Raw genomic sequence first — 229,678 nt, forward strand, 5'->3', positions numbered from 1 at the left:
CTGTCAGGAATCAGGGCAGAGATCTTTGTACCACTTCCGCGATTGATGCTGACAAGCGATCCTCTCGTCATCCAGGCTAAAAAGGCCAGTGGATAACCTTGGTGCAGCCTGAGTATGAGTACAGCGCTGAGCCCGATGCGTGGCGGGTTTTTAGCATTATCCACGCCATGACAAAAAAGCAGTCGTTCTGAATATCTCATGACTATAGAAGGTGATGTTTTCTGTGGATAACCTGTTTCCTCGAAGTTCTCTCAATCTCCTGTCAGTAGAGTATCTCTGACGATAAGCAGCAAGAATCCTGACATTAGCCTGTGCATGGCTGTGTGCATAAGTTGTGACTTGTTCCAGGCGCCTGAGCTCTCAGGTATTGCTACCCAGTCTTTCCCAGTGCAAGAGAGATCTCGATATCCGTGTTGTCCACAACAGCTAATGAGACAGATGCCGTGTGGATAACTTGAGTCTTGAGCTATACAATGACCGCCCCCTTCGACAACTGGATGTGAGGTCGCGTGTCGCTCGCACTTTGGCAACAATGTCTTGACGCCCTGCAGGACGAGCTGAATTCACAGCAGTTCAACACTTGGGTTCGCCCCCTGCAGGCTGAAGAAGGTAACAGCGGAGAGCTGTGCCTACTCGCACCCAACCGCTTCGTACGGGACTGGGTCAATGACAAGTACCTCAAGCGTATCCACGAACTGCTGCGTGAGCTGGCACCGGGCAAGCCGCCCAAGGTCGAGATCAGCGTCGGCAGTCGACGCACGGTGTCCAATCCTCGGCCGGAAGGGACTTCCGCGCCTGCATCAACTGCTCAGGCACAAGCGCCAGGTCAGATGCCGAGCCCGCGCTCGCCTCACGTTCACACCCCTCCGCGGGGTAACTATGGCGAAGAGCGTGAAATGGCAGGTGATGGCTTGCGCGATAGGGCACCGCGTCGTAATGCACGCCAAGTGCAGGTCGAAGGCAGTCTCAAGCACTCCAATGGTTTGAATCCGAACTTCACCTTCGAAACCTTTGTTGAAGGTAAGTCGAACCAGCTGGCTCGTGCGGCTTCACGTCAGGTTTCAGAGAATCCTGGCGGCGCTTATAACCCGCTGTTCCTCTATGGCGGCGTGGGGCTGGGTAAAACGCACCTGATGCATGCGGTAGGCAATCACCTTGCCAAGCAGGGCGGCGAGAATGCCAAGGTTGTTTACCTGCATTCAGAGCGATTCGTGGCCGATATGGTCAAGGCGCTGCAGCTCAATGCCATCAATGATTTCAAGCGCTTCTATCGTTCAGTCGATGCGCTGCTGATCGATGACATTCAGTTCTTCGCTGGCAAGGAGCGCTCGCAGGAGGAGTTCTTCCACACCTTCAATGCGCTACTTGAAGGTGGTCAGCAGATGATCCTGACTTCGGATCGCTATCCGAAAGAGATCAATGGTGTCGAAGAGCGACTCAAATCCCGCTTCGGCTGGGGGCTGACCGTCGCTATCGAGCCGCCTGAACTCGAGACGCGCGTGGCTATCCTGATGAAGAAGGCCGATCAGGCCAAGGTTGATCTACCGCACGATGCAGCCTTCTTTATTGCTCAGAAGATACGCTCCAATGTGCGTGAGTTGGAGGGTGCCTTGAAAAAGGTCATCGCCGACTCCCACTTCATGGGGCGCGTGATTACTCAGGATTTCATTCGCGAGTCGCTGAAAGATCTACTGGCACTCCAGGATAAGCAGGTGGGTGTGGACAACATCCAGCGTACAGTCGCGGAGTATTACAAGATCAAGATTTCTGATCTCCATTCCAAGCGACGTTCGCGCTCGGTCGCACGTCCTCGTCAGGTCGCCATGGCGCTTGCCAAGGAACTGACCAACCATAGTTTGCCGGAAATTGGTGATGCTTTTGGTGGCCGGGATCACACCACAGTGCTGCATGCCTGTCGCAAAGTCGCTTCGCTTCGCGAAGAGAATGCCGATATCCGCGAGGACTACAAGAATCTGCTGCGTCTGTTGACCAGCTGATCGAATTGCAGCGACGGGATGGGTTGGCGACAATCACCGACTTGATACGTCGCGCATTGGGCTTTGTGTCCTCATGCCGGCCTTAAATTTTTTGAGAGCTCGCGGCTATAGCCGCGAGCACTTACCCCGTTTCCAGAGAGTGGAGTCTCCATGAAATTTGCCATTTCGCGTGAAGCCCTGCTACGCCCGCTGTCCCTGGTGGCGGGTGTGGTTGAGCGTCGTCAGACCTTGCCCGTGTTATCCAATGTATTGCTCGAAGTTTCCGATCAGCAACTATCACTGACCGGTACCGATCTCGAGGTCGAGCTGATTGGCCGCGTCGCACCAAGTCGTGTTGATGAGCCAGGCTCCGCCACTGTGCCTGCGCGAAAGCTGATGGATATCTGCAAGTCGCTGCCAGACGGCAGTGAGATCACGCTGGCACTGGAAGAAGGTCGCGCGATCCTGCGCAGTGGCCGCTCTCGCTTTACCCTCTCGACGCTGCCGGTCGCAGAATTTCCAAATATCGACGATGGCCAGGGCGATGTCACCATCAGCCTGCCGCGTGGCACGCTCAAGCATCTGATCGACGCAACCTCCTTTGCGATGGCGCAGCAGGATGTTCGCTATTATCTCAACGGTATGCTGCTCGAGTTGACCAGCAATATTGTGCGCACTGTAGCGACCGATGGTCATCGCCTGGCAGTCTGCGAGCAGGCGGCTGATATTAATGTCAGTGAATCCCAGAAGCTGATTATTCCGCGCAAGGGCATTCTGGAGCTGGCGCGTTTGCTGGATGGCAGCAATGAGCCGATGACCCTGACCGTGAGTGGTACGCATGTCCGTGCCCAGACGGGTGACTTCACCTTCACTTCCAAGCTGGTTGACGGGAAATTCCCGGATTACGAGCGTGTTGTGCCGCGTGGTGGCGATAAGGTCATTATTGCTGAGCGTGCTGAGTTGCGTCAGGTACTGTCGCGTACCGCGATACTCTCCAATGAGAAGTACCGCGGTGTACGCTTGCATCTTGAAGCAGGTAATTTGCGTGTGCTGGCTAATAACCCGGAGCAGGAAGAGGCCGAGGAGAACATCAGCCTCGATTATCAGGGAGCGGGTCTGGAAATTGGCTTTAACGTCGGTTATCTGATTGATGTGCTAGGCGTGCTGGATTCAGACCGTGTGCAGCTAACGCTTTCCGATGGCAATAGCTCGGCACTTCTGGAGGAACCGGGTGGTGGTGATGCGCGTTACGTAGTCATGCCAATGCGCCTGTAATTATATTTTTTCTTATATATAACAGTAGGTTGAGTCATAAAAGCGCTGCCGGCGTTAGCTATGTTTCGCGACGGTAAATGACAACACCCGTGATCTTCTCAATCGACGATCACGGGTGTTGTCGTGTTAGCACTACGAGTTATTCTCGTTGCCAAATTTTCAGTCCACACCGAGGCCTCTCCATGGCACTTGAACGTCTGCAATTCCAGAATTTACGTAATCTGGTGCCTGTCGACATGGTGCCAGGGCGAGGAATTAATCTGGTAAGTGGTGCCAATGGCAGTGGCAAGTCGAGCCTGCTGGAAGGTATCCATGTGCTTGGATTGGCGCGCTCTTTTCGTACCCATAAGCTTAAGCATGCGATCGCCCATGACACGGCGGGTATGACTTTGTTTGGGCGTCTGGCGGGAGAGCCACCTCGGCCTCTGGGCGTGCGACGAGATCAGGCGGCTGATGGTCTGGAGATGCGACTGGATGGCGAGAAAGTCGAGCGCGTCGCACAGCTTGCTCAGGCGTTGCCATTGCAATTGATTAACCCAGATGCGTTTCGGTTACTGGAAGGCTCACCTTCGGCACGGCGCGAGTTTCTAGACTGGGGAGTGTTTCACGTGAAACATGACTTTTTCGATGTCTGGCGGCGTGTGCGACGCGCGCTCAAACATCGGAACGCGCTGCTCAGGCATGGTAAGATGGACGCTCAAGCACTGAACGTCTGGGATCGTGAGTTTGCTCACTGGAGCGAACGTCTCGATGCCCTGCGCATGGAATACATGCAAGCGCTGGCACCACTGTTTCAGGCCACGCTTGCCGAGTTGATTGAATTACCTGAGCTAACCCTGCGCTACCAGCGTGGCTGGGACGCCAAGCGGCCACTGGGTGAGGTACTTGCCGCCGGCCGTGACAGTGATAGCCATATGGGATTTACCCAGACGGGGCCGCAGCGCGCTGACCTGCGGATTCGTCTAGGGCGCCGGCCTGCGGTCGAAGTGCTGTCACGCGGCCAGCAGAAGCTGGTTGTCAGCGCTCTCAAGCTTGCTCAGGGGCGATTGCTCGAAGAAATGAACGGACGTACCTGTGTCTATCTGATCGACGATCTGCCGGCGGAACTGGATGGCGAACATCGCCGTCTATTCTGCCAGCTTTTGGCTGGCCTCGACTGCCAAGTCTTCGTGACCTGCGTCGAACCCGAAGCATTGAATCGGGTGTGGCTGCCAAATACGGATATCAGAATGTTTCACGTGGAACACGGGCGACTGCACACGGAATGATTTCACGACGGAGAAGCCAATGAGCGAACAGGCTTACGACTCAACGAGCATCAAGGTCCTCAAGGGCCTGGATGCCGTACGCAAGCGTCCCGGTATGTACATCGGTGATACCGATGATGGTACGGGGCTGCATCACATGGTGTTCGAGCTGGTGGATAATTCCATCGACGAGGCGCTGGCAGGGCACTGTAGCGAAGTCCGGGTGGTCATCCACGTTGACGAGTCGGTTTCCGTTAGCGATAACGGCCGTGGTGTACCGACCGAGATTCATGAAGAAGAAGGTGTCAGTGCTGCCGAAGTCATCATGACGGTACTGCATGCCGGAGGTAAGTTTGACGATAACTCCTACAAGGTTTCCGGTGGTTTGCACGGTGTAGGTGTTTCAGTCGTCAATGCACTGTCTGAAGAACTCAAGCTGACCATCTGGCGTCAGGGTGATGTTCACGAGCAGATATATCGTCACGGCGTGCCGCAGGCACCACTTGGCGTCGTGGGCAAGACTGAGAAAACCGGTACCCTGGTTCGCTTCAAGCCTTCAGACAGGACCTTCGCCAATATTGAGTTCCATTACGATATTCTGGCCAAGCGCCTGCGTGAGTTGTCCTTCTTGAATTCTGGTGTGGCGATTCGTTTACTCGATGAGCGCAGTGGCAAGGAAGAGCTATTCCATTATGAAGGCGGACTCAAAGCATTCGTCAATCATATCAACACCAACAAGACGCCACTTAATCCCGTATTCCATTTCGAGATGGAGCGTGAGGATGGTATCTGCGTAGAAGTGGCAATGCAGTGGAATGACGGTTTTTCCGAGAATATCTTCTGCTATACCAATAATATTCCGCAGCGTGATGGCGGGGCTCACTTGGCAGGTTTCCGTGCTGCGCTGACGCGTACTCTCAATAGCTATATTGAAGCGGAAGGTTTGCTGAAGAAGTCCAAGGTCGGCACCACTGGCGATGATGCTCGTGAAGGCCTGACGGCCATCATCTCGGTCAAAGTACCGGATCCGAAGTTCTCCTCGCAGACTAAAGACAAGCTGGTTTCTTCTGAGGTCAAGACGGCTGTCGAGCAGGAAATGGGTCGGTTATTCTCCGAGTACCTGATCGAGAAGCCCAGCGAAGCCAAAATCATCGTCAACAAGATGCTGGATGCGGCGCGTGCACGTGAAGCCGCCCGTAAGGCGCGGGACATGACGCGCCGCAAGGGCGCGCTGGATATTGCGGGTTTGCCGGGCAAGTTGGCGGATTGTCAGGAAAAAGATCCTAGCCTCTCTGAACTGTACCTGGTCGAGGGTGATTCAGCCGGTGGCTCCGCTAAGCAGGGGCGCGATCGTCGTACTCAGGCGATCCTGCCGTTGAAGGGCAAGATCCTCAACGTCGAGAAGGCGCGCTTCGACAAGATGTTGTCCTCTGTCGAGGTTGGCACGCTGATCACCGCCTTGGGCTGTGGCATCGGGCGCGAAGAGTTCAATCCGGATAAGCTACGTTATCACTCCGTCATCATCATGACGGATGCCGACGTCGATGGTTCGCATATTCGCACCTTGCTGTTGACCTTCTTCTTCCGTCAAATGCCAGAGCTGATCGAGCGTGGTCATATCTTCATCGCTCAGCCGCCGCTTTATAAGATCAAGCGCGGCAAGCATGAGCAGTATTTGAAGGACGAGCAGGCGCTACAGGATTATCTGACGGCCACCGCACTCGATGGCGGCAAACTGCACGTGAATGGCGAGGCGCCGGGTATCGGTGGTACTCAGCTAGAGACGCTTGTTAGCCAGTATCGCGGCGTGATGAAGCGTATAGATCGTCTGGCGCGTGTATATCCTTCTGCTGTGCTGCGTAAAATCGTGCATGCATCGCACATCGATGAGGCGGCACTGGCTGATGAAGCGCAGGTGCAGAGCTGGATCAATGGTCTGCAGGTTGAGATGGACGAGCTGATTGCCTATGAAGGTGGTCCGCATTACGACTTCAGCATCAGTCACGATACTGAGCGTGATCTCTACCTGCCGGCAGTAACATTGACGGCGCACGGTGTCACCAGTGACTATCTGTGGGATATCGACTTCTTCAAATCCGCCGATTATCGTGAGCTGAGTGAACTGGGTTCGATGCTCAATGGATTACTGGAAGAAGGTAGCTTTGTCTCACGTGGTGAGCGCAAGAAAGACGTTGTGACCTTCTACGAAGCGCTCGACTGGCTAATGAAGGAAGCGGCGCGCGGCTTCAGCATCCAACGCTACAAAGGTTTGGGTGAGATGAATCCGGGGCAGTTGTGGGAAACTACGATGGATCCGGAACATCGTCGCATGCTACGCGTCACCATCGAAGATGCAGTGAGCGCAGACATGATGTTCAACACCCTGATGGGGGATGAGGTCGAGCCGCGCCGTGATTTCATCGAACGCTTCGCGCTGGTGGCGAACCTCGACGTGTAATATCGCGAGCTTGAGCTAGTCATACATGAAACGGCCTCTGATCATTGATCAGGGGCCGTTTTAGTGTGCAGACTGAATACCGCTTCTGGCTCAGCGTTCTGCTAACCAGTTGCAGATGTGCGTGCCGGTGATGTGTGCCGTCGCAATGCCTAGATGGTCGATGTCTGAAAGTATCTCTATCTGAGCGGAATGGTGATGGGGAGACAGGCAGTCGCCCAGGCGCTCTGCAATGAAGGCCTCATCGTGTTCTCCGATAAGTGCCAATAACGGAATGTCGTGCTCAAAAAGTATCTTCAGGTCTCGTTGATAATCTTTCGGGTTGAGTCCTGTCATCATGCGCCACGAGTAAGCTGCCGTCGTGTTTGAATCACGATATTGTTCAGGGATATTGAATTTCAATACGACAAGATTATCCAGTCGATGGATATTGAGCTTATCCAGCAGACTACATAGCAGCATGCGCGCGATCTTGGGTGATGCCCATGTTGATTCACGTCTGTTATTGGTCGCCATATGGTGCAGGTACGGAGCTAAAAGGATGACTCCCGCAAGCTGATTTGCGGTTGGATGACGTTCAAGTATCGCCACAGAAGAACGAAGCGTCAGCCCACCACCGGCAGAATGACCTGCAAGGTATATCGAAGCGCTGGATGGCAATGCCAAGGATTTGATCAGATCCTCAAGGTCTTCCTCGAGCTGCAGAGCATGATCGATGTCCCCTCTGCGTGCTGGTACAGGCCCATGACCACGCAGATCTGGTGTGTGGACATGGTACCCGCTGTCAGCAAGTTGCATGGCGAGACAGGCGAGATAGCGACTGTCACTGCTGGAACCATGAACAATAAGGATATGGCTCTCTCCAGGCGCCAATTGTGTCTCAGATTCCGTTTCAGATGTTGCCGCATAGTGTCGACATCCGAGATGACTGCCATCACGACATGGATAAGTCTCCAAGACTGCGGGAGTTGGCCATGAGGCTTTGGCAGATAGAAAGTTGGAAAAATCGAAAGCGTGGTTGGCTTCATCTGACATGAGGGAGTCCAGATAATGAACGCATAGAGGAGAGGCTTGGGAGGCGTGCTGCCATAGCATAGTCACACTTGAGATATTCAGGAAATATCGCAAAGAAAAACCCCGTCTTTCTTGATCAGAAAGCGGGGTTTATTTCGCAAGAACGTATGCGAAGGGCGCGACGGGAAAGTGGAGCCTCTTGGTGCCGTTATTTATATCACGACAGTCTTTGGAGGCCAGACTCAACCTATCAAACCTGGCAGGTCATTCAAGATGACAGATTCAATGCGCTTGATTCAGGAAGCCTTCGTCCAGCTTCAATTCTTCATTCAGGTTCACACCAATATCGCGCGACAGAATATTGCTGGCGATCTGCTTGGCTTCTTCCAGAGAGTGCATCTGAGCGGTGCCACATTGATAGATGTTGAGCTCAGGAATTTCTTCCTGACGAGTAACATCGAGTACATCTTGCATGGCAGCAGACCAGGCAGCCGCAACGCGTGATTCCTGTGGCTCACCGATCAGGCTCATGTAAAAGCCGGTACGGCAGCCCATCGGCGAGATATCGATGATTTCGACGCCATCACCGTTGAGATGCTCGCGCATGAAGCCCGCGAACAGGTGCTCGAGCGTGTGAATGCCTTTTTCAGAGAGAATCTCTTCGTTTGGCACGCAGAAGCGCAGATCGAAGACAGTGATGTTGTCGCCCTTGGGAGTGCCCATCTTCTTGGCCACACGCACGGCAGGGGCCTTCATGATGGTGTGGTCGACAGTGAAGCTATCCAATAGTGGCATGCAAAACCTCCAAGCATGAGGAAGAGGGAAGGGCAGACATTTCCTGCCCAGTTTCATGCCTGAAGGGTAGCATATTGACGCCGATGGTCAGAGAGATACGCATCTCTGGCGTATGTCATGAGCAACTCCGAATAGCGTCAGAGATAACTCTCGGCAGCAGCCTCACAGCCATTGCAGCTGCGTAGGGACTTTCCCGGTTCGCCCTCGGAGGGCGCATGATTGAGTTCGCCATCCAGTAAACGGTTGGTGAAGTCGGCTAGATTGGCAACCACCAGCACATCCTTCAAGCCTTCGCCGTCCGCAAGCGTCTTCTGTCCCTTGCCCGTCATGACCAACGCAGCGCGACAGCCGGCCTTCTGGCCCGCCACGAGATCACGCAGGCTGTCACCCAGCATCCATGCACCATCGAAATCAGGAATCTGTAGTGCATCCTGAATCTGGTGCAGCAGGCCTGGCTCAGGCTTGCGGCAATCGCAGCCATCATCCGGGCCGTGTGGGCAGTAGGCGATGTGAGCAATATCGCCGCCTGCAGCTTTCACCAGCTGAATCATTTTGGCGTGCATGTCGTCGAGCTCACGGTGCCCAAAATGACCACGTGCGATACCGGACTGATTGGTCGCCACGGCGACGGTATACCCGGCACGTGTCAGACGTGCGATAGCCTTGATGGAGGTAGGGTATTCGATCCACTCTTCAGCGTTCTTGACGAAGGCGTCGGAGTCTTCGTTGATGACTCCGTCGCGGTCGAGCACGATTAGTTTGCGCATGGTCAATTCTTCGCATCAGGGCAGTCAGGGGCGTCAGCCGGGCTGCTTGTCAGGGTGTCGCCGCTTTGCCTTGAGGAAAAGTCGTGACCGTGGTCACAACATGACGCTCACACGGGTAAACAGGCAAATGGCGCCGAGTGTTTGGAGATATGGACTTCGCTGCGACATGCTGCCGCATTTCTCGAACACTGTTTCTATACTGGATTCTAGTGCGACCTAGGTAGTGTATCAAGGCAGAATTTGTGACTTTGGTGATTACTTGCGTTAAATCCTGTCACGCAACGCCATAAGTCATTGAGCCTAAGACACAGAAAACCCCGCCGTGGCGGGGCTTTCTGTGTTCATGCTGACTCTGACTCACTTGAGGTGCGAGAATCGATCAATCGCGAGCCTCAGGCTTGGCGGTGCTGTTACTGCGTCAGCAGACTGATGTCCGCCACACCCATGAACAGGCCTTGCAGGCTGGCGAGCATGGCCAGACGATTGGCTCGCACTGCCTCATCGTCAGCATTGACCATTACCTGGTCAAAGAAGGCATCGACCGGCACACGCAGGTTGGCCAGTGCATCGAGCGCTTCCTGATAACGTGCTTCTGCAAACAGTGGCGCGACCTCGGCATGGCGGGCATTGAGCGCTTCAGCCAATTCACGCTCGGCTGCCTCGCTCAACAGGCTCGCGTCCACTACGGTACGACCATCATGCTCGGCTTTGGCGAGGATGTTGGAAACACGCTTGTTGGCCGCCGCGAGTGCAGCAGCTTCAGGGCGCTTACCGAAGGCATGTACAGCACGTAGACGACGTGCGAAGTCCAGCGGATTACTGACCTTCAGGGTGCGCACGGCCAGATACAGCTCGGCCCCCATGTCTTCTTCGCCTGCCCAGGCGCGGAAGCGATCAAGCATGTACTCGAGCACATCATCGACTAGGCCATCCGCCTTGGGCAGGTCACGATGCTGCTCGGCGCTGACAGTCAGCAGCTCGCGCAGGTCGAGTTCCAGCTCACCCTTGATCAGGATGTTGAGCACGCCGATGGTGGCGCGTCGCAAGGCGAACGGGTCCTTGGCGCCGGTGGGACGCTGACCGATCCCGAAGATACCGGTGAGGGTATCGAGACGATCGGCCAAAGCGACGGCCATACCGACTTTGCTCTTCGGGATGGCATCGCCTGCAAAGCGCGGCAGATACTGTTCTTCAAGCGCCAGGGCGACGGTGGCATCTTCGCCATCGTGGAGCGCGTAGTAGTGCCCCATGATGCCCTGCAGTTCAGGGAATTCCAGCACCATCTCGGTGACCAGGTCGGTCTTGGCCAGCTGTGCCGCACGTGCCGCGTGCTCGGCATCGGCACCGATGCGCTCAGCGATATGGCGTGCTACCGCTTCGCTACGACGTGCCTTCTCGGCCATGCTGCCCAGCTTCTGCTGGAAGACGACGCTCTCGAGCTTCTCGCGACGTGATTCCAGTGTGGTGCGCAGGTCCGTCTCGTAGAAGAAGGCGGCATCGCCTAGGCGCGGACGTATGACCTTCTCGTTACCGGAGATGACCTGGTCGGGATCTTTACTCTCGATATTGGCGACGGTGATGAAGGCGGGCATGAGCTTGCCGTCATCGTTCAGCAGGTGGAAGTATTTCTGGTTGGCCTTCATGGAGGAGATCAGGCACTCCGCCGGCACTTCAAGGAAGCGCTCATCGAAGGTGCCGGTCAGCGCCACTGGCCACTCCACCAGGCCACTGACCTCATTGAGCAAGACTTCGTCGATGACGGCATTGGCGCCATAGACTTCTGCTTCGGCCTGAACCTGCTCGCGGATACGCTCACGGCGCACCTCACGATTGGCCAGTACGCGGGCATTTTCCAGCGCATCGAGGTAGTCCTCGGCGTGCGCCAGCGTGATGGCCTGCGGCGCGTGGAAGCGGTGACCGAAGGTGGTGCGACCGGAGTCGAGGCCGAGCACACTGGCGTCGATCACGTCGCTGCCGTACAGCGCGACCAGCCAGTGCACCGGGCGTGAGAATTCAATGCGTGAGGCTCCCCAGCGCATGTTCTTCGGCACCGGCAGGCGTGCGACGACCTGCTCCAGCATGGCCGGCAGCAGGGCGGAGAGATGTTCGCCCGGCTGGATATGGCGATAGCCGAGCCAGGTGCCCTTGTCGGTTTCCAGCTCGATCAGGTCACTGACGTCCACACCGCAGGAGCGAGCGAAGCCCTGAACGGCACGAGTTGGCTCGCCATCCTTGAAGGCGGCGGCCTTGGCCGGACCGCGCTTCTCGATCTCGCGGTCCGGTTGGCGCTCGGCCAGTGATTCGATCATCACTGCAAGACGGCGCGGGGTCGCGTAGGCACGAACTTGGCCGAAAGAGACTTCCGCGGCACGCAGGCCATCCGCCAGGCCATTGGCCAGGCTTTCAGCAAGTGCGTCGATGGCACTCGGCGGCAATTCTTCGCAGCCCAGTTCGATCAGCAGGGTATTCACGGTGGCCATGCTTACGCGTCTCCCTCGGTAGTGGTGTCATCGGCAGCCAGCAGTTCATCACGCAACGCCTTCGGAGCGAGCGGGAAGCCGGCGGCCTTGCGAGATGCGTAATACGCGTGTGCCACATCGCGAGCCAGGGTACGTACGCGCAGAATGTAGCGCTGTCGCTCGGTGACCGAGATAGCATGGCGGGCATCCAGCAGATTGAAGGTATGTGATGCCTTCAGTACCTGCTCGTAAGCCGGCAGCGGTAGGTTGGCGGCTAGCAGCTTTTGGCACTCGTTTTCGCTGTGATCGAAGGAAGCGAACAGCTCCGGCACGGCGGCGTGCTCGAAGTTATAGGCAGACTGCTCCTTCTCATTTTGCAGGAAGACGTCGCCATAGGTGACGACCGAGCCATCTGGTGCGGTCGTCCAGATCAGGTCGTAGACACTGTCTACGTCCTGCAGGTACATCGCGATACGCTCGAGGCCGTAGGTCAGTTCGCCGGTGACCGGGAAGCATTCGATGCCACCTGCCTGCTGGAAGTAAGTGAACTGCGTCACCTCCATGCCGTTGAGCCACATTTCCCAGCCGAGACCCCAGGCGCCAAGCGTCGGGGACTCCCAGTTGTCCTCGACAAAACGGATGTCGTGGACCAGCGGATCGATGCCCAGACGCGCCAGAGAGCCCAGGTAGAGCTCCTGCAGGTTGATCGGTGACGGCTTCATCACCACCTGGAACTGATAATAATGCTGCAGGCGATTGGGATTTTCGCCATAGCGGCCGTCGGTAGGACGGCGGGAAGGCTGCACATAGGCAGCGTTCCAGGTTTCAGGTCCGATGGAGCGTAGGAAGGTTGCCGGGTGGAAAGTACCGGCACCGACCTCCATATCCAAAGGTTGCATGATGATGCAACCCTGCTCGGCCCAGTATTGCTGCAGGGCCAGAATCAGGCCCTGGAAGGTTTTCACGTCTGGCTGTGTCATTGGTGAAGCCCGTTGGCCCATGAATTCGAGAACTGCCGAGTATACAATCCCCGCTTATCTGGTTATAGGCCGCACGTGAAACCGAGTGTGTGCCATTTTCATTTTTCGCTGTGTCGCATCTACTCGCGACCGCATTCCGTACAAGCCTTTACAGGCTCTGGGAGTTCAACATGATCGTCGTTACTGGAGGCGCAGGTTTCATCGGTGCCAATCTCGTCAAGGCACTCAACGACCGTGGCCGTACCGATATTCTGGTAGTGGATGACCTGAGTGACGGTACCAAGTTCGTCAATCTGGCGGACCTGACCATCGCCGACTACCTCGACAAGGATGATTTCCTGATTCGTGTGCAGTCGAGCTTGATGGGCGAATACGCCGAGCTTCCGAAGATCGAGGCGATCTTCCATGAAGGCGCATGCTCGGATACCACCGAGTGGGATGGCCAATTCATGCTCGAAAATAACTTCGAGTACTCCAAGGTATTACTCAATTTCTGTGAGGCCAATCAGATCCCACTGTTGTACGCCAGCTCCGCGGCGACCTATGGCGACAGCCAGGTCTTCAAGGAAACGCCGGAATTCGAGGGCCCGCTGAATGTCTATGGCTACTCCAAGTTGCTGTTCGATCAGCACGTGCGTTCACGCTGGGACAGCCTGACTACTCAGGTGGTGGGTTTCCGCTACTTCAACGTCTACGGCCCGCGTGAACAGCACAAGGGCAAGATGGCCAGTGTGGCCTATCACCATCACACCCAGGTGACGGCAGGTGAGAACCCCAAGCTGTTCGGTGCCTATGACGGCTATGAAGCTGGCATGCAGAGCCGTGATTTCGTCTATGTCGGTGATGTGGTCGATGTGAACCTGTGGTTCCTCGATCACCCGGAAGCTTCTGGTATCTTCAATCTGGGTACGGGGCGCGCTGAACCGTTCAAGGCGATCGCAGAGACGGTGATCAACTTCTACGAGAAGGGCGAGATCGAGTTCATCGACTTCCCGGAGAACCTCAAGGGTCGCTATCAGAGCTACACGCGTGCTGATATCGGCAAGCTGCGCAAGGCTGGCTGCAACGTTGAGTTCAAGACGGTTGCACAGGGCACACACGCTTATCTCGAATGGCTGAATCGTTGAGGTGACCGTTGCACGCGCGTCGTCGGATTTTCCGGCGATGCTGCCTGTCAGGCAGTGATGTAGAAAAAGGAGCAGGGCATGAACAAGCTACGCGAGGGTGCCGGCGAACGCATTCTGGTCGTCGGCCCCAGCTGGGTTGGCGACATGGTGATGGCACAGAGCCTGTTCATGACGCTGAAACATCAGTCGCCTGAATGCCGTATCAGTGTGCTGGCACCGGCGTGGTCGCAGCCAATCATTGAGCGTATGCCAGAGGTCGCTGAGATCTTGGCGCTACCGGCAGGGCATGGTGATTTCGCGCTCACGGCCCGTTGGCAGCTGGGCCGTTCGCTGCGCGGACGTTTTGATCGTGCCATCGTGCTGCCACGCTCGTGGAAGTCGGCGCTGGTACCGTTCTTCGCACGTATTCCTGTGCGGGTCGGCTTTACCGGTGAGCAGCGTTACGGCCTGCTCACCGAGTGTCGCAAGCTCGACAAGACGGTGCTCGACCAGACCGTCAAGCGCTTCACTTCATTGGGTTTGCCGGTTGCCGAGGCCAACCCGCCGGCCAATATCCTCGAGCCACACCTGAAGACGGATAGTGTCAACCAGGCGCGCTTGCGCGAGGAACTGGGGCTAGTGGCACCACCCAAGGCCATTATCGGCATGATGCCGGGGGCAGAGTATGGCCCGGCCAAGCAGTGGCCATTGGCACATTTTCGCGCACTGGCCGAGTCATTGACCCAAGCAGGTGCCGAGGTGCGTATCTTCGGTGGACCCAAGGATGTCGTGGCGGGTGAGGAGATTGCCCAAGGACTTTCCGGCGTCTATAACCTGTGCGGCAAGACGCGGCTGGCGGATGCGGTGGATTTGATCGCTGAGTGTCAGGAAGTGGTCAGCAATGACTCAGGATTGATGCATGTCGCCGCTGCTGTTGGGGCGCGTATTCAGGGCATCTATGGCTCGTCATCGCCGCATTACACGCCGCCACTCACGGCTGATCGTGAGATTCATTGGCTAGCATTGGAATGTTCGCCGTGCTTCAAGCGAGTGTGTCCGCTTGGGCATACCAACTGTCTCAATCACATAGCGCCGGAACGGATACTGGCAGCGATTACGCTCGCCGATGACCGCCATGAAACGCGGCAATCGTGAAGACGTTACACAATCCTGACGAGGACTGCCGGTGAGTTCGCAGCACAATCGTACGACAGATGAGCTCATCCATCCGCGCATGCGTGGTGCCATGAAACGTGCCCAGCGTATTGAAGCGGTACGCGCCTGGTGTGAGCGGCGCTTGATTCTGCCGTTCAGTCGCTGGTGGTTGTCGCGTTGGCAGGCATCACGCGCTCGTCATGCAGGACTGGAGCAACGTGGGCTGCCACGACATGCGGTGGAGTCCGTGCTGGGGCAGGAAGCACTGACAGTCTGGGTGAATCCACGTGAGTTGGTGCGTGACGTCAATTTCGGGCGTGACAAGCGCGCGCGACCGTCATCGACGGCCTTTATCTGGGATGGTGAATGGGACCTGCGCCGTGGAGCCTTCCGCCACGGCTCACGTTCACAGCTGATGCGTGATTTGATCGTGCATGGTGATGACCTCACGGTGATTGACCGTTACCAGCGTCTGAAAGCGCTACTGGAAGCGGGCAAGCCGTGGTCATCCCCCCGCGATGGGTTATTGCTTGATAGTGAGGCGCGTATCCTGGGGTATCTGCAGTGCTATCGTGGCTACCTGCAGGACATGTCGCGCAATGGTTTCCGTCAGGGTATCACCAAGGACGAGATGGGCGTGGCAGTCTCGCGTGAGGGGCGATTGCTCAAGATCAATCGTGGCCTGCATCGACTGGCGATGGCTCAGCAGGTGGGCGTCCCCAGCGTACCAGTCGTGGTGAAGGCGGTGCATCGCGAGTTCTGGGACAAGGTGACGGCAGGTGCGCAAGGTGATGAGGCCTTACGTCTTCTCAGTGAAGCGCTGCAGGGATGCCGGCCAGAAAGTGAGGCCGGTCCGCTGGACCCGAAGACACATCCTGATCTCGGCCTTGATGAAGGATGGCCAGACCTGCGGGAGCTCGAGGATTGAGCCCTTTCAAGAAATTCATGTCTTCATGCAGTAATTTTTAAGAAAATCATGGTGTTAAAAAATGAAAAAGCCTTGTTTCATGTGAAACATCTCACATGAAACAAGGCTTTTTTGTGTCTTGGCATACTCTCAAGTATGGCTCGAATCTCTTATCAAACGCGGGCCAGTCGTCGATAGAGTGCAAGATAGGCCTTGCCCATGGCACAGGGCGTGAAGCGCGTCAGATCCTCGCGTGCACAGTTCACCAGTCGCTCGCGGCGGGGAGCATCTGCGGCCAGGCTGGCAATGGCGGCTGCCAGTGCATCGGCATCTCCACCGGGTACCAGTACGCCAGTCTGGTCGTCATGCACGATATCGGGAATACCATCCACGTTGCTCGCGATGACGGGGACGCCATGATCCATCACGTCGAGCAGAATGGAGCCCAGTCCCTCATTACGTGACGGGAAGGCAAAGAGATCGAAAGCCTCGAGATAGTCACCGACATTGGTGTGAAAGCCCTCCCAAATCAGGTTATCCAGATCTGCGCTTTCCGCCTTGAAGGCTGCCTCGTCTTCACCAGCCCCCAGGCACACGAACAGCAGCTGCGGGTGACTCTCACGTAGCAGACGGGCTGCCTCAATCAGTAATCGCTGCCCCTTATGGCGATCCACCAGAGCCCCTACATGGCCGACGACCTGCGTCTCTGCCTTCGCAATATTACCGAAGCGTTCTCGCAGTTGAGCCACCGCATCTGTATCGCTGGGCAGGTGAGCGAGGGTGCTGGGGATCAAGGCTGTTTCACCCCAGTGACGCTCACGAAGGTGTGATTCAATGACCGAAGAAATCGCCACACGGCAGGCTGCAGCGCGATAGGTCAGCCGATTGAACGCCTTGTCCTTCACTGGTTGCGGTACGCGACGTGTCAGCAGATAAGGCGTGCCTGTCAGGCGCTGATGCAGCCACGCCCAGTGCACCGCCTTGGCTTCGTGAGCATGCACGATATCAGCACGTGGTTGACCGAAGTGGCCCCTGAAGCGCCCGCTGATCTCGATCACCTCCACCGTGACGGATAGCTCAAGCGCCGCCAGTTCGCTGATCAAAGGCGAGTCCTGCAGGCAGACCAGTGACTGGCGGATCGGCGCGCCGGCTTCGCCGCTTGCGCTGGGCTTGGCGCGTCGTGCCAGATCCGCGATCAGGTTGAGCGTCTGACGCTCACCGCCACGAAAGCCACGCGCCAGATTGACGTGACGTACGTGCAGCGGGCGTGAAACAGACGCTGTTTCATGCTTGGTGATAGCCGTCATGGTCACCATACCTTGTTGAAGTCTTCGGCTTCACGCACCTTGGCATCGCGCTGGAATTCGAGCAATTTGGCGTATTTCAGATAGGCGTTGACGCTGGCGGACAGTGCCACCGAGAAGCCATCCACGCCATCGCGGAAGCCCGCCTGGAAGACGAACTTGCGCATAAAGGCATTGCTGCCATGCAGGAAGGGTGTGAAGGCGTTGGCGCGTTTTCCTTTTTGATACATGATCTTGGCGGCGCGATTCGAGAAGCGGCCACTGGCCTTGACGAATAGCTCACCGAGATTGGCAAAGCTGTAATGTTCCAGGTCTGCATCCAGCTCACAGGGATTGATGGACTGCACCGAGCTGTGCTGACGGGAGTCACGAAAGGCGATCTTCTCGCGGTCATAAAGGCGCAGACAATAATCGGGATACCAGCCGGCATGACGTACCCAGCGTGAACCGATGAAGTTACGGCGGCGCAGTGCGAAGCCATCATGTGGCGTGCTATCCAGTGAAAGCTCGCGGATGGCCACGACAGCTCCCTCGGTGAGGCGCTCGTCGGCATCCAATGACAGCACCCAGCGGTGGCTGGCCCGAGCCGGACCGACATTCTTCTGCGGCCCATCGCCCAGGTAGGGCTGGTCTATCACCGTGGCACCCATATGGCGCGCCAGTTCACAGGTCGTATCCGTGGAGCCTGAGTCGACCACGATCAGTTCATCGCAGACCTGTGCCAACGAGCGCAGGCAATCTTCGATGTTATGCGCTTCATTGAGCGTGATGACGCAGCCAGTGATCTTGTGGCTGCTGGACGTGCTCGCGTGATCGGGGTTCATGGCGGACTGGGTCTCGTCGGTTGAATTCATGACGGTCTCATTCGTGGCAATCTCGGACATGACGCGCTCGGTCTCAAGGTCGGTCTCAAGGGACTGGCTGGTCGGCAGAGTTCTGGTCAGCAGAGTGATAAGCGGCGCGAATACGTGCCAGGCAAACGGCGTGATGCTGCGGACAGAAGCGTGCCAGTGAGCGGCCAAGACGTGAAAGATTGTCTTCGCGCCAGCGCGCGTCCTGCGCTGCCTCGGCATGCAACTGGCAGCGATCGAGATCGATGACATAGACGCGTCCGCTCTCATCCACCAACAGATTGCGCGCGTTGAGATCGACATGCTCAAGGCCCGCATCGTGCACGGCGCGAATGGCACTCCCTGTCGTGTCGAGCAGAGTCAGCAAGGCATCGGGTAGAGGCTCGTCGCCAGATGGTGGCTGTGCCTGCAAGGCGATCAGGTCATCTGCAAAGGCGTGGGCGCCGGGAATCAGTACCGTGATCAGCGCCGCTTCGTAGGTCAGTCCATGGCGCCAGACACAGGCACCGACGGGCTCTGGCACGGGCAGACCCTGACGATAGAGACGCTCCGTCAGACGCAGCTCGGCAAAGGCACGCGTCCGCTCCAATCCAGTATAGAAGTAGCGACGACTGGCAATCTTCGCGACCAGCCCGCCACGCCGATAAGGACGCAGTGCCCACTGTTGGCCCGCTGATACTAGCGCTGGCTCTGTACGTAATTCGGTGGGTAAACGACAAATATCGAGGAACAGACTTGCACCGCGCCCTGGCGCTTCACCGGTCACGGCGGCGTGTTTACGCCAGAACGATGGCGTGAACCAGTCCGGCGTCATTTGTGGCGCTGTTTCGCCATCATATAGAATGTGGGCATTCTCATTTCGGAACACTGCCATCCGCATGAAGCATCCTCTCCCAGCCCAGCCCGCCCATATCTGCGTGCTCAGGCTCTCCGCACTCGGCGATGTCTGCAATCTTGTGCCAACGGTGCGCGCCTTGCAGCGCCAGTGGCCTGAGGCCCGCATCACCTGGATCGTCGGCAAGGGGGAGCACAGTCTACTGTCCGGCCTTTCCGGGGTCGAGTTCGTGGTCTATGACAAGTCCACAGGGTTTGCCGGTATGCGTGCCATCTGGCGTCAGCTCAAGGACACGCACTTTGATGTGCTGCTGCACATGCAGCAGGCGTTGCGTGCCAGTGCCTTGTCGCTGGGGCTCAAGGCCAAGGTACGTATCGGTTACGACCGTGCGCGCGCCAAGGACTGGCAGTACCTCTTTACCTCACACCAGCTGGCCCCGCGTGAGCGTGCTCATGTGCTGGAGTCGTTCATGGACTTCGCCCGTGCGTTGGGCGTGGAAGACTGTCGCCTTGATTGGCGCCTCAACGTGCCTGATGAGGCCTATGTCGAGGCCGTGCGCGTCACCGGTGAAACGCCTTATCTGGTGATCAGTCCGTGTGCCAATCCGCGCTTGCGCAACTTCCGTAATTGGTCGGCCGAGGGCTATGCCGCGGTGGTGGATCACGCCTGGCAGCAGTACGGCATTCGCAGCGTGATGACGGGCGGCGGTAGCCCGCAAGAGCGTGAAATGGGTGCGCGCATCAAGGCAATGGTGAGCGAGGGGGCCGTCATTGATGCCATCGGCGCTACCTCGCTGAAGGGGCTGCTGGCACTGATTGATCGTGCCGTGGCGGTGATTGCACCAGATTCCGGCCCCGTGCATATGGGCAACGCCTTGAACACGCCGGTGATCGGCCTGTATGCCACGACCAATCCTGAGCGCGCTGCGCCGTACTGCTGGCAGCATCTGGTGGCCAATCGCTATCCCGATGCAGTGGAGACGTACTTGCACAAGCGTATGGATGAGATCAGCTGGGGGCAGCGTGTGCGCCATGAGGACGCCATGAGCTTGATTCGTGCCGAGGATGTCATTGCTCGGCTGACCGAGCTGCTGGCGGACACTGACGGCATCGTGCGTGAGCAAAGCTGCGAACGACTACCGGCTGCCAATGTCTCAATAGACGCTTCGAGCGAGGTTGTTGTTGAGCCTCCCACTACTGATTCCCCCTCTGCACGCGGAGACGCCTGATGAAGCTTGATCTGACTGCGCTGGAACAGGCTCGCCTGCTGGTCGTGGGTGATGTGATGCTGGATCGCTACTGGCACGGCGGCACTTCGCGTATCTCGCCGGAAGCGCCGGTACCGGTGGTACGTGTCAACGAAAGCGAAGACCGCCCCGGCGGTGCTGCCAACGTTGCACTCAACATTGCCTCATTGGGCGCGCATGCCACGCTGGCTGGGGTGGTGGGTCGGGACGACAATGCCGATATCCTGACCCGCGCGTTGGAAAACGCCAATGTCATCACGCGTTTCCAAACCAGCGACAGCGTACCGACGATTACCAAGTTACGTGTGATGAGTCGTAACCAGCAGCTGCTGCGCCTCGATTTCGAGGAGCCGCTGCACGAGGTGGACACCAGCGAGCTGGTCCGCCACGTTGAGGCTGAGCTGGGCGCCAGTGGTGTGATGATTCTTTCCGACTATGGCAAGGGCACGCTGAATCAGGTCGAGGTACTGATTGCCGCCGCGCGAGCTGCTGGCAAGCGCGTGCTCGTCGATCCCAAGGGCAGTGATTTCTCGCGCTATCGCGGTGCCAGCATCATCACGCCCAACCTGACCGAGTTCGAGACCATCGTCGGGCCGTGCCGCAGTGATGAAGAGTTGGCCGAGAAGGGCGAGGCGCTGCGTGCCGAGCTGGAGCTTGAAGCTCTGCTGGTCACGCGTAGCGAGAAGGGCATGACCCTGATTCGTGAAGGTTATGTACCGCTGCATTTGCCGACGCATGCGCGTGAGGTTTACGACGTGACCGGCGCCGGCGATACCGTGATTGGTGTGCTCGGGCTAGCGCTTGCCGCTGGCCACGCCTTCCCGGAGGCCGTGATGCTGGCCAATCTGGCGGCGGGTCTTGTCGTCGCCAAGCCGGGGACCGCAACGCTATCAGTGGCTGAATTATACACCGCGCTGCACGGCGACAAGCTGGCAGAGTTTGGCGCGATTCAGGAGCACACGTTGATTCCGGCCGTGCGTGCTGCACAGGCCCGCGGTGAGCGGGTGGTGATGACCAATGGCTGCTTCGATATTCTGCATGCTGGTCACGTAGCGTATCTGCAGGAAGCAGCCCGCCTTGGGGATCGCTTGATCGTCGCTGTCAATGATGACGCCTCCGTGGCACGCCTCAAGGGTCCGACACGCCCTATCAACCCGATAATGCGTCGCATGCAGGTACTGGCAGGCCTGGGCGCAGTTGCCTGGGTCGTACCCTTTGCAGAAGATACGCCGGCCCGCTTGATCGAGGCCGTACTTCCCGATGTGTTGGTCAAGGGGGGGGACTATCTTCCTGAGGAAATCGCCGGAGGTGAGGCGGTGATCGCCAATGGCGGAGAGGTGCGCGTACTCGGTTTTGAGGATGGTGTATCTACTACCGCGATGATTGCCACTATTCTTGATCGCGAGGATTAGGTGTGAGCCTTGCCCGCGGTCTCTATAGCGCCGCGCTTATCCTGCTGTCGCCGTTGATCTGGCAGCGGGTCTGGCGCGAACATGATGATCATCATCCACGTTGCGAGCGGTTGGGTATCATCCCCGCGACGCCTGCCACGACACCTGAGCTTGAATGTCCGATCTGGCTGCATGCTGCCTCCTTGGGTGAGGTGGTGATGGTCACGAGCCTGGTCGAAACGCTACGGCGTCGATATCCCAAGCGACCGCTGGTGGTGACCACCATGACGGCCACGGGTGCGGCGCAGGCTGCTCGCCTTTTGCACAGCCCTGAAGGCAGTGCCGAACTAGCCCCTGCCCGCCATCATTATCTACCACTGGACTTCCCATGCACTGCGCGGCGCTTTGTGGCGCGGCTACGACCGGCGCTCGCCATCCTGGTGGAAACCGAGCTATGGCCGAATCTGATAGCGGCTTGCGCCAGAGAGGAAGTGCCATTGGGCGTCGTCAATGGACGGTTATCGCCACGGGCTTTCAATCGCTATCGCAAGGTCGCGAGCGTCATGCGCGACTGTCTGGCGAATGTCAGCTGGCTAGGCGCAAAGGCACCGGAGGATCTGGAACGATTCATTGCGCTTGGATTGCCGGCTGCACGTGGTGTTGCAGTGGGCTCACTCAAGTTTGAGGTCGAGATTTCTTCAGTCGTCGTCGCGGCGGGGCAGGCACTGCACGCGCAGTGCGGAGGGCGCATGATCTGGATCGCGGCCTCCACCCATGATGGTGAAGATGCGCAGATACTGACGGCACATGCGGCAGTGCGAGCGCAGCATCCTGATGCATTGTTATTGCTGGTGCCACGGCATCCGCAGCGCTTCGAGGCGGTGACGGCTCAGAGCCAGGCATGGTGTCAGCTGCGGGAAGAAACGTGTCTGCGTCGCAGCGACATGCATGCTGAACGTACGTCAGAGATGGTCGCGCTAAGCGATCCGGCGCTGTCAGTATTGGTCGGTGATACGCTGGGCGAGTTGCTCACATTATACGCCGCCAGTGATGTCGCTTTTATTGGCGGCAGTCTGGTGCCCGTTGGTGGCCACAATATGCTGGAACCTGCTGCGCTTGGGCTACCGCTGTTGAGCGGTCAGTCATTGGCTAACTTCAGTGAGATTGCCGAGGTGATGGCGGGTGAAGGGGCTTTGCAGGTAGTGGCGGACAGTGAGGCGCTTGCCGTTGCCGTGTCAGCGCTGCTCGCGGATGACGTGTACCGTAAGCAGGTCGGAGAAGCGGCTCGTCAGGTAGTCGCGCGCAATCGTGGCGCGCTGTCAGACTCGCTGGCACAGATCGCTATTCTGCTACCAGGCTGAGTCGCTGAGCGCACGCAAACGGTGCGCTAACCGTTTGGTCAAGATAAAAGCGCCGCACAATCGTGCGGCGCTTTTACGTTCCGGTTCACGTCCCGCCCTTGTGATGTCCTACATGCACGGTATTCACCACTTGATTGGCGCTCAAGCGCCAATCAAGTGGTGTGTGCAGGGCACTCAATCAACTCGGCTGCCACACCCCATTCGGGGTCCAGGCCATTCAGGCAATCCTGCGCGGCGGGATGGCGATTGCTGATCACCACATCGAAGTCGCTGAGTGGTGCGATAAAGGCAGGCCGTACCATTTCAAACTTGCGTGCATCGACGATCAGGAAACGCTGCATGGCGCTTTCCAGTGCCGCCTGCTTGGCAGCCACTTCATGAAAGTGGAAGCAGCTGACACCACGGCTGGCATGCACGCCCCCCGCTGAAATAAACGCCTTGTTGATACCGAGACGACGTATCGTCTCCGACATGTCGGTCGCGGTAAAGGACTGGGTGGCGGAATGAAATAGACCGCCGAGCATGACCAATCGAACGCCGGGTAGATGGCCAACCGCATTGGCGACATTCAGCGCACAGGTCACGAGTGTCAGCGTCTGCTGGCGGTTCAGCGCCGCTGCCAAATGGACCAGCGTCGTGCCGCAATCGACATACAGCGTGTCGCCATCTTTGATATGACTCGCCAGTCGCTGGCATAGCGCTTGCTTTATGGGAGCACTGGCATCGATTTCACGATCCAGGCGATAGACGCTACCGGCGGATGCCTCGGCCAGTAGCAGGCGGCCGCCAAGGATCTCCAACAGGCCGTTGCTGTGGGCCACATCACGGCGAATGGTCATCTCCGAGACACCACATGACTGTGCTGCGTCACTCAGTGGTAGAGGGCTACCTTCACGCAGGATGGCCTGCAGACGATCGAGGCGTACAGCGCTGTGATTGTTCATGCGGCAGTGTCCTTTTTTGCCGATAACGATGATGAAGCGTTGGCCGAAGCGTGGCGCTGTCGAGTCACGCATTGAGACATGCAGAGAGGATAAACCACTGACATGCGGGGAGAACCTGTAAACCCAAGACAAGGTTCTCACGAAGACGCTGCATGGCAAGGCACAACGTGTTCAAACGTACGTATTGACTATTTGGTCAGTATGTGACTTTTTGAACATGTTGAGAATGCAGACTAACACTGACATCCGTTGAGATAATGCGTGGCAGATGTCGTACTGCATAGCATTTCCCATAACAACCACAAGAACATTCAGGATCCTTCCAATGAATCCCCTCATGAGTCTGGTCGGGATGGCATCGCTCATCCTCATCGCCGTGGCGTTGTCGTCGAATCGACGTGCCATTCGGCTTCGTACTGTGGGTGGCGCCTTTGCCATTCAGCTGATCATCGGTGCTTTCGTGCTCTACACATCCTTTGGCAAGGATGTCCTGGCGTCGGTCTCCGGTGCTGTCAGTCAGGTAGTCAACTATGCCGATCAGGGCATCAGCTTCCTGTTTGGAAGCTTGGCAAACCCCGGCAGTGGTGTCGGCTTCATCTTCGCGATCAAGGTGCTGCCCATCATCATCTTCTTCTCGTCGCTGATCGCCGTTCTGTATTACCTCGGCATCATGCAGTGGGTGATACGTCTGCTGGGCGGTGGCTTGCAGCGCGTATTGGGCACCTCGCGAACGGAATCACTGTCCGCGACCGCCAATATCTTCGTTGGGCAGACGGAAGCGCCGTTGGTGGTCAAGCCGTATCTGGCCAGCATGACGCGCTCGGAGCTATTCGCCGTGATGTGTGGTGGTCTGGCTTCGGTAGCGGGTTCCGTATTGGGTGGCTACGCAGCACTGGGCATTCCGATGGAATATCTGGTCGCAGCCTCTTTCATGGCCGCACCGGGTGGCCTGCTGTTTGCCAAGCTGCTATTTCCAGAAACAGAAAAGCCGGATGACTCGATTGCAGTAGCAGATGCCTCGCTCCAGGATGATGATGCCCCCTCCAATGTGTTGGATGCTGCGGCCTCTGGCGCCTCTTCCGGCCTGAAATTGGCGGCCAATGTCGGTGCCATGCTGCTGGCCTTCATTGCCTTGATCGGTCTGATCAACGGTATCCTCGGGGGTGTCGGTGGTTGGTTTGGCATGGACAGCTTGAGCCTCGACATGATTCTCGGCTGGTTGTTCTCGCCGCTAGCCTTCCTGCTGGGTGTGCCGTGGAGCGAAGCCACACTGGCCGGCTCCTTCATCGGTCAGAAGCTGGTCGTGAATGAGTTCGTTGCCTACATCAATCTCGCGCCCTATCTCAGCGGTGACACCCTTGTTGCAGCGACTGGGGCAATCATGACGCCCTACACCATGGCTGTGCTGTCCTTCGCGCTATGCGGGTTTGCCAATCTGTCCTCTATCGCCATTCTGCTAGGTGGTCTTGGCAGTCTGGCCCCGACACGGCGCAAGGAGATCGCGAGCCTGGGCCTCAAGGCAGTGTTGGCGGGGACATTATCGAATCTGATGTCAGCGGCGATCGCGGGCTTCTTTCTGGCACTGGCGGCCTGACCGCCAGGCTGCCGTCCATGTCCCCCGAGGATGGACGGCAGCTGGGGAGAAGGGCGTGCTGGTCAACAGAGATGTGAAATCACTCACATTTTCTGTGCTGGCGAGCTGTTGATTCCCCAAACGTCGGTCTGTCGCTTTTGCGAGGAAGTGCTAACATCGCCGCCTTTCCAGATTGGGCCTGGCGAATATTTCCCCCTTCGCATGCTCGGACAGATTGATAGTGACAAGACCCGCTCAGCGGGCAATAACCACAACAATTGTGAACAGTCGAACTCTTAAAGACAGGATCATTTCGCGATGACTATGCTCAAGACCGTTGCAGCCAGCGCTCTGGCTGCCACTACCCTCCTGACCGCTGCCGCGCCAGCGCAGGCCACCGATTTCAACGGCGATATCCACGCCAATGATTACAAGTGGCTGACCTTCAACCTGATGCGCAGCGAAGATAATCGTCTGCCCTACCGCAATAGCGAAGATACCTATCTGGAAATGGAATTCGGTGGCCGCTCGGGCATCGTGGACCTCTACGGCTATGTCGATTTCTTCGACATCTTCGATGATGGATCCGATGACCAGAGTGGCAACGATAATTTCTTCGCCAAGCTGGCCCCACGTTTCTCATTGGACGCCATGACTGGCTATGACCTGTCATTCGGCCCTGTTCAGGAGTTGTATATCGCTACCGTCACCAATATCGGTGATAACGCGAGAGATGAGAATGGTGTGGGAAGTGGCCTATGGGAGCACTATGTCGGTCTGGGCAGCGATGTGCAGGTGCCTTGGTTCGGCAAGATGGGCTTCAATCTGTACGCGCGTTATGTGCGTGAGAACTACGGCGGTGAAGACGAGAAAAAGTGGGACGGCTATATGGCGTCCACCAACTGGTTCAAGCCGTTCGTCAACTTCGAGGATGGCAGCTTCATCGCCTATCAGGGTTATCTGGATTACAAGTTTAAGGCCGACGAGGTGGGCGGCGCAGATGGTCGTAGCGTCAACAGCATGGAGTGGTTCAACGGCATCTATTATCACACCCAGCGAATCGCACTCGGTTATGGCCTGAAGTACTACAACAACATGGCCTTCTTCACCGATGGCTCGACGGCGACCGGCGTTCGTCAGGACACCACTGGTTTCGGCAACTACTTCAGCATCAACTATAAGTTCTGATCGCAGCGTCATGTTCTGATGATGCTATTGAATCAGTATGAAAAACGGGAAGCCCTATCGGGCTTCCCGTTTTCTTTGCGTTTTACGTCCCACGAATGCCTTGCTGACGCGCGGGCGATACCAAGAGACAGCTAGCGGAATTCGACCTCAGTCACCTCGACACGTACCAACTTGTGACTCCATTCTCCTTCGGGGACCGTGACGCGTACCTCGCGACTGTCACGTGTCTGGCTGGGGCGCAGATAGGTCTGCGGCAAGCGATACTCACCGACCCACAGCGGTACCTCGCGCGTCGCCAGCAGGCGCCCATCATCAGCATAGAGGCGCAGCTTGGCCTGCACACCAATGATGCTCTGTCCCGCGGTATTGTCGAGCTCGAATCGCAGCACGGCCTCATCATCTTCCACGTTCACCTCGGCAAGGCGAGCCACCAGACCATCACGATGGCCTTCGCTCAATAACTGAGGGTTGGCCAGTGCACTGTCGTTAAGGCGCGAAGCGGGCTGAGCCTGTCTGGCACTCGATGAAACAGCGATGCTGTCTGACGAGTCGCCGCCACGACGGACTGATGCACTGTCGACAGGAGTACTACCGACAGAGGCGCTACCGACAGGTGCAACGGCCGCAGTGACCGGAATGGCCGCCGAGGTTGGTATCGTGTTGCCGGAGGTGACTTGCGACGCTGCGGTATCGGGCGCATCCAGCTGGTATTCCCAGCTGTGGTCTGGCTTGAGCAGTACCTTGACGCCATTAGCGAGTGTCACGGTGACTGGCGTACTGATGGGCAGATTGCAGTCGGCCATCAGTGCTGGGCTCATTACTGCACTGGCCAGCAGTGCCAGCTTCGCCATGCGCATGCTGCGTTTGAGAAGCGAAGTCATCATGCGAGTCTCCTTAGGCAGTGATGCGCTCGACACCGTTTTCGCGCCCTACGAGCAGCACGTCAGCGCCGCGCGCGGCAAACAGGCCATTGGTGACGACACCGACGATGGCATTGATGCGTGCTTCCATGGCGATCGGATCTTCGATGAGGAAGTTGTAGCAGTCGAGGATACGGTTACCGTTGTCAGTCAGCACACCATCACGGTAGACCGGATCAGCGCCCAGCTTGACCAGTTCACGCGCGACATAAGAGCGCGCCATCGGGATGACCTCGACCGGCAGTGGGAAGCCACCGAGAATATCGACCTGCTTGGAGCCATCGGCGATGCAGACAAAGCGTTCGGCACAGGCGGCAACGATTTTCTCGCGAGTCAGTGCTGCGCCGCCGCCCTTGATCATCGCCAGGCGAGGATCAATCTCGTCAGCCCCATCGACATAGACCGGCACCGTGCCGACATGGTTGAGCTCGAAGACATCAATGCCGTGGCTTTTCAGACGCTGAGCCGTGGCTTCGGAACTGGCGACGGCACCGGCGAAGTCATGGCGCACTTCGGCCAAGGCATCGATGAACAGGTTGGCAGTAGAGCCAGTACCGACGCCAATGATGGTGTCGCGGTTCAGCAGCGGGCGAATCTCGTCAAGGGCAGCGCGGGCCACGGCCTGCTTCAGCTCATCCTGGGTCATGTCATACCTCGGGTTGGTGGAGATGGATCAGTCGGCATCAACGGCGTAGCAGGGCAGCGACGTACCATCACCTTGCATGATGAACACGTAGCGCAACGCCAGAAAACACCACATTATAACGGTAAACGTCACGATGGCGCTGGACGCTCTCGCTAGCGGTCTGATAACAATGGGGGTTAGGTCGTGCCTATGCGGCCCACGCTGTGACACATCAGGATATTTCTATAATGCTCGAACACTACGTCAAGAAGATCCTGTCGGCTCGTGTTTACGAAGCCGCTCATGAAACACCGCTCTCGCCGGCACCTTTGCTATCCCGCCGTTTCGGCAACAATATCTTCATCAAGCGGGAAGATCTGCAGCCCGTCTATTCCTTCAAGATTCGTGGCGCTTACAACAAGATGGCCATGCTGACAGAAGAGCAGAAGGCCTGTGGCGTGATTGCAGCATCGGCGGGCAACCATGCCCAGGGCCTGGCGATGGCGGCCAAGCTGATGGGCGTCAAGGCTGTCATCGTGATGCCGCGCGTCACACCCGAGATCAAGGTGCAGGCGGTGCGTGAACGTGGTGCCCGTGTCATTCTAAAGGGTGATGCTTTCCCTGAGGCGTTGGCGCACGCGCGCACGCTCATTGATGAGCATGGCTATACCTTCATTCCGCCCTTTGACGACCCCGATGTGATCGCCGGCCAGGGGACGGTGGGCATGGAGATTCTGCGTCAGCATCCCGGTCATATCGACGCGATTTTCGTACCGGTCGGTGGCGGCGGTTTGATTGCTGGCATCGCAGCCTATGCGAAGTATCTGCGTCCTGACATTCGCATCATTGGTGTCGAGGCGGAAGATGCCGCCTGCCTGAAAGCCGCGATGGAAGCGGGCGAACGTGTCATTCTGGATCAGGTGGGTGTCTTTGCAGAAGGTGTCGCGGTCGCCCAGATTGGCGAGGCGCCGTTCGAGATCATCCGCCACACCGTGGATGACGTGATTACCGTCAACACTGACGAGATATGTGCGGCGGTCAAGGACATCTTCGAGGATACGCGTGCTGTCTCCGAAACCAGCGGTGCGCTTTCACTGGCCGGCCTCAAGAAGTACGTGCAGCAGACGGGAGTAGAAGGCCAGACGCTGATCTGCATCAACTCCGGTGCCAATACCAACTTTGATCGTCTGCAGCATATTGCCGAGCGCACCGAACTGGGCGAGCAGCGCGAGGCCATTCTCGCAGTGACGCTGCCGGAGCGCCCGGGCGCCTACAAGCAGTTCTGTAAAGTGATCGGCAAGCGGATGGTGACCGAGTTCAACTACCGCTATGCCAACCCTGACGAAGCGCATGTCTTTGTCGGCGTGCAGGTCAAACCGGGTGGCGAAGACCGTGCTGCAGTCGTCGCGAAGCTGCGTGAGTCAGGTTATGCGGTCGAGGATTTGACCGATAACGAATTGGCCAAGTTGCATACTCGCCATCTGGTCGGCGGCCGTACCTCAAGCACCTTGCCGGAAGAGGTCTATCGTTTTGAATTCCCGGAGCGTCCGGGAGCGTTGATGAACTTCCTGACCCACTTGCCGGCAGATTGGAATATTTCGCTATTCCATTATCGTAATCATGGTGCTTCACATGGCCGTGTTCTGATTGGCATGCAGGTGCCAGACGGAGATCGCGAGCGGGTGGAGGAATACTTTACCGAGATTGGGTATCGCTTCTGGAAAGAGAGCGATAATCCCGCTTATCGCTTGTTCCTTGCGTAAGTATTCTGTCCTGAGTGGTAATGACCTGGCCATGATTGGCTAAACCCCACGACAAAAAAGCCCCTGTTCTCTTTTGGGGAGGCAGGGGCTTTTTCATGCGAGTTCGTCAGTAATGGCGCGGAAAATCCTGTTGTAATCAGCGGGAGTGATAAAGAACAGTGTTTTTTCTTCAGCCCTTGCCAGCATTGGCTGTTGCATGCAGAAGGCAGCGTGGAAAAACGTTCATTCAAACGGTCGCTTGGCGATTGTCATGCTGGGATCAGATGCCTATCATCTGGGCACTGTCAGGATGACAGTCATCGACAACCGTCACGCGAAAGCCACTGACGATATAAAAAGAAGTCCGCTCTCATGAAACGTAAGCCCGACCTGGTCATGGCCCTGGTATTTATCTTCGGGATTGGTGTTGTCGCGACTGGCTACGCCCAGACTGTGATGGGTTCCTGAATCCTGCGCTGCCGCCTCTCTGGCGGCAGTGGTGTTTCGGTGATAGTGCTTTAGAACGGTGTTACCTACCCGTGCTTTACTCTCTCGCTTTCTGCCATATCCTTTCTGAATTGAGCTCAACTGGATGGCCGAACTATCTCACGATCACTCACGATCGCGTCCAGTGGCACATCCCATGACTGCACCGGCAAGGTCGGTACCTTCTGACAATGATGCGCCAGCCCGATCAATTGTGGCCGCGGCCCTGGCCGCCGAGTGAAAGCGAAGCTGCGATCATAGAAGCCACCGCCCATCCCGATGCGTGCACCGCCAGCATCGAAGCCGACTAACGGCATCAGCACCACATCCAGCGCCCATGCCGGTAGTCGGCGACGTTTGTGTGCGCCAAAACGCGTATCAGGCTCAGCGATACCGAAGCGATTCCTTACTAATGGTGTGCTGCTGTCATAGCGCACAAACCACAGTGAATTCTCTGCGAAAGGGCGTAATACCGGCAGGTAGACATGTGCGCCACGTCGTATCAGCCACTGACAGAGAAGCGTCGCGTCCATCTCGCCATCGTTAGGCAGGTAAAGGGCAACGGCCCGTGCGCGCATCAGTTCAGGCAGGCGTCTCAGCTGGCGGAAGAGTGCGTGTTCCGCGCTACGACGTTCGCGCAGCGATAGATGGCGGCGTCGTTGGCGTAGTACTCGACGCAACGCGCGACGATCAGCATCGGGATGACTCAGCTCCGCTGGCAAGGGCCAGAGAGTCGTGTCGAATGCAGAAGAGGAAAGAGAGGGCGAGCAGTGGCTCGCAGGTGCAGCGTATACCGCTGGGGGTTTGCGCATGCCTGACAACCTCCGTCAGGCAGGGTTCTCCAAGATGCCGTTGTTACCGGGGGCCCTGAACCTAGCGGTTCAAGGTGGGTAGTCCCGCGCAACACATTAGGCGTTCCGACGCACGGACATGCACACAGCGCTGCACAGTGGACTCCCTGGGAATAGCTTATAAGCTCGAGGGACATCGGCAACTGACGTACACCCCAGAGAACCCCTTCAGTCTACCAAACCCCGCCTGCTGGCCCAAGGACTAATCCTGCCCAGACTATTCTGGCCTTTATGAAAATCAGCTATTTGATTCTGAAGAGTTTTTTCGTTCAGCAACGCGCTGAGCTTAGTCCGCAGGCAGCTGACTAAGGGCGGCATCGAGCTGACGGTCGAGCGCGGAAAGGCGTGTCTCAAAGTCATTTTGCAGCGCACGCTCACTGTCACGACTATTGATCAGCTCGTGAGAGATGTTGAGTGCTGCCATCAACGCGACCTTGTCGGCACTGATGGTATTGCCACGTTGCTGGATGCCCTGCATGGCGAGATCCAGGTAGGCCGCCGCACGGGTCAGGCCATCTTCCTCTCCGGGCTGACAGCTGATGGTATAGCTGCGGCCGAGCAGGCTGATCTCGGTGGTATTGCGGGGCTTGGCGGGTTCGCTCATGTCAGTCCTCTCGGGCCATGTCCGACGTCGTCCGGATTGACGGCGGCGTCCTGCTGACTGCGCGTAACCGTCGCAGCGAGGACGGCAAGCCAGAAGGAGGGCCAGTGCGGTAAGATGGGGGCATTCTCGAGCCACTATAGAGAGCCGCTTCTAGAGGGTCAACGCGCTACGTAGCGCGGCTACTCTCAGGCTTCGTGCTCATTCTACATGCCCAGCGATGCACGTAGTCCCTGTACTCAATATGGACATCCTGGCTCGGCTGGTATTCTGCCCACATTCCTTGCTCACTGACTCAACGGAACCTCGCCATGGCGATCATCAACGACACCTTCGACTTCTCTCTCATTGCGGACCATTTTCTGGTTCACGGCAGCCTGAACAACCCTTCCTTCCTTGATGGCCAGCTAGTCGCCGCATTGGCGCTGGATGACATCAGCGCCGAAGACTGGCTGAACCGTGTGTGTGCTTCGCTTGGCGTCGAACAGCCCGCTACGCGGGAAGCCGGCGAGGCCTTCCTTGTCTGGCGTACCCGCAACCAGGAGCGTCTGGCTGCCAGCGAGATGAGCTTCGAGCCACTGCTGCCAGATGAGATGTTCTCGCTGGCTGAGCGTGCCCAGAGCCTGCGTGAGTGGACACTTGGCTTCCAGGAAGAGCTGTCTGGCGTCGATGGCGAAGCTCGCGAGGGCTGGAGTCGAGCACTCAAGGATGCCTTGGGCGATGTCGAGTCCATCTCGGCAGGGCTGGAAAATGGCATTGATCTCGATGACGACAACGCGGAAGACGAGGCGGATCTTTTCGCGCTGGCTGATCATGTACGCATGGCCGCATTGCTGCTCTATACCGAGCAGCACCCGGGCAAGCCTGATGTCGAAAAGCCGAGTGATGACCAACTGCCGGAAGGGGGACTTGAAGGTAGCCTCGGCATGAGTTCCCGGCAGGACACGCACTAAGCCTCTGTTGTGTCAGCGGTCTGGCTTTACGGGACCGCTGACCCCATCTATTGATATCTTGCCATTATGTGACTCGACTGGGCCACGCCCGGCGGGTTCTCGACGGAGATTGCCATGACTGCCCCTGCCATCCTGACCGCCCCTGCCGCGCTGACGGCGGAGGACTTTCACGCCCGCCGTCAGCGCCTGATAGCACAGCTCCCGCAAGGTGCGGCCGCGATGGTGTTATCGTCTGGTCTTGCTCAGCGCAACCGCGACAGCGAATTCGCTTTTCGCCAGAACAGTGACTTTCACTATCTGAGCGGCTGGCCTGAACCTGAAGCAGTGCTACTGCTGCTGCCTGGCCGTGCTGAGGGTGAAAGTGTGTTGTTCTGTCAGGAAAAAGATCCGCTGGCAGAGGCCTGGACGGGCATTCGTATCGGTGCAGAGGGCGCAGTCGCTGATGCTGGCTTCGATCAAGCCTTCACCAATGATGCGCGTGATGAAGTGCTGGCAGGGCTATTGGACGGTCGTGAGCGTCTTTACGTGCTCTTTGAAGATGATGAAGCGCTAGTACTGGCGCAGTCGCTGCGCGAAGAGCTGGCCGCCGGCGTGCGTCGCGGGGCGCGTCCGCCGCGTGCGTTTGAGGATCTCGCACCGTTGCTGCATGAGCAGCGCTTGATCAAGGACGCGCGTGAAATCGCCCTGATGCGTCATGCCGCCGAGATCTCGGCACGTGCTCATGTACGGGCCATGCAGAGTAGCCGTGCGGGTCTTCACGAATACCATCTGCAAGCCGACATCGAGCATGAATTCCAGTGGCAGGGCGCTCCCGCGCCGGCCTATACCAGCATTGTCGGTGGAGGGGTGAATGCGTGCGTACTGCATTACATCGAGAACCGCGCACCACTGATGGACGGTGAGCTGGTGCTGATTGATGCGGGTGCCGAGTTCGCGCTATATGCCGGCGATATCACGCGTACCTTCCCGGTAAATGGTCGTTTCAGTGAACCGCAGCGTCTCCTCTACGAAGTCGTGCTTCACGCACAAGAGCGGGCCGTCGCCGCGGTAGTCCCGGGCGCGACACTAGTGGGTATCCATCAACAGGTAGTCCATGACCTGACGATGGGGTTGATCGAGCTGGGACTACTGGCGGGTGATGTCGAGGGACTGATCAGTGATGAGGCCTATCGCCGCTTTTACCTGCATTCCACCTCCCATTGGCTGGGGCTGGATGTGCATGATGTGGGCAGCTACCGCGAGAATGGCGAGCCGCGTCCGCTGATCCCGGGCATGGTGTTGACGATTGAGCCGGGCCTTTATATTCCCGACGAGGCAGATATTCCCCTCGAGTATCGCGGAATTGGCATTCGTATCGAGGACGATGTGGTGGTGACGGCCGAGGGTCACGAGGTGCTGAGTCATGGTGTACCCAAATCCGTTGCGGCCATTGAGGCCTTGATGCGCGAAGGAGCCTGATGCAATGAGCGAGCGCGAGGCAGGTCATCCGGCTGATATCGCTGTCGGTGCTGGGCAGCAGGCAGAACACTTCGACATCGTGATCATTGGCGGAGGCCTGGTCGGCGCGAGCCTGGCCTGTGCATTGGCCCCCCTCATGGAGTGTCATTCTAAGGGGGGCTCAGATCGCGCACCGCTGCGCGTAGCGGTGGTGGAGGCAAATGAGCTGCCGTCTGCCGCAGACATGACACGATTTCAGCCCAGCTTTGATGCGCGAGCCAGCGCGATTGCTGCTGGCTCGCGACAGCGCTTCACCGCCTTTGGGCTGTGGGAAAGCATGCAGGAACATGCCACGCCTATTCGCACCATCCATGTCAGTGAGCGCGGGCATCTTGGAGCGACTCGCATGCGCGCTGAAGAGCTTGGCATGCCGGCGCTGGGTCATGTCATCCCGAATGCCTGGATGGGTCAGGTGCTGCATCGTCGTTTAGCTGAATTGCCATTGGTCTGGTACTGCCCCGCGCGGGTTTCGGAGATAGCCGTTACTGCCAACGGGCATCAGTTGACGCTCGACGATGGCCGTTTGCTTGATGCTGGATTGACGGTGCTCGCCGATGGTGGCCGCTCAGGCCTCAAGGAGCGCCTTGGCATCCATAGCGAAGCGCAGCCCTATGGACAGCATGCACTGATCACCACGGTAGAGATGAGTCAGCCGCATCAGGGTGTGGCGTATGAGCGTTTTACCAGCGATGGTCCCATGGCGTTGCTGCCATTGGCGGGGCGACGCATGGAGCTGGTCTGGACGCGTTCTCCTGAGAATACCGACACCTTGATGTCGCTACCGGACAGCGATTTTCTGCATGCGTTGCAACGTGCCTTCGGTGAGCGTGCTGGGCGTTTTCGCTGTGTCGGTCAGCGCCATGCGTATCCGCTGTCACTGGTACGCGCCAGTGAAGGCACTCGTCCAGGCTTGGCGGTACTCGGCAATGCTGCGCATTCGCTCCACCCGGTGGCGGGGCAGGGCTTCAATCTGGCTCTACGCGGTGTGACGGATCTGGTCGCCGCGATCGAGGCCGGCCAGGCGCGCGGTGAAGTCGCCGGGGCCAGTAGTGTGCTGGGCGACTTCGAGACACGACGCAGTGACGACCGCGATAACGTGGTGCTGTTCAGTGATGGCTTGATCCGCCTGTTTGGCGTTGATAGTCACTGGCTGGGGCATGCACGCGCAGCGGGTCTCATCGGGCTTAATCTAATCTCACCTCTCAAGCGATTGTTGGCCAGGCGCTCGATGGGTGTTGAGCGTTAAGACGACGATATTGCCATGCCATTAAAGCGGAGTAGCGATAGTGAGTGATCACTGTCAATGCTGTTGATGGCGAACGTCACGTCAGCGCGGAACGCGGTTATTCCACGAGGAAACAAGCATGAAGGACAATCGGATAGCGGGTCCAGCGCGAGATGCAGATGTCGCCATTGTCGGTGCCGGTATCGTCGGTGCCACGTTAGCATTGCTGCTGGGGCAGGCGGGTCTGCGTGTCATGCTGATCGAAGGTCGTGAATCTCCCGCCAGCTGGCAAGCTGACTCGGCACCTGAACCGCGGGTCAGTGCGCTGACACCGGTCTCGCAGCAGCTTTTGACAGGGCTCGGTGTTTGGCCGACCGTGGCCGCTAGTCGGTTGATGCCTTACACCGGCATGCAGGTCTGGGATGCTGAAGGGAATGGCGAGATTCGTTTCAGTGCCGACGAAAGCGGTGTGCCGCTACTGGGGCATATCGCTGAGAATCGCGTCACTTTGGCTGCGCTGGAGCAAGCGATTGAGGGTTGCCCCACCATTACGCGTCGCTACGGCGTCCGAGTCAGTGGTTTGGAATTACCGCGCTCGGGAGCAATGTCGAGAGTGAATGCTTACCAACTTGAGGGGGCTGAAGCTGTCAGTCTGACGCTGAGCGATGGTGAATGCGTCAGTGCCGCGCTAGTGGTGGCGGCAGATGGTGCGCGCTCAGGGCTGCGTGAGCTTGCGGGTATCGCCACGCGAGAACACGATACTGGTCAGGTCGCGCTTGTGACGACAGTGCGCACTGCGCTACCGCACCAGGCGGTCGCGCGTCAGCGCTTCTTGCCGATGGGTCCGTTGGCTTTCCTGCCATTGGCCGTGAATGAAGAATTGGCGCAGCCTGCAGGCCAGGCATCTGCCGCGCAGCGCTATTGCTCCATCGTATGGTCAACCACTCCAGAGGAGGCTGGCCGCCTACAAGCGCTACCTGATCAAGGCTTCTGTGCCGAGCTACGGGCGGCGGTTGAGAATCAGCTGGGCGAGGTGGAGTGGGCGGCTGAGCGTTTCAGCTTTCCGCTCCATCAGCGTCATGCTGAAGACTATGTGCTGCCGGGGTTGGCGCTGGTTGGAGACGCCGCACATGCCATTCATCCGTTGGCCGGCCAGGGTGTCAATCTTGGGCTCATGGATGCTGCGGTGCTGGCGGAGGAGCTGGTGGCCGGCCATCGGCGCGGTGTGGCATTGGGAGATGAGCGCTGGCTCAAGCGCTATAGCCGCCGTCGGCGTAGTGACAATGCGCTGATGCTGAAGTTGATGGATGGTTTTCGGTTACTGTTTGGCAGTCGTCAACCGGGCGTGCGTTTGATCCGTAATCTGGGGCTGGGGTGGGTCGATGGCCGCGCCGAGCTGAAGCGGATATTGATGCGTCAGGCGATGGGAGAGCGTGGCGAACTTCCTGACAGCTGCAAGTCTTGAGGGTTGTGAGTGCTCACTTACCATTCATGTGCGTGCCGTGTGCGGGCAGTGTGATGACATTTTTCTTCTGTAACGAAACGGCCCCGACAATTGTCGGGGCCGTTTCGTTATGGCTGCTCAGCATGGCAAGCTATGCTGGAGACAGCTGAAACTCATGCACTTACTGATTGGGTACCACTGCCTTGAGCGCTGCACTTCGGCCCAGCACGTTCATGCCCTTGAGCAGATTGAGTGCTTCGCCTAGCTGATAGTCGCTTTCGGCGACTACTGGGCTATCGGGTGCTTTGCTCTGCGCAGCTTGTTTTACGGCATTGGCATTATCGAGACGACCGTCGAGATCAGCTTCTCGCACGCTGAAATCACGGCGCGTATCGCGCTCCAGTCGTCCGCGCACGACCTCGACATCCGGTCGGATACCTTCGGCCTGAATGGAGCGGCCGCTGGGCGTGAAGTAAAGCGCAGTGGTCAGCTTGAGACCATCACCGTTGCCCAGCGGCATGACGGTCTGGACCGAGCCCTTGCCGAAGCTATCGGTGCCCATGATGATGCCGCGATGCTGGTCTTGCAGAGCGCCGGAGACAATCTCTGCCGCCGAGGCAGTACCGCCATTGATCAGTACGACCAGCGGTATATTGCCTGCCGGTGTATCGGTCTTGGCAGAGAAAGATAGCTCGCTGTCAGGCAGGCGGCCTTGGGTATAGACGATACGGCCGCTGGACAGGAACAGGTCACTGATTTCCACCGCTGCTGACAACAAGCCTCCCGGGTTGTTGCGTAAATCCAGCACCAGCCCCTTGAGCGGAACTGCATCGTTATCCTTGCGTAGCTGTGCCAGTGCACTGCGGGCTTCATCGCCCGTGGCGCTCTGGAACTGACTGATGCGTAGGTAGCCATAACCGGGGTCCAGCAGGCGCTGGTTAACACTGCTGCTTTTGATGATGGCGCGCTCCAGTACCACCTCATGTGGCATGTCGGCCCCTTCGGAAAGAATCAGCAGGCGAATGCGTGAGCCGATATCGCCGCGCATCAGTTTCACGGCCTCGGTCATCGACAGGCCGTCCAGTGGTGTATTGTCGATCTTGAGAATGACATCACGTGGCAATATGCCGGCCCGTGAGGCGGGAGTGTCGTCAATCGGTGCGATGATCGTCAGCTGACCGTCATCCTCCATCCCGACTTCGATTCCGATACCACCGAATTCACCGTCAGTATTCTCGCGTAAATCCTGCCAGTCCTGCTGGTCCAGATAGGCGGAATGCGGATCCAGCCCCTCCAGCATGCCGCGCATGGCATTTTTCAATAGCGTACGGTCGTCGACCTCATCGACGTAAGTGCGCTTGATGCGCTCGAACACTTCGGCAAAGGTGCGTAGCTCATCCAGTGGCAGGCCTTCGGCTTGAGTCGGGGCTATCTCACGTGGCGCCTCTTCTGCCATGGCCGGCAGTCCGCCGCCCAGCAGGGCAAGGCTCAGAGGCACGCCGGCCGCCAGTTGACGCAGGCGACGCGGGGCAGGGCGGAGTAGCGACGATGCAGACATGCGATTTCCTTCTCGACGGATACTGGAGCGCGTTGGCGGGCCTGGAGTGATGACAGACTGGGAGGCGCGCCAGAAGGTGAGATAGAGCAAGGTGCCCGTAGTGATAGGCTAACTGCGAGCATAGCGTGCCTGTGTGCTTGGCGACTAGCGTAACAATGGGCTCATCAGCCCCGTTCATCATGTCAACGACTGGAGAGCCAGCGCTGAGGATTGACGGGCTGCCCGGCACGACGCACTTCAAAATAGAGTGCCGAGCCATCGCGGCCACCACTACTGCCGACACTACCCAGTTGCTGGCCACGCGACAGGCTATCTCCCGGGCCCACGCTGAAGCTGGCCAAGTGTGCGTAGAGGGTCAGCACGTTGTCGCCGTGATCGATGATCAGCAGATTGCCGTAGCCACGCATCCAGTCGGCAAATACCACGCGACCGGCATGTGGCGCCGTCACTGCTGTCCCCTGGGTGGCCTGAATCAGCACCCCGTCACGATTGACGCCTTCACCGCCACCGTAAGCCGAGATGACTTTCCCCGGTGCTGGCCACTCCATCTTGCCCATGGCGCGCGTAATACGCGTCTTGGGCGGCGGCGCACTCCTGATCGTCTTCAGGCGCTTCTCGAGCGTCTGGATCATCTGATTGGCATGCGCGCGATCTTGATCCAGTTCCGCAATTCTGGCTTCGTGACTGGCGTAACGCGCGTCCAGTGTCCGCAATAGCGCTGCGCGCTCGTTCTGCTGGGCAATCAGGGTCTTTGCCTGGCGCTCAAGCCCTTGCTGTACATCCGTGAGACGTGTCTGACGGGCAATAAGTTCGCTGCGCGTCTTCGCGAGCGAGTCATTTAGCTGTGCCAGTCGTTCCAGCGCTTGACGACGTGAAGCGCTCAAGTGATTCAGATAGACCTGCAAACGCTCGAGGCGTGCCGGATCGTCCTGATTGAGCAGCAGCTTCAACTCTGGCTGACGCCCAAGGCGATAAAGTGCTGCCATCTCTTCCGCGACGGCCGCCTTCTGAGCCGTTTGCTGCCGACTCAGGGTTTCGCGCTGCTGGGTGAGCGAGACCAGTTGCTGCTTGATATCGTCGCGCTCGTCTTCGAGCTTGCCGGTCTGCTGGCGAGTGTCATTGAGTTGACGCTCGATTTTCTCCAAACCATTGCGCGTGTCGCTGCGTCGCGCTGCAGTGGCTTTCAGCTCGCCCTGCATGGCTGTTATTTCGCCTTTGAGGCGTTTCAAGTCTGCCTGAGAGGTCTGCTTTTGCTGAGTCAGTGTAGTGCTATCATCAGCGGCCAGTGCGTTGGCCACGGGTAGCGGTGCCAGCACAAGCAGACAGGCAGACAACACAACGCCGGAGACGTGGCTCCGGCGTTTGAATATTCGGGAGCGACTGCCCTGCTCGGACGTATGGCGCGAGCAGGGCAAGGCGCGTGACGCGCTGTTTGGCGCGCCATGCAAGGCGCTATCAGGCACTGGCATAATCGACCAGTACATTGCCGTCCATGTCTTCAGGGACAGATTGCCCCATCATGGTGAGCAGCGTCGGGGCGAGGTCACACAGGCGCCCTTCGGCAGCCAGACTGGCATCGCGTTGGGTGATGTAGATCAGCGGCACTTCAAAGGTCGTGTGCGCCGTCTGCGGGTTGCCCGTTTCCGGATGCACCATCTGTTCAGCATTACCGTGATCAGCAGTGATCAGGCATTCGCCTCCCACCTTCTCCAGCGCTTCCACGACACGGCCTACGCAGATATCCAGGAACTCGACAGCCTTGACGGCGGCATCGAATTTACCGGTGTGACCGACCATATCGCCGTTGGCGTAGTTGCAGACGATCAGGTCAAAGGTGCCAGACTCGATGGCCTCCACCAGCTTGTCGGTGACCTCTTCGGCGCTCATTTCCGGTTTCTCGTCGTAGGTTTTCACCTCTTGAGGAGAGGGTACGAGAATGCGCGTTTCACCCGGGAACTCATCTTCACGGCCACCCGAGAAGAAGAAGGTGACGTGAGCGTACTTCTCGGTTTCGGCGATACGCAGCTGCGTCAGACCGCGGTCCGAGACTACCTCACCGAGGGTGTTGTGGAGATCAGACGGCGGGAAAGCTGAGGGTGCTGGAATGTCGGCAGCGTAACGCGTCAGCATCACCAGGCCTTCATGAGCCAGCTTGGACGGCGTGCGCTCGAAGCCTGCAAACTCTGGTTCGACGAAGGCACGTGTCAGCTCACGGGCACGGTCAGCACGGAAATTCATGAAGATGGCGGCATCGCCATCCTGCATGGCGACGGAATCCCCGATACGCGTGGCGGTGACGAATTCATCGGTCTCGTCGCGCTCGTAGGCAGCAGCCAGGCCTTCGACACCAGTGGTAGCCTCATGCTGACCCTGGCCTTCGGCGATCAGGCGATAGGCCTGTTCGACGCGGTCCCAGCGGTTGTCGCGATCCAGCGCGAAGTAGCGTCCGATCAGTGTCGCGACGCGACCGTCTTCCAGGCCCAGGCCAGCGAGGTGCTCGTCAGCGCGAGCGATGGAGGCTTCGGCACTCTTGGGGGCGGTATCACGGCCATCGGTGATGGCATGAATGTAGATGCGACGCGCGCCACGCTCGGCGGCCATGTCGGCCATGGCGAGGATGTGGTCTTCGTGGGCGTGCACGCCACCTGGCGACAGCAGGCCGATCAGGTGCACGGCATGGCCGGCTTCGATGGCGGCATCGATGGGCGCAGTCAGTACGGCATTGTCCTTCAGCGCATTCTCGCGGACTGCCTTGGTGATGCGCGTGAAGTCCTGATACACGATGCGGCCGGCACCGAGATTCATGTGACCCACTTCTGAATTTCCCATCTGGCCATCCGGCAGGCCGACGAAGCTACCGTCGGTGTGGATCAGCTCGCTGGGATAGTCGCGACGCAGGCGGTCCATCACCGGCGTATTGGCGGCAAGAATGGCGTTGTCCTTCACTTCCTCGCTGTGGCCATAGCCATCCAGGATGATAAGGGCGACGGGACGGGGACCTTGTGCTTGAGCTGCCATGACTTCCTCGCTGTAATGACGAATGAATCTTGGGGGAGCAGGGGCCAGAATGACATTGCCGACGATAGATCACGGAGGTGTCATGTCGTACGGCCATTCTTTAGCCATGATTCATCGATTGGCCAACCATCTCGCGATCAATCGTCTACTGATGAGTCATGTGGTGATAAAACTACCTGCTCGTACTGCCCCCTATTAGAGAGGTGGGGAGGGGCCAAGTGCAAGTGCTGGTAGTGTATCGGAGGGATTGGATAGCACTATCATTGCGCATGCTGGGATAAAGGTATCCAGCCATCTTTGAAGTGTCGCGTAGATACGCCTTTTAGATGCCATCCTGCGGGCATTCACGACTGGGCCTGTCATGTATAATGCTGGCTCCGTTACCTCAGGTAGCGGTCTATTTCCTTTGCCGCGTACGCGCTGGCATGCACGTCACAGCGGAGTTAGCCCGTCTCATGATCGAACAGCTGCTTCAGTTCGCGCAGAATCATCCTTTGCTGGTCGGCGCCTTTGTCGCCTTGCTGGTCGCCCTTATTGTCATGGAGACCATGCGTGGCAATCACGGTGTCAGCGTCAGCGAGGCCACGCGACTGGTCAATCGCGAAGAGGGTGTCTTCATCGACATCCGCGACAGCAAGGAATTCAAGGCCGGTCACATTGCCGGTGCCGTCAACGTTCCCAGTGCTCAACTGACCAGCGCGACCACGCCGCTGGACAAGTACAAGGAGCGTCCGGTGATCGTTGTCTGCAAGCATGGCCAGACGGCTGGCCCGCTGGTGGCGCGTCTTGAGAAGGACGGCTTCAAGCAAGCCGTCAAGCTCAAGGGCGGCATGGGCCAGTGGCAAGCCGATAGCCTGCCGGTCGTGACTCGCTAAGTACACTGGTTCGAGTACCCCGGCGAGCCTGCAGGTCTGCTGGAAGCAGGCGTGCAGTCAAAAATAATTCTCCGAAAATTCAAGGATATGTCTCATGGCTGAAGAACAGAACGCACAGGCTGCAGCGGGCGATCAACCGGCTCAGGATCAGCTCCAGTTTGCTCTGCAGCGCATCTACGTGAAGGACGTGTCCTTCGAAGCACCGAATTCACCGGCAGTCTTCTCCCAGCCGTTCCAGCCGAAAGTGGGCCTGGAGCTGGATACCGAACATAAGCAGGTCGGCGAAGAGCTGTTCGAAGTGTCCATCAAGGTCACGGCACAGGTCACCAACGGCGAAGACCAGACCACCGCGTTTCTGGCGGAAGTCGAGCAAGCTGGTCTGTTCCGCATTGCAGGCCTGTCTGCTGAGCAGCTGGATCATACCTTGGGTGCCTTCTGCCCTAATGTGCTGTTCCCGTATGCTCGTGAAGCCATCGACAACCTGGTCAACCGTGGCAGCTTCCCTCCGCTGATGCTGGCGCCGGTCAACTTCGAAGCCATGTACGCGCAGCGCAAGCAGCGTGAAGCGCAGCAGCAGGGTGCCGAGGCTACCGCTCACTGATCATGTGAGTACGGCGGTAGATAGTACTTCCAGCGACGGGCCCCAGTGGCCCGTCGCTGCGTTTTTGGCCACAATGCCGGCCTGTGTTCCCCATCTCTCTTTTTATTGGCGTGCTTCCCTCGCCCCTGACTGCCACGAGACTTTGCCCATGGCCATTCGTCTGCATTGCCCTGAACTCGACCTCAATGTCAGCGCTGGTGCTTCCTTTGCGCTCCCTGAAGGGCCTGCGCGCCATCTCGGGCTAGTATTACGTGCCAAGGTAGGCAGTGAAGCGCAGTTGTTTGATGGCCAGGGGCAGGAAATACGGGTAACGCTGGAGGAAGTCACGCGCAAGGGAGTGAGCGTGCGGGTCGTCGAGACCGTGCCCAACGATCGGGAGTCACCGCTGGCGGTGCATCTCGGTCAGGCGATCTCCAAGGGCGATCGCATGGATTATGCAATTCAGAAGGCCTGCGAGCTGGGTGTGGCAGCAATAACACCGCTGTACACCGCGCGTGGTGATGTAAAGCTCAAGGGGGAGCGCGCCGACAAGAAGCTGGCGCACTGGCAAGGAGTCGCGGCGAGTGCCTGCGAGCAGTGCGGGCGCAGCGTCGTGCCGGTCGTGCACCCCCCCATCTCGATGACGGAGTGGTTGTCCGTGCGAGATGAGTCACTCAAGTTGATCTTGCAACCGGGCGGGGCAGAAGCGCTTGATGCAGCCGAGACTGCAGGGGGAGTCACCCAAGCCAGTCTGTTGATCGGCCCGGAGGGCGGCTTTACGGCAGACGAGGTAGCGGAAGCGGCTACGGCAGGGTGTCAGGTGTTGGGGCTGGGGCCGCGTATCCTGCGTACCGAGACAGCGCCTGTCGTTGCGCTTACCTTGTTGCAGCAGCGCTTTGGCGATCTGCCGCGTTAGAAGCTGGCTTTCTCCTGCAGAGAGCGGCAAGGGATGGATTGTTGATATCCCGGCAACACAGCGTGAGATGTCATTGCCCTTCTCGCCAGTGGTGAGCAACGAAGTGCTGCTGCATACTTGTCATATCGCTTCTACCGCCTCGTTCCGATGTTCGTGAGGTGGTGCAAGACTCCCGTTTTCATCACTGTCGGCGGATGGATGTCGGCAGTGTCGTCATAAGGTTGCCTCGATGACAGCTCGTAAGCTCAAGATCGGTGTGGTCATGGACCCGATGTCCACCGTTACCTACAAGAAGGACACCACTCTCGCCATGATGTGGGCCGCCACTCAGCGTGGCTGGTCGCTTCACTACCTCGAGCAGGAAGATCTCTATCTCGAGAATGGCCGAGCCATGGGGCGGATGCGTGACCTGGAAGTCTTCCATGACCCCGATGCCTTCTATCGCCTGGGCGACGTCGTTGCGACCCCGCTGGCGGAGCTGGACGTGATCCTGATGCGCAAGGATCCGCCCGTCGACGAACACTTCTTGAATGCTGTCCATCTGCTGGGCTTTGCAGAGCGTGAAGGTGTACTGGTGGTCAACCCGACGGCTGCGTTACTGATGTGCAACGAGAAGCTGTTCGCGCAGCAGTTCCCGGAGTGCATTCCACCGACGACGGTGTCGGCCAACGACAAGGTGCTGCGTGCCTTCCATGCCGAGCATGGCAACGTCATTTTCAAGCCACTGGATGGTATGGGTGGCAGCGGTATCTTCCACGTCGCTGAAGACGGCCGGAATCTCGGGTCAGTGATCGAGCAGCTGACGCTGCGCGGCAAGCGTCAGATCATGGCTCAGCGCTATGTGCCGGAAATCAGTGCCGGCGATACACGCATCCTGCTGATTGACGGCGAACCCGTCCCCTTCGGTCTGGCGCGGATTCCCAGTGCGGGCGAGACTCGCGGCAATCTGGCCGCAGGCGGCCGCGGTGAGTCGCGTGAGCTGACGGCGCGTGATTATTGGTTGGTGGAGCAGGTCAAGCCAGTGGTGAAGTCGCTAGGGTTGATGTTTGTCGGACTGGATGTGATCGGTGATTACATCACCGAGATCAACGTCACCAGCCCGACCTGTGTGCGCGAGATTGATCATCAGCGCGGCACGGACATTGCGGGCCTGCTGATGGATGCCATCGAGACACGCCTGGACACGCGTAGCTGATTGCCGCTGAGCTGCCATGGTATGGCATGGAGAGTTAGCAGTGATCGGCAGGGATGCCGAGGATCGCTGCAAGTTGATTCGCTGACAGGGAGTACAGGGCATGGCAGCACCCGGCGGATGGTGGGAGCCGCTTCATGGCGTCACCGACCCGATCACCTATGTGCCGGTGACGCGCGTGCATCGTCGTGTCGTGGCCTGGGGTGCAGCACTGGCCATCCATGTGGGAGTTGGCTGGTGGCTACTGGAGAGTGGATTGTTGATACCGCCACAAGCCCAGCCGCTACCACCGCCCGTCATGTTGGATGTCACGTTGGTGAGCGAGGCCACTAGCGCCGCAGTCAAGAGCGATGTGATCGCCGAGCAAGCTCAGCAGGCCAGTGGTAGTGGTCGTGAGGCGATAGCCCATGCCGGGCCGAAGACGCCTGTGCCACCACAACAGGGTGAGGCTGCGTCCGTGCCTGCGGAAGCACCGCAACCTGAGGTGACTGAGGCTGCGATGGCATCACTGGTGCTGCCTCAATATATCCCTGAAGTGATCACTACGCAGACGGATTCACCGCAGCAAGTGGCGCACTCGGAGTTGTTGCCTGACACGCCGGACCGTGAACAGGAGGCCCGCGAGCAGGACGATGTGCTGGCCCGGGCTCAGGCATCCGGTCAGACGCGCGAAGTTGTGGGTGAGTTGGCATCACGCAAGGCCGCGCGGGCCTCAGCACGAGCTCGTTATATCAATGACTGGACCGGCACTGTTCAGTCATTTGGCAATCTTCACTACCCTGCACCTGCCAACCTGAGCGGTGAATTGCGCATCCGAGCGGTCATACTACCCAACGGTCAGCTTGAGTACGCGGAAGTGTTACAATCTTCAGGACATGCCGAACTCGACCAGGCTGCATTGGACACGGTGTATGGCGCGGCACCCTACGCTCCCTTCGATGAGAGCCTCAAGGGGATGAGTCGCCTGACCATCACTCGCATCTGGCGGTTCGGCTCCGGTAACGATTCTGGCGCGCCCTGACGCCTCGGGAGGACCATGCAAAGTCTGCGAGACTATTTCCTGCTGGCGATGCCGCATCTCGATGATGATAATTTTTCCGGCTCGCTCAGCTATCTCTGTGATCACGACGAAAAAGGCACGCTCGGTGTGATCGTCAACAAGCCGATCAAGCTGACCATGCGTGGCCTGTTCGAACAGCTGGAAATTACTGCCGATAGCTGCGAATGCCTCGACGATGTTGTCTATTACGGCGGCCCAGTGCATAAAGATCGTGGCTTTATTCTGCATCGCGGTCAGGCGGAAGAATGGGACTCCAGTCTGCAGGTGACTGAGGAACTGGCGTTGACCACTTCGCTGGATATCCTCAAGGCCATTGCGGGCAACAAGGGTCCCGAAGATTTCATGGTATGCCTGGGGTGTGCCGGCTGGGAGCCTGATCAGCTGACCAATGAATTGAAAGAAAATAGCTGGCTGATCGTCGAAGGCGATAGCGGCATCCTCTTTGATGCAGATAGTGACTCACGTCTTGATGCGGCCGCGCGAAAACTCGGTGTCGACATGAGTCTGATGTCGCGGGAGATTGGGCATGGCTGAAAGGGTAACAAGCCGCACGGCATTGGCATTTGATTTCGGCACACGTCGTGTCGGTGTCGCGGTAGGCACTGAAATGCTGGGGACGGCTTCACCGTTGGTACCTTTGCATGTGCGTGATGGCATCCCCGACTGGAATGTCGTCACCCGCCTGATTGATGAGTGGCAGCCTGACCTGTTCGTTGTCGGCTTGCCGCTGGAATTGGATGGTAGCGAGACCCTGATGTGCAGTCGCGCCCGCAAGTTCGGCAAGCGACTGTATGGCCGTTATGGAAAACCGCTGGAAATGTGGGATGAGCGTGGTTCCACCAAGGCTGCGAAGAGTCTTGCGCGTGAGCGAGGCCACCGTGGCAACTATCGAGATGATGGTGTCGACGGATTGGCCGCTCAAGTGATTCTCGAGAGCTGGTTTGCCAACCAGCGAGGCGAAAGCAATCTTGTCGGTTACTGAATATCTCACCCGTTTCCTTTCAGGAAGCGGGTTTTTTTTGTCTGTCTGCCGCTGCCCGGCAGGGAAAAGAGGAAGCGATACCCATGCAGGAACCTGAGGTGCGTGACGAGTACGATGCGTTGCCCGATGTGCAGGCCTTGCTTGAGGCCATGACGGAAGAGCTCGAGTTGTTATTCGAGCGTCGCGAGATTGACCGTGAGCGTCTGATTCCGGTGGGTATTCATACCGGGGGCGTATGGGTCGCACAGGCACTGCGCGAGCGATTGGGATTGTCAGCTCCGCTGGCGACATTGGACATTGGCTTCTGGCGTGATGATTTCGGCCACAAAGGCTTGCCGGATGCGGGGCAGGGGTCGCAACTGCCGGATATCGAGAATCGTGACTTGCTGCTGGTCGACGATGTGCTGATGAGTGGTCGCACTGTACGCGCCGCACTCAATGAGCTCTTCGACTACGGGCGTCCGCGTCGCGTGCTTCTTGCCTGCCTTCTGGAATTGCCGGGACGTGAGCTACCGGTACAACCGGACGCTCTGGGAGCAAGTCTAGCGCTAGCGCCAGGTAAGCGTATCAAGCTGGAAGGTCCGCAGAACCTTCGTCTGACACTGGTGGATACTGGGGAGGGCGCTACATGAATCTGTTGGATCTCTCTCAAGCCAGTCCCCAGGCACGTGCTGCCTCGCCAGCACAGGTGCAGCTCGATCATCAGGGACGCCTGCGTCACTTTCTCGATATCGAGGGCTTGCCACGCAGTATCCTGACCGAAATTCTGGACACCGCCGATCACTTTCGCGGTATCGGCGATGCCGAGGTCAAGAAGGTCCCGCTGTTGCGTGGGCGTACAGTCGCAAACCTGTTCTTTGAGAATTCGACACGTACCCGCGCGACGTTCGAGCTCGCGGCCAAGCGTCTATCCGCGGATGTACTCAATCTGGACATCAATACCTCTTCGGCTGCCAAGGGTGAGTCATTGATGGATACGCTGGTCAATCTGGAAGCCATGCAGGCGGATGCTTTCGTGGTGCGCCACGGTGACTCCGGTGCAGCGCATTTCATCGCCAGCCAGATTACGCCGAACGTGGCGATCATCAATGCAGGGGATGGTCGTCATGCACATCCGACTCAGGCGATGCTCGACATGTTGACCATTCGTCGCCACAAGGGAGAATTCGCCAACCTGCGAGTGGCGATCGTGGGCGACATCCTGCACTCACGTGTTGCTCGCTCGCAGATTCTGGCACTCAATACGCTCGGCGCTGCCGAGGTACGAGTGGTGGCACCGCAGACACTGTTACCGGTGGGTATTGAAACGCTAGGCTGTCGTGTGTTTACCGAGCTTGAGGCAGGGCTCAAGGATGTTGATGTCGTCATCATGCTTCGATTACAGAAAGAGCGCATGGATGGTGCGCTATTGCCCTCTGAGTCCGAATACTACCGTCGCTATGGTTTGACACGCGAAAGCCTCGCACACGCCCATCCAGAGGCGGTAGTGATGCATCCTGGGCCTATCAATCGCGGTGTTGAAATTGAATCGGCGGTTGCGGATGGTCCACGTTCGTTGATCCTCGACCAGGTCACCAATGGCATAGCCGTCCGCATGGCGGTGTTATCGATGGCAGTGTCGGGTCAGATGAAAGCGCGTGCTGAGCGCAGGGATGAACGTACACGAGGAGCTGGCGCATGAAGCACAGCCTGATCAATGCCCGGGTGATTGACCCGAGCAGCGGCCGTGATGGCCAACATGACCTGCATCTTGAGGGCGGCCGCCTGGTCGCCATTGGCGCAGCACCACTAGGCTTCGTTGCTGAGCAGCAGCAAGACCTCACCGGCAAGTGGATCACGCCGGCCTTCGTCGATCTCGGTGCTCATTTGCGTGATCCGGGGCCTCGCTACAAGGGCAGTCTGGTGAGCGAGTCAGCAGCAGCACTCGCTGGAGGCTATGCCACTATCCTGCCGAGACCAGATACCAGCCCTGTACTCGATAGTGCCTCGCACGTACGGACACTACTCGACCGTGCTCGCGATGTAGCTGGCGTCAGGCTTGCTCCATTGGGGGCTCTGACACAAGGACTTGAAGGTGATCTATTGGCCAACATGGCAGCACTCAAGTCTGCTGGCTGTGTCGCCCTGACCAATCTACGCAAGCCTGTGCGCGACCTTGGTGTGCTGCGCCGCTGTCTTGAGTATGCGCATACCTTTGATATCACGGTGGTGTTTCAGGCCCAGGAGGCCACTCTGGCCGGGCATGGCTGCGCGCATGAAGGAGCTATTGCTTCACGGCTGGGCCTGGCAGGTATTCCTGAGTCTGCCGAGACGATTGCACTGACCCAGTGGTTGCTGTTGATTGAGCAGACCGGCGTACGTGCCCATGTCTCACTGCTCTCAAGTGCACGCGCGGTAGCATTGATACGTGATGCCAAGGCGCGTGGGCTGGATATCACAGCAGATGTCTCGATGGCTCAGCTGCATTGGACTGACGAGCAGTTAGAAGGTTTTAACGCCAACTTCCATCTAGAGCCGCCGTTGCGGAGTGCCAAGGATAGAGATGCGCTACGTGCTGGTGTTGCCGATGGCACCATTGATGCCATTGTCAGCGACCATCTGCCTCACGAGGCAGCAGCCAAGTGTGCGCCTTTTGCGGTTTCCGAACCGGGCATGACGAGTCTGGAAACCATGTTGCCACTGGGCTTGGCACTGGTGAATGCAGGCATGCTTAGTATGCCTCGATTGATTGAATCACTGACTTTTAGCGCGCGTCGCTTTGGCCTGGAAGGGGGCAGACTGCAAGAGGGGGAGTGCTGTGATCTCGCGATTATTGATCCGCAGTGCTGCTGGACGGTAGGTAGCGATACGCTGTTGAGTGCGGGACACAATACGCCCCTGCTAGGGATGACTCTGACAGGTCGTGTTCATCAGGTACTCTTGGGCAATGCGGTCTACGCTTGAATTGGCATGTTTCACGTGGAACATTCACGTATTCAGGCGCGTAGGAAAAAGCATGAGTGATTTACCTTATTTCTTTTATAACAATGGCTTGTATCGCTTCTTCATGCGTATCGAAGCGAGATTTTATCAGAGTGTGAGCAAGTGTTGATGAAGCGCTTGGGTCACTACGATGAAGCAAAATGTTTCACGTGAAACAATCCCGTCGCGAGCATTGAATCCACAATTACAGACCATTTCTTACGGGGGCAAACGATGCCAATGATTCGTGCAGAATTCATCAGTGGAAAAAGCGAAGAGCAGAAGCGTGAGCTGGTAGAGGCGCTAACGCGAGAGACGGTGCGCGTGCTCGGAGTTCGAGAAGAGGCGGTATGGGTTGTCCTTCAGGAAGTAGAAGCTGAAAACTGGGCTGTCGGTGGCACACGGCTTTCAGATAGATAAATTGATTTAACTAGCTGATTTTAAAGTAATAAGATTCAGTCTTTGACATTGATGTTCCACGTGAAACATCATGTGTGCAGCCTCTTTCAGTCTGTTTCCGTCAAAAAAAACGCCGCAGTCAAATGACTGCGGCGTTTTTAGTTTTTCGCATAGTGCTACGATCAACCCTCGAAATCTGCTTCCGAGTAGAGTGTGCGAATACGCAAGGTATGGTCGACAGTTTTCAGTGCTTCAAGCGCCTTCTTGCCGTATGCCTTGTCGACATCAATGACCACATAGCCGACCGTATTATTGGTCTGCAGGTACTGGCCAGAGATGTTGATGCCTTCGTCGGACAATACCTGATTGATACGAGATAGCACGCCCGGCACGTTGTCGTGAATGTGCAGCAGGCGATGTTTTTCCGGATGAGCTGGCAGGGCGACTTCAGGGAAGTTGACCGAGCCAACAGTGGTGCCGTTATCGGAGTAAGTCACCAGTTTCTCAGCCACTTCGACGCCGATGTTTTCCTGGGCTTCCATGGTGGAGCCACCGACATGCGGAGTCAGGATGACATTGTCGAATTCGCGCAGCGGAGACACGAACTCTTCCCCGTTACCTTTCGGTTCGACCGGGAAGACGTCGATGGCAGCGCCCAGCAGCTTACCGCTGGCAAGAACTTCTGCGAGATCTTCAATGACTACGGTAGAGCCGCGAGCCGCATTGATGAAGACGCTGTTCTGCTTCATCAGCGCGAACTGCTGCTTGCCCATCATCCACTTGGTAGAGGGGATCTCGGGCACGTGCAGTGTGACAATATCAGCGCGTGCGAGGAGCTCTTCCATACTGGCAACCTGGCGAGCATTACCCATGCCGAGCTTGGTGACAGCATCGTAATAGATGACATCGAGGCCCAGTGATTCGCTGAGTACTGACAGCTGAGAACCGATGCTGCCATAGCCAACGATACCTAGCGTCTTGCCGCGCACTTCATGGCTGTTCTTGGCCGTCTTCATCCACAGGCCACGATGGGCCTTGGCACTCTTCTCCGGTACGCCACGCATCAGCATGATGGCTTCGGCCAGTACCAGCTCAGCAACGGAGCGGGTGTTGGAGAAAGGCGCATTGAATACCGGGATGCCTCGCTTGAGTGCAGCTTCCAGATCGACCTGGTTGGTGCCGATACAGAAGCAGCCGATGGCGGTCAGCTTTTCGGCAGCGTTGATCACGCGCTCATTGAGCTGGGTGCGAGAGCGAATGCCGATGAAGTGCACATCGCGGATTCTCTCGATCAGGTCATCCTCGGCAAGCGAGGTCTGAAGCAGCTCGATATTGGTGTAGCCTGCATTCAGGAAGTTATCTACCGCGGACTGGTGGACACCCTCGAGCAATAGGATCTTGATCTTGCTCTTGTCCAGAGACGTCTTGGCCATTGTCGAATCAACCCTCTCGCCGGTCATGCCGGCGTTTCTGTTCGTTTGGTCTTTTTTCGTGACCTGCTGGCGTGTCACGCCTCGAGGAAACGCCAGAAAAACAGCGGGCGTGCTGTCAACAGGGGAGCAAAGAATATCACAGCCAGCGGGGCCTTCGGATGAAATGTCCGTGTGGTCGGTATGAAAAAGCCGCAGTTTGGTATGGGTTACTTGCTGTTATTCGTAAGTGCCGAGTGGGCAGCGTCGCGAAGCCCATCAGGTTATACTGGCACCTCACACAGACACACCGGGCCCGCCCGGTCCGATGAGCGAGAGCACTCATGGCCGAACAGGAAGCGCCGCAGGATTTCGCCGCCACCCTTGCCCGTCTTGAAGGGTTGGTGACGCTGCTCGAAACTGGCGACATGTCGCTGGAAGCGTCGCTTGGCGCTTTCGAGGACGGGGTGCGTCTGGCGCGCGAAGCGCAGCAGCGTCTCGATAGTGCCGAGCTGCGGTTGCAGGCGCTGATAGAGGGACCCGAGGGCGCACTAGTGCCGGCAGCATTCGCCGCACCTGAAACCTCGGCCAGCGCGTCGGGTGATGCAGATGAGGAGAAGGACTGGTGACGTCAGGTATAGTGAATCCAGAGGTCTCGTCATCCGATTTGCAGGCGAGTGAGCTGATCCGTTCAGGACAGGCACGCAGCGAGGCTGTGCTTGAGACGCTGCTGACGCCGGTCAGTGGCGCCGTGAGTGAGCGCCTCGAAGAGGCCATGCGGTATAGCGTATTGGGTGGTGGCAAGCGTCTGCGACCCGTGCTGCTGTACGCAGCGGGCCGTGCGCTGGGTAGTGACGAGGATATCGCTGGGCGCGCCGCGCTGGATGCCGCTGCCGCTGCATTGGAACTGGTGCATGCGTATTCACTGGTCCATGATGACCTGCCGGCCATGGACGATGATGATCTTCGTCGTGGTCGTCCGACGGTGCATCGTGCTTTTGACGAGGCGACTGCCATCTTGGCCGGTGATGCCTTGCTGACGTTGGCCTTTGAAGTGATGGCTGACTCAGGGCACGTGAGAATGCCTGCGCTGGTGCGTACGCTCGCCGAAGCTTCTGGCCGTCGCGGCATGGTCGCTGGTCAGGCGCTGGATCTCGAGGCCGTGGGGCAGTTCCGCGAAGTTGAAGCGCTATCAAGGATGCATGCTTACAAGACTGGAGCGTTGATCCGCGCAGCTGTTCGTCTAGGCGGACTGGTCGCAGTGCAAGAACAGGATTCGCGTCTGGTGGCACTTGACCGCTACGCTGCTGCCATTGGCCTTGCCTTCCAGATTCAGGATGACATTCTGGATGTGACCGGCGATACCGCGACGCTAGGCAAGACTGCCGGCGCGGACGCCGCACGTGACAAGCCGACCTATCCCTCGCTGCTCGGGCTCGAAGGCGCTCAAGAGCGTGCTGGCCAGCTGTTGGACGAGGCCCTGGATGCTCTGGCACCGTTGGGAGAGGCCGCTGCGCCACTCGCGGTGCTGGCGCGCTACATGATCGAGCGAGACCACTGATTCCTGACGCCTATGAAGCTGTTTGACGAGATACCTCAGGCGCGCCCCGCGACGCCACTGCTTGATGCTGTAGAGACCCCATCGGCCTTGCGAACGCTGAGCGTGGCACAGCTGCGCCAACTTGCGGATGAATTGCGTGCCTACCTGCTCTATAGCGTTGGCTGCACGGGTGGACACTTCGGTGCCGGCCTTGGTGTGGTCGAGCTGACGGTAGCGCTCCATCATGCGTTGGAAACGCCGCATGATCGTTTGGTATGGGATGTGGGGCATCAAGCTTATCCGCACAAGATTCTGACGGGTCGCCGTGAGGCCATGCATAGCATGCGTCAGTACGGTGGCCTATCGGCCTTCCCCAAGCGTGCCGAAAGCGAATTCGATACCTTCGGGGTCGGCCACTCCAGTACCTCAATCAGTGCCGCGCTCGGCATGGCGCTGGGCGCCCGCACTGCAGGCGAGAAACGGCGTGCCTGTGCCGTTATCGGTGATGGTGCATTGACGGCCGGCATGGCATTTGAGGCACTGGCGCACGCAGGGCACGTCAAGGCCAATCTTCTGGTGGTGCTCAACGACAATGAGATGTCGATCTCGGAGAATGTCGGTGGGATGGCCAGTTATCTGGCACGTATTCTGGCGAGTAAGCCGTATACCCAGATGCGAGCCAACGGCAAGAAGGTGCTATCGCATCTGCCAGGCGCGCTTGAGTTTGCCAAGCGCACCGAAGAGCACATGAAGGGCTTCATTAGTCCGGCAACATTGTTTGAAGAGATGGGCTTCAACTATATCGGCCCCATCGATGGGCATGACCTGCCTGCGCTGGTGCAGACGCTGCACAACATGCGCGACCTGGAAGGGCCGCAGTTCTTGCATGTGGTCACCCGCAAGGGCAAAGGCTTCATTCCTGCCGAGCAGGACCCGATTGGTTATCACGCCATCACCAAGCTCGAGAAAGCACCACTGGACGTCGCCCGGGAAGCGCCTGCCGTCACCGATGCGCCTATTGCGAAACCGCAGAAGTACTGCAGCGTGTTCGGTAACTGGTTGTGCGATGCCGCGGCTGCCGATCCACGTATCATTGGCGTGACGCCAGCGATGCGTGAAGGCTCGGACCTGGTGCGCTTCTCGAAGGAATACCCAGAGCGTTACTACGATGTCGCCATCGCTGAGCAGCACGCGGTGACGGTTGCGGCAGGAATGGCTTGTGAAGGTATGAAGCCCGTCGTGGCGATTTACTCCACCTTCCTGCAGCGTGGCTACGATCAGCTGATTCATGACGTGGCGGTGCAGAAGCTGGATGTCACCTTCGCGATTGATCGTGCTGGACTGGTTGGTGAAGACGGCCCGACTCACCACGGCAGTCTCGATCTCTCCTTCCTGCGCTGTGTGCCGGAGCTAGTGCTGATGGCACCCGCGGATGAGGCAGAGTGCCGTGGGATGTTGAGTGCGGCGCTAGCATATCCGGGGCCAGCGGCAGTACGTTATCCGCGTGGTACTGGACCTGGTGTGGCAACGGGGCATGATCTTGAGCCACTGCCGATCGGGCGTGGCGAATATCGTCGGCGTATCGTCGGTAATCCTGACGTACGGGTAGCGATTGTAGCGATCGGCAGCATGAATATGCCTGTTACCGAGGTAGCTGAGGCACTGAATGCGACCCACTTCAACCTGCGCTCGATAAAGCCGTTGGACCGTGAGGCGCTGCTGGATATTGCCGAGGGACATGATCTGGTCGTGACTGTCGAAGAAAATGCCATCGCCGGTGGTGCTGGTACAGGTGTGGCCGAGCTATACCTCAATGCAGGCTTGGCACAGCCCATGTTGCTGTTGGGGCTGTCGGACAGTTTCGTTGAGCATGGCAAGCCTGCTGAGTTACTACGTGACTGTGGGTTGGATGCTGCCGGTATTCGCGCCAGTATCGAGGCACGCCTCGCTCGCTGAGTGCTTGTTCGAGTGATACTGAAGCGCCTGTGGATGACTCGAGACATCGAGTTGTCCACAGGCGCTTTTTTACGTCCGTATTCCGAAGGTTTCTGTCCAGTGGGTGCGACTTTTCTGGCCAGCCAATCCATATCACACCATGCTAGGTTTCGCTCTTTTGATGTCTCCTGATGCACTTTTCTGTGAGATGTCTTGTGCTATTCATGGTCCGGTTCGCCATCCATCTTTCTGGAGTCATTTTTGCCATGTTGACGACCCTTTACAGCTATCCCAACTCCCGCTCACTACGTGTTGCCTGGACGCTTGAGGAGTTGGGCCTCGAGTATCAGGTACACAGTCTCGATTTGAAGGCGGGAGAAGGACGTAGCCCTGAGTATCTGGCGATTCACCCGGACGGCAAGGCGCCCGCATTGGTGGACGATGAAGTGACGCTGTTTGAGTCAAGCGCCATTTGCCGTTACTTGGCCGCTCGTGAAGGCCGCTTGATGCCGCCATCGCTGGCCGGGCAGGCACAGCTTGATCAGTGGCTCAGCTTCCTTACTACCGAGCTCGAGCAGCCGTTGTGGACGCTGGCCAAGCACACCTTTGCCCTGCCGGAAGAGCAGCGTTGTGATGCAGTGAAGCAGACGGCACAGTGGGAGTTTCAGCGAGCGTTGGCGGCTTTGTCGCGTCGTTTTGACGGACGTGGCTGGCTACTGGGTGATGAATTCACCCTTGCTGACCTCTTCTTGGCGCAGACGCTGGGGTGGGCACAGAAAGCAGGTCAGCCGATACCTGAAATGCTGGAAAAATGGGCGTCAGAGGCGCTAGCGCGTCCGGCATGTGAGCGTGCACGACAGCGTGAAGCCCTGGCGGCCAGTGAGCGGCAGAAGGCTTGATGCCAGCCTCTGTGCGCCGAGAATGAGGGATAACATTACCTAGTGACACGACGACGCAGTATTGAGTGAATGAAATGGCTCTAGAAGGCCGCTGAAGCGCCAAGGCGCCATCCTGATATCAGGATGGCGCCTTTTTCGTTTTTAGTCCGTAGAGAGGCTTGTTGGCCGTATGAATGCAATGTGTAGCCAGGATTATGGATGAAATGAGTGGCCCGTGCGGATGACGTGGCCGTACTTACCGCGATGTCGAGCATTTCATGACGCCCACCATCTTTTTCGTTGGGGCGAAGAGAGCTTCCGGAAATGGAAAGGGAAAGAAAGAGGGAGAGAGTAGAGACAGAATGGCATAGGAAAGGCCATTTGATGCGCTTATTTACCAGTTTTGACTCTTTATTTGATTCGTAAATGCGGTGTTTGTGCATCGATGCGTATTAATTGATCCATCTCGGTTGTCGGCATGCATAGAGAAGGGTTTCATCAGGAGATAAGCGAGAAGAATCATGCAATTGAAGGATGAGATTGCTTTGTCTGACATGCCGCGGGTTAAAGTGCACTCCATGATTCCATTTATTGCTTTTTTCGTATCTAAATATGAAGCGTAAAGTGTTTTGTTGCGCATCTTTTGTTATCATCACCTGGAAAAAGATCAATGGAGATAACAACTTATGTGGATATGGCAGCAGGACGACTGGCCGCAGGGTCGATTGACGGTCATGGCTCTGCTGGGGCCGCTGGCGGCGACGCAGGCAGTCATGTCTCCGTTGGTGGCTCAAGGGCAGCACCTTTACCCGCGACAGCGCCTGCGCCTTGAGGCGACCTTGCTCAGCGAAGAGATGGAATCCAGTGCCCAGCTGTCTGGTGTAGTGCTCAGTCGCGCAGCATTGCGTGATGCGCTGTATCAAGCACTGGGACTGGAGACCGGGCAGCAGGAGAGTCCTCGCGGACAGTCACCCGGTGTTGACGTATTTGCTGATGTCACGCTTGAGGTTGTTCGCACTGCCTTTCAGCCGTTACAGCAAGAGCAGGTATTGGAGTGGCATCGACGACTGGGCCCTTTTCTACCGCGCAGCAGTGGCCAGCAGTTGGGCGCATGGCGTGCCGGGGCCTATGAGGCTGTCAGTGGGCGCTATGGGATCAAGCGTTTGCGCTATCGCGCGCCGGCGACCACGCCACAAGAGCTAGAAGAAGAGCTCGCTGCCTTTTGGGCGCGTTTGACAGCAGAAGAGCCGGATGTGGATAACCCGGGTGTCTTGAATGCTCTCTTGCTGCATGCGCACTGGCAGGCACTATCACCGCTGGCAATAGGCAATGGTTTGATCGGACGCCTGTTATTGATGCGCTGGCTAACCCGCATTGATGCGCTGGGTGCGCTACAACAGCAAAGCGAATGGTCAGGAAAGGTTGGTGAGCAGCTCGGCGGGGAGGCGTTGGAGCAGCTGTGTTGGCGTCGTCAGTCATTGTTCGCAGTAGTGCTTGAACATCAAGATGCGCTGCGTGAGCTGGAACAGCACTGTTTTGGCAAGCCGGATGAATCTGCCAGCGGACGTCAGTTGCCACCGATGCTGGATCGCGCCCTGAATGGTGAGGCGGTAGAGGAATTGCCCGGCGATATGAATGCCTGGGTACAGTGGTGGATGGCCCGGCTGCGTGAGGGAGGGCGACGTACCTCCTTCCATTATCAACGTGTACAACGTTCTGAACGGCTATGGCTGCAGCATGCACGTACACCGCTGAACTCACGTCAGCGTGAATTGGTACTGACGCTATTGGAGCGCGATGACGAAGAAGGCATAGGTCGTGCGGAATATCGTGCGTTGGTCGCAACCTCTGATCCCACCGCAGCGCGTGATCTGGCAGACCTGACGGCCAAGCAGGTATTGGAAAGTTATGGCGTTGGACGAGGCACACGCTATCGCTTGCCGATTTTCACAGAGCAAGAATAGTGCGCAGAAAATCATCAGGTCGACGCCGACGGTGGAAGGTAGGGGAGGGGCTAGCGGGCAGGAATAACACTGGGCAGAAGCAGATCTGAGCAGAAGTAGGTCAGGGCAGAAGTCACCGCGATAGACTACTTCTGCCCAGTGAAGTGCTCAGACGGTGTAAGGCAGTACACCGGTATAGATGGCAAAGAAGTGGCAGGTGCTGCCACCGAGCACGAACAGATGCCAGATCGCATGGTGATAGCGCAGCTGCGTCATCAGGAAGAAGATCACGCCTAACGTATAGGTAATCCCTCCAGCGACCAGCAGGATCAGCCCGTTTTCGGAAAGCTGATCCACCAGCATGGGTGAGGCAAATACGATCAGCCACCCCATCAATAGATAGACGGTGACGCGTAGAGTGCTGAAACGCTCTGGCCAGCGCAGCTTGAGAAAGATGCCGCCGAGCGCGAGAGACCAGATGATGGCAAACAGCGTCCAGCCGGTAGGACCGCGCAGATTGACCAGCAAGAAAGGTGTGTAGGTGCCGGCGATCAGCAAATAGATGGCGCAGTGATCCACTAGCTGAAAAGCATACTTGAGACGTGGATGACGAATGCCGTGATAGAGCGTCGAGGCGGCATAAAGCACCACCAGCGTGACACCGTAGAGGCTGACGCTGACAATCTTCCACGGATCAGCTTCTGTCGCCAGACTGGCCATCACGATGAGCACGATCATGCCGATCAACCCCATCACGGCACCGATGCCATGACTGGCGCTGTGCAGCCATTCTTCAAGATGAGTATAGAGGGCAGGCTGTGAATCGCCGTCGTCCCTCTGATCAGAAGGCGGCGATGGGGGTGTGGATAAAGAAGAAGACGATAACGAATCGTTGCGCATGGCACGGCCTCCGGCGCGGGTTCACCTCTAGATTACTCCTCCTCGAGTGACGGCGTCATTTCACGCATGGCCATCTTGCGAACTCTGTTGGCTATCTTGTCAAGGCAATGCTGTCGCGATGAGTCACGTATGGCATCGTGCTAACGCCATTGTGGCTTAGTGCATAAGCAGCCGACACGACGATCGGCCACTTATCCAGAAATGAACGGCGCGGGAGGTTGATAACGAGGTTGATAACTCTGAGGCCAAGAGTCTTTGCCTTCACTAGCGCTAGTCTTGGCCGCCGAGGCTCTTAGGACTAGTTGCGACGCTCGATATCCACGTCACTGGCCTGAGTGAAGTCATCCAGCGCCATCATGTGGCCCAGTTTGTCAGCCTTGGTGGAAAGATATTGCTCGTTATGCGGGTTCAGGCCTGTGGTGATGGGTTGACGCTCGCTGATAGTGACGCCATCACGGGTGAGGGCATCCACCTTGCGCGGGTTATTGGTCATCAGCTTGAGCGTGTGAACGCCTAGGTGCTCAAGCATCGGTACGCAGATATCGTAGCGGCGCATGTCGGCACCGAACCCCAGTCGCTCGTTGGCTTCAACGGTATCAGCACCACCATCCTGCAGTTCGTAGGCGCGAATCTTGTTGAGCAGCCCTATACCGCGCCCTTCCTGGCGGAGGTAGAGCAGCACGCCGCGGCCTTCGGCGGCGATGCGCTTGAGCGCTTCCTGCAGCTGATAGCCGCAGTCACAGCGCATGGAGAAGAGGGCATCGCCTGTCAGACATTCCGAATGCACGCGGGCGAGCACTGGCGCGCCATCATCGATCTCGCCCAGTGTCAGCGCGATGTGGTCCTTGCCGGTGGTCTCGTCTTCGAAACCATGCATGGTGAAGGTCGCCCAGGGCGTTGGCAGCCGCGAGGCGGCGATGAATCGAATAGTCACTGTTCACCTCGAACGCCCGAGCATGTGTCGGGCTAAAAAAGCGCGGGCATGCTGTTATCTCGAAGTGCGCTGGCGGTGGTGCGAGGCATTCGGCAGACAGCATGCAGTCATGCGGGGAGTTTACCAGTCTGAAGCGCCCGACTCATCGCCCTGTAAGGAAAAGCGTTGTTGCCGCTATCACGACAATGGGGGTGTTCGGCGCATCAGGGGTTACGTAACGTGACGTGAGAGGGGAATTTGCACGAATGCCAATACATTTGATGCATCATGGCGATTGGCGGGATTTTGCTCAGGCTCTGATAGAATGCTTCTACATTCCCGAGCTGATGTGTGATTCCGATGACCCTGAAGAATGATCGCTTCCTGCGTGCGCTGGCCCGTCAGCCCGTCGACCGTACACCTGTCTGGATGATGCGCCAGGCTGGACGCTACCTGCCGGAGTACCGTGAACTCCGTGGTCAGGCCGGTGGTTTCATGGACCTGTGCATGGACACCGCGCGTGCCTGCGAGGTAACGCTGCAACCGTTGGAGCGCTTCCCGCTCGATGCCGCCATCCTGTTCTCCGACATCCTGACGATTCCGGATGCGATGGGCTTGGGTCTTTACTTCGAGACTGGCGAAGGGCCGAAATTCCGCAAGACGGTGCGTACCGCAGCGGAAATCGAGGCACTGAGCTTGCCCAATGTCGAGCGTGACCTCGATTACGTCATGCGCGCAGTGTCCACGATTCGTCGTGAGTTGAATGGTCGCGTGCCGTTGATCGGTTTTTCCGGTAGTCCGTGGACGCTGGCGACCTATATGGTAGAGGGCGGTGCCAGCAAGGATTTCCGCCATGTGAAGGGGCTGATGTATTCCAACCCGGAAGCCATGCATCAGCTGCTCGATATGCTTGCACAGGCCGTCACTGACTATCTGAATGCTCAGATCGCCGCCGGTGCTCAAGCCGTGCAGATCTTTGATACCTGGGGTGGCACGTTGTCCACGCCGGCCTATCTCGAGTTCTCACTGCGTTATATGGAGCAGATCGTTGCTGGTCTCAAGCCGGACAGCGAAGGCAACCGTGTACCGGTGATTCTGTTCACCAAGAATGGTGGTCAGTGGCTCGAGCATATCGCGGCCAGTGGCTGTGATGCTGTCGGTCTCGATTGGACTACCGAAATGTCCAGCGCCCGCGCGCGCGTCGGCCATCGTGTGGCACTGCAGGGCAATCTTGATCCCAACGCACTGTTCGGTTCACCGGCGGCTATCCGCGCCGAAGTCGGCCGTATTCTCGACAGTTACGGTCAGGGCCCGGGCCACATCTTCAACCTGGGCCACGGCATCAGTCAGTTTACCGATCCCGGTAACGTCAATGCCTTGATGGACGCACTGCACGAGCTGAGCCCCGCGTATCATCAGGACGACATTGCCAATGCCACTCCGTTGGCACGCAGCTGACGTGACATCAGCCGAGCAGCGCCTCGTTCCTCGCCGTGGCTGGGCGTTCGTGGCGCTGCTATGCCTGTTGCTGATCCTTTTCGGCACGCTCTCTCCGGGCGAGCCGCATCCGGAGCAGACCTTCCCGTGGGATAAGCTGCAGCATTTCTCGGCTTTTGTTCTACTCGCGCTGATGACACGGCTATCGGGAATTTCCAGCCTGATTATTCTGCCGGCACTGCTGTTGCTGGGTGTCGGCATCGAATGTCTGCAGCTCTTGATTCCCTATCGTGGCGCCGAAGTGTTGGATGCTGTCGCTGATCTCGGTGGCATTCTGGTCGGGCTGGGTTTGCATCTGAGTGGTCGTCTGGTGCTGGGGTTGCTGCGCGTAAAGCAGACTTCCCACCTCAATTGAACTCTCGCCTATGCATGGCTGTCGTGTAATTGTCATGCATCAGGTCTTTCCACTCCGTCTGTCTTTGGCTATGGTGCAGCGCCTGCGCCACGCTGATGCATTATCGGCAAGGCTCATTCGATGCTCTAGTTCTTGATGTACTAGATACCATCCCGATTCATACCTCGATATCCCGATTCCCGATATCCATTGCGAGGGTCCCCATGACCGAACGTCTCGATGGCTCCTGGTTTACCGAAATCTTCGATCGCCACGGCAGCGCCTTCTCGCTCAAGGTCAGCCACAAGCTGCATGACGAGCAGACTCCCTATCAGCACCTCGAAGTCTATGCCACCGAGACCTACGGCAATTTGATGGTGCTGGACGGCTGCGTGATGCTGACCGATCGCGACAACTTCCTCTATCACGAGATGATGTCGCACCCGGCGCTGTTCGCCCATGCTGCACCCAAGCGCGTTGTCATCATCGGTGGTGGTGACTGCGGTACGCTGCGTGAGGTGCTCAAGCACCCGGGCGTGGAGAAAGTGACGCAGATCGATATCGATCCAGCGGTTACACGTGCCTCTGAGAAGTTCTTCCCGGCATTGGTCGATTCCAACGATGATCCGCGCGCTGAGCTGTTGTTTGAAGATGGCGTGAAGTGGGTCGACAATTGCCCGGACGAAAGCATCGACGTGATGATCGTTGACTCTACTGACCCGGTCGGTCCGGCGGAAGGTCTGTTCAAGACTGACTTCCTCAAGCGTTGTCACCGTATCCTCAAGCAGGGCGGCCTGATGGTGCAGCAGAGCGAATCGCCGCTGTATCACACCGACTCCATCATCAAGGACCTACGTAATGATATGGGCGAGGCCGGTTTTGATAGCGTAGCCACGCTACCGTTTCCGCAGCCGGTGTATCCGTCCGGCTGGTGGAGCTGCACGCTCGCCGGCAAGGGATGTGATGTGAAAGCCTTCCGTGAAGAAGACGCGGCGGCGGCAACGTTCGCGCGCGATTTCTACACGGTGGAAGGGCATCGCGCTGCGTTGGTACTGCCGCCCTTCATGCAGCGCTTGCTGGAAAAATGATCGATTTTCAGCGGCATGTTGAGTGCTTCTGGATGAGTCAGCGTTGATGCGGGAAGGCTGAGACATTGGTCGCAGCTGTCCTGTTGAGAGCCAGAAGAAAACCTAAGCGGCCGTTTCATTATGAAACGGCCGTTTTTATTTTGCACCGATATGAAGCGAACATGCCGAATAACGGCACCATCTACGCGCCAAGCACGCCATACTATCCTTGGCCTCTCTTACCATCTTTGGCCTTTTTCACTGTCTTTTAGTGGTTTTTCAAGCGTTGAACGTAGTGAATTACGCGATAGGCGGAAATTGGAACGCAGCTTGCTATTGTCGAGGGGTGCCATGCATAGCATTGCACCACATCCGTATCGGAAAGATTTTCGAGCGGAACCCAGACATACGCGAGGGATTCATGATGCATAACAATAAGAAGCCACTGCTGATCGTTAGCGCCGCCCTTCTGGCTACCGTTGTAGCCAGTGGCGCCAGCGCAGCGACTCTGGATAGCGTCAAGGAAAAGGGTTTTGTCCAGTGTGGCGTCAGTACCGGCTTGCCGGGCTTCTCGGCACCGGATGATGCTGGCAACTGGCAGGGCCTCGATGTCGATGTATGCCGTGGTGTGGCTGCTGCAGTATTCGGCGACGCCAGCAAGGTGCGTTATATACCGCTGACGGCCAAGGAGCGCTTCACCGCACTGCAGTCCGGCGAGATCGATGTCTTGTCACGCAACACCACCTGGACCGCTACACGCGATACTTCACTGGGCCTGAACTTCGCCGGCGTAAACTATTATGACGGCCAGGGCTTCATGGTCAGCAAGGATCTCGGTGTCGCCAGCGCCAAGGAGCTGGATGGCGCAGCCATCTGCATCCAGTCCGGTACCACGACCGAGCTGAACCTGGCCGACTATTTCCGCCTCAATGGCATGAAGTTCGAGCCAGTCGTTTTCGATACCTCCGATCAGACCGTCAAAGGCTTTGAGGCAGGCCGTTGCGACGTACTGACTTCCGATCAGTCCCAGCTTTATGCCCTGCGTATCAAGCTTGCTGATCCGGCTGCCGCAATGGTGCTACCGGAAGTCATTTCCAAGGAGCCGCTGGGCCCCGTCGTAAGTCAGGGTGATGATCAGTGGTTCAACATCGTGAAATGGACCCTGTTCGCTCAGATCAACGCGGAAGAAATGGGCCTGACGTCCGAGAATGTTGAATCCATGAAGGCCGATAGCAATCCGAACATTGCCCGCTTGGTCGGAGCCGATGGCAACTATGGCGAGGCCATGGGTCTATCAGCAGATTGGGCATATCAGGTGATCAAGCAAGTCGGTAACTACGGTGAAATGTTTGAACGCAATGTGGGTACAGGCTCCGCGCTGAATATCGAGCGTGGTTTGAATGCACTGTGGAGCAATGGCGGTATTCAGTACGCCCCGCCGATTCGCTGATCTACTGAGCTTCGCTTCATTAGGTAAAGCGGATTCTCTGTCTTGTGCAGCAGGCTGAGCAAGGACGCTGGCCAGGGAGAGGTGGCCATCAGGCTATCTTCCCTGGCCAGTGTCATTGAAGCCCCGCCTGACTTACCCATCGTGACCGTTTGAACCATTCACCGAGTGCTGAGAGATAACTGATCTACCGCTCGACAGGGCAGTAGGCAGAAGTCACATAGCTTTCCGGCGGAGATTGCCTGTATGACACACCCTGCTTCTCACCCGCCAGCCAAGGTCAAACCGCCTTTCTGGCGTGACCCGGCCAAGCGAGCACTGATCTTTCAGCTGTTGATGTTGGGAGGCGTGTTCGGCGTGCTGGCATTGATCGTCAGCAATACCCTGACCAATCTTGAAAGTCGTGGTATCACCACTGGCTTTGCTTTCCTTGATAACACCGCAGGCTTTGGCATTCTGCAGAGCCTGATCGACTATTCCGAGCAGTCCACCTATGGCGATACCTTTATCGTCGGTCTGCTCAATACCCTGCTTGTCTCGGCCTTGGGCGTGATTACGGCGACCGTGATCGGTTTCGTCATGGGGGTCGCCCGTTTATCGCCCAACTGGCTCATCTCCAAGCTGGCGGCGGTCTATATCGAGATCTTCCGCAACATTCCGTTGCTACTGCAGATCTTCTTCTGGTACTTCGCGGTATTGCGGGCACTGCCAAGCCCGCGTGGCTCGCTGTCGCTGGGCGAGGCTATCTTCCTCAATGTGCGCGGGCTGTATGTGCCGGCGCCGATCGCGGGAGCAGGTTTCTCCGTCGTGTTGGCGGTGCTTGCGCTGGCTATCGTGACCAGCGGTGTCTTCATCTACTGGAATCGGCAGCGTCAGGCACAGACCGGGCAGCGCTTGCCCGCAGGTTGGATTTCGTTGGGGCTGATCATTGGCGCACCGCTGCTGGCCTACGTGGTCATGGGTATGCCGTTGACGTGGGAAATGCCAGAACTCAAGGGCTTCAACTTCCGCGGCGGCATTACCGTCGTGCCCGAGTTCCTGGCGCTTTGGGTGGCACTGTCGGTCTATACCGCTGCTTTCATCGCTGAAATCGTGCGCTCCGGCATCGAGGCGGTACCTCATGGTCAGACGGAGGTGTCGCGCGCGCTATCACTGAGCAATGGAATGACGTTGAGACTGGTGGTCATCCCACAGGCACTGCGCGTCATCATTCCGCCGCTGACCAGCCAGTATCTGAACCTGATCAAGAACTCGTCACTGGCGACGGCCATTGGTTATCCGGACCTGGTGTCGGTGTTTGCCGGCACTACGCTCAATCAGACCGGTCAGGCCATCGAAGTCATTGCCATGACGATGCTGGTATATCTGACCATCAGCTTGCTGGTCTCCATGTTCATGAACTGGTTCAACGCCCGCATGGCGTTGGTCGAGCGCTGAGGGTCTGCCCATGTCAATTGAAAAGCCCCTTTCACGGGTTACCGAAAAAATGATCGATGCACGCTCGGCACCCAGCGATAGCATCGGTGCGATTGCCTGGCTGCGTACCAATCTGTTTGCTGGGCCAATCAATACGCTGTTTACCCTGTTCGCGCTCTATCTCGTCTATTTGCTGATAGTGCCCAGCGTGCAATGGGCGCTGATCGATGCCAGCTGGAGTGGAACGACACGTGCCGATTGCACGGGTGAAGGCGCCTGCTGGGTCTTCATCAGTGCACGTCTTGATCAGTTCATCTATGGCTTTTATCCAGAAGAGCTGACCTGGCGAGTCGATATCGTCTTTGCCATCTTTGCGGTGTTGATGGCCTGGTTGGCAATTCCGAAAATGCCCGCCAAAGGACTGGTCGCCATCGCCACGTTGGCGGTGTTCCCCTTCATTGCCTTCTTCCTGCTACATGGTGGCAGCTTTGGGCTTGAGGTAGTGGGCACCCACGAGTGGGGTGGTTTGATGCTGACGCTGGTACTGGCGGTCGTCGGTATCGTGGGGGCATTGCCGTTGGGTATTCTTCTGGCAATGGGGCGTCGTTCCGATATGCCGATCGTGAAGAGCATCTGTGTGGTGTTCATCGAGTTCTGGCGTGGCGTACCGCTCATCACCGTGCTGTTCATGGCATCAGTGATGTTGCCGCTATTCGTGCCGGGAGAGGTCAATCTGGACAAGCTGGTGCGCGCACTGATCGGCATCACCCTGTTCCAGAGTGCCTATATGGCCGAGGTGGTGCGTGGTGGACTGCAGGCGATTCCCAAGGGCCAGAGTGAAGCCGGTATGGCACTGGGCATGGGCTATTGGCGCAACATGGGGTTGATCGTATTGCCTCAGGCGCTAAAGCTGATGATTCCCGGCATCGTGAATACCTTTATCGCGCTGTTCAAGGATACCTCGCTGGTACTGATCATCGGACTATTTGATCTGCTGGCCATCGTGCAGGCCGGTCTGGCTGACCCCAAGTGGCTGGGGTATTCCATCGAAGGTTATGCCTTCGTGGCGCTTATCTTCTGGGTCTTCTGTTTCAGCATGTCTCGCTACAGCCAGTATCTCGAGCACCTGCTGCATACCGGTCACAAGAAGCGCTGATCACGGCGCCAAGGAATTCTTATCATGACAACGACAACAACCGCATCTCGAGATAACACTACAGACCACGAGCGCCCGATGATCGAAATCAAGGGGCTCAACAAGTGGTACGGCGACTTCCACGTACTGCGTGATATCAACCTGAGCGTGCGCAAGGGTGAGCGTATCGTCATCTGTGGGCCGTCAGGCTCAGGCAAGTCGACGATGATTCGCTGCATCAATCATCTCGAGGAGCATCAGGAAGGTGACATCGTGGTCAATGGCATGCCACTGACCCAGGACATCAAGCAGATCGAGGCGATTCGTCGCAACGTCGGCATGGTGTTTCAGCACTTCAATCTGTTTCCGCACCTGACCGTGCTGGAGAACTGCTGCCTGGCACCGATATGGGTGCAGAAGCGTGCGCGCAAGGAGGCTGAGGCTGAAGCGATGCAGTACCTGGAGCGCGTGCGTATCGCGGACCAGGCACACAAGTTTCCAGGGCAGTTATCGGGTGGCCAGCAGCAGCGCGTAGCGATTGCGCGCTCACTGTGTCTAAGCCCGGAAGTGATGCTGTTCGATGAGCCGACCTCCGCACTGGATCCGGAGATGATCAAGGAAGTGCTGGATGTCATGGTCGAGCTCGCCAACGAGGGCATGACCATGCTGTGTGTGACCCACGAGATGGGCTTTGCCAAGACCGTGGCAGACCGGGTCATATTCATGGATCAAGGGCAGATCATTGAGGAGAACGCACCGGAGCCGTTCTTCAACAATCCTCAGTCGGAGCGCACCCAGTTGTTCCTCAGTCAGATATTGGGTCACTGATCTGAGCCAAGACGAGCAGAGCAGGAGGGGAAGGGCCAATCAGCCATACCTGCCATCAGCTGTGCTTGCGAGTCGTGCTGATTGAAAACCAAAAAGCCCCACGTGAATATCACGTGGGGCTTTTTGTGCTGAAGAGGCGGCCAGTAAGTGATGACTCACATACTGGCCGCCTCTTTTATAGCATGAGCCGTTAGAGACTGGGTTCGGTGCGGCTAGGCTGCTCGGCGACCGTGGTAGGCAGCTCGGCGTCATTTCCCATGCTTGGCTCCTGAGGCTTGGCCGGAGTTGCCGTATGCGGTGCGGTGGATGCCGGGGAAGACTGCGACTCCGCGGGCATCTCCTTGCCCTCACGCGGCCAGGTGACGCTGCGCGGCTGACCGACCCAGCTGTCATCGTTGTCATGGACGGCCGGACGCCGCGAGGTAGAGCGAGTGACCAGTGCTGCAGCATCCAGTGTCGGCGCGGCACCCCGTACGCTCATGAGGTGGTGAGGTGACATCAGCAACTCGAAGAGTAGGCGGGTGAGCACGAAGGCCAGCAGAAAGCCGCCGATACCCTGTGCCAGTACCGGCCACTGGGCCAGCAACGAGTTGTCGGGGCCTATCGGCGTGAGGTGCTGCAGGGTCCAGCCAGCAGCGCTAGCCAGCAGGCCTAGCTGAAGCATGAGGTGAGCAGTGACCAGCACGCGGCGTGGCAGCGGGCGGCGCATCAGCAGCAGATTACGCATCGGAAGTTCTCCGGAAGAGTGCAGCAGATAGAAAGATGGCTAAAAGCCGATGCAGAATGGTATCTCGGCGTGCGTTTATCGCTGAGATCTGCGGTTGCGGGGATGTTAGCACGCACTTCGCCAATGGCGTCATGTCCCGAAGACGCGACGCTCATGTCGGTGAGCAGTAAATATCACTCGGGGTTGAATGTGCGCTGTCTCGGCAGCATGTCTTGCTGTGAACATGAAAAATAAAGTAGTTACCTGCTTCATCACTAACGCCTCGCAAGAGATAGGGAGTGTGTAAATGGTTACTTACATCGTTGCTGCCGATGCCGCTCGCGCTCGGATTTTTGAACGAACCGCAGGCAAGATCATCGAGGTGGAAACCCTCGTCCATCCAGAGAGTCGCCAGCATACTGGTGACTTGAGAACCGGAGGCAAGGGCGAGTCGAGCGGTGGGCATGGCAGTCTCCACCAAACCGGCGACGACGGCGCTACCTCTGATAAACATCAAGCTTTCTTTGCCAAGGAAGTCGCCCAATATCTCAAGCAGACTGCCAATAGTGGCAAGTTTGATGAATTGATCATTGCAGCTGCCCCCGGCTTCCTCGGAGTACTACGCGACAAGCTGGACAAGCCAGTGACCAAGTTGGTGACGGAGACGCTCGACAAGGATCTTTCCCACGAGAGTGCAGACCAGATCAAGGCGCGCTTTTCCGGCCTTCGGCACTAGTATCATCGGGTACAAGAGAGAGTGTGCGCTTACCAATTGATACTGAAAGGTGAGTCCCACGCGTGAAGCGATGGGTTTGAGCATCCAGTGCAATATACACAAAATACCGTCGGAAATCGCCCGGCGGTATTTTGTGTGTAAGTGGTCACTCTCGACAGAGTGCATGTTTTCACGGCACCTTGGGTAGCACGATCTCGTCGCTGCGTGAGGCAGAGCCGCTCAGTGTTCGGCAGCTCGCGACAAACTCACGCATGGCTTGAGTAATGAAGCGGTCACGATGATGAACGAAACGATAGGCGCGAGTCAGCGCTAACCAAGGGGTGGGAAGCTCGATCAGGCTGCCGCGATGAAAAGCGTCACGCAGGGCAAGACGTGAGATGCATCCGATACCCAGCCCTGCTTCTACGGCGCGCTTGATGGCCTCGGTGTGCTCCAGCTCCATCATGATGTCGAGTCGCTGAGCAACACTGGTCGAGGGGCCAGCAAGGTGAGGGCGCAGAGCCTGCTCAAAGGTGCTGCGCGTGCCAGACCCTCGCTCTCGCATGATCCAGCGTGCGGCGAGTAACCGGTCCAGGGTGATGCCCTCTTGGGACAGTCCCTGCGTCAGTCCCTGTGCCAACGGATGCGAAGGTGCACAGAAGATGCTCAGTCTATCGCTGACCCAGTGCGCCTCCTCCAGTAGCGGATGTTCTACCTCTCCTTCTATCAGGCCGATATCGAGCTCGAAGTTCACTAGCTTGTCTATCAGCTGATGGGTGTTGTGTACGTGCAGCTCGACGCGACTTGCGGGGTGGTCAGTCAGAAAACTTCCGATGATCTGCGGTGCGAGATAGTTGCCGATGGTCAGTGTGGCGCCAATTTCCAGTGAGCCGGTCGCATCCTGTTGCCCGAGTAACTGTTCAAGTTCCTCTGCTTGATCCAGCAGCGCGATGGCCTTGGGGAGTAGCTCGCGGCCCAAGCCATTCAGACGTAGCCGCTTGCCGAGGCGATCGAACAGTCGGCAATTGAACTGGCGTTCCAGCTCAGCCAGTGATGTGCTGGCGGCTGACTGGGACATGGCGAGGCTTTCGGCGGCCAACGATACGTTGTCGTGGCGAGCTACGGCGACAAAGACGGCCAGCTGACGCAGGCTGTAGCGCATTTGGCCTCCTATGGCGCATGGATGCAGGGGGAGTGATGACGGGCGCAACGCGAAAAATCGTCACGACAGGATGTTTATTGCAGGCACAAGGTTGAAATAAGATTCATTCGCAACCAATATTGATAGAATAGATAACCTATATCCAGATAAACCATTTAACGCATAACCCGGAAATGACTACAATCGTCGCATAGTTCATTGGGTCATAAGCTGTTATTTGTTTATTCCAATAGAGAATATTGAATTTGAGGGGCAACGCCCCGGGAGGCATCAAGTGAGTAGCCTGACCACATCAGAAGTCATTGACGTCCATCATTGGAACGACTCGCTATTCAGCTTCCGCACACAGCGTGAAGATAGCCTGCGTTTCAAGAACGGCCAGTTTGTGATGATCGGTCTGGAAGTCGAAGGCAAGCCCTTGATGCGCGCTTACTCGATCGCCAGCCCGAATTACGAAGAGCATCTGGAGTTCTTCTCCATCAAGGTGCAGGACGGCCCGCTGACCTCTCGTCTGCAGCACCTCAAGCCGGGCGACCAGATCATGGTGTCTCGCAAGCCGACAGGCACGCTGGTGTTGGATGATCTGCTGCCGGGTGAGAACCTATACCTGTTCTCCACCGGCACGGGCCTTGCGCCCTTCCTGAGCGTCATTCAGGACCCGGAGACCTATGAGCGCTACAACAAGATCATTCTGATGCATGGTGTGCGCCACGTCTCTGAACTGGCTTATGCCGATGTGATCGCGCAAGAGCTGCCGAAGCACGAATATCTTGGCGAAGATATCGCGGAAAAACTGATCTACTACCCGACCGTGACGCGTGAGGAATTCCGCAATCAGGGGCGTATCACTGACCTGGTAGAAAGCGGCAAGCTGTTCGAGGACATCGGTCTACCGCCGTTGGATCCTAAGCGTGACCGCGCCATGATCTGCGGTAGCCCGGCAATGCTCGACGATATCAGTGCGATGCTGGATACCCGCGGCTTTGCCATCTCACCGAAGATGGGCGTGCCGGGTGATTATGTGATCGAACGTGCCTTTGTTGAAAAATGATGCTCTATGGATGATCGCCGAGATGTGAAGTTCTGGAAGTCATCTGAGCGATAGCGATAAAAAAACCGCAGGCCAATGGCCTGCGGTTTTTTCGTGCCTTGAAGCATCCACCGCGTCTTGAAGTCCCAGAGCACGGAAATGTGCTCTGGGAGCGTGGTATCAGACAGCGTCCTTGCCGGTTTCGCCGGTACGGATGCGGATGACCTGTTCCAGCGGTGACACGAAGATCTTGCCGTCGCCAATTTTGCCAGTATTGGCCACATTGGTGATGGCTTCGATGACTGTATCGATCATGGTGTCGTCTACCGCGACTTCGAGTTTTACCTTGGGAAGAAAGTCGACAACGTACTCGGCACCACGGTATAGCTCAGTGTGCCCTTTCTGACGGCCGAATCCCTTGACCTCGGTCACGGTGATACCCTGCACGCCGATCTCCGACAGGGACTCGCGCACGTCGTCGAGCTTGAATGGCTTGATGATGGCAGTGACCAGTTTCATCGTGTCTCTCCTTGGTGATGGTGCTGGTGACGACACCTGTTCGTCACGCCAGCCTATGGATCAAGCATACACCGCTTATCCGATCAGTAAAAAAGACTCCCGCCATATGGCGGGAGTCTTTTTGGTGCGCTCAAGTATCAATCCTGAGTTACTTGCGGCTGGAGGTGAATTCCGGATAGGCCTCCATGCCACATTCTGCCAGATCCACACCCTCGTATTCTTCTTCTGCGGTGACGCGCAGCCCCATGGTGATCTTGATGACCAGCCAGACCACCAAGCTTGCGATGAATACCCAACCGAAGATGGTAGCAGCGCCCAGCAGCTGTGCAGAGAAGGTGGCATCGGGATTGGTCAGCGGCACGGCCATCAGGCCCCACAGGCCAACGACTCCGTGTACGGAGATGGCACCGACCGGATCATCGATCTTCAGCTTGTCGAGACCGACGATGGCGAAGACGACCAGGATGCCGCCAATGGCACCGATCAGGGTGGCTGCACCAATGCTCGGTGTCAGCGGGCCAGCGGTGATGGCGACGAGGCCAGCCAGCGCACCATTGAGGGCCATGGTCAGATCCGCCTTGCGGAACCACAGGCGAGCGAGCACCAGGGCGGCGATAACACCACCACAGGCAGCAGCATTGGTGTTGACGAAGACCTGGGCCACCGCGTTGGCCTCATCGATATTGGACAGTACCAGCTCGGAGCCGCCATTGAAGCCCAACCATCCCAGCCACAGAATGAAGGTACCCAGTGTCGCCAGTGGCAGATTGGAGCCCGGAATGGCATTGATCTCGCCATTCTTGCCGTACTTGCCTTGACGTGCGCCTAGCAGCAGGACGCCAGCCAGTGCAGCAGAGGCACCTGCAAGGTGCACGATGCCGGAACCTGCAAAGTCGCTGAAACCAGCCTCGCTCAGGAAACCACCGCCCCATGTCCAGTAGCCCTGCACCGGGTAGATGAATCCGGTCATGACCACGGCGAACAACAGGAAGGCCCACAGCTTCATGCGCTCAGCAACGGCACCGGAGACGATGGACATGGCGGTCGCCACGAACACGACCTGGAAGAAGAAGTCGGAGCGGGCGCTGTAGTAAATGTCGCCACCGGAAGCGAGGGCCTCCTCGGCAGTATTCTCGGCGCCGATCAAGAAGCCCAGATTCGGCAAGAAACCGCCTTCAGGGCTCGAGTACATGATGTGATAGCCAACGACCATGTACATGGTGCAGGCGATGGCAAACAGTGCCACGTTCTTGGTCAGAATTTCCGTGGTGTTCTTGGCGCGTACCAAGCCAGCTTCCAGCATGGCGAAGCCGGCAGCCATCCATAGCACCAGTGCGCCACAGACCAGGAAGTAGAAGGTATCAAGTGCGTACTTGACCTCGATGATCTCGTTCATGCGGGATTCTCCTTTATTATTGTGCGCGGGGGTCAGACAGCGTCGGCGCCGCGTTCACCGGTACGGATACGAATGACATCATCCAGCGCAGTCACGAACAGCTTGCCGTCGCCAATCTTGCCGCTGTTGGCCGCCTGGGTAATGGCGTCCAACACCTTCTCTGCATCGCTGTCATCGACTGCCACTTCAATCTTGACCTTGGGGAGGAAGTCGACGACGTATTCAGCGCCGCGATAGAGCTCGGTATGCCCTTTTTGCCGACCGAAGCCCTTCACCTCGGTGACGGTAATGCCTTGTACGCCGTTATCTGCCAGCGCTTCACGCACGTCGTCCAACTTGAAGGGTTTGATGATGGCGGTGATCAGTTTCATGTGCTGCCCCCGTTCGCTACCTAAATGATCTGTCTGAAGAACCTGCTCTTGCCAAGTGCATCGCAGGAGACGTGCCATCTGATGAAAAGGCCTTTTAACTCATTCAGTTGCATCTAAAGCGTCTCGCACTACTCAGCCAATGAAAAAAGGGTTGAATAGGCATGTCATTCAGTGCGCACTGTTTTGGTGCTTTTATTGCGCCTTTCGATGTAGGGGGTAGCGCTAATATGGTGCAAGGCGATCTCGCAGGAGGGTTGAGGAAAGGTTCTTTGTCACGAACATGCGACTTGCGAGCGGGTTGCGTATCCTTGTAGCAAGAGCCGGCGCCTCCATATCTGAAGGAGTGCCTTTTTTATCGCGTCGACCCTGGCGGCATCGGGCGATCGACACGCAACGTCTGAGGTGAAGCATGTTCAAGAATGACGTCATCGGTCGGATGGCCCAGCAAATTGGTGAGCGCTTGCAGGATGCCTCTCATGGTCCGGAGGAGCTGCAGAAGTCTGTGCAGGGCGTGATGCGTAGTGCTTTTGATCGTATGGAGCTGGTGTCGCGAGAAGACTTCGACATCATGATGGATGTCCTGACACGTACCCGTAGTCGGGTTGAGTCGCTGGAAAAGCAGGTCATTGCGTTAGAAGCCCTGCTGGAAAAGCAGGGGTTGGTAGCCACCGATAGCACCGCAGATGAAGATAGTCAGTTGTCTGTTGCGGATGATGAAAGTGCTAGCTACGCTGCGGATGTCGAGCGCCAGCGCGACGCCTGATAGCTTGGGTACGTCACGAGACGTTCAGCATGAAAAAAGCCGCCACACCTCAAGGTGTGGCGGCTTTTTTCATATCCATGGATGGCCTCTTCCGCTAGGCAATTTGCGGACGCGCACTCAGCCTCCAGCGCACTAGCCCCACTATCGAAGCCACAATCCAGAAAATCTCGATCACAAAGCTCGCCAGATTGAAGTTGATGCACAGACTGAGCAGCAGCAGGACTGCACCGCTCAGGTTCATCAGATTATAGGTCAGGCTGCGGGAATCGAGTTTTCCTATCTGCAACATGAAGAAGGCACCGACTACCAAGGTGGTGCCCAGCATGCCAATGACATCAGCAAAGGATGCCAGCGGGGCAAGCATGTCTTGCATGGGTATTACTCCTGAAACAAGCCGAAGTTGTCCTGAATGGCTGGCCCTTTCCGTGGGTTGGACGTTTCTCTGCCACTCTTGAGTGGCATTCCATGAGACAGCTTGGCGGCTTACCTGACCATACGGTCAGATCAGCCGGTCAAATATACCAGTAGATACCGTGGCAGGCACTGTCGTGGTGCATTTTTCCTTCGCAACTCACCGAATTTTCTCGATATGGCAAATAATGCGTTCGAGCGTCGCACGGTAGAGAGAAAAGTTGCATGGGAAGGAAAGCCTCATTTTTCACTATCTGGTCGCTAGCAGTACTGATGTCATCGCATGCGCTGGGCCAGTGGGCGTAGGGCTCTTCGGTGGGGAAAGCCTATTTTGGTCTTTCGTTGATTTTTGGTTTTTGCTATCCGATTGATGTGCTGATTGCGAATTCAGCATGTGCATCGATATGACAGGCTGTTATCGGGATGAGTTGACGGCTATTTAAGCACTGGAAACGATGATGATTTACCCTTTATGTAATGTTATCCCTGTGAGGATTATTCATTACGTATCGAGTAACTGCAATATTTACAGTCGTAAGATGATTTACGTTAACGATGAGCGATACAGAGTGATGCACATGAGAAAGTCGCCTGCTTGGCATGCTTGGCGCTGGTGAAAGCAGGCCTTGGGTGTGTGTCATGCACTGAGTTGGCTAGCGTTGAGTCAACAGGATTCCTATCAGCATGAGCTTTGCCATGCTTGTGAGGCTGGGTGATGCAAGTGTCCCGGTATCTCGGAGGGCTCATGCCCTGCTTCGCTCTCGCCGCGCAACGTTGCGACGGCATCACGCAAGGGAAGGCTCATGTCATTGGCCATGCTACGCACGCGAGCATCGCTCGGTCTCGAGGCGCCAGAGGTGCAGGTTGAGGTGCACCTCTCGAATGGATTGCCGGGGCTGACGATAGTCGGGCTACCGGAGACCGCAGTGAAAGAAAGTCGTGAGCGAGTTCGCAGTGCGCTGCTCAATGCGGGGTTCGAGTTTCCAGCACGGCGCATCACTCTCAATCTAGCACCAGCTGACCTACCCAAGGAGGGCGGCCGTTTTGATCTGCCGATCGCGCTCGGCATTCTGGTGGCGTCCGGGCAGATACCTGAAGAAGCGGTGGCACAGCTTGAATGCCTTGGTGAGTTGGCATTGGATGGCAGTATTCGCCCCGTGACGGGCGTGCTACCCGCAGCGCTATGCTGTCGCAGAGCGGGTCGCGCGCTGGTGGTGCCAAAGGCCAATGCGGACGAAGCGGCGCTGGCAGACAAACTCGAAGTGCTGGCAGTAGGGCACTTGCTGGAGCTGGTGGCGCACTTGCTCGGACGTGAGCGCATCACGCCGCATGTGTGTGCGGTGACCCCTCAGGCGCGATTGCCGGAGCCGGACCTCAGCGAGGTACGTGGCCAGCATCAGGCACGGCGTGCGTTGGAAATTGCTGCGGCTGGCGGCCACAACCTGCTAGCGTTATGTGTCTGGAGACCTACATGAGAAGCGTTTTGAATCAACAAGTTGTAAGCATTGCTAAAAAAGTTGGTATATATGGTTAGACCTGAGGCTGCCGAGTGAAGTAGGATGATCCTTAGTTGTGGAAAAGTAAGACGTGAGCTACATTTACTTAAGAATACCTAATAGGAGTCACGTATGTTTATCATTATCGAAGAACGCAAAGGTGTCTGAAGTACAATTTCAAGAGTTGCTGGCTCTTATACAGCACGAAACCTTAATGGATTTCGTATCTAAGTTTGGGCCGTTGGCAGTGGTTGTGTCTGCGGCCCTTGCTTTCTGGGGAGTTTGGATAATGCTCAGGGGGCAGAGGAGGATGGCTAGGAAAAGAGCCACCCTCGATGTGCTCTATAGGCTTGAGAGTGATCCAGCCTTCCTGAAGTGTGCAGCTGCTTACCGTGATGCCAAGAAGGGAAGGAACCTAGCTTGCTTGCTAGATAAAGTTAGTGACAGATCTAACCGTGACATTGAAGAAGAATTCATGGTGGACACGTATCTGAATCATATGGAGTTACTGTGTGTCGCTATGTCTGAAGATATAATCGATGAGTTGTTTGTATTCCAGTATATGCGTGGAAGTATTATTCATGACTGGCATGCTTCCAAGGATTATATAATTAAGTGTAGGCAGATGCATAATAATCCGCGCTTGCACCAGAAGCTGGAAATATTTGCTACATATTGGGGTGGCGAGCTAGGCAGTTCATATCGGCCAGATAGTCCTAGTTTTGTGACTCGCAGCGATCATGCAACTAAATACATGAACAGTAATACTGGAAGTGCTCATACTCAAGATTAAGCAGTAGGGGCTGTGCGCCTCTCTGAGCTTCAGTATGCCGTGACTGGTGTGATTGGGCAGGTAAGGATGATCAACTCTCATGGCTCCACACAGCGCCATAACAGTGGCTGTCGATTCGTGCCCATTCATGGAGAAGAGCGCTACGCCTCTCCCGCTGTGCCCCTCTGTGAGCCTCCCTGTGTGCCCCTCTGTGAGCTAGCTATGGACGATACCATCCCTATGCATACCCACTCCTGAGCCAACGCTGAGACCGCCTATGAGACCACCTCTGAGACGCCCGTGAGACGTGAGCTAGCGATTAGTGCCCATTCATGGGGGAAACAGAAAGCCCCCCCTGTTTGCCTATCTATAGGTACAGCTATGAGCCCCTCTACTAGTCCCTCTGTTAGTTCACCTCTTAGCTGTCTCTTAGTGCCTCTGTGGGATGTATCACCCTCCATGTATATACCTCTCATGAGCCTCCCTCAGTGAGTCCAACAGTGAGCGCTTCGCTTGGCTGACACTCGGCCCAGAGAGAAAGGCTCCATCGAGGGAAGGTGGTATTGGGTGATCCCACCACTCACCGGCAACGCACCGACAGCACAGCGACAGCCAACAGCCTCGGCTCAAGACGGCCTTGAAGGCTCACCACTCGCGCTCTCTCGCTCAATCGGCAAGGCGAAGGCCCAGGATCTCTCATGGATTTCACACAGCGACGCCTCTTAGCCCCAGATGGCGGGCATCACAGCGCAGCAGCTCGGAGAAACTGATGGTCTTCCGCCCTTTTATCAGCGCAGCAGCACCAGCAGAACAACACATCGAACATCTCTAGGTCGGATGCTTACGGACTCACTCACCGTTGGCACCGGCCTATTTTTTGGCGCACATCTCTGAGCCGATATCTATGGGGGTGAACGCACACAGCTTCCCCGTTAGCCCCGCCTTCGTTCGTCGTTAGCCACCCACCCATGGCCTGACACTGTGCTTGTTCATCGCCAGCCTTGAGCTGCTTCCCTCACTGCCAACTATGCAAATATGCACAGTAGCCACCAGCCAGCCTCGTTGCTCCCCTCGCTACCGAATATGGGATTTCCCACATTTCCTACTAGCCAGCCTCATTGCTGCTCCTCTTGCTAACTTAGGATTTTCTAAGTTTCCAGCCAGCCAGCCTCGTTGCTCCTCTCCTAAAAGAACAAAAGACTTCGATTAGCCACTAGCCAGCCAAGCCGAGAGCCTCGCTACTCCTCGCCGTGTTCCCTCTGTCCGTCGCGTCCGCCAGCCCTGCCGCCAGCATAGATCAAAAGGTACACCCTGAGAGCTACACTGGGGAGTTACCATCATCATGGATCAATAGTGTTTGACATGCCAATGAGCCACCCATAGTATTGAGCCATAGATTGTGATCCACCAAGGAAGGTAACCAACCATGGCAGCAACCATCGCCTACCTGCGCGTTAGCACTGACGACCAGACCACAGCCACACAGCGAGCCTCCATCGAGGAGAAGTACAAGATCGATACGTGGTTCACCGATGAGGCAACCTCGGGAGCGATCAAGGCAGAGCAACGTGAAGGGCTGAGCAAGCTCCTCCAGTACGTGCGCAAGGGTGACACCGTCGTGGTCTATGCGATTGATCGCCTTGGCCGTAACACCATCGATGTGCTGGAGACAGTCGAAGCGCTGGCCGCGAAGGAAGTCGCTGTGATCTCGACTCGTGAAGGCTTCGATCTATCAACGCCCATGGGAAAGATGATGCTGACAATGCTCGCCGGTATGGCTGAGCTGGAGAGGAGCAACATCAAGGCGAGGCAGATGGCAGGGATCGAACGTGCGAGGACTGAGGGTCGAGCGCTGGGCAGAGAGAAGACCATCGATGACGCTCAGGTGGCTCAGTGGCGTAGCGAGAACAGCGCAAGCATCAAGGCCACAGCAGAGCACTTCGACATCTCAACGGCATCAGTGAAGCGTGCCTGTAGGACAGCGAAGGGCTGAGCAGTAGGGCAGCTGTAGAACGGCAGTAGTAGGGCTATCCGCTTAACATCCTGGCCATCCTTGTGACGACTCGCAGGGATGGCTTTTTGCATCAGGGAACAGCAGTGGGTAGATGTATTTTTGTGATAACACATCCCAGAGACAGCGCCTATAGATATACATGCCCCTCAGTGGATTACACAGGCTTTGTGAGGGGCTGTACGTACGTCGATGAGTGTATGTTCATCTTAGGCTATGTGGCTCTCATGTGACTTCTGTGAGGCTTCTCTAGGGTCTACCCATTTTTCATCAAGGAAGGTGTAAGCGATCAGGGTTTCCTCACCGCCTTGCTGCCAGTGAAACTCCAGTAGCCCTGAAGTGAAGTTGACGACCACCTTGGAGAAGCACCCACGCATGAGCGTGTTGATCTGCGCCTTGTCCTCCCAGTTCTCCTGCACTGCTGCTACTAGCTTCTGTGCTCGTCTCTGAGCCACGTCATTGTTGAAGCTGATCCTTTGTTGCCCCATCTGATCGATCTCTTCCTTGAGGGCTTCCTGTTGCTCCTGTAGGGCAGTGAGACGCTCACCGATGGCGGGGTACTTGCTTGGATCAAGACCATTCTCGATAGAGGTTACGATGTTGTGAATCAGTCCCTCGACACCTTCGAGCTGCCCAGTGAGGTCATCGAAGCGCTTATCGAAGTCGTCATCACCAACAGGACACTGAGCAGCGATATAGGAGATGTTGTCTTGGATGAGAGGCTCGACCATGTCCACTCTCACAGCGTTGTAGACGCAGCCAGCTCCTTGCTTGGCTCGGTGGCAGACGAGGTAGACCCATCCCTTGGCCTTGTTCTTAGTGACCCTGATCATCCTGCTATCACATAGAGGGCAGACAGCTATGCCACCAACGATGTTCTGTACTGGTGACGATGAATGTCGTCCTCTCCTCGGGGAAGCACTGGCCTTGAGCATCTGGACAGCCTCGAAGGTCTCCCTATCGATCACCGCTGGGTAGTAGCCCTCGATTGGCTCACAGGCTTCCCTGTGTTCCTTCCTGTCGGCACGGCTGGTGAAGGGAGTGAGTGTTCCGTAGGTGGCAGTGTTGGTGAGGATCTTACTCACGTAGCTGGTATGCCACAGCTTCCCTCTACCGAAGATCGGAGCGCCTTCCCTGTTGAGCCTCGCAGCGATGGACTGCTTGCCGGTGCCTTCCAGTGTCCACTTGAAGATGTTCCTGACCACCTCGCCACGCTCAGGGATGATGTCGAAGCTCACACCGTCATCGGATGGCTTGAGCCACTGAGGAGCGCGAGAGGTGAGGCGTACAGGCTTGCCCTCAGCGATCATCTTCCTCTTGCTCTCCCACACAGAGCGAAGCCGCTTGGCCTTGGTGGCTGACTCCTCGTTGGCTCTCTGGAAGGTGAGCACAGCCATCATGAAGGTCATTGGGTCTTGCTCTAGGGTCTCGGCGCTGTAGACCCTCCCATCGAACAAGGTCACGACGTTGATACCCATCTCGCAGATGCTGCTCAGGACGCTGGCGGCTCTGTGGGCTGACTGTCGGGAGATCCTGTCGAGTGACTCCACTAGCAGGTAGGAGCCTTCAGCGATGATCTCGTCCTCCACAGCACGGAGGAAGATCCCTAGTGAGCCTGTCTGTCTGTTCTTGCCTTGGTAAGCGGAGATACCTAGATCGTGGAAGCTGTGATCGTCCAATGTGAGGCCGAGCTTCTGGGCGAAGTCTTTGGCTAGCTTGGTCTGTCTTCGGAAGCTGTCACCCTTCATCTGCTCTGGTGTGGAGAAGCGAAGGTAGCTGTAAGCCTTGATGGCTGGGGCTTTGGGCTGCTCGGTGGTCATGACTTAGCTCTGTTACTGCGTGTGTTGATGGTGGCAGCCTACATTGTAGGTCTTCAAGGCCACAACCTGCTTTTTGCAGGTCCACCGGGTACTGGCAAGACGATGCTGGCCAGTCGACTGTCGGGCATTTTGCCGCCGTTGGGTGAGAACGAGGCACTGGAGGTGGCGGCCGTGCGTTCGGTATGTGGTCTACCGATCATGGAGCGCTGGGGTCAGCGGCCTTTCCGCGCGCCGCATCACACTGCCAGTGGGGTGGCGCTAGTCGGTGGTGGCTCCAAGCCACGTCCGGGAGAAGTGTCATTGGCTCATCACGGCGTGTTGTTTCTGGATGAACTGGCGGAGTTTGATCGTGGAGTGCTGGAGGTAATGAGGGAGCCGCTTGAAAGCGGTCGAATCTTGATTTCTCGTGCCAGCCATCAACGTCGCTTTCCCGCACGTTTTCAGCTGGTCGCGGCCATGAATCCCTGTCCCTGTGGTTACCTGGGGGACAGCCGTCGTAACTGCAGCTGCACGCCGGGCCAGATTCAGCGCTATCAGGCGCGGTTGTCTGGCCCGCTGTTGGACCGCATCGATCTGCAGGTCGAGGTGCCGGGGCTACCCGCCGAAGAGTTGACGTCCGCGACACCCGGCGAAGGCTCTGAAGTGGTGCGCGCTCGAGTTCTGGCGGCGCGTGCGCGGCAGCTGGCACGGGGTGGCCTCAATGCACATCTAAGTACGCCAGACCTGGAGGCTGCCTGTCAGCTCGATGATGCTGAACGGCAATGGCTGGCCGGCGTACTGTCGCGCCTGAATCTCTCTGCGCGCGCCTATCATCGTGTACTACGTGTCGCGCTGACGTTGAGTGATCTGATTGCACAGGAGGGAGTGCAGCGAGCCCAACTGATGGAAGCTATCGGCTATCGTCAGCTGGACCGCATGATGGGGCGTGATCCTGCGCGTCCCGGGACTGGGCCAGAGCGACGCTCTGCGTGACACGAGCAGGGTTCGCGTCTAGAAAGATGGTCGATCGGCGCCGGGAATGCCTTCGCGAATCAAGCGTGAGAAGTCGCCAGCGGACTGTTGGTCTGCTGCCAGTGCTGCGGGATTGATCAAGCTTCTGGCCTTCAGTGCATCAAAGGGTACGACATCACTGAGGGCATCCTGATCTGCGACATATTCGGGGAGATAGCCGGAGAGCAGCAGGCGATAGTCCAGTGGCAGGCCGTCTGTGAGGCGGGTCATCATCGCGTAGACCAGTGTGGTGCAGTTGCTGAAAGCGGTGTTGTAGAAATGAGGTCGAGAGTGCAATGCCTCGGACTCATCCACATATGCCAGCAGCAGTTCGCGAATCATGGCCTGTGGCATCTGTACCCGGTACAGATGTACCTCCTCGCCGCGTACATTGCTGCGCACTCGCACGATGTCGCTTTCTTCTGCGGCAATCACCGCCAGCTCATACTGCTTGAACATGCCGCCCAGCGTTGAGAACTGTTCGTCACGCTCCTTGCGGATTTCCACCGAGAAGGTCAGGTAGCGTCCGTCGGAAAACCCGAAACTGACCAGCGTGTGAGCAATCTGCGGGCCCATCCAATGACTGGTGAGCAGATCGACCGATCTCAGCTCGTCCAGTGGATATTCGCGTGACTCCCAATGTGGTGTGAAGTCCTGTGCCGTGTGCCATTCGAAGTTGCGTACCCGATCAAGATGCAGAATGTCGCCCTGTGTCTTGTTGATGCCACTTGTATTGATGCCGCCCTTGATCACATGCCCCTCGACCAGGTGCTCGACCTCAGGTGCCCAATCGCGATCGGCTTGCGGGGTGATGCTGTGCCACCACGCGACGCTGGCGACCAGTAGCATCAGATAGCCACCTGCCAGTCGCCAGCGTATTGCACTGGCTGACGGCCACCACAGTGCGACGACACAAAGTAGGGCCAATACGGCCACGAGCCCCGAGATGCTTATACGTAGCGCCTCCGGTCCCGGTAATCGAAACCACAGCGCAGGGACTAGCCAGACAGCAGCCCCTAGCATGGTCAGGCTGAGTGCCGCACGAGCGATGCCGCTGGTCAAGCTCATGGGGTGGGGAGTTCCTGAACGGCACGTTCGAGCTGTGCCAGTCGGCCCGGTACCAAACTGTCCTCAAGCGTCGAGATGCGCAGTATGTGGCCGAGAGCTGGATGCGGCGGACGGTTGATCAATACGCCCTCAGCCAGCAGCTGTTGCTGAACCTGCGCGGCCAGCTCGGCATTCTTGAGACGCACGCAAATGAAGTTGGTTGCGCTCGAGAGGACTTCTGCGTCAAGTGAGCGCAGATGCGCGGCCAGTTGTTCACGCACCTTGATGACATTCGCGACATGAGCCGCCGCTTCTTCGGGATGCGTCATCAGTAGTTCGCCCGCCGCTAGCGCTGGCGCACTGACCGCGTAGTGAATCCGCATCTTGAGCAGGATGGTGATATCGGCGGGCTCTGCGATCATGAAGCCGAGTCGCAAGCCTGCGAGCCCGTAGGCCTTGGAAAATGTGCGCAGGCGGAAGGTTGCAGCCATTGGCGTGCTATCGGCTGTGGCAGCATCGTCTCGGAAGTCATGATAGGCCTCGTCCAGCAATAGGCTGCAGTGCTCTGGTAGTGCATCGCGCAGGGCGCAAACCGCCGCATCCGAGTGCAGGTGGCCGCTGGGGTTGTCCGGGTTGGCCAGATACACGATGCGTGCATCGTGTTCATGAGCGGCTGCGGCCAACGCCGCAAGATCGGGTGCCAGTTGTCCGTCATGGGACGCATCTGCAAAGGTTTCCGAGTAAGGCACCTCGATCACCTCGGCACCTTGGGCGCGGGCGAAGTAGGCGAGAGTCGGATAGGTACCTGCACTGGTCACGACCCGCTCTCCCGCCGTCACGGTGGCGCGTATTATCAGCGCCAGTAGACTGTCGGCACCGGCATCCACCAGCAGGCTCTCGAAAGGCACCTTCAGGCGTTCGGCCAGTTGTTGACGCAGCTGCCATGCGTCAGCATCGGCGTAGCTACGGCTGAGGTCTGCCAGCGCACTGCCAAGGGCCCCGCCTAACTCACGGTGTGGCATGTCGAGGCCTTCGTTGGACCCATACTGATAAGGCAAGGCATGGCCCAACCTGCGCTCCAGCGCCTTGATGCCGGGGAACGGGTTATGCGGTCCGTCCTGATAGAGGTGGGCAAGAAAGCGGCGGGGACGGGCGGTGGTCATGGGGGCTCCGAAAAATGAGGGCAGTGGCGATGGCAATGAAGCAGATGCGAGACGGCGCAGGAAGTGATGAATCAGGGTGCTGTCCGAGTACTTGCCAGTGCCTCTAGTGCGGCCTGATCGAAGGCACCATTCAGCGTCAACGTACGTATCTCGTTACGCTCGACACCGGTACTGCGCACGAGTGTCAATGTCAGTTGATAAGACTGGAGTGTGCGGTCTGACAGCTTCAGCGGGATGCCACTGGCTTCAAGAAGTGTCTCGAGACGCCATTGATGACTGGCGATACCCGAGTGGTCATTGTTCCAGTTAAGCACCTGAGGGCCGTCCTGTAGCGAGAGTAGGGCGCGGGTTAAAGCCTCGTTCAGCGCACCGGGCTGTGTGTCGAGCATGGCATCTACCTTGGGCGGTGCCAGCAGCAACACCTGTTGCGCCAGCGGCGGTGACCATGGCTGCTCGGCAATCAGACGTGCGGCACTCTGGCCGAGACCATAGATCGGATCGCGTTCGGCACGCGGTACCTGATCCAGTCCCATGCAGCCGGTCAGCAGCCCAAGCAACACGCCCGTGGTCAGTAGATACTCCCAGCGCTTCAGGTGTTGCATGTCGCAGCTCCCGGATCATTGTTTCTCTTCGCGTCCTCCTCCGTGCTGGTTGCACGGGGTGCCAGCGCATCAAGGAAGGTATCCAGTTCGGTAAAGAGTACGGTGCGAATCGGCTCCGCCTCGTTGACCAGATGATGCTGGGCTTCGGGATGGCGATAAATACGCGCATTGGGAAATTTGCTGGCCAATACCCCAAGGTTCCACTGCCAGTCGACAGTTGTATCCTGCTCACCCTGCAGGATGAGCGTGGGTAGCTGGCAGGGCGGTAGCGCCTGTATGCGTGGAATCCACGCGCGCATTGCCGTTACCCATTTCACCGCCAGTCGATCAGCCTGGAGCGGATCATTGGTGCTGAGGAATTCGTAGAAGGCCGCGTCATTGGTATTCGCACGATACTTGCGTGGAATGGAGTCAATGAAGGGGCGCGCCATGCTGTGTAGCCAGCGTGACTGCGGCCAACCATAGGGACGCACCAATGGTGCGAGCAGCGCGATACCGCGCCACTGTGAGTCCATGCCGCGTGTCAGCGCATCGGTGGCCAGCACCGAACCGCCGGTACTCTGGCCGACCCCAAACCAGGGGCGGGGCGCCAGATCGCGCGCTTCCAGATATTGCTGGAAGACCTTCAGGCAGCCAACGTAGTCACCAAAATCGTCAATCGAAGCTGTCTCACCGGAAGACAGCCCGTGACCCGGTAGATCCCACAGTGCCACCTGCCACCCTTGCTGCAGGAGATGTGCCAGCAGATGGCGATAGAGTGCGAGGTGGTCAAAGTAGCCATGCACCACAAAAATGGTGCCGCGTGGCTTCGAGGGTGTCCACAGCTGGGCCCATAGCTGGAAGCCGCCTGCATCCAGATGTCCGGCATGGACAGTGATGTCTTCGTTGCGCAGTGCATCCAGGCCGTAATGGCTCAGGTAGCGCTCCAGTGGGCTGGACGTTTGGCCCGGCAGCATGTCAGGTAGGCGGATAAAAGGGCCGTGGTCGAGCAGTTCACTGAAATCGGGCATGGTCATCTCCATTATGTTGCCATGCTAGCGGCTGACGCGGCTTCGAGCTATAAAAAGAACAGTGTTTCTTCATGTATGGCACGCGCGTTGCTGAGCGACATCAGCCTCGGCAAACCCTCTGTCGATGAGCAATCCGGTTTCAGCCTCTTGTTCATTGGTCAAACCCGGCCTCTCGAAGGGCATGGCATCGGGTATGGTGAAGTGATCTGTAAACGCTCGACAGCTGATTCGTTGTACAGCTGGCTTATTTCACAGGTGACCGATTCCACGAATTTCACGTTTCCAGCTATTTGTTTCCAGGGAGAGCACACGCATGACCGATCGCATCCATATTGAACGCCTGGCCATTGACGCCGGCCTGCATCGCTTTATCGAGCAGGAAGCGCTACCGGGCACCGGTATTACGCCCGCGGCCTTCTGGACGGGCGTAGATGCCCTGCTGCATGAGTTGGCACCGCGCAATCGCGAATTGCTGGAAATTCGCGAGAATCTGCAAGGTGAGATTGACCGCTGGCACCGCGAGCACCCGGGTAAGGTAGATCTCACTGCTTATAAAGCCTTCCTGGAAGAGATCGGTTATCTACTGCCGGAGCCGAATACTGTCGAAGCCACCACGGCCAATGTCGACAGCGAGATCTGTCAGCAGGCGGGGCCGCAATTGGTCGTGCCGGTGATGAATGCCCGATACGCGCTGAATGCCGCCAATGCGCGCTGGGGATCGCTCTACGATGCGCTCTATGGCACGGATGCGATAAGCGATGACGACGGCGCCGAGCGCGGCAAGGACTACAATCCGGTGCGCGGTGCCAAGGTGGTGGCCTATGCACGTCAGGTGCTGGATACCATTGCGCCACTGGCGGGTGGCAGCCATCACGACAGTGAAGGTTACGCGATCCGCGATGGTCATCTGCTGGTACGCGTCGCAGGACGTGACCTCAGCCTCAAATCACCGGAACGTTTCCTCGGCTATCGTGGTGAAGAGTCCGCACCGGGCTCAATCATCTTTGCTCACAACGGCCTGCATGCAGAGCTGGTCATTGATGCCGAGCACGCGATCGGCAAGACCGATCCTGCCGGTGTGAGTGACCTGATCATGGAGGCTGCGCTCTCCACCATCATGGATTGCGAAGACTCGGTCGCCGCAGTGGACGCCGATGACAAGGTGGTGGTCTATCGCAACTGGCTAGGCCTGATGAAGGGGGATCTGACCGAGACCATCGAGAAGAACGGACGCTCGATGACGCGTCGCCTGAATGCAGACCGTGAATTTACCGGTGCCGATGGCAAGCCGCGTGTGCTGCACGGTCGCTCGTTGATGCTCATCCGTAACGTGGGCCATCTGATGACCAATCCGGCCATCCTGCTCGACGACGGTAGCGAAGCACCTGAAGGCATCATGGATGCCATCTTTACAAGTCTGATCGCCATCCATGATATTCAGGGCGAGGGGAAGCGCGGCAACTCGCGCACTGGCTCCGTCTATATCGTCAAGCCCAAGATGCATGGCCCTGAGGAAGTCGCTTTCGCCGATGAGTTGTTCTCACGTGTTGAGACATTGCTCGGACTGCCGAACGCGACGATCAAGATGGGCATCATGGACGAAGAGCGTCGTACTACCGTCAACCTCAAGAGCTGTATCGCGGCGGCCAGTTCACGCGTGGCCTTCATCAATACCGGGTTCCTGGACCGCACCGGTGACGAGATTCACACGTCGATGGAAGCAGGGCCGATGCTGCGCAAGGGCGATATGAAAGGCTCGGCGTGGATTCAGGCCTACGAGAAGTGGAACGTGGATGTCGGCCTGGAATGTGGCCTGCGTGGCCGTGCGCAGATCGGCAAGGGCATGTGGGCCATGCCAGATCTGATGGCCGCGATGCTAGAGCAGAAGATTGGCCATCCGCGTGCTGGCGCCAACACGGCGTGGGTGCCGTCGCCGACTGCGGCCGTCTTGCATGCACTGCACTACCATCAGGTCTCGGTGAAGGACGTGCAGCACGATCTGATCAGCCGTCCGCGTGCCAGCCTCGATGACTTACTGACGATTCCGCTGGAGCCCAACCCTCAGTGGAGTGCCGAGGAGATTCAGGCCGAGTTGGATAACAATGCTCAGGGGATTCTCGGCTATGTAGTGCGCTGGATTGACCACGGGACAGGTTGCTCCAAAGTGCCGGATATTCATGATGTCGGCCTGATGGAAGATCGCGCCACACTACGTATTTCCAGTCAGCACATTGCCAACTGGCTGCATCACGGCATTGTCGATACAGCACTGGTGCAGGACACGCTAGCGCGTATGGCCGGTGTGGTTGATCGCCAGAACGCGGATGATGCCAGCTACCGGCCGATGACGGATGACCTCGAGGGCTCGGTTGCCTTCCAGGCTGCCAGCGAGCTGGTCTTCAAGGGCCGCGTTCAGCCGAGTGGTTACACCGAGCCGGTCCTGCATCGTCGCCGTCTCGAGAAAAAGCAACAGGTGCGCTGACGTAGCTGATGCTGCAGCCACCGCGATGGCTGCTGCATCTCTCTGACGTTCATTTTTGAAGTTTGGCGCTAGATGCTATCCCCAGGGATCAGGGATGGTACTGACACGAACGGCGACTCTTGGGTCGCCGTTCGTGTGTCGGGCACTTGCCCGTTGAAACCGTTCTGAGCAGGTCAGAGCGACGCCAGAGAAGAAGCAATCACAAGTCCGCGTGGTGCTTTTTTGCGCGGCGAATATTTCAGAATCTCGCATTTGGCGCTAGCCTTGGCGGCACTATCCTCCGTCATGCACGCTGACAACGGCGTCACCATGCCGGCTATCGCAATTCTGTCGAGGAGTACTCCATGCCCGTCATGCACGCTGCTGCGATCGAGGACTTTCTCGATGATGTCTTCCCCCAGCGAATGGGCACCATCGAGGCCGTCGGTGAGGGGTGGGCGACCATGGGGCTGGCCATCGAGGATGAGCATCTTCGCCCCGGTGGCAGCATCTCCGGCCCTGCGATGATGGCGCTGGCGGACGTATGCCTCTACGTCGCGATTTTAGGCGAAATAGGCCCGGAACCGATGGCTGTCACCAGCGATCTCAACATCCACTTTCTGCGCCGTGCGCGAGGGGATCGCGATTTGATGGCGACCGCCCGTATTCGCAAGCTGGGACGGCGCCTGGCCGTCGGCGAGGTCGAGCTGTTCAGTCATGGTGATACGGACCCCGTCGCTATCGTGACTGCGACCTATGCGTTACCCGAGCGTGATGACTAGGCGATGTGGGCGGATGAATACTGGGCTGCCTAGAGTTTGTTGTGCGTCTTTTCCTCGCTACCGCGCTGTCGCCAGCCGGTAATGGCGAGGCTCAGCCAACCCGCCAGCAATAGCAGGCCGCCGATAGGCGTGATGATGCCCAGTTGGGTGCGCGAGGTTGTCGCCAGCGCATATAGCGAGCCGGAAAACAGCAGCATTCCGGCCGCCCAGAGGCCCAGAGTCAGCATCTGGCCACGCAGTGGCTGTACCGAGCGCCACGCCAGTACGCCAACTGCCGCCAACACGTGCCACATCTGGTAGCGCACACCGGTCTCGAAGACGCGCAGCATGTCGGGGCTGATAGTGCCGCGCAGGCCGTGACTGGCAAAGGCGCCCAGGGCCACGGTAGACATGCCGGCCAGGCCCATGGCCAGCCACCAGTGGCGAGAATGTGAGTCGTTGCGCTGCATGAGAGGTATTTCCTTCAATGAGAGATGGAGGTGGTCATCAGGCACCGTGCGCCAATGCTTACGCCTGGCGATGCAAAGCCGCTACAATAGCGGCCTCTTTTCGTGGGAGCGACAGCATGCAGATACAGCTCAACGGTGAAGCTCACGTGGTAGCAGAGACCACCACCATTGCAGCACTGGTCGAGAGCCTCGGTCTTGAGGGACGACGACTGGCAGTCGAGTGCAACGAAGACATCGTGCCACGTAGTGAGCACGCCGGCACTTGCCTGCAGGAAGGCGATTGCATCGAGATCGTGCATGCCATTGGTGGCGGCTGACCCTTCCTGTCCACCGGAACGACACCTTTTCACGTCCAGCCCAATGAGGTCATCATGACAGACAGTTCTGCCCAGACACCGCGTGACGCCACCCAGAATCAGGCCATGACTCAGGTGCCGGGGGATGCTCCAATGATTATCGCTGGTCGCGAATTTTCCTCGCGCCTGCTGGTCGGTACCGGCAAGTACAAGGACATGGATGAGACGCGTTCGGCCATCGAGACGTCTGGCGCGGAAATCGTCACCTTTGCCGTGCGTCGTACCAATCTGGGACAGAACAGCGATGAGCCGAACCTGCTCGACGTGCTGTCTCCCAGCCGTTACACCTTCCTGCCGAATACCGCAGGCTGCTTCAACGCACGTGACGCGGTACGCACCTGCAAGCTGGCCCGCGAACTCCTCGATGGCCACAATCTGGTCAAGCTGGAAGTGTTGGGCGACCAGGACACGCTGTATCCCAACGTCGTCGAGACGCTCAAGGCTGCCGAACAGCTGGTCGCCGATGGCTTCGACGTGATGGTGTATACCTCTGATGACCCCATCGTCGCTCGTCAACTCGAAGAGATCGGCTGCTGCGCCATCATGCCGCTGGGCTCGCTGATCGGCTCTGGCCTTGGCATCCTCAACCCGCACACCCTATCGCTGATCATCGAGCGCGCCAATGTGCCGGTGCTGGTCGATGCTGGTCTGGGGACGGCATCCGAAGCGGCCTTCGCGATGGAGCTGGGCTGTGATGGCGTGCTGATGAACAGTGCCATTGCTCACGCGCGCCATCCGCTGATGATGGCTGATGCGATGCGTCAGGCGGTCATCTCGGGTCGCGGCGCCTTCCTCGCCGGCCGTATGCCGACTCGCTTGACCGCTCGTGCTTCTTCACCGGGTGCTGGACTGATCACTGGCTGAAGCAATGACATCTCCGTTCCTGAATCCGAACCCGATGCTCCGGCATCGTTTCATGCAAAGACCAAGACGATCCCATGACTGACGAGACCACCAAGCCGCAGGACGCTACGTCCGACACCACTCATGCTGACACTGCGACTCAAGATGCCGCTGCGCAAGGCACGCCTTCCGTGGCCGATGAAGCCGTAGCCCGTAAGCGTGGTATCAAGAGTTACGTGATTCGCGGCGGCCGTATGACCCAGGCTCAGACGCGCGGTCTCGACGAGATATTCCCGCGTCTCGGCCTGCGTCACGAGCAAGGCGAACTGGATCTCGAGGCCCTCTTCGGCCGTCGTGCGCCGCTGGTCATCGAAGTTGGTTTCGGTATGGGCAAGTCGCTGTGCGAGCAGGCACAAGCCAATCCGGAGACGGACTTCATCGGTATCGAAGTTCATGCGCCGGGTGTCGGCAAGTTGCTGGATGAAGCAGATAAGCAAGGCCTGACCAACTTGCGTGTCTATCGTCACGATGCACTGGAAGTGCTGGCCGATTGTGTGCCGGCGGGTAGCGCAGATACCTTCCAGCTGTTCTTCCCTGATCCGTGGCCGAAGAAGAAGCACCACAAGCGTCGCATCGTTCAGCCGGCTTTCGTTGAGTTGGTGCGTCGTGTGCTCAAGCCGGAAGGTCACTTCCACATGGCCACCGACTGGGCCAACTACGCCGAAGCGATGGCAGAGGAAATGGCCGAGGCCCCGGGCTTTACCAACACGGCACCGGCAGAAAGCGCGCCCTATGTGCCGCGTCCTGACTTCCGCCCGCTGACCAAGTTCGAGCAGCGCGGTGAGCGTCTCGGCCATGGTGTCTGGGACCTGATCTTCGTCAAGCAGGACTGACGATCGCGCCTTGTGCGCAGTGGCAGTCGTCACCATGACGCTGCATCGCGGCCGCCTTCGGGTGGCCGCTTGCGTCTGAGGACTTGCTGCGTCCTTTTGCATTACCTGACCTTGCTCCTTCCTTTCCTCGTCCCGAGAGTTGCTGACCATGACGACGCCTATTGCCGATTCGGCTGATCTCCCGACCATGACACCGCTGACGGCACTGATCTGCCCGCTGGATGCCCAGCCACTGACGCGTGATGGCCAGAGCTGGTGTTGTGTCGACGGGCATCGTTTCGATATCGCCCGTCAGGGGCATGTCAACCTGTTGCCGGTGCAGCGCAAGCGCAGCCTTGATCCCGGTGACAGCAAGGCGATGGTCGTGGCGCGGCAGCGGCTGTTCGCTCTAGGCGGCTACCTGCCGCTGGCCGAAGCGTTGGCTCGTCGCGTGGTGGAAAGCGTGGACACACCACTGGGCGGTGCGTCCTTGGGAGTATTGGATGCCGGCTGTGGTGAAGGCTATTACTTGCGTCAACTCGCCCATGCGGCGGGGCAAGAAGGCATCATATTGGAAGCGGCAGGTCTGGATATCTCCAAGCATGCGGTGCTGGCAGCCGCCAGGCAGTCCCGTGATGCGGCCTGGCTGGTCGGTACCAATGCGGCACTGCCGCTGGAAGATGATTGCGTCGACGTCGTGATCTGCGCCTTCGGCTTTCCCGTCTGGCAGGAATTCGCCCGTGTGCTGAAGCCCGGTGGCCGCGTCGTGCTGCTGGAAGCGGGAGCTGAGCATCTGCTGGCACTGCGCAAGATTCTCTACCGTGAGCTGAAACCTGCGCGTGGCGAGGCGGGGTTGAGTGCTGCCGAGGCCGCTGGCTTTACGAGTGAGAGCGACGTCGAACATCTGTACGCAGGACTGTCGTTGGCCAGCAATGAGCAGATTCGGGATCTGCTGACCATGACACCACATCTCTATCGTGCAGAGCGCGAGGGTCTGGCGCGTGCCGAAGCACTGTCTGAGCTGGAGGTCGAATTGCACGCTGAGCTGCGGGTATTCACATCGGCTATTGCACAAGATAAAACTTAAATAGAAATTCTTCGCATTTGCCTTGCAAAAGCAAATGAGAATGATTATCTTGTCTGTGCGGTGTCCGGGCAGACATCGCAGGGCGAAAGCCCATCCGTAGTGGCGGAGTCAGGCCCCCGCTACGGTGTTTCTCCTCATCAAGCTAGTCACGGTCTTGGGCATCCTCATCTTGGGGATGCCCTTTTTCTTGTGCCCAGTTCAATGAATGGCGTCAGAGGGTCAGCCAGAAAGGCAGTGTCAGCATCGCCAGTAGCGTTTGGGCAGTGATCAGCGCGGCCATCAGCTCGGCATTGCCGCCCAGCTGGCGGGCGAGGATATAGGCGGACGTCGCGGTGGGCAGGGCGGCAAACAGGATGGCGACATCCCGCGCGATGCCCGTCAGTCCCACCAGCTGACATGACGCGACGACCAGAGCTGGCATTGCCATCAGCTTGAGCAGGCTTGCCAACCACGCCACGCTGCCGCTGGTAATCAACACGCGAGGGCGAAGGGCGACCCCCACTGCGACCAGTCCCAGTGGCAGCGCGGCTCGTCCCAGCAGACTGATGGCATCGCCACTCCAGCCAGGAAGGCCGATTCCGCTCAGATTGAGTGCGGTACCTGCCAGACACGCGAGCACCAGAGGGTTGCGAGTCAGCGCCTTGAGTGAGCGCAGCAGACCGCCTTCTCCCAGAGTGCCTGACCCGATGAAGGCCATCACGCACAGTAGATTGGCTGCAGGGACCATCAATGCCAGCGCGACGGCGGCGACCGTTGCACCAGCTGCGCCGTGCAGTGCGGCGGCACCGGCGACACCGACATAGCTGTTGAAGCGAATGCTGCCCTGAAACAGCGAGGTGAAGGAAGCTGCATCACCCAGGTGACGGTTCAGCCAGTTGGGTGCATGCCGCCAGCATAGCCATAGCACCACGGAGAATATCAGCATGGCGCCCAGCATCACGCTGGCTAGCGACATGACCGGTACGCTTGCCATGTCAGCACGTGCCAGCGTAGACACCAGCATGGCGGGGAACAGGATGTAGTAGATCATCCGCTCCATCTCATTCCAGAAGCCTTCACCCGGGAAGCGCCTCCAGCCCAGCAGAGCCCCGACAACAATCAAGAGGAAGAGGGGGCCGAGCGCCTGCTGTACACTTGCCATTCTGATTCCTCGTCTGGAGGTAGGATAAGACGTGCAGGATGCCAACCATCAGCCTGATAAGCTTGCCATGAGACACATATCGCCGCATTCATTCATGTGTCGTATTGGCATGTCGCCGTGTGCTCAGTGATGCCAGTACTCAGCGACGATCTCTTTTTCTCTTCCGGCCATGCGCCGGATTGTCATCGGAATTGCCATGTATCGCGCCGAAGAAGATAACGCCCGCCCGCCACTGCTCAATCTGCTGATTGTGGTGACGCTGATCACTATCGTGGTCTCGCTGTACTATCTGATCGACTACTACCTTGTACGTGACGGTAGTAATGGCAAGGTCACCTGGTTTGCGCCCAATCAATCCTGTGAGTTAAGCCATTCCCCCTGCCGTGCTGAGCTTGGCCGTTTTGGGCGAGTGACGCTCTCGCTTGAGGGTGATATCAGCCCGCTGACACCGTTGGGTATTCATGTCGTGACCGAAGGCGTGGCGCCAGAAGCAGTGGAGGTTGATTTCATCGGGCGCCATATGGACATGGGTCTCAAGCGCAGCATGTTGACGAGCACTGATGCTCAGGGTGCTGAGCGCCAGCAATGGCTCGGAGAAGGGCAACTGGGATTCTGCAGCAGTGCGACCATGGCATGGCGGGCGCAGGTGATTGTCACGACTGAGCGTGGACGCCTCGGTAGTTGGTTTGATTTTGACAGCCATCCACAGACGTCTACCGCGGAGCACCTCGAAAGCTCGGTGAGTCAGCTATTTCGCAGTGACGGGCGCTCTGCCAGTGAGCGCAGTGACTAATGACGCTGAATCCTGGCGTTTGAGTGTCCGATATCCAGGTATCAGGGGTGTGTCATTCGGGAGTAAGGCATGCACGACGAGAGAACGCTGACCAAGACTTGGTTGATACTGGGCATCATCGGTATCGCGGCACTGGTGGGAGCGGGCGTGGCCTGGCAGCAGGCGCAGCGTGATCTTGCGCCGGTCGCTGGCATGCAGGCATGGGCAAGCCTCGGTGGTCCTATCCACCTGACGTCGAGCGAGGGTGACTTCCGTCTGTCAGAGGTCAGCATGGGGCAAGCAGCCACGGTGGCAGAAGCCACGCCCGTCGTCGCACTTTACTTCGGTTATACCCAGTGCCCGGATGTCTGTCCGATGACGCTGGCGGCCTTGCGTCAGGTGATGGCAGAGCTACCTCCTGCCACTGCTGCCCGTGTTGTGCCAGTGATGATCTCGCTGGACCCTGAGCGCGACACTCCTGCGCGCCTTGCAGAGTACACGGGGCATTTCGGGCCGCGCTTCATCGGCGTCACCGGCAGCGATGAATCACTGGCTGAGATCGCCCGTCGTTACGGTGTCAGCTATCGACGTGTCGAGGCACCGGATTCAGCGCTGGGTTACACCATTGATCACGGTGCCGCACTTTATCTCGTCTCAAGCGAGGGTCGAATCTACGACCGTATTCCGTTTTCTCCCGGGGCCGCAGGTATTCGGGCTGGCTTGACACGCGTATTGAACGAGACCCACGAGTAGCTGATCTATGAGGCGTTGTCAGTCACCGTGTGAGGCGTATGATTCTCACCAGAATTCGATGGCAAATACACATTGTCCACAAGTTGGCAAGGGTCGGTTGGAAATTTTGTGGATAATCATGCAGTGTCGAATCTGCAACGCAGCTGTCGAAATAGTGAATTTATTATATTCTTTTAAAACAGTAAGTTACGATAGTCAATGCGATAAGTGAAAGTCAGTGATCACTTTGCAGCCAAGCGGCATCACTGCCGCATTGGCGTTTATACCCCTTGATTATCAACCTGTGGTCAATAGCTTTCCCACAGATTTATCCACAGGCTGGCTGGGCAGTTTTTGCCACACTACTGTGCAAGTATTCATCGGATATTAGCGAGTGTTGATGTGAAGTGTTGGTGAGGGTGTCCCCCAAACAAGAAGAGCCGCCCCAAGGGCGGCTCTTCTGTTACCGAGATTAGACATGACTGTCTGATCGGTCTTACTTGCTGGCTTCAGCCTTGGTCACGTCTAGCAGCTCAACCTTGAAGGAGAGTGTCTCGTTCGGGCCGATCGGGCCGCCAGTACCGGCTTTGCCGTAGGCGAGGTCTGCCGGGATGTAGAGCATCCAGGTATCGCCGACGCTCATTTCCTGCAGTGCTTCCTGCCAGCCCTTGATGACCTGGTTGACCTTGAAGCTGACCGGCTCACCGCGCTGATAGGAGCTGTCGAAGACTGTGCCGTCCAGCAGCTTGCCTTCGTAATTCACCTTGACGGTATCTTCCGCGGCCGGAGAGTCACCCTCACCGGATTTCAATACCTTGTACTGCAGTCCGGAATCCAGCGTTTTCACGCCGTCTTTCTTGGCGTTATCCGCCAGGAACTTGTCGCCAGCAGCCTTGTTGTCCGTGGCTTCCTGCTCGGCCACCTTCTTCTGCTCTTCCATCTTCTTCTGTTGGAACTTGGAGAGCGCATCAGCAATTTCCTGATCGCTCATCTTCATGTCGCCTTTCGCGTAGACATCACGCACAGCCTGAGTGAAGGCATCCAGATCCAGGTCGGTGATGTCCTGGGAGAGGCTCTTGCCCAGAGTTGCACCGATGCCATAGCTGAGCTGTGCCTGCTCGTTCGCGAGACTCTTGTCTGCGGCAAAGCTGAACGGGGTGACCAGGAGGGCGCCGAGCGCGACGGCACTAACCAGCTGTTTCATGAAAACTCCTTCAGGATGAGATGGGCCAGAGACGGGCCCGAAAAGCACGATGGGCACCAGGATGATATGGCCATCCTCGTGCCCTAGTGTTACTCCGACTCTAACAGCCGCGCACAAGTTCCGCATCTGCCTTGATGGCAGGCACGTGCGTCAATGCAAGTAGACGTAAAGCGCGCGCCGTTGGCAGATCACCCTCGTTGAGGTGTGTTTGACCGCTCAATAATGCCAGTGAGTGCTGAAAGGCCAGCAGTGGATCTTCGAGGCTGGCAAAGGGTGTGCGCAGACTGGAACGCTGCGTCACGTTCTGCAAGACAGGGCTCAAGGCCTCCAGTTGGGCGAGTGCTTCCTGCTCAGCTGAGAGCTCGCAGGCTTTAAGCTGTTGATAAAGGCGTTCGAGACGCTGAGTGGCGGCAGAGTCGATAGCCGCATCCGCACTGACAAGTTCCTGCTTGAGCTGCTGGCGACGCTCGCGCAGCATGCCGGTCATCCAGCTCTGCCAATCACGTACGCCCTCCAGCATGCGGGTAGGGGAGGCGGTCAGTACTACGCCATGTGCTGCTAACCAGTGGATCCACAGTAGCTCGCAGACATCGAGTCCAGCCTCGTCTTGCAGTAACAGGCAGGCACTCATCACGTCGCAGGGTGATGCCACGCGACTGGAATGAGTGGTTGGCAGGTCCGGAGGGGCCGGCTGTGCGTAGAGGGACAGCGCGTAGTCCCACAATCCGGTAGAATGTGCGCCCATCAAGTCGGTCCTCTCTTTTCGGTATATGTCTGTGTAGATAAAACCCTGTCAGGGGTAGCGCTCGTTGTCTGGCGCAGCTTCCAAGAGGTGTCTCACAGGGCATGACAGGAAGGGTGCCGACGTCCCTTATTCTTGATCGAGGTTGTCATGATTGCACTGCGCCAGCTCGCCCTGCAACGCGGCGGAGCACCGCTGATCGACGAAGCAGACCTGACGCTGCATGCCGGCCACAAGGCGGGCATCGTGGGCCCCAACGGTGCCGGCAAGTCGAGCCTGTTTGGCCTGATTCTCGGCGAGCTGATCCCGGACAGTGGCACGGTGTCACTGGCGGGCGGCGTGCGTGTAGCGCACATGGCGCAGGAAATCGAGGCACTGGATCGACCGATCGTCGATTACGTCATCGATGGTGATTATGCGCTACGTGAGACAGAACGTGCGCTGGCAGCCGCAGAAGAAAAGGAGGAGCACCAGCGTCAGGCAGAGCTGCATGCTCATTTCGATACGCTCGATGGCTATACCGCTCGCGCTCGCGCTGAGCAATTGCTGGTCGGCCTTGGTTTCACTCAGGCACAGCTGACCCAGCCGCTGGCGGCCTTCTCCGGTGGCTGGCGGATGCGGGCCAATCTGGCGCGGACACTCTTCACGCCGTCAGATCTTCTGCTGCTGGATGAGCCCACCAACCACCTGGATCTCGATGCGCTGTTGTGGCTTGAGCAGTGGCTCGCTCGCTATCCTGGTGCGTTGCTGCTGATCTCGCACGATCGTGACTTTCTCGATGCGGTGTGTGATCACATCATTCACTTTGATCGTCGCAAGCTGGTCGTCTACAAGGGCAACTACAGCCGCTTCGAGCGCACGCGTTCCGAGCGACTGGTGCGAGAGCAGGTTGAGCACGAGAAGACCATGGCGCGCCGCGCCGAGATCGAAGACTTCGTGCGGCGTTTCAAGGCCAAGGCCACCAAGGCACGTCAGGCCCAGAGCCGCATGAAGATGCTGGAACGCATGGAAGAGACGGCCGCGGTCAAGGCCGATTCGCCATTCCACTTCACCATTCCGTGCGCCGACAAGATTTCACATCCGTTGCTAGGACTGGACCGCGCAGTGATCGGTTATCCCGATCAGCCACCGCAGCTTTCCGGTGTGCGCTTCTCGTTACTGCCAGGCCAGCGGATTGGTCTGCTTGGCCCCAACGGTGCCGGCAAGTCGACGCTGATCAAGGCGCTGACCGGTGAGCTTGATCTGGTAGAGGGGCAGCGCACTGCGGGTGAGCATCTTGCGATTGGCTACTTTGCCCAGCATCAGGTGGATGGACTTGATCTGTCCTCGACGCCGTTCAATCACATACTGCGCCTATCGCCGACGGCGGGTGAGCTGGAAGTGCGTACCTTCCTTGGCAGCTTCGGCTTCCACGGCGATGAAGTGTACGCCCTGGTGGGGTCGTTCTCCGGTGGTGAGAAGGCACGCCTGGCGCTGTCGTTGATTGCATGGCAGAAGCCCAATCTGCTGCTGCTCGATGAGCCGACCAACCATCTGGACCTCGACATGCGCGAGGCACTGACCGATGCGCTGGCAACTTTCGAGGGCACCGTGATTCTCGTTTCGCACGATCGTCACCTGCTGCGTGCTTGTGTCGATGAATTCTGGTGCATTGCTGATGGCCGCGTGACGCCCTTTGATGGTGATCTCGACGACTATCGCGCCTGGCTCAAGGCACGTGCCGAAGGCGAGCGCCGTGAAGCGCGCGCCCAGAAGGATGCTGATGCAGGCGCCGATAGCACGCGCACGCCAGACCGCAAGGAAGCCCGTCGTCTGGCAGCCGAACTGCGCGAGAAACTGCGTCCGCTCAAGAAGGTCAGCGACAAGGCTGAGGAAAGGATGAGCAAGGCGCAAGGTGAGCTGGATGCCGTCGAAGAAGCGCTGGGGGATGCCACGTTGTATGAGGCTGATCGCAAGACTGAATTGACGAAGCTGTTGGCTAGCCAGGGGGAGATCAAGAGTCGTCTCGATGATGCCGAAGCCGAATGGTTTGAGGCACAGGAAGCGCTTGAAGAGATGGAAGCTCAACTCAAGGCAGCGGACTGATCGATGCGGCTGGATCGCTGGCTGACGCGTCAGCCGCAGCTGAACCGTCGCCTCGCCTTGCAGGCGCTGGCGGCAGGGCAGGTGCAGGTTAACGGGCAGACGATACGTGACCCACTGCATGACGTGGGGCCCTTCGATGCGCTTCATCTGTCAGCGAGCGACTCTGCGTTGAGCGCTTGCTTGCAGGTCGCGCGCCGTCCGCGTCATGTGCTGCTCAACAAGCCTGCCGGCATCGTCACTGCATGCCATGACCCCGAGCATCCCACTGTCATTGACGTACTGCGTGCCTCACTCAAGGCGCGCGGCGAAGACGATGACTGGCTGGCAGAGATTCATCATGTCGGTCGGTTGGATCGCGCGACGACTGGCGCGCTATTGCTGACCAACGATGGCGATGTGTCATCACGTATCAGTGATGCCGGCCTCGAGGGCCCCGCCAAGGGGTATCGCATGGCCTTGGCGCAGCCGTTGTCACACACTGAGCAAATCAGTGCCATCGCGTGTGTGGCGGAAGGCGTATTGCTGGAGCATGATCCGCGGCCTACCCTGCCGGCGACTTTGGCGTTTCTGGCACCAGCCGAGGCACGACTGACGCTGCACGAGGGCCGCCATCATCACGTCAAGCGACTGTGGCGAACACTAGGCAATCGTGTGGTGTGGCTGCATCGTGAATCGGTCGCGGGGCTGACACTCGAGGGACTGGCCATCGGTGAGTGGCGCGAGCTGACGGCAGAGGAATGCCTACGTCTTGGGGCGGCGCAGAGTCCAAGTGGAGACTGAGTTATCCACACCCCGTGGCAAGCAAAAGGGGGTGTGGATAGTCTGGGCAGGTCGGCCGCGACGAACGGGAATCCCTCGGCGATTAGCGCCCGACGGCCTGAGCCGGCTGATCGTCGTCGCTCTCGCCGACGACATGGCTGGCTTCTTGCGTCGACAGGCTGACCAGCTCACCCTCGGCATTACGGGTGAAGTTACGTACGACTACGCCAATGTTGTACGGTAACGGCGCAAACTGACTGCAGCGACTGAGCACTTCATGCATATCGGCATAGCCGCTGCCTCTGCGCGCATCGATGGTCGCACGTGAGAAATCGATGTCCTTGAGCGAGGTTTCGCCGGGCCGCGCTGCCGCCAGCAAGCGCACCACATTGATGGAGGGCTTGTGGGTCATGGAGAGAATTTCCTGAATCTCCGGCAACTGACGCAGGCTTTCCGGTAGATGATTCGCCAGATTCTCGATGCCCATGCGCAGCGTCTGATTCTCTTCCAGCAGGTTCAGGTGCTCACCGGCGCGGCTGGAGTACTGAATATCCTTCTCTCTCAGCTGAGCTTCCTGAAGAGTCTCAGGCACCTTGCCATCGGAGCTCCACAGGTCGATGACGTAGCAGTTGACCACTGTCTCTCCATGTGGGTGCTCAGCCAGTACCCAACTGACAGGCGTATTGGAGTAGAGGCCGCCGTCCCAATAGGCCTCGCCATCGATCCAGACCGGCGGGAAGGAGGGTGGTAGTGCGCCACTGGCGAGAATATGGCGATGGTCCAGCGCTTCATGCGATGAATCGAAATAACGCAGGGCACCACTGCCGATGTTGACCGCACCTACCGACAGACGCACGTTCTCAGGATGGCGGGCATCGAGACGCTCGAAGTCCACCAATCGATTGAGCGTATCGCCCAGTGGCTCTGTGTCGTAAAGGCTGGGAGGCTCGCCGAAGAAGCTCTGCCACAAGGGCACTGTCCACAGTGGGCGTGGGCGGAAGAATCCCGGAATGCCGAATACCATCGCCGAGGTGCGCGCAACGCTGCGCTCCCAGGGGTGGAAGGCCGCGCCCATGCTGGTGGCGGGTTGGGCAATGCCGTACCAGAATTTTTCCAGCGCGAGCAAGCGCTCGCCATCCGGATTACCGGCGATCAGTGCACCATTGATGGCGCCGACGGACGTGCCAACGACCCAGTCAGGCTGAATGCCGGCCTCGGTGAGCGCCTCGAATACGCCTATCTGATATGCCCCCAATGCCCCGCCGCCCTGGAGTACCAGAATATTGAGTGCGTCGGCACAGAAGTCGCAGGATGTATCACGCATGAAACCTTCTCCTCTCCGGCAGCGCCGCTAGTCCCGGTAGGGTATTGCCTTCGCGGATGCCTCTTTCACGTAGCATCTTGGCGGTGACGATAGGGATATATCGTCATTTATTGTGCGCTGCAGCATGTGGTTGTCAGCATAGCACGGCTAACGCGAATGTCGCGGTGTTGATAGAGGTCGCTTGGGTCTGCCAGCCAGTGTTAGCCACACCAGCCGCTCAGCCATTGGTCGGCTGCTAGCAGCAGCAGGGCATAGCGCGCGCCCTTGGCGATCACGATCAATACCACGCTCTTCCACCATGCAAGTCGGAAGACTCCCGCCAGCACGGTCAGCGGATCGCCGATGATGGGGGCCCAGCTGATCAGCAAACTCCAGGCACCGAAGCGTCGATACCAGAGCGTGCCGCGTGCCAATGCTCGACGCGATACCGGAAACCAGCGCTTCGTCCGCAGGCGCCGTGCACCGCGCCCCATTGCGACGTTGATCAGGCTGCCGAGAGTATTGCCCAGCGTGGCTGCAGCCCACAGGAGCCATGGTGTGTGTCCTTGGTACCAGAGGCCGGCCAGTGCTGCTTCTGATCCGCCGGGCAGCAAGGTGGCACTGGCGAGCGCGATCAATGCCAGTGACAGTAGCGATGTGACTTCATCCATCTGTGACTTCATCCATCTGTGAGTCTTCCACTGGTCACGGCATGAGAGCGATCATGGTGGCTTTCTTCCCCGTCCAGCTCGGGTATGCTGGTCGCATGTCCATGCCATTTTCCGGGAGCTTCTTGCATGCTTATTCCGTGCGTCCTGACGATTGCGGGTTCTGACCCTTCGGGAGGAGCTGGTATTCAGGCCGACCTCAAGACATTCTCTGCACTGGGCGCTTACGGGGCCAGTGTGATCACTGCGCTCACCGCTCAGAATACCTGTGGTGTACGCAGTGTAGAGGCCGTATCGCGCGAGTTCATTGCCGCGCAGCTGGATGCCGTACTCGATGACCTTGATATCCGAGCCGTCAAGATTGGCATGATTGCAGACCCGCTGGTCGCGGAAATGCTGGCGGATCGTCTGCTCCAGCGTCGGCCACCCTGGATCGTGCTAGACCCGGTTCTGGTCGCCAAGAGCGGCGATGCATTGGTCAATGACGCGGCTATCAACGCCGTGGCCAAATATCTGGTACCGCTTGCAGACATCATTACGCCTAATCTGCACGAGGCTGCGGTACTGTTGGGAGAGCGTCGTCTGATTGGCCGCAGTGACATGCCAGTGGCCGCACGTGAGTTGCGCGCGAGAGGCGCGAAGGCGGTATTGATCAAGGGTGGGGCGCTTGAGGGACAGGCATGTGATGACCTGCTGGTCAGCGATGCGGGGGAGCAGTGGCTGTGCGCGCCGCGTATTGAGACCGATAACCTGCATGGCACCGGTTGCTCAATGTCCTCCGCCATTACGACGCGTCTGGCTCAGGGGCGATCGTTGCCACAGGCCGTGGAAGAAGCGCGTGAATGGCTATTGGGCGCTTTGCGCGCATCGGATCAACTCAGCGTAGGCAAGGGTCGCGGCCCTGTGCATCACTTCCATGCGCTGTGGTGATAGGTAACTCACCGCCGCGGTATCAAAACGACGCGGTGTGATGTGGTTGATGTTTCCTATCCTGTTGCTTCATTGACGAGTGAAAACCATGCCTTCATCACTGTTCCGCTTGCCTCTGCTTCGCGTGCTGCCGCCTCGACTGCGAGTGGCTAGTCTGATGATTTGTCTGACGGCTGCCATGAGTCCGCAGGTAGTGGCTGCCGAGATCAAGGGCGTCAGCTTTGCTGATCAGATAGCCGCGCCCGGTGGTCAGTCAATGACGCTGATCGGTACTGGGCTCTTCACCTACATGGTGTGGGATGCCTATGTGGGCGCCTACTATCAGGATGCCCGGCGTCCGCGCCCGGCGCCCTTGAATGATGTCTCGCGGCGTTTGGTGCTGGAGTATTTTCACGCCATTGATGCTGAAGACTTTGCCAAGGCGACTACCAAGGGCGTGCGCAGGAATCTATCGACAAGTGACTTTACGGCTGTCGAGGCGGCGTTGAAGAGTTTCAATGCTGCCTATCGCAACGTGGTGCCGGGCGATCGCTATGCGCTGCAGTGGCAGGCTGCCGGAGGTGGAAGAGGGACATTGACGCTGGCGCTCAATGATACGGTCATCTTCACGAGTGACTCATTGTTACTGGCCAATGGCCTGTTTGGCATCTGGCTGGGGGACGCCCCTGCGCAGGACGACTTCCGCGCTCAGTTGCTGGGACAATAGTTGCGAGGGCAATTGTTGCTAGGGCAATTGTTGCTAGGGCAATTGTTGCTTGGCCTGAGTCGCGCAAAAGACATCGCGTAAAAACACCATGAAAAACGCCCCGCTCGGATCTCCGAGCGGGGCGTTCTTTTTGCCGCATCAGGCATGGCTGTTGCCATGCCTGAGAGTACGGCTTACTTGCCTTCAGCGGTCTTGATATCAGCCTGCAAGGTATCGAGAATCTTGCTGCCGCGTTCCCCTGCTTGCTCGCGGAAGACCTTCCAGCCTTTTTCGCCTGCCGGACGGAAGGCATCACGCTGCTTGTCGGTCAGCGTTATGACCTTGATATCGCTGTCTTTCTTGATCTTCTCGAGGCGCTCCGCGTTGTACTGCTCCTGCTTTTCGAAGATGTAGGGGCGCATCTCGTCGGTCACCTTGTCCAGAATCTGACGCTGGTCGTCATCCAATCCTGAATAGAAATCGTTGGAGGCCACCAGGGTCGTGATGAACTGCGCCTGTTTCGCCTGAATCATGTAGTCCTGAACCTCGTAGAAGCTCATTTCCTCAATGGCGAATACGGGATTGACCTGACCATCGATCTGGCCCAGCTGCAAGCCGGAATAGACTTCTGAATACGGTAGCGGTGTCGGGTTGGCACCGTAGCCGCGATAGGTCTCAACCAGGATCGGTGAGGTCATGGTACGAATCTTGAAACCTTCCATGTCGGCTGGCTTCTCGATGTCACGGTTGCCCGTCCAAACCATCCAGCCTTCCGGAATCACGCCCAGCAGCTGTAGATTCTGCTCGGTATAGGCGTCCGACAGCATGTCGATGGCCTTGGAGCTGCCCAGCACCTTCTCGTTGACGGCATTATCGTCAGAGAACAGGAAGTGCAGCGTAAAGACGCCGGCCTCCGGAATCACCGAGGCCAGATGGCCAGGCGAGGCGAAAGTCAGCTGGATGGCATCGCTCTGCACCAGCTCAGTGAGCTGGGAAGAGGTGCCCAGAGCGCCATAGGGATAGATCTCGACATCGATATCTCCGTCTGAAGCCTTCTCGATACGCTCTTTGAACTCCTGGGCATAGGCGTCCTGCACGCTACCGGAAACCTCTTCCAGCGCAAAACGCCAAGTATCCGCTTGGACGCCAGCAGAGACGAAGGCTGATACGCCGAGACTGGAGGCTAGTGCTATTCCCTTGATCAGGGCGGAAAGGCGAACAGGTACCTGTGATGGGGTCGTCTCGCGGTGTTGTTCGGGTGACGGGGTCCACTGCATGGTCATCTTGTTCTCCTGGTCTGTTTTTCCATCAGCATCGGGTGGCTTGACTGCTCACCCGCTGTCCAGCTTGCATCGTTTAGATAATATTGCCATCCTTAATATAATAAAAAAATTACCAAATCGGATGACGTGATTAGAAATTATTATGAATGATGGAGCCATTGGTATGGCTGTCTGATGCTAATGGCTTACCGTTGCGTGCTGGGCACGCTTGAGATGTCGATCACGCTCCTGGTGTCATGCAAGCAATGGTCTCTAATAACGTTAGAGCATGTTTTCCAAAAACGGAAATAATGGTGCCCTTTTGTATGCATCCAACGAATAACGCTAACGATGCGTTTATTTTTAGTGAAATCAGCCGGATTGTCGCCTTTTCGACGATGGATGGCCCAATCAACAGTAAGCCAAGCCGACAGGAAGTCACTCCATGAGTCAGTCTCCATCCGATTCTCGCACTGCTGCAGACGGTCAAGGCGCGCCGTCCGACCCACTGGCTCATTTGCCAGCATCACTGCGGAGTGTGGCGGGACTATTTGAGCGCAGTGATCGCGGCCTGGCGCATGTCGAGCGCTGGTTGATCGTACTGTGCGTGTTCGGCATGGCCACGGCCAGCATCGCCAATGTCATCGGGCGCAATGTGTTCAATCACAGCCTGCCCTTCACTGAGGAGTTGATGCAGATTCTGCAGCTATGGCTGACCTTTCTGGGGATCAGCTACGGTGCGCGTGCTGGTCGCCATATTCGCGTGACGGCGCTGTTGGACTTTGCGCCGCCTTGGCTGCGCAAGACGCTACTGATTCTGGGGCAGGTGATTACCTGCGCACTGCTGGCGTACCTGTCATGGCTAGCGGTCGAGTATCTCCAAAGTCTGGCGAAATCGGGCCGCGTTACCCCCTCGCTGCGTTGGTCGCTGGCGATTCTCTATGCGGTGGTGCCTGTCGGGTTGGCGCTCGGTGCGCTCCAGTACTTGATGGCGATCATGCGTAACCTGCTTGCCAGTGGATCCTGGCTGTCCTGGCAGACCTCAGAAATCGATGATAACGATGAGCCCGATGGTAGCGGTGCCTTGTAAGGCACCTTCGCCAGACATGTCTGTCATTTTCGTTCTCAGACATGCCAGCGAGGCTTTTAGCACCTTGTCATTTAGCGAACACTTTTAAAAACAAAGACGTAACTGATCTAAGGACGGAACTGCCCATGTGGATCCTGCTTGTAATGGTAGGGCTGTTGCTACTTGGGGTGCCCATGATGGTGCCGCTGAGTGTAGGTACTTTCTTTTTGCTGTTCACCGACTTCCCCTTCCTCAAGCCTGAACTGGTAATCCAGCAGATGATCGGCGGTTTGCAGCCGGTAGTACTGACGGCCGTGCCGATGTTCATCCTGGCAGCCGATATCATGCTCAAGGGTTCAACGGCACAGCGTTTGCTGGATGTGGTTGAGCGCTTCGTGGGTCATTGGCGTGGCGGACTGCCGGTCACGACCGCACTGGGCTGTACGCTATTTGGTGCCGTGTCCGGCTCTACCCAGGCAACAGTAGTGGCGATGGGACGGCCACTGCGCCCTCGCCTGCTGGAGGCCGGCTACAGTGACAAGTTCACCATTGCGCTGATCATCAATGCCTCGGATATCGCGCTGCTGATTCCGCCTTCCATCGGGATGATCATCTACGGTGTCGCGACCGGCACCTCGGTGGGTGACCTGTTCATCGCCGGTATTGGCCCCGGGCTGATGATTCTGGTGCTGTTCTCTCTTTACTGCATGTGGAAGTCATGGAAGCTGGGTATCGAGCCTCAGCCCAAGGCAGACTGGTCTGCGCGCATCAAGGCGCTCAAACGCGCCAGCCTGCCCGCCGGTTTTCCCGTCATCATCATCGGGGGTATCTATTCAGGGATGTTTTCACCTACGGAGGCAGCGACGGTGTCGGTGATCTACGCACTGATTCTGGAAATGCTGATCTATCGTGGCGTGACGTTGAAAGACCTGCCCAGCGTGGCCTTCTCGACTGGTTTGATCACGGCGGTAGTGTTCATCCTCGTCGCAGCGGGTGCCGGCTTCTCGTGGATGATTTCGTTCGCCAAGATCCCGGATGCCATCCTCGGCGGCTATATCCCTTATCTGTCGGAGCATGCGTTGGCGCTGTTGGCAGTCATCGCCGTCGCGTATTTCGTGGGCTGCATGTTCGTTGATCCCATCGTGGTGATTCTGATTCTGGCACCCGTGTTTGCGCCGGCAGTGGATGCAGCGGGGCTTGATCCGGTACTGGTGGGTACGCTGGTGACGCTGCAGGCGGCAATTGGCTCGGCAACGCCTCCCTTCGGCTGCGATATCTTCACGGCGGTGGCGGTGTTCCGAAAACCCTACATGGACGTCATTCGTGGCACGCCGCCGTTTATCGCATTACTGCTACTGGCCACCGTGTTGCTGATGCTGTTCCCGCAGATTGCGCTGTTCTTGCCGAGTCTCGCCAACTGACGAATATCGTCTCTGGTATGTGCCATTCAGGCTGGTATGTGCCATTCAGGCTGGTATGCCTGTCGTTCAGGATTGCTGTTACCGCAATAAAAAACACCCCACCGGCGTCGGCCGATGGGGTGTTTTTGTCTGATATGCTCAGCCGATCATGTGAGTCATGAGCGATCGATCCATTATTCAGGGAGCAAGCGGTATGCGAGCGTTGATCCAGCGCGTCACCCAGGCGGAGGTGATGGTAGAAAACGAGAACATTGGCGCTATCGACAGCGGCCTGCTGGTCCTGGTGGGCATTGAAAAGGGTGATGATGAGGCGCGCGCCGACAAGCTGCTTCACAAATTGCTGCACTATCGGGTCTTCGCTGATGAGGCGGACAAGATGAACCTCAACGTGCAGCAGGCCGGTGGCAGTCTGTTGCTGGTCTCTCAGTTCACGCTGGCAGCAGATACCGGCAGTGGTATGCGACCGAGCTTCTCTTCCGCTGCGCCGCCGGCCGAGGGTGAGCGTCTCTTCACGTATCTGATTGAGCAGGCACGTCTGCGCGGTGCAGTGTTAGGCGTTGGAATAGAGACCGGTCGTTTCGGAGCCAACATGCAGATATCGCTGCTCAATGATGGGCCGGTAACCTTCCTGCTCGAGAGCTGAGGCTCAACCAATACGTCACCCATGTCGATGCTTCATGGAGCCACAAAAAAGCCGCCCCCGAAGGAGCGGCTGCAAGCATTGGAACGGTGGCCAGGGCGCATGAGGCGCTCCGGCCTAGTCTGTTGCTGTCTTACTTGATGCCTTCCGGATTACGCGCATTCAGATAGGCTTGCTCGGACACTTCGTGCCACTTCTCGACCTTGCCTTCGAAGGTGGTGTAGGACTCATAGATGCGCCCCGCCAGTTCGTTGGAATCGCCAAGCTTCTTCACGACACCCTGCGATAGCTCGCGAGCCTTGTCCAGTACGTCTTGCGGATAGCGACGCAGCTCGACCTTATGCTCGTTGATCAATGTCTCGAGTGCATCGTTATTACGCGCGGTGTACTCGTCGAGCATGTCTTGGTTCACGTCACGCACTGCAGAGCGCAGGATGGCTTTCAGGTCATCCGGTAGCTCGGCCATGGCCTTGTCGTTGACGATGGCTTCGAAGGTGACGGTCGGCTCGTGCCAGCCCGGATAGTAGTAGTACTTGGCTGCCTGATAGAGGCCGAAAGCCAGATCGTTATACGGCCCGATCCACTCGGTCGCATCAATGGCGCCAGATTGCAGAGAGGTGAAGATTTCGCCGCCCGGCATGCTGACGGTAGCCACACCCATCTGCTGCATGACATCGCCACCAAGACCCGGCATACGCATCTTGAGGCCATCGAGGTCAGCGACGGAATTGATTTCCTTGTTGAACCAGCCGCCCATCTGGACGCCGGAAGACCCGCCCGCCATCACTTCGACGCCGAACTTGTCGTAGACCTCGTTCCATAGCGCCAAACCGCCACCGTAGTGCAGCCAGGCATTCATTTCCTGCGCTGTCATGCCGAAAGGTACTGCGGCGAAGAACTGTGCTTCCGGTGCCTTGCCCTTCCAGTAATAGGACGCCGAGTGGCCCATCTGCGCAGTACCGGATGAGACGGTATCGAGAACCTCGAAACCCGGTACTAGTTGTCCTGCGCCATAGACCTTGATCTTGAGGCGTCCATCGGACATCTCATCGACCAGTCGTGCAAGGCGTTCAGGGCCTTGGCCTACCCCGGGGAAGTTCTTCGGCCACGAGGTGACCATCTTCCAGTTGTAGGTGTCAGCAGCATTGGCGATTGCCGGTAGTGTGCCCATGGCCGTCATGGTGCCAACGGCGATACCGAAGGCGAGCTTGTTAAGTTGCATGGTGTGCTCCTTGAAGTGCCCGATTGTTTTTGTGGACAACTTGTGGGCAGAAGGTGTGCCGTCAAGCGGCCACCGGATATGACACATCTGCATGAGCCGCATGACGGCTCTCCCATCAGCCAGCGGGCAAGCCCGCCATTTTCATAGGCCGCCCAAGGGGCGGCTTTTCATTTTTGTCATCGATCTAGAATTGTGCCGGTAGCCAGGTCGCGAGTCCCGGGAATACCGCCAGTGCGCCGAGCATGCACAGCTGAATCACGATGAATGGGATCACACCCTTGTAGATCTGGCCTGTCGTCACTTCCTTGGGTGCCACACCTCGCAAGTAGAACAGCGCGAAGCCGAAGGGTGGCGTCAGGAAGGACGTCTGTAGATTGATGGCGATCATGATCCCCAGCCAGATGGGGTCGAGTCCCATGGCCAGCAGTACTGGACCGACGATCGGCACTACCACGAAGGTGATTTCGATGAAGTCGAGAATGAAGCCGAGCAGGAAGATCACCAGCATGACCACGAGGGTGGCCCCGATGACACCGCCAGGCATGTTCTCGAAGATCTCGGTAACAACTTCTTCGCCGCCAAAGCCGCGGAATACCAGCGAGAATAGCGCCGCACCGATCAAGATCAGGAACACCATCGAAGTGACATGCGTCGTGGAGCGAACGACTTCGGTAAGGGTCTGGAAGCTCAGCTTGCGATTGGCTACCGCCAGCATGAGTGCGCCGAAGGCGCCCACGGCAGAAGCTTCTGTCGGCGTCGCCAGCCCGCCAAGAATCGAGCCCAGTACGCAGACGATCAATACGATCGGCGGTACCAGACCCTTGAGTAGCAACAAGCCAATACTGCCGGTGTGCCCAAGCTCTTCCAGCAGCGCGTCACGATCGACAGCCGGCGCCTTCTCGGGCTTCAGCCACGCGACGATGGCGATATAGACGATATAGGCGACTACCAGAATCAGGCCCGGGATCAGGGCACCGATAAAGAGATCACCCACCGACACGGTCTTCGGGCTCCAGATACCCATCGACAGCTGAGCCTGCTGGTAGGCTGAAGACAGCACGTCGCCCAGCAGTACCAGTGCGATAGAGGGCGGAATGATCTGTCCTAACGTACCGGTTGCACAGATGGCACCGGTCGCCAGTGATGGGTCATAACCACGCTTGAGCATGGTCGGCAGAGACAGCAGGCCCATGGTCACGACGGTGGCACCGACGATACCGGTAGAGGCCGCGAGCAGCATGCCGACGATGGTGACAGAGATGCCCAGCCCACCACGCAAGGAGCCGAACATCAGCGCCATGGCATCCAGTAGGGTCTCGGCAACTTTCGACTTCTCCAGCAGGACGCCCATCAATACGAACAGCGGGACAGCTAGCAGGGTCTGATTGGTCATGGTGCCATAAAGGCGATTGGGCATGGCCGACAGGAAGCTGGCATCAAAGACGCCGTTCGTGATTCCCAGGGCATCCATCCCCATTCCCAGTCCAGCGAATGCCAGTGCTGTGCCTGCCAGTGACAACGCCACGGGATAGCCCAGCATCAGGACTCCACAAATACACACGAATAGCAGCAGCGGCATGATATCGAGCATTACACCAGCTCCTCATCGTGATCGGGGGTGTCTTCGCTCGCATGCGGTGATGGCAGGCGGCCACACAGGAACAGCAGATGGCGGCCAGCCTCAGCCACGCCCTGTAGCAGCATCAGCACGGCAATGGCAGGAAGCAGTGTCTTCAGCAGATAGACGCCCGGTAGGCCGCCAGACTCTGGCGAGGATTCGTGAATTCGCCAGGAATCGCCCACGTAGCCGAAGCTCGTGAGGAAGATGAATATCATTACCGGAAACAGCAGGAAGAGCGTGCCGCCGAGATCGACCAGCGACTTTCCACGGTGTGACATGCGCTGATAAAAGATATCGACCCGCACATGATTGTCATTCTTGAGGGTATAGCTGGCGGCAAGCAGGAAGACGGCCGCGTGCATATACATCACGGATTCCTGCATCTGGATGCTGTTGACGTTGAAGGCATAGCGCAGCATCACGATAGCGAATTCGACCAGCATCATGATAACGACCAGCCAGGATACACAACGTCCCAAGCCTTCGGTCATGCGGTCGAGCCCTGTGAGCCAGCCGGGGGTGGAGGCAGTGGCAGACATGGAATCCCCTTGGCCTGCGGGTAGCAGGTGGTATTTGTTGGCGTTGTTGTTGTCAGGCGACGTGGTGCTCCGCTCAACACCGTTCCCTTAAATTCAGGCTTTCCTCATGTTGGGGCTAGTGACGGATAGCAGCAATGAGGGAATGGGGGTTGGTAGACAACGCTATTCCACGCTGGCGACCTGTAGGGGCTGCACTGTCATGCTCCACTATTCCTTCATTGCCACCATGATCACGATGAGTCCACGTCTCAGACAGGCCAAGAGTAGCGAGTGGGACTGCAACTACAAATGGATCATTGGTCTGACAGGCAAGCTTTACCTTATATTTCATGGAGATAGTGAGTGGTTAGCGCGAAGGATGTTGCTGATTGGACAGAGAAAGCGATCAAAGAGGATCGGTAGGGCGAGCTGTTGCGGGGGATTGAGAGGGTATGAGTCACAGCAGAAGCACAAGTATCAGAAAACTATCAGATAAGTGAGTAGAGTGTTCAAAAGGGGGAGCAGAGGAGTTAGATGAGCCCAATGGCCTTGCGGCACGGTGCTGGAAGATGCACTTCCACCGCCATCGGCAGGTGATCGGAGAAAAGGTGCGACAGAGTGCCGGGGTGGCTGAGGCGTAGCGTGGAGGAAACCAGGATGTGGTCAAGCCCACGACTTGGCTGCCAGGCAGGGTAGCTATTGATAGCCTTGCTGGGGCGTGAATCCAACGCCTCACAGAAATCCTTGTGTAGCCGGAGTTGCGCTAGCGTGCAGTTCAGGTCACCCATCACGATGACATTCTTGAGGGGGGCGATCAGCTCACCCAGATAATCGAGTTGTCTGCGCTGGATACGTGCACCGAGTGCCAGGTGGGTCACGAAGACGTGTAGCGCATGTTCGCCATCACCGAAGCGCGCATGTATTGCCCCGCGTCCCGGTAGGGTACCAGGCAGTCTGTGCTCCTCAAGATGGCTGATCGGCAGGCGCGACAACAGGCCATTGCTATGCTGTGCCAGGCGCCCAAGATTACGATTGAGCTGCTGATAGTGATATGGAAACTCTGCTGTATCAGCCAGTGAATCGACTTGATTGACGTTGCCGGAGCGAAAACTACCGCCATCCACTTCCTGCAGTCCCACGATATCGTAGGGCGTGATAGCACCGGCGATCAGCTCCAGGCGCCTGCGGCGCTTGGGATGCGGCAATAGGTGCTGCCAACCGCGGGTGACATAGTGGTGCCACGCCGCGGTATGGATACCGACCTGCATATTGAAGGTCAGGATGCGCAGAGGGGACGCCGTGTCATTTGATACGGCGTCCTCCACTGAGCTGGCGGCCACCGGATTAGCGGCCAATGCCATCAGGCGGCGTCCTTGCTGCCGGCTTTTTCTTCACGCACTTGCTTAATCAGCTCGTCAGCCACCTTGATCATGTTCGGCAGTGAGCCAGCAGTGCTTGGCGAGATGACGTAGCGACCATCAACGACCAGTGCTGGAACGCCCATGATCTTGTAGGCACGCATCTGGGCGTGGGCTTGATTGACCTGGCTCTTCACGCCGAAGGATGTCAGAGACTTCTTGGCGGCTTCTTCACTGACGCCATAATCGCTGTAGAACTTGGCGATGTCGTCCGGATCAGTCAGGCGCTGACCATCCTTGTGGATGGCGTCAAAGAAGGCCTTGTGAGTCTTGTCGAGAATGCCCAGGTCTTTCGCGGTATAGAACGCGTAAGCGTGCTTGACCCAGTCCTGGCCCATCGTGGCGGGCAGGCGATTGAAGGTTACATCGCTCGGCAGCTCTGCTACCCACGGCTCCAGATTGGATTCCAGCTTGTAGCAGTGCGGGCAGCCATACCAGAAGGCTTCAACCACTTCGACATTACCGGCGGGTACATCGGTCTTTACCGGTTCATCGAGCACCTGATAATCCTTGCCGGCTTCAGCCGCGAGAACACTTGCTGACAGGCCAAGGCCCGCCACCAGAGTCAGTAGTGGTTTCCACATCATGGAACATCTCCATCGAGTTGAGACATGTCCGAGCAATACACTCGGAAACATTAGCGATACGTCGAGTATGCGTGCCACGGGCTGCTGCTGTCGATACTGCTGCCCGCACACGTGTCAAACGCTGTTGTGTCAGCCTAGCGGGACAAGGTTGACCGGCGCATGAACGCCAGTGATGAGGGAGCTCGCCGCTAGCGAAGATAAGTACGTAATAGCTGTGTCGGTGGATGCCTCAGCGCAGCCCATGCAAGTATTCAGCGACCTGCTGCATGTCGCTGTCGCTCATCTGCGCTGTAATGGTGCTCATGATGGCATTGGGATCATTGTCTCGTGTGCCAGCACGGAAGGCCTGTAGCGCAGCGACGGTGTACTGAGGAAATTGTCCTGCCAGGGCGGGATAGCCAGCGGCATCAAGCCCCTTGCCCCGTGGGCCATGGCAGGCGGTACATGCCGCGATGCCTTTGGTCAGCGACCCCGCGCGATAAAGCACTTCGCCTTTTGCGGCAGCCTCAGGCTCGGCCTGGCCCTGGTGGGCGGGTAAAGCAGCATAATGGGCCGCAATGTCGGCAATATCCTGATCGCTCAGGCTATCAGTGGTGCCTGCCATCTGAGGAACAGAGCGTCGGCCATCGCGGATATCTGCAATCTGTTTGCGTAGATAGTGTGCCTGCTGCCCGGCCAGATGAGGAAAAGCTGACGCGGGGGAAATCCCCTGCATGCCATGACAGGCCGCGCAGGTGGCTGTCTTGGTCTGCCCGGCACTGGCATCGGCGACAGGAGTGTTGTCAGCCGCGATAGCCTCGGTAGCGATACCCGTGGTAGCTGCTGTCAGCATCAGGCTCAGCAGCCATGAGGGTCTCTGCAATGATCTCATCAGCTTGTACATTTCACTGCTCCCTGTCACTGGGCTGGGCCTGAGGCCGGATGCATCATCATGTGTCTGTGATGGTGATATTCATCTATCGGGAAGTGCACCGCACATCTCGCAGGCTGTGAGAGCAGAGTGGTACACTAAGCCATCATGATCGCGACACTTGCCACAGCGGGAGTATAGCGAATCCCCTCAGGGCGCGTGAATGTGCCTGTCGCCAGCCCAGCGCCACACTGATTCAATGCCTACGCATATCCGTGTGTCTGCCTGTCAACGTAATGACAGGGCCTGCGGCGCTCTTTTCGTTTCACCGGTCGTTTCTTCTGCTCTCTCGTGATGTCGCGCGGGCGGGACGTCCGCCTTCAACAGGTATTCAGAATCCTCATGGCCGAATCAGCCACTTCGACCCACAAGCTCCATTATCGTCAGGCACGCTTCTTGATCAGTGCCGCGACGTTAGCTCAGTGTCCGACCGACGTTGGCGCAGAGGTTGCCTTTGCGGGTCGCTCCAACGCGGGCAAGTCGAGCGCCATCAACGCCCTGACTTCCCAGAAGGCATTGGCGCGTATCTCCAAGACGCCTGGCCGTACTCAGCTGATCAACTACTTCACCATCGGTGAAACCGGTCGTCACCTGGTGGATCTTCCGGGCTACGGCTATGCCAAGGTGCCGGAGAAGGTGAAGCGGGAGTGGCAGACACATCTGTCCAACTACTTGCGCAAGCGTCAGGCGTTGCGCGGTCTGGTGCTGTTGATGGATGTGCGTCACCCGCTGTCCGAGTTCGATCAGATGATGCTGGGCTGGGCCAATGAGGCACGGATGCCAGTCCATATCCTGCTGACCAAGTCTGACAAGCTGAAGCGTGGCCCCGCGGCTGCCAGTCTGCAGAAGGTGCGTCATGCCCTGAAAGAATGGGAAGACCTCGTTACCGTGCAGCTGTTCTCATCGCTGAAATACGATGGCGTTGAGCAGGCGCATGCCAAGCTCGACGAATGGCTGGCGGATCCGTCTGTCATGGATGGCGTGAATGATGCTGTCGATGCAGAGACAGTAGAAGATCCTTTCGACGACTGATCCTCGGGATTTTCACGCTTCGATAACATGCTCTTCATGAAGGTAGCAGGCGCACCGCCGCTATTCCGTTGTCGATAGAAAAACGGCCACCCTAGGGTGGCCGTTTTGCATGATGCCGTGCTCGTCTGGAGCACCGGTATCGCCTCGATTACATGAAGAGGCTACGAGGACTGGCCTTGTGGGCCGTATCTGATGATGAAGTCGCGATCACGTGCGATGGCGTTTGCCATGAGAAGCTCGCCCTTGAAGGCTGTGTGACGAATGTCTGTTTGACGACATCGGGAGCAGCCACCTTCAGGCCATGCGTTGGCATGCTGGCACGTGCACTGTAGACCCCAGCGATCACGAGCGCGGCGCACAACAGGGCAAGTCCAGTGCCGATGACCAATCCATGCCAGGCGCTGGGCGGTGGTAGTGCCATTGGGCCCGGATCATCGGGCCTGGGCCGTGGCATCGCTCGGCGCTCAATAGGACGTGAGGAATGCTGCCAGGCAAGTAGGGAATTGTGTCGCTGGTGCAAGGGGTGAATGCTCATGATGTCCTCTCCTGCCGGCACTGACAAAGGATGAAGCGGAGCAGCTGGGGCTTCAACTCAAGCTTCCCACACGTCGCTGAGCGCATCAGGCTGAAAACTTGTACATACAATATGGCTCCAGCTCTATTGTTGTACAACAATTAAATTGTGTATCAGTTTTCAGTGCTGTCAGGTTGCGTAACACAAGGTGAAGATTGCACCATTTCAGGGGAGATGCGCCAGTAGACGTCAGGTCGAATGGTTGTCCTTGTATGATGCTCAGCTTGAGAACGTGTGGCCGGTCAGGCGTGTCAGCAGTGCTGGTAGCTCACGTACATGCGAAAGGACGTGTACGCCCGCGGGTAGCGGGTGTGGTGCACCGATACCGTTGACATCGATCCAGGCGGTCTGCATGCCAAGGCGTACCGCGGGTAGAGCGTCTTCCTTCCACGAGTCGCCCACATGCAAAGTCGTGGAGGGAGTGCTGCCAAGGCGCGCCATTGCTGCAAGGAAGGGGCGAGCATCGGGTTTCGGGGCTAGCCACTCGCCAGCAGCGATACTGAATTCGAAATGGTGATCCAGCGCCAATCGAGCGAGGTCCACATTGCCATTGGTGATGGCCCCCAGCCGGAAGTGACCTGCCAGTTCTTCAAGGATACTGTTGGCTTCCGGGAAAGGCGTCAGTTCATGGCGCAGCATTAGAAAGCGTTCGATCGCCGCCTGCGACCAGTGTGCCGCCTTGTCATCATCGTGCCCAAAATCGCGCAACATGATCCGCATGGCTTCGTGCCGCAGCCAGGTAAAATCTCCGCGCCGTAATGGGTATTCAAGGCCTAGCGCCATACGTCGTCGCGTGTACTCTTCGAGCGGAAAGCTCGCCGCGTGGCCGATCTCGCCATCCAGCCAGGCATAGTGCTCCTCTTCCGCTCGCTCCATCACTGGGCGATTCGCCCACAGGGTATCGTCGAGATCGAAAGTCAGCGCGGTCAGGCGTATTGGGGTAGCGAGGGTCACTGGGGTTTGTCCTCTCGGGAAGGGGAAGTCGCGGGCGTGGTAGGCCGAGTCTCAGACACTGTCTCGGCATGTCGTTGCCGGCGTGCACGAGGATGCGCTTGATCATAAGCGCTGGCCAACTGCTGCCAGTCGAGACGGGTATAGATCTGGGTGGTGGAGAGGTGGGCATGGCCCAGTAGCTCTTGTACCGCACGTAGGTCGCCGCTGGATTCCAGCAGGTGGCTGGCAAAGGAGTGTCGCAGACGGTGTGGATGCAGGTGCTCGGGTAGACCGCGCTCCTTGGCTTGTGTCACCAATCGCAGCTGCACGCCACGTTGCCCGAGACGACGCCCTTGCTGGCCGACGAACAGCGCTGGCTCATCTGGCGAGGCCAGTTGAGCACGTACCAGCAACCAGGCATCCAGCGCCTGACGTGCCCGCGAGCCAATCGGTAGCTGGCGTGGCTTGTCGCCTTTTCCGCGTACGCGTAGACGACGTGTTTCCAGCATGTTCAAGTCGAGACTGACCAGTTCAGAGAGGCGCAGTCCTGCACCGTACAAGAGTTCCAGCATCGCTTGATCGCGCAGTGCCAACGGGGTGCCGTCATGCGGGCAGTCGAGAAAACGCGCCAGGCTATCGATGTCGACTGGTCGTGGTAGGTGATCAGGGAGGCGCGGTGTCTGAACCAGGCTGGCGGGATTGTGCGGCAGAATATCCTGATCGACCAGCCAACTGCAGAAGCGACTGATCGCTGCGCGACGACGGGCCAGCGTGCGCGGTGCGAGGCCGCGTGTACGCTCAGCGCCGAGAAAGCGGCGGAGTGTCGCGACATCAAGGCCGCGCCAGTCTGTTGGTAGAGAGGCTTCGTCTGTGTGGCCAGGGCGCAGCATGAAGCCGCTCAGTGCCTGTAGATCGCGCGCATAGGCGCTGACGGTGGCAGGGCTGCTGTCGCTTGCCAGCCAGCTGAGGAACTGCTGACAGATAGAGCCTAGCGCCTGTTCGGCGGCGATATGTTCAGGTGTGTCAGCGCCGTCAGTCGTGCTCATTGTATGGCCTGATCATCACGTGCATTGGAGCTTCGCGGGTGACCCGACAGGCTATCGCGACCCAGGCAACGGGCCAGCACATCGCCAAGATATTCAGGAAATAGCGTGTCGAGCCCCACGCGGAATTGCTCCGCTTCAGCGCTGGCGACCACCAGATAACCCAGGCATTCCCCTCGCGTCAGACGCACGATGACTGCCGAGCCGCGCGTGGCATCTGCCTGGGTAACGTCGACGAGATCCTCGCAGTCTGCGCCCAGCGGCCAGCTGTGGTCTGGCAGCAGTGCTTCCCAGCGGGTGCGTGGCATGGCGAGACAACGACTGGCACGGCCATTGAGTAGACGCTCGAATTGTTCGGCGCGGGCGTTGTCGAGAGGCTGACGCGGCGGCTGCACCTCGCTGCCTGCATCACGTTGCCATAGGCAAACGGCCGTAATATCGAAGAGTTCACTGAGGCGGGTGGCCAGCGTTTCGGCCAGAGCGTCATCGGACTCGGTATCCATCAGGTCAAGGGCAAGCTGGCGTAGGCGCTGGTAGCGGCTTTCGTTATCACGAGCCGTGTCGAGCAATTCGCCAAGGCGTTCTTCGGCCTGTCGCGTACGCGCGCGCAGGTCATGCACTAGCCGCTCCAGCAACGAGACACTGCCACCACGTGCCTCCGGGTGCGGCAGTCGCATCTGTTGCAACAACCCTTCACGACCTTCAAAGAAGTCAGGATGCGTGGCTAGCCATTCGGCCACTCGTTCCGGGTCCAGTGTACGCGGGCGACGTGAAACGGGTGACTCGGCCATGCGGCTCTCCTTGCAGGTGACGGGCGGTATGGACGACGGCCGGGCACGTGTCCGGCAGTGAAGATCAACAGGCAGCGATTTACACGATGATGCGGCCTTCGAAGACTGTCTCGGCAGGGCCCGTCATGAAGACCGAATGACCTTCGCCGGCCCATTCAATGCTCAGCGTGCCACCCGGCAGTGTCACATTGACTGGGCTGGCGAGCATGCCACGACGAATACCGTTGGCGACGGCAGCACAGGCACCTGTGCCGCAGGCCAGCGTCTCCCCCACGCCACGCTCGAATACACGCAGACGTATCTCGTGTGGAGCGACGACCTCCATGAAGCCGGCATTGACGCGCTTCGCGAAGCGCGGGTGCGCCTCGATCAGTGGGCCGAGCGATAACACAGGGGCTTTCTCGACGCTGTCCACGATCAGGACGGCATGTGGATTGCCCATCGAGACCACACCGATTTCGAGTATCTCGCCAGCCACTTCCAGTGTATGCACTGGAAGATCGGATTCAGCCGCAAAAGGCAGCGCCTCGGGGGCAAATCGTGGTGCGCCCATATCGACACGTACGCGGCCATCATCGGCCACGACCAGTGTCAGCGGGCCACCGGCTGTCTCGACACGAATCTCGCGCTTAGTTGTCAGGCGTTGATCGAGCACGAAGCGCGCAAAGCAGCGCGCCCCATTGCCACAGTTTTCCACTTCACTGCCATCGGCATTGTAGATGCGGTAGCGGAAGTCCATGTCTGGATCACGCGGCGGCTCGACGACCAACAGTTGATCGAAGCCAATGCCGAAGTTGCGGTGCGCCAGGCGGCGAATATCCGCATCGCGCAAGCGCCCGCGCTGCGAGATCAGGTCAATGACCATGAAGTCATTGCCCAACCCGTGCATCTTGGTGAAGTGCACCAGCATCAGTCGTCACCTTCCGGCAGCAGCTGCTCGCCGGTCCAGAGCTCTTCGAGGCGTTCGCGACGACGCACCAGATGCATCTCGGTGCCATCGACCATCACCTCGGCGGGGCGGCAGCGGCTGTTGTAGCTCGAGGCCATCACGAAGCCGTAGGCACCGGAAGAACGTACGGCAAGCAGGTCGCCCGGGGCGATGGCCAGCTCGCGGTCCTTGCCGAGGAAGTCGCCCGTCTCGCAGACCGGCCCGACCACATCATAGCTGGCGGACTCGCGCGGCTTACGGGTATCGACAGAGACAATGTTCTGCCAGGCCTGATAGAGCGACGGACGAATCAGATCATTCATACCGGCATCGATGATGGCGAAGTTCTTCTCTTCACCTGGCTTGATAAACTCCACTCGCGTCAACAGCACACCGGCATTGGCGGCAATGGAGCGGCCCGGCTCGAACAGCAGTGTCATCTCGTTGCCATGCTCATAGCGCGCCAGGCGCTCCAGCAGGGCACTGGCATAGGCAAACGGTTCTGGCGGGGTCTCGTTCTGATAGGGCACACCAAGGCCACCCCCGAGATCCAGATGTTCGATGACGATGCCGCGCTCACGTAGACGATCCAGCAGCACCAACAGGCGCTCAAGCGAGTCGAGGAACGGCGCCAGCTCTGTCAGCTGAGAGCCGATATGACAGTCAGCACCGACGACCTGAACATGCTCCATGGCGGTGGCGATCTCGTAGACTTCCAGCGCCTGCTCGACCGGAATGCCGAACTTGTTGGCCTTGAGGCCAGTGGAGATGTACGGGTGAGTACCGGCATCGACGTCTGGGTTGATGCGCAGTGATACCGGCGCGATACGGCCAAGACGACCAGCGACAGCATTGAGGCGCTCAAGCTCCGGCAGCGATTCGACGTTGAAGCACTTGATACCCAGCTCCAGCGCGCGCTCCATTTCCTCGGCCTGCTTGGCGACGCCCGAGAACACGACCTTGGCAGGATCGCCTCCGGCCTTGATGACGCGCTCAAGCTCACCTCTGGAAACGATATCGAAGCCGGCACCCAGTCGTGCCAGTACATTGAGCACGGCCAGATTGGAGTTGGCTTTCACTGCGTAGCAGATGAGGTGCGGGTGGTCGCCCAGTGCTTCTTGATAGGCCTTGAAGTGGCGAGTCAGCGTGGCGCGACTGTAGACGTAGCACGGAGTGCCAAAGCGCTCGGCGAGTGTGTCGAGCGGGACGCCCTCGGCGTGCAGCACGCCATCCTGATAAACGAAGTGATCCATGATCCGGCCTGCAAGATGTCGCGCCGGCGGGCATCACCCGCCGGAGATGAATAAGGGGGCTCAGGCGCCGTTGCCAGAAGCCTCGGTCGCAGCAGTAGACTGGCGTGTCTCGCCCTCAGTGCTGTCGGAAGAGCCGCTGGCGGGCGCTTCGGCACGTTGACCGCCAGCGTCAGCATCTGTTGGTAGATATAAAGGACCCTTCTGACCACAGCCGGCCAGCAGGCCTGCACCCAGCAGCAAGGCTGCGAAGGTGCGTAGGGTGTGACGGGCGGATTGGCTCATCAGATGACGCATCGGGCGGCCTCCTGGCAGCAATAGGTCGATTCGGATCTGACAGGGGCTCGTGAGCGCCTATCAGATCCGGAATTGGGGCATCAAGCGTGTGCGGCCAGTGACTCGCGGGCGCGCTGCGCTGCGGCACGGACCTGATTCGGTGCGGTGCCACCGATGTGGTTGCGCGCGGAGACGGAGCCTTCAAGCGTCAGCACGTCGAAGACGTCAGCATCAATGGTGTCGGAGAACTTGCGCAGCTCTTCGAGTGTCATCTCTGACAGGTCACGGCCCTGCTCGATACCGAAAGCCACGGACTTGCCGACGATTTCGTGGGCATCACGGAAGGCGACGCCCTTGCGCACCAGATAATCCGCCAGATCTGTCGCCGTGGCGAAGCCCTTGCTGGCAGAGGCGTACATGTTGGCAGATTTGGGGCGAATGGCCGGGATCATGTCAGCGAAGGCGCGCAGGCAGCCACGGACGGTATCGACGGTGTCGAACAGCGGCTCCTTGTCTTCCTGATTGTCCTTGTTATAGGCCAGTGGCTGGGACTTCATCAGGGTCAGCAGGCTCATCAGATGGCCGTAGACACGACCTGTCTTGCCGCGAACCAGCTCAGGTACGTCCGGGTTCTTCTTCTGCGGCATGATGGAGGAGCCAGTACAGAAGCGGTCCGGCAGGTCGATGAAATCGAACTGGGCGCTGGTCCACAGCACCAGCTCTTCGCTCATGCGTGACAGGTGCATCATCAGCAGACTGGCAAAGCTGGTGAATTCGATGGCGAAGTCACGATCGCTGACGGAGTCGAGGCTATTCTCGGTTGGACGATCAAAACCAAGCAGTGCGCTGGTCACGTGACGATCAATCGGGAATGTGGTGCCTGCCAGCGCCGCGGCGCCCAGCGGCAGCACGTTCATGCGTGCGCGGCAGTCCTTGAGGCGGTCCTGGTCGCGCGCGACCATTTCCTGCCACGCCAGCAGGTGGTGGCCGAAGGTGACCGGTTGAGCGCTCTGCAGGTGGGTGAAGCCCGGCATGATGGTGTCGGCTTCCTGCTCTGCCAGACCCAGCATGCCTTCGCGCAGGCGCGTCAGTTCGGCGTCGATGGCATCGATTTCATCGCGCAGATACAGGCGGATGTCGGTGGCGACCTGATCATTGCGCGAGCGTCCGGTGTGCAGCTTCTTGCCGGTGATGCCGATCTTGGCGGTCAGACGTGCCTCGATGTTCATGTGCACATCTTCCAGCGCCACGGACCACTCGAACTCACCGCGCGCGATCTCTTCGCTGATTTCCTTCAGTCCCGCGATGATGGTGTCGCATTCCTCTTCGCTCAGCACGCCAACGCCCGCCAACATGGTGGCATGAGCAATGGAGCCGCGAATGTCGTGCTGCGCCATGCGCTGATCAAAATCGACGGAGGCGGTAAAGCGGGCCACGAAGGCATCGGTTGGCTCGCTGAAGCGGCCGCCCCAGGACTGATTGGTAGATTCGCTCATCGGGATCTCGAATTGTGGTGACATGTCCAGAGTTCGGCGTCCGGTGCACGGTCGCGCAGCCGGTATCGTTGACCTTGGAGTGTACCAGACTCCAGCGCGTGGGCGAGGGGGTGTCGCGGGAAGATACGGCCTCATGACGGTGCTGAATGTCCACAATGAAGTCAGTGCATCACGTCGGTATTTTCCCCTTGGGCATCAGTCGCTTTATGATGAGGAACATCAAGTGGCGGTGAGAGGCTTTCCGTCACGTCTCAATTGAATGGCGCGCAACAGACGCGCTGATGCAAGGAGAATGCCGTGGCTCGTCGTGAGATTCTGCGTATCGCTACCCGCAAGAGTCTGCTGGCCCTTTGGCAAGCAGAACACGTCAAGGCGCGCCTTGAAACGCTTCACCCGGGCCTGACGGTCGAACTGGTCCCCATGTCTACTCGTGGTGACAAGATTCTTGACACGCCGCTGGCCAAGATTGGCGGCAAGGGCTTGTTCGTGAAAGAGTTGGAAGAGGCCATGCTGGACGGGCGTGCCGACATCGCCGTGCATTCCATGAAAGATGTGCCGATGCACTTCCCTGAATCACTGGGACTGGCCGTCATCCTTGAGCGTCATTCGCCGACCGATGCCTTCGTCTCCAATGATCATGGCGATTTCGATGCGCTACCGCAGGGTGCACGTCTGGGAACCTCGAGTCTGCGTCGTGGCTTGCAGGCCAAGGCGGCACGCCCGGATCTAGAAGTCCTCAGCCTGCGCGGCAACGTGCAGACGCGACTCGGCAAGCTGGATGCCGGTGAATTCGATGCCATCATTCTCGCCACCTCCGGTCTGCAGCGCCTTGAGCTGGATGCGCGTATTACGGATGAAATGTCCGCTGAGATCTGTCTGCCGGCCTGCGGGCAGGGCGCCCTGGGCATCGAGTGCAATCTGCAGGATGCCGAGATTCTTGAGTTGCTGGCACCGCTGGCACACCAGGATTCCAGTCGTTGCGTACTGGCTGAACGCGCCATGAATACCCATCTTGAAGGAGGGTGTCAGGTGCCGATCGGCGGTTATGCCGTGCTGGAAGAGGGTGGAAGCCAGTTGTGGTTGCGTGCCTTGGTCGGCAATCCCGACGGTACTGTTATCCTGCGGGCTGAAGCGCGTGGGCCGGCAGATGCGCCTGAGGCATTGGGCGTTGCTGTTGCGAAAGACCTGCTTGCGCAGGGAGCCGGTGAGATTCTGGCGGCTGTGTATGGCGAAGCCCGTGGTTAGAGGTGCTGTTCAGGCCGATGCTGCTTCGGTGGACGAGGCCTCGGCACTGCGCCCTGAAGTCCTGACGACGCGGCCCGGTTCACGTGGCGCTGTGCTCGATGCCATGCTGGTCGATGCCGGTTGCACGGTGGAATGCCTTGAACTGATGGCTCTCGAGTCGCTGCCCGCGACACAAGCGACCCGTCAGGCCATCATTGATGCGGATCTGTTTCAGGGCGTGGTGGTCATTTCACCGCAGGCCGCCAGTTGCCTGGCGGAATGGCTTGAGGACTGGTGGCCTCAGCTGCCGCAAGGGATCAATTTCTATGCGGTCGGGGCCGCCACTGCTGAAGTGCTGCATGCTCGTCTCGGTGTCAGGGTGCGTGTGCCGCCCCGCGCGACGCGAGGTGTGCACGCCGCAGCCGATGCGCCTGTAGGTACGACCAGTGAAGCATTGCTATCATTGCCATCCTTGCAGCATCTTGAAGGACAACGCTGGCTATTGGCAGCTGGAGAAGGCGGTCGCCCGCTACTCGGTGATACGCTGGAAGCACGCGGTGCCCAGTTGACGCGAATTGCGCTGTATCGACGGGTTGCGTTGGCATTGTCGCCTCAACAGGCTGGCCGTCTGGCGGCGGGCGCGTATGATGCAATGGTGGTGACTAGCAATGAACTGCTCGAGACGGTCCTGACGTCTGTCACGGCAAGCAGCTTGCACCAACCACTGATAGTGTCGAGCCACCGTTTGGCGACATTGGCATGCGCTCATGGGTTCGAGCGCGTGACCGTCGCCGAGGACGCCTCGCCCGGGGCTTTGACGCAGGCTGTCTTGCGTGCCTGCACCCCGGTTACATGACTCGCCATGCGAGAGGGGCCGGCGCCAGTGCGCCAGGCCCGCGTGAGGCCATCGATTTCCAAGAATCCGGAAAAGGGCAAGCGTAGATGAGTAATCGAGAACACCATCAGGAAGATAGTGGGCCTACCGGCATCACGTCCGGCAGGCCTGGCGACAAGGATGCTGCCGCTCGCGCATCAGATGCCACTTCCTCTCCCGGCGATCACGCCACTGACACTGCCTCTGGCCGCCCTGGCGCCGAGGCTCCCCGTTCGTCCTCATCTTCCTCGTCATCCTCTATGGCTGCTGATGCCCCGCGCGAGCGTCGCTCGCGAGGTGGGCGCAACCGTCGCGGACGCGGGAAAGGACAGGGCAGCAGTTCCTCTTCATCCTCATCCTCCACTGCCAGTGAGTCCACTCCCGTGAGCCAGACTTCAGATGATAACGCCTCGACGCCTTCCGGCGAAAAATCACCCTTCTCTGAGCGGAGCACGACGGCCGCGGAGGCGTCCAGTAGCAAGGCGGCTACCAAGGGTTCGGATAGCAAGCCCAAACCGTCCAGCAAGGACAGTAGCCCAGTGACTTCCAGCAAGAGCAGTACCGTCAGTAGTGGCGGTAACAATGGCGGCGGATCCGGCAGTGGAAATACCGGTAAGGGCGGTGGCACAGGTTCAGGTGGCACAGGTTCAGGTGGCACCATGCCTCCGGCCGCCAAGGAAGGGAAGAAGAGTGCGACCGGTATCATCGCGCTGATTCTCGTCATCCTGTTGGCCATTGTGGTCGCGGTGCTGTCCTGGTTTGGCTGGCAGCGTCTCAATGCAATCCCGAGTGCCCAGGGCATCGACAAGCAGGTCAGCGAGAGCGTGACCCAACAGGTCGGCCAGGTGTCCAGCAAGGTCGACGGTTTGTCGAGCACACTTGAGAAGAGTGAGTCTCGCGTCAGCGACCTCGACAAGCGCCTGTCCAGTGAGAGCAAGGGCACGGAAGAAGCACTCAACAAGGTGCTGGAAGAGTTGAGCAAGTCCCAGCAGACCGATGCACGCGACTGGCATTACGCAGAAGCCGAGTATCTGCTGCGCTTGGCGAATCAACGTCTGCAGCTGGAGCGTGACGTGAACGGTGCCGATGCACTGCTCGAGAATGCGGATGCGCGCATTGCCGCCGCCAACAATCCGGCCCTGCTGCCGGTACGCAAGGCGATTCAGTCCGAGCTTGCCAGCCTCGATAGCGTGCCGCGCGTCGATCGCAGTGGTATCTACCTGGCGTTACTGGCGCAGCAGGAGCAGCTGGCTCGCCTGCCGCTCAAGCAGGACGTCGCCGAGATTGCTGCCAAGGTCGAGAATGAGTCTGTCCCCAGCGGTGGCTGGCAGAAACAGCTGGCCCGTTTCGGCAATGAGCTGAAGGACCTTGTCACCGTGCGTCGTCACGACGAAGCACTGGAAGCTCTGATCACGCCAGAGCAGGAATCCTATCTGCGCCAGAACGTGCGCTTGGTGCTTGAGCAGGCCCAGTTGGCACTGCTCAAGGAAGAACCGAAGCTCTATCAGGCAGCGATCGAGAAGGCTGTCACACTGGTCAACGGCTACTACGACACCAAGGTTGATGGTGTTAAGAATGCTGTCACCAAGCTCGAAGAGCTCAAGGGCAAGACCATCCGTCCGGAGCTGCCCGACATCTCCGCCTCTCTCAGTACGCTGCGTGAGCTGATCGAGCGTCGCGCACAGTCAGGAGGTGGTGAGGCATGAGAGTCCTGATACTACTGATCATCATTGGGCTGGCCATTGGTGCCTTGTTCGGTCAGCTGATGCAGGCCTTCCCGGGTTACTGGTTGATTCGGGTCGGCGATACCTCCGTGCAAACGTCCTTCTGGTTCGGGTTGATCCTGCTGTTTGCTGCCTTCGTGGTACTGCATTTCGGTCTGCGTCTGCTGGGGCGCTTTGCGCATCCGTTCTCACGCATCAAGGTGTGGAACAGCCGTACCCGTCACCGTAATGCCACGCGCAAGACCGAACGTGGTCTGGTCGCGCTGGCGGAAGGACGCTGGAAGCGTGCTGAACGCTCTCTGACGCACTCCGCGGAAGACTCCAGCACACCGCTGGTCAACTATCTCTCTGCTGCATTGGCTGCACATTATCAAGGGCGTTTCGATCAGGCGGATACGCTACTCAAACGTGCTCATGCATCGACTCAGGGCTCTGAGAGCGCGGTTGGCTTGGTGCAGGCGCAATTGATGCTGGATCGTCAGCAGCATGAACAGGCGCTGGCGACGTTGACACGCCTCGACAAGCAGTTGAGTGAGCACCCGCAGGTCTTGAAACTGCTCAAGCAGGCTTATCTGGCCGTCAACGACTGGGATGGCTTGCGCCGTCTGTTGCCGCGCCTGGACAAGCAGGATTTGATCTCTCCGGAAGAGAAGAAGGAGCTGGAGCAACGTGCCTATGTCGCACTGATTCAGCAGGCAGCACGCAATCCGGAAGACATCGAGCGTGTGCGCAATCTGTGGGCCGACATGCCGGACCACCTGCGCAGCGATGTGAATCTGGTGGCGCTGTATACGGAGGCATTGATTGCTGGCGGCCAGGAAGGTCTGGCAGAGCGCCTGTTGCGTCATTCTCTCAAGGAGTGCTGGGATTCACGTCTGGTATTGCGTTACGGCCTGTTGGATGTTGATGCACCGCGTCAGCTGGTATATGCCGAGAAGTGGCTGCAAGAGCGGCCGAATGATCCTGATCTGCTGCTGTCGCTGGGCCGTCTGGCACTGCGTAATGCCAGCTGGGGCAAGGCGCAGGAATACTTCGAGGCTAGCCAGCGCCAGCGTCCGAGCGGCACTGTCTGCGCTGAGCTTGCACGTTTGTTCGCCAATCTTGGCGAGCACAACAAGAGTCAGCTTTACTACCGTCAGAGCGTCGAGCTGTTGGATCGCTCACTGCCGGCATTGCCTCAACCGAGCAAGGACAATGCTTGATGTGAGCCCTCTGGCTGCATGGCCAGAGATTGCACTTTCTTTCCTTTATTTATAATTAGTTGTGACAAATTGCACCGGCCAGGTCACTGGCCGGTGATTATCGCTTGCTCTCCGGGTATCCATGTTCACCTTCTCAGGTGACGGGATACCCTTCTTTTTGCCCGTGTATCGCCTCTCTGGCGGTGCAAGACGGCAATTCATTCGATGTCTTGGCCGCTGGTGATCTGCCACGCGCGCTGTACCGCCAAGTGTCCCGTTTGTGAAGATGACGCGAAAGTAGCCATCTGGCGACGCTGGCTTGGGGCATTTCGTCCGTGCGATGATTCCTTGAGTTGAATGGCGCGCCCTCCGGTGTGGCATTCCTCGATTCTTCCCCCCTGAAAGATAATGGAGTCTGCATGTTGCAAAAGTCCCTGGCCCTGATGGGCGCCTCTGTTTTGGCTGTGTCTATTGCCGGTTGTGCCGCTACTGGTAACAGCAACTCCTCAAGCACTGCCAGCACTTCCTCTTCTTCCAGCAGCTCCATGATGAGCATGGCCAGCAGCATGCTGAGCAGCCAGACTGGCGATACCGTGCCGGCAACGGACCTGATGTCCAGCCTGACGTCTCAGCTGGGTGTGACCCCGACTCAAGCATTGGGCGGTTCTGCTGCCATGCTGTCTCTGGCGCAGTCTCAGCTTGGCACCAGTGCCACTTCTGAGCTCTCCAGTGAAGTCCCGCAACTGTCCAGCCTGACCAGCAGCAGCTCGCTCTCCACACTGTCCAACCTGGCAAGCCTGAGCGGCAGCAGCAATGCTTCTTCTCTGGCCAGTGCCGTCAGTGGTGTTGATGACACCTCCTCACTGAACAGCACCTTCTCTCTGCTGGGCATGGACAGCAGCATGGTCTCCCAGTTCGCACCGGTGATGCTGAGCTACATGGGTGGTGAAGGCGTCAGCTCTTCTCTGCTCAGCTCTCTGTCCGGCCTGTGGGGGACTGGCTCCTGAGCCAGCGCTTGCTGCAGTGCGTGTGATGCCGTGATGTTTTTTAGGCCTCATGACAAAAACGCCCCCGAGCCAATGGCTCGGGGGCGTTTTTGTTGCTGCGCTGCAGGCGATGCATGATCACCTGCAGCGTGAGTGGAAGTGTCAGGCGAGTTATGAGTCGCCGTCGACATCCGGTTGGGTGGTTTGACGAATGCGCTGCTCGTCGGCATCCAGCGTATCGCCATCTCTTGCAGTATGGCGAGTCAGCGGCTCCTCCTCCTGAGCGCTCTTCTTGAGAGCCTGCAGTGCTTCGCGCTGCTCGGGAGTCTTCGGCTGACCTGCTGCCGACCCGTCGATCACGAACGGAGAATTCATGGTGCGTACGTTGGCTGGCGGCGCACCCCCGTCCTTGTCCTGACCGAAGTACATCGTCATGTGCGGGAACGGAATCTCGATGCCTGCGGCATCGAAGTGCTGCTTCACGAGTTTGTTGTACTCGCGTCCGATCGCCCACTGATTGCCCGGGCTGGTCTTGATCATCACGCGGATGTTGACGGAGCTGTCAGCCAGCGAGGAAACGCCGGCAACCGTAACGGGTTCGAGGATCTCGGGACCATATTTCCCTGCCTGCAGCTCATCGAAGGCAGCACGCAGATGCACGATGGCATGATCGACATTCTCGCGATAAGAGATGCCGTATTCGCCGACATGGTAGGCGAAGTCACGCATGTAGTTGGACACGGTATCCACTGAGGAGAACGGCACGATATGGAAGGTGCCGGACAGATCACGGATGCCGACCGAGCGGATCGTCAGGCGTTCTGCGGTACCGGTGACACCACCGGCAGAGACGACGTCACCGGTATTGATGGCATTCTCCAGCTGGATGAATACCCCGGTAATGATGTCCTGCACCATCTTCTGGGCACCGAAACCGATCGCCAGACCCAATACCCCGGCACCGGCCAGCAATGGCGCGATATCGATACCAATCTCGGACAACACGATCATGGCTGTGAAGATGATCATCGCGATGGCGATGGCATTGCGGAACAACGCCAGCAGGGTTTCGACGCGTGAGGACGGCTTGCCTTTGCCGGTGTCCGGGTTGAGCTTGTGTTCGATCATGCTGGCGACACCGACCCACAGCACGATGGCGAAGCCGAGAATGAACAGCACATGGAAGATGCGCGACAGCAGCAGGGCGCCAGCGTCAGTCGCCAGCCAGCTGCCAAGTGCCACGATGCCCCAGGTGTTCAACACCATGCCGACCACCACGATCACGATGAGGGCGCGAATCAGACGCAGCCCTGTCGGGATGTAGGAGTTGAGGCGCTTCTCGAGCAGCGGCAGCTGGCCACGCATCTTGTCAGACACCTGAATGCGCTTACCGATCAGCTGGCTGAGTACCTGGGACAGCAGAATGCCCCCGCCGATCGCGACCAGTGTCTTGAGTGTCGCCCCCATCATGAAGGGCAGTGCGGTCTCAGGGGTCGTCTGGGAAATCACGAACAGCGTGACGAAATAGGCCAGTGCAAACAGATGCCAGGTGCGAGCCAGAATGCGCAAGCCGATGGCGACGAGGCCATTGCGGGTTTCCCGGGCCTGGTTCAGCAGGCGGTCGCGCAAGATGATGCGATTGCGCGAGATCACCACGATGGCCCAGATCAGTGTCACTGCCATGATCAGCAGATTCACGAAGCTGCCGACGGCGGTGGCAAGATTGTTGTTGACCATCGGCACCACGACAAGAATGCCGTAGCCAATGAATCCGGCCAGCATGGCCAGTGAGCGATTCCAGTAACGAGCGACTTCGGCCCGCATCGGGAAGAGGCGCAGTCCCTGATAGCCCGACGAGAACAGCATGCGCATCAGCGCCTTGAACAGCTCGATGACCAGATAGGCGTTGAGGAACATCGACTCACGCTGACCAATCACTCCCTGTTCGCCATAGGCGAAGATCGCCAGTAGATAGCCCCCCAGGAAGGCAAGACCGATCACGGCAACATCGACCACTGCTGCAATCACCACGGCAATCATGGTGCGCAGCAACGGGCTACGATGCTGACCATCCAGCGACCATTGACTGACTTTCGAGAACAGCGGATGTGCCAGCCGGCGCAGTATCAGGAACAGGGCGATGGTCGAGACGACGACCAGACCAAGACTGATGGCTTCTTCGCCGAAGTAAGACCAGTCGACCGATTCGGCATCTTCACTGCCCAGGCCATTCAGCGTATCGAGTACACGATCCAGCGTGGCGGAGAGATCAGCGACCAGATCCTGGCTGATGGTCGCCAGCTGACGCGACAGTGACGGAGAGTCTTCACTCAGGGTGACTTCCGAGCCAGCCACCTCGACTGCCTTCTCGCTCGTCTGACTATCCAGCTGACGCAGACCTTCAATCAGCGCTTCGCGCTGACTTGGATCTTCCAGGAGTGTTGCCAGGCTCTCGTAGGAAGAGCTGGAAGCCTCTGCTTCAGTGCTGGTGGATTCGGCCGCATGGGAGAGGCTGCTGAACGCGAGACTCAATACCATGAGCACCGTCATCAGCCCGTACATAAGCCAAGGCGGGGAAAATGCCGCACGAGCCTGAGACGGAGCGTGGACGGGGGGAGAGTGCAGGGGAGTCGGAATCGCCACAGATGGCTTCTCCTGTTGGGTGAGTGGGTAAGTGATGTGTCGAGCAGGCTCCGCAAGGGGCTTCAGGTGCACGCGGGCACCTGAATCACGCTGACGTCTGAACAGTAACGCGAGGATCTGTCAGGCAGATGTGAGGCGGCGTCGCGAGCATCCTGCGCGCGCACCATGCAACAGTTATCGGGGCGATTGGTGCTAACCCAACCCTGAATACCATTATCGAGAGACATTTGTGTGCCATAGCGTGCGGTAGGCGTGAGCATCGTTCAAGCCCTTTGCCGTGTTTGTGAGAAAGCTTGACGTTTTCTCTTGGCCGTAAATACGCGCTGTAGCGCTACAGAATTCGGTGTGGTGGCGGGAAGAGAGAGCAGGTAGTATTGCGACTGATTATTATTCGCGAAATTGATTTGCCGTGATACCACTACCGCCAGCGCCGAGTGGACCCCTTGGGGAATTTTCCTCGTCTGCCTGTTCCAACGCGGGGTAACCACGTGGCCGCTCATGACTGACTGCTCTCGCTCATTTTCCCTTGGCTGTTCATGTCTGACGGCCGAACCCTAATTTAGTGCCTGATTCATGGAGAAGTTGATGGACAAATTCATGGGAAGTCGTCGAGGTAGCGTGCTGTCGTCATTGGCCGTACTGCTGCTGGGCGCTTCGTTGTCTGCTGAAGCGCGCACTGTCGAGACGGCCTACGGCGAACTGGAGATCGAGGGCTCGCCTGAGCGTGTCGTGACGCTCTACGAGGGAGCACTGGATGTCGCGGTAGCGAGTCAGGTCAGCCCGCTGGGGGCGATCACGACGCGCGGAGGAGAGGGTGTCGCGGCCTATATCGCGCCGCAGGTGCCGAATATCGCCATTGTTGGTACACCGCGCGAGTTCAACATTGAAGCCGTCGTGGCACTCAAGCCGGACATGATTCTGGCGCCTCCCGGGCTGGATCTGACTCAGTATCAGCTGTTCTCACGACTGGCGCCGACCATCGTGCCTGTCGCTGGAGGGCTGAAGGCCGACGCATGGAAGATGCAGAGCCGCACCTACGCTGAGGCATTGGGGGATGATGCCGCGTCTGAACTCGAGAAGCGTCTGACCGCGATCGAGTCTCACGCAGCACGCCTCAAATCACGGATGGCGGTGCCAGAGACGGCCAGTCTGGTGCGTCGCATGCCGGGCGGATTGCTGGTGATGTCCGATCAGCTGTTTGCCACCGGCTTGCTGACAGCCAGTGGTTACCAGCTGGTGGGCAGTGATCTGGTCAAGGCGGGGCGCCCGCACTCTGACCCATTGAGCGACGAGAACCTGTCGCGCATCGACGCTCAGACCATCTTCCTCGCAACGTTGGACCATACCTCCGATGAGGCGATCGAGGCACTGGCGTCGCAGCCGACTTTCCGGCGACTGAAGCTTGCCAGTCACGACGGGCTGGTGGGCGTGGATGGACAGTTATGGACGAGCGCCAGCGGTCCGCTGGCCGCTGAAGCGCTGCTGAAGGATATCGACAGAGCACGTGAGGAAGAAGAGCGTGAATGATGAGCCATCATCATGCCGAGACTCCGTGTGGCACGCTGCAGTCTCCCCCCAGCACTCCCTTTTGATGCATGACGTGTGCAGGAGGAGGCATGCAGGCTGACGAGAGGGTTTCACGCTCGCATACCTCGGCAATCTGCTCTGGCACAGCCATGCCTTGTCGCTCAGCAACGCCGGCGGCCCCAGCGACTCGCAACGTCGCTGGGCGCTTTGCGTTGTGGCAGGTGATGCCACTGGCCTGTGCGATCGCATTGCTGGCCTGCATCGCGAGCCTGCTGTGGGGGGCTGGGCCGGTGGGTCCGGTTCAGGCACTGAAGGTCCTGGTGGGGCAGGGTGGCGAGGAGGCACGCTTTGTCGTCTCTGAGCTGCGCGCACCGCGTTCGTTGATCGGTATTGTCGTGGGCATGATGTTGGCCTGTGGTGGTGCGTTGATGCAGGTCGTGGCTCGCAATCCGCTGGCTGAGCCGGGATTGCTGGGTGTCAGTGCCGGTGCATCCTTCGCGGTCGCCATCGCGTTGCTGCTGGGCGTTCAAGCGGCAGGCATGCATGTGATCGTTGCTCAGAGTGGCGCGTTGCTGGGGTGTCTGGTCGTCATGAGCACGGTGCGTGCACGTGGAGCTGGACAGGACCCGGTGCGTCTCGTGCTGGCAGGTGCAGCGCTTTCCAGCTTGCTGGTCGCCTTGACCTCGCTGGTGTTGCTGATCGATCAGCGTGCCGCTGACGAGATTCGTTTTTGGGTGGTGGGCAGCTTGGCGGGCCGCTCGTTGAGTGCGCTCTACCACTGCCTGCCGAGCCTGCTGCTGGCGGTCGTGCTGACGCTATGGGTGTCGCGCCCGCTGGCTGCGCTGGTGCTGGGTGAGCAGGTGGCGAGTGGTCTTGGGCATCGGCCGGAGCGAGTGCGGCAGGTCACGATACTGGTAGTGGCGCTGCTCGTCGGGGCCGCTACGGCACTGGCCGGCCCTGTGGCATTCGTCGGCCTGGCCGTGCCCTACGTGGCGCGCGCCCTGTGTGGTGCGGATATCCGGCGCACGTTATGGCTGTGCATGCCGCTTGGCGTGACCATGCTGCTGACGGCCGATGTGATCTCGCGATTGGTGGTACCGCCATCTGAACTGCCGCTGGGCGTGCTGACCACGCTGCTCGGCGCGCCGGTGTTGATTGCGGTGGTGCGCGCGCGGCGCTTGCCCACGCTATGAAATGATATCCGCTATGGCGATGCCTGCTGGCTGCTGACCCTTCATGTGACGGATTCCTTGTGCTGTAGATGTCTGGAATCGTCGATGCCTGAGACAAATGATGGATAGATCTCCGATGTGCTGGTCGGTACCTGCGGCCACTTCCTTCGGCGCCACCACGAGCGCTCCTGCCGGCACTCTGTGGTGGCGCTGGGGGCCTGTTTCGCTGTTGATATATCGCGCCCCACTTCTCGCGGCCTGCGGTTTGTTGGCAGCGCTGCTGATTGCCAGCGTGGCGTCGCTGACACTGGGCAGCGCAGGACTTGATCCGCTGGCGGCGCTCAAGGCTATCTTCGGCGTGGGGGAGTTCATGCAGGTCTTTGTCGTTCAGGAGCTGCGATTGCCCCGACTGCTGGCAGGCATGGGTACGGGGGCCGCCTTCGCGCTTGCGGGATGCCTGATGCAGACATTGGCCGGCAATCGCTTGGCAACGCCGGGCATCATCGGGATCGATAATGGTGCCACGGCATTTGCCGTTGCCTCGGTGGTGGGGTTGGGGGCAACCCTTGCACCTCCTGCGATGGCGCTCAGCGGTGCCGTCGTCGCGATGGCACTCGCCTTCGGATTGTCCGGTGGCATCGGTACGCGAGGGTATCGTTTTCTTGTTGCAGGCATTGGTGTCGGAGCCCTGTTCGGTGCTGGCACCCAATTGATGCTGGCGCGTGTCTCCATTGATGTGGCCAACAATGCTTATCCGTGGACGGTAGGTAGCCTCAATGCTCGTGATGCCTTTTCGGTCATATGGCTGGGAATTGCCATGCTGGTGGGGCTTCCGCTGGCGCTATGGCTGGGGCGAGGGTTGAACACGCTTCGCTTCACGGACCGAGTGGCAACGGGGCTGGGGCTGCCTGTCGCACGTCTGCGCCTGATGATTCTGTGGCTGTCTGTCGTACTGACGGCGGCGGCAGTGGCAGTGGCGGGGCCGGTGGGCATGGTAGCGCTGGTGGGGCCTGAAATTGCCCGCTACCTGTCACGCCACAAGGGAGTGCCACTGCTGGCGTCGGCATTGGCGGGCGCACTCGTCATGGTGTTGGCGGATCTGGCCGGGCGCACGCTTCTATCACCGTTGGAGATACCGGTAGGTATCGTGATGGCGGTGGTCGGCAGCCCTTACTTGTTATGGATATTGCTGCGCAGTCCTCGCTGATCGACACGCAAGATTCCCTCATCCATGACGGCAGGAGTGATCTGTCGCCATGTTGCCGTGATCGAGCATGACACAGCGGCCAATGACGTTTCAGGAGAGCGCGCCATGAGCGCCAATACTCGGCATTACCCCCCCAGGCAGCAAGCCAGCGTGCCTGCACTACCGCGTGCGTCATCCTTGCAAGCCGATGCATTGACGTTGGGGTATGGCGCACGCAAGCAGCGGGTGAGGGTCATCGATGGACTGACACTGACGCTGCCAGACGGCAAGGTCACAGCTATCGTTGGCCCCAATGGCTGTGGCAAGTCGACATTGTTGGCAGGGCTGGCTCGCCTGCAGTTGCCGGAGTCAGGTGCCGTGTTGTTGGAGGGCCAGGATATCCAGCGACTCAAGCGCCGGGATGTGGCGAGGCGGATCGCTCTGCTGCCTCAGGAGACGCATTCCCCCGAGGGCGTCACCGTGCATGAACTGGTGCGCTTCGGGCGTCAGCCTCATCAAGGGACGCTGAGTCAGTGGTCGCAACAGGATCAGGACGTCGTGATGGCCGCCATGGTGGCCGCTGATATCGAGAATCTCTCAGAACGTGAGTTGTCTTCGATGTCAGGCGGGCAGCGCCAGCGTGCCTGGATCGCCATGGCACTGGCCCAGCAGACGCCGCTGCTCTTGCTGGATGAGCCGACGTCGGCACTGGACCTTGGGCATCAGATCGAAGTGTTAGAGTTGATACAGCGGCTGGCTCACGTCGAGGAAAAGACCATCGTGATGGTAGTGCATGACCTGGCCAGTGCCTGTCGATATGCCGATCACCTGGTCGCGATGCATGCGGGTCGCGTGATTGCCGAAGGGCCACCGACCGAGGTGGTGACGCCAGCATTGGTGCGCCAGCTGTATGGCGTCGAATGTCGTCTGATACCAGACCCCGACACCGGTACGCCGATATTGATTGGCGTACGTCGTACCCATGAGCGTCTGAGTGGCAGCGCAACGTGATGCATGCTGCTTTTCAATGCGCTTGAGCTGGCAGGAAATTTTCGTCTGAAAACAGAAAGGCCTCCCCGAAGGGAGGCCTTTCTGTAACGGATATGGTGGAGGCGACGGGAGTCGAACCCGTGTCCGCCGGCACTCCGCCTTCGGCTCTACATGCGTAGTCTCATTATTTGGTTTAACACGACTATCGCCAATGGACAGGCTACAGCAATGCGATTCTCTGAGTTTTAACCCTGATTTTAGAGACGTCTACCAGGACGATCCTGTTTATACGGGCTCGTTCTCAATCCACCTTGAACAGGCGCAACGGTATCATGAGCAGCTTATGCAGCTAGAGCGTAGTTTTCGTCGTTTGCGACTATATAATTTGCAACGTTTTATTTACGAGATACGTTACGATCTCGGCATGCACCTCAGGGTTTGCCACCAGCGTCGAATGCCAGAACGCCCCCATAACTGTCTTGCAACAACATGTTCACTATAACAGGTGGAGACTGTGCTACGCCAGTTCAAGCGTTCAGGAAAAATTTCTGACCTGACAAGCGCTTGCCGACGACGACAGCCTCTTGCCGCCATTATCGATCACGCAGGATACGGGCTTTCTGACGATTCCAGTCACGATCTTTCTCGGTGGCACGCTTGTCATGCATCTTCTTGCCTTCCACCAAGGCGATTTCACACTTCACTATCGCATTCTTCCAGTACAGCTTGACTGGCACACAGGTGTGTCCCTTGTCCTGGGTGCGCGAGAAGATGCGCGCAATCTGTTTCTTGTGCAGCAGCAGCTTGCGGGTACGTTGTGGGTCGGCCACTGCGTGAGTGTTGACGGTCTCCAGCGGATGGATATGGCAGCCCAGCAGCCAGGCTTCAGCATTCTTGATCACGATGTAGGTGTCTGTCAGCTGACCCTTGCCGGCCCGTAGCGCCTTGACTTCCCAGCCCGCCAGTACCAGACCCGCCTCGAAGACTTCCTCGATATGGTACTCGTGGCGTGCCTTCTTGTTCTGGGCGATCATGTTGCCGCCCTGTTCGGGTTTCTTTTTCTTGCCCATGTTGCCTCGTCAGTCGTTTGCTCCTGCCGCTGCCCGACGGGGTTGCGGCGCATCCTATTGGATGGGGGGAGGCGTGTTACCATTCAAGGCCAGACGGCACATCATGCGCCGGCCCATTGTTCATGATACGCATGCTGCGTATCCAAGTCAGCGGAGAGCTAGATGCCTACGGTCAACCGGTCTGCCCTGGTAAGGCATTCGGCCCAGGCGATGTTCGATCTGGTCAATGATTTCGAGCGTTACCCCGAATTCCTGTCCGGCTGCAGCAATGCAGTATTGCTGGAACGCGATGAGACCCACCTCAAGGGGAAGCTGACCCTGTCCAAAGCGGGCATGGAGCAAAGCTTCGTGACACGTAATGATCTGTTCGCCCCGGAACGCATAGAGCTAAGCCTGGTGGACGGCCCCTTCAAGCGTCTTGAGGGGCGCTGGCTATTCACATCGCTGGGAGATGATGCCTGCAAGGTCTCGCTGGCGCTCGACTTCGAGTTCAGCAATCGCCTGCTCGGCATGGCATTCGGCAAGTTGTTCAGTCAGGTGGCGGGCCAGATGGTTGATGCCTTCACGCGCCGCGCTGATCAAATATACCGCTAAGAGCGCGCTAAGGTTGGCCGTATGGAAGCGTGTGCGGCAAGTGTAGGGCAAGTGCGAGACAAGGAGCGGACATGAGCGACAGAATCACGGTCGAGGTGGCGTATGCGCTGCCCGAGAAGCAGAAAATCGTATCGCTGGCGGTTGCCCCCGGTACCACGGCGCGTGACGCCGTACGCATGGCGCATCTGGAACAGTATTTTCCGACGCTCGGTGCTGATGTCTTTCTCGCCGCGGATCTGGGCATTTTCGGCAAGTCATTGCGCAAGCCGGATGAGCATGTGGTGACGGCAGGTGACCGAGTCGAGGTGTATCGCCCGCTGATCACAGACCCAAAGCTGGCGCGTAAGCGTCGGGCCGATAAGGCCGCGGGCACGACATCGTAGGCGAGGAAAGAGCGATATAACGCATAGCAGGGCGCCCAAGGGCGCCCTGCTATGCGTTAGTGCTGCCAATACCAATGCTGCTGGGTCAGTGATCAGCGTTCGTCAGGGAGGTCTGCTGCACCTCCCTTGCTGTCAGCACGATTAGGCTGTGCAGCGCGCGGGTCGATGTCCAGGTCCGGCACAATGACGGTTTCCTGGCCTATCTCGCCACTCGGGGTAATGGTGGAGAGTGCATCGCCATCGAACGTCAGCGTCACACGCTTATTGATGATATCGCCGTCAGCTTTCTTGAGCCGATAGACATAGTCCCAGCTAGACTCATTGAAGGGAGCGGTCAGCAGTGGCGAGCCCATCACGTAGATGACCTGCTCACGACTCATGCCCGGCTTCAATTGCTCGACCATTTCCGGCTTTATCAGATTGCCCTGAGGCAGATCGCGTTTGTATACGCCGAAGTAGCTGCATCCGGAGAGCAGCGCCAGGGCGCTGCAAAAGGCGACTGTTTTGATCAAGTTTTGCATTTGCCCTGAAGATTCCCTATCGTTTTGCCTTGGCCGATCATACCTGATACATCAAGCGACTGCGAAGAGTACCCCAGCATGGCCGATCAGAACCATGAACTGCGTAAGGCGGGGCTCAAGGTAACCTTACCGCGAGTCAAGATCCTGCAGATCCTCGAGAAATCGATGGATCGACATTTGAGTGCCGAGGACGTGTATAAAGCGTTGCTGGAGGCCGGCGAAGATGTTGGCCTGGCGACGGTATATCGTGTGCTCACCCAGTTCGAAACCGCTGGACTGGTGATGCGTCACAACTTCGATGGCGGCCATGCTGTCTTCGAGTTGTCCCAGGAAGAACACCATGACCACATGGTATGTCTGGACAGCGGTGAGATCATAGAGTTCTGTGATCCTGAAATCGAGCGCCGTCAGCGTGAGATTGTCGAGGAGCACGGTTACGAATTGGTCGAGCATGCCTTGGTTCTCTATGTGCGCCCCAAGGGCACAAAGAGCGACAGCTAGCGCATAGCGGTCAGGGATGACGAGCTGCACGTTTGACATGCCAGATAGACACACAGACGGCCGCCCCAAAAGGGTGGCCGTCTGTGTGTCTGAAGAACGATGGCTCGTGCGACGAATGGACTGAGCCGTTTGGCTCAAGCGGTACCTGGTTGGCCGGATTAGTGGCGACTGTCGGTAGCGCCCAGCATTTCACGTGCATGTGCCAGTGTCTGTTCCGAAAGATGAATGCCCCCTAGCATGCGTGCCAGCTCGCGCACTCTTCCGCTCTCGTCCAGTAGCTCCATGTGGGTACGGGTGTTGTTATCCTCGGCCTGCTTCTCAATATGCAGATGTTGATGCGCCTGTGCTGCGACCTGCGGCAAGTGGGTAACGGTCAGTACCTGCCCCTTGTCACCGAGGCGGCGCAGTAGCTGGCCGACAATTTCAGCCGTGGCACCAGAGATGCCGACATCCACCTCATCGAAGACCAGGCTGGGAATCGTGGAGCGGCTTGCGGCGACGACCTGGATCGCTAGCGATACACGTGATAGCTCACCGCCGGAGGCCACTTTGGCCAGTGCGCGGGGCGGCTGCCCCGGGTTGGCGCTGATACGGAAGTGGATGCGCTCCATGCCTTCCGGCTGCGGCCGCTCTCGCGCTTCAATGGCGACTTCGAAGGTGGCTTTGGCCATGCCGAGAAAAGCCAGCTGGTCTTGAATGTCGCTGGCAAGGGAAGGTGCAGCGGCAGTGCGTCGAGCGCCGACTTCTGCGGCCAGCGACTTCCATGCATCACGACGACTGGCGACTTCCTCGCGTAGCGCTTCAATGGCTTCCTCGTCACCACCTAGTCCCTCCAGCTCTTCGCTCAGACGTTGATGCAGGCCATGCAGTTCGTCCGGCATGACATGATGCTTGCGGGCGATCTGGTGAATGCGTCCGAGGCGTTCATCGACAAAGGCGAGACGCTCGGGATCCAGCTCGGTGATTTCGACGAAGCGGTGCAGTTCGCGTGCCGCTTCTTCTATCTGGATGCGCGCTTCATCCAGCATGCCCAGAGCGCTGGCCAGTGCGCCACGCTCGTTGCCCGGCAGATGCGCCAGACGAGCAACGGCCTGATTGATGCGTACCAGTGCGCCCTCGTCATCATGATCACAGCAATCGACGGCCGCCTGAGCTTCCTCGATCGTCTGCTCGGCATTGGCCAGGGTTTCCTGCTCCTGCTCAAGCGCTTCAAGCTCGCCCTCGTTCAGGGCGAGCTCATCTAGCTCCTCTACCTGATATCTCAGCAATTGTCGGCGCGCACGTATCTCATCGCCGTCATTGCTCATGCGCTTGAGCCGACGATGTGCGTCTTGCCACTGCCGGAATTCATCGCGTAGCTGAGCTGCCTGAGTCTGAAGGCCTGCGTACTCATCCAATTGACGTAGATGCGTTTCTTCCTTGAGTAGCGAGTGGTGAGCATGCTGTGAGTGGATATCGATCAAGCACTCCCCTAGCTCACGCAGATCGCTGATGGTGCAGGGCGTGCCATTGATCCACGCCTTGGAGCGACCGCTGGCCGTGATGACGCGTCGGAGCAAGCAGTCGTCGCTGCCGAGCTCGCGCTCATCCAGCCACTGGCGGGCCTCGGTCAGTCCGCTGATGTCGAAGCGCGCAATGATATCGGCGCGTTCAGCATCGTGGCGCACACTGCCAGCATCGGCGCGCTCGCCCAGGCACAGCCCAAGAGCACCGAGCAGAATGGACTTGCCGGCCCCGGTTTCGCCAGTAATGGCCGTCATGCCGCACCGGAAGTCGAGTTCCAGTGTCTCGACAATGGCAAAGTCGTGAATGGCGAGCTGTAGCAGCATGACTACCTCCAAGGGACGCTGGGGGCGCGCCGCGCAATGCAGGACTCATTATTGAGAGCAAGCTGCGGCGTCGCCGTACAGTATGTCTATACAGTGTACATGGCTTTTTATACAGCACACCTCGATGCCCTTCAATCCACGAGATACCCACAAAAGAGAAAAGCGATGGTCAAGGCTTGAGAAGCATGTCGCTGTCCCCATATAGAAGCCCAGACAGCTTTTGGTTGGCAGCAATGGCTTTGCCTTGCTGCTCTTTCAGGCAACTCATGGTCTGTCTGCACGTACGATTCGCCGCAGCGTATTCTCGCGGCAATCCAGGCAGGCCGCGAATCAGGGCAATGGCGCACAGACGTCGGCCCGCAGGAGATCAGCATGGCTCAGGACCCGCAGACCCCGATGGATGAAGAGCTTCAGCGTGCCGCTCGCGAAGCCGAGCCGCAGCCAGAAACACCCGCAGGTGAAGTGATCGACAACATGCTGGATGCCGACGACATCATTTCCGAAAGTGAAGGCACCCTGGTCGACAACCCGGAAGCCGAAATGTTGGCGGCCCAGGTTGAAGAGCTGGAGCTTGCCGTACAGGAAGCGAAGGATCAGGCGCTGCGTGCCGCGGCCGATGCCCAGAACTCACGTCGTCGTGCCGAGCAGGAAGCAGAGAAGGCACGCAAGTTCGCGCTGGAGAAGTTCATCAAGGAAATGCTGCCGGTGGTCGACTCGCTTGAAAAGGCGCTCGAATCCATGAGTAGCGACGAAGCTGCCAAGACGCACATCGAGGGCATTGAAATGACCTTGAAAATGCAGCTGGATGCCCTGACAAAATCCGGTGTTGAGCAGCTCGATCCGCATGGCGAACCATTCAATCCGGAATATCATCAAGCGGTCGCGATGGTGCCCTCTCCTGACGCCGAGCCGAATAGCGTCATTGATGTGATGCAGAAGGGCTACACCCTGAACGGTCGTCTTGTGCGCCCCGCCATGGTAGCGGTGAGCAAAGCGCCTTAAGGCGCAGTGTAGGAGGCCGGGCATATGGCAAGAATGTAAAGGTTCATATGCCCGCCCCGTGGGGGCTGAGGGAAGATTGGGCAAGTAAAAATACAGTGATGGCCCTTGAAACCCTGACACGCGACCCCACCTATTGAAGCAAGTTCAGGTGCCGATACAAGGTACCGACATCCAGATTTATCTTTCAGGCTAGCAACAGATTCGAGGTATATGATTATGGGACGCATCATCGGTATTGACTTGGGTACTACCAACTCTTGTGTGGCAGTGCTCGACGGCGACAAGACCAAGGTTATCGAGAACGCTGAAGGCGGCCGTACCACGCCGTCCATCGTTGCCTACACCGACGACAACGAGATCCTCGTCGGTCAGTCAGCCAAGCGCCAGGCGGTGACCAATCCGGAGAACACTCTCTATGCGGTCAAGCGTCTGATCGGTCGCAAGTTCAAGGATGATGTGGTCCAGAAAGACATCAAGATGGTGCCGTACAAGATTGTCGCAGCTGACAATGGCGATGCTTGGGTTCAGGTGAAAGACAAGCGCATGGCTCCGCCGCAGATCAGTGCAGAAATCCTCAAGAAGATGAAGAAGACTGCTGAAGACTATCTCGGCGAAGAAGTCACCGAAGCCGTCATTACGGTGCCGGCTTACTTCAACGATTCTCAGCGTCAGGCAACCAAGGACGCCGGTCGCATCGCGGGTCTCGAAGTCAAGCGCATCATCAATGAGCCGACGGCAGCGGCGCTGGCTTATGGCATGGACAAATCTCGCGGTGACAAGACCATCGCTGTCTATGACCTGGGCGGTGGTACCTTCGATATTTCCATCATCGAAGTGGCTGATGTCGATGGCGAGACCCAGTTTGAAGTGTTGGCCACCAATGGCGACACCTTCCTGGGCGGTGAAGATTTCGACATGCACCTGATCAACTACATCGTTGCTCAGTTCAAGGCGGATAGCGGCATCGACCTGTCCGGCGACAACCTCGCCATGCAGCGTCTGAAGGAAGCTTCTGAGAAGGCCAAGATCGAGCTGTCCAGTGCCCAGCAGACTGATGTCAATCTACCGTACATCACGGCTGACAACACTGGACCGAAGCACCTGAACGTCAAGGTGACTCGCTCCAAGCTGGAATCTCTGGTTGATGAGCTGGTCGCTCGCTCTCTGAAGCCGTGCCAGACTGCTCTTGCTGATGCTGGCCTGACGGCTGCCGAGATCGACGACGTGATTCTGGTCGGTGGTCAGACACGTATGCCGCTGGTGCAGGCCAAGGTTGCAGAGTTCTTCGGTAAAGAAGCTCGCAAGGACGTTAACCCGGATGAAGCGGTTGCTGTTGGCGCCGGTATCCAGGGCGGCGTATTGGGCGGCGACGTCAAGGACGTGCTGCTGTTGGACGTGACTCCGCTGACGCTGGGCATCGAGACGATGGGTGGTGTGTTGACGCCGCTGATCGAGAAGAACACCACCATCCCGACCAAGAAGTCTCAGGTGTTCTCTACTGCCGACGACAACCAGGGCGCGGTGACTATCCACGTGCTGCAGGGTGAGCGTAAGCAGGCTGCGCAGAACAAGTCACTGGGTCGTTTTGATCTGGCTGATATCCCGCCGGCCCCGCGTGGCGTACCGCAGATCGAAGTCGCCTTCGATCTGGATGCCAACGGTATCTTGAATGTGTCCGCCAAGGACAAGGCTACGGGTAAAGAACAGTCCATCGTCATCAAATCCTCCAGCGGCCTGTCCGATGAAGAGATCGAACAGATGGTGCGTGATGCTGAGGCCAATGCGGACGAAGACAAGAAGTTCGAGGAAATGGTCCAGCTGCGCAATCAGGCCGACGGCATGATTCACGCGACCAAGAAGACACTGACCGAAGCCGGCGACAAGGCAGAAGCCAGCGATAAGGAAGCTATCGAGACGGCGACTTCAGAGCTTGAAGAAGCGCTGAAGGGCGATGACAAGGATGCGATCCAAGCCAAGCTGGATGCGCTGACTGAAGCTTCCGGTAACCTGGCACAGAAGCTCTACGCTGAGCAGAGCGCTCAGGGTGAGCAGGCAGCCGATGGTGAGTCCAGCCAGAAGCAGGACGATGACGTGGTTGACGCCGAGTACGAGGAAGTCAACGACGACAAGAAGTCCTGAGTGATTTCTTGATAGACGTCTGATGACAGCGCGGGAGCCTCATGAAGGCGTCCCGCGTTGTTGTTTGCATCGGTTGCGCATGATGCTAACCGCGAGCTACCGGTGCAAACCGGAATTCCAGAACAGATCGGCAGCCCAAGGCTGCCAGCAATCCAGGCGGACCTGATCCATGTCCAAGCGTGATTATTACGAAGTGCTTGGTGTCGAGCGTGGCGCCGACACCAAGGACATCAAGAAGGCGTACCGGCGCCTGGCTCAGAAGCTTCACCCTGACCGTAACCCGGGCGACGAGAGTTCGTCAGAGAAATTCCAAGAGGTCTCCGAGGCCTATGAAGTGCTGTCCGATGCAGACAAGCGTGCCGCCTATGACCAGTTTGGTCATGCCGGTGTCGACGGTCAGGCAGGTGGTGGCGGCGGTTTCGGTGGTGGTGCCGGAGCCGGTGGTTTCGGTGATGTGTTTGGTGATGTCTTCGGTGACATCTTCGGGGGCGGCGGTGGTCGTCGCAATCCGAATGCGCCGCAGCGTGGTAGTGATCTGCGCTATAACCTCGATATCGATCTGGAATCAGCTGTTGCTGGTACCACGGTTGATATTCGCGTGCCGCGTCTCGCGGCGTGTGGTCACTGTGATGGCGACGGTGCCGAGCCGGGTTCCAGCAAGGAAACCTGCCCGACCTGTCACGGCATGGGCAAGGTGCGCATGCAGCAGGGCTTCTTTGCGGTTGAGCAGGCCTGCCCGACCTGTCACGGGCGTGGCGAGAAGATCAGTGTGCCGTGCCGCAAGTGCCATGGCGAAGGCCGCGTGCAAGAGTCCAAGACGCTATCTGTGAAGATCCCGCCGGGTGTTGATACCGGTGATCGCATTCGCTTGAATGGCGAAGGCGAAGGTGGTGTCAATGGTGGTCCGTCTGGCGATCTCTACGTGCAGGTCAATTTGCGTGAGCACGAGATCTTCAAGCGCGATGGCCGCCATCTGCAGTGTGAAGTACCGATCAGCTTCGTCGATGCGTCGTTGGGTGGTGAGCTCAAGGTGCCAACTCTTGACGGACGTGTCGTGCTGAAGATTCCGCCCGAGACACAGACGGGCAAGTTGTTCCGTCTGCGTGGCAAGGGCGTCAAGCCCGTCCGTGGCGGCCCGGCAGGTGATCTGCTGTGCAAGGTGGTCATCGAAACGCCTGTCAGCCTCAATGAAGAGCAGAAAGAGCTTCTGCGTCAGTTCCAGCAGAGCCTGGGTGGCACCGGCAAGAGCCATTCGCCGAAAGAGAATAGCTTCTTCGATGGCGTGAAGAAGTTCTTCGAAGACATGAAGCCGTAGGTAGTCACCTTCGAGTCTCATGAAAAAGCCCCGTCTCCGAATAAAAGGAGGCGGGGCTTTTTTGCATGTATGGTGTCCAACCTAGCGCTATGAATCATCCGCTTGATGGGCAGCCTCTGGTTCGATGACGGCAAAGCAGCTCAGTAGCGTTGTCTGGAAAGAGCTGAAATTATCATCAGAAATCATCAGGAAGCGATTGTCATCGAGGCGAGTCAGGCCCTCGAAATTGTCCAGTGACCACCCCTCGCCACTCGAGAGGCGAGCGATAGTACGCACTTCGACCTGAGTGCCGGGATCGCCAATATGTGCTCGTCGCAAGCTGATGACCAGCGGGAAGGGGGGCGAGAAGGCGCGTTCCAGCATTAGCAGGTCACCATTCGGCAGCATTTCCATGGCGGTCAGGCTGGAACCATGGTCGCCAGCGAGCGGGTAGGTCCACTCGTACTTGTCATCGATGGTGAAGAGTCGCGTAGTGCCTTCGCTCATGCCTTCAGGTGTCGATTCAAGGCCTGCCATGAGGCCGTATTCCGGATGGAGTGTCAGTGCTTCCATGCCATGGTTCGGTGCGGCTCCCCGCGCACCATTGGGTGAGATGGGTTCCTTGACTGCCAGTCCACTGGGCAGGAATTGCTCGACGCGGGGTTGCTGCTCGAAGCTGATGGCCAATCGCGTATCACCCCGGCGGCCATTGTTGTTGTTCAGTAGCTGCATACCTTCGGCATCGCTGAGCGCCCCACGCAACGAGATATCGGTTTCATCACGCAGTGTGTAGGTCTTGAGCGCCTTGGCGCCGATCAGCTCGCCATGACGAAAGGCGAGGCGTAGGCGATGTAGCCAGCCGCGATCCGAGACGGCATAGAGCAATGACTCATCTTGATCCCAGCCGATATCAGAGAGTCCACCGACGGGGGTGCTATCCAACCACTTGCCGGGTAGTTTCAGTGTGCCGCACCACTGAACCTCCGCATTGCCTGCCATCTGCGCGGGGGCAGCCAGTGAATACGGTTGTGGATGCACCCCGCAGGCGCCAAGCAGGCCAGCGAGGGCAGTGGCGATGCCGGCAGTGAACATTCGACGGCAGAAGACATGAGCAGAGCGATCAGGTGCAGGCATGCTGACTCCCGTGGCAGAGCGATGAAGAAGATGACATCGCACCATGATAATGCACTCCAGCAGGGTGAAACTCTAGCGTGACACCCTCCCCAATGGATGACGTCAGCCAACGCGGCAGGTGGCTGATATACTCGGCGACAGAACGCGCGAGCGCGCCCTGCTGGGTGCTACCGCCATCAATGCCAACAATATGCAGGAGTCAGCATGACCCGTATCGCAATCATGGGCGTCGCCGGACGCATGGGACGCACGCTGGTCGAGGCCGTGGGCGCTGTCGACGAGCTGACACTGGCCGCGGGTGTGGTCGAATCGGGTAGCTCGCTGGCCGGTGTCGATATCGGTGAGTTAGCGGGGCAGGGACGCCTGGGAGTACTGGCCAGCGAAGGGCTCGCGGCTGTCATTGACGACATCGATGTCGTGATTGATTTCACCATGCCACAGGTGACGCTTGATAACCTCGCGCTGTGTGCCGAGCACGGCAAGCGCATGGTGATCGGCACCACGGGTTTTTCGCCTGAGCAGCTGGCGCAGCTCGACAGCTATCGCGATAGCGTGCCGTTTGTCTTTGCCGCCAACATGAGCTCTGGTGTCAATTTGACGCTCAAGCTGCTGGAGACCGCGGCGCGTGCGCTGGGCGATGCCGGCTATGACATCGAGATCATCGAGGCCCACCATCGTCACAAGGTAGATGCACCGTCCGGTACTGCGCTGGCAATGGGAGAAGCGGTAGCACATGCCATCGGGCGGGATCTTGAGACACACGGTGTCTTTGCGCGTGAAGGCCAGTGCGGTCCACGTACTGACAAGGAGATCGGTTTTTCCACGGTGCGGGCTGGTGATATCGTCGGTGAACATACCGTGATGTTTGCGACGGAAGGTGAGCGTATCGAGATAACCCACAAGGCCTCTAGTCGTATGACCTTTGCCAAAGGTGCTGCGCGTGCCGCTGGCTGGCTGGCTGGCCGTGAGGTCGGTCGTTATGACATGCAGGACGTGCTAGGCCTCAAGTGAGCGTCGAGCAAGTCGTGACGCGGCGCTGTCGTCACGGTAGTCACTGATGGCGATCACTCTTGCTATCGTGAGGGTAGTAGGCGTTACCAGTGGCTTTTTGAAAGCTGTCGACTCTGTCAGGATATGATCATGGAACGTGTGTCTCAGCGGTAATCGCGTCACTAAATGGCATCATCAACGAGTTGTGCGGGCTGGTGTGTGAGAATTGCTCATGCTGATAACCTGACCGTGGTGACGAAACGGCCGTATAGTGGGCGCTGTCGCCTATTTCCACTCCGTCCTCGGGGTGGTCAGAACCGCCAGATTCCGGTAATCTCTATCCAATTTGGCCGCACACGGGCCAGAGGCATTCCGAAGAATGATAACAAGCGGGATGAAACCTGATTTTTCGGTTTCGTCCCGCTTTTTTGCAACCTGAATTTGCTGCATCTGCCAGGCGCGAGGCGCGCAGCAGATGACCGGCAGCGGGACACAGGCTTGGCGCAAGTCGAGCACGATAATGAAGCGGCATGTCCGGTGTTCGACCGCGAATTCCGGGCAGGAAAGTGAACACTATGGGGAGGACGTTGCGTTGATCAAACCCGCGATACTAGCCTTGGAAGATGGCAGTGTATTTCACGGCAGCGCCATCGGCGCTGATGGGCAGACCAGTGGCGAAGTGGTGTTCAATACCGCCATGACGGGATATCAGGAAATCCTGACAGACCCCTCCTATACCCGACAGATCGTCACCCTGACCTACCCCCATATCGGTAATACCGGCATCAATGATGAGGACAACGAGTCCGATCACGTTGCTGCTGCAGGCCTGGTGATTCGCGACCTCCCACTGATGGCCAGTAGCTTCCGCTCCACTCGCTCTCTTGATCAGTATCTTCGTGATGAGAATGTCATCGGTATCGCTGATATCGACACACGTCGTCTGACGCGCATTCTACGAGCCAAGGGCTCGCTGAATGGTGCCATTCTGGCGGGTGATGCAGCGCAAGGTGAAAGTGCTGTTGAGCGTGCACTGGAAGCGGCGCGCGCCTTCCCTGGTCTAAAGGGCATGGACCTGGCCAAGGAAGTCTCCTGCACCGAGCACTTTGAGTGGCACGAAGGTGAATGGACGCTGGGTGCTGGCTATGCCGACACCCGCGAGTCCGAGCGCCCCTTCCATGTGGTCGCTTATGATTACGGTGTGAAGCACAACATCCTGCGTATGCTGGCATCGCGCGGTTGTCGTCTGACGGTCGTACCGGCCCAGACACCTGCAGCTGATGTGCTGGCGCTCAAGCCGGATGGTATCTTCCTGTCCAATGGTCCGGGTGATCCTGAGCCGTGTGACTATGCCATCGAAGCTATTGGTGCGCTGCTTGAGACGGATACGCCGCTGTTCGGTATCTGCCTGGGTCATCAGCTGTTGGCCCTGGCCTCTGGCGCGACCACCGTCAAGATGGGACACGGTCACCATGGTGCCAATCACCCGGTACAAGACCTCGACAGTGGCGTCGTGATGATCACCAGCCAGAATCATGGCTTTGCGGTTGATGAAGACAGCCTGCCAGCCAGTCTGCGTGCGACACACAAGTCGTTGTTTGACGGCAGCCTGCAAGGAATCGAGCGTACTGATCGTCCGGCCTTCAGTTTCCAGGGACATCCGGAAGCCAGTCCCGGCCCACGGGACGTCGCGCCACTGTTCGATCGTTTCATCGACATGATGCAGGCGCGACGCTGAGCCGATCGCAGGCCAATACGGCCTGATTTACCGTTGAGTTCAGTCACCAGATCATTGTGGGAAGAGACATGCCGAAACGTACAGACTTGAAAAGCATTCTGATCATCGGCGCCGGCCCCATCGTTATCGGCCAGGCGTGCGAATTTGACTACTCCGGCGCTCAGGCCTGCAAGGCCCTGCGCGAAGAGGGTTACCGAGTCATCCTGGTCAACTCCAATCCGGCGACCATCATGACCGATCCGTCAATGGCCGATGCGACCTACATTGAGCCGATCACGTGGGAAACCGTGGCGCGCATCATCGAGAAGGAGCGTCCGGATGCCATTCTGCCGACCATGGGTGGCCAGACCGCACTGAACTGTGCGTTGGCGCTGGAAAGTGAAGGCGTGCTCGAGAAGTTTGGCGTCGAGATGATCGGTGCCAATGCCGACACCATCGATAAAGCCGAAGATCGCGATCGCTTTGATAAGGCGATGAAGAAGATCGGCCTGGCGTGCCCGAAAGCCAAGGTCGCTCACTCCATGGAAGAAGCCTGGGAAATTCAGGCTGAGCTAGGCTTCCCGTCCATCATTCGTCCCAGCTTCACCATGGGCGGTTCCGGTGGCGGCATTGCTTACAACCGTGAGGAGTTCGAGGAGATCTGTCATCGCGGCTTCGAGCTGTCGCCAACGCGCGAGTTGTTGATCGACGAATCGTTGCTGGGCTGGAAGGAATACGAGATGGAGGTCGTTCGTGACAAGAACGACAACTGTATCATCGTGTGTGCCATCGAGAACTTCGATCCGATGGGCGTGCACACCGGCGACTCCATCACCGTCGCACCCGCGCAGACGCTGACGGACAAGGAATACCAGTTGATGCGTGATGCATCGCTGGCTGTCCTGCGTGAGATCGGTGTCGAGACTGGTGGCTCCAACGTCCAGTTCGGCATCTGTCCGGACACTGGCCGCATGGTCGTCATCGAGATGAACCCGCGTGTGTCACGTTCTTCGGCGCTGGCCTCCAAGGCGACCGGTTTCCCGATCGCCAGGATCGCCGCCAAGCTGGCCGTCGGCTACACGCTGGATGAGCTGCAGAACGACATCACTGGTGGCAAGACGCCAGCATCCTTCGAGCCGTCCATCGATTACGTCGTCACCAAGATTCCGCGCTTCACCTTCGAGAAGTTCCCGCAGGCCAATGACCGTCTGACCACCCAGATGAAGTCGGTCGGCGAAGTCATGGCCATCGGTCGTACCTTCCAGGAATCCCTGCAGAAGGCGCTGCGTGGCATGGAGACTGGCGTCGATGGTCTCGACCCCATCGTCGAGGATTTCAGCGACGAGAGCATGGCGCGCATCAAGGGCGAGCTTCAGGCTGCCGGTGCCGAGCGTATCTTCTATATCGCCGATGCCATGCGTGCGGGGCTGGATATCGAAGAAATATTCCGCCTGACCAATATCGATCGTTGGTTCCTGGTGCAGTTGGCTGATCTGGTTGCCTCGGAAGGCGATATCGCCAGTCTGTCATTGGGTGACATTGATGCTGATCGCATCTACCGCCTCAAGCGCAAGGGTTTCAGCGATGCCCGCATGGCACGCCTGATGGGTGTGTCCGAGAAGGCGCTGCGTCGTCATCGTCAGAAGCTGGGTGTGCGTCCGGTCTACAAGCGTGTCGACACCTGTGCTGCCGAGTTCGCCTCTGATACTGCCTACATGTACTCCACCTACGAGGAGGAGTGTGAGGCTGAAGTCAGCGACAAGAAGAAGATCATGGTGCTGGGGGGCGGTCCCAACCGTATCGGTCAAGGTATCGAGTTCGACTATTGCTGTGTTCATGCCTCTATCGCCATGCGCGAAGACGGTTACGAGACCATCATGGTCAACTGCAACCCGGAAACCGTGTCCACCGATTACGACACCTCCGATCGTCTCTACTTCGAGCCTGTGACACTTGAAGACGTGCTGGAAATCGCCGACAAGGAGAAGCCGGTCGGTGTCATCGTACAGTTCGGCGGCCAGACGCCGCTGAAGCTGGCGCGCGAACTGGAAGCCGCGGGTGTGCCGATCATTGGTACCACGCCGGATGCCATTGACCGTGCAGAAGATCGTGAGCGTTTCCAGCAGATGATCGAGAAGCTCGGTCTGATTCAGCCGGAAAATGCCACCGCACGCAGTTTCGAGGAAGCCTTCGTCAAGGCAGAAGTCATTGGCTATCCGCTGGTGGTACGTCCTAGCTACGTGCTGGGCGGCCGTGCAATGGAAATCGTCTACTCGGCTTCTGAGCTCGAGAATTACATGACCCACGCGGTCAAGGTGTCCAATGACTCGCCGGTACTGTTGGATCACTTCCTGAATGCTGCCATCGAGGTCGATATCGATGCCGTCTCCGACGGCAAGCAGGTCGTGATCGGTGCCATCATGCAGCACATCGAACAGGCGGGTATTCACTCCGGTGACTCGGCCTGTGCACTGCCGCCGTACTCACTGCCGGCTGGCGTGCAGGAAGAGATGCGTGAGCAGGTCAAGCGCATGGCGCTGGAGCTGAATGTCGTCGGTTTGATGAACGTCCAGCTGGCGTGGCAGGATGGCGTGATTTACGTCATTGAAGTCAATCCGCGTGCTTCGCGTACCGTGCCGTTCGTCTCAAAATGCATTGGTAAGTCGCTGGCGCAGATCGCGGCGCGCTGCATGGCAGGTCAGACGCTGGAAGACATCGGCTTCACCCAGGAAATCGTGCCGACCTTCTACAGCGTGAAGGAAGCGGTGCTGCCGTTCGCCAAGTTCCCGGGTGTCGACCCGATCCTGTCACCGGAAATGAAGTCGACTGGTGAAGTGATGGGCTCTGGTGATACCTTCGCCGAGGCTTTCTACAAGGCGCAGCTGGGCGCTGGTGAAGCCATCCCGGCCTTGACGGGGGATCGCAAGGCCTTCCTGTCCGTGCGTGAGTTTGATAAGGCGGGCGTTATCGAGGTGGCTCGCTCTCTGGTAACATTAGGCTTTACGCTTTGTGCTACCCGAGGCACGGCAGAGGTCATCGCCGCTGCCGGGCTCGAGGTTGAACCCGTCAATAAGGTGTTCGAGGGGCGGCCGCATATCGTCGATATGATCAAGAACGGCGAGATCGCCTACATCGTCAACACCACTGAGGGGCGTCAGGCCATCAATGACTCGTCCGTGATTCGCCGCACTGCGCTATCGCACAAGGTACCCTATGCCACGACGTTGGCGGGTGCCAACGCTGTGTGCATGGCGCTTGCGTACGGTAACGACGTCAAGGTCCGTCGTCTTCAGGATATGCATGCAGGAGTCATGATATGAGTAGAAGTCCGATGACCGTTGAGGGCGAAGATCGCCTGCGCAAGGAACTTGAGCGCCTCAAGGGCACGGATCGCCCGCGGGTCATCGCTGACATCGCAGTCGCGCGTGAACATGGTGATCTCAAGGAGAACGCCGAGTACCACGCAGCGCGTGAGCAGCAAGGCTTTATTGAAGGGCGTATTCAAGAGATCGAAAGCAAGTTGTCGATTAGCCAGGTCATCGATGTCACCAAGCTGCCGAAGACGGGCAAGGTGATTTTCGGTACCACCGTGGTCCTGATGAATCTCGATGATGATAGCGAAGTCCGCTATCGCATCGTTGGCGAAGATGAAGCCAGTATCAAGGATGGCAAGATCTCCGTTACCTCGCCGATCGCGCGTGCGCTGATCGGTAAGGAAGAAGGCGATGTGGTAATGGTGCGTACACCGGGTGGTAATGTGGAATATGAAATCTCCGAAGTGCATTACATCTGAGCAGGACCCCTGCAAGCGTATTTGCAGGCAATAAAAACGCCGCCCTCGATGAGGGCGGCGTTTTTTGTACCGCAGTACCGTTGGCTGCGAGCCAGAGCCATGGCCCAAATGCTGCGGCCAATATGGCGGCAGCACAGGGTCAGTCATGGATCACTTTTCGTTGAAGCGCTGCACGTTGGATAGCTTCGGCTTGGCCTGCGGATTACGGCGATAGAGCAAGGCAATCTTGCCGATACTCTGAATCAGTGTCGCACCGGACTCGCTGCACAGGTGGCGTGCCACCTCAGCGCGGGCCTCGCGATCATTGATCGCCAGCTTGAGTTTGATCAGCTCGTGATCGTGCAGTGCGCGTTCCAGTTCATTCATTACGCCCTCTGAGAGGCCGTTCTCTGAAACGGTAACGATCGGGTCAAGATGGTGCCCGATGCTGCGAAATGCTTTCTTTTGTGCCTGTGACAAGCTCATGGTATCGTAAAGTTTCCCTGTTGGCGTCCGATGGGAGCGGGGTGCGTAGCGAAAGACAGGGTCGACTCCAGGGCTTGAAATCCGGGGGTGTGAACCCGTCTGTTGCGCAGGCAATGTCTGTGCCCGCGGGCGGAACCGCGCGCAGGACCCGCCATTCTACTCCATGACGGCGCTCATGACACGACCCGTAGGCCCAGATGCCGCGCCTTTCGTGTTGACGCTTTTCTCGCTCTATTTTCCCGCCAGTTTTTTCGATTTCCCCCGACATACCAGGTGATAACGTGGCTCTCCCCAGCAAGAGCAGTGCTGGCTGGATGAAGGAACACTTCGATGATGCCTATGTCCAGCGTAGCTGGGCCGACGGTTATCGTTCCCGCGCCAGCTATAAATTGATTGAAATTGATGACAAGGACCGCCTGCTCAAGCCGGGTGCGACGGTCATCGACCTTGGAGCAGCCCCGGGTGGCTGGAGCCAAGTTGCCGCAGATCGTGTGGGTATAGAAGGTGTCGTCATTGCCTCCGATATCCTCGAGATGGATGCGCTTGCGGGAGTCAACTTCATCCAGGGCGATTTCACGGAAGACGCTGTGCTGGAGTCTATTCTGGCCACGTTGGGCAAGCGCCCTGTGGATCTGGTGATTTCCGATATGGCGCCCAACATGAGCGGCATGAATGCCATTGACCAGCCCGCCGGAATGTATCTGGTCGAGTTGGCGCTGGATCTAGCGCGTCAGACGCTAAAGCCGGGCGGCAGCTTCCTGGTCAAGATATTCCAGGGCGAGGGCTTTGATGCCTACCTGAAGGACATGCGCACCAGCTTCAACAAGGTGGTCACGCGCAAGCCTGATGCCTCGCGTACTCGCTCACGTGAGGTCTATCTGCTGGGGCAGGGCTACAAGAGGTGATCAAGTGCAGGTGTCTATTTCTGTCTGATAGGGGCTTCATCGCCTGTTCAGGCAGGCTATGACATGCTTGTCCATACTGGCCTCATTGCGTATGGATCGAACCAAGTTGATTTTCGATGCAGGCTGACTATCGACTGAATAGTCTGACGTCGGCCTTTAAGCAATGGTTGCCAGCCCCCATCTGGTGTAGTGTCGATAAAATATGGTCTTGAGCACGATGGCCGGTGACAGGTCGGTAGCATAGGAAAACAATGCCGATACTGGCAGGTAAGCAAGACAATGCACGGCAAGCTTTGAGTGGCTCGGTGGGGAGAACGGCGCGTTGCGCCGGTTGATACCTTCGCAGGCACGATCAGATAGCATGGCAGGCCACCACAAGACGGCAGTCCGGTTTTCGCGGCTTGCCAAGACAGATTCATGCAATGAGGGTGTCCCCTTGAACGACATGGCGAAGAACCTGATTCTCTGGTTGATCATCGCGGCAGTCCTGCTGACGGTGTTCAACAACTTCAGCGTCGATAACTCGCCGCAGGCGATGAACTATTCACAGTTCGTCCAGCAGGTGCAGAACGACCGGATCAAAAGTGTGACCATTGATGGTTACACCATTGAGGGTGAGCGAGCTGATGGCTCAAACTTCACCACGATCCGGCCGTCGGCGTCCGATCCCAAGCTGATGGATGACCTGCTGTCCAACAAGGTCGAGGTCATTGGCAAGAAGCCGGAACAGCAGTCGCTGTGGACACGACTGTTGATCGCCAGCTTCCCGATCCTGATCATTCTGGCTATCTTCATGTTCTTCATGCGCCAGATGCAGGGCGGTGGTGCAGGCAAGGGCGGGCCGATGAGCTTCGGCAAGTCCAAGGCCAAGCTGCTGAGTCAAGACCAGATCAAGACCACCTTCGGTGATGTCGCGGGCTGTGATGAGGCGAAGGAGGATGTCGAGGAGCTAGTCGACTTCCTCAAGGACCCCAGCAAGTTTCAGCGCCTTGGCGGTCAGATTCCACGCGGCGTGTTGCTCATAGGTCCGCCGGGTACAGGTAAGACTCTGCTTGCCAAGGCCATCGCCGGTGAAGCCAAGGTGCCGTTCTTCAGCATTTCTGGTTCTGACTTTGTCGAGATGTTTGTCGGCGTGGGTGCTTCCCGTGTCCGTGACATGTTCGAGCAGGCCAAGAAGCAGGCGCCGTGTATCATCTTCATCGATGAGATTGATGCTGTAGGTCGTCAGCGTGGCTCTGGCATGGGCGGCGGGAATGATGAGCGCGAGCAGACGTTGAATCAGCTGCTGGTCGAGATGGATGGCTTTGAGGCCAACGATGGCATCATCGTCATCGCTGCGACCAACCGCCCTGACGTGCTTGATCCGGCGCTGCTGCGTCCGGGCCGCTTCGATCGCCAGGTCATGGTGGGCCTGCCGGATATTCGCGGTCGTGAGCATATCCTTGGCGTTCACCTGCGCAAGGTGCCGATGGGTGATGATGTCGTGCCGGTCAATATTGCACGCGGTACGCCAGGCTTCTCGGGTGCTGATTTGGCTAACCTCGTCAACGAGGCTGCCTTGTTCGCGGCACGTCGCAACAAGCGTCTGGTCAGCATGGAAGAGCTGGAGCTGGCCAAGGACAAGATCATGATGGGCGCCGAGCGCAAATCGATGGTCATGTCCGAGAAAGAGAAGCGCAATACGGCTTATCACGAGTCTGGCCATGCCATCATCGGTCTGGTGATGCCAGAGCATGATCCGGTCTATAAGGTTTCGATCATTCCTCGCGGCCGTGCGCTGGGCGTGACGATGTTCCTGCCGGAAGAAGATCGCTACAGCTTCTCGCGCCAGCAGATCATCAGTCAGATCTGTTCACTGTTCGGTGGCCGTATCGCTGAAGAAATGACATTGGGCCCGAATGGCGTCACCACTGGGGCTTCCAACGATATCAAGCGTGCCACTGAGCTGGCGCACAACATGGTCGCCAAGTGGGGCCTCTCCAGTGAGATGGGCCCAATCATGTACGACGAGGACGAGTCTCATCAGTTCCTCGGCGGCTCGGGCCAGGGGGGTGGCAAGCTGAAGTCTGGCGACACCACATCGCGTCTCGATAAAGAAGTGCGACGTATCATCGACGAGTGTTATGCCAAGGCGCAGCAGATTCTTGAAGAGAATCGCGACAAGCTCGACGCCATGACTGAAGCGCTGATGACATACGAAACCATTGATGCAAGCCAGTTGGCTGATATCATGAAGGGCCTTACGCCGAAACCACCGAGGGATTGGGAAGACCCGTCCAGTGGCAGTGGTGGTTCAGCTACACCAGTGGCGCTAGAGAAGCCTGTGGCTGAAGCACCACAGGATGATAGCGAGGACGAGGATGATGATGCACGTCGTCGTCCCTCTGATCCTCTAGGCGGCCCGAGCGGACACTGAGCGAGACATTGGCAGATAGGCCTCGGTAGGCAGTGATTGAATTGTGCTGCTGACACACAACAACGCCCAATCGGTAACTCCGGTTGGGCGTTGTTGTGTGTGGGGCTGCTGGAGAGTGTTGTGGTGATTACGATAAGGCATTGAGCTGCAAGTCTTATAAAATTGGCTGAGGGTATGAGAAGGGGGATCTGTCGAATGGCTCATAACTATCATTGAGCAACCTCAGTTAATTGAGGTATCGATAGTGAAATGTCTGAGCGGATAGCGTTGCCATCTGCTGACGCCCCATGTGGCGGGCATTCCACGCCTTGCGCGTGTTGAGCTGGCTCTTTAAAGTGGGTGCCCGCTTCTCTCTTGGAAGGGCAGTTACATCGCGAGTGAGCCCTACTAGCCAGCATGGATAGTCATGACCAATTCAGCCGCTTTGCCATCTCACGAGCCCTTGGTGCGCCACGTTGCGCTGCTTGATTGTGGTGGCCGGCCGCTCGACCTTTCTCGCCCGCGTGTGATGGGCATTCTCAATGTCACGCCAGACTCTTTTTCTGACGGCGGACGTAGTACTTCGGCAGGGAATGCACTGCGCAATGCTGAGCAGATGCTGCTCGATGGCGCGGCAATGATTGATGTCGGGGGCGAGTCCACCCGACCTGGTGCCACGCCGGTCAGTATCGATGAGGAGCTGGATCGTGTCTGTCCTGTCGTGGAGCGGTTGGTGAGTGAGCTGGGCGCTCTGGTGAGCGTTGATACCAGCAGTCCCGAGGTCATGCGCGAAACGGCGAGGTTGGGTGCCGGCATGATCAATGACGTGCGTGCGCTGCGCCGAGAAGGTGCGCTCGAAGCCGCCGCCGCCAGCGGCCTGCCCGTCTGCTTGATGCACATGCGTGGTGAGCCGGGCAGCATGCAGCAGGACACCGACTATGCGCAGTCGATCGAGGATGAGGTGAGCGAGTTTCTCGCCACTCGCATCATCGCCTGTGAAGCCGCTGGAATTCCGCGCCAGCACCTGCTGCTTGACCCCGGCTTTGGTTTTGGCAAGTCACTGGAAGATAACCTGCGCCTGTATCATCGCATGGCGCAGTTACACGAATTCAACCTCCCGCTGCTGATCGGCACATCACGCAAGAGCATGATCGGCAATGCCCTCGGGCGTGCGGTGGAGGATAGGCTGGCTGGCAACCTGGCACTGACGGCGCTCGCCGTTCGTGAAGGAGCCCGGCTATTACGCGTTCACGACGTGGCCCCGACTGTCGACGCTGTCGACATGGCCTGGGCCGTGCTACAGGAAGGCACGCAATAATGAGTCGACGTTATTTTGGTACTGATGGTATCCGCGGCACGGTTGGGGAATTCCCCATCACGCCTGACTTCATGCTCAAGCTGGGCTGGGCGGCGGGGCGTGTCTTTGCACGTCATGGTCGCGGCAAGGTTCTGATCGGTAAGGACACGCGTATCTCGGGCTACATGTTCGAGTCGGCGCTGGAATCTGGCCTCTCTGCGGCAGGCGTCGATGTCTCCCTGCTCGGTCCGATGCCGACACCCGGCATTGCTTACCTTACACGCACCTTCCGTGCGGACGCAGGCATCGTGATTTCGGCCTCGCACAATGCGTATCCGGACAATGGCATCAAGTTCTTCTCGGCGGCCGGCACCAAGCTGGATGACGCGCTGGAAGCCGAGATTGAAGCCGAGCTTGAGCGTGATATCGAGATCGTCGGGCCGGATCGCCTCGGTAAGGCCTCGCGCATTCAGGATGCTGCTGGTCGCTATATCGAATTCTGTAAATCCACTCTGCCGGGGCGCCTTGGGCTGTACGGCATGAAAGTGGTGTTGGATTGCGCGCATGGTGCGACCTACCACATCGCGCCCAATGTCTTCAGAGAGCTAGGGGCTGATGTCAGTGTGATTGGGGGCGAGCCCAATGGTCTCAATATCAATCAGGGTGTCGGCTCAACCCATCCGCAGGCACTGCGTGCGGCGGTGATTGAGCAGGGTGCCGATCTTGGTGTGGCCTTTGATGGTGACGGCGACCGCTTGATTCTTGTCGATGCCGATGGGCGTGTCATTGATGGTGACGACATCCTGTTCATGATCGCGCGTGATCGTCATGAGCGCGGCGTATTGGGGGGAGGGGTCGTCGGTACGCTGATGTCCAACTTTGGCCTCGCGGCAGCGCTGGAAGGTCTTGGTATTCCCTTTGAACGTGCCAAGGTTGGTGATCGCTATGTCATTGAGCGCCTTGAGGCCAATGGTTGGCAATTGGGCGGCGAGTCGTCTGGTCATATCGTGTGTAGCCATATTCAGAGTACGGGTGACGGTATCGTCTCCGCGCTGCAAGTGCTGGCGATCATGGCGCGCGAAGAGTGCACTCTCAGCGAGCTGCTGGTAGGTCTCGAGAAGGCCCCGCAGGCACTGATCAATGTGCGCCTTGCACCGGGCTGCGACAACAAGGCGTTGATGGCAGCGGATGCCGTACAGGCCTCCGTGGCTGAGGTCGAAGCGACATTGGGCAATGAGGGTCGTGTGCTGTTGCGCCCCAGTGGCACCGAACCGCTGATTCGTGTGATGGTCGAAGGGCGCCCGCACTTTGATGTTGAGGCGCTGGCCGGTCAGATCGCGGCAACGGTCAAATCCTGCATGTGATGATGCTGTAATGTGCTCCGCCGATGATATCGGTAATAGGGCACCGACAGAGGGTCAAAATGACAGGCGCCAAGTGCGCCTGTCGTCGTCTTTGGCCCTTCGCAAAGGTGCGCTGGCAGGGACTGTCAGGGCTTGACAGCGACTGACAAGGTTGTCAGTGAGTGGCGCCTCCATTACCATCCTCGCACTGCTCATAAGGGGGAAGCGCATGCGTACACCGCTGATTGCCGGTAATTGGAAGATGAATGGCGACCTTGCCTTGATAGACGAGTTCGCTGGTGCACTAAAAGAAATGGCTCTCCCGCAGGGAGTTCAGATCGCCCTGGCGCTGCCTTTCCCCTACCTGAGTGTTGCGCGCGAGCGTATGCCGGCCGCTGTGATGCTCGGCGCCCAGACACTAAACCCTGCTGGTTCCGGCGCTTTTACCGGTGAAGTCAGTGGGCGAATGCTCAAGGACGTAGGTGCGTCGCTGGTACTGGTGGGCCACTCCGAGCGGCGTAGTCTGTACGGCGAGGATGATGCGGCTGTACTGGCGCGTGTCGAGGCTGTGCTGGACGTTGGCCTCACGCCAGTATTGTGCATTGGTGAAACGCTGGAGCAGCGTGAAGCGGGTGATACGGAGCGTGTCGTACTGGGTCAGCTTGAAGCAGTGTTCTCTGCGCTCTCTGCGGAAGTGCGCCAGCGTCTGGTGGTTGCTTATGAGCCTGTCTGGGCTATCGGTACTGGGCGTACGGCTTCACCGGAACAAGCGCAGGCTGTGCATGCGGCTATCCGCACGCGCCTTGCAGGGTGGTCCGCATCGCTCGCTGATACGATGCAATTGCTGTACGGCGGTAGCATGAAAGCTGCCAATGCCACCGAGCTGCTTGCGCAGCCGGATATCGACGGCGGTCTGGTGGGCGGTGCCTCGCTCCAGGCCGACGAATTCCTAGCCATTTGTCAGTCTGCAGGTTGAATCTCATGCAAGTAGCCGTTCTGATGGTCCATGTGGTACTCGCGGTCGCGTTGATCGTGCTCGTCCTTCTTCAGCAGGGCAAGGGAGCCGAAGCTGGTGCTTCCTTCGGTGGAGGGGGAGCTTCCCAGACCGTATTCGGGTCCAGCGGTAGCGGTAATTTCCTTGCGCGCTTTACGGGTGTTCTGGCCGCGTGCTTTTTCGCGACCTCCCTGACGCTGGCCTGGTTCGCCTCTGGCGACAACCAGCCGTCAGTGGAAGCCGGTATTCCGGATGCTACCGTGATCGAGCAGCAGAAAAATTCACTGCCTTCGCTTGACGACGCGGATGAAAGTGTGGAGAATGCGTCGCCAGTGCTTGAGGAAAGCGGCAACGCAGACCAACCAGCACTCTAGAGAATTCAAGGCGTTATAGGTTGAATTCTTCCGGGTAACGCCTCAGGCGATACCCGCCCCCGTGCCGAAGTGGTGGAATTGGTAGACACGCTATCTTGAGGGGGTAGTGACCTTATGGTCGTGGGGGTTCAAGTCCCCCCTTCGGCACCATCTGTTAGACCGATTGGCAGTCAGGACGTAACATTGCACCGTGAAAAGATGTCATTCCTTGACCTAATTTTTTGGTGACAGTAAAATCGTTCGACTATTGTTGCGGGGTGGAGCAGTATGGTAGCTCGTCGGGCTCATAACCCGAAGGTCATCGGTTCAAATCCGGTCCCCGCTACCAAGTTTCTTGAAAGGCCCCTTCCTATGAAGGGGCTTTTTGTTAGCACCAGTGCCAATCAGCCACCTAGCTCTCTTCTCTACTCCCGGTCAGGTGCCTGATGCAACTGCTGTAGGAGCCTCGTCTGTGTCAACCAAGGACGCTGCGCTTAATGCGCTTATCGATCCAGTAGTCTCTGCCCTGGGCTTCGAGCTTTGGGGTATCGACTATCTCTCCCAAGGCAAGCAGTCCCGTCTGGTGATCTATATCGACCATGCCGATGGCATTACCGTGGACAACTGTGCAAATGTCAGTCGTCAGGTAGGTGCTGTGCTGGATGTCGAAGATCCAATCACCGGTCAGTTCCAGCTTGAAGTATCTTCTCCAGGTCTGGATCGTCCGCTGTTCACGCTTGATCAGTATGAGCGCTACATCGGTCATGTAGTGGCACTGCGACTTCGCCAGGCCTTCGATGGCCAGCGCAAGTTCCAAGGACTGGTGACAGGCACCGAAGAAGGTGATGTCGTGATCCGGGTCGATGAAGAAGAATACTGCTTTCCCATTGAAAGCATCGACCAGGCACGCGTCGTGCCACAGTTCAAATAACTGACGTTGTCGGCACACCGCTCGCTTTGCGAGCTCGAGTCGATGCGCAAGGACAGGTTTCTGGCGAGGCAAAGTCATGAGCAAAGAGATTCTGCTGGTCGTAGACGCCATCTCCAATGAGAAGGGCGTGCCGCGGGATGTGATTTTCGAGGCCGTCGAGGCGGCATTGGCTTCGGCTTCACGCAAGCGATTCGATCAGGAAGAGGCGGATATCCGCGTCAAGATCGATCGTGTCACCGGTGACTATGCGACTTTCCGTCGCTGGACTGTCGTCGAGGATGATGAATTCGAGACGCCTGATTACGAGATCAAGGCCAGCATCGCGGAACAGCGCGAAGAGCCGTTGGCACTAGGTGTTGTGGTCGAGAAGCAGATCGAATCCGAAGCTTTCGGTCGTATCGCTGCACAGACTGCCAAACAGGTGATCGTGCAGAAGGTGCGTGAGGCAGAGCGTGCAGAAGTTGTGCGTCTTTATGCTGAGCGCGAAGGTGAGCTGGTTGCGGGCATTGTCAAGAAAACGACACGTGATGGCTTGATCATCGATCTGGGTGATAACGCCGAAGGCTTCTTGCCGCGTGGCGAGATGATTCACGGTGAGCGCTACCGCTTGAACGAGCGTGTTCGTGCACTACTGTGGAAGGTTGACTCTGAAGCTCGTGGCTCTCAGTTGATTCTGTCGCGTACGCGTCCTGAGCTGATCATCGAATTGTTCAAGATCGAAGTCCCGGAAATTGCCGAGCAGCTGATCGAGATCAAAGGCGCTGCTCGTGATCCGGGCTCGCGTGCCAAGATTGCGGTCAAGAGCAACGACAAGCGCATCGATCCGATCGGTGCCTGTGTCGGCATGCGCGGTTCGCGCGTGCAGGCAGTATCCAATGAACTACGCAATGAACGCGTGGATATCATCCTGTGGGATGACAATCCTGCCCAATTGGTCATCAACGCCATGGCGCCGGCTGATGTCGGGTCCATTCTGGTCGACGAAGACACCCATTCCATGGATGTCGCTGTCGCCGCGGACAATCTGGCTCAGGCCATTGGTCGCAGCGGTCAGAACGTACGTCTGGCCAGTGAGCTGACCGGTTGGTCGCTCAACGTCATGACCGAGGCGGAAGCCGAAGGCAAACGCGAGCAAGAAATCGACAGCTTTGTCGAATATTTCATCACTCATCTCGAGATTGAAGAGGATCTAGCCCGTGTCCTGGTGGACGAGGGCTTCACCTCTCTCGAGGAAATCGCCTATGTCCCGCTCGAGGAAATGCTCGAGGTTGAGGGCTTTGACCAGAATCTGGTCGAAGAGCTGCGCGCTCGGGCCAAGGATGAAATGCTGAATCTCGCCATCGCCACCGAAGAGCAACTGGACGGCGCTCAGCCGGCCGAAGATCTGCTCAGCATGGAAGGCATGGAGAGTCACTTGGCATACATCCTGGCCAGCAAGGGTATTGTCACTATGGAAGACCTTGCCGAGCAGGCCATCGATGATCTGAAAGACATCGAAGGTGTCGACGAAGAGCGAGCAGCGGCGTTGATAATGACCGCCCGCGCGCCCTGGTTCGCAAGCGAACAGTAACTAGGTCACGGGCTCAGGAGGGTCGTAATGTCAGAAATGACAGTCAAAGAATTCGCCAAGAAGGTGGGCCGCGAGTCAGCCCGTCTACTAGAGCAGATGCATGAAGCCGGTCTGGCGCACAAGTCAGAGAACGACGGCGTGTCTGAGGTCGACAAGAAGAAATTGCTTGATCACCTCACCAAGAGTCACGGCGGTGGCGCTGCACCGGCAGCACCCAAAAACCGTATCACCCTGACCCGCAAGACCAAGTCGCGCATCAATACGGCTGGCGGTCGTGGCAAGTCCATCGAGGTGCAGGTGCGCAAGAAGCGTACCTACGTCAAAGATGGCGAAGAGCAGGCAACTGATGCTCCGGCTGCTACTGCCGCTGCTGAAGCACCGGCCGCCGCTGTGGCTGAGAAGCCTGCGGCTGCTCCGGCTCGCGAAGAGCGTCGGGACGAGCGTCCGCGTCAAAGCGCACCGGCTCCGACTGCTGCTGCGCCTGCCGCCGCTGCACCGGAAGTCAATGCGCCGCCGAAAGAGCCGCGTGGTGATGCACCGCGTCGCGCCAAGGCTGCGCCGCGTGATGAGTCGCGTGATCGTCGTGAAGCCCGTGAAGACCGTAGTGAGCGCAAGCGTGGCGGGACCAAGAAGGTCAAGCGTGCTGAGCGTCGCGGTGGTCGTCGTGGCGGTCGCGATAGCAACCGTCAGCCGCCGAAGCCGGTTCAGACCTTTGTGCGTGAAGTCTCCATCCCTGAGTCAATCTCAGTGGCGGATCTCGCGGACAAGATGGCCGTCAAGGCAGCTGAAGTGATCAAGACCATGTTCAACATGGGCGCTGCGGTCACTATCAACCAGACGATTGATCAGGAGACCGCAACCTTTGTGGTCGAAGAAATGGGCCATACGCCCAAGCTGATCAAGGATGACGCACTCGAGACAGCTGTTCTCGAAGGCATCTCCTACGAGGGCGAGAAAATTACTCGCGCTCCTGTCGTCACCGTCATGGGTCACGTTGACCATGGTAAGACCTCGTTGCTGGATTATATCCGTCGCACCAAGGTCGCTACCGGCGAGGCTGGGGGTATCACCCAGCACATCGGTGCTTACCATGTCGAACACGACAATGGCAACGTCACCTTCCTCGACACTCCGGGCCACGCGGCGTTCACCGCCATGCGTGCCCGCGGTGCCAAGGCGACTGATGTCGTTATCCTCGTGGTAGCTGCTGATGATGGCGTGATGCCACAGACCATCGAGGCGGTTGAGCACGCCAAGGCCGCGGGTGTCCCGCTGGTCGTGGCTGTCAACAAGATCGACAAGGCTGGTGCTGATCCGGATCGCGTCAAGAATGAGCTGTCCCAGCACGGCGTCATCTCTGAAGAGTGGGGCGGCGACACGCAGTTCATCCACGTGTCTGCCAAGACCGGTGAGAACATCGATGCGCTGCTTGAAGCCGTATTGCTGGTCTCCGAAGTGCTAGAGCTCCAGGCTGTGCCGTCTGCGCCAGGTAAAGGCGTTGTGGTTGAGTCGCGTCTCGACAAGGGCCGTGGCCCGGTCGCGACCGTCCTGGTCCAGAACGGTACTCTGAAGAAAGGCGATATCGTCCTCGCTGGCCTGCATTATGGTCGTGTGCGTGCGCTGATCAATGAGCTTGGCAAGCAGGTCGATTCTGTTGGTCCGGCAATGCCGGTCGAGATTCAAGGCCTGGGTGGCACTCCGGATGCCGGTGAAGAATTCACCGTGGTCCCGGACGAGAAGAAGGCACGTGAAGTCGCCAACTTCCGTCAAGGCAAGTACCGTGAAGTGCGCCTGGCGCGTCAGCAGAAGGCCAAGCTGGAGAACATGTTCTCCCAGATGGGCCAGGACGAAGTGGCCAAGGTCAACATCGTCCTCAAGGCAGACGTGCAGGGGTCGCTGGAAGCCATTCGTGGCGCGCTGGAAGAACTGTCTACTGACGAAGTCAAGGTCGCAGTGGTCTCTTCCGGTGTCGGTGGTATCGCCGGTACTGATGCCAACCTGGCACTGGCTTCTGAAGCCATCCTGGTCGGCTTCAACGTTCGTGCCGATGCCTCTGCCCGTGAGATCGTCGAGCGTGAAGGTCTGGATCTGCGCTACTACAGCGTCATCTACCAGCTGATCGATGAGGTCAAGCTGGCCATGACTGGCATGCTGGCTCCGGAATTCCGCGAGCAGATCGTTGGTATTGCGGAAGTGCGCGATGTCTTCAAGGCACCGAAAATCGGCGCTATCGCTGGTTGTATGGTCGTCGAAGGCAACATGTATCGCTCCAAGCGCATCCGTGTACTGCGTGACAACGTGGTCATCTATGAAGGCGAGCTGGAATCTCTGCGTCGCTTCAAGGATGACGTCAACGAAGTCCGCAATGGCATGGAATGTGGTATCGGCGTCAAGAACTACAACGACGTGCAAGTGGGCGACAAGATTGAGGTGTTCGACCAGATCCAGGTCGAGCGCACTCTCTGATAGCGTCCCTGCGAGGAGATATCACGGATGCGTGAATACAGCCGTACTGACCGCGTAGCGGACCAGATTCAGCAGGAACTCGCGCTGTTGATTCAGCGCGAGGTCAAGGACCCGCGCCTTGGCATGTTGACGGTCAGCGCCGCCAAGGTCAGCCGCGATCTGTCCTATTCCGATGTCTATGTGACTCTGCTGGGTGACGACAGTCCGGAACGCATCAAGGAAAACCTCGCCGTGCTAAAGCGCGCGGCAGGTTTCCTGCGTTCTCAGCTTGCGCGCACCATTGAGCTGCGTCACGTGCCCGAGCTGCGCTTTCATTACGATGAAAGCGTTGTTCGTGGCCATCACCTGTCTTCACTGATCAACGATGCGGTAGCAGATGACCGTAGACGCAGTGTCGAGCGTGGTGATGAAGACAACGAAGATGGTGCCTCGGGCACCACGCCGGACGCCTGATGGCGCGTCGTCGTCGCGGCTTGCCGATTGATGGCGTTCTATTGCTGGACAAGCCCAAGGGCATGTCCAGCAATTACGCGCTTCAGAAGGCCCGTCGCCTCTACCAGGCGCAGAAGGCCGGTCATACCGGTACGCTCGATCCCATGGCGACTGGCTTGCTGCCAGTCTGCTTTGGGGAGGCGACCAAGTTCTCCTCACATTTACTCGAGGCGGATAAGGTCTACCGAGCACGAATCAAATTCGGTCAGGACACGGATACCGGAGACGCCGAAGGCACGGTGATTCGCGAGCGGGAAATTCCCGACGTCACGGATGCTGAGCTTGAGGTCGTACTGGACCGTTTTCGTGGTGAGATCGATCAGGTACCGCCGATGTACTCCGCGCTCAAACACCAAGGCCGTCCACTCTATGAGCTGGCGCGCCAAGGCATTGAAATCGAGCGTGCAGTCCGTCGCGTTACCATCTACAATATGGCGCTTCTTGCACGGCACTCCGATGGCATCGAGATCGAAGTGGCGGTCAGCAAGGGTACCTATATACGCAGTCTGGCCGAGGATATCGGCGAGGTGCTGGGCTGTGGAGCTCACCTCACGGTACTGCGTCGTCTGAAGACAGGTCCCTTTACGGGAGATGCCATGCTGGACTTCGAGCGCCTTGAGGCGCTTGCGGATCAGCAGGCACGTGAAGGTGTTCTGTTGCCTGTAGATATCTTGCTCGATCATCTTCCGCGTCTCGACATCAGTGTCGACATGGCGTGGCTGATATTGCGCGGTCAACAGGCAGAGACGGCGACAGGAACGCTTGAAGTGGACTCCGTGGCTCGGGTGTATCGGGATCAGCAACTGCTCGGGCTGGTTCGGATTGTGGCGGAGGGTGTTATTGCCCCTCGCCGACTGCTCAGCACTGCCGTGGAAGCGGCGGCTGGGTGAGCGTTCATTGCGGCCCGTCCGCAAGCCGCATGAAGACTGCAAATATGCGTGGTCTTCGACATTTCTTATCTATCAAGCATATTGCTTACTGGAGAGACAGATGGCACTTACCGCTGAGATGAAGGCTGAGATCGTTACTGAATTCGGCCGTGGCGAGAACGACACCGGTTCCCCGGAAGTTCAGGTTGCTCTGCTGAGCGCCAACATTGATGGCCTGCAGGGTCACTTCAAGGCCAACAAGCAGGATCACCACTCCCGTCGTGGTCTGATCCGCATGGTCAACCAGCGCCGCAAGCTGCTTGACTACCTCAAGCGCAAGGACTTCGAGCGTTATACCGCTCTGATCCAGCGTCTGGGTCTGCGTCGCTAATAGGCGATGTTGCCGCCATGCATTTCGGTGCATGGCGGGCCCCCGGTGGGCACAGGAAAACCGGCAATGCCTGCGGGCGTTGCCGGTTTTTTTGTGCCCGGATGTCATGTCCACTGACCGGTAACTTATATGCTGCTCTCTTCGCTACAGCCCGTATGCAGCGGGGGATGAGGCAGCTTTCCATTGCCTGCGCCACGCTTTACCATGTGCGCCAGACATCGATGACTATCAGAAAAGGACATGCGCCGTGAATCCGGTTACTCACAGCTTCCAGTACGGTAATGACACCATCACCCTCGAAACTGGCCGTATTGCGCGCCAGGCGACTGGCAGTGTCATGGTGACCATGGGCAACACCTCCGTGTTGTGCACCGTCGTTGCCAAGAAGTCTCCGAAGCCAGGTCAATCCTTTTTTCCGTTATCGGTGCATTATCAAGAAAAGGCCTATGCGGTTGGCCGTATTCCTGGCAGCTTCCTCAAGCGTGAAGGGCGGCCAAGCGAGAAAGAGACACTGACGTCGCGTTTGATCGATCGTCCAATGCGCCCCCTGTTCCCGAAGGGCTTCATGAATGAAGTTCAGGTGGTCTGTACGGTGATGTCAGCAGAGCGCAATGTGGATCCAGATATCGCTGCCTTGATTGGCACCTCAGCAGCACTAAGTATCTCGGGCGTGCCGTTTGCCGGCCCGGTCGGGGCAGCGCGTGTTGGTTTCAGTGAGGAGCGCGGCTACTTCCTGAACCCGGGGCATTCTGAACTGACTCACTCCGAACTGGACATGGTCGTCGCTGGGACCGAAAAAGCGGTACTGATGGTGGAGTCTTCGGCACATGAGCTGCTGGAAGACGAAATGTTGGGCGCAGTGCTGTTCGGCCACCATGAGATGCAAAAGGCCATCACTGCCATCGAGTTGTTTGCCGCCAAGGTGAACCGTCCCAAGTGGACGTGGGTAGCACAGATGCCTGACAGTGTATTGGTCGAGGCGCTGGAGCGTGGTTTTTCTGCACAGATCGGCGAAGCGTATCGCCTGACCGACAAGATGGTGCGCCAGGAGGCTCTGGCAGTACTCAAGGCTCGCGCTATTGAAGTGCTGGCCAATGAGCATGACGCGCGCTTTGAAGCTGCTGCGATCATGAATGCCTTTGCGGCACTGGAAAAGCGTATCGTGCGTCAGCGTGTCATTTCCGGTGAACCGCGCATTGATGGGCGTGATGCGCGTACCGTGCGTCCGCTGGACATCGAGATTGGTATGCTGCCGAAGGTACATGGTTCGGCACTATTCACACGCGGTGAGACCCAGGCCATCGTGGCGGCCACACTCGGGAATACGCGTGATTCACAGTTGATCGAGGGCTTGTCTGGCGAGAAGCAGGATCGCTTCATGCTGCATTACAACTTCCCGCCTTACTGTGTGGGCGAGGCGGGTTTCATTGGCTCGCCCAAGCGCCGTGAGATCGGTCATGGTCGACTGGCGCGTCGTGGTATCGAGGCGATGCTGCCTTCGATGGAAGATTTCCCTTATGCCATTCGCGTCGTATCGGAGATCACTGAGTCCAATGGCTCAAGTTCGATGGCCTCGGTGTGTGGAGCTTCGCTGGCACTGATGGATGCGGGTGTACCACTCAAGGCACCGGTGGCAGGTATCGCCATGGGCTTGGTCAAGGATGCGGAGGGTGTCGCTGTATTGACCGATATCCTGGGTGACGAGGATCACCTGGGTGACATGGACTTCAAGGTCGCGGGTACCGCACATGGTGTGACGGCATTGCAGATGGACATCAAGATCGAAGGTATCGACGAAGAGATCATGGAGCAGGCGTTGGAGCAGGCGCTGGAAGCTCGCCTGACCATCCTTGCCCAGATGAACGATGTGCTCGCCGTGAGCCGCGATAATGTCTCTGATAATGCGCCGGCGATGCTGTCGTTGAAGATTTCTCCCTCCAAGGTGCGCGACGTGATCGGCAAGGGTGGTTCTACCATCCGCAAGATCTGTGAAGAGACGGGCGCCAACGTCGATCTCGATGATGACGGCAGTGTACGCATCTACGCTGAGCATAAGGCGCAGGCACGTGCGGCGGCAGATTTCGTGGAAGGCATCATCGCCGAGGCCGAAATTGGCAAGCTTTACGCGGGTAAAGTGGTGCGTATCGCTGATTTCGGCGCGTTCATTACCTTCATGCCGGGCACCGATGGCCTGCTGCATATCTCACAGATTGTCGATGAACGCGTCAATAATGTGCGCGATTATCTTAATGAGGGTGATGAGGTCGTGGTCAAGGTGCTCGATATCGATAACCGTAATCGCGTCAAGCTATCGCTGAAAGAGATCAGTGAAGATGAGAAGGCAGTGTTTGCTGCCGAGCAGGCCGCAGCCAAGCTCGCTGAGCAGACAGATAGCCAGTAAGGCTTGTGTAGGGCTTCTTGTGTTGCACACCTTGTGCAGCTGAGTACCCACAAAAAAACCCCGCCAGTCATACTGGCGGGGTTTTTGTTTATCTCCCTCCCACATCCTGTGAAGGTAGGAGAGAGTGGCTCACTGTTTGGCGATCAGCTGCGCTCGATGGCCAGCGCGACACCTTGGCCGCCACCGATGCACAACGTAGCCAGGCCTTTCTTGGCATCACGCGCAATCATCTCGTGTACGAGAGAGACAAGAATACGGCAGCCGGAGGCGCCAATCGGGTGGCCGAGGGCAATTGCACCGCCATTGACGTTGACCTTGGCGATATCCCAGCCGAGTTCCTTGTTGACGGACAGTGCCTGGGCTGCGAAGGCTTCATTGGCTTCAATCAGATCAAGGTCTTCCAGGCTCCAGCCGGCTTTCTCGAGGCAGCGACGTGTTGCCGGAGCCGGCCCAATGCCCATGATCTTCGGATCAACGCCGGAGCTGGCATAGGCCTTGATGGTCGCGAGAGGCGTAAGGCCAAGTTCGCGCGCCTTGTCAGCAGAGCACAGCATGACCACCGCCGCACCATCGTTCAGTGAGGATGCGTTACCTGCGGTGACAGTGCCTTCTTTCTTGAAGGCAGGACGCATGGCGGCAAGCTTTTCAGCAGTCGTCCCCGCACGCGGGTTCTCGTCGGTATCGAAGACGACGGGATCTCCCTTGCGCTGCGGAATCTCGACCGGAACGATCTGGCTCTTGAATCGGCCGGCCTCAATGGCAGCGCAGGCTTTTTGCTGAGAGGCAGCGGCGAAAGCATCTTGTGCTTCACGGCTGATGTCGTACTTCTCGGCCAGATTCTCGGCAGTAACACCCATGTGGATATCATTGAAGGCATCCCACAGGCCATCGTGAACCATGGAGTCAATCGCCTTCCAATCCCCCATGCGCTGCCCATTGCGTGAGTTGGGCAGCAGGTGTGGAGACATGGACATGTTTTCCTGGCCGCCCGCCAGAATCAGGTCGGCATCGCCACAACGAATGGCCTGAGTTGCCAGATGCAGTGCCTTGAGGCCGGAGCCACAGACCTTGTTGATCGTCATCGCCGGTACGCCTTCCGGCAGGCCTGCCTTGATGACCGTCTGACGTGCCGGATTCTGGCCACAGCCGGCGGTCAGTACCTGGCCGAGAAGGACTTCATCGACCTGATCACCGCTGACGCCAGTACTGGCGAGGATATCCTTTATGACATGAACGCCTAGGTCCACGGCGGAAATTCCGGCCAGGCTACCGCTGAAAGCACCAACGGCGGTACGGCGGGCTGCTACGATCACCACATCTTGCATCTGAATGCTCCTGTGCTCTGGCGAGACTATCTGAGTCAAGGAGCTGCAATGGGTGCGGACAGATAGCGCACGCATCATGCAGCCCTGCTGATATCAGACTCCAGCATAAGGCAGTGTTGTGCAATGCGGCAATCGTCAAAGATCTTCCGAGATGTCAGCCATTTGCCACAGCGAGAAGGCGATGTTCTCAATCTTTCTAGTCGAGAAAACGATTGGATAGGAGGGGGAGGGCCGCAGTCAGCGGACAAGGTAAGCATAATGCAAAACGCCAACCCTGCTGTTGAGCAGAGCTGGCGTCAAGAGGGGCTCAGATAGGGCGGTCGAGCTTCAGGCCATTTGAACTGGAATGGCATTGGCTGTGTGACTTACCTCATTGCCTTCCATGAGATAGACCATGGAAGGCTTGTGAGACGCCAGTTCACTTTCAGCGTAATTGGCAAAGGCACAGATGATCACGCGATCACCAACATCGGCTTGATGTGCGGCTGCGCCGTTCACGGAAATGATTTTCGAGCCTTCCTCGCCACGAATGGCATAGGTGGTGAAGCGCTTGCCGTTATCCACGTTGTAGATCTGGATCTGTTCGTACTCACGGACCCCCGCCATGTCGAGCAGGTCGCCATCAATGGCGCAGGATCCTTCGTAGTTGAGTACGGCATGAGTCACGCGGGCCATGTGCAGCTTGGCCTTGAGCATGATGGCTTGCATCGGTATTCCTCCAGGAAAAGCGCCGCCAACCCATGAAATGAGTATGGCTGACTGGCAGGCAGACAGCGCAGTCTATGCATATTTCAGGTTGTCGGCAGGACGACCTTCAGGTTGTCGAGCAAGCGTGTACGACCTAGATGAGCGGCTGCCAGGATAATGGCTTCACATCCGTCACCCGTGATGGGGCCGAGATCTGACGCGCGGCGCAATTCGAGATAATCCGGCTTGAAGCCACTTTCGCTGATGGCGGCGAGCGCCATGCGCAAGGATGCCGCAGGTTCGACACCACGCTCCAGCTGTACCTTCAGTGCATCGAGACACTGTTTGAGTCGTGGTGCGACCTCACGCTCTTCCGTGCTCAGATAACCATTGCGTGATGAGAGTGCCAGACCATCCTCGGCACGCACGATGGGCACCCCCACGACGTTGATGCCCAAGTGAAGGTCTTGATTGAGCTTGCGAATCACGGCGAGCTGCTGGAAATCCTTCTCTCCGAAACAGGCGACATCAGGACGTACCAGATTGAACAGAATGCTGACGACTGTTGCCACGCCATCAAAATGGCCCGGGCGCCTGCCGCCACATAGTCCCTCAGAAACGCCAGGCACCCGTAGGTTGGATAACCCATCGCGCCCTGCTGGATAGAGCTCATTCGTGGTGGGCGCGAAGAGTAGATCGCAGCCTTCAGACGTCAGCGCGCGCTGATCTGCCGCGAGCGTCCGTGGGTAGCTGTCGAGATCTTCCTCCGGGCCAAACTGCAATGGATTGACGAAGATGCTCGCGACGACCAGATCGGCATGACGACGTGCTTCGCGAACCAAGGAAAGATGGCCGTCATGCAGATTGCCCATGGTCGGCACCAGCGCAATGCGCTGTCCGGCCTGGCGCGCCGTGATGAGACGTTCGCGCAGTTCACTGACGTGAGTAAGAGTCTCCATCAGAAGCCGTGCTCCGGTGCGGGGAAGCTGCGCGACTTGACGGCTTGATGATAGGCGGCGAAGGCCTCCTGTACGCTACCGGCATCGGCCATGAAATTCTTGACGAAGCGCGGCTTACGGCCGGTAGTCAGGTCGAGCATGTCGTGCATGACCAGAATCTGGCCATCCACGTCGACGCCAGCACCGATGCCGATGACAGGTACGCTGACGGCGTCACGCACCTGGTGTGCGAGCTCGGCAGGCACACACTCGAGCAGAATGATGGCTGCACCGGCAGCTTCTAGCGTGCGGGCATCTGCGATGATCTGTTCGGCTCGCGCATTTTCACGCCCCTGCACCTTATAGCCGCCGAAGGCATGTACATGCTGCGGTGTCAGTCCCATATGCACACAGACCGGCACGCCACGCTGGACGAGTGATGTGACCGCATCTGATAGCCATGCTTCACCTTCCACCTTGACCATCTCTGCGCCAGCACGCATCAAGCGAGCGGCGTGGTCGAGCAGGATATCGGTGCTGGCGTTGCTCATGAAGGGAAGATCGGCCATCAGCAGGCTGCCTTGCTTGCCACGCGCGACAGCTGTCGTGTGATAGCAGATATCGTCGATAGTGACAGGCAGGGTGCTGGTGTGGCCCTGAAGGACCATGCCGAGGGAATCGCCGACCAGTAGCACTTCAATACCGGCATCACCGGCGAGGTGGGCAAAGGTGGCGTCATAGGCGGTGAGGCAACTGAACGTCTCACCATCAGCTTTGAGACGGCGCAGGGTGCTCAGGGTGACGTTTTTCATCAGGAAGCGTACTCGTTGCGGCGCGTATAGCGCGCCTGCCCGTGGCGTCGAGCAGGCACTATCACCAAGTAGGCCTGAGGAGCAGGCATATGGTGGCACGGCCGGTGTTACCAGAAAGTGTTACCGCGCAGCCTAAAGTGGGCGTAACGGTAACAGAGTGGCGAAACTCTACTCCTGAGGCCCGAGCGGGAGCAAGTCGTCACCTTCAACCCGCTGAGCCAGCATCTCGAGATTTTCATTGCTCAATGAAGACAATTTCTGAGGACCAAGCAAGTCAGCAAGAGGGCGCATCACGAAACCACGATTCAGCATTTCGGGGTGGGGAACGACAAGGCGAGGAGTGACGATGGAGCGATCATCAAACAATAGCAGATCAAGATCCAGCGTCCGTGGTCCCCAATGGCGTAGGCGCACACGACGATGCTGCTGCTCAAGTGCTTGCAGCTGATCCAGCAGTGCGAGGGGAGACAGGTGGGTATGCAGCTCGGCAACGGCATTGACGTAGTCGGGCTGATCCTGGGGGCCGACCGGCTTGCTGGCATAAAGACGCGAATATCGCGTGCAGTCAGTCAGCGGTAGCCGATCAAGGGCCTCAAGTGCGCGCTCAAGTTGAGCGCGCGGATTGTCGAGATTGGCCCCCAGGCCGATCAGAGCAGTCGAAATCATGCGGGTTTCCTGCTCAACTGCCTAGCCCTGTCCGCGACCATTGCGCCGGCGCTTGCCGCGACGTTTGACGCCGACCGGCTTGCTGCCTGCGGGGCCTTCATCGGTGACCAGCTCGATCATCGAGACCTGAGTGCGCGCGTCGACTTCCTGGAAGTCGGTCCACCACTTGCCCAGTCCATGTTCGATCTCGCCAGCAAATTCCCGCAGTAACAGGAAGTCGTAGGCGGCACGGAAACGTGGATGCTCGCGAGTCTGGAAGGCGCGCTTGCCACGACGACGCGGCAGCTTGGCCTGCATATCCCAGATCTCGCGCATCGGAATGCTGAAGCGCTTCGGGATGGAAGTATGGTTGAGCTGACGCGCGATAGCCTGTTGAGAGGCTTGGTGGGCTGCCGGAATTTCTGGCAGACCACTTTCGATCAGCTGGTCAGTCCGTGCCTTGACACCTGGCCATAGCAGTGCGGCATACAGGAAGGCAGGTGTGACTGGCTTATCTTCGCGAATGCGATCATCCGTGCTGGCCAGTGCCTTCTCGATGAGCGGCATGGACCAGGAATAATGCGCAAAGCTCTCTTCTGTTTCCGGGAAGAGCATCTGGAACAGGCCAAACTCACGCAGTAGATGGAACGTTTCCAGTGCGTAACCCGACATGAACAGCTTGAGAACTTCCTCGAACATGCGTGCTGGCGGAATCTGCAGTAGCAGCGGGGCCTGCTCGTACATGGGCTCGGCAGTCGCTTCTTCGATGTCGAAATCTAGCTTGCCGGCAAAGCGCACCGCACGCAGCATGCGTACCGGGTCTTCGCGATAGCGGGTATCCGGATCACCGATCAAGCGAATCATGCGTGCTTCGATATCACGCACGCCATGCGCCCAGTCGTGGATCGTGAAGTCCGATACGTCGTAGTAAAGCGCGTTGATCGTGAAGTCGCGGCGAAGCGCGTCCTCCTCGATGGAGCCCCAGACATTATCGCGCAGCAGCATGCCATCTTCCGACTGCTGAGTGTGCTGAGTCGGCGTGCTATCGGCAGGCTTGCCGCGGAAGGTAGTGACCTCAATCACCTCGCGTCCGAAGCGTACATGCACGATGCGGAAGCGGCGTCCGATGATGCGAGCATTGCGGAACAGCTCGCGGACTTGTTCTGGCGTGGCGCTAGTCGCGACGTCAAAGTCCTTTGGGCGTTCACCAAGCAAGGCATCACGGATGCAGCCACCGACCAGATAGGCCTGATAGCCACCACTCTGCAGGCGATAGAGCACCTTCAGCGCATTTTCGCTGAGTTGGCGGCGGGACACGGGATGCTCATCCCGCGGAATCACACGCAGGCTGGGCAATGAGGCCGCGGGCGCGTCAGTTGCATTGAAAAGCGTCTTCAAGCGGTCACCGGGGCGTTGTAGAAAGCGGGTAAATCCTTTAAGCATGCAGCGATTCGACTCGTGCGTGGCAGGCCGCCCAGTGTAGCTGAGGGCAGATACCTTGGCAAAGCGCCGGTCTGCCTATATGGGCCGACTCTGCACTTCAAGGTGCCGGAAAGGTAAAGAATTACCTCTCTAGCAAGGAAAAAGGGAGACCGATGACTCGGTCTCCCTTGCAGGTAGAGTACACGCATCCTTGAGCGGATGTTCTTTTTCGTGATGGCGCATCGCCCTGAATACGGACCACAGTCACTAATCAATTCAGACAGATCATATTATTGTTATCTGGCTGTCTGTTCGGTGACCATCTCGTATTCAAAACAATCTTCCATTCACCGACGGCTGAATAGCCTCCCCCCGATAATTATTGTTGTTTCGGGGGTGATCCGGGAGTCGAGCTTCTTGTTCTTGTTGGCGCTCGAGGCCGGATTCGTCGCGTCCTGGTCAATAGATTCCGGACTGCCGATATCTTGTTGTTATTGGTTCGGCGGATGATGACCTGCGGCCGCTTGTTCTTGTTGTGGCTCTTGCCATCTTCCAACGTGGTTGGCTGAGGCATGTAGATCATCATCAATGTCACTCGCTCGACGGGTATTGTTCTTGTTGGTGTCGAGGGTTTTCGAAGCATTGCGCAATGTTGTTTTTGTTGGACGCGCTTCGTATTTCCGGTTGTTCTTTTTCTTGACCGTAATGTTGCATCGGATGTGCCACATCTTAAAAAAAACTCGCAATTCAGTCATTTAGACATAGGTAGCTGAGACGTGAGGTGTATAGCGAACTGAGGTGTTACCTGACGTGGCCATTACTGCGCTGGATAGGGTCATGGTTTGGGGTCGATGGTAACAATTGGTGCGAAGGTCTAAAGAAGTTGCTTGCAAGCTAATGATTGAACACGGTTTTTTGCCTGCGATCCGACACTAAAGTCTAGCGATGCGAAGATAGGATGCTGAGTCGGGAACGAAAATTGGCGCCGTCTGACGGCAATTGGCCTCTGGAGAGGCACCCAGATGGTGCGTCTAGCCTGCTGAGACAAGACTGATGAGCCGTGCGAAGGCGATTTCAGTCGACGACGCGCTCAAAAGCTGGGGGCTGGAAAAAGAGTGCATGTTTCAGGCCTGTGGGGTACTGCGACGACCTTTTCTGCGTGGAATGCCCAGGCGCTGGCGTCGCTCCCACAGGTTTTTTCGACTGATGCCGAGGCGTCGTGCCAGTTCTGTCTCGCTCATGTGATCTTGATGCTCAAGCACGAAATGCTGGAAATAATCTTCCAATGACAAATCTTCCTCTTCGCTATCATCGCTGACGACCGCCAGGTTGCTGCGTGACACTTCCGAGGATGTTGACGCAGCCGGTTTGCCAGTGGAAGTGGATATGTCGGTAGTTGAGGAGGTCGCCGCGGTGCTTTTCTGTCGAGCGTCATCACTATCAGTACTTACCATGGGGGAGAGGCGAGACGCCTCCGGTGGCAAGCCTGAAGGGCCGCGTAGCCCAAGGTCCTCGGGGGCTATGATGCGCCGATCTGCGAGAATGACGCCGCGCTCCAGAGCATTTTCCAGCTCACGAACATTGCCAGGCCATGCGTAGTGGTGAATCTCCTGTCGTGCACGCTGGGATAAGCGCATGCCATCACGACCATGTTTGCGTGCAATGCCATCAAGTAGATGTTCGGCCAGTACCAGCACATCATCGCCGCGTTCACGCAGAGGAGGCAGATCAATCTCCATGACATTGAGGCGATAGTAGAGATCGAGACGAAATTCACCGGTGCCGGATAGCTGATGCAGATTGCGATGTGTGGCCGCGATCAGGCGTATATCCACGTAGCGAGTCTCGATTGCCCCTACACGGCGAATCTCGCCCTCCTGAAGGACACGCAGCAAGCGTGCCTGCGCGTCCAGCGGTAACTCGCCGATTTCATCCAGGAACAGCGTGCCACCATCTGCGGCCTCGATCAGGCCGGTGCGCGAGCTGGTCGCGCCGGTGAAAGCGCCTTTCTCGTGTCCGAATAGCTCAGATTCGATCAGCGTCTCGGGTATGGCAGCACAGTTGACACAAATGAGTGGCGCTTGATGACGATCGCTCTGACGATGAATTGCACGTGCGACCAGTTCCTTGCCAGTGCCGGATTCGCCCAGTACCAGGACGGTGACATTGGCGGGCGCGACCTTGCGTATGCGTGTGTAGACCTGCTGCATGGCGCGGCAGTGGCCAATCATCTCTATGGGCTGGCCAGTCGCTCCGCAATGGCCTGATGGCCGCAGTGAGGGCGGTATCACGGAGGGTGACGGTGGCGCAGCGTCTCGTGGCAGTTCAAGTGCCTCACGAACGCTACGCGTAAAGACATCCTGATCAAAAGGCTTGGTGAGGTAGTCAATGGCACCGGATTTCAGGCTGGCAATGGCGGCATGCAGGCTTGGTGTGTCTGCCAGCAGGATGACTGGTGCCGGGCAGCTTGCCTGAATGATGGGCTTGGCATGCTCACCAGCCAGTGCGATATCGCAGATCACCAGTGCAAAATCAGCCGGCACCTGGGTGAACGCGTCTTCAAGTCCATTGGCCTGAACGACGCCATGCCCTTCGCGCTCCAGCAGATGTTGCAATGTATTGCGCGTGGCACCTTCCTTTTCGACGATCAGAATCCGGGCCATTGAGTGGGGTCGCTCGCCTGATGAGAAGTATGAGGGAGTGAATCTTGCCTGTTGAGTCTGTCTTGTTCACTCAGGGGAGGCAATCCGACAATCGTGGCTGTCAGAGCACGATTGTCAGAGTGCGAGCTTCAGAGTGCGAGTCTCAGGGCACGGCTGTCAGAGATGAGTTGCCGCACTCAGCGTCGGCGTCTTGCCGATGGCCGCGAGTGACCAGCGGGGGATGGCATGGCCTAATTGTTCTTCGGGGCTGGCTCCTGCCAGCTCTCTCGGCGGATCTTGGCCGAGTAGCTCCAGAGTGTGATGCAGCCGCTGGCGGATAGCGTGCGGTGATTCCGGCAGCGCAGGCGCCAGGTTCTGTTTGGAAAGCTTCTGGCCGTTGTCTGCCGTGATCAACGGGAGATGGGTCAGTCTCGGCATGGGAAGCCCGAGCGCCGCTTGAAGCAGGCGCTGCCAAGGGCTGTTATCGAGCAGGTCCAGTCCGCGGACCACGTCGGTAATGCCTTGATCTGCATCATCCACGATGACGGCTAGCTGATAGGCCCACAGGCCATCTCTACGCTTGAGTATCACGTCGCCAAGGGTGGCGAGATCCAGTTGTACGTGACCTTGCAGGCGATCCTCCCATCCTGCGATCGCGGTATTCCCCCCCCATTGTTCCGCTGCTCGAATGTCGAGTCGCCATGCATGTGCTTCCGCAGGTGGCGTGCGGCGGGTACGACACCAGCCTGGATACAGCGGAAAGTCGCGCCATTGCTTGCGTGAACAGACGCAGGGGTAGACGACGCGACCGAGCTTGAGCTGCTCAAGTGCTGCTGCATAGGCGTCATGGCGGCGGCTCTGATAGCGCACGCCGTGAATGATATCGTGCGCATCGTTACTGGCGTCCCACTCAAGGCCAAAGGCCTCCAATTGACGCAGGATGGTATCGGCGGATCCGGATGGACAGCGAGGTGGGTCGACATCCTCGAGACGTACTGACCAGTTGCCGCCGTGGTGGCGGGCATCGAGATAGCTGGCGACAGCGGCGAGCAGAGAGCCAGCATGCAGTGGGCCAGAAGGGGTAGGAGCGAAACGGCCACGGTAGGCGGTAGACATCGGGAGGGCTCCGGCATCCGTCATGATTGGCTATTTAAAGAAGACGAACGCATACGGGCACCGCTCCGAGGAGGGTGCCCGTATGGGAAGTCGTACCGGTGGCGAACCACTGGTACTCCGGCAACAGGGCTTAGCGGCCCAGCTGCTTTTCTTTCAGCTCGGCCAAGGTCTTGCAGTCGACGCACTGGGTGGCGGTCGGACGTGCTTCCAGGCGGCGAATGCCAATCTCGACACCACAGGCGTCGCAGAACCCGTAGTCATCTTCATCGATATTATCGATGGTCTCGTTGATCTTCTTGAGCAGCTTGCGTTCGCGATCACGCGTTCTCAGTTCGAGGCTGAAGCCTTCTTCCTGAGTGGCACGGTCCGCCGGGTCAGCATAGTTGTTCGCATCTTCCTGCAGGTGGCGTACGGTCCGGTCGACCTCTTCCATCAGCTCCTGTTTCCAGTCCAGCAGGATCTGGCGGAAGTGCTCCAGCTGCTTTTCATTCATGTATTCTTCACCCGCTGCCGGCTCATAGGGGGTGAATTTCTTAAGCGCTTCCGGCTTTGTTTCAGCTACTGACATGGGACCGCCTCATTCCGCAGGTGACTTGGGCCAGCGACAGCTTGATATGCTGTCTCCTTGGCCACGGCGAGGGGGCTGTCCTGACTGCTGCCCTCGCGAGAAGATCAGCTTATTTAGCGTAAAAGTGACAAGTTTGCAACACCTCTCCGACGATAGTCGGTAATGGTTGAGATGTGCTGACCTTGGTAAAGCGGATGATTTTCGTGTTGATGAGGGGTGGGAATAAGGGCGCGACGGCGCCTAGAATGGGGCTCAAGCCTTGAGGAGTGTTGTCATGCAGTTTGCTCGCCGTGTCGAATCTGTCGCCGCCTTTCGGGTGATGACATTACTGGAAGCTGCGCAGGCGCGCGAAGCTTGTGGCCATGATGTTATTCACCTTGAAGTCGGTGAGCCGGACTTCCCCACGCCCGCACCAGTCATCGCTGCTGGTCAGGCTGCTCTGGCGGCGGGTCAGACGCGCTATACCCCGGCCTGTGGCCTGCCGGCATTGCGTGAGGCGATTGCTGCCGATTACGCGCGCCGCCACGGTGTGACGGTCTCGCCGTCGCGCATCATCGTGACTCCTGGAGCCTCCGGCGCGCTGCTATTGGCGACGCTGCTATGTGCTGAGCGCGGTGACAGCGTACTGATGGCAGACCCCACATATCCGTGCAATCGTCACTTCATGGGACTAGCTGATGCGCAACTGGATGTGGTGCCAGTCAATGCCGAGAGTGGCTGGCAGTTGACCGCTGAGCTTGCCGACGAATATTGGCGCGACAATACCCGCGCAGTGATGGTGGCATCGCCCTCCAACCCGACCGGCCATGTGCTGTCACCGACGCAGCTGGAAGAACTGGGTGACTTGTGCCGCGCGCGTGGCGCGCATCTGCTGGTGGATGAAATCTATCAGGGGCTGACCTACGGCGTCGCGTCGCATACTGCATTGGCAGACTGTCCGGATGCCTTTGTGATCAACAGTTTCTCGAAGTATTTCGGCATGACAGGCTGGCGGCTGGGCTGGCTGGTTGCACCGGAAGCTGCTGTCGAGCCGCTTTCTCGGCTAGCGCAGAATGTTTTCCTCGCCGCATCCACGCCAGCACAGTACGCCGCTCTAGCGGCATTCACGCCGGAGTGTGAAGCAGAGCTTGAGCGCCGTCGCCATGTGCTTGAAGGGCGCCGTGAGGTGCTTCTCGAAGGCCTCGGTCGGCTTGGGTTGGCGCCCTTGGTGCCACCGCAAGGAGCCTTCTATGTCTGGCTGGATATCAGTCACTTGAGTGATGACAGCGAAGCATTCTGTCGTGCGTTTCTTGAAGAGGAAAATGTCGCCATCACACCGGGCACTGACTTTGCGTTAGCCGAAGGACATCGCCATGTGCGAATCGCTTTCACGGCCGATGAAACGCGGCTTGTTGAAGCATTGGCACGATTTGAGCGTTTCCTCGCTCGCCGAGCTGCCCAGTGTGACGGGGCGTTGGCATGAGGATGTTGGCATGAAGAGGGCGGCCTGATGATTCTGGAGGGGCTATATCGCGGGCGGCTACTGCGCCGCTATAAGCGCTTCTTCGCTGACGTCGAGTTGCTTGAAGGGCCGCGGGCCGGGGAGGTGGTCACGGCACATTGCCCGAATACCGGCTCTATGCGAGAGGTATGTGTGGAGGGCTGCGATGTGTGGCTGTCGCCCTCCGACAACCCCAGACGCAAACTCGCCTGGACATGGGAGCTGATTCGACTGCCACTCGATCCGCCAGGGATTCATGGTCAACGTGAGGCGTTGCTTAGTGTGCATACAGGGCGTGCCAATGCACATGTCGAGGCGGCATTGCGGTCAGGCGATCTGGCGGTGCTCACGCAGTGGGGGCTTGCAGGCTTTGCACGTCTCGAGCGCGAGGCGAAGGTTGAGGTGATGCCCGCGGGTAGCGAAACGCTGGAGCGCTCGCGGCTCGATTTCTTGATGTGGCCGGTAGAAGCCGGTGCGGCCTCCACTTATCTGGAGGTCAAGCAGGTGACGCTGCGTGAAGCAGATGGCCACGGCTACTTTCCGGACTCGGTCAGCGTGCGTGCGCGTCGCCATCTGGCCAGTCTGGCCGCGTTGGTGGGGGCGGGTCATCGCTGCGTGCTGGTGTTTTGCGTTGCTCATGATGGTATTGAGGATGTCGCGCCAGCAGCGCACCTTGATCCAGGTTATGCACAGGCTTTTGCTGAAGCGCAGGCGGCCGGTGTCGAAGTATTAGCGCTAGGCATGCAGATTCAACTAGCGCATTACGAAGGGGGGATAGGGCAGCCATTGTGGCGCGCGCAGATTGCATTGACGCGAGCATTGCCACTGCATTCGAGCGTGCTCGAGGCTTGATGGCGTGGCTTCTTTACGTATCAGCCCTCTTATTGTCGTCCCACAAGATAAGATAGTGCTGATCTTCGCTATTCTCGGGCCTGTCGCCGCTCTGTCGTATCTCTACGCGTAGCGCGGCGAGTTGCTCACCTGGACAGGGGCCGCTCACGCAAACGCCGTGCTGAGGCTCGAAGCAGGCTTGGTGACGATGACACAGGATCAACCCGCCGGTGGCATCCATGTAAGGGTCTTGCTGACTGCCATGCCCATCGCGCTCAGCAATCAGCCGGCTACCGTGATGTGGGCAGCAGTCCAGATAAGCGTGCGGTCCATCCTCCAGCATGACCAGGAATGCCGCGCGGCCATCTTCAAGTTGCAATGCGCAGCTCTGCCCGACAGGCAGCTCAGGATACGGCAGAATCAATTGCGGCATCTGCTGCACGGACTCCAGCGCCCGGCATTCCTGTGTCGAGCCAAGCAACGTTGAGCGGCGTGATGGTGGGCTTTCGGACATGGAGTGGCTCGCATCGGTTATCATTCTGGGACAGTATGTTTTCTTGTGCGTTTTACCGTTTCCTTCACGTCTGGTCATCTTCATGTCGCTATTTCATCGCTCGACTTCTCATCGCTCTGCTCGTGATACCGCTTCCGGCATCAGTCGTCGTCAATTGCTGGCGGGGATGGCGGTGTCTGCTGGCGGACTTTCGCTGCTGGGTAGCTCGCTTGCTCGTGCAGCTGATCAGAGTGCGGTGGGGCCATTGCCACCATTACCTGCCTGGCATGATCCCAAGGCATCGCATCCCTTGCTCGGCAGCATCCTTGTTGCCGACGGTAATCGTCGCCTGTCGCCGGGCGCGCTAGTCGATTGGAGTCAGACACATCCGCGGGTGCTGCTGGGAGAGCATCACGACAATCCGGATCATCATCAACTGGAACGCTGGTTGATCGAGGCACTGGCGACGCGCAAGCAGCTGGGCGGTGTGGCGCTGGAGATGCTCGATACCACTCAGGATGCAGCACTGTCTTTGGTTAACCGTACCTCGCTCGCCGTGGCAGGTCTTCCGGATGAAGAGTTGAAGCAGCTGCTGGCATGGGATGAACGCTGGACCTTCACTGACTATGCGCCGCTGGTGCGCAGTACGCTGGATAGCGGCATCCCTCTCTCTTCAGCCAGCCTGTCAGCGACACAGATGCATGATGCCATGGCGCCCGGGCAGGCAGTGCTGGCCTTGCCAGAAGCTGTGCTGCGTCTACAGCGAGAGGCACTTGATGAGGGGCATTGTGGTTTGCTGCCGCCAGAGCGCTTGGATGCGATGTTGCGTGGCCAGTTGGCGCGTGATCAGCAAATGGCAGAACGCCTGGATGCATTGACGTCCAATGATGCCACTGCGCTGTTGGTCTGTGGCAGTGGCCATGCTCGTCGTGATATCGGTGTGCCGCGCTGGCTGGACGGAAAGGCATTATCCGTAGCGCTGATGCCAGTGGCTTGGGATGACAATGGCCAGGCATTGACGCGATTGGAAGACTATTTGCCCGAAAGCGCCGGTGCAGCCCCCGCCTATGATCTCGTGTGGTTCACGCCGGCGCGAGTGGTGCTGGATGATGCCTGTGCGGGCTTGCGTGAAGCGGGCGAGACCTCTGCTTAACTGAGTGCTCGTTGAGCATAAGATGTTGATCTGATCGGCGATGCTCAGACATGAAAAAGGCACCTCCAGTGGAGGTGCCTTTTGGGTTCTCTTGTTGCATGCAGTTCTTTACGAGCCGTGTCCTGGCGCTCTGGTGTTCGATACTTCCCAGGGGGCGCCTATTCACCGTTCAACTGTTGCTTTGAGTATCAGTGCCGGTTGGGGGCATTTCGACAGTAGACGTGCTTTCTGCGCGACGCCGAGTGGCCTTTTGCGGTATTGACTCATCCTGGCTGTCGTTGCTGCCGGGCTGTTCACGGAAGCGGTCTTCGATATAGGTAATGCGTGTGCGTTCATGTGGGACCGGCTTGAAGTCGGCGTCGACACTGACAAGCACGATACGGTCGATGGTCAGAATGCGCTCGCGGGTAATCTTGTTGCGGATCTCGACGCACAGTGAGATGGAGGTGCGGCCGAAGTCGCTGGCGGTAATGCCTAGCTCGATGATGTCGCCCTGGCGTGCGCTGGAGACGAAGTTGATCTCCGACATGAACTTGGTCACCACACGGGAGGTACCTAGCTGAACGATGGCGTAGATGGCGGCTTCTTCGTCTATCCAGGCCAGTAGGCGTCCACCGAACAGGGTGCCGTTGGGGTTGAGATCTTCGGGCTTGACCCACTTGCGGGTATGGAAGTTCATGCGCTCTCTCCTAGGGATGGCGATGCATCTTCACCGGAAGTGCGGGTCGCGATCCTCTGCTGCGTTTACCCTGAAAGTATATAGACTTTAGTTGTGAGTGTCTGTCATCGCCGAGATAGCCCGGGACTATCGGTCGAGGATGGGCGTCGATGAGAATTCACGGGCGAAAGGATGAGGGGGCGAGAGAATCCGTGGAGGAATGACGCACAGAGGCCGGCAGAAAGATCCTGCCGGCCTCTGTGATGGGGCGGGTAAGCGCAGTGCGCGGGCGCCTGGAAAGAGCTAGCGCTCTAGCGGTGCGAAGTTGTCGCGACAGACACGGAAGATGGCGACTTCACCGAATAGATTCGGCCACCAGGTCGCCGCCCGGTGTGGCTCATGATCACCATTGCCAACCGCGCGATCGATGATCTTGAGGCCCTGGTCACGGCATAGGCGCTCGAAGTCAGCAAAGGTCGATAGATGGATGTTGGGCGTGTCGTACCAAGCGTGCGGGAGTGACTTGGAGACGGGCATGCGTCCCTTGAGTCCAAGGTGTAGACGATGGCGCCAGTAAGCGAAGTTGGGGAAGGTGATGATGGCTTCTCGCGAGACACGCATCATCTCCTCCAGTGCTTTGTCCGGGCGCTTCAGCACCTGCAATGCTTGAGACATCACCACACGATCAAAGGTGTCGTCAGCAAAGTTGGCCAATCCATCATCGACGTTCTGCTCGATGACGTTGACGCCGCGTGCGACACAGGCATTGATGTTGTGTGGGTCGATTTCGAGTCCATAGCCGAACACCTGCTTCTGTTCTGCCAATGAGGCCAGTAAGGTGCCGTCGCCACAGGCGAGATCGAGTACGCGCGCGCCGTTTGGAATCCAGTCGTGAATCTGGGCGAGGTCGTTACGCATGGGCAGTCTCCTGCGCGTTAGTGCGACGTGCGGCCGATTCACTGCGGGCCTGGTCATGTGCGCGCGTCAGGAAGTTGCCCAGCACTGTCTCGTAGCGCTGACCCGGTAGCAGGAAGGCATCGTGACCGTGGGGGGAATCAATGTTCGCGTAGCTGACGGATTTCCCCGCATGAATCATGGCATTGACCAGCTCGCGAGAGCGCGAGGGTGCGAAGCGCCAATCGGTCGTAAAGCTGACCACAAGTATCGGACAGCTGATCGGTGCCATGGCGGCAGCCAGATTGTCGTCGGCGCGCGCGGCAGGGTCGAAGTAATCCAGTGCCTTGGTCATCAATAGGTAGGTATTGGCGTCGAAGGCAGTAGAAAAGGTATCACCCTGGTGGCGTAGATAGCTCTCGACCTGAAAGTCGACATCGTAACCGAAGTTGAGACGGTCTTGACGGAGGTCGCGGCCGAACTTGGTGCCCATCGAATGCTCGGAAAGATAGGTGATGTGACCCACCATGCGAGCCAGCTTGAGACCGCGCTTGGGTACGGCATTGATCCGCGCATACCAGCCATCATGAAATTCAGGATCAGAGCGGATGGCCTGACGCGCGACCTCGTTGAAGGCGATGTTCTGCGCCGAGAGTTTCGGCGTGCAGGCAACGATGGCGACATGGCCGACCCGCTCGGGGTGGTCCAGCGTCCACTGCAGGGCTTGCATACCGCCTAGCGAACCGCCGACCACCGCCGCGAAGCGTGTGATGCCAAGGCGTTCGGCAAGGCGCTTCTGGCTCTCGACCCAATCCGGCACGGTCATCAACGGGAAGTCGGGGCCCCACTGTGCATTGGTGTCGGGGTTGATCGAGGTGGGACCGGTGCTGCCATGGCAGCCGCCGATGTTATTCAGCGAGATCACAAAGAAGCGTGCAGTGTCGATAGGTTTGCCGGGGCCGATATAGTCGTCCCACCAGCCAGGCTTGCGATCACTCATACTGTGATAGCCGGCAGCGTGGTGATGGCCAGTCAAAGCGTGGCAGACCAGGATAGCGTTGCTGGCGTCAGCGTTCAGCTCGCCGTAGGTCTCGTAGACCAGCGAATACTGTTCGAGGCGTCTGCCGCAGGCTAGCTCCAGCGGGGTATCGAAGTGGGCAGTCTGAGGCGTGACCAGACCGACCGAATCCGGGGGCAGGGAATCAGGCATCGTGGTGAAGGTTTCCAGCATCATGTCCAGCAAGAGTGTTCGGGCATGGCCCGTGTCCGGGGCGCGAAGCGCGGTGATGCGCCTTGTGGGCGTCTCTTGCACCGTAGTAGTGAAGGCTCCGGCCGAGGGCTTACTCTAGCACAGCGCTGCCCGAGCGTGAGCCAGCGAGAAGATACGGATACACAAGCGCCCGCAACGGAAATCCGTAGCGGGCGCTTGTGTATCTGGATGATGGGTTTTGCTTGCAGGTCTGACCTGAAGGTCTTAGCCGAAAGCGCTACGCAGCATGCCTAGTGACGGCAGAGTACGACTGACAAGACTGCCGAGCAGGTTGAGTGCGATGAAGACGAAGATCGGCGACAGGTCGAGCATGCCGATGGACGGTATTACCTTGCGCACCGGCTTCATGATCGGATCGACCAGCTGGTGGACGAGAATGGCACCCGGATGATTCGCCTTGGGGGAGACCCATGACAGGATGATCATCGCGATCAGTGCGAAGAAGTAGATGTTGATGATGCTATCGAGAATGGTGCCCAGTGCCGTCAGTGCAATGAAACTCACCGGTAGCATGCCACCACCGAATAGTGCGCCAATGGCGACCAGTACCAGGCAGACTACGATGAAGGCTGCGGCGAGTGTCGCGATGTCAAAGCGGCCCATCGGACGCAAAATTCCCTGCAGCGGCGCCACCAGCGGATTGGTCGCCTTGACCACCGACTGGGTGACCGGGTTGTAGAAATCTGCGCGCGACAACTGCAGCAAGAAGCGCAGCATCAGTATGTAGACAAACAGCTGCAGCAGGATGGTAGTCAGCTGAAGTCCGATGTTACCCATAGCACCCATGGGGTTTTCCTTAAGACGGTGATAGTTGAGGGGCACGCACGATAATTACGCACGTTATACCGATAGCATGCCAACAAGAGATGAACAGCGCATGATGGCGTGTTCATCTCCGTGCTGCCAGTCATTGGCGTTGGGTTATTGGTCCAGCTCTCGGGCCATCTCCGCGGCACGTACGCTGGAGGCCTTGGCAGCGCGCGCGACGATCTCACGCAAGTCATCATTCTCGAAACTGTTGATCGCGCGTTCGGTGGTGCCGTTCGGTGAGCAGACGCGGCGGCGCAGCTCGGCGGGGTCGTGCTCACTGGTGAAGGCCATCTCTGATGCCCCTCGCGCCGTCTGGATCGCAAGGCGCCGAGCCGTCTCGGTGCTCAGGCCCAGTTCGATGCCTGCTGCCTCCAGGGCTTCGATGAAGAGGAAGAAATAGGCGGGGCCAGAACCGGAAATACCGGTGACCGCTTCCAGCAGGCCTTCGTCCTCGACCCATTCGACGACTCCGACAGCCGTCAGCATGTCGTCCATCAAGGCGCGCTGATCTTCTGTCACCTGAGCGGTAGCGAACAGGCCGCTGGCGCCAACGCCGACCAATGAAGGTGTATTCGGCATGCAGCGAATAATGGCGAGATCTCCGCCCAGCCAGCGCTCGAGACTCTCGCAGGTAATGCCCGCTGCGACTGACACGATCAGTGGCTTGCGTGTCTGAACGGCAGCGACAAGTGCTTGGCAGACGTCATGCATCATCTGTGGTTTGACGCCCAGGACGACGACATCAGCGCGCGATACGGCGTCATCGTTATCTTGCGTGGTGCTGACACCATAACGCTTCTCGAGTGCATCAAGCGTCTCGCGGGAACGTGCCGTTGCAATGATATGGCTAGCGGGATAGCCGGCCGCGATCATGCCACCGAAGATAGCGCTGGCCATGTTGCCTGCACCGATGAAGGCAATCGTGCGAGGTGCTGAGGAAGTCTGACGAGTCATGCAGTGCTCCTGTTGCTAGGGGCTTTGAAAAGGCGCCGTCATTGAGGCGTGATGCCAGCCTCGAGGTTGCGAGAACACTGGCTGCCATCGAGACGAATACGATGGAGAGTCAGGATGTCGCGGAGTAGTCACGCGCACCAAAGATAGCCGTACCAAGACGGACTAGAGTCGCGCCCTCGTCGATGGCGGCTTCCAGGTCAGCACTCATGCCCATCGAGAGCGTATCAATACAAGCCTGAGGATAGCGTGCTTGCAGCTGATTCAGCATCTCATGTAGCTGGCGGAAGGGCGCGCGCTTCGTTTCTTCACTGGCATCAGGGCCACAAGGGGCCGGAATGGTCATCAGACCACGTAGATTCAGATTAGGCAGTGCCATGACGATATCGGCCAGTGCCATGAGTTCCTCGGGTGCGATACCAGCCTTCGAGGCCTCTCCGGAGACATTGACCTGCAGGCAGACATTCAAGGGATCACTCGCTGCGGGGCGCTGCTCGCTCAGTCGACGAGCGATCTTGTCACGCTCTACGGTATGTACCCAGGTGAAATGTTCGGCAATGGCGCGGGTCTTGTTGGATTGGATCGGGCCAATGAAATGCCATTCGATATCTGTCAGGTCTGACAGGGCCTGCTGCTTATCCAGCGCTTCCTGGAGATAATTTTCGCCAAAGGCGCGTTGTCCAGAATTCCAGGCAACACGTAGCAAGGAAGCCGGCTTGGTCTTGCTTACGGCCAATAGCTGAGCGGCATCAGTATTGCGTTTACATGTCTGTAATGCATTTTTCAGTCGAATGCGTGCCTCTAGGATACACTGAGTAACACTAGCTTCATCATCAGGGACTGTGGTCATGCGGCTCGGCTCCTGAAATTCACGGAATATCGTTACGATCAACGACGCAACGCGCTTCGGCTGTAGTATCAGACGATGAGCGTTCTGGTTTCACCATGATCGCGTCATCTGCCGAATGGTCAACGGTTCACATACACAAGATGCGTTTTTACAAGAGCTTCGGTCTTCGCGAGGGATATGCATGGATATTACCGAATTGCTGGCTTTTTCGGCAAAGCAGAACGCCTCGGACCTGCACCTGTCGGCAGGTCTGCCTCCGATGATACGTGTCGATGGTGATGTACGGCGTATCAATGTCCCGTCCATGGATGACAAGCAGGTACGGTCGCTGATCTACGAGATCATGAATGACAAGCAGCGTCGTGATTTCGAAGAATTCCTCGAGACCGATTTCTCCTTCGAGGTGCCTGGTGTATCGCGCTTTCGTGTTAACGCCTTTCATCAAGGGCGTGGAGCCGGTGCCGTTTTCCGTACCATCCCCTCTGAAGTGTTAACGATGGAAGACCTGGGGTTGGGCGAGGTATTCCGCAAGATGTGCATGTTGCCTCGAGGACTGATTCTGGTCACGGGGCCGACGGGGTCGGGTAAGTCGACCACGCTGGCGGCGATGGTCGACTATATCAACGAGAACAAATACGACCATATTCTGACGATCGAGGATCCGGTTGAGTTTGTGCATCAGTCCAAGCGCTGCTTGATCAATCAACGTGAGGTGCACCGGGATACTCATGGTTTTGCACCCGCCTTGCGTTCGGCATTGCGAGAAGATCCTGACGTCATTCTGGTGGGTGAGTTGCGGGACCTGGAAACTATCCGCCTTGCACTGACCGCTGCCGAGACTGGCCACTTGGTGTTCGGTACGCTGCATACGACCTCAGCAACCAAGACGGTTGACCGCATCATTGATGTCTTCCCGGGCGATGAGAAGTCGATGGTGCGCTCGATGCTCTCCGAATCACTGCAGGGGGTTATCGCTCAGACATTGCTCAAGAAAGTGGGTGGTGGCCGTGTAGCAGCACACGAGATACTGCTTGCAACGCCTGCCATTCGTAACCTGATTCGTGAGGATAAGGTGGCGCAGATGTATTCTTCCATTCAGACCGGCGGCGCGCTAGGTATGCAAACACTGGACTCCGCGTTGAGTCGTTTGCTAGCCGAAGGGCTGGTGACCAGAGAAGAGGCTCAGGCGAAAGCCAAAGGGCTCTTGAGCTGATGAATAGGATGCATAGAGGGTGGCGCGAAATGCTGTAGGTGTTGCCAGACCCAGAACGCATCCTCGTGGTGTTCATTGTTCGCGGGACGGTAATTTGAGAGTGATTTAACAGCGTGCATCGGGAAACGACTCATGACTCCTCATGAATGGCTGCAGGAACTCCTGCAGTTGATGGTCAGCAAGGGTAGCTCCGACCTTTTCATCTCTACCGGCACGCCGCCTCAGATGAAGGTCAATGGGCGCATGATCGCACTGGGCGACAAGAAGCTTGATGTTGATCAGGTGCGAGAGCTGGTGCTTGCTCCCATGAGCGATATGCAGCGCACACGATTTGAAGAAGAGCGCGAAGCCAATTTTGCGCACAGCCTGGCAGGGGTCGGGCGCTTCAGAATCAGTGCCTTCTTTCAGCGTAGCCAGATGGGCATGGTGATTCGTCGTATCCAGTTGACGATTCCGAGTCTGGAAGAATTGCGGCTGCCCGACATCATCAAGGGGCTTTCCGAGACCAAGCGCGGATTGGTGATCTTTGTCGGCGGTACTGGTGCCGGTAAGTCCACCTCACTGGCAGCGATGATTCAGCATCGAAATCAAACTTCCAGCGGGCACATCATTTGTATCGAAGATCCGATTGAGTACATCCACCCTCATCAGCGCTCCATTGTGACGCAGCGCGAAGTGGGCATTGATACTGAGTCCTTTGAGGTGGCGCTGCGCAATACTCTTCGCCAGGCGCCCGACGTGATCATGATTGGTGAGATTCGTTCACGCGAGACCATGGAGCACGCATTGACCTTCGCCGAGACAGGTCACCTGTGTCTGGCGACGTTGCATGCCAATAATGCGAATCAGGCATTGGACCGCATTATTCACTTCTTCCCCGAGGAGCGTCATGAGCAAGTCTGGATGGATCTGTCGCTGAATCTAAAGGGGATTGTGGCGCAGCAGTTGCTGCCGCATAAAAGCGGTGACGGTGCGCAACGCGTGCCTGCGATTGAAGTGATGCTGCGTTCACCTTTGATCGTGGACTTGATTCGCAAGGGTGCCGTCGTCGAGATCAAGGACGTCATGAAGCGCTCTCAACAGCTGGGCATGATGACCTTCGATAAATCGCTATATGCGTTGCATCAGCAGGGCTTGATTACTGAAGAGGTTGCATTGGCACATGCAGATTCTGCCAACGACTTGCGACTGATGATCAAGTTTGGCGATTCCGACAGTGCACAGGAGGCTCAGTTGGATGTCTTGAATGCGGCGAGTCGTTTCTCGCTTCAAGACGACGATGATTGATGGGTCAATAGGTTGATCAGCAGCGACACGTTGCCCGATGCAAGACTGCCGCTCCCGAGGCAAAGGGAGCGGCAGTCTTGCATCAGGTCGGTATGTCCTGGCGCTGTATTGAAGTGCAAGGTGCGATGAGTCGACTAACGTGCGTAGATGCCGCCCAGTACTCGCAGGCCGCGCGCACCTGTCACGCTGGGTAGATTGCCTGAACGACCTAACACGCGACGCGCTGCCAACCACGCAAAAGCGCCAGCTTCCAGCAGATCGGCATTCCAGCCCAGCTCTGCACAGCAAGTGATACGCGTTGATTGCGGGCCGTGTGCCAAGCGCTGCTCAAGCGCTGCGATCAATGCCAGGTTGCGTGCGCCGCCTCCACAAGGTGTAAGGGCAGGTAAAGGTATGCCTGTTTTCTCCAGACTGCGCGCGACGCTCTCCACTGTCAGTGCCAATAGTGTGGCCTGCACATCGGCGGGAGCTTCATTGCCTGAAAGGTATTGCTCCAGCCAGCCAAGATGAAAGTCTTCGCGGCCGGTGCTCTTGGGGAGTGGCTTGGCAAAATACTCCGCTGCCAGCAGGTGCTCAAGCACCCCGGGGATAACGTGTCCGCTGGCGGCCCATTGGCCATCGCGGTCAATGGGTGTGCCATGATGTCGAGCATGCCAGGCATCCAGCAGGCAATTGGCAGGTCCGGTGTCAAAGCCAATCACTGGCGCTCCTGAGTGCTGAGGTGGCAGCAAGGTCAAATTGGCGATGCCGCCGAGGTTCAGTAATCCATGCCACTGATCAGGCTGGCTGAAAAGTGCCGCATGGAAGGCGGGTGCCAGTGGGGCGGCCTGTCCGCCGGCGGCGAGATCACGTCGACGGAAATCACCGACGACAGCAATGCCGCACAGCTCGGCCAGCAAGCTCGGATTATCCAATTGGTAGGTATAGGGCGTAGCCTTTTGCTGTGAGTGAAAGCCGTGCGGACGATGCTCGATCGTCTGGCCATGACTACCTACCGCACAGATAGCCGCTGGCGTCAGTTGCTGTCGAGTCAGAAGCTGTCGTATTGCGCTAGCGGCGAGTTCTGCAAGTTCCTGCTCCGCCAAGGCAAGATCAGAAAAGCGTGCTTGATCGTCATGCATCAATCGCCACAAGCATTCACGCAGTGTCGCAGGGAGTGGCAGATCAAGGCCGTCGATGAAGTGGATCTGCTCTCTATCCATTGTGTGCGGCTCTATCTCGAGCAGAGCAATGTCCAGTCCGTCGAGGCTGGTGCCGGTCATCAGGCCAAGGTAAAGCGCCATTGAGAGATCTCCCGATCTATAGGGGCGTGAAGCTTGCGAGCATGAAACATGGGGGCAGGGGGTGCATGAGATACCCGTCATGCTAACATTCTCAGCCAACATGCCCCGCTACAGGGGGAGCAGCAACGGTCAGAGAGGGCAGGATGAGCGATAAGTCAGTAGTCGAAGCGCTGGATATCATCAAGCGCGGCACCGATGAGGTGCTGGTCGAGGAAGAGTTGGTCAGGAAACTCGAGTCTGGGCGCAAGCTTCGGGTCAAGGCGGGCTTTGATCCGACGGCGCCAGATCTCCATCTCGGCCATACGGTGCTGATCAACAAGCTGCGTCAGCTGCAAGACCTCGGGCATGAGGTCATCTTCCTCATTGGTGACTTCACCGGTCGTATCGGTGACCCGACAGGCAAGAGTGTGACGCGTAAGCCGCTGACCGAGGCAGACGTCAAGGCCAATGCACTGACCTATCAAGAGCAGGTCTTCAAGATTCTCGATCGCGAGAAGACGCGCATCGCCTTCAACTCCGAATGGATCAGCAAGCTCTCTGCCAGTGACATGATCGAGCTAGCGGCATCCAGTACCGTTGCGCGAATGCTCGAGCGTGATGACTTCGACAAGCGCTATACCGGCAATCAGCCGATCTCGATCCATGAGTTTCTCTACCCCCTGATTCAGGGCTATGACTCTGTGGCACTGGAAGCGGATATCGAGCTGGGGGGGACTGACCAGAAGTTCAATCTGCTGATGGGGCGTGAGCTGCAACGCCAACGCGGGCAGGAACCGCAGGTCGTGATCACCATGCCGATCCTCGAAGGCCTGGATGGCGTGCAGAAGATGTCCAAGTCATTGGGCAACTATATTGGCATCAATGACCGCCCGGGCGAGATGTTCAGCAAGATTGTCTCCATGCCTGATGCGCTAATCTGGCGTTACTTCGAGTTGCTGTCCTTGCGTCCATTGGATGAAGTGAAAGCATTGATGGCAAGCATCGATGCAGGTGCCAATCCGCGCGATGTGAAGATGGAGCTGGCACGTGAGTTGGTCGCGCGCTTCCATGATGAGGAAGCGGCGGCTACAGCTCATCTCTCCAGTGGCAATCAGTTGGCGGAAGGTGAGCTGCCTGCCGACCTGCCTGAAGTGTCGATTAGCCTGGAAGGTGCAGAGGTTGCGCCCATCGCTGCGGTGCTTAACCGCGCGGGCTTGGCGAATAACAGTGCTCAAGCCAAAGACATGCTCAAGAATGGACGTGTGAAGGTAGATGGTGAAGTCATCGATCCGTCTTATATGGCCCCGTTTGATACAGCCATCGTTATTCAGGCCGGTAAGAAGCGTTATGCACGAGTGACCGTATCGCGCTAAACGTAGCACCTTTATAGTCTGGCTATTCGGCCCCGCCATTTATTGGCGGGGCCGAATGCGTTACTAGGGACTCGAATTCAGCGCTCAAAGACAGGTGCCGGACTCACGATGGCGCAGAATCATCGCGATCTGACGCTCATGTGACATTCCCGCCAAAAAGGCCTTGCGCTGAACCAGTTCGGTGCGTAAAGTACGCATCCGCTGCCGGTGACGCAGGGCGTTACCAGCGGTGAAAGAGGTGTGCAGGTGATTGTTTCGATTGATGTTTTTCAAATCTCTCCGAAACACTCCACTTGACAATCCCGGCAGATTCGCTAGAATACGCCGCACACCTTACGGAACACGTGAACGGGCATCGCCCCTCACTACTTGATGATGCTTAGAGGCAGTCGACTGACTCATCACCAAGTGCTTGACTTCCCAAGCGTTCCTGGTAGAATATGCCTCCTCGCTTAACAGCGACGCTCTTTAAAAATTTGATCAGGTAATTCGTGTGAGCGCTTGCCGATGAGTGGTGACAAGGTCACCAAATATCGGAGCAAGCCTCTCACGAGAAGTTTGACTCTGAACCAAGTTTGGTCTGCTTAACAGACTATCAAGCTTATCAACTGAAGAGTTTGATCATGGCTCAGATTGAACGCTGGCGGCAGGCTTAACACATGCAAGTCGAGCGGAAACGATTCTAGCTTGCTAGAAGGCGTCGAGCGGCGGACGGGTGAGTAATGCATGGGAATCTGCCCGATAGTGGGGGACAACCTGGGGAAACTCAGGCTAATACCGCATACGTCCTACGGGAGAAAGCAGGGGATCTTCGGACCTTGCGCTATCGGATGAGCCCATGTCGGATTAGCTAGTTGGTGAGGTAATGGCTCACCAAGGCGACGATCCGTAGCTGGTCTGAGAGGATGATCAGCCACACTGGGACTGAGACACGGCCCAGACTCCTACGGGAGGCAGCAGTGGGGAATATTGGACAATGGGCGAAAGCCTGATCCAGCCATGCCGCGTGTGTGAAGAAGGCCTTCGGGTTGTAAAGCACTTTCAGCGAGGAAGAAAGCCTTTGGACTAATACTCTAGAGGAAGGACATCACTCGCAGAAGAAGCACCGGCTAACTCCGTGCCAGCAGCCGCGGTAATACGGAGGGTGCAAGCGTTAATCGGAATTACTGGGCGTAAAGCGCGCGTAGGTGGCTAAGTCAGCCAGGTGTGAAAGCCCCGGGCTCAACCTGGGAACGGCATCTGGAACTGCTTGGCTAGAGTACAGTAGAGGAAGGTAGAATTCCCGGTGTAGCGGTGAAATGCGTAGAGATCGGGAGGAATACCAGTGGCGAAGGCGGCCTTCTGGACTGATACTGACACTGAGGTGCGAAAGCGTGGGTAGCAAACAGGATTAGATACCCTGGTAGTCCACGCCGTAAACGATGTCAACTAGCCGTTGGGTCCCTTGAGGACTTAGTGGCGCAGCTAACGCAATAAGTTGACCGCCTGGGGAGTACGGCCGCAAGGTTAAAACTCAAATGAATTGACGGGGGCCCGCACAAGCGGTGGAGCATGTGGTTTAATTCGATGCAACGCGAAGAACCTTACCTACCCTTGACATCCAGAGGACTTTCCAGAGATGGATTGGTGCCTTCGGGAACTCTGAGACAGGTGCTGCATGGCTGTCGTCAGCTCGTGTTGTGAAATGTTGGGTTAAGTCCCGTAACGAGCGCAACCCCTATCCTTATTTGCCAGCGAGTAATGTCGGGAACTCTAAGGAGACTGCCGGTGACAAACCGGAGGAAGGTGGGGACGACGTCAAGTCATCATGGCCCTTACGGGTAGGGCTACACACGTGCTACAATGGCAAGTACAAAGGGTTGCAATACGGCGACGTGGAGCCAATCCCATAAAGCTTGCCTCAGTCCGGATTGGAGTCTGCAACTCGACTCCATGAAGTCGGAATCGCTAGTAATCGTGGATCAGAATGCCACGGTGAATACGTTCCCGGGCCTTGTACACACCGCCCGTCACACCATGGGAGTGGACTGCACCAGAAGTGGTTAGCCTAACCTTCGGGAGGGCGATCACCACGGTGTGGTTCATGACTGGGGTGAAGTCGTAACAAGGTAGCCGTAGGGGAACCTGCGGCTGGATCACCTCCTTATCGACACTGTTTATCGCTCGCGGCAAGTGCTCACAACGAATTACCTGATCAAGTTAGTTTATCGAGTAGTAGTGTCGGGTCTGTAGCTCAGTTGGTTAGAGCGCACCCCTGATAAGGGTGAGGTCGGCAGTTCAAATCTGCCCAGACCCACCAAAAGCTTCGTGCTTTTGTCGACACGGTTTTGCCGACTTTGAGGGGCCATAGCTCAGCTGGGAGAGCGCCTGCCTTGCACGCAGGAGGTCAGCGGTTCGATCCCGCTTGGCTCCACCACAAAGACGACAGTTCACGCTTCTACTACCTGATAACGCTGACAGTTCACAGTGACAAGCATATCGCCTTCCTCGTGAAGGTTGTGTGACTTCTCACTGTTCACTGAACAGCCGCTCTTTAACAATGTGAATCATGCTGACGATGGATATGTGCGCCAAGCATATGTCCGTCAAACGATATGTCGGAGTTGTTCGACAATTCGTAATCCTTGACAGACCCCTTGGGGTTATATGGTCAAGCGATTAAGCGCATACGGTGGATGCCTTGGCAGCCAGAGGCGATGAAGGACGTGATAGCCTGCGATAAGCGTTGGCGAGGTGGCAAATACCCTGCGACCCAACGATTTCCGAATGGGGAAACCCACTCACCATCAGGTGAGTATCTATAGGCCAATACATAACCTATAGAGGCAAACCCGGGGAACTGAAACATCTAAGTACCCGGAGGAAAAGAAATCAACCGAGATTCCCCAAGTAGCGGCGAGCGAACGGGGACCAGCCCTTAAGCGATACAACTGACAGACGAACAGGCTGGGAAGCCTGACGATACAGGGTGATAGTCCCGTAGTCGAAGTCTGAGTATCGTGAAATCGAGTAGGTCGGGGCACGAGAAACCTTGACTGAACATGGGGGGACCATCCTCCAAGGCTAAATACTCCTGGCTGACCGATAGTGAACCAGTACCGTGAGGGAAAGGCGAAAAGAACCCCGGCGAGGGGAGTGAAATAGATCCTGAAACCGTATGCGTACAAGCAGTGGGAGCAGACTTGTTCTGTGACCGCGTACCTTTTGTATAATGGGTCAGCGACTTATATTCTGTGGCGAGCTTAACCGATTAGGGGAGGCGTAGCGAAAGCGAGTCTTAACTGGGCGACCAGTCGCAGGGTATAGACCCGAAACCGGGCGATCTATCCATGGCCAGGGTGAAGATTGAGTAACATCAATTGGAGGCCCGAACCCAAGTATGTTGAAAAATGCTGGGATGAGCTGTGGATCGGAGTGAAAGGCTAATCAAGCCCGGAGATAGCTGGTTCTCCTCGAAAGCTATTTAGGTAGCGCCTCACATATCATCATCGGGGGTAGAGCACTGTTTCGGCTAGGGGGTCATCCCGACTTACCAACCCGACGCAAACTCCGAATACCGATGAATGCAGTGTGGGAGACACACAGCGGGTGCTAACGTCCGTTGTGAAAAGGGAAACAACCCAGACCGTCAGCTAAGGTCCCAAAATCCTGATTAAGTGGGAAACGATGTGGGAAGGCTCAGACAGCTAGGAGGTTGGCTTAGAAGCAGCCATCCTTTAAAGAAAGCGTAATAGCTCACTAGTCGAGTCGGCCTGCGCGGAAGATATAACGGGGCTAAATCAGGTACCGAAGCTACGGGTTCATCCTTATGGATGAGCGGTAGAGGAGCGTCGTGTAAGCCAATGAAGGTGGATTGAGAAGTCTGCTGGAGGTATCACGAGTGCGAATGCTGACATGAGTAACGATAAGGGGAGTGAAAAACTCCCCCGCCGGAAGACCAAGGTTTTCTGTTCTACGTTAATCGGAGCAGAGTGAGTCGGCCCCTAAGGCGAGGCGGAAACGCGTAGTCGATGGGAAACGGGTTAATATTCCCGTACCGGATATGGTTGCGATGGGGGGACGAAGAAGGCTAGGTGAGCCAGGCGTTGGTTGTCCTGGTGAAAGCATGTAGGCCGAGGAATCAGGCAAATCCGGTTCCTCTGAGGTCGAGATGCGAGACGAACTGACTACGGTCAGGAAGTTGCCGATGCCACGCTTCCAGGAAAAGCCTCTAAGCTTCAGATCATATGCGACCGTACCCCAAACCGACACAGGTGGTCAGGTAGAGAATACCAAGGCGCTTGAGAGAACTCGGGTGAAGGAACTAGGCAAAATGGCACCGTAACTTCGGGAGAAGGTGCACCGGTTTGAGTGAAGGACTTGCTCCGTAAGCTCTTACCGGTCGAAGATACCAGGTGGCTGCAACTGTTTATTAAAAACACAGCACTCTGCAAACGCGCAAGCGGACGTATAGGGTGTGACGCCTGCCCGGTGCCGGAAGGTTAATTGATGGGGTTAGGATTCGTCCGAAGCTCTTGATCGAAGCCCCGGTAAACGGCGGCCGTAACTATAACGGTCCTAAGGTAGCGAAATTCCTTGTCGGGTAAGTTCCGACCTGCACGAATGGCGTAATGATGGCCACGCTGTCTCCACCCGAGACTCAGTGAAATTGAAATCGCAGTGAAGATGCTGTGTACCCGCGGCTAGACGGAAAGACCCCGTGAACCTTTACTATAGCTTTACACTGGATGCTGATGTTGTCTGTGTAGGATAGCTGGGAGGCTTGGAAACCTGGGCGCTAGCTCAGGTGGAGCCAACCTTGAAATAACCAGCCTGACATCATTGGCGTTCTAACTCAGGTCCATTATCTGGATCGAGGACAGTGTATGGTGGGTAGTTTGACTGGGGCGGTCTCCTCCTAAAGAGTAACGGAGGAGCACGAAGGTACCCTCAGCACGGTTGGAAATCGTGCATTGAGTGCAAGAGCATAAGGGTGCTTGACTGCGAGACAGACACGTCGAGCAGGTACGAAAGTAGGTTCTAGTGATCCGGTGGTTCTGTATGGAAGGGCCATCGCTCAACGGATAAAAGGTACTCCGGGGATAACAGGCTGATACCGCCCAAGAGTTCACATCGACGGCGGTGTTTGGCACCTCGATGTCGGCTCATCACATCCTGGGGCTGAAGTCGGTCCCAAGGGTATGGCTGTTCGCCATTTAAAGTGGTACGCGAGCTGGGTTTAGAACGTCGTGAGACAGTTCGGTCCCTATCTGCCGTGGGCGTCGGAAGTTTGAGAAGAGCTGCTCCTAGTACGAGAGGACCGGAGTGGACGAACCTCTGGTGTTCGGGTTGTCACGCCAGTGGCATTGCCCGGTAGCTACGTTCGGACGGGATAACCGCTGAAAGCATCTAAGCGGGAAGCCCCCTTCAAGATGAGACTTCCCTGAGGCCTTGCGCCTCCTGAAGGGCCCTTGAAGACTACAAGGTTGATAGGCTGGGTGTGGAAGCACAGCAATGTGTTGAGCTAACCAGTACTAATTGCCCGTGAGGCTTGACCATATAACACCCAAGGGGTTTGCTTCGGCAAACCGCCGGGATTACGACACACGACAGTGTGCGTCAGACAGCTCCGACATAGCGTTCAGCATGATTCATATTGCGAGTCACGAGGCCCGAAAGCCTTGAGACTCAGGTACCGCAAGGTGCCACCGTTTCGCCTGACGACCATAGCGAGCGTGAACCACCCGATCCCATGCCGAACTCGGAAGTGAAACCGCTTAGCGCCGATGGTAGTGTGGAGTTTCTCCATGTGAGAGTAGGTCATCGTCAGGCACTTATACTGAACCGCCCCTGTAGCCTTGCTACAGGGGCGGTTCTCTTTGTGCGCAGAAAAACATACAGAAAATATCTGAAGCAAGATCTCTCAAGCGCCCCTGTCGCCACCGCGACAGGGGCGTTCTGGTTTTATGCGGCACTGTTTCTTCAAGTGATTTTCTCACTGACTTCATAGAGCTCGATCGGCGTACCATCCGGATCTGCCAGGAAGGTGAAGCGTGCTCCAGTATATTCATCAACACGGATAGGCTCAGGAGAAGCACCACGGCTTATCAGCAGTGACACACAGGTATCGATATCCGCTGTTGCCAATGCCAGGTGACGGAGACCACAAGCCTCTGGATAGCTAGGGCGATCGGGAGGCGAGGGGAAGGAGAACACTTCCAGCTGAATGCCACCCGGCAGACGTAGATCAAGCTTGTAGCTATCACGTGCTTCACGGTATGCCTCATGGATGACCTCGGCATCCATGACGTCAAGATAGAAGCGCTTGGCTTGCGCATAGTTGGCCGTGATCAGCGCCACATGATGAACGTGCATCAATGGCATGCGGGATGTATTCGTCATGAGAAGATTCCTGCAGAGGGCTAAACGACAGAAGGCGCCGTATGGGCGCCTTCTGTCGTGGGAGTCTTGTTGTCGGCGATGGGTGTCGATCAATGACAGAGGATCAATGAAGCAGGCTCAACGACAAAGATCTTCAAGAGCTTCGATCAGGCTGTCCATTTCTGCGTCGGTACCGATACTGATGCGGAGATAGCCACATAGTGCATCGGTATTGAAGTGGCGAACGAGAATGCCGCGCTCACGCAGACCGATGAACAGTTCACCAGCATCATGAGTAGGATGTGTCGCTAGCACAAAGTTGGTTTGTGACGACAATACTTGAAAGCCTAGTGCAGCCATACGATCTCGGGTCTGCTCGCGAGTCGTGATGACACGGGTACGGCATTCGTCAAAATAGCCGGGGTCGCTGAGCGCTGCGATACCGACCTGCTCAGCCAGTCGGTCAATCGGGTAGGAGTTGAAGGAATCCTTGATGCGCTCCAATCCTTCGATGAGTTCGCGTGATGCCACCGCGTAGCCGAGGCGAATGCCCGCCAGGCTACGTGATTTGGAGAAGGTGCCTGTCACGACGAGATTCGGATACTGGTGAATCAGCGGTACGGCACTTTCGCCCCCGAAGTCCACGTAGGCTTCATCAACCAGTACGACGCTGTGTGGATTGCGTTCAAGCAATGCGGCGATCGCAGCACGGCCGTGCCCATGACCGGTTGGTGCATTCGGGTTGGCAAAGATGATGCCACCGTTGTCATTACCGAAGGCTTCCAGGTCGACTTCCCAGTCGTCGGTCAGCGCGATACTACGTGACTGGATACCATACATGCGGCAGTAGACAGGGTAGAAGCTGTAGCTGATGCTCGGCAGCAACAGAGGCTTGTCCTGACGGAAAAATGCCTGGAAGGCCAATGCGAGCACTTCATCGGAACCATTGCCGACAAAGACCTCATCGGCACTCACATGGAAGGTGTCTGCCAAAGCGGCGCGCAGCGAGCTGGAGCTCGGGTCTGGATAACGACGCAGATCGGAGGTATTGAACTCACGAAGCGTCTGCTCCACGGCGGGCGCCGGCGGATACGGGTTCTCGTTGGTGTTCAGCTTGATCAGCTGCTCACGCGGTTGCTCGCCGGGGATATAGGGGGTCAGGTCGTGGACCTGTGGGCTCCAGTACTTGCTCATGATTTCTCGCCGCTAGTGACAGTGCATGACCATTGTCATGGAATCATTTCATGGTGCCCGCTGAGTCGCCGCGGTACAAGCGTTGGCAGCACCGTCGTGTACGGCTTTTGGCATTGTTGCCATGGCAGCATTATTTACATGCAGCGATGAACACTTGAACCGTGCATCACCCCCCCGCATATCAGGTGCAAATCAACACTGCCTGTCATGTGGCCGGTAGTGGTTTGACAGCATTTCAAGGAGTACCTGATGACAGATAATACGACGACAGCCAATACGGCAGAAAGCCTGTTCAGCCCTGTAACGCTTGGTGATCTGACATTGCCGAATCGTATCTTGATGGCACCGCTGACTCGCGCTCGTACACCGGATAGCGTGCCGGGCAAGTTGCAGGAAATCTATTACGGTCAGCGAGCCGGCGCAGGCTTGATCATCAGTGAGGCGACCAACATCTCGCCGACGGCCAAGGGCTATGTGTATACCCCAGGCATCTGGACTGATGAGCAGGAAGCCGGTTGGAAGGGTGTCGTCGAAGCCGTGCATGCCAAGGGTGGACGCATGGCGCTACAGCTGTGGCATGTAGGACGCGTCTCCCATGAGATGGTGCAGCCGGATGGCCGGCAGCCTGTTGCGCCGAGTGCGCTCAAGGGTGACGGTGCCCAGTGCTTCGTCGAGTTCGATGACGGCACAAGTGGCCGCCATCCTACGAGTACCCCGCGCGCGCTGGAAACTGACGAGATCCCTGGCATTGTCGACGACTATCGCAAGGCTGCCGTGCGTGCCAAGCGTGCAGGCTTCGACATGGTCGAAGTCCATGCCGCCAACGCTTACCTACTTAATCAGTTCATGGCGACTGGCACTAACCAGCGCACAGATGAGTATGGCGGCTCTGTAGAGAATCGTGCCCGCCTGACCCTGGAAGTGGTCGATGCCGTTGCCGAGGTGTTCGGTCCAAAGCGTACCGGCATTCGCTTGACGCCCTTTATCGAGATCTTCGGGCTGACCGACGATGAGCCAGAAGAGATGGCCTTTTACATGTCTGACCAGCTCTCCAGGCGCGGCATTGCCTATGTGCACGTGAATGAGCCGGATTGGGCGGGTGGCGACGTCAAGTTCACCGACGACTTCCGCCGTGCGCTGCGCGCGCGAGTGAAGGGCGCGCTGATCTTCTGTGGCCACTATGACGGTCACAGTGCCGCTCGTATTATTCAGGAAGGCATCGCTGACGCAGTGGCCATGGGGCGCCCTTATATCGCCAACCCTGATCTGGTCGAACGCATGCGCCTTGATGTTCCACTCAACGAACAGGACCCGGATACCTTCTACGGCGGCAAGGCCAAGGGCTACACCGACTATCCATTTCTGGATAATGGACACGACCGCCACGCCTGAAGGCGGTATCGAATAGCGAATGGCGTTCGATAATTGCGTTCAGTGTCCTTCGGGGGTGGCCTCCAAGGGTCGATTCCCGCTATTCTTGAGCGCGGAAGCTTGTGATTCGCCTCTCTGTTTTTACAGCGAGGCTGCTCGCGGCCGGTATCAGCGACGTTGATACCGGGTTATCGCCTTAAGGAGGATTCAATGCAGATCAGGACTCTGATGGTGGGAGCCGCGCTGATGGCCGGTCTCGCCGGGTGTGCGTCAACAGCCCCCACCAATGATGGTGCCGCTGAGAGCACCGCCGCCGAGACAGCCAGCGAGCAGGTTGCCGTCTACAAGGGCACCCTGCCGTGTCGTCGTTGCACGGGCATTGATCTCGATGTACGTCTCAAGGGCGCTGAAGCAGCTCCACAAGATCAGCGCACCTTCAGTCTCGATGCTACCTATCGTGATCATCCGCAGCAGCCGGAACCGGAGCATTACGAAGGCCAGTGGGACGTGCTGTCTGGCACCGTGACCGATGCAAATGCGACGGTCTATGAGCTGACTCCGTCTGGCGAAGGTCAGACTTACTACTTCCTGCGTCTGGATGCTCAGACACTGGAGCTGGTTGACCCGCAGAAGCGTCGCTTCCAGAACGGTGAAACCTTGCAGCTCAAGCGTCAGTGACCCCGTCCTGAGCAGCTTGTCTGCAAGGCAAACACGAAAGGCGGCGTAAGCCGCCTTTCGTGTGTCTGGCGGTTCCGTTCACGTAGTGTCGGAACTGAGCAAGGCGTGTCAGCTCATGACTTCGATTCACTTCTTCCTGACAGGACTGTCTCATGGCGAAAGCAAAGAGCGCTTTTGTGTGCACCGAGTGCGGTGCCGAGTCTTCCAAATGGCAGGGCCAGTGTAGTGGCTGCCGTGAATGGAACACTCTTCAGGAGATCCGGATCGGCCCCTCGGTGTTACCCGGCGCTGCACCTTCGGCAGGCAGCAGTGGCGCAGCTGCTGCGCGTACTGCAACAGGCCGCGGCGGTTATGCGGGTACGTTGAGTGACAATGTGACGGATCTCTCCAACGTGTCGCTCTCTGAGGTACCCCGCTTCTCCTCTACTTTTGGCGAGTTCGATCGCGTACTGGGTGGTGGTTTGGTGCCGGGTTCCGCAGTGCTGTTGGGTGGGCATCCCGGGGCCGGCAAATCGACACTGCTGTTGCAAACCGCCTGCAAGCTAGCGCAGCACAAGCGTTCGCTCTACGTCACCGGTGAAGAGTCGCTGTCTCAGGTCGCGATGCGTGCTCATCGTCTGCAGTTGCCGATGCAGGGATTGAAGATGCTGGCAGAGACAAGCGTCGAGATTATTCTGGCGACCGCTGAACGTGAGAAACCTGAAGTGCTGATCATCGACTCTATTCAGACCATGCACATGGAGGATCTTTCTTCAGCACCGGGTGGTGTCTCACAGGTGCGCGAGTCCGCAGCGGCACTGACTCGTTTCGCCAAGCGTACCAATACCGTGTTGCTGCTGGTGGGGCATGTCACCAAGGATGGCTCACTGGCCGGCCCCAAGGTGCTGGAGCACATGATTGATGCGTCGCTATTGCTGGAAGGTGACGGTGATTCGCGCTTTCGTACCTTGCGCGGTCAGAAAAATCGCTTCGGTGCCGTCAACGAGCTCGGCGTTTTCGCCATGGTTGAGCATGGCCTGAAAGAAGTGAAGAACCCCAGTGCCATCTTCCTGTCACGCAATGAAGAGCAAGCCTCCGGCAGTCTGGTGATGGTGGTCTGGGAAGGCACACGGCCGATCCTGATCGAAGTGCAGGCGCTGCTGGATGACTCTGCACTAGGCAATCCACGCCGTGTGGCAGTTGGCCTGGATGGCAATCGCCTCTCGATGCTATTGGCCGTATTGAACAAGCATGGCGGACTCTTCACCGGTGACCAGGATGTCTTCCTCAACGTGGTGGGTGGGGTCAAGGTATTGGAAACGAGTGCCGATCTTGCGGTGCTGTGTGCGGTAGTATCCAGCCTGCAGAATCGTCCGTTGCCGCGTGAACTGGTTGTCTTTGGGGAAGTCGGACTATCGGGCGAAATTCGCCCGGTCCCGAGTGGACAGGAGCGCATCATAGAAGCCGCCAAGCACGGCTTTACTCGCGCTATCGTTCCGAAGGGCAATGCACCCAAGCAGGCGCCGAAGGGCATGACGGTGATTGCGGTAGATAAACTGTCCCAAGCGCTGGAGGCACTGTAATAGCGCCTGATCGCGGGCACTTGTCGTGAGTGGTTAACAGAATGCAAAAGGCCAGCCGTGAGGCTGGCCTTTTTACGTCACAACCTTTCACGTTGGGCTGCGTGTTGCATGCTGCGCACAGACAATTGAATGAACAGCTGAACGCGAAAACCACTAGCCCTGTTCGGCAGCCTTCTTCTGACTGGCATGTGCGCAGGCCTTGAGACGCGTCACCAGTGTCTCTACACCACGTTCGCGCATCAATGTTTCATTGCGGGCAGGCACTTCTTCGATATCGCCCGAGTAGGCATTGATGGCAGCCTCGACGGAGCTTTCGCGCAGTAGGTGCAGCATCGGGTAGGGCGAGCGGTTGGTGTAGTTCGCCGCGTCATCTTCCTCGGTATCCTCGAACACATAGTCGGGGTGGAAGCTGGCCAGCTGATAGATGCCCTCATAGCCCTGCATTTCCAGCAGCGCCTCGGCGTAATCCAGCAGTTCCAGATAGGTATCGAAGTCGCGGAAGCCATCCTTGAAGATCACCAGCGTCGTCTCAGCTTCGCGGTGAGCGTCGAGGTTCAGGAGTTCATCCCCAAGCGCCTGCAGACAGCGTTCAAGCCCTGCGCCAGGCACCACTGCGTACTGAATGCTGTTGCGTGCCATCTCACGCGCAGCAAACGGGCACAGGTTATCGGCGACGATATGGGTCTCTACCCACTGACGCGTGGCGTCGATGGCCGCTTCTTCGGTGGTTTCGAGAGGCGGTGTATAGCCGGTCGTCGTATCGGTAGGCATTGTGTCTGCGGACGTATGATCGGCGCTCATGGCGTCAGGCTCCGGGGCGGTGTCAGGGACTGCATTGTCACTGCTCACGCTCGGCATGACCAGCCCGAGGCGGTTTAGTTGATGAGGATGTGGTGGTGGGGGCTGCCAAAGGCCGCGTATATAGCGCTGACGAATCCTGCTCTATCCCTATTGCATCAGTACGTTCAGCGATAAACTTACCACCACTGGCATCATCCACATGCTACCTGTGCTCCTGCGGTGGCGTCATTCTTCCAAGTGACCTCTTTTCTGCGCCACCATGGAGATCTTCCTTGCCCGCTTCTTCTCCTACGCCGTCTAGCGATGCGCGTCACGCGATGGCCTATCGCGTGACGCGCATGCTGCCCTTTCTTGGTTGGCTAAAAGGCATGTCGCCAAAAGATGCGCGCGCGGATCTTTTGGCGGGTGTGAGTGGTGCCGTGCTGGTGCTGCCACAAGGCGTCGCCTATGCGCTGATCGCCGGTCTGCCGCCTGCCTATGGCTTGTACGCCGCTATTGTCGTGGCGATCATCGCTGGGTTGTTCGGGAGTTCGCGCCATATGGTCAGCGGCCCTGCAGCGGCAATCTCAATGGTGGTGTTCGGCACAGTCTCGACACTGGCGACGCCCGGTAGCCCTGAATACCTGCCGTTGGTACTGGCATTGACCTTCATGGTGGGCGTCATTCAGCTATCGCTGGGGCTGTTGCGCATGGGGGCACTGGTCAATCTTATCTCGCATACCGTGGTGATCGGCTTCACCGCCGGCGCGGGAGTGTTGATCGCGACCAGTCAGCTCAAACACCTGTTCGGCATTGAGCTAGGGAATGCCACCAGCTTTCTCGGCACCTGGTGGGCGCTACTCGGACATCTCGGCGAGACGTCGTGGGCCACGCTGACGACAGGGGTGAGCACACTATTGGTGGCGGTATTGGCAAGGCGCCTCAATCGTCGCCTGCCGTGGATGCTGATCGCGATGGCCGTTGGCTGTGGTGTTGCTGCGCTATTGGGTGGCAGTAGGTCGGGGATCCCGATGGTCGGTGCGCTATCCGGCAGCCTGCCGCCGCTTTCTCTGCCACCGCTAGGCTTTGACACCTTACGCTCGCTAGGGGGGGCGGCTTTCGCGCTGGCCGTGCTCGGGCTGATCGAGGCAGTGTCCATCGCGCGGGCCATTGGGGTGCGATCGCATCAGCGGATTGATGGCAATCAGGAGTTCATTGGTCAGGGGCTATCAAATCTGGTGGGTAGTTTCTTCTCATGCTTTGCGGGCTCCGGCTCTTTTACGCGTTCAGGCGCCAACTATGATGCTGGTGCGCGCACGCCGTTGTCGGTCATCGTGGCGGCACTGATCGTGCTGGCGGTGCTGCTGCTGGTACCCAATGTGACGGCCTGGCTGCCACTGCCGGCGATGGCGGGCCTGATCATGGTGATTGCCGCCAATCTGATCGAATTCAGCCACATCCGCAAGATTCTGGCCGTTAGTCGTGAAGAGGCAGTGATTCTGACCATCACCTTTCTTTCCACACTGCTATTACCACTGGAATTCGCCATCTTCGCGGGTGTGTTGGTATCACTGGTGCTCTATCTCAACCGTACCTCGCGCCCGCGTCTGGTGGAAATGGCTCCGGACTCTGAGCATCCTGAGCTAGGGGTGCGTAATGCTGAGCGTTACCAGCTTTCCCAGTGTCGCGAAGTGGTGATTCTGCGTATTGATGGCTCGTTGTTCTTCGGCGCGGTAGATCATGTGCAAAGCAAACTGGCGCGCTATAACGGCAAGCATGTGATTCTGCTCGGCACTGGCTGTAACTTCATTGATATTGCCGGTGCTGAAATGCTGGAGATTGAGCAGCATCGGCTACGTGATAACGGCGGTAGTCTCAGCATGTGTGGCTTCCGAAAATATGCGCTGGAAGTGATGGAACGTGGTGGCTTTCTTGAGCGAATCGGGCGCGAGCATTACTTCCATACTGCGGAAGCCGCGATTGCCGCGCTGCGCGAGTCGGTTGCTGATGCACATCGTGGACACGGTGATGCACCTGCTGAGTGTGCTGATTGCCAGCTGTTTGGCCCTGCTGGCGTGGGGCCGGGGCAGGGCATCCGCTTGACGCCACCGCTGGCGTGAGACGCTCGGTTTGGGCTGGCGTGAGCTGCAAGACTGGGGGCCGTCGCACGCATGCGGTAGAATGTCGCATATTGATGCACCTGCGTTTCATCTGCCGGTCATCGCCTCATTCCTGCCTGCAAGTCGAGAGATGCCCATGAACCTGCCCACCGTTGCGGCCAGCTGTGACCTGCTGCGCGCTGGCCGCCCGCTGATAGACGTGCGTGCTCCGGTCGAGTTCGCTGCCGGTGCCCTGCCGGGTGCCGTCAATCTGCCGCTGATGGATGACGAAGAGCGCCATCGGGTCGGGCTGCAATACAAGCAGGTTGGGCCAGAATCCGCAGTGCACCTGGGACATCAGCTGGTCAGTGGCGGTATCAAGAAAGCGCGTGTCCGCGCCTGGGTCGAGCATGTCGAGCAGCACCCTGATGCCATCCTCTACTGTTTTCGCGGCGGCATGCGTTCCCAGCTCAGCCAGCAATGGTTGATGGAGGCCGGTATCGAGCGACCGCGAATCGCTGGCGGCTGGAAGGCCATGCGTCAGCAACTGACCGGACTGATTGATGAGCGGGTTGAGCACGCGCCGATGCTGTTGGTCGGCGGGCTGACTGGCTGTGCCAAGACCGAGCTGATACATGCGCTGGATAACGGCATCGATCTGGAAGGCTGTGCGCGCCACAAGGGCTCTGCCTTTGGTCGCCATCCGTTCCCCGCGCCGAGTCAGATCGACTTCGAGCATCGTATGGGGGCCGACATGCTGGCGCTGGCGGACGATGCTCCCAGCGTGATGGAAGATGAGTCGCGCTTCATCGGTAGCGTCAATATTCCACTGACGGCATGGCGTGCGATGGAGCGAGCGCCGCTGATTCGTGTCGAGATGCCACTCGACTGGCGTCTGGTGCAGATTCAAAAGGATTACATCCAAGGACTGTGGGCAACCTATAGCCGCCACTACGGCGATTTCCTGGGCTGGGCACTGATGCAGCGTCAGTTACGTCAGGCACTGCTACGCCTGCGCAAGCGTCTGGGCAGTGCGCGACTGGCGCGGCTGGTCCGCATGCAGGACATCGCCTTCAGCGAGCACAAGCGCGGGAATGCCAGTGCCCACGAGGCCTGGTTGGCACCACTGCTCAGCGAATACTACGACCCCATGTATCGTTATCAGCTCGAGAAGCACGAGCGCACCTTCCTGCACGTCGGCGACTGGGATAATAGCCTCGCCTTCGCCCGTGAGTGGAGTGCCACCCACCGCTGGCAGCGTTGAGGACGTTGCTGTGCTTCCTTGGCAAGTCACGCGCCTCAGTGGCGTAGCCACTCCAGCATCAGGCGGTCGAGCAGGGCCGCCTGACGATCAAATCGCCGGGGTTGCGTGAGTAGCTCCTCGCCCGATTGCACCCCGTGACCTTGCGTAGGGGCGGGGTGTTCCTCAAGGCGACTAGAGGTGGCTGCAGCATCCAGGTTCGGGTGAAAGTTCAGCGCTATGACGCGCCTCTCATCCCAACAGAAGCCTGCGACTGGCGTACGTTCGCCGCTGGCGAGCAGCTCGCAGTCCTCCGGCAGTCCACAGATTTCCTCATGCCATACGAGCGCTTCGAACTCTGCTGGCAGGTTCAGCGGGCACTTGTCACTGCGTTCCAGCGACACCCAGCAGCGTTGCGGCACTACCGCCGGCGAGACGATAGCGCCTAGCTGTTCGGCAATCAGGCGAGCTCCCAGCCCGATGCCCAATACTGGCCGATTGCTGTTGAGCGCACGGCGAACCAGTTTACGTTGCAAGCGTAGCGCCTGACGTATGGCCTCGGGCTGAGCTTCCTCCGACAATGACAGTCGCTGTGGGCCATCCAGAATCACCAGCGCTTCGAAATCATCGATGCCGGGCAAGGCTTCGCCATCCATCGGGAAGCTACTGTTATGACTGTGGCCCATGCCGGTTAGCCAATCACTCAGGCGCACCGGGTCCTGCCAGCCATGCGGTGTCGTCTGGATGCCGGCGGACGAGGTGTCGGGGCGAGCAGGGATCTTGCCCTGATGTATGAAGTAGAGGTGCATGACAACATCATGCGCGAGCCGATCGGTAGCGTAAAGAGGCAACGTGGTACCCGTGATATGTCAGTGGCATGCTAGTCATTTGCTTGGCAATCAAGTGGTTGAAGCTTGCTGCCTTGTTTGGGCCTGAGGTATCCCGGGCAACATGGATCATGACTGCGGAGAGCGCGATGCGTGCTGAACTGTTGGAGCAGATCTACACCGTAGTTGCCCAGATTCCCGATGGGCGGATTACCACGTATGGACGAATTGCCAAGATGACCGAAGGCGCGACGGCTCGGATGGTCGGGTCAGCGATGCGTCATCTACCTGATGGGCATGAGCTTCCCTGGCATCGGGTGATCAACGCATCATTGAAGGTGACCGATCATGGAGGTGCAGTGCGCCAGCGTGAGAAGCTTCGCAGTGAGGGCATCCTGTTCGATGCGGTGGGTCGTGTGCCACGAGACCGTCTGTGGCCCTGAATCAGCCGTGCTGATCAATGTAGCGCACGTGGTTATCTGCGCAGTGAGATACCCTGTTGATATGTTCGGCCATCTGCGATGCAGATGCCGTTACCGATATTGATGAGATAAGAGAGAATTCATGACCCAGCCTGTTGCCGGTTTCCGCTCCCGACTCGATGCGCTTGCGCCTGTTCGTCGTACTGCCTTCATGGCAACGCTGACCGAGCGTCTGCTGCCGAATGCCGGTTTCTATGCTGAAGCCAATGGGACTGCGAGTGCGCTGGATGCCACTCGTGAGTTACGCAAGTTGCTGGACCTGGTGTGGGAGCAGCTCCGCGTACGGGAGGCGAAGATCGATTTCTCGCTGCAAGCGGAAAAGGTTGCCGTCTTTGAGCCTGATGAGGCTGACGAGAGCTTTGGTGCACGCCGTGCCTTGGAAGCCGTCATGGCGCTGACAGCCTGCATTGATGTGCTGGTCAGTGAAGAGTCCGAGGCTGCGCTCAAGGTCAGCCGTCTCTCTGCCGATGGTGTTCGCGCATTGATTGACCTTCAGGCGGGAGAAGGGGTGGAGCAGGAAGCACTGGAGGCGCTTATTCGTGAACACCCGTTGATGGAAGATGAGCATGATTTTCAGGATACCGTACTGGAAAGTGTCGAGGTTCCGCGTCTCGAGAGTAATGACTGGCGTGCGCTTAAACAGTTAGGGCGTAATGAAGATGTCAGCAATCTCGGACTATCCTTGCAGGAGTGACCGCGTGCGGGGTGAGCGATGGGCTCGTGCTGGCGGTTATTCTCGTGCTGGTGAACCTCATCAGCACGTTCGACTGGCATCTGCGGCGGGAGAGTCTGAATGGTCGACAGTTCGATACCCGGGGAACCGGTGCCCGGAAGCTCTGCAACTGAACACGCGGCGGACCGGGGCGACAGCGCCGAGAATGTCAGCGGCGAACGCCATGGGCAGGCGTCACCGGAAGACTTGCTGGCGGGGGTAATCACTGCACGACTCAAGAGGATGCAGGCGCGTCTGGAGCAGCCTGTCCTGAGCGCCGAAGACATTCATGCGCTGCGTGTTGACTGTAAGTATCTGCGTGGTGGATGGCAGCTACGGCGCGCTTCGCTGGGGAAAGCTGAGGTCAGTGAGCAGCAGATGCGACCGCGCGACATTGCCAGAGCATTGGCCGGCCCGCGCGAGGCGCAGATGCTGCGCAAGACCCATACGCGTGCTTATGGCTGGGTGGATGTGCACAGCCAGCGCCTGCTGGATGCGCTGAGACCGGGGCTGACGGCGGCGATGCTGGGCGAGCCAATGACGGAACTGGAGCATGCACCGCTGCTGCGGCTGCTATCACATGAGCAAGCCGCCTGGCGTGAGTCGCCGCTGACATATGCAGAGCTTGAGATGGGGCTGGTGTTCAGTCGTGAACGCATCGCCACACTTGCGACGCAGGTAGTGAAAACTCGCGAGGTCGAGGCCTCTCATCGGCTGCGCAAGTGGATTAAATACCGCATGTTTCAGTTGGAACTCGTGAGTGCTGCTTTCGGTGATGCCACGCTCGCAGAGCTTGAAGTGCCGACCCGTGGTCGCCGTCGTGAGCATGAGCTTCTCGACAAGGCGGCGTCGCGTCTGGGAAATCAGCATGACTTTGCTGAGCTGGCGCAGTGGGTCGGCGAGCGGGTGTTGTCGCGTGAAAGCGAAGTACATCTGGTCAAGGCTGTGATGGCGTTGGCAGAGCAACGACTGGTGCAGGCGCTCAAGCCGCTGGAGAAAGCCGGCTACGCCTGAGGTTCTGACTTGTTGATGATCGAAAATAGGCAAAACGCCGCCAACTCTCATGAGAGTTGGCGGCGTTTTGCGTTGTGATGCGGCAACAGGGTATGGATCGCCTGACGATCGTACCGACTACAGGCGCATCTCGATGCCGTGATCGGCCATGTAGGCCTTGGCTTCGGGAATGCTGTACTCGGCAAAGTGGAAGATGCTGGCAGCCAGGACGGCATCTGCACCACCCTTGAGCACGCCATCCACCAGGTGATCCAGCGTACCCACGCCGCCGGATGCGATCACGGGCACGCTGACGGCATCGGAGATGGCACGCGTTACGCCGAGATCGAATCCGGCCTTGGTGCCGTCGCGATCCATGCTGGTCAGCAGCAGCTCACCGGCGCCCAGCTCGACCATCTTCTTCGCCCACTCGACGGCATCGAGTCCGGTCGGCTTGCGGCCGCCGTGGGTGAAGATTTCCCAGCGCGGTGTCTCGCCGTCTTCGCTGACGCGCTTGGCGTCAATGGCGACCACGATGCACTGGCTACCGAAACGCTCGGCGGCTTCACGTACGAAGTCGGGGTTGAACACGGCTGCCGTGTTGATGGAGACCTTGTCCGCGCCAGCATTCAGCATGGTACGAATATCTTCACAGGTGCGGATGCCACCGCCGACCGTCAGCGGGATGAATACCTCACCGGCGATGCGCGACACCATGTCGACCGTGGTGCCACGGTTATCGACGCTGGCGGTGATATCGAGGAAGGTGATCTCGTCTGCACCTTGCTCGTTGTAACGCTTGGCGACCTCAACCGGGTCACCGGCATCACGAATGCCAACGAAATTGACGCCTTTTACGACACGCCCGGCGTCTACGTCCAGACACGGGATGATGCGTTTGGCGAGTGCCATGAATCGCTCCCCTCAGGCCTTGCGGCCAGTGATCGAATCAGACAGCGCCTGTGCTTCGGCGATATCCAGGCTGCCTTCATAGATGGCGCGACCCGTGATGGCGCCAAGAATGCCTTGGTCAGCGACTTCGGCCAGTCCGCGGATATCGTCCAGGTTGGTCACGCCGCCAGACGCGATCACCGGAATGCCACCGGCGAGAGCCAGTGCGACAGTAGCGTCGATGTTGACGCCCTGCATCATGCCGTCGCGGGCAATATCGGTATAGACGATGGAGGAAACGCCGTCGTTGGCGAAGCGCTTGGCCAGTTCCGTTGCCTTGATGGTGGAGACTTCTGCCCAGCCATCGGTGGCCACGAAGCCATCACGGGCATCCAGGCCCACAATGATGCGACCGGGGAAGGCGCGGCACATCTCGGCGACGAAGGCGGGTTCCTTCACGGCCTTGGTACCGATGATGACTTGACTGACACCAGCTTCCAGATAGTGCTCGATGGTCGCGGCATCACGAATGCCGCCCCCGATCTGGATCGGCAGCTCCGGATAGGCACGGGCGATACGGGTCACGGCATCGCCATTGACCGGCTTGCCTTCAAAGGCGCCATTGAGATCGACCAGATGCAGGCGGCGGCCACCAGCCTCGACCCAGCGTGCAGCCATGGCCAGCGGGTCATCACCGTAGTTGGTGGAATCTTCCATGCGGCCTTGTTTCAGGCGTACGCATTGGCCGTCCTTGAGATCGATCGCGGGGATTACCAGCATGTCGGGTGTCCTCTCGGCGCACCTCATGGCGCGCCTGAATTGTCGTCGATGTATCGAAACGCAGATGTCGTGTGTCTCGCTGGCCTGGCGCTTTCACCTGATGCACTCGCGCGTCAGGGCTGCCAGCGAACAAAATTCTCGAGCAGCTTGAGGCCAGAGGCCGCGCTCTTCTCCGGGTGGAACTGCACTGCGAAGATGCTGCCCTCACCTACGGCAACATGCGCTTCAGCGCCGGCATAATGCGTCGTGCCGAACACTTGTGCGTGCTCGCTGGCGGAGACGTAATAACTGTGCACGAAATAGAAACGCGCGTTGTTCTCGATACCGTCCCACAGGGCGTGTCCCTGCGTGTGGCTGACATGGTTCCAGCCCATGTGCGGCACCTTGAGACGCTGGCCATGCTCATCTAGCTGCTTATCGTCGAAACGCTTCACTGCGCCTTTGAGGTAGCCGAGGCAATCAATGCCACCGTTCTCTTCGCTACGTTCCATCAGCATCTGTTGACCTACACAGATGCCCAGCAACGGCTTGCTGTGGTTGGACAGCAGTTCGCCGACCAGGCCACGTAGCTCGGCGCGTTCAAGTTCGCCCATGCAATCGCGAATAGCGCCCTGACCCGGTAGCACGACACGGGTCGCGCCACGGATGGCACGTGGATCGCTGGTGATCACGACATTCTCGTCGGCCACGTGCTCAAGCGCCTTGGCGACGGAGTGCAGGTTGCCCATGCCATAGTCGATGACGGCAATCGTCATGTCTTTCTCCCGAAGGCCGGAGCGAGCTCCGGCACTGGATGTTCACGCGGACTGTCAGCGTATAAGAATTGAGTGCCAGTGCCGAATACGGCGACTGATACGCACCTCTATCGCTTACAGCGAGCCTTTGGTGGAGGCGATACGGCCACCCATGCGCTCGTCCTCTTCCACCGCCATGCGTACGGCACGACCGAAGGCCTTGAAGATGGTTTCGGCCTGATGGTGAGCATTGAAGCCCTTGAGGTTGTCGATATGCAGCGTGGCGCCGGCATGATTGACGAAGCCCTGGAAGAACTCCCAGAACAGCTGGGTATCGAAACGACCGATGTTGCCGCGCGTGAATTCGCACTGCATGAACAGGCCCGGACGACCGGAGAAGTCGATCACTACGCGTGATAGAGCCTCATCGAGCGGCACGTAGGCGTGGCCATAACGACGAATGCCCGCCTTGTTGCCCAGCGCCTGAGCAAAGGCCTGACCGAGTGTGATGCCGATATCTTCGACGGTGTGGTGATCGTCGATGTGCAGGTCGCCGTCACAATCGACGTCGATGTCGATCACGCCGTGACGTGCGATCTGGTCCATCATGTGCTCAAGGAAGGGCACACCGGTGTTGGCGGTCAGCTTGCCTTCGCCATCCAGATTGATACGCACCCGGATCTTGGTTTCCGAGGTGTTGCGATGAACTTCAGCGATACGCTCTGCCATGATGTCTCTCCAGCGGTCGGTGACGGCATCAGTGGCTTCTGGTCTGATGACATCAGGGCGCAGTCTGGGCCTAGGATTGTGTTAGGCATGTGTCCAGTCCGGCCGGGAAGTGCGCATCATGTGGTTATTGTCATGTGATGTCGCAATCGAAATCGTGATCAACAGGCCTGGCTGGCGCGAGTGATCGCAGGCATGCGCGGCGTCAAGTCCGCCTGCCCGACCAGTCATTATAGAGAAAGGTTCATGGCATCCGCTACAATGGCGGGCATTCATATCGCGGGCGAGGATCTCACCATGCCGGTCACTCTTCAGATGATCGATCACGCGCGCTGGCAATCCGATGAGCAGGTACGCATCGATCTGTCACGTATCTACCACGAAGCGCCACTTGAGCGCCTTCCAGCAGCGCCGGATGACTTCATTCAGTCTAACCTGTCTGCTGGCCATCGCTTCTGCAGTGCCTTCTTCAATGATCGCCATATCGGTGCACTACTCTGTGAGGACGATGGTGAGTCCTGGAGTATCAGTCGCTGCTGTGTGCGGCAAGCTACGCGGCGACGTGGCGTTGGCACACGTCTAATGGCACTGATGTCACTGGAGGCTGCAGCAGCAGGTCGTCTGCTGGTCGTGCCGTGCCAAGGACTAACGGTGGCGGACGAGCTACTGATATCTCGACTGGGCTATATACGTGATCCTGCACGCGACGGTTTCGTATTGGCCCAGGATGGGATGGTAAACAGATGAAGGTCGAGCAGGTGAATGTGGAACCGATACCAGCAGGATCTGTCCACCGGCTGTGTCATCATTGGTTGACGTAACACGCACTGATTGCCTTACCCATCACTGTCTTCTGGAGTGAAGACAGGGAAGATATTCTCATCGTGTCAAAGGGAGGATGTAGATGAAAGCACTGTTCAGGGCCTTGCTGGCCATCGTCGGCGTACTGGCGTTGGTAGTCGTGGCGGGGGTGATCTATGTCACGACCTTCCTCAATCCGAATGACCTCAAGCCGCGACTGGTTCAGGCGGTCAAGGACCAGGCCGGGCTTGAGTTGGCCTTGAACGGTCCCCTGGACTGGTCTTTCTATCCGCGCCTGGGCGTCAGTGTCGAAGACGCTCAGGCCTGGTTGCCAGAGCAGCAGCGTGATCAGGCACCCTTTGCCTCATTCCAACGCGCCGAAGTCGGCGTTTCCTTTGCGCCACTGCTCAGTGGGGAGGTCGAGGTCGAGGGTGTCTTCCTCGATGGCCTGAAGCTGGCGCTCAATCGCGATGCCAAGGGGCGTGGCAACTGGGAAAGCCTGCTTGAGCATGCCTCTGATGCTGCAGAGAGTGGTGCGGCCGACAAGGCGTTGTCGCCGGCCAAGAGTGCAGGCATTGCGATAGCGGATGAGAAGGCTGCTGATACGACCTCCGATGATGCAGGCAGTGTGAAGGACGGAACGGCGGGGATGTCGGTCAATCTTGATATCGCCTCGATTCAGGTCACCAATGGACAGATTGCCTATCAGGATGCTGCCAGTGGGCTGGACATGACACTCGACGAGCTGGCGCTGACGTCCAGTGATGTCAGCCCGTCCAAGGCATTCCCTGTGAAACTGTCGTTCGTGGCCGAGGGGCGTGAGCCACAGGTGCACAGCATCATCAGTCTCGATGGCAAGGTCGCGCTGGATCTCAAGGAAGGCCATCACGTGCTGACCGGCGTGAGTCTGGATACCACGACCAACATGCCGGCACTGGGCGAGAAAGATCAAAAATTCGCGCTGGACATCGATACTCTTACGCTCGATACCACCAAGCAGCTCTATCGTGCAGAAGGCGCAGAGCTGAATGCCACTCTTGATCAGCCTACCCTGGGTGACAAGGCGCTGCCCCTGAAGGCAACCTTCGGTGCCGAGGCTGATCTGGCGGCGGGTACCGCGAATATCGATGATCTGCTGCTGGTCTCCGGTAACGATCTGCGCCTGAGTGGTGCGATGAAAGCCAAGGATGTCACCAGCGATGCGCTGAGCTACACCGGTCAGTTTCAGTTGGCACCGTTATCACCCAAGGAATGGATGTCACGCGTTGGCATGACTGCGCCAGAAACTGCCAAGTCGAGTGCTCTCACATCGCTGGCGTTCTCCAGTCCGCTCAAGGGTGATCTGTCCCAGGTACAGTTGACCAATCTGGTCATCGCGCTGGATGACACTGCAATCAACGGACGTCTGGGTTCGTCTTTCGATGCGTCGAAAGTCACCTTCGACCTGGATGTCGACAAGATCAATATCGACGACTATCTGCCACCGAAAGCTGAGAAGAAGGCGGCGAGCCTTGCGTTGGTGACGCCCGCATACGCTGCCGAGAGTGCTGCTGAGCTGCTGCCGGTCTCGCTGTTGAAAGCCTTGGGCCTACAGGGGCAACTCGACATCAACTCGCTGATCGCCTCTGGTCTTGAGGTGACCAAGGTCTCTGCCAAGCTTTCCGGCCAGCCGGGCCTGCAGAATCTGGATAGTCTGACGGCCAATCTCTACAGCGGTACGTTGGCCGCCAATGCGCGTATCGACAGTCGCAAGACACCGCTGGCGATCAGCTTCAGCGAGAAGCTGGCCAATCTGGATATTGCGCCGTTCCTCAAAGCGTTGGCACCGGAACAGAAAGAAGTCCTGCGCGGTCGTCTCTTCTTGAATGGTGACTACACCACGAGCACCAATCAACTCGATAGCATCAAGCGTAATCTGAATGGCCGTGGGGACTTCGAGATTCGTAATGGTGAGGTGCTCGACGTCAACGTATCGAAGGAAATGTGCACGACGGTCGCAACGCTCAGTGGCAAGCAGTCCGAGCGTGAATGGAAGGCGAATACGCCGCTGGAACGTGCCCAGGGCAGTTTCAAGGTCACCAATGGCGTGATCAGCAATCAGGATCTGGCACTGGCGATTCCGGGCATTACACTGGACGGCAAGGGTCAGCTCAATCTGCCGACCGATGCCTTTGACTACACGCTGGCAGCACGCTTTGTTGAAGGCACTGATGCGGCTGGCTGCAAGGTCAATCCGCGCCTGACCAAGCTGCGCTTCCCGGTACAGTGCAAGGGAAGTCTGAGTGGCGAACCGGGCGAGTGGTGTGGATTTGATCATCAGGGCTTCCAGACAGCCGCCGCGGAGCTTGCCAAGGAAGAGGCCAAGCGCAAGGCTGGCGGCAAGGTGTCCGAGAAGCTGGATGAAAAGCTGGATGAAGATACCCGCAAGAAGATCGACGACAAGCTTGGCGAAGGCGCCAGCGACAAGCTGAAAGGTGCAATTCAAGGCCTGTTCAACTGAGTCGACACCCGCGCTTGTAGAGAAGGACAACAGCACGCCAGCTCTTCGGGGCTGGCGTGCTGTTGTTTGAGTCCTGCCTGAACCCAAGAATCTGTATAGGAAGTTTTCGATGGCGCGTCCTGATACTGCCGCTGCGCCACGCGTGGCCGAGATTGCTCTGAGTCCTGAAGATGTTCAGGCACGAGTGTTTGAATGGTTCGATGTCCATGGCCGTAAACATCTGCCCTGGCAGGAGAACACCACTCCCTATCGCGTTTGGGTCTCTGAAATCATGCTACAGCAGACTCAGGTCACGACGGTGTTGCCGTATTACGCACGCTTCATGGAGCGCTTCCCTGATGTGCAGGCACTGGCCGCCGCGAATATTGACGATGTCCTGCATCTTTGGACGGGCTTGGGCTACTACGCCCGTGCCCGTAATCTGCACAAGGCCGCGCAACAGGTCGTGAGTGAACACGCAGGCGAATTCCCCGTCGAGAGTGTTGAAGCGCTCTCGACGCTGCCGGGTATCGGGCGCTCTACCGCTGGTGCGATCATCAGTATCAGTACCGGACAGCGTGCTCCGATTCTCGATGGCAACGTCAAGCGCGTACTAGCGCGCCTACATGCCGTGGAAGGCTGGCCCGGACGTCCGGCGGTCGAAAGAGAGTTGTGGGCGCTGGCAGAGCGTTATACGCCCGAGATTCGTCTGCCGGATTGGACACAGGCAGTCATGGATCTGGGTGCGACACTGTGTAGCCGTGGTCGCCCTGATTGTGGACGTTGCCCCTTCAGCGATGTGTGTATCGCCCATGCACGTGGTGAGGAAAAGCGCTTTCCCGAGAGCAAGCCCAAGAAGGCGATTCCGCAACGTGCGACGCTAATGTTGCTGGTGTTTGATACCGAAGGGCGTGTGCTGCTGGAGCGACGCCCGCCGACGGGTATCTGGGGAGGGTTGTGGGCACCGCCACTGGTCGAGGATCGCGCCGCGGCGCGTGACTGGATTGCGCAGCATGCGCGTGGTGCGCATCTATCGGAAGCACAGGCGAGCTTTGAGCATGTCTTTAGCCATTTCCGTCTGACCATCACTCCACAGCCCGTTCAGCTTGGCGAGGCAGGTTTGAAGCCAGAGGGCGTTGTCGAAGGCGTTTGTGAGCCTGGTGTAGATCAGCGCTTTGTTGATCCTGCGGCTCCTGATGCCGTCGGCCTGCCTGCACCGGTCAAGGCGCTGCTTGCGCGCTTTACCTGTGATCTTTTTGGCCTTGGTTGAGGTTTTACGGCGATAGAGTCGATCAAGGCAGTCGAGGCTGGGGGGATGGCCGTGAGGCGTGCGAGAATGGCTACAATTGCGAAAATCGCTGCCTGCGGCAGACTGTCATTGCTGCCATCATGTCGCCAGGCTTGAATTATCCGATATCACTTACCACCGCCGGAGTCACCTATGCGCACCGTACATTGCCGCAAGTATGATCAAGAGCTGCCTGGCCTCGATTTTCCGCCGCTACCGGGCGAGAAAGGACAGGATATCTGGTCGCATGTCTCAAAGCAGGCATGGCAAGAGTGGCAGACACTGCAGACACGTCTGATCAACGAAAAACATCTGAACATGATGGATGCTGATAGCCGTCGCTACCTGATGGAGCAGATGGAGCATTTCCTTGATAATGAAGAGACGGACCAAGCGGAAGGTTTCGTGCCGACAGACGCCGCCGCCAAGGGAGAAACGCAAGGTGGTCAGGGTCACGAACTCTGACCTGCCGTCGAGGGCAAGGGCATGCCCATATCGACGCCAAATTCTTGATAAGCAAGGGTTGACGTCGGGAACGGTTTTCTATTTAATACGTCCTCGTTGGCAAGGGCCAGATAGCTCAGTTGGTAGAGCAGGGGATTGAAAATCCCCGTGTCGGCGGTTCGATTCCGTCTCTGGCCACCAAGTGTTGGGGTATAGCCAAGTGGTAAGGCACCGGTTTTTGGTATCGGCATTCCCAGGTTCGAGTCCTGGTACCCCAGCCAGCCAACGCGCAGTAAGAAGACTCATATTGTGAGTTCTTTGTGCCGGCTTAGCTCAGTTGGTAGAGCAACTGACTTGTAATCAGTAGGTCGAGGGTTCGACTCCTTTAGCCGGCACCATTTTACAAGCACTTGTGTTTGCAAGACTTGTAGATGAAAGAAGAGCACACAATATAGAAGTCGCCTTGGCGGCTTTTTTTGTGTCTTCAGGTTGGCCAGATAGCTCAGTTGGTAGAGCAGGGGATTGAAAATCCCCGTGTCGGCGGTTCGATTCCGTCTCTGGCCACCATATTGGGGTATAGCCAAGTGGTAAGGCACCGGTTTTTGGTATCGGCATTCCCAGGTTCGAGTCCTGGTACCCCAGCCAATTCTGGCTTGCTGATGAAGTCGCAAGATGAATTTGGCAGCCAACAAGAAAGCCACCCTCCGGGGTGGCTTTCTTGTGTCTGGATGACAGGATATTTCCTGTCGAGATACCTCCGAAACCTCAGTGTGCTATCGGGGCCTCCGGGTGCTGAGCCAGCCAGCTAAGACGCTTGCGATAGATGGTCGAAGGCGCAATTTCCAGAATTGCAGCAGCGCGAGGAATACTGCCTTCACAGGCCTCGATGACGGCTTCTATTGCATCACGCTCCATCATCCACAGCGGGCGCAACCACGGGGCGTCGTTCTCTGAGAGTGCTTGTGGCGGTGTCGCGGTTTCATACCGACAAGCTGCTGTATGGCGTGTTGGTAGGTCCAGCATCGTGGCGGTCAGCACTTCACCATCATTGAGAATAATGGCGCGCCGCAGGCTGTTCTCCAGTTCTCTCACATTACCTGGCCAATCATGTGCCAGAAGCTTCTGCTCAGCGCATGCGCTGAGATGCGTAAAGTGCTTGCCCTCATGGCTCGCCATGCGATTCAGCAAGCCTTTGGCGATCTCCAGAATGTCCTGACCGCGTTCACGCAGAGGCGGTACCTTGAGCGGAATGACGTGCAGGCGATAGAACAGGTCTTCGCGGAAACGGTGCGTGTCGACCAGCAGGCGAGGGTCCTGGTGGGTGGCGCAGACAATGCGGCAGTTGACCTCCGTGGTACGTGTCGCACCGACTGGCATCACTTGGCCCGTTTGTAAAAAACGCAGCAGTTTGCTCTGCAGCGGCAGCGGCAGCTCTGCTATTTCATCAAGAAACAAGGTGCCACCGTCGGCGGCGACAGCGAGTCCTTGCTGGGCACTGACAGCACCAGTGAAGGCGCCGCGCACATGACCGAATAGTTGGGACTCCAATAACTCTGCTGGAATCGCTGCGCAATTGACCGCGATGAAGGGGCCATCACGTACCTGGCTGTGGCGGTGGATGGCTGTCGCACATAGCTCCTTGCCGCTGCCACTTTCGCCAGTAATGAAGATCGGGGCGTCCGAATGGGCGACCTGGATGAGGGTGTGATAGAGGGTCTGCATGGCCGATGAGCCTCCGATGAACCCCTCAAAACCGTGACGCCGCGGTGCCGATAATTCCCTGACTCTGGGAATGATGGATGAGGCGGCAGCCAGGTTCAGTGCGGAGGCAGCCGGTGCAGCCTGATGGTGAGCCTTCAGTGCGGTCATGAGTGATGTTCCCTTCCTGCTTATCTTTCTACAGCCCATCAGCGAGCGGATGCGCTGTGAAAGCATTGTTGTACGGCTGTTCTCGTGACAGCCTCGTGGATGAGGCACGCGGACTCTTATCGTTGAGTCTTCGGTGTGTGCTGCTTTATGTGCCTTATCCAAGCGTAATCGGTTGTTGATAATGAGCTTGACGGTTTTTAGTAGGTTTTTGTCCCTCCTCTCGAGTGGCAGGGTTCTCAGTCCCGTGTCGGGAATAATGACCAGCTCTCTCCTGATGCATGACGCGACGCATCTGGTGATTGAGAGGCGCCGATGTCTCTAGGTAGCGTATGGCACATTCTCAGGGAGTCTCTTCCTCGTCGTCAGAGTAGATGTTGGTGGTGGTCGTATTGGTGAAGTCCGTCGTGGCGCTTTGCGAGCTGGCATCGGCTGACTGGTCTGCCGTGCCATCGATGGTGCCAGTGGAGCCATCACTCAGCGTCTGCTGGATCTGTTGCCAGTTGCCGATCGAGGTGCTGCTGCCGGTATAGACGGTGTAATCGTCGATATCGGTACTGGAACTTGTGCCTTCCCCAAGGCTACCGGCCTTCTTGCTCTCGTAGAGAATCAGCGCAGTCTCTGCGCTGCGGGCGGGGAAGTCATAGGGATAGGGGCCCATCAATGAGTTTGCGCTGGCGATACCCGTCATCAGATAGCCAGTGCCCAGAATCCCGAGGCTGATACGCATGAAGGCATTCATGTCGTGCTCCTTTTGAGGTGTGTTACCTCAGTGTCAGCATGATTCAGGTGCTGAAACACACGCGGGTCACCCCGCGTGTGTTGGTGGACTACTGGCAGGTTACGGGGTGACGGGGCCCACGGAGACGGACATGTTGTTGCCCACCGAGGTCGCAGCGTTGCTGACGACGGCTCCATCGAAGCTACCCACTGGCGGCAGGCCGAGCGTGATGTTGCTGACCTTGGCGGTTGAGGTGATGTTGGCGAAGCTCACCTGGGTATTGTCGCCGATCAGCGCGCTGTCGATGCCTGTAGTATCCAGAGTCAGCGACAGGTTATTGCCGACTGAGGTTGCTGCATTGTCGACGGTCAGGTTGAGAATATCGTCAACCTTGGCCAGTGAATCGACATTTGCAGAGCCCATGTGACGACCGAAGCCATCTCCTGACAGGTACTGCTCGTTATGCAGGTTGATCATGGCATCGCTGTCTATCGAGATGTTGTTGCCCACAGAAGTGGCAGCATTCTCGAGAGACTCAAGCTTGGTGATATCTGGATTGGGCGTGGTGCCGGCATAGCTGATGTAGACATCGACATTGGCTTCTGCCGCTGCGCCTGCTGCTGCACTCGCCTCAGAGCCATGATTGCCTGAGTGAGAACCGGAAACGGCGAAGCTGCTGGCGCTAGTGCTATCGAGCAGGTCGATGCTCGGTGTACCCGTCTCGGCGGCACCATAGCTGACATCGCTGACGATGGCTTCAGAGCTGACATCCCCAATCTGCTTCTGCAGGCTTTCCACCATGACCAGCCCACCTGGATCAGTGATGCCCGGATCGATGTAGACATCGATATCGACGTTGGTATCGACCTGGCCATCCCAATTCCAATTCACGTTATCAAATGCTTGTGCCTGGCTTGCCATCATGATGCCACTGGCGAGGCCGATAGCGACTGCGAGCTTATTATAAGTAGTCATTGTCATGTTCCTCATGAATGTTGACTTATTGTGTTGCTCTTGATGCTGCGGGTACTGTTCTTGATATTGCAGGTACAGCGGTTGTAGCGACTTCACGTGTGTTGCTCTTGTCAGTAGCAACATGCTGGCCCGGATGAAGCTGACAATCTTCCCCTGCTGGAACAGGAAGTCCCAGGCCTTCAGTCAGGAGTTGGTAGGCACCCATCTCCACGACTGATCTCACTCCCAGCTGCAGTGGTTCATTGCGTACTGCGCCAGAATCGAACTCGATTAGCTGATTACCGAAGAAGCGATAAATACCTGCCTCGACTTCATAACCCACCACCTGTTTCTGCAGACTGGTGACATAGATGGTGCGGAAGGTGCGGATATCGACCATGCGAAGATCCAGCCCGACATTGATGACGGCGGTACGCAGGCCCGCTCCAATACCGCTGACAAATAACCGTGTCCCACCACTGGAAATGTTGTAATTAAGCTCGGTAAGTGCACCTAGAATCACGAAATTCGAGGGTAATACCGCTAGCTTGCGTGGCGCATAGGCCATGGCCTTTTGCTCAAAGAGCTGCTGTTCGGCTAGTGGCACGCGGACATCAAGGCGTTCGGTCAGGTGTACCTTGCGTGTCTTGTAAAGAGCGCTGATCAACATTTCAGATACGCCCTGAGTGACGGCGGCACTTTCTGTCACGGTGGAATAACTGCGTTGACCGGTCTTGTCCGTTATCTGTCCTACCGCAATGACCGGGAGGTTTTTGGCGCCTTGCATACGGCTCAATGAGGACAGACATTCGCTATAAGGCGTATTGTTCGAAGTCACTGGCGGCCCGACGACTGGCTCGATATTGTCGAATTTCGGTTCGACCGTCGCGCAGCCCCCCAGCATGGTGGCCATGCAAGCGGCCAGACAAAGACGTGGCTTTAACATGCTGGAATTTCCCCTGGTGTGACGCATGACCCGCGCCGTTTCTTGTACTCTGATATGTGTCTATCAGTAGTGTTGCTGTATTTATAAGTGGCAGGAAGTGTGCCAATTTTATTAGTGTTGTTTTTTAGTCACTTAACGTGTTTTTGCAAAACAAGGCAGCGCTGCAATTTGCAAAAGGCGAAGCGATATGAGGAGAAGTACTAGAAAGGTGGTTGTTGATATGGAGAAGGGGCTGGTGCTTGAGTGGGGCCGTGATCAGGCAGGATATGCGGGAGTATCAGGCGGGAATCACGAGGGAGGATGACTGAGGTAAATTGTCAGTCATGTGTCGAGGGTTGGCTCATGTTTTTCTGCTTGCCGAGACTGATGGGGCTGGTGCGCTGGTCAATGATCTTCTCACGCAGCATGAGATGGCTTGCCTATGAGTATTTTCTGAATTCAGGGGTTGAAGTTCTCGGGCGGGACCCTAGGTCGTCGTGTAGCAATGTTGAGAATTCACAGGATTTTCATCATCCATGCAGTTCCTTGTCCATTGAGGGAGAGCAAGATGACGACTTCACATGCGAATGCTTTTCATGACACTGCCACTCGCCAGACCGCTGCTCGCCAAACCCGAGCCAATGAAGAGGCGACAGTCAGAGCCTCTGCCACCGGCCAGCGTCTTGGGACACGCGAGGTGGACGCTGATCGCAATCAGGCGCCGGAAGCCTATCTGGATAAATCCGGCAGCGATCGTGGTTCTGATCCCTCCACTTCAGACAGCCCGGAGGATGCTTACCCGACACGTCTTGCCCAGCCGCCGCAGCACCTGTGGCAATCACGCAGTGAGCCAGTCGTGCATGCGCGCGCCGATGAAGGTCCGCTGGGGGCCGAGCAGCTCAAGCGCTTCAAGCGTGATGGTTTTCTGTTCGAGCCGGAATTACTGGCCCCGGACGAGGTAGAGGCGCTCAAGGCCGAATTGGCAGCGCTGCTCGACAATGACGAGTGGCAGGGCCGTGACTTCACCATCACTGAGCCCAAGAGCCACGAGATACGTTCAATATTCGCTGTGCACTTTCTCTCGCAGCGTTTCCGTCAGCTGGCAGAAGACCCACGGCTGATCGGGCGTGCGCGCCAGATTCTCGGCGGAGAGGTCTACGTTCATCAGTCTCGAATCAACTACAAGCCGGGTTTTGAAGGCAAGGGCTTCAACTGGCATTCGGACTTCGAGACGTGGCACGCCGAGGATGGCATGCCGGAAATGCGCGCCGTCAGCGCCTCGATCATCCTGACCGACAATCACCACTTCAATGGTCCGCTGATGCTGATCCCCGGCTCGCATGAAGTCTTCGTGCACTGCCTCGGTGAGACGCCGGATGACAACCACAAGTCATCCTTGCAGGCGCAGAAGGTGGGGGTGCCCTCTCGCGAGGCATTGAGCGAGTTGATCGCCGAGCGCGGTATCGAAGCACCGACTGGCGCGGCCGGTGGCCTGCTGATGTTTGACTGCAACACCCTGCATGGCTCCAACGCCAACATGTCACCAGATCCGCGCAGTAACGCCTTCTTCGTCTATAACCGTGTCGATAATGCGATGCAGGCGCCATTTGCCGCCTCGCGTCCGCGGCCTGAGTTTCTGGCCCATCGTGATGACGGGGGCTGGGATGCGCTCGAGCACACCGACGATGTCAGCCACTAGTGCAAAGAATGCCACGTGAGTGAATTGCCCCAGCGAACCGTTCTAGTGAACCCAGGATTCCGCCGGGGCAACGAAATCTCTGACGATAGTGCTGTAGTGGGCAGTAGTGGGGGCGGCGTAAGATTGCAGGCCTCTAGAACGGTGTACCTTCATGATTTGACAGGAGTCCTGCATGCCGCTTGCTCAGCGTTTCACCCCTCGTTTCACTGATGGCCAAGTCTTTGCTCATGATCTGGGCAAGGCGGTATGCGTCGGTCGCAACTATGCCGCGCACGCAGAAGAGCTGGGCAATGAAGTGCCCAGTGAGCCACTGTTGTTCATCAAGCCGGCCACCAGCGTGGTCGAGCTCGAAAAGCCGCTGGCACTGTCGCGTCGTCGTGGTCAGTACCATTACGAAGCGGAACTGGCACTGCTGATCGGCAAGCCGCTATGTGAGGCCAGTGAAGAAGAAGCACTGGAAGCACTGGCGGGCATGGGTCTGGCGCTGGACCTGACCCTGCGCGAGCGCCAGAGCAAGCTCAAGGCCAAGGGCCAGCCGTGGGAACTGGCCAAGGCCTTTGATGGTAGTTGTCCGCTTTCGGTCTTCGTACCGCTGGAAGGGCCACGCTGGCGTAGCGCTGATGGCACCCTGCACGACGTTGATTTCCAGGCACTCAGCTATCGCTTCGCCATTGATGGAGAGCAGCGCCAGACTGCCGATACCCGCCTGATGCTGTTCCCCGTGGCGCGCCTGCTCAGCGAGATCAGCCACAGCTTCACGCTGCTGCCCGGCGATGTCGTGCTGACGGGCACGCCGGAAGGAGTCGGTGAGCTGAATCCGGAGCAATCGCTGGTACTGGCACTGGATGCACCGGACGGCAGCGGTGAACTGCTGCGCATAGCCTCGAGCACGCGTAGCGTCGCCTGATCTTCGTTTCGCCAGTTTTCCCTCTGGCAGTACGAAAACACGAAAGCCCCTGCCGGTTACCCGGCAGGGGCTTTTTTCATGGTACTTGCAGGGCCGTTCTTGAGTGCTGCGGCTCAGCTCTCGAGGTAGGTATAGCCGTCGAGGCCCGCCTTGAGGTCTTCCAGCAGATCAGCCTGTTCCAATACACTCAGGCCAGAGGCCTTCAGCTGACGGGCCAGGCGTACTGCCAGGTGATCCGGATCGAAGTTCACGTAACGCAGTACCTGCGCGACGCTATCGCCCTGAATGGCATGTGATAGTTGCCACTGGCCGTCTTCGCCCAGGCTTGCATCCACTGAGTCGGTATCACCGAACAGATTGTGCAGATCACCGAGAATCTCTTGATAGGCGCCGACCATGAAGAAGCCCAGCAACTTCTCTTCATCGTCATTCCACTCTGGCAGCGGCAGGGTCGCATCAAGCCCCTGGTCATCCACGTAGGTGTCGATACGGCCATCGCTGTCGCAGGTGATGTCCTGAATCACGCCACGGCGCGTCGGCGCACGATCCAGCCCTGTCAGCGGTAGAATCGGGAAGATCTGCTCGATGCCCCAGATGTCCGGCAGTGACTGGAACAGCGAGAAATTGACGAACAGCTTGTCGGCCAGCTTCTCGTTCAGCTCATCCAGCACCATTCGGTGCGAGCGCTGACGAGCATCGAGGCGCGTCGAGAGGCTACGGCATACCGTGGTGTAGATGGCTTCGGCCTCGGCGCGAATGGCAATACTCGCCAGGCCCATCACGAAGCGTTCCTGCACCTGCTTCTGCGCATGCACGACAGCATGATAGATCTCGACCAGCTCACGTGGCTCCAGCGGGCCATCGAGGCGATCGGCCTGAGCCCACAGCGCAGCGATCTGCAGATCATCCTCACGGCGAATCGGCAGTGGCAGGTCGACACGCTCCTCGCCGATCACGTCTGTCACCAGCACGGCGTGATGCGCCGTCAGGGCGCGGCCGGATTCAGAGATGATGTGCGGATGCGGCAAGTCATGCGCTTCACAGACCGCATGGAAGGCACCGACCACATAGTCAGCGTACTCACGCATGGAATAGTTGAGCGAGCAGGCGCTTTCCGAATGCGTTCCTTCGTAGTCGACTCCCAGGCCACCGCCGACATCGACGATCTCGACACCAGCACCCGCCTCATGCAAGCCCTGGTAGAAGCGTGCACATTCCGCCAGGCCGCGCTGGATATCACTGATATCCGCGATCTGGGAGCCGAGGTGGAAGTGAACCAGCTTGAGGCAGTCTAGAGCATCGACTTCGCGCAAACGCTCGACCAGCGCGATGATCTG

The 229,678-nt window shown here is 58.0% G+C and carries 200 protein-coding genes, 9 tRNA genes, 3 rRNA genes, 2 other RNA genes and 3 pseudogenes (1 of these 217 cut by a window edge); 127 read left to right on the plus strand and 90 right to left on the minus strand.

Going from position 1 to position 229,678, the window contains the following annotated elements:
• Positions 1–509: 509 nt before the first annotated feature.
• From dnaA to gyrB, 4 genes are all read left to right on the plus strand, one after another.
• The gene (gene dnaA / locus GQR90_RS00005; protein WP_158772356.1) at positions 510–1,997 is read left to right on the plus strand and encodes a chromosomal replication initiator protein DnaA; all 1,488 of its coding nucleotides are present in this window, start codon (positions 510–512) and stop codon (positions 1,995–1,997) included.
• A gap of 150 nt (positions 1,998–2,147) precedes the next feature.
• On the plus strand, positions 2,148–3,251 hold the full coding sequence (gene dnaN, locus GQR90_RS00010; RefSeq protein WP_158772357.1) for a DNA polymerase III subunit beta: 1,104 nt from the start codon (positions 2,148–2,150) through the stop codon (positions 3,249–3,251).
• A gap of 182 nt (positions 3,252–3,433) precedes the next feature.
• Entirely contained in the window at positions 3,434–4,519 is a 1,086-nt protein-coding gene (recF, locus tag GQR90_RS00015; RefSeq protein ID WP_158772358.1) for a DNA replication/repair protein RecF, read from the plus strand.
• A 19-nt stretch (positions 4,520–4,538) separates the two neighbouring features.
• The gene (gene gyrB, locus GQR90_RS00020; RefSeq protein WP_158772359.1) at positions 4,539–6,956 is read left to right on the plus strand and encodes a DNA topoisomerase (ATP-hydrolyzing) subunit B; all 2,418 of its coding nucleotides are present in this window, start codon (positions 4,539–4,541) and stop codon (positions 6,954–6,956) included.
• Positions 6,957–7,046: 90 nt separating this feature from the next.
• Here gyrB and GQR90_RS00025 read toward each other — a convergent pair whose 3' ends face one another.
• The 5 genes from GQR90_RS00025 to glyQ all read right to left on the minus strand — a co-directional run bounded on the left by GQR90_RS00025 (position 7,047) and on the right by glyQ (position 12,968).
• A complete protein-coding gene (locus tag GQR90_RS00025; protein ID WP_158772360.1) occupies positions 7,047–7,988 on the minus strand; it encodes an alpha/beta hydrolase in 942 nt (313 codons plus the stop codon).
• Between the two features lie 261 nt (positions 7,989–8,249).
• Positions 8,250–8,762 (minus strand): S-ribosylhomocysteine lyase, encoded by a 513-nt coding sequence (gene luxS / locus GQR90_RS00030; RefSeq protein ID WP_158772361.1) that lies wholly within the window; start codon positions 8,760–8,762, stop codon positions 8,250–8,252.
• A gap of 137 nt (positions 8,763–8,899) precedes the next feature.
• Entirely contained in the window at positions 8,900–9,529 is a 630-nt protein-coding gene (gene gmhB / locus GQR90_RS00035; protein WP_158772362.1) for a D-glycero-beta-D-manno-heptose 1,7-bisphosphate 7-phosphatase, read from the minus strand.
• A gap of 410 nt (positions 9,530–9,939) precedes the next feature.
• Positions 9,940–12,009: a glycine--tRNA ligase subunit beta gene (glyS, locus tag GQR90_RS00040; protein ID WP_158772363.1), complete on the minus strand. Its 2,070-nt coding sequence runs from the start codon at positions 12,007–12,009 to the stop codon at positions 9,940–9,942.
• A 2-nt stretch (positions 12,010–12,011) separates the two neighbouring features.
• Complete coding sequence (glyQ, locus tag GQR90_RS00045; RefSeq protein ID WP_158772364.1) at positions 12,012–12,968, minus strand: glycine--tRNA ligase subunit alpha; 957 nt, start codon at positions 12,966–12,968, stop codon at positions 12,012–12,014.
• Positions 12,969–13,138: 170 nt separating this feature from the next.
• Here glyQ and rfaD point away from each other — a divergent pair, with 170 nt between their 5' ends.
• The 3 genes from rfaD to GQR90_RS00060 all read left to right on the plus strand — a co-directional run bounded on the left by rfaD (position 13,139) and on the right by GQR90_RS00060 (position 16,157).
• A complete protein-coding gene (rfaD, locus tag GQR90_RS00050; RefSeq protein WP_158772365.1) occupies positions 13,139–14,095 on the plus strand; it encodes an ADP-glyceromanno-heptose 6-epimerase in 957 nt (318 codons plus the stop codon).
• A 78-nt stretch (positions 14,096–14,173) separates the two neighbouring features.
• Complete coding sequence (gene waaF / locus GQR90_RS00055; RefSeq protein ID WP_158772366.1) at positions 14,174–15,229, plus strand: lipopolysaccharide heptosyltransferase II; 1,056 nt, start codon at positions 14,174–14,176, stop codon at positions 15,227–15,229.
• A 31-nt stretch (positions 15,230–15,260) separates the two neighbouring features.
• Positions 15,261–16,157: a hypothetical protein gene (locus GQR90_RS00060; protein WP_158772367.1), complete on the plus strand. Its 897-nt coding sequence runs from the start codon at positions 15,261–15,263 to the stop codon at positions 16,155–16,157.
• Positions 16,158–16,309: 152 nt separating this feature from the next.
• Here GQR90_RS00060 and GQR90_RS00065 read toward each other — a convergent pair whose 3' ends face one another.
• The 3 genes from GQR90_RS00065 to GQR90_RS00075 are packed head-to-tail and all read right to left on the minus strand — an operon-like array spanning position 16,310 to position 19,165.
• Positions 16,310–17,443 carry a glycosyltransferase family 4 protein gene (locus GQR90_RS00065; protein ID WP_158772368.1) on the minus strand — a complete coding sequence of 378 codons (1,134 nt, stop codon included), beginning with the start codon at positions 17,441–17,443 and terminating at the stop codon, positions 16,310–16,312.
• A gap of 2 nt (positions 17,444–17,445) precedes the next feature.
• A complete protein-coding gene (locus GQR90_RS00070) occupies positions 17,446–18,294 on the minus strand; it encodes a glycosyltransferase family 2 protein (RefSeq protein WP_233266360.1) in 849 nt (282 codons plus the stop codon).
• A gap of 55 nt (positions 18,295–18,349) precedes the next feature.
• Positions 18,350–19,165, minus strand: coding sequence for a 3-deoxy-D-manno-octulosonic acid kinase (locus GQR90_RS00075; protein WP_325064279.1), 816 nt, complete (start codon positions 19,163–19,165; stop codon positions 18,350–18,352).
• Between the two features lie 4 nt (positions 19,166–19,169).
• Between GQR90_RS00075 and GQR90_RS00080 the strand changes: the two genes are divergently transcribed.
• From GQR90_RS00080 to GQR90_RS00090, 3 genes are read left to right on the plus strand one after another with little or no spacing between them, the layout of a single operon-like run.
• Positions 19,170–20,354, plus strand: coding sequence for a glycosyltransferase family 9 protein (locus tag GQR90_RS00080; RefSeq protein ID WP_158772370.1), 1,185 nt, complete (start codon positions 19,170–19,172; stop codon positions 20,352–20,354).
• Positions 20,354–21,784 carry a bifunctional D-glycero-beta-D-manno-heptose-7-phosphate kinase/D-glycero-beta-D-manno-heptose 1-phosphate adenylyltransferase HldE gene (hldE, locus tag GQR90_RS00085; protein ID WP_158772371.1) on the plus strand — a complete coding sequence of 477 codons (1,431 nt, stop codon included), beginning with the start codon at positions 20,354–20,356 and terminating at the stop codon, positions 21,782–21,784. Before GQR90_RS00080 ends, hldE begins: the two co-directional genes overlap by 1 nt.
• A gap of 2 nt (positions 21,785–21,786) precedes the next feature.
• Positions 21,787–23,124, plus strand: coding sequence for a 3-deoxy-D-manno-octulosonic acid transferase (locus tag GQR90_RS00090; protein ID WP_158772372.1), 1,338 nt, complete (start codon positions 21,787–21,789; stop codon positions 23,122–23,124).
• A gap of 152 nt (positions 23,125–23,276) precedes the next feature.
• Here GQR90_RS00090 and GQR90_RS00095 read toward each other — a convergent pair whose 3' ends face one another.
• A complete protein-coding gene (locus GQR90_RS00095) occupies positions 23,277–24,068 on the minus strand; it encodes a DeoR/GlpR family DNA-binding transcription regulator (protein WP_158772373.1) in 792 nt (263 codons plus the stop codon).
• A 325-nt stretch (positions 24,069–24,393) separates the two neighbouring features.
• Here GQR90_RS00095 and GQR90_RS00100 point away from each other — a divergent pair, with 325 nt between their 5' ends.
• Both GQR90_RS00100 and GQR90_RS00105 read left to right on the plus strand, forming a co-directional pair.
• On the plus strand, positions 24,394–25,662 hold the full coding sequence (locus tag GQR90_RS00100; protein WP_158772374.1) for a NupC/NupG family nucleoside CNT transporter: 1,269 nt from the start codon (positions 24,394–24,396) through the stop codon (positions 25,660–25,662).
• Positions 25,663–25,959: 297 nt separating this feature from the next.
• Positions 25,960–26,829 (plus strand): outer membrane protein OmpK, encoded by an 870-nt coding sequence (locus GQR90_RS00105; protein ID WP_158772375.1) that lies wholly within the window; start codon positions 25,960–25,962, stop codon positions 26,827–26,829.
• A 131-nt stretch (positions 26,830–26,960) separates the two neighbouring features.
• Here the strand turns inward: GQR90_RS00105 and GQR90_RS00110 are convergent, their stop codons facing one another.
• Both GQR90_RS00110 and rpiA read right to left on the minus strand, forming a co-directional pair.
• Positions 26,961–27,713 carry a DUF3157 family protein gene (locus tag GQR90_RS00110; protein ID WP_158772376.1) on the minus strand — a complete coding sequence of 251 codons (753 nt, stop codon included), beginning with the start codon at positions 27,711–27,713 and terminating at the stop codon, positions 26,961–26,963.
• A 10-nt stretch (positions 27,714–27,723) separates the two neighbouring features.
• Complete coding sequence (gene rpiA, locus GQR90_RS00115) at positions 27,724–28,395, minus strand: ribose-5-phosphate isomerase RpiA (RefSeq protein WP_158772377.1); 672 nt, start codon at positions 28,393–28,395, stop codon at positions 27,724–27,726.
• Positions 28,396–28,598: 203 nt separating this feature from the next.
• On the opposite strand from rpiA, the gene ilvA reads away from it, so the two are divergent.
• Entirely contained in the window at positions 28,599–30,137 is a 1,539-nt protein-coding gene (gene ilvA / locus GQR90_RS00120) for a threonine ammonia-lyase, biosynthetic (protein WP_267902037.1), read from the plus strand.
• A 563-nt stretch (positions 30,138–30,700) separates the two neighbouring features.
• On the opposite strand, the gene GQR90_RS00125 is transcribed toward ilvA, so the two are convergent.
• The 3 genes from GQR90_RS00125 to GQR90_RS00135 form a co-directional block, all read right to left on the minus strand.
• Entirely contained in the window at positions 30,701–31,414 is a 714-nt protein-coding gene (locus GQR90_RS00125) for a 5-formyltetrahydrofolate cyclo-ligase (protein WP_158772379.1), read from the minus strand.
• Between the two features lie 22 nt (positions 31,415–31,436).
• Positions 31,437–31,618: non-coding RNA, 6S RNA (ssrS, locus tag GQR90_RS00130), on the minus strand.
• Positions 31,619–31,739: 121 nt separating this feature from the next.
• Entirely contained in the window at positions 31,740–32,057 is a 318-nt protein-coding gene (locus GQR90_RS00135) for a cell division protein ZapA (RefSeq protein ID WP_158772380.1), read from the minus strand.
• A gap of 308 nt (positions 32,058–32,365) precedes the next feature.
• Between GQR90_RS00135 and GQR90_RS00140 the strand changes: the two genes are divergently transcribed.
• The 4 genes from GQR90_RS00140 to GQR90_RS00155 all read left to right on the plus strand — a co-directional run bounded on the left by GQR90_RS00140 (position 32,366) and on the right by GQR90_RS00155 (position 37,194).
• On the plus strand, positions 32,366–33,007 hold the full coding sequence (locus GQR90_RS00140) for a UPF0149 family protein (protein ID WP_158772381.1): 642 nt from the start codon (positions 32,366–32,368) through the stop codon (positions 33,005–33,007).
• A 114-nt stretch (positions 33,008–33,121) separates the two neighbouring features.
• Positions 33,122–34,465, plus strand: a complete 1,344-nt coding sequence (gene pepP / locus GQR90_RS00145) for a Xaa-Pro aminopeptidase (protein ID WP_158772382.1) — start codon at positions 33,122–33,124, stop codon at positions 34,463–34,465.
• A gap of 4 nt (positions 34,466–34,469) precedes the next feature.
• Positions 34,470–35,750, plus strand: a complete 1,281-nt coding sequence (ubiH, locus tag GQR90_RS00150) for a 2-octaprenyl-6-methoxyphenyl hydroxylase (protein ID WP_158772383.1) — start codon at positions 34,470–34,472, stop codon at positions 35,748–35,750.
• 118 nt (positions 35,751–35,868) lie between these two features.
• Positions 35,869–37,194, plus strand: a complete 1,326-nt coding sequence (locus GQR90_RS00155) for a UbiH/UbiF/VisC/COQ6 family ubiquinone biosynthesis hydroxylase (RefSeq protein WP_158772384.1) — start codon at positions 35,869–35,871, stop codon at positions 37,192–37,194.
• A 160-nt stretch (positions 37,195–37,354) separates the two neighbouring features.
• On the opposite strand, the gene GQR90_RS00160 is transcribed toward GQR90_RS00155, so the two are convergent.
• From GQR90_RS00160 to gpmI, 3 genes are all read right to left on the minus strand, one after another.
• The gene (locus tag GQR90_RS00160; protein ID WP_158772385.1) at positions 37,355–38,731 is read right to left on the minus strand and encodes a S41 family peptidase; all 1,377 of its coding nucleotides are present in this window, start codon (positions 38,729–38,731) and stop codon (positions 37,355–37,357) included.
• A 182-nt stretch (positions 38,732–38,913) separates the two neighbouring features.
• The gene (locus tag GQR90_RS00165; RefSeq protein ID WP_158772386.1) at positions 38,914–40,215 is read right to left on the minus strand and encodes a murein hydrolase activator EnvC family protein; all 1,302 of its coding nucleotides are present in this window, start codon (positions 40,213–40,215) and stop codon (positions 38,914–38,916) included.
• The gene (gene gpmI / locus GQR90_RS00170; protein ID WP_158772387.1) at positions 40,187–41,749 is read right to left on the minus strand and encodes a 2,3-bisphosphoglycerate-independent phosphoglycerate mutase; all 1,563 of its coding nucleotides are present in this window, start codon (positions 41,747–41,749) and stop codon (positions 40,187–40,189) included. Before gpmI ends, GQR90_RS00165 begins: the two co-directional genes overlap by 29 nt.
• Positions 41,750–42,204: 455 nt before the next feature.
• Here gpmI and GQR90_RS00175 point away from each other — a divergent pair, with 455 nt between their 5' ends.
• From GQR90_RS00175 to GQR90_RS00225, 11 genes are all read left to right on the plus strand, one after another.
• The gene (locus GQR90_RS00175; RefSeq protein ID WP_024951534.1) at positions 42,205–42,624 is read left to right on the plus strand and encodes a rhodanese-like domain-containing protein; all 420 of its coding nucleotides are present in this window, start codon (positions 42,205–42,207) and stop codon (positions 42,622–42,624) included.
• 94 nt (positions 42,625–42,718) lie between these two features.
• Positions 42,719–43,225, plus strand: coding sequence for a protein-export chaperone SecB (secB, locus tag GQR90_RS00180; protein WP_158772388.1), 507 nt, complete (start codon positions 42,719–42,721; stop codon positions 43,223–43,225).
• 148 nt (positions 43,226–43,373) lie between these two features.
• The gene (locus GQR90_RS00185; RefSeq protein ID WP_158772389.1) at positions 43,374–44,120 is read left to right on the plus strand and encodes a 16S rRNA (uracil(1498)-N(3))-methyltransferase; all 747 of its coding nucleotides are present in this window, start codon (positions 43,374–43,376) and stop codon (positions 44,118–44,120) included.
• A gap of 229 nt (positions 44,121–44,349) precedes the next feature.
• Positions 44,350–45,315, plus strand: coding sequence for a glutathione synthase (gshB, locus tag GQR90_RS00190; RefSeq protein ID WP_158772390.1), 966 nt, complete (start codon positions 44,350–44,352; stop codon positions 45,313–45,315).
• Positions 45,316–45,415: 100 nt separating this feature from the next.
• Complete coding sequence (locus GQR90_RS00195; protein WP_158772391.1) at positions 45,416–46,333, plus strand: TonB family protein; 918 nt, start codon at positions 45,416–45,418, stop codon at positions 46,331–46,333.
• A 15-nt stretch (positions 46,334–46,348) separates the two neighbouring features.
• Positions 46,349–46,906 carry a YqgE/AlgH family protein gene (locus GQR90_RS00200; protein ID WP_158772392.1) on the plus strand — a complete coding sequence of 186 codons (558 nt, stop codon included), beginning with the start codon at positions 46,349–46,351 and terminating at the stop codon, positions 46,904–46,906.
• Complete coding sequence (gene ruvX, locus GQR90_RS00205) at positions 46,899–47,354, plus strand: Holliday junction resolvase RuvX (protein ID WP_158772393.1); 456 nt, start codon at positions 46,899–46,901, stop codon at positions 47,352–47,354. The genes GQR90_RS00200 and ruvX overlap by 8 nt, the downstream gene beginning before the upstream one ends.
• An 83-nt stretch (positions 47,355–47,437) precedes the next feature.
• Positions 47,438–47,986, plus strand: a complete 549-nt coding sequence (pyrR, locus tag GQR90_RS00210; RefSeq protein ID WP_158772394.1) for a bifunctional pyr operon transcriptional regulator/uracil phosphoribosyltransferase PyrR — start codon at positions 47,438–47,440, stop codon at positions 47,984–47,986.
• Entirely contained in the window at positions 47,983–49,035 is a 1,053-nt protein-coding gene (locus tag GQR90_RS00215; protein WP_158772395.1) for an aspartate carbamoyltransferase catalytic subunit, read from the plus strand. Before pyrR ends, GQR90_RS00215 begins: the two co-directional genes overlap by 4 nt.
• Entirely contained in the window at positions 49,032–50,297 is a 1,266-nt protein-coding gene (locus GQR90_RS00220) for a dihydroorotase (protein WP_158772396.1), read from the plus strand. Before GQR90_RS00215 ends, GQR90_RS00220 begins: the two co-directional genes overlap by 4 nt.
• 222 nt (positions 50,298–50,519) lie before the next feature.
• Entirely contained in the window at positions 50,520–50,735 is a 216-nt protein-coding gene (locus GQR90_RS00225) for a tautomerase family protein (RefSeq protein WP_267902050.1), read from the plus strand.
• 161 nt (positions 50,736–50,896) lie between these two features.
• Here GQR90_RS00225 and serA read toward each other — a convergent pair whose 3' ends face one another.
• Positions 50,897–52,147: a phosphoglycerate dehydrogenase gene (gene serA, locus GQR90_RS00230; RefSeq protein ID WP_158772398.1), complete on the minus strand. Its 1,251-nt coding sequence runs from the start codon at positions 52,145–52,147 to the stop codon at positions 50,897–50,899.
• Positions 52,148–52,467: 320 nt separating this feature from the next.
• Between serA and xseB the strand changes: the two genes are divergently transcribed.
• From xseB to GQR90_RS00255, 5 genes are all read left to right on the plus strand, one after another.
• Positions 52,468–52,752, plus strand: a complete 285-nt coding sequence (gene xseB / locus GQR90_RS00235; protein ID WP_158772399.1) for an exodeoxyribonuclease VII small subunit — start codon at positions 52,468–52,470, stop codon at positions 52,750–52,752.
• An 86-nt stretch (positions 52,753–52,838) separates the two neighbouring features.
• Entirely contained in the window at positions 52,839–53,684 is an 846-nt protein-coding gene (locus tag GQR90_RS00240; protein WP_233266500.1) for a farnesyl diphosphate synthase, read from the plus strand.
• A 12-nt stretch (positions 53,685–53,696) separates the two neighbouring features.
• Entirely contained in the window at positions 53,697–55,619 is a 1,923-nt protein-coding gene (gene dxs / locus GQR90_RS00245; protein ID WP_158772400.1) for a 1-deoxy-D-xylulose-5-phosphate synthase, read from the plus strand.
• Positions 55,620–55,864: 245 nt separating this feature from the next.
• Positions 55,865–56,497 (plus strand): glutathione S-transferase family protein, encoded by a 633-nt coding sequence (locus GQR90_RS00250; protein WP_233266361.1) that lies wholly within the window; start codon positions 55,865–55,867, stop codon positions 56,495–56,497.
• 665 nt (positions 56,498–57,162) lie between these two features.
• Positions 57,163–58,440 carry a DUF4172 domain-containing protein gene (locus GQR90_RS00255; protein ID WP_158772401.1) on the plus strand — a complete coding sequence of 426 codons (1,278 nt, stop codon included), beginning with the start codon at positions 57,163–57,165 and terminating at the stop codon, positions 58,438–58,440.
• A gap of 147 nt (positions 58,441–58,587) precedes the next feature.
• Here GQR90_RS00255 and trhA read toward each other — a convergent pair whose 3' ends face one another.
• Entirely contained in the window at positions 58,588–59,319 is a 732-nt protein-coding gene (trhA, locus tag GQR90_RS00260) for a PAQR family membrane homeostasis protein TrhA (protein WP_158772402.1), read from the minus strand.
• A 298-nt stretch (positions 59,320–59,617) separates the two neighbouring features.
• Positions 59,618–60,253 (minus strand): GTP cyclohydrolase II, encoded by a 636-nt coding sequence (gene ribA / locus GQR90_RS00265; RefSeq protein WP_158772403.1) that lies wholly within the window; start codon positions 60,251–60,253, stop codon positions 59,618–59,620.
• A gap of 339 nt (positions 60,254–60,592) precedes the next feature.
• On the opposite strand from ribA, the gene hemE reads away from it, so the two are divergent.
• The 7 genes from hemE (at position 60,593) to GQR90_RS00300 (ending at position 67,956) form a co-directional block, all read left to right on the plus strand.
• On the plus strand, positions 60,593–61,690 hold the full coding sequence (hemE, locus tag GQR90_RS00270) for a uroporphyrinogen decarboxylase (RefSeq protein ID WP_158772404.1): 1,098 nt from the start codon (positions 60,593–60,595) through the stop codon (positions 61,688–61,690).
• Complete coding sequence (locus GQR90_RS00275; RefSeq protein WP_158772405.1) at positions 61,665–62,084, plus strand: hypothetical protein; 420 nt, start codon at positions 61,665–61,667, stop codon at positions 62,082–62,084. Before hemE ends, GQR90_RS00275 begins: the two co-directional genes overlap by 26 nt.
• Before the next feature lie 203 nt (positions 62,085–62,287).
• A complete protein-coding gene (speE, locus tag GQR90_RS00280; RefSeq protein ID WP_158772406.1) occupies positions 62,288–63,151 on the plus strand; it encodes a polyamine aminopropyltransferase in 864 nt (287 codons plus the stop codon).
• 403 nt (positions 63,152–63,554) lie between these two features.
• Entirely contained in the window at positions 63,555–64,580 is a 1,026-nt protein-coding gene (locus tag GQR90_RS00285) for an amino acid ABC transporter substrate-binding protein (RefSeq protein WP_158775193.1), read from the plus strand.
• Positions 64,581–64,823: 243 nt separating this feature from the next.
• Complete coding sequence (locus GQR90_RS00290; protein WP_158772407.1) at positions 64,824–66,014, plus strand: amino acid ABC transporter permease; 1,191 nt, start codon at positions 64,824–64,826, stop codon at positions 66,012–66,014.
• Between the two features lie 10 nt (positions 66,015–66,024).
• Positions 66,025–67,149 carry an amino acid ABC transporter permease gene (locus GQR90_RS00295; RefSeq protein WP_158772408.1) on the plus strand — a complete coding sequence of 375 codons (1,125 nt, stop codon included), beginning with the start codon at positions 66,025–66,027 and terminating at the stop codon, positions 67,147–67,149.
• Positions 67,150–67,227: 78 nt separating this feature from the next.
• Positions 67,228–67,956 carry an amino acid ABC transporter ATP-binding protein gene (locus GQR90_RS00300; RefSeq protein WP_158775194.1) on the plus strand — a complete coding sequence of 243 codons (729 nt, stop codon included), beginning with the start codon at positions 67,228–67,230 and terminating at the stop codon, positions 67,954–67,956.
• A gap of 190 nt (positions 67,957–68,146) precedes the next feature.
• Here the strand turns inward: GQR90_RS00300 and GQR90_RS00305 are convergent, their stop codons facing one another.
• Positions 68,147–68,683, minus strand: a complete 537-nt coding sequence (locus GQR90_RS00305; protein ID WP_158772409.1) for a hypothetical protein — start codon at positions 68,681–68,683, stop codon at positions 68,147–68,149.
• Positions 68,684–68,969: 286 nt separating this feature from the next.
• Here GQR90_RS00305 and GQR90_RS00310 point away from each other — a divergent pair, with 286 nt between their 5' ends.
• Positions 68,970–69,398: a host attachment protein gene (locus GQR90_RS00310; RefSeq protein WP_158772410.1), complete on the plus strand. Its 429-nt coding sequence runs from the start codon at positions 68,970–68,972 to the stop codon at positions 69,396–69,398.
• A 169-nt stretch (positions 69,399–69,567) separates the two neighbouring features.
• Here GQR90_RS00310 and GQR90_RS00315 read toward each other — a convergent pair whose 3' ends face one another.
• Positions 69,568–70,539 (minus strand): LysR family transcriptional regulator, encoded by a 972-nt coding sequence (locus GQR90_RS00315; RefSeq protein WP_158772411.1) that lies wholly within the window; start codon positions 70,537–70,539, stop codon positions 69,568–69,570.
• A gap of 274 nt (positions 70,540–70,813) precedes the next feature.
• Here GQR90_RS00315 and GQR90_RS00320 point away from each other — a divergent pair, with 274 nt between their 5' ends.
• Positions 70,814–71,590, plus strand: coding sequence for a ferredoxin--NADP reductase (locus GQR90_RS00320; protein ID WP_158772412.1), 777 nt, complete (start codon positions 70,814–70,816; stop codon positions 71,588–71,590).
• Positions 71,591–71,749: 159 nt separating this feature from the next.
• Here the strand turns inward: GQR90_RS00320 and glnK are convergent, their stop codons facing one another.
• The 3 genes from glnK to GQR90_RS00335 form a co-directional block, all read right to left on the minus strand.
• Positions 71,750–72,088, minus strand: a complete 339-nt coding sequence (gene glnK, locus GQR90_RS00325) for a P-II family nitrogen regulator (RefSeq protein WP_158772413.1) — start codon at positions 72,086–72,088, stop codon at positions 71,750–71,752.
• A gap of 148 nt (positions 72,089–72,236) precedes the next feature.
• On the minus strand, positions 72,237–73,484 hold the full coding sequence (locus GQR90_RS00330; RefSeq protein ID WP_158772414.1) for an ammonium transporter: 1,248 nt from the start codon (positions 73,482–73,484) through the stop codon (positions 72,237–72,239).
• 32 nt (positions 73,485–73,516) lie between these two features.
• On the minus strand, positions 73,517–73,855 hold the full coding sequence (locus GQR90_RS00335) for a P-II family nitrogen regulator (protein ID WP_158772415.1): 339 nt from the start codon (positions 73,853–73,855) through the stop codon (positions 73,517–73,519).
• Positions 73,856–74,264: 409 nt separating this feature from the next.
• On the opposite strand from GQR90_RS00335, the gene GQR90_RS00340 reads away from it, so the two are divergent.
• Positions 74,265–74,618, plus strand: a complete 354-nt coding sequence (locus GQR90_RS00340; protein WP_158772416.1) for an accessory factor UbiK family protein — start codon at positions 74,265–74,267, stop codon at positions 74,616–74,618.
• 94 nt (positions 74,619–74,712) lie between these two features.
• On the opposite strand, the gene GQR90_RS00345 is transcribed toward GQR90_RS00340, so the two are convergent.
• A complete protein-coding gene (locus GQR90_RS00345; RefSeq protein WP_199269450.1) occupies positions 74,713–74,991 on the minus strand; it encodes a CBU_0592 family membrane protein in 279 nt (92 codons plus the stop codon).
• Positions 74,992–75,832: 841 nt separating this feature from the next.
• Here GQR90_RS00345 and GQR90_RS00350 point away from each other — a divergent pair.
• The 3 genes and pseudogenes from GQR90_RS00350 to GQR90_RS00360 all read left to right on the plus strand — a co-directional run.
• A pseudogene (locus GQR90_RS00350) lies at positions 75,833–76,477 on the plus strand (magnesium chelatase domain-containing protein); the annotation flags it as partial.
• Positions 76,478–76,685: 208 nt separating this feature from the next.
• Complete coding sequence (locus GQR90_RS00355) at positions 76,686–77,318, plus strand: DUF4760 domain-containing protein (protein WP_158772418.1); 633 nt, start codon at positions 76,686–76,688, stop codon at positions 77,316–77,318.
• A 1,405-nt stretch (positions 77,319–78,723) separates the two neighbouring features.
• The gene (locus GQR90_RS00360; protein WP_088743563.1) at positions 78,724–79,290 is read left to right on the plus strand and encodes a recombinase family protein; all 567 of its coding nucleotides are present in this window, start codon (positions 78,724–78,726) and stop codon (positions 79,288–79,290) included.
• Between the two features lie 227 nt (positions 79,291–79,517).
• Here GQR90_RS00360 and GQR90_RS00365 read toward each other — a convergent pair whose 3' ends face one another.
• Positions 79,518–81,128, minus strand: coding sequence for a recombinase family protein (locus tag GQR90_RS00365; protein ID WP_158772419.1), 1,611 nt, complete (start codon positions 81,126–81,128; stop codon positions 79,518–79,520).
• A gap of 54 nt (positions 81,129–81,182) precedes the next feature.
• Here GQR90_RS00365 and GQR90_RS00370 point away from each other — a divergent pair.
• A pseudogene (locus tag GQR90_RS00370) lies at positions 81,183–82,100 on the plus strand (YifB family Mg chelatase-like AAA ATPase); the annotation flags it as partial.
• 18 nt (positions 82,101–82,118) lie between these two features.
• On the opposite strand, the gene GQR90_RS00375 reads toward GQR90_RS00370, so the two are convergent.
• From GQR90_RS00375 to GQR90_RS00390, 4 genes are all read right to left on the minus strand, one after another.
• Positions 82,119–83,186: an Lnb N-terminal periplasmic domain-containing protein gene (locus GQR90_RS00375; protein ID WP_158772421.1), complete on the minus strand. Its 1,068-nt coding sequence runs from the start codon at positions 83,184–83,186 to the stop codon at positions 82,119–82,121.
• Positions 83,183–84,328 (minus strand): pyridoxal phosphate-dependent aminotransferase, encoded by a 1,146-nt coding sequence (locus GQR90_RS00380; protein ID WP_158772422.1) that lies wholly within the window; start codon positions 84,326–84,328, stop codon positions 83,183–83,185. Before GQR90_RS00380 ends, GQR90_RS00375 begins: the two co-directional genes overlap by 4 nt.
• A gap of 71 nt (positions 84,329–84,399) precedes the next feature.
• Positions 84,400–84,930 carry a hypothetical protein gene (locus GQR90_RS00385; protein ID WP_158772423.1) on the minus strand — a complete coding sequence of 177 codons (531 nt, stop codon included), beginning with the start codon at positions 84,928–84,930 and terminating at the stop codon, positions 84,400–84,402.
• Positions 84,918–85,940, minus strand: a complete 1,023-nt coding sequence (locus GQR90_RS00390) for an alpha/beta hydrolase (protein ID WP_158772424.1) — start codon at positions 85,938–85,940, stop codon at positions 84,918–84,920. Before GQR90_RS00390 ends, GQR90_RS00385 begins: the two co-directional genes overlap by 13 nt.
• Before the next feature lie 313 nt (positions 85,941–86,253).
• Between GQR90_RS00390 and GQR90_RS00395 the strand changes: the two genes are divergently transcribed.
• Both GQR90_RS00395 and GQR90_RS00400 read left to right on the plus strand, forming a co-directional pair.
• Complete coding sequence (locus tag GQR90_RS00395) at positions 86,254–88,422, plus strand: malate synthase G (RefSeq protein WP_158772425.1); 2,169 nt, start codon at positions 86,254–86,256, stop codon at positions 88,420–88,422.
• A gap of 344 nt (positions 88,423–88,766) precedes the next feature.
• Complete coding sequence (locus GQR90_RS00400; RefSeq protein WP_158772426.1) at positions 88,767–89,183, plus strand: PaaI family thioesterase; 417 nt, start codon at positions 88,767–88,769, stop codon at positions 89,181–89,183.
• A 29-nt stretch (positions 89,184–89,212) separates the two neighbouring features.
• On the opposite strand, the gene GQR90_RS00405 is transcribed toward GQR90_RS00400, so the two are convergent.
• A complete protein-coding gene (locus GQR90_RS00405) occupies positions 89,213–89,632 on the minus strand; it encodes a DUF423 domain-containing protein (RefSeq protein ID WP_158772427.1) in 420 nt (139 codons plus the stop codon).
• Positions 89,633–89,748: 116 nt separating this feature from the next.
• Here GQR90_RS00405 and thiS point away from each other — a divergent pair, with 116 nt between their 5' ends.
• From thiS to GQR90_RS00425, 4 genes are all read left to right on the plus strand, one after another.
• Positions 89,749–89,949: a sulfur carrier protein ThiS gene (gene thiS / locus GQR90_RS00410; RefSeq protein ID WP_158772428.1), complete on the plus strand. Its 201-nt coding sequence runs from the start codon at positions 89,749–89,751 to the stop codon at positions 89,947–89,949.
• A 105-nt stretch (positions 89,950–90,054) separates the two neighbouring features.
• The gene (locus GQR90_RS00415) at positions 90,055–90,852 is read left to right on the plus strand and encodes a thiazole synthase (RefSeq protein WP_158775196.1); all 798 of its coding nucleotides are present in this window, start codon (positions 90,055–90,057) and stop codon (positions 90,850–90,852) included.
• Positions 90,853–90,926: 74 nt separating this feature from the next.
• On the plus strand, positions 90,927–91,724 hold the full coding sequence (trmB, locus tag GQR90_RS00420) for a tRNA (guanosine(46)-N7)-methyltransferase TrmB (protein WP_158772429.1): 798 nt from the start codon (positions 90,927–90,929) through the stop codon (positions 91,722–91,724).
• A gap of 148 nt (positions 91,725–91,872) precedes the next feature.
• Complete coding sequence (locus tag GQR90_RS00425; protein WP_158772430.1) at positions 91,873–92,790, plus strand: putative RNA methyltransferase; 918 nt, start codon at positions 91,873–91,875, stop codon at positions 92,788–92,790.
• A 211-nt stretch (positions 92,791–93,001) separates the two neighbouring features.
• On the opposite strand, the gene GQR90_RS00430 is transcribed toward GQR90_RS00425, so the two are convergent.
• Positions 93,002–93,931, minus strand: a complete 930-nt coding sequence (locus tag GQR90_RS00430; RefSeq protein ID WP_158772431.1) for an AEC family transporter — start codon at positions 93,929–93,931, stop codon at positions 93,002–93,004.
• A gap of 196 nt (positions 93,932–94,127) precedes the next feature.
• Here GQR90_RS00430 and GQR90_RS00435 point away from each other — a divergent pair, with 196 nt between their 5' ends.
• On the plus strand, positions 94,128–94,724 hold the full coding sequence (locus GQR90_RS00435; RefSeq protein ID WP_199269451.1) for a hypothetical protein: 597 nt from the start codon (positions 94,128–94,130) through the stop codon (positions 94,722–94,724).
• Between the two features lie 69 nt (positions 94,725–94,793).
• Positions 94,794–95,456: an SCO family protein gene (locus tag GQR90_RS00440; protein WP_158772432.1), complete on the plus strand. Its 663-nt coding sequence runs from the start codon at positions 94,794–94,796 to the stop codon at positions 95,454–95,456.
• Between the two features lie 475 nt (positions 95,457–95,931).
• On the opposite strand, the gene GQR90_RS00445 is transcribed toward GQR90_RS00440, so the two are convergent.
• A complete protein-coding gene (locus GQR90_RS00445; protein WP_158772433.1) occupies positions 95,932–96,639 on the minus strand; it encodes an FKBP-type peptidyl-prolyl cis-trans isomerase in 708 nt (235 codons plus the stop codon).
• A 100-nt stretch (positions 96,640–96,739) separates the two neighbouring features.
• Positions 96,740–97,384: a TIGR02444 family protein gene (locus GQR90_RS00450; protein WP_158772434.1), complete on the minus strand. Its 645-nt coding sequence runs from the start codon at positions 97,382–97,384 to the stop codon at positions 96,740–96,742.
• Between the two features lie 147 nt (positions 97,385–97,531).
• On the opposite strand from GQR90_RS00450, the gene GQR90_RS00455 reads away from it, so the two are divergent.
• The gene (locus GQR90_RS00455) at positions 97,532–99,466 is read left to right on the plus strand and encodes an ATP-binding cassette domain-containing protein (protein ID WP_158772435.1); all 1,935 of its coding nucleotides are present in this window, start codon (positions 97,532–97,534) and stop codon (positions 99,464–99,466) included.
• A gap of 3 nt (positions 99,467–99,469) precedes the next feature.
• Positions 99,470–100,246 (plus strand): pseudouridine synthase, encoded by a 777-nt coding sequence (locus GQR90_RS00460; RefSeq protein WP_158772436.1) that lies wholly within the window; start codon positions 99,470–99,472, stop codon positions 100,244–100,246.
• A gap of 82 nt (positions 100,247–100,328) precedes the next feature.
• On the opposite strand, the gene GQR90_RS00465 is transcribed toward GQR90_RS00460, so the two are convergent.
• Both GQR90_RS00465 and GQR90_RS00470 read right to left on the minus strand, forming a co-directional pair.
• The gene (locus GQR90_RS00465) at positions 100,329–101,549 is read right to left on the minus strand and encodes a patatin-like phospholipase family protein (RefSeq protein WP_158772437.1); all 1,221 of its coding nucleotides are present in this window, start codon (positions 101,547–101,549) and stop codon (positions 100,329–100,331) included.
• Positions 101,550–101,749: 200 nt separating this feature from the next.
• On the minus strand, positions 101,750–102,199 hold the full coding sequence (locus GQR90_RS00470) for a YqaA family protein (RefSeq protein ID WP_158772438.1): 450 nt from the start codon (positions 102,197–102,199) through the stop codon (positions 101,750–101,752).
• A 126-nt stretch (positions 102,200–102,325) separates the two neighbouring features.
• On the opposite strand from GQR90_RS00470, the gene thiD reads away from it, so the two are divergent.
• Positions 102,326–103,126: a bifunctional hydroxymethylpyrimidine kinase/phosphomethylpyrimidine kinase gene (gene thiD, locus GQR90_RS00475; RefSeq protein ID WP_158772439.1), complete on the plus strand. Its 801-nt coding sequence runs from the start codon at positions 102,326–102,328 to the stop codon at positions 103,124–103,126.
• An 88-nt stretch (positions 103,127–103,214) separates the two neighbouring features.
• Entirely contained in the window at positions 103,215–103,832 is a 618-nt protein-coding gene (locus tag GQR90_RS00480) for a chalcone isomerase family protein (protein WP_158772440.1), read from the plus strand.
• Between the two features lie 173 nt (positions 103,833–104,005).
• Here GQR90_RS00480 and GQR90_RS00485 read toward each other — a convergent pair whose 3' ends face one another.
• Entirely contained in the window at positions 104,006–105,094 is a 1,089-nt protein-coding gene (locus tag GQR90_RS00485) for a TRAP transporter substrate-binding protein (RefSeq protein WP_233266362.1), read from the minus strand.
• A gap of 424 nt (positions 105,095–105,518) precedes the next feature.
• On the opposite strand from GQR90_RS00485, the gene GQR90_RS00490 reads away from it, so the two are divergent.
• The 3 genes from GQR90_RS00490 (at position 105,519) to dtd (ending at position 108,206) form a co-directional block, all read left to right on the plus strand.
• A complete protein-coding gene (locus GQR90_RS00490; protein WP_158772441.1) occupies positions 105,519–106,163 on the plus strand; it encodes a TRAP transporter small permease in 645 nt (214 codons plus the stop codon).
• A gap of 125 nt (positions 106,164–106,288) precedes the next feature.
• Complete coding sequence (locus GQR90_RS00495; protein WP_158772442.1) at positions 106,289–107,563, plus strand: TRAP transporter large permease; 1,275 nt, start codon at positions 106,289–106,291, stop codon at positions 107,561–107,563.
• 193 nt (positions 107,564–107,756) lie between these two features.
• Positions 107,757–108,206 carry a D-aminoacyl-tRNA deacylase gene (gene dtd / locus GQR90_RS00500; RefSeq protein ID WP_158772443.1) on the plus strand — a complete coding sequence of 150 codons (450 nt, stop codon included), beginning with the start codon at positions 107,757–107,759 and terminating at the stop codon, positions 108,204–108,206.
• A 130-nt stretch (positions 108,207–108,336) separates the two neighbouring features.
• Here dtd and GQR90_RS00505 read toward each other — a convergent pair whose 3' ends face one another.
• The 6 genes from GQR90_RS00505 to GQR90_RS00530 all read right to left on the minus strand — a co-directional run bounded on the left by GQR90_RS00505 (position 108,337) and on the right by GQR90_RS00530 (position 114,452).
• Positions 108,337–109,383 carry a TRAP transporter substrate-binding protein gene (locus GQR90_RS00505; RefSeq protein WP_233266501.1) on the minus strand — a complete coding sequence of 349 codons (1,047 nt, stop codon included), beginning with the start codon at positions 109,381–109,383 and terminating at the stop codon, positions 108,337–108,339.
• 226 nt (positions 109,384–109,609) lie between these two features.
• Positions 109,610–111,016 carry a TRAP transporter large permease gene (locus GQR90_RS00510; RefSeq protein ID WP_158772445.1) on the minus strand — a complete coding sequence of 469 codons (1,407 nt, stop codon included), beginning with the start codon at positions 111,014–111,016 and terminating at the stop codon, positions 109,610–109,612.
• A complete protein-coding gene (locus tag GQR90_RS00515; RefSeq protein ID WP_158772446.1) occupies positions 111,016–111,585 on the minus strand; it encodes a TRAP transporter small permease subunit in 570 nt (189 codons plus the stop codon). The genes GQR90_RS00510 and GQR90_RS00515 overlap by 1 nt, the downstream gene beginning before the upstream one ends.
• A gap of 509 nt (positions 111,586–112,094) precedes the next feature.
• The gene (locus tag GQR90_RS00520) at positions 112,095–112,925 is read right to left on the minus strand and encodes an endonuclease/exonuclease/phosphatase family protein (protein ID WP_158772447.1); all 831 of its coding nucleotides are present in this window, start codon (positions 112,923–112,925) and stop codon (positions 112,095–112,097) included.
• Entirely contained in the window at positions 112,925–113,566 is a 642-nt protein-coding gene (locus GQR90_RS00525; RefSeq protein WP_158775198.1) for a thiol:disulfide interchange protein DsbA/DsbL, read from the minus strand. Before GQR90_RS00525 ends, GQR90_RS00520 begins: the two co-directional genes overlap by 1 nt.
• 232 nt (positions 113,567–113,798) lie before the next feature.
• Positions 113,799–114,452: a c-type cytochrome gene (locus GQR90_RS00530; RefSeq protein WP_233266363.1), complete on the minus strand. Its 654-nt coding sequence runs from the start codon at positions 114,450–114,452 to the stop codon at positions 113,799–113,801.
• A 369-nt stretch (positions 114,453–114,821) separates the two neighbouring features.
• Between GQR90_RS00530 and yihA the strand changes: the two genes are divergently transcribed.
• Positions 114,822–115,511 carry a ribosome biogenesis GTP-binding protein YihA/YsxC gene (gene yihA, locus GQR90_RS00535; protein WP_158772448.1) on the plus strand — a complete coding sequence of 230 codons (690 nt, stop codon included), beginning with the start codon at positions 114,822–114,824 and terminating at the stop codon, positions 115,509–115,511.
• 148 nt (positions 115,512–115,659) lie between these two features.
• Here the strand turns inward: yihA and GQR90_RS00540 are convergent, their stop codons facing one another.
• The 8 genes and pseudogenes from GQR90_RS00540 to argH all read right to left on the minus strand — a co-directional run bounded on the left by GQR90_RS00540 (position 115,660) and on the right by argH (position 122,802).
• The gene (locus tag GQR90_RS00540) at positions 115,660–116,046 is read right to left on the minus strand and encodes a hypothetical protein (protein WP_158772449.1); all 387 of its coding nucleotides are present in this window, start codon (positions 116,044–116,046) and stop codon (positions 115,660–115,662) included.
• A gap of 258 nt (positions 116,047–116,304) precedes the next feature.
• The gene (locus GQR90_RS00545) at positions 116,305–117,039 is read right to left on the minus strand and encodes an HAD family hydrolase (RefSeq protein ID WP_233266364.1); all 735 of its coding nucleotides are present in this window, start codon (positions 117,037–117,039) and stop codon (positions 116,305–116,307) included.
• Positions 117,036–118,064, minus strand: a complete 1,029-nt coding sequence (locus GQR90_RS00550; protein WP_158772450.1) for a tyrosine recombinase XerC — start codon at positions 118,062–118,064, stop codon at positions 117,036–117,038. Before GQR90_RS00550 ends, GQR90_RS00545 begins: the two co-directional genes overlap by 4 nt.
• Positions 118,061–118,852, minus strand: coding sequence for a DUF484 family protein (locus GQR90_RS00555; protein WP_158772451.1), 792 nt, complete (start codon positions 118,850–118,852; stop codon positions 118,061–118,063). The genes GQR90_RS00550 and GQR90_RS00555 overlap by 4 nt, the downstream gene beginning before the upstream one ends.
• A 79-nt stretch (positions 118,853–118,931) precedes the next feature.
• Positions 118,932–119,762: a diaminopimelate epimerase gene (gene dapF / locus GQR90_RS00560; RefSeq protein WP_158772452.1), complete on the minus strand. Its 831-nt coding sequence runs from the start codon at positions 119,760–119,762 to the stop codon at positions 118,932–118,934.
• Complete coding sequence (gene lysA, locus GQR90_RS00565) at positions 119,762–121,033, minus strand: diaminopimelate decarboxylase (protein WP_158772453.1); 1,272 nt, start codon at positions 121,031–121,033, stop codon at positions 119,762–119,764. Before lysA ends, dapF begins: the two co-directional genes overlap by 1 nt.
• Positions 121,034–121,180: 147 nt before the next feature.
• A pseudogene (gene lptM / locus GQR90_RS17775) lies at positions 121,181–121,315 on the minus strand (LPS translocon maturation chaperone LptM); the annotation flags it as partial.
• Between the two features lie 92 nt (positions 121,316–121,407).
• Positions 121,408–122,802: an argininosuccinate lyase gene (argH, locus tag GQR90_RS00575; RefSeq protein WP_158772454.1), complete on the minus strand. Its 1,395-nt coding sequence runs from the start codon at positions 122,800–122,802 to the stop codon at positions 121,408–121,410.
• A 297-nt stretch (positions 122,803–123,099) separates the two neighbouring features.
• Between argH and hemC the strand changes: the two genes are divergently transcribed.
• Entirely contained in the window at positions 123,100–124,047 is a 948-nt protein-coding gene (hemC, locus tag GQR90_RS00580; protein WP_233266366.1) for a hydroxymethylbilane synthase, read from the plus strand.
• Positions 124,028–124,882, plus strand: a complete 855-nt coding sequence (locus tag GQR90_RS00585; protein WP_233266367.1) for a uroporphyrinogen-III synthase — start codon at positions 124,028–124,030, stop codon at positions 124,880–124,882. Before hemC ends, GQR90_RS00585 begins: the two co-directional genes overlap by 20 nt.
• A gap of 202 nt (positions 124,883–125,084) precedes the next feature.
• On the opposite strand, the gene GQR90_RS00590 is transcribed toward GQR90_RS00585, so the two are convergent.
• Positions 125,085–125,558: a hypothetical protein gene (locus GQR90_RS00590; RefSeq protein ID WP_158772455.1), complete on the minus strand. Its 474-nt coding sequence runs from the start codon at positions 125,556–125,558 to the stop codon at positions 125,085–125,087.
• 1 nt (position 125,559) lies between these two features.
• Here GQR90_RS00590 and GQR90_RS00595 point away from each other — a divergent pair, with 1 nt between their 5' ends.
• From GQR90_RS00595 to GQR90_RS00605, 3 genes are all read left to right on the plus strand, one after another.
• Positions 125,560–126,606 (plus strand): uroporphyrinogen-III C-methyltransferase, encoded by a 1,047-nt coding sequence (locus tag GQR90_RS00595; RefSeq protein ID WP_158772456.1) that lies wholly within the window; start codon positions 125,560–125,562, stop codon positions 126,604–126,606.
• Complete coding sequence (locus GQR90_RS00600) at positions 126,603–127,826, plus strand: heme biosynthesis HemY N-terminal domain-containing protein (RefSeq protein ID WP_158772457.1); 1,224 nt, start codon at positions 126,603–126,605, stop codon at positions 127,824–127,826. The genes GQR90_RS00595 and GQR90_RS00600 overlap by 4 nt, the downstream gene beginning before the upstream one ends.
• Before the next feature lie 398 nt (positions 127,827–128,224).
• Positions 128,225–128,812, plus strand: coding sequence for a DUF2780 domain-containing protein (locus tag GQR90_RS00605; protein WP_158772458.1), 588 nt, complete (start codon positions 128,225–128,227; stop codon positions 128,810–128,812).
• 150 nt (positions 128,813–128,962) lie between these two features.
• On the opposite strand, the gene GQR90_RS00610 is transcribed toward GQR90_RS00605, so the two are convergent.
• Positions 128,963–131,329, minus strand: coding sequence for a mechanosensitive ion channel domain-containing protein (locus GQR90_RS00610; protein WP_158772459.1), 2,367 nt, complete (start codon positions 131,327–131,329; stop codon positions 128,963–128,965).
• A 690-nt stretch (positions 131,330–132,019) separates the two neighbouring features.
• On the opposite strand from GQR90_RS00610, the gene GQR90_RS00615 reads away from it, so the two are divergent.
• The 4 genes from GQR90_RS00615 (at position 132,020) to GQR90_RS00630 (ending at position 136,330) form a co-directional block, all read left to right on the plus strand.
• Entirely contained in the window at positions 132,020–132,961 is a 942-nt protein-coding gene (locus GQR90_RS00615) for an ABC transporter substrate-binding protein (RefSeq protein WP_233266368.1), read from the plus strand.
• 224 nt (positions 132,962–133,185) lie between these two features.
• Positions 133,186–134,154 (plus strand): FecCD family ABC transporter permease, encoded by a 969-nt coding sequence (locus tag GQR90_RS00620; protein ID WP_158775205.1) that lies wholly within the window; start codon positions 133,186–133,188, stop codon positions 134,152–134,154.
• A 100-nt stretch (positions 134,155–134,254) separates the two neighbouring features.
• On the plus strand, positions 134,255–135,340 hold the full coding sequence (locus tag GQR90_RS00625) for a FecCD family ABC transporter permease (RefSeq protein WP_442778543.1): 1,086 nt from the start codon (positions 134,255–134,257) through the stop codon (positions 135,338–135,340).
• A 105-nt stretch (positions 135,341–135,445) separates the two neighbouring features.
• On the plus strand, positions 135,446–136,330 hold the full coding sequence (locus GQR90_RS00630) for an ABC transporter ATP-binding protein (RefSeq protein WP_158772460.1): 885 nt from the start codon (positions 135,446–135,448) through the stop codon (positions 136,328–136,330).
• Positions 136,331–136,423: 93 nt separating this feature from the next.
• Here the strand turns inward: GQR90_RS00630 and ssrA are convergent.
• Positions 136,424–136,779: a transfer-messenger RNA gene (gene ssrA, locus GQR90_RS00635) on the minus strand.
• A 123-nt stretch (positions 136,780–136,902) separates the two neighbouring features.
• Complete coding sequence (gene smpB, locus GQR90_RS00640; RefSeq protein WP_024951457.1) at positions 136,903–137,379, minus strand: SsrA-binding protein SmpB; 477 nt, start codon at positions 137,377–137,379, stop codon at positions 136,903–136,905.
• Positions 137,380–137,541: 162 nt separating this feature from the next.
• On the opposite strand from smpB, the gene GQR90_RS00645 reads away from it, so the two are divergent.
• Together GQR90_RS00645 and GQR90_RS00650 are read left to right on the plus strand one after the other, a co-directional pair.
• A complete protein-coding gene (locus GQR90_RS00645) occupies positions 137,542–137,973 on the plus strand; it encodes a type II toxin-antitoxin system RatA family toxin (protein WP_158772461.1) in 432 nt (143 codons plus the stop codon).
• A gap of 71 nt (positions 137,974–138,044) precedes the next feature.
• Positions 138,045–138,356, plus strand: a complete 312-nt coding sequence (locus GQR90_RS00650; protein WP_158772462.1) for an RnfH family protein — start codon at positions 138,045–138,047, stop codon at positions 138,354–138,356.
• A 92-nt stretch (positions 138,357–138,448) separates the two neighbouring features.
• Here the strand turns inward: GQR90_RS00650 and GQR90_RS00655 are convergent, their stop codons facing one another.
• On the minus strand, positions 138,449–138,877 hold the full coding sequence (locus tag GQR90_RS00655; protein WP_158772463.1) for an outer membrane protein assembly factor BamE: 429 nt from the start codon (positions 138,875–138,877) through the stop codon (positions 138,449–138,451).
• 78 nt (positions 138,878–138,955) lie between these two features.
• On the opposite strand from GQR90_RS00655, the gene fur reads away from it, so the two are divergent.
• A complete protein-coding gene (gene fur / locus GQR90_RS00660; RefSeq protein WP_035159798.1) occupies positions 138,956–139,378 on the plus strand; it encodes a ferric iron uptake transcriptional regulator in 423 nt (140 codons plus the stop codon).
• Positions 139,379–139,536: 158 nt separating this feature from the next.
• Here fur and recN read toward each other — a convergent pair whose 3' ends face one another.
• Positions 139,537–141,207: a DNA repair protein RecN gene (gene recN / locus GQR90_RS00665; protein WP_158772464.1), complete on the minus strand. Its 1,671-nt coding sequence runs from the start codon at positions 141,205–141,207 to the stop codon at positions 139,537–139,539.
• A gap of 372 nt (positions 141,208–141,579) precedes the next feature.
• On the opposite strand from recN, the gene grpE reads away from it, so the two are divergent.
• The 3 genes from grpE to dnaJ all read left to right on the plus strand — a co-directional run bounded on the left by grpE (position 141,580) and on the right by dnaJ (position 145,663).
• On the plus strand, positions 141,580–142,209 hold the full coding sequence (grpE, locus tag GQR90_RS00670) for a nucleotide exchange factor GrpE (RefSeq protein ID WP_158772465.1): 630 nt from the start codon (positions 141,580–141,582) through the stop codon (positions 142,207–142,209).
• 216 nt (positions 142,210–142,425) lie between these two features.
• The gene (dnaK, locus tag GQR90_RS00675; RefSeq protein ID WP_158772466.1) at positions 142,426–144,348 is read left to right on the plus strand and encodes a molecular chaperone DnaK; all 1,923 of its coding nucleotides are present in this window, start codon (positions 142,426–142,428) and stop codon (positions 144,346–144,348) included.
• Between the two features lie 169 nt (positions 144,349–144,517).
• Positions 144,518–145,663, plus strand: a complete 1,146-nt coding sequence (gene dnaJ, locus GQR90_RS00680) for a molecular chaperone DnaJ (protein WP_158772467.1) — start codon at positions 144,518–144,520, stop codon at positions 145,661–145,663.
• An 87-nt stretch (positions 145,664–145,750) separates the two neighbouring features.
• Here the strand turns inward: dnaJ and GQR90_RS00685 are convergent, their stop codons facing one another.
• Entirely contained in the window at positions 145,751–146,776 is a 1,026-nt protein-coding gene (locus GQR90_RS00685; protein WP_158772468.1) for an esterase-like activity of phytase family protein, read from the minus strand.
• A 204-nt stretch (positions 146,777–146,980) separates the two neighbouring features.
• On the opposite strand from GQR90_RS00685, the gene dapB reads away from it, so the two are divergent.
• The 4 genes from dapB (at position 146,981) to greA (ending at position 153,276) form a co-directional block, all read left to right on the plus strand.
• The gene (gene dapB / locus GQR90_RS00690; RefSeq protein ID WP_158772469.1) at positions 146,981–147,787 is read left to right on the plus strand and encodes a 4-hydroxy-tetrahydrodipicolinate reductase; all 807 of its coding nucleotides are present in this window, start codon (positions 146,981–146,983) and stop codon (positions 147,785–147,787) included.
• A 571-nt stretch (positions 147,788–148,358) separates the two neighbouring features.
• On the plus strand, positions 148,359–149,504 hold the full coding sequence (carA, locus tag GQR90_RS00695) for a glutamine-hydrolyzing carbamoyl-phosphate synthase small subunit (protein ID WP_199269452.1): 1,146 nt from the start codon (positions 148,359–148,361) through the stop codon (positions 149,502–149,504).
• A 68-nt stretch (positions 149,505–149,572) separates the two neighbouring features.
• Entirely contained in the window at positions 149,573–152,803 is a 3,231-nt protein-coding gene (gene carB / locus GQR90_RS00700; RefSeq protein ID WP_158772471.1) for a carbamoyl-phosphate synthase large subunit, read from the plus strand.
• Complete coding sequence (gene greA / locus GQR90_RS00705; protein ID WP_158772472.1) at positions 152,800–153,276, plus strand: transcription elongation factor GreA; 477 nt, start codon at positions 152,800–152,802, stop codon at positions 153,274–153,276. The genes carB and greA overlap by 4 nt, the downstream gene beginning before the upstream one ends.
• Positions 153,277–153,426: 150 nt before the next feature.
• Here the strand turns inward: greA and yhbY are convergent, their stop codons facing one another.
• The gene (yhbY, locus tag GQR90_RS00710) at positions 153,427–153,741 is read right to left on the minus strand and encodes a ribosome assembly RNA-binding protein YhbY (RefSeq protein WP_158772473.1); all 315 of its coding nucleotides are present in this window, start codon (positions 153,739–153,741) and stop codon (positions 153,427–153,429) included.
• Positions 153,742–154,022: 281 nt separating this feature from the next.
• Between yhbY and rlmE the strand changes: the two genes are divergently transcribed.
• From rlmE to pnp, 15 genes are all read left to right on the plus strand, one after another.
• Positions 154,023–154,646 carry a 23S rRNA (uridine(2552)-2'-O)-methyltransferase RlmE gene (rlmE, locus tag GQR90_RS00715; protein ID WP_267902038.1) on the plus strand — a complete coding sequence of 208 codons (624 nt, stop codon included), beginning with the start codon at positions 154,023–154,025 and terminating at the stop codon, positions 154,644–154,646.
• Between the two features lie 436 nt (positions 154,647–155,082).
• Positions 155,083–157,062, plus strand: coding sequence for an ATP-dependent zinc metalloprotease FtsH (ftsH, locus tag GQR90_RS00720; RefSeq protein WP_158772474.1), 1,980 nt, complete (start codon positions 155,083–155,085; stop codon positions 157,060–157,062).
• Positions 157,063–157,468: 406 nt separating this feature from the next.
• On the plus strand, positions 157,469–158,359 hold the full coding sequence (gene folP / locus GQR90_RS00725) for a dihydropteroate synthase (RefSeq protein WP_442778532.1): 891 nt from the start codon (positions 157,469–157,471) through the stop codon (positions 158,357–158,359).
• Positions 158,359–159,702 carry a phosphoglucosamine mutase gene (gene glmM / locus GQR90_RS00730; RefSeq protein ID WP_158772475.1) on the plus strand — a complete coding sequence of 448 codons (1,344 nt, stop codon included), beginning with the start codon at positions 158,359–158,361 and terminating at the stop codon, positions 159,700–159,702. Before folP ends, glmM begins: the two co-directional genes overlap by 1 nt.
• Before the next feature lie 208 nt (positions 159,703–159,910).
• Entirely contained in the window at positions 159,911–160,657 is a 747-nt protein-coding gene (gene tpiA, locus GQR90_RS00735) for a triose-phosphate isomerase (RefSeq protein ID WP_158772476.1), read from the plus strand.
• Positions 160,658–160,662: 5 nt separating this feature from the next.
• Positions 160,663–161,049, plus strand: a complete 387-nt coding sequence (gene secG, locus GQR90_RS00740) for a preprotein translocase subunit SecG (RefSeq protein ID WP_158772477.1) — start codon at positions 160,663–160,665, stop codon at positions 161,047–161,049.
• A gap of 63 nt (positions 161,050–161,112) precedes the next feature.
• Positions 161,113–161,199, plus strand: a tRNA-Leu gene (locus GQR90_RS00745).
• A 101-nt stretch (positions 161,200–161,300) separates the two neighbouring features.
• A tRNA-Met gene (locus GQR90_RS00750) sits at positions 161,301–161,377 on the plus strand.
• Between the two features lie 123 nt (positions 161,378–161,500).
• On the plus strand, positions 161,501–161,959 hold the full coding sequence (gene rimP, locus GQR90_RS00755) for a ribosome maturation factor RimP (RefSeq protein WP_024952151.1): 459 nt from the start codon (positions 161,501–161,503) through the stop codon (positions 161,957–161,959).
• Between the two features lie 76 nt (positions 161,960–162,035).
• Entirely contained in the window at positions 162,036–163,529 is a 1,494-nt protein-coding gene (gene nusA / locus GQR90_RS00760; protein ID WP_158772478.1) for a transcription termination factor NusA, read from the plus strand.
• 27 nt (positions 163,530–163,556) lie between these two features.
• Positions 163,557–165,995: a translation initiation factor IF-2 gene (gene infB, locus GQR90_RS00765; protein ID WP_158772479.1), complete on the plus strand. Its 2,439-nt coding sequence runs from the start codon at positions 163,557–163,559 to the stop codon at positions 165,993–165,995.
• Positions 165,996–166,022: 27 nt separating this feature from the next.
• The gene (gene rbfA / locus GQR90_RS00770; protein ID WP_158772480.1) at positions 166,023–166,448 is read left to right on the plus strand and encodes a 30S ribosome-binding factor RbfA; all 426 of its coding nucleotides are present in this window, start codon (positions 166,023–166,025) and stop codon (positions 166,446–166,448) included.
• The gene (gene truB / locus GQR90_RS00775) at positions 166,448–167,377 is read left to right on the plus strand and encodes a tRNA pseudouridine(55) synthase TruB (protein ID WP_158772481.1); all 930 of its coding nucleotides are present in this window, start codon (positions 166,448–166,450) and stop codon (positions 167,375–167,377) included. Before rbfA ends, truB begins: the two co-directional genes overlap by 1 nt.
• Before the next feature lie 100 nt (positions 167,378–167,477).
• Complete coding sequence (gene rpsO, locus GQR90_RS00780) at positions 167,478–167,747, plus strand: 30S ribosomal protein S15 (protein ID WP_158772482.1); 270 nt, start codon at positions 167,478–167,480, stop codon at positions 167,745–167,747.
• A 247-nt stretch (positions 167,748–167,994) separates the two neighbouring features.
• Positions 167,995–170,148, plus strand: coding sequence for a polyribonucleotide nucleotidyltransferase (gene pnp / locus GQR90_RS00785; protein ID WP_158772483.1), 2,154 nt, complete (start codon positions 167,995–167,997; stop codon positions 170,146–170,148).
• A gap of 143 nt (positions 170,149–170,291) precedes the next feature.
• Here pnp and GQR90_RS00790 read toward each other — a convergent pair whose 3' ends face one another.
• From GQR90_RS00790 to dksA, 9 genes are all read right to left on the minus strand, one after another.
• Positions 170,292–171,473 carry an acetyl-CoA C-acetyltransferase gene (locus GQR90_RS00790; RefSeq protein WP_158772484.1) on the minus strand — a complete coding sequence of 394 codons (1,182 nt, stop codon included), beginning with the start codon at positions 171,471–171,473 and terminating at the stop codon, positions 170,292–170,294.
• A gap of 327 nt (positions 171,474–171,800) precedes the next feature.
• Complete coding sequence (gene panD / locus GQR90_RS00795; RefSeq protein WP_158772485.1) at positions 171,801–172,181, minus strand: aspartate 1-decarboxylase; 381 nt, start codon at positions 172,179–172,181, stop codon at positions 171,801–171,803.
• A gap of 83 nt (positions 172,182–172,264) precedes the next feature.
• On the minus strand, positions 172,265–173,119 hold the full coding sequence (gene panC / locus GQR90_RS00800; protein ID WP_158772486.1) for a pantoate--beta-alanine ligase: 855 nt from the start codon (positions 173,117–173,119) through the stop codon (positions 172,265–172,267).
• Positions 173,119–173,910 carry a 3-methyl-2-oxobutanoate hydroxymethyltransferase gene (gene panB, locus GQR90_RS00805; protein WP_158772487.1) on the minus strand — a complete coding sequence of 264 codons (792 nt, stop codon included), beginning with the start codon at positions 173,908–173,910 and terminating at the stop codon, positions 173,119–173,121. The genes panC and panB overlap by 1 nt, the downstream gene beginning before the upstream one ends.
• A gap of 168 nt (positions 173,911–174,078) precedes the next feature.
• The gene (folK, locus tag GQR90_RS00810; protein WP_158772488.1) at positions 174,079–174,576 is read right to left on the minus strand and encodes a 2-amino-4-hydroxy-6-hydroxymethyldihydropteridine diphosphokinase; all 498 of its coding nucleotides are present in this window, start codon (positions 174,574–174,576) and stop codon (positions 174,079–174,081) included.
• A 21-nt stretch (positions 174,577–174,597) separates the two neighbouring features.
• Positions 174,598–175,998: a polynucleotide adenylyltransferase PcnB gene (pcnB, locus tag GQR90_RS00815; RefSeq protein ID WP_158772489.1), complete on the minus strand. Its 1,401-nt coding sequence runs from the start codon at positions 175,996–175,998 to the stop codon at positions 174,598–174,600.
• Positions 175,999–177,101: 1,103 nt separating this feature from the next.
• The gene (locus GQR90_RS00820) at positions 177,102–178,640 is read right to left on the minus strand and encodes a sigma-54-dependent transcriptional regulator (protein ID WP_158772490.1); all 1,539 of its coding nucleotides are present in this window, start codon (positions 178,638–178,640) and stop codon (positions 177,102–177,104) included.
• Positions 178,641–178,796: 156 nt separating this feature from the next.
• Entirely contained in the window at positions 178,797–179,735 is a 939-nt protein-coding gene (gene gluQRS / locus GQR90_RS00825) for a tRNA glutamyl-Q(34) synthetase GluQRS (protein ID WP_158772491.1), read from the minus strand.
• Between the two features lie 130 nt (positions 179,736–179,865).
• On the minus strand, positions 179,866–180,303 hold the full coding sequence (gene dksA, locus GQR90_RS00830; RefSeq protein WP_158772492.1) for an RNA polymerase-binding protein DksA: 438 nt from the start codon (positions 180,301–180,303) through the stop codon (positions 179,866–179,868).
• A gap of 274 nt (positions 180,304–180,577) precedes the next feature.
• On the opposite strand from dksA, the gene GQR90_RS00835 reads away from it, so the two are divergent.
• Both GQR90_RS00835 and sfsA read left to right on the plus strand, forming a co-directional pair.
• Entirely contained in the window at positions 180,578–181,765 is a 1,188-nt protein-coding gene (locus GQR90_RS00835) for an aminotransferase class I/II-fold pyridoxal phosphate-dependent enzyme (protein WP_158772493.1), read from the plus strand.
• A 27-nt stretch (positions 181,766–181,792) separates the two neighbouring features.
• Positions 181,793–182,635, plus strand: a complete 843-nt coding sequence (gene sfsA / locus GQR90_RS00840) for a DNA/RNA nuclease SfsA (RefSeq protein ID WP_158772494.1) — start codon at positions 181,793–181,795, stop codon at positions 182,633–182,635.
• 13 nt (positions 182,636–182,648) lie between these two features.
• On the opposite strand, the gene GQR90_RS00845 is transcribed toward sfsA, so the two are convergent.
• Positions 182,649–183,128 carry a Rieske (2Fe-2S) protein gene (locus GQR90_RS00845; protein ID WP_158772495.1) on the minus strand — a complete coding sequence of 160 codons (480 nt, stop codon included), beginning with the start codon at positions 183,126–183,128 and terminating at the stop codon, positions 182,649–182,651.
• Between the two features lie 82 nt (positions 183,129–183,210).
• Here GQR90_RS00845 and GQR90_RS00850 point away from each other — a divergent pair, with 82 nt between their 5' ends.
• On the plus strand, positions 183,211–184,260 hold the full coding sequence (locus GQR90_RS00850) for a ChaN family lipoprotein (protein ID WP_158772496.1): 1,050 nt from the start codon (positions 183,211–183,213) through the stop codon (positions 184,258–184,260).
• 169 nt (positions 184,261–184,429) lie between these two features.
• Here the strand turns inward: GQR90_RS00850 and GQR90_RS00855 are convergent, their stop codons facing one another.
• The 6 genes from GQR90_RS00855 to GQR90_RS00880 all read right to left on the minus strand — a co-directional run bounded on the left by GQR90_RS00855 (position 184,430) and on the right by GQR90_RS00880 (position 189,693).
• Positions 184,430–184,939 carry an acyl-CoA thioesterase gene (locus GQR90_RS00855; protein WP_158772497.1) on the minus strand — a complete coding sequence of 170 codons (510 nt, stop codon included), beginning with the start codon at positions 184,937–184,939 and terminating at the stop codon, positions 184,430–184,432.
• Positions 184,940–185,221: 282 nt separating this feature from the next.
• Positions 185,222–185,836: a methionine biosynthesis protein MetW gene (gene metW, locus GQR90_RS00860; protein WP_158772498.1), complete on the minus strand. Its 615-nt coding sequence runs from the start codon at positions 185,834–185,836 to the stop codon at positions 185,222–185,224.
• Entirely contained in the window at positions 185,829–187,022 is a 1,194-nt protein-coding gene (metX, locus tag GQR90_RS00865; RefSeq protein WP_158772499.1) for a homoserine O-succinyltransferase MetX, read from the minus strand. Before metX ends, metW begins: the two co-directional genes overlap by 8 nt.
• Before the next feature lie 264 nt (positions 187,023–187,286).
• Positions 187,287–187,868, minus strand: coding sequence for a YggT family protein (locus GQR90_RS00870; protein WP_158772500.1), 582 nt, complete (start codon positions 187,866–187,868; stop codon positions 187,287–187,289).
• A 135-nt stretch (positions 187,869–188,003) separates the two neighbouring features.
• Complete coding sequence (proC, locus tag GQR90_RS00875) at positions 188,004–188,846, minus strand: pyrroline-5-carboxylate reductase (RefSeq protein ID WP_158772501.1); 843 nt, start codon at positions 188,844–188,846, stop codon at positions 188,004–188,006.
• A 109-nt stretch (positions 188,847–188,955) separates the two neighbouring features.
• Positions 188,956–189,693, minus strand: a complete 738-nt coding sequence (locus GQR90_RS00880) for a YggS family pyridoxal phosphate-dependent enzyme (RefSeq protein ID WP_158772502.1) — start codon at positions 189,691–189,693, stop codon at positions 188,956–188,958.
• Positions 189,694–189,874: 181 nt separating this feature from the next.
• Here GQR90_RS00880 and GQR90_RS00885 point away from each other — a divergent pair, with 181 nt between their 5' ends.
• Together GQR90_RS00885 and GQR90_RS00890 are read left to right on the plus strand one after the other, a co-directional pair.
• Entirely contained in the window at positions 189,875–190,906 is a 1,032-nt protein-coding gene (locus GQR90_RS00885) for a type IV pilus twitching motility protein PilT (RefSeq protein WP_158772503.1), read from the plus strand.
• Between the two features lie 132 nt (positions 190,907–191,038).
• A complete protein-coding gene (locus tag GQR90_RS00890) occupies positions 191,039–192,193 on the plus strand; it encodes a PilT/PilU family type 4a pilus ATPase (RefSeq protein WP_158772504.1) in 1,155 nt (384 codons plus the stop codon).
• Positions 192,194–192,327: 134 nt separating this feature from the next.
• On the opposite strand, the gene GQR90_RS00895 is transcribed toward GQR90_RS00890, so the two are convergent.
• Positions 192,328–193,476, minus strand: a complete 1,149-nt coding sequence (locus GQR90_RS00895; protein WP_158772505.1) for an anhydro-N-acetylmuramic acid kinase — start codon at positions 193,474–193,476, stop codon at positions 192,328–192,330.
• A gap of 143 nt (positions 193,477–193,619) precedes the next feature.
• Here GQR90_RS00895 and tyrS point away from each other — a divergent pair, with 143 nt between their 5' ends.
• From tyrS to rrf, 6 genes are all read left to right on the plus strand, one after another.
• Positions 193,620–194,828, plus strand: coding sequence for a tyrosine--tRNA ligase (tyrS, locus tag GQR90_RS00900; RefSeq protein ID WP_158772506.1), 1,209 nt, complete (start codon positions 193,620–193,622; stop codon positions 194,826–194,828).
• A gap of 605 nt (positions 194,829–195,433) precedes the next feature.
• Positions 195,434–196,974, plus strand: a 16S ribosomal RNA gene (locus GQR90_RS00905).
• Positions 196,975–197,050: 76 nt separating this feature from the next.
• Positions 197,051–197,127, plus strand: a tRNA-Ile gene (locus tag GQR90_RS00910).
• 41 nt (positions 197,128–197,168) lie between these two features.
• Positions 197,169–197,244 (plus strand) — tRNA-Ala (locus tag GQR90_RS00915).
• 232 nt (positions 197,245–197,476) lie between these two features.
• Positions 197,477–200,366: ribosomal RNA gene (locus tag GQR90_RS00920) — 23S ribosomal RNA — on the plus strand.
• A gap of 157 nt (positions 200,367–200,523) precedes the next feature.
• Positions 200,524–200,639 (plus strand): 5S ribosomal RNA (gene rrf, locus GQR90_RS00925).
• The 16S, 23S and 5S rRNA genes sit together here with 2 tRNA genes alongside, the layout of an rRNA operon.
• 150 nt (positions 200,640–200,789) lie before the next feature.
• On the opposite strand, the gene gloA2 is transcribed toward rrf, so the two are convergent.
• Positions 200,790–201,209 carry an SMU1112c/YaeR family gloxylase I-like metalloprotein gene (gene gloA2 / locus GQR90_RS00930; protein ID WP_233266370.1) on the minus strand — a complete coding sequence of 140 codons (420 nt, stop codon included), beginning with the start codon at positions 201,207–201,209 and terminating at the stop codon, positions 200,790–200,792.
• A gap of 117 nt (positions 201,210–201,326) precedes the next feature.
• On the minus strand, positions 201,327–202,382 hold the full coding sequence (gene hisC / locus GQR90_RS00935) for a histidinol-phosphate transaminase (protein ID WP_158772507.1): 1,056 nt from the start codon (positions 202,380–202,382) through the stop codon (positions 201,327–201,329).
• Between the two features lie 249 nt (positions 202,383–202,631).
• Between hisC and GQR90_RS00940 the strand changes: the two genes are divergently transcribed.
• The 3 genes from GQR90_RS00940 to radA all read left to right on the plus strand — a co-directional run bounded on the left by GQR90_RS00940 (position 202,632) and on the right by radA (position 205,993).
• Complete coding sequence (locus GQR90_RS00940) at positions 202,632–203,774, plus strand: alkene reductase (protein ID WP_158772508.1); 1,143 nt, start codon at positions 202,632–202,634, stop codon at positions 203,772–203,774.
• A gap of 189 nt (positions 203,775–203,963) precedes the next feature.
• Positions 203,964–204,431: a copper resistance protein NlpE N-terminal domain-containing protein gene (locus GQR90_RS00945; protein WP_158772509.1), complete on the plus strand. Its 468-nt coding sequence runs from the start codon at positions 203,964–203,966 to the stop codon at positions 204,429–204,431.
• A gap of 152 nt (positions 204,432–204,583) precedes the next feature.
• Positions 204,584–205,993: a DNA repair protein RadA gene (gene radA, locus GQR90_RS00950; protein ID WP_158772510.1), complete on the plus strand. Its 1,410-nt coding sequence runs from the start codon at positions 204,584–204,586 to the stop codon at positions 205,991–205,993.
• Positions 205,994–206,146: 153 nt separating this feature from the next.
• Here the strand turns inward: radA and GQR90_RS00955 are convergent, their stop codons facing one another.
• Positions 206,147–206,794 (minus strand): DUF1415 domain-containing protein, encoded by a 648-nt coding sequence (locus GQR90_RS00955; RefSeq protein ID WP_233266371.1) that lies wholly within the window; start codon positions 206,792–206,794, stop codon positions 206,147–206,149.
• Positions 206,795–207,066: 272 nt separating this feature from the next.
• Between GQR90_RS00955 and GQR90_RS00960 the strand changes: the two genes are divergently transcribed.
• Positions 207,067–208,893, plus strand: a complete 1,827-nt coding sequence (locus tag GQR90_RS00960) for a SulP family inorganic anion transporter (protein ID WP_233266372.1) — start codon at positions 207,067–207,069, stop codon at positions 208,891–208,893.
• 136 nt (positions 208,894–209,029) lie between these two features.
• Positions 209,030–210,136 (plus strand): tRNA 2-selenouridine(34) synthase MnmH, encoded by a 1,107-nt coding sequence (gene mnmH, locus GQR90_RS00965; protein WP_158772511.1) that lies wholly within the window; start codon positions 209,030–209,032, stop codon positions 210,134–210,136.
• Positions 210,137–210,171: 35 nt separating this feature from the next.
• Here the strand turns inward: mnmH and GQR90_RS00970 are convergent, their stop codons facing one another.
• On the minus strand, positions 210,172–210,921 hold the full coding sequence (locus GQR90_RS00970) for a type 1 glutamine amidotransferase (RefSeq protein ID WP_158772512.1): 750 nt from the start codon (positions 210,919–210,921) through the stop codon (positions 210,172–210,174).
• A gap of 167 nt (positions 210,922–211,088) precedes the next feature.
• Here GQR90_RS00970 and GQR90_RS00975 point away from each other — a divergent pair, with 167 nt between their 5' ends.
• From GQR90_RS00975 to GQR90_RS00985, 3 genes are all read left to right on the plus strand, one after another.
• On the plus strand, positions 211,089–211,382 hold the full coding sequence (locus tag GQR90_RS00975; protein ID WP_158772513.1) for an MGMT family protein: 294 nt from the start codon (positions 211,089–211,091) through the stop codon (positions 211,380–211,382).
• Positions 211,383–211,503: 121 nt separating this feature from the next.
• Positions 211,504–212,115 carry a YjaG family protein gene (locus tag GQR90_RS00980; RefSeq protein ID WP_158772514.1) on the plus strand — a complete coding sequence of 204 codons (612 nt, stop codon included), beginning with the start codon at positions 211,504–211,506 and terminating at the stop codon, positions 212,113–212,115.
• A 99-nt stretch (positions 212,116–212,214) separates the two neighbouring features.
• Positions 212,215–213,147, plus strand: a complete 933-nt coding sequence (locus tag GQR90_RS00985) for a CHAD domain-containing protein (RefSeq protein WP_158772515.1) — start codon at positions 212,215–212,217, stop codon at positions 213,145–213,147.
• Positions 213,148–213,264: 117 nt separating this feature from the next.
• Here GQR90_RS00985 and hisF read toward each other — a convergent pair whose 3' ends face one another.
• From hisF to hisB, 4 genes are all read right to left on the minus strand, one after another.
• On the minus strand, positions 213,265–214,038 hold the full coding sequence (gene hisF / locus GQR90_RS00990; RefSeq protein WP_158772516.1) for an imidazole glycerol phosphate synthase subunit HisF: 774 nt from the start codon (positions 214,036–214,038) through the stop codon (positions 213,265–213,267).
• A 12-nt stretch (positions 214,039–214,050) separates the two neighbouring features.
• Positions 214,051–214,797 (minus strand): 1-(5-phosphoribosyl)-5-[(5-phosphoribosylamino)methylideneamino]imidazole-4-carboxamide isomerase, encoded by a 747-nt coding sequence (hisA, locus tag GQR90_RS00995; protein WP_158772517.1) that lies wholly within the window; start codon positions 214,795–214,797, stop codon positions 214,051–214,053.
• A gap of 113 nt (positions 214,798–214,910) precedes the next feature.
• On the minus strand, positions 214,911–215,552 hold the full coding sequence (gene hisH / locus GQR90_RS01000; RefSeq protein WP_158772518.1) for an imidazole glycerol phosphate synthase subunit HisH: 642 nt from the start codon (positions 215,550–215,552) through the stop codon (positions 214,911–214,913).
• A 114-nt stretch (positions 215,553–215,666) separates the two neighbouring features.
• The gene (gene hisB / locus GQR90_RS01005; RefSeq protein WP_024953058.1) at positions 215,667–216,260 is read right to left on the minus strand and encodes an imidazoleglycerol-phosphate dehydratase HisB; all 594 of its coding nucleotides are present in this window, start codon (positions 216,258–216,260) and stop codon (positions 215,667–215,669) included.
• Positions 216,261–216,503: 243 nt separating this feature from the next.
• Between hisB and GQR90_RS01010 the strand changes: the two genes are divergently transcribed.
• The 9 genes from GQR90_RS01010 to GQR90_RS01050 all read left to right on the plus strand — a co-directional run bounded on the left by GQR90_RS01010 (position 216,504) and on the right by GQR90_RS01050 (position 221,914).
• A complete protein-coding gene (locus GQR90_RS01010; protein WP_233266373.1) occupies positions 216,504–217,004 on the plus strand; it encodes an acetyl-CoA sensor PanZ family protein in 501 nt (166 codons plus the stop codon).
• A 157-nt stretch (positions 217,005–217,161) separates the two neighbouring features.
• Positions 217,162–219,558, plus strand: a complete 2,397-nt coding sequence (locus GQR90_RS01015) for an AsmA family protein (protein ID WP_158772519.1) — start codon at positions 217,162–217,164, stop codon at positions 219,556–219,558.
• 109 nt (positions 219,559–219,667) lie between these two features.
• A complete protein-coding gene (gene mutY / locus GQR90_RS01020; protein ID WP_158772520.1) occupies positions 219,668–220,807 on the plus strand; it encodes an A/G-specific adenine glycosylase in 1,140 nt (379 codons plus the stop codon).
• A 171-nt stretch (positions 220,808–220,978) separates the two neighbouring features.
• Positions 220,979–221,290 carry an oxidative damage protection protein gene (locus tag GQR90_RS01025; protein ID WP_158772521.1) on the plus strand — a complete coding sequence of 104 codons (312 nt, stop codon included), beginning with the start codon at positions 220,979–220,981 and terminating at the stop codon, positions 221,288–221,290.
• 104 nt (positions 221,291–221,394) lie between these two features.
• Positions 221,395–221,470: transfer RNA gene (locus tag GQR90_RS01030), tRNA-Phe, on the plus strand.
• A 5-nt stretch (positions 221,471–221,475) separates the two neighbouring features.
• Positions 221,476–221,550, plus strand: a tRNA-Gln gene (locus tag GQR90_RS01035).
• A 41-nt stretch (positions 221,551–221,591) separates the two neighbouring features.
• Positions 221,592–221,667: transfer RNA gene (locus GQR90_RS01040), tRNA-Thr, on the plus strand.
• Positions 221,668–221,760: 93 nt separating this feature from the next.
• Positions 221,761–221,836, plus strand: a tRNA-Phe gene (locus tag GQR90_RS01045).
• Positions 221,837–221,839: 3 nt separating this feature from the next.
• Positions 221,840–221,914: transfer RNA gene (locus tag GQR90_RS01050), tRNA-Gln, on the plus strand.
• Positions 221,915–222,034: 120 nt separating this feature from the next.
• On the opposite strand, the gene GQR90_RS01055 is transcribed toward GQR90_RS01050, so the two are convergent.
• From GQR90_RS01055 to GQR90_RS01070, 4 genes are all read right to left on the minus strand, one after another.
• Complete coding sequence (locus GQR90_RS01055) at positions 222,035–223,138, minus strand: sigma-54 interaction domain-containing protein (RefSeq protein WP_158772522.1); 1,104 nt, start codon at positions 223,136–223,138, stop codon at positions 222,035–222,037.
• A 340-nt stretch (positions 223,139–223,478) separates the two neighbouring features.
• A complete protein-coding gene (locus GQR90_RS01060) occupies positions 223,479–223,877 on the minus strand; it encodes a hypothetical protein (protein WP_158772523.1) in 399 nt (132 codons plus the stop codon).
• A 99-nt stretch (positions 223,878–223,976) separates the two neighbouring features.
• Positions 223,977–224,831, minus strand: a complete 855-nt coding sequence (locus GQR90_RS01065) for a hypothetical protein (RefSeq protein ID WP_158772524.1) — start codon at positions 224,829–224,831, stop codon at positions 223,977–223,979.
• A 25-nt stretch (positions 224,832–224,856) separates the two neighbouring features.
• A complete protein-coding gene (locus tag GQR90_RS01070; RefSeq protein WP_158772525.1) occupies positions 224,857–225,756 on the minus strand; it encodes a CsgG/HfaB family protein in 900 nt (299 codons plus the stop codon).
• Positions 225,757–226,303: 547 nt separating this feature from the next.
• Here GQR90_RS01070 and thpD point away from each other — a divergent pair.
• Both thpD and GQR90_RS01080 read left to right on the plus strand, forming a co-directional pair.
• Positions 226,304–227,434, plus strand: coding sequence for an ectoine hydroxylase (thpD, locus tag GQR90_RS01075; protein WP_158772526.1), 1,131 nt, complete (start codon positions 226,304–226,306; stop codon positions 227,432–227,434).
• A gap of 172 nt (positions 227,435–227,606) precedes the next feature.
• On the plus strand, positions 227,607–228,341 hold the full coding sequence (locus GQR90_RS01080) for a fumarylacetoacetate hydrolase family protein (protein WP_158772527.1): 735 nt from the start codon (positions 227,607–227,609) through the stop codon (positions 228,339–228,341).
• A 113-nt stretch (positions 228,342–228,454) separates the two neighbouring features.
• Here the strand turns inward: GQR90_RS01080 and speA are convergent, their stop codons facing one another.
• A protein-coding gene (gene speA, locus GQR90_RS01085; RefSeq protein ID WP_158772528.1) for a biosynthetic arginine decarboxylase crosses the window boundary here: on the minus strand, positions 228,455–229,678 show its 3' portion. It continues 675 nt past the right edge of the window; 1,224 of the gene's 1,899 nt are visible here — the last part of the coding sequence; its start codon lies off the right edge, out of view — the gene reads right to left on this strand; the stop codon is at positions 228,455–228,457.

The organism is Cobetia sp. L2A1 (genome assembly GCF_009796845.1).
Taxonomy (GTDB): domain Bacteria; phylum Pseudomonadota; class Gammaproteobacteria; order Pseudomonadales; family Halomonadaceae; genus Cobetia.

What these genes read in the sequence shown, in the direction of transcription:
- dnaN (WP_158772357.1), top strand. Translation starts at nt 2,148, where the DNA reads ATGAAATTTGCCATTTCGCGTGAAGCCCTGCTACGCCCGCTGTCCCTG.
- recF (WP_158772358.1), top strand. Translation starts at nt 3,434, where the DNA reads ATGGCACTTGAACGTCTGCAATTCCAGAATTTACGTAATCTGGTGCCT.
- gyrB (WP_158772359.1), top strand. Translation starts at nt 4,539, where the DNA reads ATGAGCGAACAGGCTTACGACTCAACGAGCATCAAGGTCCTCAAGGGC.
- GQR90_RS00025 (WP_158772360.1), bottom strand. Translation starts at nt 7,988, where the DNA reads ATGTCAGATGAAGCCAACCACGCTTTCGATTTTTCCAACTTTCTATCT.
- luxS (WP_158772361.1), bottom strand. Translation starts at nt 8,762, where the DNA reads ATGCCACTATTGGATAGCTTCACTGTCGACCACACCATCATGAAGGCC.
- gmhB (WP_158772362.1), bottom strand. Translation starts at nt 9,529, where the DNA reads ATGCGCAAACTAATCGTGCTCGACCGCGACGGAGTCATCAACGAAGAC.
- glyS (WP_158772363.1), bottom strand. Translation starts at nt 12,009, where the DNA reads ATGGCCACCGTGAATACCCTGCTGATCGAACTGGGCTGCGAAGAATTG.
- glyQ (WP_158772364.1), bottom strand. Translation starts at nt 12,968, where the DNA reads ATGACACAGCCAGACGTGAAAACCTTCCAGGGCCTGATTCTGGCCCTG.
- rfaD (WP_158772365.1), top strand. Translation starts at nt 13,139, where the DNA reads ATGATCGTCGTTACTGGAGGCGCAGGTTTCATCGGTGCCAATCTCGTC.
- waaF (WP_158772366.1), top strand. Translation starts at nt 14,174, where the DNA reads ATGAACAAGCTACGCGAGGGTGCCGGCGAACGCATTCTGGTCGTCGGC.
- GQR90_RS00065 (WP_158772368.1), bottom strand. Translation starts at nt 17,443, where the DNA reads ATGACGGCTATCACCAAGCATGAAACAGCGTCTGTTTCACGCCCGCTG.
- GQR90_RS00070 (WP_233266360.1), bottom strand. Translation starts at nt 18,294, where the DNA reads ATGAATTCAACCGACGAGACCCAGTCCGCCATGAACCCCGATCACGCG.
- GQR90_RS00075 (WP_325064279.1), bottom strand. Translation starts at nt 19,165, where the DNA reads ATGGCAGTGTTCCGAAATGAGAATGCCCACATTCTATATGATGGCGAA.
- GQR90_RS00080 (WP_158772370.1), top strand. Translation starts at nt 19,170, where the DNA reads ATGAAGCATCCTCTCCCAGCCCAGCCCGCCCATATCTGCGTGCTCAGG.
- hldE (WP_158772371.1), top strand. Translation starts at nt 20,354, where the DNA reads ATGAAGCTTGATCTGACTGCGCTGGAACAGGCTCGCCTGCTGGTCGTG.
- GQR90_RS00095 (WP_158772373.1), bottom strand. Translation starts at nt 24,068, where the DNA reads ATGAACAATCACAGCGCTGTACGCCTCGATCGTCTGCAGGCCATCCTG.
- GQR90_RS00100 (WP_158772374.1), top strand. Translation starts at nt 24,394, where the DNA reads ATGAATCCCCTCATGAGTCTGGTCGGGATGGCATCGCTCATCCTCATC.
- GQR90_RS00105 (WP_158772375.1), top strand. Translation starts at nt 25,960, where the DNA reads ATGACTATGCTCAAGACCGTTGCAGCCAGCGCTCTGGCTGCCACTACC.
- GQR90_RS00110 (WP_158772376.1), bottom strand. Translation starts at nt 27,713, where the DNA reads ATGATGACTTCGCTTCTCAAACGCAGCATGCGCATGGCGAAGCTGGCA.
- rpiA (WP_158772377.1), bottom strand. Translation starts at nt 28,395, where the DNA reads ATGACCCAGGATGAGCTGAAGCAGGCCGTGGCCCGCGCTGCCCTTGAC.
- GQR90_RS00125 (WP_158772379.1), bottom strand. Translation starts at nt 31,414, where the DNA reads ATGCGCAAACCCCCAGCGGTATACGCTGCACCTGCGAGCCACTGCTCG.
- GQR90_RS00135 (WP_158772380.1), bottom strand. Translation starts at nt 32,057, where the DNA reads ATGAGCGAACCCGCCAAGCCCCGCAATACCACCGAGATCAGCCTGCTC.
- GQR90_RS00140 (WP_158772381.1), top strand. Translation starts at nt 32,366, where the DNA reads ATGGCGATCATCAACGACACCTTCGACTTCTCTCTCATTGCGGACCAT.
- pepP (WP_158772382.1), top strand. Translation starts at nt 33,122, where the DNA reads ATGACTGCCCCTGCCATCCTGACCGCCCCTGCCGCGCTGACGGCGGAG.
- ubiH (WP_158772383.1), top strand. Translation starts at nt 34,470, where the DNA reads ATGAGCGAGCGCGAGGCAGGTCATCCGGCTGATATCGCTGTCGGTGCT.
- GQR90_RS00155 (WP_158772384.1), top strand. Translation starts at nt 35,869, where the DNA reads ATGAAGGACAATCGGATAGCGGGTCCAGCGCGAGATGCAGATGTCGCC.
- GQR90_RS00160 (WP_158772385.1), bottom strand. Translation starts at nt 38,731, where the DNA reads ATGTCTGCATCGTCGCTACTCCGCCCTGCCCCGCGTCGCCTGCGTCAA.
- GQR90_RS00165 (WP_158772386.1), bottom strand. Translation starts at nt 40,215, where the DNA reads ATGTACTGGTCGATTATGCCAGTGCCTGATAGCGCCTTGCATGGCGCG.
- gpmI (WP_158772387.1), bottom strand. Translation starts at nt 41,749, where the DNA reads ATGGCAGCTCAAGCACAAGGTCCCCGTCCCGTCGCCCTTATCATCCTG.
- GQR90_RS00175 (WP_024951534.1), top strand. Translation starts at nt 42,205, where the DNA reads ATGATCGAACAGCTGCTTCAGTTCGCGCAGAATCATCCTTTGCTGGTC.
- secB (WP_158772388.1), top strand. Translation starts at nt 42,719, where the DNA reads ATGGCTGAAGAACAGAACGCACAGGCTGCAGCGGGCGATCAACCGGCT.
- GQR90_RS00185 (WP_158772389.1), top strand. Translation starts at nt 43,374, where the DNA reads ATGGCCATTCGTCTGCATTGCCCTGAACTCGACCTCAATGTCAGCGCT.
- gshB (WP_158772390.1), top strand. Translation starts at nt 44,350, where the DNA reads ATGACAGCTCGTAAGCTCAAGATCGGTGTGGTCATGGACCCGATGTCC.
- GQR90_RS00195 (WP_158772391.1), top strand. Translation starts at nt 45,416, where the DNA reads ATGGCAGCACCCGGCGGATGGTGGGAGCCGCTTCATGGCGTCACCGAC.
- GQR90_RS00200 (WP_158772392.1), top strand. Translation starts at nt 46,349, where the DNA reads ATGCAAAGTCTGCGAGACTATTTCCTGCTGGCGATGCCGCATCTCGAT.
- ruvX (WP_158772393.1), top strand. Translation starts at nt 46,899, where the DNA reads ATGGCTGAAAGGGTAACAAGCCGCACGGCATTGGCATTTGATTTCGGC.
- pyrR (WP_158772394.1), top strand. Translation starts at nt 47,438, where the DNA reads ATGCAGGAACCTGAGGTGCGTGACGAGTACGATGCGTTGCCCGATGTG.
- GQR90_RS00215 (WP_158772395.1), top strand. Translation starts at nt 47,983, where the DNA reads ATGAATCTGTTGGATCTCTCTCAAGCCAGTCCCCAGGCACGTGCTGCC.
- GQR90_RS00220 (WP_158772396.1), top strand. Translation starts at nt 49,032, where the DNA reads ATGAAGCACAGCCTGATCAATGCCCGGGTGATTGACCCGAGCAGCGGC.
- serA (WP_158772398.1), bottom strand. Translation starts at nt 52,147, where the DNA reads ATGGCCAAGACGTCTCTGGACAAGAGCAAGATCAAGATCCTATTGCTC.
- xseB (WP_158772399.1), top strand. Translation starts at nt 52,468, where the DNA reads ATGGCCGAACAGGAAGCGCCGCAGGATTTCGCCGCCACCCTTGCCCGT.
- dxs (WP_158772400.1), top strand. Translation starts at nt 53,697, where the DNA reads ATGAAGCTGTTTGACGAGATACCTCAGGCGCGCCCCGCGACGCCACTG.
- GQR90_RS00250 (WP_233266361.1), top strand. Translation starts at nt 55,865, where the DNA reads ATGTTGACGACCCTTTACAGCTATCCCAACTCCCGCTCACTACGTGTT.
- GQR90_RS00255 (WP_158772401.1), top strand. Translation starts at nt 57,163, where the DNA reads ATGTGGATATGGCAGCAGGACGACTGGCCGCAGGGTCGATTGACGGTC.
- trhA (WP_158772402.1), bottom strand. Translation starts at nt 59,319, where the DNA reads ATGCGCAACGATTCGTTATCGTCTTCTTCTTTATCCACACCCCCATCG.
- hemE (WP_158772404.1), top strand. Translation starts at nt 60,593, where the DNA reads ATGACCCTGAAGAATGATCGCTTCCTGCGTGCGCTGGCCCGTCAGCCC.
- GQR90_RS00275 (WP_158772405.1), top strand. Translation starts at nt 61,665, where the DNA reads ATGCCACTCCGTTGGCACGCAGCTGACGTGACATCAGCCGAGCAGCGC.
- speE (WP_158772406.1), top strand. Translation starts at nt 62,288, where the DNA reads ATGACCGAACGTCTCGATGGCTCCTGGTTTACCGAAATCTTCGATCGC.
- GQR90_RS00285 (WP_158775193.1), top strand. Translation starts at nt 63,555, where the DNA reads ATGCATAACAATAAGAAGCCACTGCTGATCGTTAGCGCCGCCCTTCTG.
- GQR90_RS00290 (WP_158772407.1), top strand. Translation starts at nt 64,824, where the DNA reads ATGACACACCCTGCTTCTCACCCGCCAGCCAAGGTCAAACCGCCTTTC.
- GQR90_RS00295 (WP_158772408.1), top strand. Translation starts at nt 66,025, where the DNA reads ATGTCAATTGAAAAGCCCCTTTCACGGGTTACCGAAAAAATGATCGAT.
- GQR90_RS00300 (WP_158775194.1), top strand. Translation starts at nt 67,228, where the DNA reads ATGATCGAAATCAAGGGGCTCAACAAGTGGTACGGCGACTTCCACGTA.
- GQR90_RS00305 (WP_158772409.1), bottom strand. Translation starts at nt 68,683, where the DNA reads ATGCGTAATCTGCTGCTGATGCGCCGCCCGCTGCCACGCCGCGTGCTG.
- GQR90_RS00310 (WP_158772410.1), top strand. Translation starts at nt 68,970, where the DNA reads ATGGTTACTTACATCGTTGCTGCCGATGCCGCTCGCGCTCGGATTTTT.
- GQR90_RS00315 (WP_158772411.1), bottom strand. Translation starts at nt 70,539, where the DNA reads ATGCGCTACAGCCTGCGTCAGCTGGCCGTCTTTGTCGCCGTAGCTCGC.
- glnK (WP_158772413.1), bottom strand. Translation starts at nt 72,088, where the DNA reads ATGAAACTGGTCACTGCCATCATCAAGCCATTCAAGCTCGACGACGTG.
- GQR90_RS00330 (WP_158772414.1), bottom strand. Translation starts at nt 73,484, where the DNA reads ATGAACGAGATCATCGAGGTCAAGTACGCACTTGATACCTTCTACTTC.
- GQR90_RS00335 (WP_158772415.1), bottom strand. Translation starts at nt 73,855, where the DNA reads ATGAAACTGATCACCGCCATCATCAAACCCTTCAAGTTGGACGACGTG.
- GQR90_RS00340 (WP_158772416.1), top strand. Translation starts at nt 74,265, where the DNA reads ATGTTCAAGAATGACGTCATCGGTCGGATGGCCCAGCAAATTGGTGAG.
- GQR90_RS00345 (WP_199269450.1), bottom strand. Translation starts at nt 74,991, where the DNA reads ATGCAAGACATGCTTGCCCCGCTGGCATCCTTTGCTGATGTCATTGGC.
- GQR90_RS00360 (WP_088743563.1), top strand. Translation starts at nt 78,724, where the DNA reads ATGGCAGCAACCATCGCCTACCTGCGCGTTAGCACTGACGACCAGACC.
- GQR90_RS00365 (WP_158772419.1), bottom strand. Translation starts at nt 81,128, where the DNA reads ATGACCACCGAGCAGCCCAAAGCCCCAGCCATCAAGGCTTACAGCTAC.
- GQR90_RS00375 (WP_158772421.1), bottom strand. Translation starts at nt 83,186, where the DNA reads ATGAGCTTGACCAGCGGCATCGCTCGTGCGGCACTCAGCCTGACCATG.
- GQR90_RS00380 (WP_158772422.1), bottom strand. Translation starts at nt 84,328, where the DNA reads ATGACCACCGCCCGTCCCCGCCGCTTTCTTGCCCACCTCTATCAGGAC.
- GQR90_RS00385 (WP_158772423.1), bottom strand. Translation starts at nt 84,930, where the DNA reads ATGCAACACCTGAAGCGCTGGGAGTATCTACTGACCACGGGCGTGTTG.
- GQR90_RS00390 (WP_158772424.1), bottom strand. Translation starts at nt 85,940, where the DNA reads ATGCCCGATTTCAGTGAACTGCTCGACCACGGCCCTTTTATCCGCCTA.
- GQR90_RS00395 (WP_158772425.1), top strand. Translation starts at nt 86,254, where the DNA reads ATGACCGATCGCATCCATATTGAACGCCTGGCCATTGACGCCGGCCTG.
- GQR90_RS00400 (WP_158772426.1), top strand. Translation starts at nt 88,767, where the DNA reads ATGCCCGTCATGCACGCTGCTGCGATCGAGGACTTTCTCGATGATGTC.
- GQR90_RS00405 (WP_158772427.1), bottom strand. Translation starts at nt 89,632, where the DNA reads ATGCAGCGCAACGACTCACATTCTCGCCACTGGTGGCTGGCCATGGGC.
- thiS (WP_158772428.1), top strand. Translation starts at nt 89,749, where the DNA reads ATGCAGATACAGCTCAACGGTGAAGCTCACGTGGTAGCAGAGACCACC.
- GQR90_RS00415 (WP_158775196.1), top strand. Translation starts at nt 90,055, where the DNA reads ATGACTCAGGTGCCGGGGGATGCTCCAATGATTATCGCTGGTCGCGAA.
- trmB (WP_158772429.1), top strand. Translation starts at nt 90,927, where the DNA reads ATGACTGACGAGACCACCAAGCCGCAGGACGCTACGTCCGACACCACT.
- GQR90_RS00425 (WP_158772430.1), top strand. Translation starts at nt 91,873, where the DNA reads ATGACGACGCCTATTGCCGATTCGGCTGATCTCCCGACCATGACACCG.
- GQR90_RS00430 (WP_158772431.1), bottom strand. Translation starts at nt 93,931, where the DNA reads ATGGCAAGTGTACAGCAGGCGCTCGGCCCCCTCTTCCTCTTGATTGTT.
- GQR90_RS00435 (WP_199269451.1), top strand. Translation starts at nt 94,128, where the DNA reads ATGTATCGCGCCGAAGAAGATAACGCCCGCCCGCCACTGCTCAATCTG.
- GQR90_RS00440 (WP_158772432.1), top strand. Translation starts at nt 94,794, where the DNA reads ATGCACGACGAGAGAACGCTGACCAAGACTTGGTTGATACTGGGCATC.
- GQR90_RS00445 (WP_158772433.1), bottom strand. Translation starts at nt 96,639, where the DNA reads ATGAAACAGCTGGTTAGTGCCGTCGCGCTCGGCGCCCTCCTGGTCACC.
- GQR90_RS00450 (WP_158772434.1), bottom strand. Translation starts at nt 97,384, where the DNA reads ATGGGCGCACATTCTACCGGATTGTGGGACTACGCGCTGTCCCTCTAC.
- GQR90_RS00455 (WP_158772435.1), top strand. Translation starts at nt 97,532, where the DNA reads ATGATTGCACTGCGCCAGCTCGCCCTGCAACGCGGCGGAGCACCGCTG.
- GQR90_RS00460 (WP_158772436.1), top strand. Translation starts at nt 99,470, where the DNA reads ATGCGGCTGGATCGCTGGCTGACGCGTCAGCCGCAGCTGAACCGTCGC.
- GQR90_RS00465 (WP_158772437.1), bottom strand. Translation starts at nt 101,549, where the DNA reads ATGCGTGATACATCCTGCGACTTCTGTGCCGACGCACTCAATATTCTG.
- GQR90_RS00470 (WP_158772438.1), bottom strand. Translation starts at nt 102,199, where the DNA reads ATGGATGAAGTCACATCGCTACTGTCACTGGCATTGATCGCGCTCGCC.
- thiD (WP_158772439.1), top strand. Translation starts at nt 102,326, where the DNA reads ATGCTTATTCCGTGCGTCCTGACGATTGCGGGTTCTGACCCTTCGGGA.
- GQR90_RS00480 (WP_158772440.1), top strand. Translation starts at nt 103,215, where the DNA reads ATGCCTTCATCACTGTTCCGCTTGCCTCTGCTTCGCGTGCTGCCGCCT.
- GQR90_RS00485 (WP_233266362.1), bottom strand. Translation starts at nt 105,094, where the DNA reads ATGACCATGCAGTGGACCCCGTCACCCGAACAACACCGCGAGACGACC.
- GQR90_RS00490 (WP_158772441.1), top strand. Translation starts at nt 105,519, where the DNA reads ATGAGTCAGTCTCCATCCGATTCTCGCACTGCTGCAGACGGTCAAGGC.
- GQR90_RS00495 (WP_158772442.1), top strand. Translation starts at nt 106,289, where the DNA reads ATGTGGATCCTGCTTGTAATGGTAGGGCTGTTGCTACTTGGGGTGCCC.
- dtd (WP_158772443.1), top strand. Translation starts at nt 107,757, where the DNA reads ATGCGAGCGTTGATCCAGCGCGTCACCCAGGCGGAGGTGATGGTAGAA.
- GQR90_RS00505 (WP_233266501.1), bottom strand. Translation starts at nt 109,383, where the DNA reads ATGACGGCCATGGGCACACTACCGGCAATCGCCAATGCTGCTGACACC.
- GQR90_RS00510 (WP_158772445.1), bottom strand. Translation starts at nt 111,016, where the DNA reads ATGCTCGATATCATGCCGCTGCTGCTATTCGTGTGTATTTGTGGAGTC.
- GQR90_RS00515 (WP_158772446.1), bottom strand. Translation starts at nt 111,585, where the DNA reads ATGTCTGCCACTGCCTCCACCCCCGGCTGGCTCACAGGGCTCGACCGC.
- GQR90_RS00520 (WP_158772447.1), bottom strand. Translation starts at nt 112,925, where the DNA reads ATGGCATTGGCCGCTAATCCGGTGGCCGCCAGCTCAGTGGAGGACGCC.
- GQR90_RS00525 (WP_158775198.1), bottom strand. Translation starts at nt 113,566, where the DNA reads ATGTGGAAACCACTACTGACTCTGGTGGCGGGCCTTGGCCTGTCAGCA.
- GQR90_RS00530 (WP_233266363.1), bottom strand. Translation starts at nt 114,452, where the DNA reads ATGTACAAGCTGATGAGATCATTGCAGAGACCCTCATGGCTGCTGAGC.
- yihA (WP_158772448.1), top strand. Translation starts at nt 114,822, where the DNA reads ATGGCCGAATCAGCCACTTCGACCCACAAGCTCCATTATCGTCAGGCA.
- GQR90_RS00540 (WP_158772449.1), bottom strand. Translation starts at nt 116,046, where the DNA reads ATGAGCATTCACCCCTTGCACCAGCGACACAATTCCCTACTTGCCTGG.
- GQR90_RS00550 (WP_158772450.1), bottom strand. Translation starts at nt 118,064, where the DNA reads ATGAGCACGACTGACGGCGCTGACACACCTGAACATATCGCCGCCGAA.
- GQR90_RS00555 (WP_158772451.1), bottom strand. Translation starts at nt 118,852, where the DNA reads ATGGCCGAGTCACCCGTTTCACGTCGCCCGCGTACACTGGACCCGGAA.
- dapF (WP_158772452.1), bottom strand. Translation starts at nt 119,762, where the DNA reads ATGCTGGTGCACTTCACCAAGATGCACGGGTTGGGCAATGACTTCATG.
- lysA (WP_158772453.1), bottom strand. Translation starts at nt 121,033, where the DNA reads ATGGATCACTTCGTTTATCAGGATGGCGTGCTGCACGCCGAGGGCGTC.
- argH (WP_158772454.1), bottom strand. Translation starts at nt 122,802, where the DNA reads ATGAGCGAATCTACCAATCAGTCCTGGGGCGGCCGCTTCAGCGAGCCA.
- GQR90_RS00585 (WP_233266367.1), top strand. Translation starts at nt 124,028, where the DNA reads ATGGCGAAGCCCGTGGTTAGAGGTGCTGTTCAGGCCGATGCTGCTTCG.
- GQR90_RS00595 (WP_158772456.1), top strand. Translation starts at nt 125,560, where the DNA reads ATGCCTCCGGCCGCCAAGGAAGGGAAGAAGAGTGCGACCGGTATCATC.
- GQR90_RS00600 (WP_158772457.1), top strand. Translation starts at nt 126,603, where the DNA reads ATGAGAGTCCTGATACTACTGATCATCATTGGGCTGGCCATTGGTGCC.
- GQR90_RS00605 (WP_158772458.1), top strand. Translation starts at nt 128,225, where the DNA reads ATGTTGCAAAAGTCCCTGGCCCTGATGGGCGCCTCTGTTTTGGCTGTG.
- GQR90_RS00610 (WP_158772459.1), bottom strand. Translation starts at nt 131,329, where the DNA reads ATGGTATTGAGTCTCGCGTTCAGCAGCCTCTCCCATGCGGCCGAATCC.
- GQR90_RS00615 (WP_233266368.1), top strand. Translation starts at nt 132,020, where the DNA reads ATGGACAAATTCATGGGAAGTCGTCGAGGTAGCGTGCTGTCGTCATTG.
- GQR90_RS00620 (WP_158775205.1), top strand. Translation starts at nt 133,186, where the DNA reads ATGCCACTGGCCTGTGCGATCGCATTGCTGGCCTGCATCGCGAGCCTG.
- GQR90_RS00625 (WP_442778543.1), top strand. Translation starts at nt 134,255, where the DNA reads ATGGATAGATCTCCGATGTGCTGGTCGGTACCTGCGGCCACTTCCTTC.
- GQR90_RS00630 (WP_158772460.1), top strand. Translation starts at nt 135,446, where the DNA reads ATGAGCGCCAATACTCGGCATTACCCCCCCAGGCAGCAAGCCAGCGTG.
- smpB (WP_024951457.1), bottom strand. Translation starts at nt 137,379, where the DNA reads ATGGGCAAGAAAAAGAAACCCGAACAGGGCGGCAACATGATCGCCCAG.
- GQR90_RS00645 (WP_158772461.1), top strand. Translation starts at nt 137,542, where the DNA reads ATGCCTACGGTCAACCGGTCTGCCCTGGTAAGGCATTCGGCCCAGGCG.
- GQR90_RS00650 (WP_158772462.1), top strand. Translation starts at nt 138,045, where the DNA reads ATGAGCGACAGAATCACGGTCGAGGTGGCGTATGCGCTGCCCGAGAAG.
- GQR90_RS00655 (WP_158772463.1), bottom strand. Translation starts at nt 138,877, where the DNA reads ATGCAAAACTTGATCAAAACAGTCGCCTTTTGCAGCGCCCTGGCGCTG.
- fur (WP_035159798.1), top strand. Translation starts at nt 138,956, where the DNA reads ATGGCCGATCAGAACCATGAACTGCGTAAGGCGGGGCTCAAGGTAACC.
- recN (WP_158772464.1), bottom strand. Translation starts at nt 141,207, where the DNA reads ATGCTGCTACAGCTCGCCATTCACGACTTTGCCATTGTCGAGACACTG.
- grpE (WP_158772465.1), top strand. Translation starts at nt 141,580, where the DNA reads ATGGCTCAGGACCCGCAGACCCCGATGGATGAAGAGCTTCAGCGTGCC.
- dnaK (WP_158772466.1), top strand. Translation starts at nt 142,426, where the DNA reads ATGGGACGCATCATCGGTATTGACTTGGGTACTACCAACTCTTGTGTG.
- dnaJ (WP_158772467.1), top strand. Translation starts at nt 144,518, where the DNA reads ATGTCCAAGCGTGATTATTACGAAGTGCTTGGTGTCGAGCGTGGCGCC.
- GQR90_RS00685 (WP_158772468.1), bottom strand. Translation starts at nt 146,776, where the DNA reads ATGCCTGCACCTGATCGCTCTGCTCATGTCTTCTGCCGTCGAATGTTC.
- dapB (WP_158772469.1), top strand. Translation starts at nt 146,981, where the DNA reads ATGACCCGTATCGCAATCATGGGCGTCGCCGGACGCATGGGACGCACG.
- carB (WP_158772471.1), top strand. Translation starts at nt 149,573, where the DNA reads ATGCCGAAACGTACAGACTTGAAAAGCATTCTGATCATCGGCGCCGGC.
- greA (WP_158772472.1), top strand. Translation starts at nt 152,800, where the DNA reads ATGAGTAGAAGTCCGATGACCGTTGAGGGCGAAGATCGCCTGCGCAAG.
- yhbY (WP_158772473.1), bottom strand. Translation starts at nt 153,741, where the DNA reads ATGAGCTTGTCACAGGCACAAAAGAAAGCATTTCGCAGCATCGGGCAC.
- folP (WP_442778532.1), top strand. Translation starts at nt 157,469, where the DNA reads ATGACCAATTCAGCCGCTTTGCCATCTCACGAGCCCTTGGTGCGCCAC.
- glmM (WP_158772475.1), top strand. Translation starts at nt 158,359, where the DNA reads ATGAGTCGACGTTATTTTGGTACTGATGGTATCCGCGGCACGGTTGGG.
- tpiA (WP_158772476.1), top strand. Translation starts at nt 159,911, where the DNA reads ATGCGTACACCGCTGATTGCCGGTAATTGGAAGATGAATGGCGACCTT.
- secG (WP_158772477.1), top strand. Translation starts at nt 160,663, where the DNA reads ATGCAAGTAGCCGTTCTGATGGTCCATGTGGTACTCGCGGTCGCGTTG.
- nusA (WP_158772478.1), top strand. Translation starts at nt 162,036, where the DNA reads ATGAGCAAAGAGATTCTGCTGGTCGTAGACGCCATCTCCAATGAGAAG.
- infB (WP_158772479.1), top strand. Translation starts at nt 163,557, where the DNA reads ATGTCAGAAATGACAGTCAAAGAATTCGCCAAGAAGGTGGGCCGCGAG.
- rbfA (WP_158772480.1), top strand. Translation starts at nt 166,023, where the DNA reads ATGCGTGAATACAGCCGTACTGACCGCGTAGCGGACCAGATTCAGCAG.
- truB (WP_158772481.1), top strand. Translation starts at nt 166,448, where the DNA reads ATGGCGCGTCGTCGTCGCGGCTTGCCGATTGATGGCGTTCTATTGCTG.
- rpsO (WP_158772482.1), top strand. Translation starts at nt 167,478, where the DNA reads ATGGCACTTACCGCTGAGATGAAGGCTGAGATCGTTACTGAATTCGGC.
- GQR90_RS00790 (WP_158772484.1), bottom strand. Translation starts at nt 171,473, where the DNA reads ATGCAAGATGTGGTGATCGTAGCAGCCCGCCGTACCGCCGTTGGTGCT.
- panD (WP_158772485.1), bottom strand. Translation starts at nt 172,181, where the DNA reads ATGCAAGCCATCATGCTCAAGGCCAAGCTGCACATGGCCCGCGTGACT.
- panC (WP_158772486.1), bottom strand. Translation starts at nt 173,119, where the DNA reads ATGGAGACTCTTACTCACGTCAGTGAACTGCGCGAACGTCTCATCACG.
- panB (WP_158772487.1), bottom strand. Translation starts at nt 173,910, where the DNA reads ATGAAAAACGTCACCCTGAGCACCCTGCGCCGTCTCAAAGCTGATGGT.
- folK (WP_158772488.1), bottom strand. Translation starts at nt 174,576, where the DNA reads ATGATTTCGACTGCTCTGATCGGCCTGGGGGCCAATCTCGACAATCCG.
- pcnB (WP_158772489.1), bottom strand. Translation starts at nt 175,998, where the DNA reads ATGCTTAAAGGATTTACCCGCTTTCTACAACGCCCCGGTGACCGCTTG.
- GQR90_RS00820 (WP_158772490.1), bottom strand. Translation starts at nt 178,640, where the DNA reads ATGGCCCGGATTCTGATCGTCGAAAAGGAAGGTGCCACGCGCAATACA.
- gluQRS (WP_158772491.1), bottom strand. Translation starts at nt 179,735, where the DNA reads ATGTCTACCGCCTACCGTGGCCGTTTCGCTCCTACCCCTTCTGGCCCA.
- dksA (WP_158772492.1), bottom strand. Translation starts at nt 180,303, where the DNA reads ATGTCAGTAGCTGAAACAAAGCCGGAAGCGCTTAAGAAATTCACCCCC.
- GQR90_RS00835 (WP_158772493.1), top strand. Translation starts at nt 180,578, where the DNA reads ATGCAGTTTGCTCGCCGTGTCGAATCTGTCGCCGCCTTTCGGGTGATG.
- sfsA (WP_158772494.1), top strand. Translation starts at nt 181,793, where the DNA reads ATGATTCTGGAGGGGCTATATCGCGGGCGGCTACTGCGCCGCTATAAG.
- GQR90_RS00845 (WP_158772495.1), bottom strand. Translation starts at nt 183,128, where the DNA reads ATGTCCGAAAGCCCACCATCACGCCGCTCAACGTTGCTTGGCTCGACA.
- GQR90_RS00850 (WP_158772496.1), top strand. Translation starts at nt 183,211, where the DNA reads ATGTCGCTATTTCATCGCTCGACTTCTCATCGCTCTGCTCGTGATACC.
- GQR90_RS00855 (WP_158772497.1), bottom strand. Translation starts at nt 184,939, where the DNA reads ATGAACTTCCATACCCGCAAGTGGGTCAAGCCCGAAGATCTCAACCCC.
- metW (WP_158772498.1), bottom strand. Translation starts at nt 185,836, where the DNA reads ATGCGTAACGACCTCGCCCAGATTCACGACTGGATTCCAAACGGCGCG.
- metX (WP_158772499.1), bottom strand. Translation starts at nt 187,022, where the DNA reads ATGCCTGATTCCCTGCCCCCGGATTCGGTCGGTCTGGTCACGCCTCAG.
- GQR90_RS00870 (WP_158772500.1), bottom strand. Translation starts at nt 187,868, where the DNA reads ATGGGTGCTATGGGTAACATCGGACTTCAGCTGACTACCATCCTGCTG.
- proC (WP_158772501.1), bottom strand. Translation starts at nt 188,846, where the DNA reads ATGACTCGTCAGACTTCCTCAGCACCTCGCACGATTGCCTTCATCGGT.
- GQR90_RS00880 (WP_158772502.1), bottom strand. Translation starts at nt 189,693, where the DNA reads ATGACCACAGTCCCTGATGATGAAGCTAGTGTTACTCAGTGTATCCTA.
- GQR90_RS00885 (WP_158772503.1), top strand. Translation starts at nt 189,875, where the DNA reads ATGGATATTACCGAATTGCTGGCTTTTTCGGCAAAGCAGAACGCCTCG.
- GQR90_RS00890 (WP_158772504.1), top strand. Translation starts at nt 191,039, where the DNA reads ATGACTCCTCATGAATGGCTGCAGGAACTCCTGCAGTTGATGGTCAGC.
- GQR90_RS00895 (WP_158772505.1), bottom strand. Translation starts at nt 193,476, where the DNA reads ATGGCGCTTTACCTTGGCCTGATGACCGGCACCAGCCTCGACGGACTG.
- tyrS (WP_158772506.1), top strand. Translation starts at nt 193,620, where the DNA reads ATGAGCGATAAGTCAGTAGTCGAAGCGCTGGATATCATCAAGCGCGGC.
- gloA2 (WP_233266370.1), bottom strand. Translation starts at nt 201,209, where the DNA reads ATGACGAATACATCCCGCATGCCATTGATGCACGTTCATCATGTGGCG.
- hisC (WP_158772507.1), bottom strand. Translation starts at nt 202,382, where the DNA reads ATGAGCAAGTACTGGAGCCCACAGGTCCACGACCTGACCCCCTATATC.
- GQR90_RS00940 (WP_158772508.1), top strand. Translation starts at nt 202,632, where the DNA reads ATGACAGATAATACGACGACAGCCAATACGGCAGAAAGCCTGTTCAGC.
- GQR90_RS00945 (WP_158772509.1), top strand. Translation starts at nt 203,964, where the DNA reads ATGCAGATCAGGACTCTGATGGTGGGAGCCGCGCTGATGGCCGGTCTC.
- radA (WP_158772510.1), top strand. Translation starts at nt 204,584, where the DNA reads ATGGCGAAAGCAAAGAGCGCTTTTGTGTGCACCGAGTGCGGTGCCGAG.
- GQR90_RS00955 (WP_233266371.1), bottom strand. Translation starts at nt 206,794, where the DNA reads ATGAGCGCCGATCATACGTCCGCAGACACAATGCCTACCGATACGACG.
- mnmH (WP_158772511.1), top strand. Translation starts at nt 209,030, where the DNA reads ATGAACCTGCCCACCGTTGCGGCCAGCTGTGACCTGCTGCGCGCTGGC.
- GQR90_RS00970 (WP_158772512.1), bottom strand. Translation starts at nt 210,921, where the DNA reads ATGCACCTCTACTTCATACATCAGGGCAAGATCCCTGCTCGCCCCGAC.
- GQR90_RS00975 (WP_158772513.1), top strand. Translation starts at nt 211,089, where the DNA reads ATGCGTGCTGAACTGTTGGAGCAGATCTACACCGTAGTTGCCCAGATT.
- GQR90_RS00980 (WP_158772514.1), top strand. Translation starts at nt 211,504, where the DNA reads ATGACCCAGCCTGTTGCCGGTTTCCGCTCCCGACTCGATGCGCTTGCG.
- GQR90_RS00985 (WP_158772515.1), top strand. Translation starts at nt 212,215, where the DNA reads ATGGTCGACAGTTCGATACCCGGGGAACCGGTGCCCGGAAGCTCTGCA.
- hisF (WP_158772516.1), bottom strand. Translation starts at nt 214,038, where the DNA reads ATGGCACTCGCCAAACGCATCATCCCGTGTCTGGACGTAGACGCCGGG.
- hisA (WP_158772517.1), bottom strand. Translation starts at nt 214,797, where the DNA reads ATGCTGGTAATCCCCGCGATCGATCTCAAGGACGGCCAATGCGTACGC.
- hisH (WP_158772518.1), bottom strand. Translation starts at nt 215,552, where the DNA reads ATGACGATTGCCGTCATCGACTATGGCATGGGCAACCTGCACTCCGTC.
- hisB (WP_024953058.1), bottom strand. Translation starts at nt 216,260, where the DNA reads ATGGCAGAGCGTATCGCTGAAGTTCATCGCAACACCTCGGAAACCAAG.
- GQR90_RS01010 (WP_233266373.1), top strand. Translation starts at nt 216,504, where the DNA reads ATGGCATCCGCTACAATGGCGGGCATTCATATCGCGGGCGAGGATCTC.
- GQR90_RS01015 (WP_158772519.1), top strand. Translation starts at nt 217,162, where the DNA reads ATGAAAGCACTGTTCAGGGCCTTGCTGGCCATCGTCGGCGTACTGGCG.
- mutY (WP_158772520.1), top strand. Translation starts at nt 219,668, where the DNA reads ATGGCGCGTCCTGATACTGCCGCTGCGCCACGCGTGGCCGAGATTGCT.
- GQR90_RS01025 (WP_158772521.1), top strand. Translation starts at nt 220,979, where the DNA reads ATGCGCACCGTACATTGCCGCAAGTATGATCAAGAGCTGCCTGGCCTC.
- GQR90_RS01055 (WP_158772522.1), bottom strand. Translation starts at nt 223,138, where the DNA reads ATGACCGCACTGAAGGCTCACCATCAGGCTGCACCGGCTGCCTCCGCA.
- GQR90_RS01060 (WP_158772523.1), bottom strand. Translation starts at nt 223,877, where the DNA reads ATGAATGCCTTCATGCGTATCAGCCTCGGGATTCTGGGCACTGGCTAT.
- GQR90_RS01065 (WP_158772524.1), bottom strand. Translation starts at nt 224,831, where the DNA reads ATGACTACTTATAATAAGCTCGCAGTCGCTATCGGCCTCGCCAGTGGC.
- GQR90_RS01070 (WP_158772525.1), bottom strand. Translation starts at nt 225,756, where the DNA reads ATGTTAAAGCCACGTCTTTGTCTGGCCGCTTGCATGGCCACCATGCTG.
- thpD (WP_158772526.1), top strand. Translation starts at nt 226,304, where the DNA reads ATGACGACTTCACATGCGAATGCTTTTCATGACACTGCCACTCGCCAG.
- GQR90_RS01080 (WP_158772527.1), top strand. Translation starts at nt 227,607, where the DNA reads ATGCCGCTTGCTCAGCGTTTCACCCCTCGTTTCACTGATGGCCAAGTC.